Source organism: Actinoallomurus sp. NBC_01490, from assembly GCF_036227085.1.
Classification (GTDB): domain Bacteria; phylum Actinomycetota; class Actinomycetes; order Streptosporangiales; family Streptosporangiaceae; genus Actinoallomurus; species Actinoallomurus oryzae.
Genome location: NZ_CP109433.1, coordinates 9,269,893 through 9,500,578 on the forward strand (window position 1 = coordinate 9,269,893; position 230,686 = coordinate 9,500,578).

The 230,686-nt window shown below is 70.1% G+C and carries 152 protein-coding genes and 1 pseudogene (2 of these 153 running past the window's edge); 60 read left to right on the forward strand and 93 right to left on the reverse strand.

What is annotated here, in order from left to right:
* The 9 genes in view from OG417_RS42785 to OG417_RS42825 are tightly spaced (at most 53 nt apart) and all read left to right on the forward strand, a layout consistent with a single transcriptional unit that may run on beyond the window.
* A protein-coding gene (locus OG417_RS42785; RefSeq protein WP_329241729.1) for an SDR family NAD(P)-dependent oxidoreductase crosses the window boundary here: on the forward strand, positions 1 to 12,402 show its 3' portion. Its footprint begins 1,611 nt before the window's first position; the window shows 12,402 of its 14,013 coding nt (coding positions 1,612-14,013); the start codon falls outside the window, past its left edge; the stop codon is at positions 12,400 to 12,402.
* A 37-nt stretch (positions 12,403 to 12,439) separates the two neighbouring features.
* The gene (locus tag OG417_RS42790) at positions 12,440 to 17,959 is read left to right on the forward strand and encodes a type I polyketide synthase (protein WP_329241732.1); all 5,520 of its coding nucleotides are present in this window, start codon (positions 12,440 to 12,442) and stop codon (positions 17,957 to 17,959) included.
* Positions 17,960 to 17,990: 31 nt separating this feature from the next.
* Positions 17,991 to 29,729, forward strand: coding sequence for an SDR family NAD(P)-dependent oxidoreductase (locus OG417_RS42795; RefSeq protein WP_329241735.1), 11,739 nt, complete (start codon positions 17,991 to 17,993; stop codon positions 29,727 to 29,729).
* Positions 29,729 to 40,546 (forward strand): SDR family NAD(P)-dependent oxidoreductase, encoded by a 10,818-nt coding sequence (locus OG417_RS42800; RefSeq protein WP_329241738.1) that lies wholly within the window; start codon positions 29,729 to 29,731, stop codon positions 40,544 to 40,546. The genes OG417_RS42795 and OG417_RS42800 overlap by 1 nt, the downstream gene beginning before the upstream one ends.
* Positions 40,547 to 40,595: 49 nt before the next feature.
* On the forward strand, positions 40,596 to 44,777 hold the full coding sequence (locus OG417_RS42805) for an amino acid adenylation domain-containing protein (protein WP_329241742.1): 4,182 nt from the start codon (positions 40,596 to 40,598) through the stop codon (positions 44,775 to 44,777).
* 53 nt (positions 44,778 to 44,830) lie between these two features.
* Positions 44,831 to 49,396 carry a non-ribosomal peptide synthetase gene (locus tag OG417_RS42810; protein ID WP_329241745.1) on the forward strand — a complete coding sequence of 1,522 codons (4,566 nt, stop codon included), beginning with the start codon at positions 44,831 to 44,833 and terminating at the stop codon, positions 49,394 to 49,396.
* Positions 49,393 to 50,925: a GMC family oxidoreductase gene (locus tag OG417_RS42815; protein ID WP_329241747.1), complete on the forward strand. Its 1,533-nt coding sequence runs from the start codon at positions 49,393 to 49,395 to the stop codon at positions 50,923 to 50,925. The genes OG417_RS42810 and OG417_RS42815 overlap by 4 nt, the downstream gene beginning before the upstream one ends.
* Positions 50,913 to 51,746: a thioesterase II family protein gene (locus OG417_RS42820; protein ID WP_329241749.1), complete on the forward strand. Its 834-nt coding sequence runs from the start codon at positions 50,913 to 50,915 to the stop codon at positions 51,744 to 51,746. The genes OG417_RS42815 and OG417_RS42820 overlap by 13 nt, the downstream gene beginning before the upstream one ends.
* Positions 51,743 to 55,768, forward strand: coding sequence for a non-ribosomal peptide synthetase (locus tag OG417_RS42825; RefSeq protein WP_329241753.1), 4,026 nt, complete (start codon positions 51,743 to 51,745; stop codon positions 55,766 to 55,768). The genes OG417_RS42820 and OG417_RS42825 overlap by 4 nt, the downstream gene beginning before the upstream one ends.
* Positions 55,769 to 55,876: 108 nt before the next feature.
* On the opposite strand, the gene OG417_RS42830 is transcribed toward OG417_RS42825, so the two are convergent.
* On the reverse strand, positions 55,877 to 56,650 hold the full coding sequence (locus OG417_RS42830) for a YcnI family copper-binding membrane protein (RefSeq protein WP_329241755.1): 774 nt from the start codon (positions 56,648 to 56,650) through the stop codon (positions 55,877 to 55,879).
* 967 nt (positions 56,651 to 57,617) lie between these two features.
* Between OG417_RS42830 and OG417_RS42835 the strand changes: the two genes are divergently transcribed.
* On the forward strand, positions 57,618 to 58,259 hold the full coding sequence (locus tag OG417_RS42835) for a helix-turn-helix transcriptional regulator (protein WP_442875788.1): 642 nt from the start codon (positions 57,618 to 57,620) through the stop codon (positions 58,257 to 58,259).
* Positions 58,260 to 58,366: 107 nt separating this feature from the next.
* Here the strand turns inward: OG417_RS42835 and OG417_RS42840 are convergent, their stop codons facing one another.
* The 4 genes from OG417_RS42840 to OG417_RS42855 form a co-directional block, all read right to left on the reverse strand.
* Positions 58,367 to 59,638, reverse strand: a complete 1,272-nt coding sequence (locus OG417_RS42840; protein WP_329241762.1) for a cation:proton antiporter — start codon at positions 59,636 to 59,638, stop codon at positions 58,367 to 58,369.
* 280 nt (positions 59,639 to 59,918) lie between these two features.
* Complete coding sequence (locus OG417_RS42845; RefSeq protein WP_329241764.1) at positions 59,919 to 61,907, reverse strand: AfsR/SARP family transcriptional regulator; 1,989 nt, start codon at positions 61,905 to 61,907, stop codon at positions 59,919 to 59,921.
* A gap of 338 nt (positions 61,908 to 62,245) precedes the next feature.
* Positions 62,246 to 63,682, reverse strand: coding sequence for an NDP-hexose 2,3-dehydratase family protein (locus tag OG417_RS42850; RefSeq protein WP_329241766.1), 1,437 nt, complete (start codon positions 63,680 to 63,682; stop codon positions 62,246 to 62,248).
* A gap of 235 nt (positions 63,683 to 63,917) precedes the next feature.
* Entirely contained in the window at positions 63,918 to 64,709 is a 792-nt protein-coding gene (locus OG417_RS42855; RefSeq protein WP_329241768.1) for a helix-turn-helix domain-containing protein, read from the reverse strand.
* A 537-nt stretch (positions 64,710 to 65,246) separates the two neighbouring features.
* On the opposite strand from OG417_RS42855, the gene OG417_RS42860 reads away from it, so the two are divergent.
* The 3 genes from OG417_RS42860 to rfbA all read left to right on the forward strand — a co-directional run bounded on the left by OG417_RS42860 (position 65,247) and on the right by rfbA (position 68,229).
* Positions 65,247 to 65,657 carry a DUF5988 family protein gene (locus tag OG417_RS42860; protein WP_329241770.1) on the forward strand — a complete coding sequence of 137 codons (411 nt, stop codon included), beginning with the start codon at positions 65,247 to 65,249 and terminating at the stop codon, positions 65,655 to 65,657.
* A 152-nt stretch (positions 65,658 to 65,809) separates the two neighbouring features.
* Positions 65,810 to 67,321, forward strand: a complete 1,512-nt coding sequence (locus OG417_RS42865) for an NDP-hexose 2,3-dehydratase family protein (protein ID WP_329241772.1) — start codon at positions 65,810 to 65,812, stop codon at positions 67,319 to 67,321.
* A complete protein-coding gene (gene rfbA / locus OG417_RS42870) occupies positions 67,318 to 68,229 on the forward strand; it encodes a glucose-1-phosphate thymidylyltransferase RfbA (RefSeq protein WP_329241775.1) in 912 nt (303 codons plus the stop codon). Before OG417_RS42865 ends, rfbA begins: the two co-directional genes overlap by 4 nt.
* Here the strand turns inward: rfbA and OG417_RS42875 are convergent.
* The 19 genes from OG417_RS42875 to OG417_RS42965 all read right to left on the reverse strand — a co-directional run bounded on the left by OG417_RS42875 (position 68,204) and on the right by OG417_RS42965 (position 103,136).
* Positions 68,204 to 69,058 carry an AfsR/SARP family transcriptional regulator gene (locus OG417_RS42875; RefSeq protein WP_329241777.1) on the reverse strand — a complete coding sequence of 285 codons (855 nt, stop codon included), beginning with the start codon at positions 69,056 to 69,058 and terminating at the stop codon, positions 68,204 to 68,206. The genes rfbA and OG417_RS42875 overlap by 26 nt on opposite strands.
* A 377-nt stretch (positions 69,059 to 69,435) precedes the next feature.
* Positions 69,436 to 70,407, reverse strand: coding sequence for an oxidoreductase (locus tag OG417_RS42880; RefSeq protein ID WP_329241780.1), 972 nt, complete (start codon positions 70,405 to 70,407; stop codon positions 69,436 to 69,438).
* Between the two features lie 193 nt (positions 70,408 to 70,600).
* Positions 70,601 to 71,434: a class I SAM-dependent methyltransferase gene (locus OG417_RS42885; protein WP_329241783.1), complete on the reverse strand. Its 834-nt coding sequence runs from the start codon at positions 71,432 to 71,434 to the stop codon at positions 70,601 to 70,603.
* Between the two features lie 126 nt (positions 71,435 to 71,560).
* The gene (gene rfbB, locus OG417_RS42890) at positions 71,561 to 72,625 is read right to left on the reverse strand and encodes a dTDP-glucose 4,6-dehydratase (protein WP_329241786.1); all 1,065 of its coding nucleotides are present in this window, start codon (positions 72,623 to 72,625) and stop codon (positions 71,561 to 71,563) included.
* 10 nt (positions 72,626 to 72,635) lie between these two features.
* On the reverse strand, positions 72,636 to 73,367 hold the full coding sequence (locus OG417_RS42895) for a PIG-L deacetylase family protein (protein WP_329241788.1): 732 nt from the start codon (positions 73,365 to 73,367) through the stop codon (positions 72,636 to 72,638).
* Positions 73,368 to 73,381: 14 nt separating this feature from the next.
* A complete protein-coding gene (locus OG417_RS42900) occupies positions 73,382 to 74,488 on the reverse strand; it encodes a GNAT family N-acetyltransferase (RefSeq protein WP_329241791.1) in 1,107 nt (368 codons plus the stop codon).
* Between the two features lie 36 nt (positions 74,489 to 74,524).
* Positions 74,525 to 75,037: a DUF6879 family protein gene (locus OG417_RS42905; RefSeq protein ID WP_329241794.1), complete on the reverse strand. Its 513-nt coding sequence runs from the start codon at positions 75,035 to 75,037 to the stop codon at positions 74,525 to 74,527.
* 164 nt (positions 75,038 to 75,201) lie between these two features.
* A complete protein-coding gene (locus OG417_RS42910) occupies positions 75,202 to 76,539 on the reverse strand; it encodes an FAD-dependent oxidoreductase (RefSeq protein ID WP_329241797.1) in 1,338 nt (445 codons plus the stop codon).
* Between the two features lie 111 nt (positions 76,540 to 76,650).
* Positions 76,651 to 77,244 (reverse strand): flavin reductase family protein, encoded by a 594-nt coding sequence (locus OG417_RS42915; protein WP_329241800.1) that lies wholly within the window; start codon positions 77,242 to 77,244, stop codon positions 76,651 to 76,653.
* Positions 77,241 to 78,098 carry a thioesterase II family protein gene (locus OG417_RS42920; RefSeq protein WP_329241803.1) on the reverse strand — a complete coding sequence of 286 codons (858 nt, stop codon included), beginning with the start codon at positions 78,096 to 78,098 and terminating at the stop codon, positions 77,241 to 77,243. Before OG417_RS42920 ends, OG417_RS42915 begins: the two co-directional genes overlap by 4 nt.
* Complete coding sequence (locus tag OG417_RS42925; RefSeq protein ID WP_329241805.1) at positions 78,095 to 80,566, reverse strand: beta-ketoacyl synthase N-terminal-like domain-containing protein; 2,472 nt, start codon at positions 80,564 to 80,566, stop codon at positions 78,095 to 78,097. Before OG417_RS42925 ends, OG417_RS42920 begins: the two co-directional genes overlap by 4 nt.
* 2 nt (positions 80,567 to 80,568) lie before the next feature.
* Positions 80,569 to 89,589 (reverse strand): SDR family NAD(P)-dependent oxidoreductase, encoded by a 9,021-nt coding sequence (locus OG417_RS42930; RefSeq protein WP_329241808.1) that lies wholly within the window; start codon positions 89,587 to 89,589, stop codon positions 80,569 to 80,571.
* A gap of 42 nt (positions 89,590 to 89,631) precedes the next feature.
* Positions 89,632 to 95,871 carry an SDR family NAD(P)-dependent oxidoreductase gene (locus tag OG417_RS42935; protein ID WP_329241811.1) on the reverse strand — a complete coding sequence of 2,080 codons (6,240 nt, stop codon included), beginning with the start codon at positions 95,869 to 95,871 and terminating at the stop codon, positions 89,632 to 89,634.
* 110 nt (positions 95,872 to 95,981) lie between these two features.
* Positions 95,982 to 97,649, reverse strand: a complete 1,668-nt coding sequence (locus tag OG417_RS42940) for an NAD(P)/FAD-dependent oxidoreductase (protein WP_329241813.1) — start codon at positions 97,647 to 97,649, stop codon at positions 95,982 to 95,984.
* A gap of 189 nt (positions 97,650 to 97,838) precedes the next feature.
* On the reverse strand, positions 97,839 to 99,113 hold the full coding sequence (locus OG417_RS42945) for an NAD(P)/FAD-dependent oxidoreductase (RefSeq protein WP_329241815.1): 1,275 nt from the start codon (positions 99,111 to 99,113) through the stop codon (positions 97,839 to 97,841).
* Positions 99,114 to 99,407: 294 nt separating this feature from the next.
* Positions 99,408 to 100,670, reverse strand: a complete 1,263-nt coding sequence (locus OG417_RS42950) for an MFS transporter (RefSeq protein ID WP_329241818.1) — start codon at positions 100,668 to 100,670, stop codon at positions 99,408 to 99,410.
* A gap of 13 nt (positions 100,671 to 100,683) precedes the next feature.
* Positions 100,684 to 102,351, reverse strand: a complete 1,668-nt coding sequence (locus tag OG417_RS42955; protein ID WP_329241822.1) for an FAD-dependent monooxygenase — start codon at positions 102,349 to 102,351, stop codon at positions 100,684 to 100,686.
* On the reverse strand, positions 102,348 to 102,794 hold the full coding sequence (locus OG417_RS42960; RefSeq protein WP_329241825.1) for a truncated hemoglobin: 447 nt from the start codon (positions 102,792 to 102,794) through the stop codon (positions 102,348 to 102,350). Before OG417_RS42960 ends, OG417_RS42955 begins: the two co-directional genes overlap by 4 nt.
* Positions 102,795 to 102,959: 165 nt before the next feature.
* Positions 102,960 to 103,136 (reverse strand): hypothetical protein, encoded by a 177-nt coding sequence (locus OG417_RS42965; protein ID WP_329241828.1) that lies wholly within the window; start codon positions 103,134 to 103,136, stop codon positions 102,960 to 102,962.
* 288 nt (positions 103,137 to 103,424) lie between these two features.
* On the opposite strand from OG417_RS42965, the gene OG417_RS42975 reads away from it, so the two are divergent.
* The 4 genes from OG417_RS42975 to OG417_RS42990 all read left to right on the forward strand — a co-directional run bounded on the left by OG417_RS42975 (position 103,425) and on the right by OG417_RS42990 (position 110,469).
* Positions 103,425 to 105,467, forward strand: a complete 2,043-nt coding sequence (locus OG417_RS42975; protein WP_442875610.1) for a sigma-70 family RNA polymerase sigma factor — start codon at positions 103,425 to 103,427, stop codon at positions 105,465 to 105,467.
* A gap of 98 nt (positions 105,468 to 105,565) precedes the next feature.
* Positions 105,566 to 107,518 (forward strand): AfsR/SARP family transcriptional regulator, encoded by a 1,953-nt coding sequence (locus OG417_RS42980; protein ID WP_329241831.1) that lies wholly within the window; start codon positions 105,566 to 105,568, stop codon positions 107,516 to 107,518.
* A gap of 34 nt (positions 107,519 to 107,552) precedes the next feature.
* Entirely contained in the window at positions 107,553 to 108,221 is a 669-nt protein-coding gene (locus tag OG417_RS42985) for a class I SAM-dependent methyltransferase (RefSeq protein WP_329241834.1), read from the forward strand.
* Between the two features lie 496 nt (positions 108,222 to 108,717).
* Positions 108,718 to 110,469: an NAD(P)/FAD-dependent oxidoreductase gene (locus OG417_RS42990; RefSeq protein WP_329241836.1), complete on the forward strand. Its 1,752-nt coding sequence runs from the start codon at positions 108,718 to 108,720 to the stop codon at positions 110,467 to 110,469.
* A gap of 227 nt (positions 110,470 to 110,696) precedes the next feature.
* Here OG417_RS42990 and OG417_RS42995 read toward each other — a convergent pair whose 3' ends face one another.
* From OG417_RS42995 to fdxA, 5 genes are all read right to left on the reverse strand, one after another.
* Positions 110,697 to 111,527 (reverse strand): methyltransferase domain-containing protein, encoded by an 831-nt coding sequence (locus tag OG417_RS42995; RefSeq protein ID WP_329241839.1) that lies wholly within the window; start codon positions 111,525 to 111,527, stop codon positions 110,697 to 110,699.
* A gap of 492 nt (positions 111,528 to 112,019) precedes the next feature.
* Positions 112,020 to 112,331 carry an antibiotic biosynthesis monooxygenase gene (locus OG417_RS43000; protein ID WP_329241843.1) on the reverse strand — a complete coding sequence of 104 codons (312 nt, stop codon included), beginning with the start codon at positions 112,329 to 112,331 and terminating at the stop codon, positions 112,020 to 112,022.
* Between the two features lie 71 nt (positions 112,332 to 112,402).
* Positions 112,403 to 113,545 carry an acyl-CoA dehydrogenase family protein gene (locus tag OG417_RS43005; protein ID WP_329241846.1) on the reverse strand — a complete coding sequence of 381 codons (1,143 nt, stop codon included), beginning with the start codon at positions 113,543 to 113,545 and terminating at the stop codon, positions 112,403 to 112,405.
* Between the two features lie 187 nt (positions 113,546 to 113,732).
* Positions 113,733 to 114,815 (reverse strand): succinyldiaminopimelate transaminase, encoded by a 1,083-nt coding sequence (gene dapC, locus OG417_RS43010; RefSeq protein WP_329262998.1) that lies wholly within the window; start codon positions 114,813 to 114,815, stop codon positions 113,733 to 113,735.
* Between the two features lie 71 nt (positions 114,816 to 114,886).
* Entirely contained in the window at positions 114,887 to 115,213 is a 327-nt protein-coding gene (gene fdxA, locus OG417_RS43015) for a ferredoxin (protein WP_329241848.1), read from the reverse strand.
* 19 nt (positions 115,214 to 115,232) lie between these two features.
* On the opposite strand from fdxA, the gene OG417_RS54645 reads away from it, so the two are divergent.
* Entirely contained in the window at positions 115,233 to 115,574 is a 342-nt protein-coding gene (locus OG417_RS54645) for a putative acetyltransferase (RefSeq protein ID WP_442875611.1), read from the forward strand.
* Positions 115,575 to 115,632: 58 nt separating this feature from the next.
* Here OG417_RS54645 and OG417_RS43020 read toward each other — a convergent pair whose 3' ends face one another.
* From OG417_RS43020 to OG417_RS43030, 3 genes are all read right to left on the reverse strand, one after another.
* The gene (locus OG417_RS43020; RefSeq protein ID WP_329241851.1) at positions 115,633 to 116,520 is read right to left on the reverse strand and encodes an enoyl-CoA hydratase-related protein; all 888 of its coding nucleotides are present in this window, start codon (positions 116,518 to 116,520) and stop codon (positions 115,633 to 115,635) included.
* A gap of 132 nt (positions 116,521 to 116,652) precedes the next feature.
* Positions 116,653 to 117,609 (reverse strand): hypothetical protein, encoded by a 957-nt coding sequence (locus tag OG417_RS43025; protein WP_329241854.1) that lies wholly within the window; start codon positions 117,607 to 117,609, stop codon positions 116,653 to 116,655.
* Between the two features lie 90 nt (positions 117,610 to 117,699).
* Positions 117,700 to 118,617 (reverse strand): hypothetical protein, encoded by a 918-nt coding sequence (locus OG417_RS43030; protein ID WP_329241857.1) that lies wholly within the window; start codon positions 118,615 to 118,617, stop codon positions 117,700 to 117,702.
* 182 nt (positions 118,618 to 118,799) lie between these two features.
* On the opposite strand from OG417_RS43030, the gene OG417_RS43035 reads away from it, so the two are divergent.
* The 5 genes from OG417_RS43035 to OG417_RS43055 all read left to right on the forward strand — a co-directional run bounded on the left by OG417_RS43035 (position 118,800) and on the right by OG417_RS43055 (position 123,286).
* The gene (locus OG417_RS43035) at positions 118,800 to 119,549 is read left to right on the forward strand and encodes a class I SAM-dependent methyltransferase (RefSeq protein ID WP_329241860.1); all 750 of its coding nucleotides are present in this window, start codon (positions 118,800 to 118,802) and stop codon (positions 119,547 to 119,549) included.
* A 14-nt stretch (positions 119,550 to 119,563) separates the two neighbouring features.
* A complete protein-coding gene (locus OG417_RS43040; RefSeq protein WP_329241863.1) occupies positions 119,564 to 120,184 on the forward strand; it encodes a hypothetical protein in 621 nt (206 codons plus the stop codon).
* A gap of 149 nt (positions 120,185 to 120,333) precedes the next feature.
* Entirely contained in the window at positions 120,334 to 120,882 is a 549-nt protein-coding gene (locus OG417_RS43045; RefSeq protein WP_329241866.1) for a hypothetical protein, read from the forward strand.
* Positions 120,876 to 121,613, forward strand: coding sequence for a hypothetical protein (locus tag OG417_RS43050; RefSeq protein WP_329241868.1), 738 nt, complete (start codon positions 120,876 to 120,878; stop codon positions 121,611 to 121,613). The genes OG417_RS43045 and OG417_RS43050 overlap by 7 nt, the downstream gene beginning before the upstream one ends.
* The gene (locus OG417_RS43055; protein WP_329241872.1) at positions 121,610 to 123,286 is read left to right on the forward strand and encodes a serine/threonine-protein kinase; all 1,677 of its coding nucleotides are present in this window, start codon (positions 121,610 to 121,612) and stop codon (positions 123,284 to 123,286) included. The genes OG417_RS43050 and OG417_RS43055 overlap by 4 nt, the downstream gene beginning before the upstream one ends.
* On the opposite strand, the gene rraA is transcribed toward OG417_RS43055, so the two are convergent.
* Complete coding sequence (gene rraA / locus OG417_RS43060) at positions 123,283 to 123,762, reverse strand: ribonuclease E activity regulator RraA (protein ID WP_329241876.1); 480 nt, start codon at positions 123,760 to 123,762, stop codon at positions 123,283 to 123,285. The two genes, OG417_RS43055 and rraA, sit on opposite strands and share 4 nt — an antisense overlap.
* Positions 123,763 to 123,771: 9 nt before the next feature.
* Positions 123,772 to 124,227, reverse strand: a complete 456-nt coding sequence (locus OG417_RS43065; protein ID WP_329241879.1) for an Lrp/AsnC family transcriptional regulator — start codon at positions 124,225 to 124,227, stop codon at positions 123,772 to 123,774.
* Between the two features lie 113 nt (positions 124,228 to 124,340).
* On the opposite strand from OG417_RS43065, the gene ddaH reads away from it, so the two are divergent.
* The 4 genes from ddaH (at position 124,341) to OG417_RS43085 (ending at position 128,810) form a co-directional block, all read left to right on the forward strand.
* Positions 124,341 to 125,216, forward strand: coding sequence for a dimethylargininase (gene ddaH, locus OG417_RS43070; protein WP_329241882.1), 876 nt, complete (start codon positions 124,341 to 124,343; stop codon positions 125,214 to 125,216).
* Between the two features lie 64 nt (positions 125,217 to 125,280).
* Positions 125,281 to 126,474 (forward strand): ornithine--oxo-acid transaminase, encoded by a 1,194-nt coding sequence (gene rocD / locus OG417_RS43075; protein WP_329241885.1) that lies wholly within the window; start codon positions 125,281 to 125,283, stop codon positions 126,472 to 126,474.
* Between the two features lie 138 nt (positions 126,475 to 126,612).
* Positions 126,613 to 127,203: a PadR family transcriptional regulator gene (locus OG417_RS43080; RefSeq protein WP_329241888.1), complete on the forward strand. Its 591-nt coding sequence runs from the start codon at positions 126,613 to 126,615 to the stop codon at positions 127,201 to 127,203.
* Positions 127,200 to 128,810, forward strand: a complete 1,611-nt coding sequence (locus tag OG417_RS43085; protein ID WP_329241891.1) for an MFS transporter — start codon at positions 127,200 to 127,202, stop codon at positions 128,808 to 128,810. Before OG417_RS43080 ends, OG417_RS43085 begins: the two co-directional genes overlap by 4 nt.
* Here the strand turns inward: OG417_RS43085 and OG417_RS43090 are convergent, their stop codons facing one another.
* From OG417_RS43090 to OG417_RS43105, 4 genes are all read right to left on the reverse strand, one after another.
* On the reverse strand, positions 128,811 to 129,317 hold the full coding sequence (locus tag OG417_RS43090) for a flavin reductase family protein (RefSeq protein ID WP_329241894.1): 507 nt from the start codon (positions 129,315 to 129,317) through the stop codon (positions 128,811 to 128,813). It abuts the gene before it with no gap.
* Between the two features lie 71 nt (positions 129,318 to 129,388).
* Positions 129,389 to 129,826 carry a DUF6113 family protein gene (locus OG417_RS43095; RefSeq protein WP_329241897.1) on the reverse strand — a complete coding sequence of 146 codons (438 nt, stop codon included), beginning with the start codon at positions 129,824 to 129,826 and terminating at the stop codon, positions 129,389 to 129,391.
* A 6-nt stretch (positions 129,827 to 129,832) separates the two neighbouring features.
* Entirely contained in the window at positions 129,833 to 130,681 is an 849-nt protein-coding gene (mshB, locus tag OG417_RS43100) for an N-acetyl-1-D-myo-inositol-2-amino-2-deoxy-alpha-D-glucopyranoside deacetylase (RefSeq protein WP_329241902.1), read from the reverse strand.
* Between the two features lie 28 nt (positions 130,682 to 130,709).
* Entirely contained in the window at positions 130,710 to 132,107 is a 1,398-nt protein-coding gene (locus OG417_RS43105; RefSeq protein WP_329241904.1) for a serine/threonine-protein kinase, read from the reverse strand.
* A gap of 117 nt (positions 132,108 to 132,224) precedes the next feature.
* Here OG417_RS43105 and OG417_RS43110 point away from each other — a divergent pair, with 117 nt between their 5' ends.
* The 4 genes from OG417_RS43110 (at position 132,225) to OG417_RS43125 (ending at position 135,925) form a co-directional block, all read left to right on the forward strand.
* Positions 132,225 to 134,309: a S9 family peptidase gene (locus tag OG417_RS43110; protein ID WP_329241907.1), complete on the forward strand. Its 2,085-nt coding sequence runs from the start codon at positions 132,225 to 132,227 to the stop codon at positions 134,307 to 134,309.
* Positions 134,310 to 134,382: 73 nt separating this feature from the next.
* Positions 134,383 to 134,616 carry a hypothetical protein gene (locus OG417_RS43115; RefSeq protein WP_329241910.1) on the forward strand — a complete coding sequence of 78 codons (234 nt, stop codon included), beginning with the start codon at positions 134,383 to 134,385 and terminating at the stop codon, positions 134,614 to 134,616.
* 66 nt (positions 134,617 to 134,682) lie between these two features.
* Positions 134,683 to 135,252, forward strand: coding sequence for an arsenate reductase/protein-tyrosine-phosphatase family protein (locus OG417_RS43120; protein ID WP_329241913.1), 570 nt, complete (start codon positions 134,683 to 134,685; stop codon positions 135,250 to 135,252).
* A gap of 70 nt (positions 135,253 to 135,322) precedes the next feature.
* Entirely contained in the window at positions 135,323 to 135,925 is a 603-nt protein-coding gene (locus OG417_RS43125) for a hypothetical protein (RefSeq protein ID WP_329241917.1), read from the forward strand.
* A 19-nt stretch (positions 135,926 to 135,944) separates the two neighbouring features.
* Here OG417_RS43125 and OG417_RS43130 read toward each other — a convergent pair whose 3' ends face one another.
* The 12 genes from OG417_RS43130 to OG417_RS43185 all read right to left on the reverse strand — a co-directional run bounded on the left by OG417_RS43130 (position 135,945) and on the right by OG417_RS43185 (position 150,437).
* Positions 135,945 to 137,393 carry an ATP-binding protein gene (locus OG417_RS43130; RefSeq protein WP_329241921.1) on the reverse strand — a complete coding sequence of 483 codons (1,449 nt, stop codon included), beginning with the start codon at positions 137,391 to 137,393 and terminating at the stop codon, positions 135,945 to 135,947.
* A gap of 113 nt (positions 137,394 to 137,506) precedes the next feature.
* Positions 137,507 to 139,315: an ABC transporter ATP-binding protein gene (locus OG417_RS43135; protein ID WP_329241924.1), complete on the reverse strand. Its 1,809-nt coding sequence runs from the start codon at positions 139,313 to 139,315 to the stop codon at positions 137,507 to 137,509.
* On the reverse strand, positions 139,312 to 139,452 hold the full coding sequence (locus OG417_RS43140) for a hypothetical protein (RefSeq protein ID WP_329241927.1): 141 nt from the start codon (positions 139,450 to 139,452) through the stop codon (positions 139,312 to 139,314). The genes OG417_RS43135 and OG417_RS43140 overlap by 4 nt, the downstream gene beginning before the upstream one ends.
* Positions 139,449 to 141,137, reverse strand: coding sequence for an ABC transporter ATP-binding protein (locus OG417_RS43145; RefSeq protein WP_329241930.1), 1,689 nt, complete (start codon positions 141,135 to 141,137; stop codon positions 139,449 to 139,451). The genes OG417_RS43140 and OG417_RS43145 overlap by 4 nt, the downstream gene beginning before the upstream one ends.
* A 118-nt stretch (positions 141,138 to 141,255) precedes the next feature.
* On the reverse strand, positions 141,256 to 142,245 hold the full coding sequence (locus OG417_RS43150) for an ABC transporter ATP-binding protein (protein ID WP_329241933.1): 990 nt from the start codon (positions 142,243 to 142,245) through the stop codon (positions 141,256 to 141,258).
* Entirely contained in the window at positions 142,235 to 143,299 is a 1,065-nt protein-coding gene (locus OG417_RS43155; RefSeq protein WP_329241936.1) for an ABC transporter ATP-binding protein, read from the reverse strand. The genes OG417_RS43150 and OG417_RS43155 overlap by 11 nt, the downstream gene beginning before the upstream one ends.
* Positions 143,296 to 144,222: an ABC transporter permease gene (locus OG417_RS43160; protein WP_329241938.1), complete on the reverse strand. Its 927-nt coding sequence runs from the start codon at positions 144,220 to 144,222 to the stop codon at positions 143,296 to 143,298. Before OG417_RS43160 ends, OG417_RS43155 begins: the two co-directional genes overlap by 4 nt.
* Positions 144,215 to 145,141, reverse strand: a complete 927-nt coding sequence (locus tag OG417_RS43165; RefSeq protein ID WP_329241941.1) for an ABC transporter permease — start codon at positions 145,139 to 145,141, stop codon at positions 144,215 to 144,217. Before OG417_RS43165 ends, OG417_RS43160 begins: the two co-directional genes overlap by 8 nt.
* 1 nt (position 145,142) lies before the next feature.
* Positions 145,143 to 146,723, reverse strand: coding sequence for a peptide ABC transporter substrate-binding protein (locus OG417_RS43170; protein ID WP_329241943.1), 1,581 nt, complete (start codon positions 146,721 to 146,723; stop codon positions 145,143 to 145,145).
* 207 nt (positions 146,724 to 146,930) lie between these two features.
* The gene (locus tag OG417_RS43175; protein WP_329263005.1) at positions 146,931 to 147,677 is read right to left on the reverse strand and encodes a succinate dehydrogenase/fumarate reductase iron-sulfur subunit; all 747 of its coding nucleotides are present in this window, start codon (positions 147,675 to 147,677) and stop codon (positions 146,931 to 146,933) included.
* Between the two features lie 85 nt (positions 147,678 to 147,762).
* Positions 147,763 to 149,703, reverse strand: coding sequence for a fumarate reductase/succinate dehydrogenase flavoprotein subunit (locus OG417_RS43180; protein ID WP_329241946.1), 1,941 nt, complete (start codon positions 149,701 to 149,703; stop codon positions 147,763 to 147,765).
* On the reverse strand, positions 149,700 to 150,437 hold the full coding sequence (locus tag OG417_RS43185) for a succinate dehydrogenase cytochrome b subunit (protein ID WP_329241949.1): 738 nt from the start codon (positions 150,435 to 150,437) through the stop codon (positions 149,700 to 149,702). The genes OG417_RS43180 and OG417_RS43185 overlap by 4 nt, the downstream gene beginning before the upstream one ends.
* Positions 150,438 to 150,516: 79 nt before the next feature.
* On the opposite strand from OG417_RS43185, the gene OG417_RS43190 reads away from it, so the two are divergent.
* Positions 150,517 to 151,458 carry a LysR family transcriptional regulator gene (locus OG417_RS43190; protein WP_329241951.1) on the forward strand — a complete coding sequence of 314 codons (942 nt, stop codon included), beginning with the start codon at positions 150,517 to 150,519 and terminating at the stop codon, positions 151,456 to 151,458.
* Here the strand turns inward: OG417_RS43190 and OG417_RS43195 are convergent.
* Positions 151,445 to 151,996, reverse strand: coding sequence for a hypothetical protein (locus OG417_RS43195; protein ID WP_329241954.1), 552 nt, complete (start codon positions 151,994 to 151,996; stop codon positions 151,445 to 151,447). The genes OG417_RS43190 and OG417_RS43195 overlap by 14 nt on opposite strands.
* 343 nt (positions 151,997 to 152,339) lie before the next feature.
* Here OG417_RS43195 and OG417_RS43200 point away from each other — a divergent pair, with 343 nt between their 5' ends.
* The 6 genes from OG417_RS43200 (at position 152,340) to OG417_RS43225 (ending at position 160,298) form a co-directional block, all read left to right on the forward strand.
* Entirely contained in the window at positions 152,340 to 153,170 is an 831-nt protein-coding gene (locus OG417_RS43200) for a hypothetical protein (protein ID WP_329241957.1), read from the forward strand.
* 13 nt (positions 153,171 to 153,183) lie between these two features.
* A complete protein-coding gene (locus OG417_RS43205) occupies positions 153,184 to 155,061 on the forward strand; it encodes a fumarate reductase/succinate dehydrogenase flavoprotein subunit (protein WP_329241960.1) in 1,878 nt (625 codons plus the stop codon).
* Between the two features lies 1 nt (position 155,062).
* Positions 155,063 to 155,839 carry a succinate dehydrogenase/fumarate reductase iron-sulfur subunit gene (locus OG417_RS43210; protein ID WP_329241963.1) on the forward strand — a complete coding sequence of 259 codons (777 nt, stop codon included), beginning with the start codon at positions 155,063 to 155,065 and terminating at the stop codon, positions 155,837 to 155,839.
* Positions 155,840 to 156,101: 262 nt separating this feature from the next.
* Entirely contained in the window at positions 156,102 to 156,644 is a 543-nt protein-coding gene (locus OG417_RS43215; RefSeq protein ID WP_329241966.1) for a DUF4282 domain-containing protein, read from the forward strand.
* 70 nt (positions 156,645 to 156,714) lie between these two features.
* Entirely contained in the window at positions 156,715 to 159,075 is a 2,361-nt protein-coding gene (locus OG417_RS43220) for a serine/threonine-protein kinase (protein WP_329241969.1), read from the forward strand.
* Entirely contained in the window at positions 159,072 to 160,298 is a 1,227-nt protein-coding gene (locus OG417_RS43225) for a response regulator receiver protein (RefSeq protein WP_329241972.1), read from the forward strand. Before OG417_RS43220 ends, OG417_RS43225 begins: the two co-directional genes overlap by 4 nt.
* Positions 160,299 to 160,328: 30 nt before the next feature.
* On the opposite strand, the gene typA is transcribed toward OG417_RS43225, so the two are convergent.
* Positions 160,329 to 162,185 (reverse strand): translational GTPase TypA, encoded by a 1,857-nt coding sequence (typA, locus tag OG417_RS43230; protein ID WP_329241975.1) that lies wholly within the window; start codon positions 162,183 to 162,185, stop codon positions 160,329 to 160,331.
* 303 nt (positions 162,186 to 162,488) lie between these two features.
* On the opposite strand from typA, the gene OG417_RS43235 reads away from it, so the two are divergent.
* Positions 162,489 to 164,441: a serine/threonine-protein kinase gene (locus tag OG417_RS43235; RefSeq protein WP_329241978.1), complete on the forward strand. Its 1,953-nt coding sequence runs from the start codon at positions 162,489 to 162,491 to the stop codon at positions 164,439 to 164,441.
* On the opposite strand, the gene OG417_RS43240 is transcribed toward OG417_RS43235, so the two are convergent.
* The 11 genes from OG417_RS43240 to OG417_RS43290 form a co-directional block, all read right to left on the reverse strand.
* The gene (locus OG417_RS43240; RefSeq protein WP_329241982.1) at positions 164,436 to 164,735 is read right to left on the reverse strand and encodes an MTH1187 family thiamine-binding protein; all 300 of its coding nucleotides are present in this window, start codon (positions 164,733 to 164,735) and stop codon (positions 164,436 to 164,438) included. The two genes, OG417_RS43235 and OG417_RS43240, sit on opposite strands and share 6 nt — an antisense overlap.
* On the reverse strand, positions 164,735 to 165,124 hold the full coding sequence (locus OG417_RS43245; protein ID WP_329241985.1) for a (deoxy)nucleoside triphosphate pyrophosphohydrolase: 390 nt from the start codon (positions 165,122 to 165,124) through the stop codon (positions 164,735 to 164,737). The genes OG417_RS43240 and OG417_RS43245 overlap by 1 nt, the downstream gene beginning before the upstream one ends.
* 76 nt (positions 165,125 to 165,200) lie before the next feature.
* Complete coding sequence (locus OG417_RS43250) at positions 165,201 to 166,343, reverse strand: C40 family peptidase (protein WP_329241988.1); 1,143 nt, start codon at positions 166,341 to 166,343, stop codon at positions 165,201 to 165,203.
* A gap of 10 nt (positions 166,344 to 166,353) precedes the next feature.
* Positions 166,354 to 166,980, reverse strand: coding sequence for a hypothetical protein (locus tag OG417_RS43255; protein ID WP_329241991.1), 627 nt, complete (start codon positions 166,978 to 166,980; stop codon positions 166,354 to 166,356).
* A gap of 7 nt (positions 166,981 to 166,987) precedes the next feature.
* Positions 166,988 to 169,216, reverse strand: a complete 2,229-nt coding sequence (locus tag OG417_RS43260; RefSeq protein ID WP_329241994.1) for a type IV secretion system protein — start codon at positions 169,214 to 169,216, stop codon at positions 166,988 to 166,990.
* Positions 169,217 to 169,302: 86 nt separating this feature from the next.
* Positions 169,303 to 171,831, reverse strand: coding sequence for an ATP-binding protein (locus tag OG417_RS43265; RefSeq protein ID WP_329241997.1), 2,529 nt, complete (start codon positions 171,829 to 171,831; stop codon positions 169,303 to 169,305).
* 129 nt (positions 171,832 to 171,960) lie between these two features.
* On the reverse strand, positions 171,961 to 174,957 hold the full coding sequence (locus OG417_RS43270) for a TcpE family conjugal transfer membrane protein (RefSeq protein WP_329241999.1): 2,997 nt from the start codon (positions 174,955 to 174,957) through the stop codon (positions 171,961 to 171,963).
* A 60-nt stretch (positions 174,958 to 175,017) separates the two neighbouring features.
* Positions 175,018 to 175,290: a hypothetical protein gene (locus OG417_RS43275; protein WP_425550867.1), complete on the reverse strand. Its 273-nt coding sequence runs from the start codon at positions 175,288 to 175,290 to the stop codon at positions 175,018 to 175,020.
* Between the two features lie 73 nt (positions 175,291 to 175,363).
* Positions 175,364 to 176,371 (reverse strand): conjugal transfer protein, encoded by a 1,008-nt coding sequence (locus OG417_RS43280; RefSeq protein ID WP_329242002.1) that lies wholly within the window; start codon positions 176,369 to 176,371, stop codon positions 175,364 to 175,366.
* A gap of 190 nt (positions 176,372 to 176,561) precedes the next feature.
* Positions 176,562 to 177,641 carry a redox-regulated ATPase YchF gene (gene ychF / locus OG417_RS43285; RefSeq protein WP_329242005.1) on the reverse strand — a complete coding sequence of 360 codons (1,080 nt, stop codon included), beginning with the start codon at positions 177,639 to 177,641 and terminating at the stop codon, positions 176,562 to 176,564.
* Between the two features lie 51 nt (positions 177,642 to 177,692).
* On the reverse strand, positions 177,693 to 178,169 hold the full coding sequence (locus OG417_RS43290; RefSeq protein WP_329242008.1) for a hypothetical protein: 477 nt from the start codon (positions 178,167 to 178,169) through the stop codon (positions 177,693 to 177,695).
* 352 nt (positions 178,170 to 178,521) lie between these two features.
* Between OG417_RS43290 and OG417_RS43295 the strand changes: the two genes are divergently transcribed.
* Together OG417_RS43295 and OG417_RS43300 are read left to right on the forward strand one after the other, a co-directional pair.
* Positions 178,522 to 179,736, forward strand: a complete 1,215-nt coding sequence (locus tag OG417_RS43295; RefSeq protein ID WP_329242011.1) for a DNA recombination protein RmuC — start codon at positions 178,522 to 178,524, stop codon at positions 179,734 to 179,736.
* A gap of 112 nt (positions 179,737 to 179,848) precedes the next feature.
* On the forward strand, positions 179,849 to 180,397 hold the full coding sequence (locus tag OG417_RS43300; RefSeq protein ID WP_329242015.1) for a DUF6542 domain-containing protein: 549 nt from the start codon (positions 179,849 to 179,851) through the stop codon (positions 180,395 to 180,397).
* Between the two features lie 17 nt (positions 180,398 to 180,414).
* Here OG417_RS43300 and OG417_RS43305 read toward each other — a convergent pair whose 3' ends face one another.
* Positions 180,415 to 181,362: a 4-hydroxy-3-methylbut-2-enyl diphosphate reductase gene (locus OG417_RS43305; RefSeq protein ID WP_329242018.1), complete on the reverse strand. Its 948-nt coding sequence runs from the start codon at positions 181,360 to 181,362 to the stop codon at positions 180,415 to 180,417.
* A gap of 159 nt (positions 181,363 to 181,521) precedes the next feature.
* Here OG417_RS43305 and OG417_RS43310 point away from each other — a divergent pair, with 159 nt between their 5' ends.
* Positions 181,522 to 182,271 carry a hypothetical protein gene (locus OG417_RS43310; protein ID WP_329242021.1) on the forward strand — a complete coding sequence of 250 codons (750 nt, stop codon included), beginning with the start codon at positions 181,522 to 181,524 and terminating at the stop codon, positions 182,269 to 182,271.
* Positions 182,272 to 182,393: 122 nt separating this feature from the next.
* On the opposite strand, the gene OG417_RS43315 is transcribed toward OG417_RS43310, so the two are convergent.
* Positions 182,394 to 182,591: a DUF5999 family protein gene (locus OG417_RS43315; RefSeq protein ID WP_329242023.1), complete on the reverse strand. Its 198-nt coding sequence runs from the start codon at positions 182,589 to 182,591 to the stop codon at positions 182,394 to 182,396.
* A gap of 128 nt (positions 182,592 to 182,719) precedes the next feature.
* A complete protein-coding gene (locus OG417_RS43320) occupies positions 182,720 to 183,142 on the reverse strand; it encodes a MarR family winged helix-turn-helix transcriptional regulator (RefSeq protein ID WP_329242026.1) in 423 nt (140 codons plus the stop codon).
* A 159-nt stretch (positions 183,143 to 183,301) separates the two neighbouring features.
* On the opposite strand from OG417_RS43320, the gene xseA reads away from it, so the two are divergent.
* The 3 genes from xseA to OG417_RS43335 all read left to right on the forward strand — a co-directional run bounded on the left by xseA (position 183,302) and on the right by OG417_RS43335 (position 185,588).
* Positions 183,302 to 184,516 (forward strand): exodeoxyribonuclease VII large subunit, encoded by a 1,215-nt coding sequence (xseA, locus tag OG417_RS43325; protein ID WP_329242029.1) that lies wholly within the window; start codon positions 183,302 to 183,304, stop codon positions 184,514 to 184,516.
* Positions 184,517 to 184,629: 113 nt separating this feature from the next.
* On the forward strand, positions 184,630 to 185,301 hold the full coding sequence (locus OG417_RS43330; RefSeq protein ID WP_329242032.1) for a hypothetical protein: 672 nt from the start codon (positions 184,630 to 184,632) through the stop codon (positions 185,299 to 185,301).
* 47 nt (positions 185,302 to 185,348) lie between these two features.
* Entirely contained in the window at positions 185,349 to 185,588 is a 240-nt protein-coding gene (locus OG417_RS43335) for an exodeoxyribonuclease VII small subunit (protein ID WP_329242034.1), read from the forward strand.
* A gap of 64 nt (positions 185,589 to 185,652) precedes the next feature.
* Here OG417_RS43335 and OG417_RS43340 read toward each other — a convergent pair whose 3' ends face one another.
* Positions 185,653 to 186,336, reverse strand: coding sequence for a DUF4245 domain-containing protein (locus tag OG417_RS43340; protein ID WP_329242037.1), 684 nt, complete (start codon positions 186,334 to 186,336; stop codon positions 185,653 to 185,655).
* Positions 186,323 to 186,931, reverse strand: a complete 609-nt coding sequence (locus OG417_RS43345; RefSeq protein WP_329242040.1) for a TetR/AcrR family transcriptional regulator — start codon at positions 186,929 to 186,931, stop codon at positions 186,323 to 186,325. The genes OG417_RS43340 and OG417_RS43345 overlap by 14 nt, the downstream gene beginning before the upstream one ends.
* 437 nt (positions 186,932 to 187,368) lie before the next feature.
* Here OG417_RS43345 and glpX point away from each other — a divergent pair, with 437 nt between their 5' ends.
* Positions 187,369 to 188,403 (forward strand): class II fructose-bisphosphatase, encoded by a 1,035-nt coding sequence (glpX, locus tag OG417_RS43350; protein WP_329242043.1) that lies wholly within the window; start codon positions 187,369 to 187,371, stop codon positions 188,401 to 188,403.
* Between the two features lie 85 nt (positions 188,404 to 188,488).
* Here the strand turns inward: glpX and OG417_RS43355 are convergent, their stop codons facing one another.
* The 4 genes from OG417_RS43355 to OG417_RS43370 all read right to left on the reverse strand — a co-directional run bounded on the left by OG417_RS43355 (position 188,489) and on the right by OG417_RS43370 (position 192,619).
* Entirely contained in the window at positions 188,489 to 189,460 is a 972-nt protein-coding gene (locus tag OG417_RS43355; RefSeq protein WP_329242047.1) for a carbohydrate ABC transporter permease, read from the reverse strand.
* Positions 189,457 to 190,416 carry a carbohydrate ABC transporter permease gene (locus tag OG417_RS43360; RefSeq protein WP_329242049.1) on the reverse strand — a complete coding sequence of 320 codons (960 nt, stop codon included), beginning with the start codon at positions 190,414 to 190,416 and terminating at the stop codon, positions 189,457 to 189,459. Before OG417_RS43360 ends, OG417_RS43355 begins: the two co-directional genes overlap by 4 nt.
* A gap of 10 nt (positions 190,417 to 190,426) precedes the next feature.
* Positions 190,427 to 191,683 (reverse strand): extracellular solute-binding protein, encoded by a 1,257-nt coding sequence (locus OG417_RS43365; RefSeq protein ID WP_329242052.1) that lies wholly within the window; start codon positions 191,681 to 191,683, stop codon positions 190,427 to 190,429.
* A gap of 330 nt (positions 191,684 to 192,013) precedes the next feature.
* Complete coding sequence (locus OG417_RS43370) at positions 192,014 to 192,619, reverse strand: DUF1707 SHOCT-like domain-containing protein (protein ID WP_329242055.1); 606 nt, start codon at positions 192,617 to 192,619, stop codon at positions 192,014 to 192,016.
* A 55-nt stretch (positions 192,620 to 192,674) separates the two neighbouring features.
* Between OG417_RS43370 and OG417_RS43375 the strand changes: the two genes are divergently transcribed.
* Both OG417_RS43375 and OG417_RS43380 read left to right on the forward strand, forming a co-directional pair.
* Positions 192,675 to 193,598 (forward strand): ABC transporter ATP-binding protein, encoded by a 924-nt coding sequence (locus OG417_RS43375; protein ID WP_329242058.1) that lies wholly within the window; start codon positions 192,675 to 192,677, stop codon positions 193,596 to 193,598.
* 262 nt (positions 193,599 to 193,860) lie between these two features.
* Positions 193,861 to 194,724 carry an ABC transporter permease gene (locus OG417_RS43380; RefSeq protein ID WP_329242061.1) on the forward strand — a complete coding sequence of 288 codons (864 nt, stop codon included), beginning with the start codon at positions 193,861 to 193,863 and terminating at the stop codon, positions 194,722 to 194,724.
* Between the two features lie 50 nt (positions 194,725 to 194,774).
* Here OG417_RS43380 and OG417_RS43385 read toward each other — a convergent pair whose 3' ends face one another.
* Both OG417_RS43385 and OG417_RS43390 read right to left on the reverse strand, forming a co-directional pair.
* The gene (locus tag OG417_RS43385) at positions 194,775 to 197,132 is read right to left on the reverse strand and encodes an ABC transporter permease (RefSeq protein ID WP_329242064.1); all 2,358 of its coding nucleotides are present in this window, start codon (positions 197,130 to 197,132) and stop codon (positions 194,775 to 194,777) included.
* Positions 197,129 to 197,794: an ABC transporter ATP-binding protein gene (locus OG417_RS43390; RefSeq protein ID WP_329242066.1), complete on the reverse strand. Its 666-nt coding sequence runs from the start codon at positions 197,792 to 197,794 to the stop codon at positions 197,129 to 197,131. Before OG417_RS43390 ends, OG417_RS43385 begins: the two co-directional genes overlap by 4 nt.
* A 194-nt stretch (positions 197,795 to 197,988) precedes the next feature.
* Here OG417_RS43390 and OG417_RS43395 point away from each other — a divergent pair, with 194 nt between their 5' ends.
* The 4 genes and pseudogenes from OG417_RS43395 (at position 197,989) to OG417_RS43410 (ending at position 201,397) form a co-directional block, all read left to right on the forward strand.
* Positions 197,989 to 198,372 (forward strand): hypothetical protein, encoded by a 384-nt coding sequence (locus OG417_RS43395; protein WP_329242068.1) that lies wholly within the window; start codon positions 197,989 to 197,991, stop codon positions 198,370 to 198,372.
* On the forward strand, positions 198,373 to 199,242 hold the full coding sequence (locus OG417_RS43400; protein ID WP_329242071.1) for a sensor histidine kinase: 870 nt from the start codon (positions 198,373 to 198,375) through the stop codon (positions 199,240 to 199,242).
* A 190-nt stretch (positions 199,243 to 199,432) separates the two neighbouring features.
* Positions 199,433 to 200,112, forward strand: a pseudogene (locus tag OG417_RS43405) (response regulator).
* 73 nt (positions 200,113 to 200,185) lie between these two features.
* Positions 200,186 to 201,397: an MFS transporter gene (locus OG417_RS43410; RefSeq protein WP_329242073.1), complete on the forward strand. Its 1,212-nt coding sequence runs from the start codon at positions 200,186 to 200,188 to the stop codon at positions 201,395 to 201,397.
* A 33-nt stretch (positions 201,398 to 201,430) separates the two neighbouring features.
* Here OG417_RS43410 and OG417_RS43415 read toward each other — a convergent pair whose 3' ends face one another.
* Both OG417_RS43415 and OG417_RS43420 read right to left on the reverse strand, forming a co-directional pair.
* Positions 201,431 to 201,676, reverse strand: a complete 246-nt coding sequence (locus OG417_RS43415; RefSeq protein WP_329242076.1) for a hypothetical protein — start codon at positions 201,674 to 201,676, stop codon at positions 201,431 to 201,433.
* A 135-nt stretch (positions 201,677 to 201,811) separates the two neighbouring features.
* Positions 201,812 to 203,230 (reverse strand): serine/threonine-protein kinase, encoded by a 1,419-nt coding sequence (locus OG417_RS43420; protein WP_329242079.1) that lies wholly within the window; start codon positions 203,228 to 203,230, stop codon positions 201,812 to 201,814.
* Positions 203,231 to 203,357: 127 nt separating this feature from the next.
* Between OG417_RS43420 and OG417_RS43425 the strand changes: the two genes are divergently transcribed.
* Entirely contained in the window at positions 203,358 to 204,707 is a 1,350-nt protein-coding gene (locus OG417_RS43425) for a serine/threonine-protein kinase (RefSeq protein WP_329242082.1), read from the forward strand.
* Between the two features lie 15 nt (positions 204,708 to 204,722).
* Here the strand turns inward: OG417_RS43425 and OG417_RS43430 are convergent, their stop codons facing one another.
* Together OG417_RS43430 and OG417_RS43435 are read right to left on the reverse strand one after the other, a co-directional pair.
* Entirely contained in the window at positions 204,723 to 206,363 is a 1,641-nt protein-coding gene (locus OG417_RS43430; protein ID WP_329242085.1) for a fumarate hydratase, read from the reverse strand.
* 130 nt (positions 206,364 to 206,493) lie between these two features.
* Positions 206,494 to 207,504 carry a DMT family transporter gene (locus OG417_RS43435; protein ID WP_329242088.1) on the reverse strand — a complete coding sequence of 337 codons (1,011 nt, stop codon included), beginning with the start codon at positions 207,502 to 207,504 and terminating at the stop codon, positions 206,494 to 206,496.
* Between the two features lie 67 nt (positions 207,505 to 207,571).
* On the opposite strand from OG417_RS43435, the gene pdxR reads away from it, so the two are divergent.
* Together pdxR and OG417_RS43445 are read left to right on the forward strand one after the other, a co-directional pair.
* The gene (pdxR, locus tag OG417_RS43440; protein ID WP_329242091.1) at positions 207,572 to 209,026 is read left to right on the forward strand and encodes a MocR-like pyridoxine biosynthesis transcription factor PdxR; all 1,455 of its coding nucleotides are present in this window, start codon (positions 207,572 to 207,574) and stop codon (positions 209,024 to 209,026) included.
* A gap of 38 nt (positions 209,027 to 209,064) precedes the next feature.
* Entirely contained in the window at positions 209,065 to 210,465 is a 1,401-nt protein-coding gene (locus OG417_RS43445; protein ID WP_329242093.1) for a class II fumarate hydratase, read from the forward strand.
* A 31-nt stretch (positions 210,466 to 210,496) separates the two neighbouring features.
* Here the strand turns inward: OG417_RS43445 and OG417_RS43450 are convergent, their stop codons facing one another.
* The 9 genes from OG417_RS43450 to OG417_RS43490 form a co-directional block, all read right to left on the reverse strand.
* Complete coding sequence (locus OG417_RS43450) at positions 210,497 to 210,952, reverse strand: lytic transglycosylase domain-containing protein (RefSeq protein WP_329242095.1); 456 nt, start codon at positions 210,950 to 210,952, stop codon at positions 210,497 to 210,499.
* Positions 210,953 to 211,017: 65 nt separating this feature from the next.
* Positions 211,018 to 211,254 (reverse strand): hypothetical protein, encoded by a 237-nt coding sequence (locus tag OG417_RS43455; RefSeq protein WP_329242098.1) that lies wholly within the window; start codon positions 211,252 to 211,254, stop codon positions 211,018 to 211,020.
* 14 nt (positions 211,255 to 211,268) lie between these two features.
* Positions 211,269 to 212,321 (reverse strand): hypothetical protein, encoded by a 1,053-nt coding sequence (locus OG417_RS43460; RefSeq protein ID WP_329242100.1) that lies wholly within the window; start codon positions 212,319 to 212,321, stop codon positions 211,269 to 211,271.
* A 421-nt stretch (positions 212,322 to 212,742) separates the two neighbouring features.
* On the reverse strand, positions 212,743 to 214,050 hold the full coding sequence (locus tag OG417_RS43465; protein WP_329242102.1) for a PhoH family protein: 1,308 nt from the start codon (positions 214,048 to 214,050) through the stop codon (positions 212,743 to 212,745).
* A 120-nt stretch (positions 214,051 to 214,170) separates the two neighbouring features.
* Positions 214,171 to 214,932 (reverse strand): isoprenyl transferase, encoded by a 762-nt coding sequence (locus OG417_RS43470; protein ID WP_329242106.1) that lies wholly within the window; start codon positions 214,930 to 214,932, stop codon positions 214,171 to 214,173.
* Between the two features lie 196 nt (positions 214,933 to 215,128).
* Positions 215,129 to 216,664, reverse strand: coding sequence for a phosphoenolpyruvate carboxykinase (locus OG417_RS43475; protein ID WP_329242109.1), 1,536 nt, complete (start codon positions 216,662 to 216,664; stop codon positions 215,129 to 215,131).
* 231 nt (positions 216,665 to 216,895) lie between these two features.
* Positions 216,896 to 217,417: a hypothetical protein gene (locus OG417_RS43480; RefSeq protein ID WP_329242112.1), complete on the reverse strand. Its 522-nt coding sequence runs from the start codon at positions 217,415 to 217,417 to the stop codon at positions 216,896 to 216,898.
* Positions 217,418 to 217,576: 159 nt separating this feature from the next.
* Positions 217,577 to 218,746: a C40 family peptidase gene (locus OG417_RS43485; RefSeq protein WP_329242115.1), complete on the reverse strand. Its 1,170-nt coding sequence runs from the start codon at positions 218,744 to 218,746 to the stop codon at positions 217,577 to 217,579.
* A 247-nt stretch (positions 218,747 to 218,993) separates the two neighbouring features.
* Positions 218,994 to 220,976: a thioredoxin domain-containing protein gene (locus OG417_RS43490; RefSeq protein ID WP_329242117.1), complete on the reverse strand. Its 1,983-nt coding sequence runs from the start codon at positions 220,974 to 220,976 to the stop codon at positions 218,994 to 218,996.
* A 201-nt stretch (positions 220,977 to 221,177) separates the two neighbouring features.
* On the opposite strand from OG417_RS43490, the gene OG417_RS43495 reads away from it, so the two are divergent.
* Both OG417_RS43495 and OG417_RS43500 read left to right on the forward strand, forming a co-directional pair.
* Positions 221,178 to 221,555 (forward strand): hypothetical protein, encoded by a 378-nt coding sequence (locus tag OG417_RS43495; protein ID WP_329242120.1) that lies wholly within the window; start codon positions 221,178 to 221,180, stop codon positions 221,553 to 221,555.
* 80 nt (positions 221,556 to 221,635) lie between these two features.
* Positions 221,636 to 222,181 carry a hypothetical protein gene (locus OG417_RS43500; RefSeq protein WP_329242124.1) on the forward strand — a complete coding sequence of 182 codons (546 nt, stop codon included), beginning with the start codon at positions 221,636 to 221,638 and terminating at the stop codon, positions 222,179 to 222,181.
* Positions 222,182 to 222,273: 92 nt separating this feature from the next.
* On the opposite strand, the gene OG417_RS43505 is transcribed toward OG417_RS43500, so the two are convergent.
* A complete protein-coding gene (locus tag OG417_RS43505; protein WP_329242127.1) occupies positions 222,274 to 222,618 on the reverse strand; it encodes a DoxX family protein in 345 nt (114 codons plus the stop codon).
* A 127-nt stretch (positions 222,619 to 222,745) separates the two neighbouring features.
* Here OG417_RS43505 and OG417_RS43510 point away from each other — a divergent pair, with 127 nt between their 5' ends.
* Positions 222,746 to 223,084 (forward strand): PadR family transcriptional regulator, encoded by a 339-nt coding sequence (locus OG417_RS43510; RefSeq protein WP_329242130.1) that lies wholly within the window; start codon positions 222,746 to 222,748, stop codon positions 223,082 to 223,084.
* Positions 223,081 to 223,794 carry a permease prefix domain 1-containing protein gene (locus OG417_RS43515; protein WP_329242133.1) on the forward strand — a complete coding sequence of 238 codons (714 nt, stop codon included), beginning with the start codon at positions 223,081 to 223,083 and terminating at the stop codon, positions 223,792 to 223,794. The genes OG417_RS43510 and OG417_RS43515 overlap by 4 nt, the downstream gene beginning before the upstream one ends.
* On the opposite strand, the gene OG417_RS43520 is transcribed toward OG417_RS43515, so the two are convergent.
* From OG417_RS43520 to OG417_RS43535, 4 genes are all read right to left on the reverse strand, one after another.
* Complete coding sequence (locus OG417_RS43520) at positions 223,766 to 224,371, reverse strand: hypothetical protein (protein WP_329242136.1); 606 nt, start codon at positions 224,369 to 224,371, stop codon at positions 223,766 to 223,768. The two genes, OG417_RS43515 and OG417_RS43520, sit on opposite strands and share 29 nt — an antisense overlap.
* Positions 224,372 to 224,380: 9 nt before the next feature.
* On the reverse strand, positions 224,381 to 225,661 hold the full coding sequence (locus OG417_RS43525) for an ABC transporter permease (protein ID WP_329242139.1): 1,281 nt from the start codon (positions 225,659 to 225,661) through the stop codon (positions 224,381 to 224,383).
* Positions 225,662 to 225,769: 108 nt separating this feature from the next.
* Entirely contained in the window at positions 225,770 to 226,492 is a 723-nt protein-coding gene (locus OG417_RS43530) for an ABC transporter ATP-binding protein (protein ID WP_329242142.1), read from the reverse strand.
* Positions 226,489 to 227,664, reverse strand: coding sequence for an efflux RND transporter periplasmic adaptor subunit (locus OG417_RS43535; RefSeq protein ID WP_329242146.1), 1,176 nt, complete (start codon positions 227,662 to 227,664; stop codon positions 226,489 to 226,491). The genes OG417_RS43530 and OG417_RS43535 overlap by 4 nt, the downstream gene beginning before the upstream one ends.
* 229 nt (positions 227,665 to 227,893) lie before the next feature.
* On the opposite strand from OG417_RS43535, the gene OG417_RS43540 reads away from it, so the two are divergent.
* Complete coding sequence (locus OG417_RS43540; protein WP_329242149.1) at positions 227,894 to 229,303, forward strand: efflux RND transporter periplasmic adaptor subunit; 1,410 nt, start codon at positions 227,894 to 227,896, stop codon at positions 229,301 to 229,303.
* A gap of 172 nt (positions 229,304 to 229,475) precedes the next feature.
* On the opposite strand, the gene OG417_RS43545 is transcribed toward OG417_RS43540, so the two are convergent.
* Positions 229,476 to 230,686, reverse strand: partial view of a S1C family serine protease gene (locus OG417_RS43545; RefSeq protein ID WP_329242152.1) — the 3' portion only. 433 nt of this gene lie beyond the right edge of the window; only the last 1,211 of its 1,644 coding nucleotides appear in the window; its start codon lies beyond the right edge, outside the window; the stop codon is at positions 229,476 to 229,478.

The window sequence follows — 230,686 nt, forward strand, 5'->3', positions numbered from 1 at the left end:
GCGCCGAGCCTGGACGCACGGGACGTGGGGCCGGCGCTGGCGACGACGCGCTCGTTGTTCGAACATCGGGCCGTCATCACGGGCGAGCGACGCGAGGAGCTCCTCGACGGGCTGGCCGCTCTCGCCCGGGGGCGGGGCCGTACGAACGTCACCTCGGGAGTGGCCGGAACAGCGGGAGCGACAGCCTTCCTGTTCAGCGGCCAGGGCAGTCAACGGCCCGGCATGGGCGCCGGGCTTTACGAGGCGTTCCCCGTGTTCGCCGACGCTCTCGACGAGACGCTCGGCCACCTCGACCTCCGTTTCGACCGGCCGCTTCGCCCGGTGATGTTCGCCCCGGCGGGAAGCACCGATGCCGCGCTCCTCGACCAGACCTCCTACACGCAGGCCACGCTCTTCGCGCTGGAAGTGGCCGTGTACCGGCTGCTCGAATCCTGCGGCGCCGTCCCCGACTACCTCATCGGACATTCCATCGGCGGTATCGCCGCCGCGCATGTGGCCGGCGTCCTGTCACTGACCGACGCCTGCACGCTGGTGGCCGCCCGAGGCCAGTTGATGCAGGCGCTGCCCACCACCGGATCGATGGCCTCGCTCGACGCGACCGAGGACGAGGTGAGAGCCCTACCGGCCTGCGTCGAAGGCCGAATCGAACTCGCCGCGGTGAACAGTCCCAAGGCGGTGGTGATCTCCGGAGACCACCAAGCGGTCCTCGGGATCGTCCAGGCGTGGAGAGAACGCGGGCGCAAGGCGAAGCGGCTGCGGGTCAGCCATGCGTTCCACTCCGCGCACATGGAACCCATGCTCGAGGAGTTCCGGCAGGCGATGAGCGGGCTGACGTTCCAGGCTCCGCGGATCCCGATCGTCTCTGACACGACAGGGCGGCTCGCCACCGCCGAGCAGCTCCGCGACCCCGCCTACTGGAGCGACCACGCTCGGCGACCAGTGCTGTTCATGAAGGGCGTGCGCTGCCTGGAGGAGCAGGGCGTCACCGACTTCGTCGAGGTCGGTCCCGACGCGGTGCTCACGAGCCTCGCCGCCACGAGCCTTACCGGCGACAGGAAGGCGACCGGCAAGACACGGATCGCGACGGTCCCCACGCTACGCCGGAACCGACCTGAGGTGCGCACGGTCACCGCTGCGTTGGCGGAGTCGCACGTCCATGGCGGTCGGGTGAGATGGGAGGCGCTCTGGGGAGGGAACACCGACCGGCTCGAACGGCGACACACCGTGTCCCTGGACTTGCCCACGTATGCCTTCCAGCGGAAACGCCACTGGATCCGGGCCGCGGACCTCGCGAGTACGGTGCCCGGGTCGCGGTTCGCCGACGATGGCGCGGCTTCATCGGCAGCGGGCGAATCCTCGCTGGACGCGGACGAGCCATCGGCGGTCACGAGCGAGTCGCCTTCGGTGTCAGAGATCCCGCAGACCGATCTGCTCGCCGGAATGGACAGCGGCGAGCAGGAACACATGCTGCTGGAAACGGTCCGTTCGAACGCCGCCCTCGTCCTCGGTCACGCCGGGTCGGACGGCCTGGACCCGGCCCGTACCTTCAAGCAGCTCGGCTTCGACTCGCTGGCGGCCGTCGAACTCCGCGACCGGCTCGCTGAGGCGACAGGCATGACCTTGCCGTCCTCCCTGGTGTTCGACCATCCCACCCCGCAAAGCCTCGCCACGTACCTCCGCCAACGGCTCACCGGCCGCCCTGCCGTCACTTCCGCGACGACCCCGGTCGCCACCACGGAACCGATCGCGATCGTGGCGATGGGCTGCCGTTTCCCGGGTGGGGTGGCCTCGCCGGAGGAGTTGTGGGAGCTGGTCGACCAGGGTGTCGATGCGATCACGCCGTTTCCGGATAACCGGGGCTGGGACCTGGAGCAACTGTACGACCCGGACCCCGACGCTCCGGGTAAGTCCTATGCGCGGGAGGGCGGGTTCCTTCACGACGCCGATCAGTTCGATGCGGCGTTCTTCGGGATCTCTCCGCGTGAGGCCACCGCGATGGACCCCCAGCAGCGGCTTCTCTTGGAGGTCGCCTGGGAGACCATCGAGAACGCGGGCATCGACCCCACTACGCTCCACACCAGTCAGACCGGCGTGTTCACCGGCGCCATGCCCTCGGACTACGGACCGCGTCAGCATGAGGCGGACGAACGATTCGCCGGCTACACGCTGACGGGAGCGACGGGCAGCGTCGTCTCGGGCCGCATCTCCTACGCCCTCGGTCTGCAGGGGCCTGCGCTGACGGTCGATACGGCGTGTTCGTCATCGCTGGTCGCACTCCACCTGGCGGCGCATTCCCTGCGTACGGGCGAATGCGACCTCGCCCTCGCCGGCGGGGTCACTGTGATGTCCACACCGGGCATGTTCGTGGAGTTCAGTCGGCAGCGGGGGTTGGCTGCCGATGGGCGGTGTAAGTCGTTTTCGGCATCGGCCGATGGAACCGGGTGGTCCGAGGGTGCCGGGCTTGTCCTCTTGGAGCGTCTGTCGGACGCACGAAAGAACAATCGTCGGATCCTCGCGGTGATCAAAGGCTCGGCGGTCAACCAGGACGGCGCCAGCAACGGACTCACCGCACCGAACGGGCCCTCCCAAGAGCGCGTGATCCGCCAGGCCCTCACCAACGCCGGTGTAACGCCCGACCAGGTCGACGTGGTCGAAGCCCACGGCACCGGTACGGCGTTGGGCGACCCGATCGAAGCCAACGCCCTGCTCGCCACCTACGGATGTGAACGCTCGGCCGACCAGCCGCTGTATCTGGGATCGCTGAAATCCAACATCGGCCACGCTCAAGCCGCCGCTGGAGTGGCCGGTGTTATCAAAATGGTCCAAGCCATCCAGCACGGCCGCCTACCGAAGACCCTTCACGTCGACGAACTCAACCCCGAGGTGGACTGGTCAACCGCCACCCTCGCCGTCCTTACCGAGGCCCGCGCCTGGCCCGAGGCGAACCGTCCCCGCCGCGCCGCGGTGTCCTCCTTCGGCGTCAGTGGCACCAACGCCCACCTCATCCTCGAACAACCCCCCACACCCGAACCCGCAGCCTTGCGGGTCCACGAACCGCCGTCTGGTGTCGTGGCGTGGCCCTTGTCCGCCAAAACCCCCGAAGCCCTACGCGAGTACGCCCGCCGCCTCGCCGACCACCTGGACCACCACCCCGACCTGAACCCGACCGACATCACCCACGCCCTCACCACCCGCACCGTGTTCGACCAGCGTGCGGTCATCACCGGAACCACCCTCACCGACCTGACCACCGCCCTACACGCCCTCGCCACCGGCCAAGACCACCCCAACCTCACCACCCCACCGGCGACACCGATCAACGGCAAGATCGTGTTCGTCTTCCCCGGCCAAGGCACCCAATGGCCCGCCATGGCCCACCACCTCCTCACCACCAGCCCCGTCTTCGCCGACCACATCCACCAAGCCCACCAAGCCCTCGCCCCTCACACCGACTGGTCGCTACTCGATCTGCTCCACCAGACCAGTCGGGCTGCGGATCTCAACCGCACCGACGTCGTCCAACCGGCCTTGTTCGCCGTCATGACCGCTCTTGCCCGCCTGTGGCAACACCACGGCATCCACCCCGACGCCGTCATCGGCCACTCCCAAGGCGAAATCACCGCCGCACACATCGCCGGCGCCCTGACCCTCAACGACGCCGCCAAAATCATCGCCCTACGCTCACAAGCCCTCACCACCATCGCCGGCACCGGCGCCATGGCCCACATCCCGCTGTCTCATCACGAGATCAGCCTCGACGCCGACGTTCACATCGCCGCCATCAACGGACCGGCCTCCACCACCATCTCCGGCACACCACAGGCCATCCACGCTCTCATCGACCACTACAAAACCCTGGGCGTCGATGCGCGTCTGATCCCGGTCGACTACGCCTCCCACTCACCCCACATCGACCCACTCCAAACCCACATCACCGAACAACTCACCGACATCACCCACCACCGGGCGAGCGTGCCGTTCCACTCCACCGTCACCACCGACCAAATCGACACCACCACCCTCACCGCCGACTACTGGCACACCAACCTCCGACACACCGTCCAACTCCAACCCACCATCGAAAAACTCTCCACCACCGGACACACCACCTACATCGAAATCAGCCCACACCCCACCCTCACCCCCGCCATCCAACAAACCATCGACCAACAAGAAACCCCCGCACACATCATCCCCACCATCACCAAAAAACACGGCACCCTCACCGAATTCCTCAACAACACAGCACAACTCCACACCCACCACCACACCGTCAACTACACACCACCAACAAAACGAACAGTCACAACGTCCGCGCCCACCTACCCCTTCCAGCACAAGACCTACTGGCTCACCACCAAAAACGCAAACAACAAACCCGAAGATCTGGGGCAACAAGCTACTGACCACCCGCTTCTCGCCGCGTGTATCCAAACACCGAGCACCGACGGCTACCTGTTCACCGGCAGGATCTCCACACGGATCCATCCCTGGCTCAACGATCATGCGATCAACGACACCGTCCTGCTTCCCGGCACCGCCTTCGTCGATCTGGCCATACACGCCGGCACCCGCGCTGGAACCCCTTCCATCGAGGAACTCACCCTCGAAAACCCCCTCATCATCTCGGACGAGCAGCCGACCGATCTGCAGATCACGCTCGAGCCTCCCAACCAGGGCCGCCGGACCATCACCATCCACTCGCGTCCAGCCGACGCCGAACCCGACACCTCCTGGACCCGCAACGCCACCGGCACCCTCACCACCACCAACCACACACCACCGACCAACAACGCCCCCATATTCCCCCCCGAAAACAGCACCCCCATCGACCTCACCGACTTCTACACACACCTGGCCGAACGCGGATACCACTACGGCCCCACCTTCCAAGGCCTCACCCACGCCTGGCGACACGACAACGGCGACCTCTACGCCCAAACAACCCTCCCCGAAACCACCCACACCAACGGATACACCATCCACCCCGCCCTCCTCGACACCACAATCCACCCACTCCTCCCCACCAACGACCAGCCAACTCAACTACCCTTCACCTGGCAAAACGTCACCATCAACAACACCAACACCAACACACTCCGAGTTCACCTTCATCAGGTCGGACCGAGCCAAGCCGAGATCAGGGCATATGACTATTCCGGCACTCCTGTAGCGACCGTTTCTACGCTCACACTACGTCCAATTTCTGCGCATAGCCTTGGAACTAGAGACGCCATAATCCGCCGTTCCATGTTCCAATTGAAGTGGGAAGCCGAATTCATTAGGAGTTCGGCCAACTTCCTACTACCTCCCTATGCACTGATCAGCGACGAAGAAGCCGCGCTAGAAATCACGTCGACCGATACGGGCTGGGAGCATCACACTGATTTGGCGACGTTGATTCGGAGAATGGATGCGGGGAATCCTGCCCCCGAGTTGGTGTTGTGGAAGTGTCCTGCAGGGTCGTCATCTGAGGTTCTTCGGGTAACGCATAACCTCACCGACAATGTCCTCGGCCTGTTGCGGAGCTGGATGTCGGAAGAGCGATTCGAATCGTCTCGGCTGGTAATCCTCACCCGCCAAGCAGTAGCCACCGGCCCGAGCGACCCCGTAGAAGACCTGGCTCAGGCCGCGGTGTGGGGGCTAGTCCGCTCCGCTCAAACCGAACACCCGGATCGCGTCACCCTCATCGACTTCGACGGCTCCACCACCGGGCTTGCGGCAGCCATCGCCAGCGGCGAGCCCCAGATCGCCATCCGCGACAACCGCACCCTCACCCCACGACTCGTCCGCGCCACCCCCGCCAACGATGACCCGACCGGGCTCAACCCCGAAGGCACAACTCTCATCACCGGCGGAACCGGAGCACTCGGCACCACCGTCGCCCGCCACCTCGTCACCCAACACAACGCCCGCCACCTCCTGCTGGCCAGCCGCTCCGGACCGAACGCACCCGGTGCCACCGAACTCCACCACGAACTCACCGAACACGGCGCCCACGTCACCATCACCACCTGCGACACCTCCACCCCTGAGGCCCTCGCCGAACTACTGGCCACCATCCCCCACCGACACCCGCTGACGGCCATCGTCCACGCCGCAGGCACGCTGCAGGACGCCACCATCACCCAACTCACCAGCGAGCAACTCGAAGGCGTCCTCACGCCCAAGGTTGACGCGGCCTGGCACCTGCACCGGCTCACCCAGGACAGCAACCTCAGTCATTTCATTCTGTTCTCGTCGGTCGCCGGCACTCTCGGATTCCCCGGCCAAGCCAACTACGCCGCCGCCAACACCTTCCTCGACGCCCTCGCCCACCACCGCCACGCGAACGGACTCCCCGCCACCAGCCTCGCCTGGGGACTCTGGCAACAAACCACCGGAATGACCGCCCACCTCACCACCACCGACCACCAACGCATCACCACCAACGGCATCACCCCACTCAGCACGGACCAAGCACTCCAACTCCTCGACGCCACGCTCGGCGAGCACAACCCCACGGTCATCCCCGCCAACATCAACGTCAGAAGGCTGGACACGGGGATCGACCCGCACCCGTTGTTCCGCGAACTCGCCCCCGCCGCTGTTGCGCGCTCCAGCGGCGCTGCTCCCGACCTCCGTCCCCAGCTGGCGAACCTGCCCGGTCCCGAGTTGGAAAAACGGCTGCTCGACATCGTGCGTACGAGCGCCGCGAACGTTCTGGGCCATACGAACGCGGACACGATCGTCGACACCCAGACCTTCAAAGAGCTGGGCTTCGACTCCCTAACCGCCATCCAGATCCGCAACCGCCTCGCCACAGCCACCGGACTACGCCTACCCGCCACCCTCATCTTCGACCACCCCACACCACAGGCTCTGGCGACCCACCTACACCACCAACTCACCGGCGAAAACACCACCACCACAACCACCACCCACAAAACCACCACCGAACCCATCGCGATCGTGGCGATGGGCTGCCGCTACCCCGGAGGAGTCACCTCACCGGAGGAGTTGTGGGAGCTGGTCGACCAGGGCGTCGATGCGATCACACCGTTCCCCGACAACCGCGGCTGGAACCTAGAAGAACTGTACGACCCCGACCCCGACGCTCCAGGTAAGTCCTATGCCAGGGAAGGCGGGTTCCTCCACGACGCCGACCAATTCGACGCGGCCTTCTTCGGCATCTCCCCACGCGAAGCCACCGCAATGGACCCCCAACAACGACTCCTCCTCGAAGTCGCCTGGGAAACCATCGAAAACGCCGGCATCAACCCCACCACCCTCACCAACACCCAAACCGGCGTCTACACCGGCGTCATGTACAACGACTACGCCACACACCTCCACCAAACCCCCCACGACCTCGAAGGCCACCTCGGCAACGGCACCGCCGCAAGCATCGCCTCCGGACGCATCTCCTACACACTCGGACTCCAAGGCCCAGCCGTCACCATCGACACCGCATGCTCGTCATCACTCGTCGCCCTCCACCTCGCCGCACAGGCACTCCGCAACGGCGAATGCGACCTCGCCCTCGCCGGCGGCGTCACCATCATGTCCACGCCGGGCATGTTCGTGGAGTTCAGTCGGCAGCGGGGGTTGGCGGCCGATGGGCGATGTAAGTCGTTCGCCGCCTCGGCCGATGGATTCGCCGGGTCAGAAGGAATCGGCCTGGCATTGCTGGAGCGTCTGTCGGACGCTCGGAAGAACAACCGGCGGATCCTCGCCGTCATCAAAGGCTCGGCGGTCAACCAGGACGGCGCCAGCAACGGACTCACCGCACCAAATGGGCCCTCCCAAGAGCGCGTCATCCGCCAAGCCCTCACCAACGCCGGAGTCACCCCCGACCAGGTCGACGTGGTCGAAGCCCACGGCACCGGCACCTCCCTGGGCGACCCGATCGAAGCCAACGCCCTCCTCGCCACCTACGGGCAAAACCGCACCGAACAGCCTCTCTACCTCGGCTCCATCAAATCCAACATCGGCCACACCCAAGCCGCCGCCGGAGTGGCCGGCGTCATCAAAATGGTCCAAGCCATCCAGCACGGCCACCTACCGAAGACCCTTCACGTCGACGAACTCAACCCCGAGGTGGACTGGTCAACCGCCACCCTCGCCGTCCTTACCGAGGCCCGCGCCTGGCCCGAGGCGAACCGTCCCCGCCGCGCCGCAGTGTCCTCCTTCGGCGTCAGTGGCACCAACGCCCACCTCATCCTCGAACAACCCCCCACACCCGAACCCGCAGCCTTGCGGGTCCACGAACCGGCGCCTGGTGTCGTGGCGTGGCCCTTGTCCGCCAAAACCCCCGAAGCCCTACGCGAGTACGCCCGCCGCCTGGCCGACCACCTGAACCACCACCCCGACCTGAACCCGGCCGACATCACCCACACCCTCACCACCCGCACCGTGTTCGACCAGCGTGCGGTCATCACCGGAACCACCCTCACCGACCTGACCACCGCCCTCCACGCCCTCGCCACCGGGCGTGACCACCCCAACCTCACCACCCCACCGGCGACACCGATCAACGGCAAGATCGTGTTCGTCTTCCCCGGCCAAGGCACCCAATGGCCCGCCATGGCCCACCACCTCCTCACCACCAGCCCCGTCTTCGCCGAACACATCGACCAAGCCCACCAAGCCCTCGCCCCTCACACCGACTGGTCGCTACTCGATCTGCTCCACCAGACCAGTCGGGCTGCGGACCTCAACCGCACCGACGTCGTCCAACCCGCCCTGTTCGCCGTCATGACCGCCCTCGCCCGCCTATGGCAACACCACGGCATCCACCCCGACGCCGTCATCGGCCACTCCCAAGGCGAAATCACCGCCGCACACATCGCCGGCGCCCTCACCCTCAACGACGCCGCCAAAATCATCGCCCTACGCTCACAAGCCCTCACCACCATCGCCGGCACCGGCGCCATGGCCCACATCCCCCTGTCTCATCACGAGATCAGCCTCGACGCCGACGTTCACATCGCCGCCATCAACGGACCGGCCTCCACCACCATCTCCGGCACACCACAGGCCATCCACGCTCTCATCGACCACTACAAAACCCTGGGCGTCGATGCGCGTCTGATCCCGGTCGACTACGCCTCCCACTCACCCCACATCGACCCACTCCACACCCACATCACCGAACAACTCACCGACATCACCCACCACCGGGCGAGCATCCCGTTCCACTCCACCGTCACCACCACCCAAACCGACACCACCACCCTCACCGCCGACTACTGGCACACCAACCTCCGCCACACCGTCCAACTCCAACCCACCATCGAAAAACTCTCCACCACCGGACACACCACCTACATCGAAATCAGCCCACACCCCACCCTCACCCCCGCCATCCAACAAACCATCGACCAACAAGAAACCCCCGCACACATCATCCCCACCATCACCAAAAAACACGGCACCCTCACCGAATTCCTCAACAACACAGCACAACTCCACACCCACCACCACACCGTCAACTACACACCACCAACAAACCCGACATCAACAATCTCGCTCCCCACCTACCCCTTCCAACACGCCACTTACTGGCTCCAACAACCTGTCACCGCCAACAACAAACCCGAAAACCTGGGTCTCAAAGCGGCACAACACCCGCTTCTCCTCGCCACCACAACGATCCCCAATACCGGGACCTACCTGTTCACTGGACAGGTATCAACGCGCACTCACCGCTGGCTCACCGATCACGCGATCAACGACACCATCGTGCTTCCCGGCACCGCGGTCATCGATCTGGCCCTACATGCCGGCACCCGCGCTGGAACCCCTTCCATCGAGGAGCTCACCTTCCAAGCTCCCATCGTCGTCCCCGAGCACGAGCCGATCGACCTCCATGTCACCGTCGAACCCCCCGACGACAACGGCCGGCGAACCATCACCATCCACACCCGCCCGGTCGGAGACGGCGATAGCCCCTGGATCCAGCACGCCACCGGCACCCTCGCCGAAGACTCCCCGGCGGCACCGGTAGAACCGCTTCAATGGCCACCCGTCAACACGGTCGCGATCAGCGCAGCGGAGATCTATCAGCGGCTTGATGAGTACGGCTACCGCTACGGCCCCAGCTTTCGATGTCTGTCCCGAGCCTGGCGGCGCGAGGACGGAGATCTCTACGCCGAACTCGTTCTCCCCGAGACAACCGACACGGCGGGCCATGCCATTCACCCGGCCCTTCTCGACGCGGCACTCCATCCAGTGGCATTCGCGGCGCTTCCGGATGGCGGCAGGTCCACCGAGATGTTCATGCCGTTCTCGTTCAACGGCATCTCGCTCATGGCCACCGGCGCGACCAGCCTTCGCGTGCATATTCACGGTACGGGAGAGCACCAGTTCTCGATCTCGGCTTTCGATGCCACCGGAGGCCCGGTGGCGACCGTGAAATCGCTCGTCCTCCGTCCTTCGAAGCCGCCGCAGGCAGCCGCCCACACGTCGTACGTCCCCCTGTTCGAGTTGCGGTGGACGGCGCCCGAGTCATCCGTCCCTCCGCCTCTTCCGGTGCGGGACACCTCGACGTGGGTCTCGCTCGGCGAACAACTACCCGACCCGACCGGCCGGCTGCATCTCCGGCAGGTCCCCGATCTGTCTGCGCTTCGAGAGACGATCGGCTCCGCGGAGGCCGTACCTCAGGTCGTGCTCGTGTCGGCCATGCCCTCGTCCGGTGCGACGGACACCCCGGCGAACGTCCACGCCATCACCCGTCACCTGCTCGGTCTCCTGCAGGACTGGCTGTCTGATGATCGTTTCGCCGCCTGTCGCCTCATCGTCGTCACGCGCGGTGCGGTCGCCTCTCACCGACGCGAGGCGATCGAGGACCTGGCGCAGGCCGCGGTGTGGGGCCTGGCCCGTACCGCCCAGACCGAACACCCAGGCCGGATCACGGTCATCGACCTGGACCAGACGCCCAGGTCAGCAGCGGCCATACCGGCTGCCATCGCCACCGGCGAACCTCAGAGCGTCATTCGCAATGGCCGGATACTGGTGCCGCGCCTGACCCGCGACAGCACCACCGGCCATGACCACGCCCGGTTGGACCCCGACGGAACGGTACTGATCACCGGCGGGACCGGAACGCTCGGCGCCACGATCGCCCGCCACCTCACCGCCTCCCACGGTGCCCGTCACCTCCTGCTGACCAGCCGCTCTGGGCCCGATGCCCCCGGCGCCTCCGAACTCCACGGCGAACTCACCGGGCTCGGCGCGAACGTCACCATCGCCGCCTGCGACGCCTCCGACCCGGAGGCCCTGACCGAACTCCTGGCCACCGTGCCCGACCGGCATCCCCTCACCGCCGTGATCCACGCCGCCGGTGTGCTCGACATCGCGCCGGTGACCGAACTCCGGCCGGATCAGCTGACGTCCGTTCTTCTCCCCAAGACCGACGCGGCCTGGCATCTGCACCGCCTCACCGCGGGAATGGATCTGTCGGCGTTCGTCCTGTTCTCCTCGCTCGCCGGCACGCTCGGCATCGCAGGTCAAGCGAACTATGCCGCCGCGAACACGTTCCTGGACGCCCTGGCCCATCACCGTCGCGTATGCGGACTGCCGGCGACCAGTCTCGTCTGGGGGCTGTGGGAAGAAGCCAGCGGAATGAGCGACCAGATCGCCGAGAAGGCCCTGGCGCGCATGTCCCGGATGGGGCTGCCGCCGCTGACCACGACGGAGGGGCTGGCCCTGTTCGACGCCGCGCTGGCGGCAGGTCGGCCCGTCATCGTTCCCGCCCGCATCGATACCACAGCGTTGCGCGCGCAGGTCGAGGCGGGAACGCTCTCCCCGATCCTGCGCGGCCTGTCCGGAACATCGCGTCGACGCTCAGCGACGAACGATCCCGGCGTGCCGGCCGTCGAGCCGAGCGCCGCTCTCGTGGAGCGGCTCCTCCAGCAGGCCGAGTCCGAACGGCGGGACACGCTTCTGCGGCTGATCCGTACCAACACGGCCATGGTCCTCGGTCATTCTGACGAGGGACAGATCGAAGTCGAACATGCCTTCAAGGATCTCGGCATCGATTCACTCACCGCGGTACAGCTACGCAACCGGCTCAATTCCGCCACCGGCCTGGCCCTGCCGACGACCGTCGTCTTCGATCACCCGACTCCGGCCGCGCTCACCGAACACCTAACGGAAGAGCTGCTATCGAGCGCCGGAAACGACGCCAGGGCCGGCCTGATCGGGAAGATCAGCGAACTCGAATCCGCCATCGACGCGAGCGGGCTGAGTGATGAACAGCACGCCACCATAACCACCCGGCTCGAAAATCTATTGCAGAAATGGCACAGCCAGTCTCAACGAGCCATCGATGCCGATGCGACGGACGACCTCGATTCGGCGACGGATGAAGAGCTCTTCGAAGCGTTGGACAACGAACTACAGAGTTTCGAACTGGACTAGCAAGCGCCGACCCCCATGATTCCGAGGCTTGAGGGCAATGCAGAGCGAAGAGAAGCTCAGGACCTACCTGAAGCGCGCGACCGCCGATCTACGCCGGCTCCGTCAACGGCTGCATGACGCCGAGCACCGCTCGCGAGAACCGATCGCGATCGTGGCGATGGGTTGCCGCTACCCGGGTGGGGTGACCTCGCCAGAAGAATTGTGGGAACTGGTCGACCAGGGCGTCGATGCGATCACACCGTTCCCCGACAACCGCGGCTGGGACCTGGAGGAACTGTACGACCCGGACCCCGACGTCCCAGGTAAGTCCTATGCGCGGGAGGGCGGGTTCCTCCACGACGCGGATCAGTTCGACGCGGCGTTCTTCGGCATCTCCCCACGCGAAGCCACCGCAATGGACCCCCAACAACGACTCCTCCTCGAAGTCGCCTGGGAAACCATCGAAAACGCCGACATCGACCCCACCACACTCCGCACCAGCCGGACCGGCGTGTTCGCCGGCGCCATCACGCAGACCTACGGCCCGTCGCTTTATGGGGCCACGAAAGCCCATGAGGGTTATCTGCTCACCACGAACGGCAGTAGCGTGATCTCCGGCCGGATCGCCTACACCCTCGGGCTCCAAGGTCCGGCGGTCACGGTGGACACGGCGTGTTCGTCGTCGCTGGTCGCCCTCCATCTGGCCGCACAGGCACTCCGCGCCGGCGAATGCGACCTCGCCCTCGCCGGCGGCGTCACCATCATGTCCACCCCCGGCCTCTTCGTCGGGTTCAGCCGGCAACGCGGCCTCGCGGCCGACGGACGTTGCAAGTCCTTCTCGGCCTCCGCCGATGGCACCATCGGCGCCGAAGGGGTTGGGCTCCTCCTCCTGGAACGCCTGTCGGACGCGCGGAAGAACAACCGGCGGATCCTCGCCGTCATCAAAGGTTCGGCGGTCAACCAGGACGGCGCCAGCAACGGACTCACCGCACCGAACGGACCCTCCCAAGAACGCGTGATCCGACAGGCCCTTACCAACGCCGGAGTCACCCCCGACCAGATCGACGTGGTCGAAGCCCACGGCACCGGCACCTCCCTGGGCGACCCGATCGAAGCCAACGCCCTGCTCGCCACCTACGGTCGTGAACGCCCGGCTGACCAGCCGCTGTATCTGGGATCGCTGAAATCCAACATCGGCCACGCTCAAGCCGCAGCCGGAGTGGCCGGCGTCATCAAAATGGTCCAAGCCATCCACCATGCCCGGATGCCGAAGACCCTCCATGCCGAGGAACCTTCACCCCACATCAACTGGGACACCGGCGCCGTCACCCTCCTCACCCAAGCCCGCCCCTGGCCCGAGGTAAACCGACCCCGCCGCGCCGCAGTGTCCTCCTTCGGAATCAGCGGCACCAACGCCCACCTCATCCTCGAACAACCCCCCACACCCGAACCCGCAACCTTGCGCGTACACGAACCCACAACAACCACTCACACTGACCTGATCGCCTGGCCACTGTCAGCGAAAACCCTCCCGGCACTTCGTGAACAGGCCCGCCGCCTCGCCGACCACATCGAACACCACCCCGGCCTGGACCCGATCGGCATCGCGCACACCCTCACCACCAGCCGCGCCACCTTCCAACACCGCGCCATCATCACCGGCACCACCACCACCGACCTCACCACCGCCCTACACGCCCTCGCCGACAACCAACCCCACCCACGTCTGACCACCACACCCCCAGACCCCACACCACCAGGAAAACTCGCCTTCTGCTTCACCGGCCAAGGCGCCCAATGGCCCGGCATGGGACACGACCTCTACCAAACCCACCCCACCTACAAAAACACCCTCGACCAAACCATCACCCACCTCAACAAACACCTACCCCACAACCTCCACACCATCATCTTCGCCGAACCCAACACACCCCAAGCCCAACTCCTCCACACCACCCTCTACACCCAACCCGCCACCTTCGCCATCCAAGTCGCCCTCTACCACCTCCTCACCCACCACGGCATCACCCCCCACTACCTCACCGGCCACTCCATCGGCGAAATCACCGCCGCCCACCTCGCCGGCGTCCTCACCCTCCCCGACGCCGCAACCCTCATCACCACCCGCGCCAAACTCCTCAACACCCTCCCCGCCACCGGCGCCATGCACGCCACCAACACCCCCCACCACGACCTCATCGACCTGGTCAAAACCGAACTCCACATCGACCTCACCAACCACCCCGACGCCGCCATCGCCGCAATCAACAGCCCCACCTCCACCACCATCACCGGCGACACAACCCTCCTGACCACCATCACCACCCTCCTAAAACAACACGGCTACAAAACCACCCAACTCAACGTCTCCCACGCCTTCCACTCACCCCACACCAACCAAATCCTCAAACAATTCCACCACACCGCCGAAACCCTCACCTACCACCCACCCACCACCCCCATCATCTCCACCCAAACCGGAAAACCCGCCACCACCACCCAACTCACCGACCCCACCTACTGGACCAACCAAATCCGCAACCCCACCCACTGGACCCAAACCATCACCCACCTCGAAAACAACAACACCACCACCTACCTCGAAATCGGACCCCACCCAACCCTCACCCCACTCACCGAACAAACACTCACCCAACCCAACACCCACACCATCACCACCCTCCACAAACACAAAAACAACAACAATCAGATCCTCAACACATTCACGCAACTACACATTCAGCAACACACCACCCACTGGCCCACCCTCACCCCCAACAACACCCCCACCACACCCCTGCCCACCTACCCCTTCCAACACAACACCTACTGGATCAACGCCACCGGCAAGGCGAACAACAATCCCGAAAATCTCGGACAATCAACGGCCGATCACCCGCTCCTTGCCGCCGGCATCAAAATGCCGAACAGCGGCGGCCATCTGTTCACCGGACGAATATCAACACGAACCCATCCCTGGCTCACCGAGCACGCCATCAATAACACGACCGTGCTTCCGGGCACCGCTTTCATCGACCTGGCCGCCTACGCCGGCACACATACCGGAGCACCTCACCTCCAGGAACTCACCCTCGAAAACCTTCTCGTCATCCCGGATGAAGGACCGATCGACCTTCGAGTCACGGTCGATCCCCCCGACGACGACGGCCGACGAACCATCACCATCCACTCTTGCCCTGCCGCCGGCGAAAGTGACGCTTCCTGGACCCGCCACGCCACCGGTACTCTCACGGCGGCGGCCACGACGACGGCCACCACACCCGAATCGCGACCGGAAGACGCCGTCTCCGTCGACCTCACCGACTTCTACACGCGCCTGGCCGAACGCGGATACCACTACGGCCCCACCTTCCAAGGCCTCACCCACGCCTGGCGACACGACAACGGCGACCTCCACGTCGAAATAAGCCTCCCGGAAGGCACCGACACCGCCGGCTACACCATCCATCCGGCGCTCCTAGACTCCGCGCTCCACGCCCTCGCACTCGCCACTCCGGCCGAAGACGAAGCGATCAGGGTTCCATTCACCTGGCAAGACGTCTCCATTCACGCGACCGGTGCCACCAATCTCCGAGTCCGTCTCCGCCCGGCCGAAGGCAGTCAGGTCGACATCATCGCCACTGACGCCGAGGGCCGCCTCGTAGCCGTCGTCGAAGCTCTTGGTCTTCGCGCGGCCTCCCCCAGTCAGCTGGGGCCAGGAAGTCGCGAATCCGTGTACGAAGTGCGTTGGGACGTGAGCCGTCGGCGAGGCACCCCTACCTCGACGGTCACGTACGCGCTTTTGGGCGATGCCGACGACTCGTCGTCGGCGTCGCCCAGCATCGAGGGCGAGAGGTATCCCGACCTGGCCGATCTCGTCACGGCCATCAACGGCGGAGCGGCAGCACCCGACTTCGTCCTGTGGTCTTGCCCGGAGGGGCGATCCAAAGATGTCCTCGCGGATACCCGGCGCCTGGTTCGAGACGCTCTGGAGCTACTCCAGGCCTGGACGGCCGAGGAGAGGCTGGGATCCCGCCGCCTGATCATTGTGACTCGAGGGGCCATCTCCACCAGCGATGACGACCCCGTTGAGGACCTGGCTCAAGCCGCGGTATGGGGACTGGTCCGCACTGCCCAGGCCGAACACCCCGGCCGCATCGCCCTTATCGATGTCGATCAGAACAACACCATCCAACTTCCCACCGCCATCGGCCTCGATGAGTTCCAGACCGCCGTCCGCGGCAAACGAATTCTGACGCCCGGTATCACGCGCACCGACCCCGGCAGCAGTGAACCGATCTCGCTCGATCCCGCAGGCACGATCCTGATCACCGGCGGAACCGGGGCCCTCGGCACCACTGTCGCCCGCCGCCTCGTCACACACCACAGTGCCCGGCATATCCTCCTCGCGAGCCGATCCGGCCCCAAGGCCCCCAACGCGCCCGAGCTTCACCAGGAGCTGAGCTCACACGGCGCTGAGGTCACCATCACCGCCTGCGACACCTCCGACCCCGGCGCCCTTGCCGAGCTGCTGGACACCATCCCGCACCAGCATCCGCTAACGGGGGTCATCCACGCCGCGGGCACCCTGCAGGACGCCACCGTCACCAAGCTGACCAACGACCAGGTCCACGCCGTCTTCACCCCCAAAGTCGACACTGCCTGGCACCTGCACCGACTCACCCAAGACCACCCCCTCACCCATTTCGTCCTCTTCTCCTCCATCGCCGGCACCCTCGGCTCCCCCGGACAGGCCAACTACGCCGCCGCCAACACCTTCCTCGACGCCCTCGCCCACCACCGCCACGCGACCGGACTCCCCGCCACCAGCCTCGCCTGGGGGCTCTGGCAACAAAGCAGCGGTATGACGAAACGATTCACCAGGTCGGACCACGCTCGCGCATCGCGACTCGGGGTGGAGCCGTTCTCCCCGGAACAGGCGCTTCAGCTTTTCGACGCCGCGCTCACGCAGGGCCGGCCGACTCTCATTCCGGCCCGGCTCAATCTCACGGCGCAGAATCCTCATCCTCTTTTCCGTAGTCTCCTGCCAATCGCACGGCAAAAGGCAGCGCCAGCCGTCTCCACTCCTTCCGAGCTCACGTACGAACAACTGGTACGACTCGTTTGCGCGAGCACCTCCATGGCCCTTGGGCACGAGAGCTCCGAGTCCATATCAGCGGACAGTTCGTTCAAGGAACTCGGTCTTGACTCGTTGACGGCGGTCGAGCTCCGCAATCATCTCGGTTCCGCGACCGGCCTGCGGCTGCCCGCCACCTTGATCTTCGACTATCCGACTCCCCGGTCACTTGCCGATCACCTGAACGAACGTCTGTCGCCGAAGCCGACCGCTCCGGAAGACCTGCTGCTGGCCGAATTGGAAAAGCTCAAAAAGATCGTAGAGGGCGTCGCGATCGACGGCGATCGGCACACCGAAATCGCCCTGCGAATCAAGGATCTTCTCAGAAGCTGGAACAGCCGGCGCGACGAGGAAACAGCGAGTCATCCAGCTAAGAACGTGGACCCCACCACAGACGAAGAGCTTTTCGAGCTCCTAGAAAACGAGCTCCGCGGCCCCTGAGAGAAGTGCGCCTAACAAGGGATTGTAAGAGATGACAATCGAGGACAAACTTCGGGACTATCTCAAGCGGGCGACGCTGGATCTACGAGAAACGCGGCAACGCCTGCGTGAGATCGAAGACCGTGTCGAAGAACCGATCGCGATCGTGGCGATGGGCTGCCGCTACCCCGGAGGAGTCACCTCGCCGGAGGAGTTGTGGGAGCTGGTCGACCAGGGCGTCGATGCGATCACGCCGTTTCCGGATAACCGGGGCTGGGACCTGGAGCAACTGTACGACCCGGACCCCGACGCTCCGGGTAAGTCCTATGCGCGGGAGGGCGGGTTCCTTCACGACGCCGATCAGTTCGATGCGGCGTTCTTCGGGATCTCTCCGCGCGAGGCCACCGCGATGGACCCCCAGCAGCGGCTTCTCTTGGAGGTCGCCTGGGAGACCATCGAGAACGCCGGTATCGACCCCAATACGCTCCACACCAGCCAGACCGGCGTGTTCACCGGCGTCATGTACAACGACTACGCCACCCGCCTCGACCATCTCCCCGACGGCTACGAGGGATACATAGGTAACGGCAGCGCCGGAAGTGTCGCCTCCGGGCGCATCTCATACATCCTCGGTCTGCAGGGGCCGGCGCTGACGGTCGATACGGCGTGTTCGTCATCGCTGGTCGCACTCCACCTGGCGGCGCATTCCCTGCGTACGGGCGAGTGCGACCTCGCCCTCGCCGGCGGGGTCACTGTGATGTCCACACCGGGCATGTTCGTGGAGTTCAGTCGGCAGCGGGGGTTGGCTGCCGATGGGCGGTGTAAGTCGTTTTCGGCATCGGCCGATGGAACCGGGTGGTCCGAGGGTGCCGGGCTTGTCCTCTTGGAGCGTCTGTCGGACGCACGAAAGAACAATCGTCGGATCCTCGCGGTGATCAAAGGCTCGGCGGTCAACCAGGACGGCGCCAGCAACGGACTCACCGCACCGAACGGGCCCTCCCAAGAGCGCGTGATCCGCCAGGCCCTCACCAACGCCGGTGTAACGCCCGACCAGGTCGACGTGGTCGAAGCCCACGGCACCGGTACGGCGTTGGGCGACCCGATCGAAGCCAACGCCCTCCTCGCCACCTACGGCCAAAACAGAGCCGAAGACCGACCGCTGTACCTGGGATCACTGAAATCCAACATCGGCCACACCCAAGCCGCCGCCGGCATCGCCGGCGTCATCAAAATGGTCCAAGCCATCCAGCACGGCCGCCTACCGAAGACCCTTCACGTCGACGAACTCAACCCCGAGGTGGACTGGTCAACCGCCACCCTCGCCGTCCTTACCGAGGCCCGCGCCTGGCCCGAGGCGAACCGTCCCCGCCGCGCCGCGGTGTCCTCCTTCGGCGTCAGCGGCACCAACGCCCACCTCATCCTCGAACAACCCCCCACACCCGAACCCGCAGCCTCTCGGGTCCACGAACCGCCGTCTGGCGTCGTGGCGTGGCCCTTGTCCGCCAAAACCCCCGAAGCCCTACGCGAGTACGCCCGCCGCCTCGCCGACCACCTGGACCACCACCCCGACCTGAACCCGACCGACATCACCCACACCCTCACCACCCGCACCGTGTTCGACCAGCGTGCGGTCATCACCGGAACCACCCTCACCGACCTCACCACCGCCCTCCACGCCCTCGCCACCGGGCGTGACCACCCCAACCTCACCACCCCACCGGCGACACCGATCAACGGCAAGATCGTGTTCGTCTTCCCCGGCCAAGGCACCCAATGGCCCGCCATGGCCCACCACCTCCTCACCACCAGCCCGGTGTTCGCCGACCACATCCACCAGGCCCATCAAGCCCTCGCCCCTCACACCGACTGGTCCCTACTCGATCTGCTCCACCAGACCAGTCGGGCTGCGGATCTCAACCGCACCGACGTCGTCCAACCGGCCTTGTTCGCCGTCATGACCGCTCTTGCCCGCCTGTGGCAACACCACGGCATCCACCCCGACGCCGTCATCGGCCACTCCCAAGGCGAAATCACCGCCGCACACATCGCCGGCGCCCTCACCCTCAACGACGCCGCCAAAATCATCGCCCTACGCTCACAAGCCCTCACCAACATCGCCGGCACCGGCGCCATGGCCCACATCCCCCTGTCTCATCACGAGATCAGCCTCGACGCCGACGTTCACATCGCCGCCATCAACGGGCCCAATTCCACCACGATCTCCGGTACGCCACAGGCCGTCCAGGCTCTCATCGACCGGTGCAAAACCCTGGGTGTCGATGCCCGTTTGATCCCGGTCGACTACGCCTCCCACTCACCCCACATCGACCCACTCCAAACCCACATCACCGAACAACTCACCGACATCACCCACCACCGGGCGAGCGTGCCGTTCCACTCCACCGTCACCACCGACCAAATCGACACCACCACCCTCACCGCCGACTACTGGCACACCAACCTCCGACACACCGTCCAACTCCAACCCACCATCGAAAAACTCTCCACCACCGGACACACCACCTACATCGAAATCAGCCCACACCCCACCCTCACCCCCGCCATCCAACAAACCATCGAAGATCAAAACACACCTGCCATCGTAATTCCAAGCATCACGAAGAAAAACGGCACTGTTACCGAATTCCTCAACAACACCGCACAACTGCACACCCACCAGCACACCGTCGACTACACACCACCAACAAACCCGACATCAACAATCTCACTCCCCACCTACCCCTTTCAACACAAGACCTACTGGCTCCAACGATCTGTCAACGCAAATAAACCCGAAGATCTTGGGCAACAAGCTACTGACCACCCGCTTCTCGCCGCGTGTATCCAAACACCGAGCACCGACGGCTACCTGTTCACCGGCAGGATCTCCACACGGATCCATCCCTGGCTCAACGATCATGCGATCAACGACACCGTCCTGCTTCCCGGCACCGCCTTCGTCGATTTGGCCATACACGCCGGCACCCGCGCTGGAACCCCTTGCATCGAGGAACTCACCCTCGAAAACCCCCTCATCATCTCGGACGAGCAGCCGACCGATCTGCAGATCACGCTCGAGCCTCCCAACCAGGGCCGCCGGACCATCACCATCCACTCGCGTCCAGCCGACGCCGAACCCGACACCTCCTGGACCCGCAACGCCACCGGCACCCTCACCACCACCAACCACACACCACCGACCAACAACACCCCCACATTCCCCCCCGAAAACAGCACCCCCATCGACCTCACCGACTTCTACACACACCTGGCCGAACGCGGATACCACTACGGCCCCACCTTCCAAGGCCTCACCCACGCCTGGCGACACGACAACGGCGACCTCTACGCCCAAACAACCCTCCCCGAAACCACCGCCACCAACGGATACACCATCCACCCCGCCCTCCTCGACACCACAATCCACCCACTCCTCCCCACCAACGACCAGCCAACTCAACTACCCTTCACCTGGCAAAACGTCACCATCAACAACACCAACACCAACACACTTCGGGTACATCTGCATTCCACAAACGACGACGAATACCGCATCACCGCCGCCGATGACGTCGGCCGCCAGGTAGTCAACGTCGGCCTACTTAAGTCACGGCCCATCACGAGTGAGCAGCTCACCATAATCGAAAGAGGTCGCTCAAATTCCCTCTTCGAACTTCGATGGGACCCCATTAGGCTTAAGATTGCGCCAGAATCGATCAGCTCTTATATCATTTTCGATGAGCCCGAATCAGAGTTGGCCGATTCCATCCCAGGACCAAGCGTCAGCATTCATTCTGACCTAGAAACTTTTATCGCTGCCAGCAAGGACGAGACTCGGGCATCTGATGTTGCCATCTGGAACTGCCCATCCAGCTTGCGCACCGATATTCCCGCGGATGTCCATCGCTTGAGTCTCCATGCAATGGACTTCCTTCAGGACTTTTTAAGAGAAGAACGACTGGTCGACTGCCGTCTGATCGTTGTGACGCGAGGCGCCGTCTCCACCAGCGAAGACGACGCCGTGGGGGACCTGGCTCAAGCCGCGGTATGGGGACTGGTCCGTACCGCCCAAACCGAGCATCCCGGCCGGATCACGCTCATCGACCTCGATCGCCCCACCACCGAACTTGCCGCCGCCATCGCCAGCGGCGAGCCCCAGATCGCCATCCGCGACAACCGCACCCTCACCCCACGACTCGTCCGCGCCACCCCCGCCAACGATGACCCGACCGGGCTCAACCCCGAAGGCACAATCCTCATCACCGGCGGAACCGGAGCACTCGGCACCACCGTCGCCCGCCACCTCGTCAACCAGCACAACGCCCGCCACCTCCTGCTGGCCAGCCGCTCCGGACCGAACGCACCCGGTGCCACCGAACTCCACCACGAACTCACCGAACACGGCGCCCACGTCACCATCACCACCTGCGACACCTCCACCCCTGAGGCCCTCGCCGAACTACTGGCCACCATCCCGCATCAGCATCCGCTCACCGCGATCATCCACGCCGCAGGCACCCTCCACGACGCCACCATCACCCAACTCACCAACGACCAACTCGACGCCGTCCTCACCCCCAAAGCCGACGCAGCCTGGCATCTGCACCAGCTGACCAAAGAAAAGAACCTGTCGGCGTTCGTCCTGTTCTCCTCACTCGCCGGCACCCTCGGCTCCCCCGGCCAAGCCAACTACTCCGCCGCCAACACCTTCCTCGACGCCCTCGCCCACCACCGCCACGCGAACGGACTCCCCGCCACCAGCCTCGCCTGGGGACTCTGGCAACAAACCACCGGAATGACCGCCCACCTCACCACCACCGACCACCAACGCATCACCACCAACGGCATCACCCCACTCAGCACGGACCAAGCACTCCAACTCCTCGACGCCTCACTCACACACCCCAAATCCCACCTCATCCCCGCAAACATCAACACCAGAACAACCAACCCCCACCCACTGCTACGAGGCTTCCTCACCGCCTCACCCCAACGTGTCGCCTCCTCCGCAGTGCAGGACAAGCCCGCGTCGTCTCTCACCTCCGACGAGCTAGTCGATCTGGTTCGGGTTGCCACCGCGGCGGTCTTGGGCCACGCCGACCCGGCCGCCGTCGTTGACACCCAGACCTTCAAAGAGCTGGGCTTCGACTCCCTGACCGCCATCCAGATCCGCAACCGCCTCGCCACGGTGACCGGCCTGCGCCTGCCCGCCACCCTCATCTTCGACCACCCCACACCACAGGCTCTGGCGACTTACCTGCACCACCAACTCACCGGCGAAAACACCACCACCACAACCACCACCCACAAAACCACCACCGAACCCATCGCGATCGTGGCGATGGGTTGCCGCTACCCGGGTGGGGTGACCTCACCGGAGGAGTTGTGGGAGCTGGTCGACCAGGGCGTCGATGCGATCACGCCGTTCCCCGACAACCGCGGCTGGAACCTGGAGGAACTGTACGACCCCGACCCCGACGCGCTGGGTAAGTCCTATGCGCGGGAGGGCGGGTTCCTCCACGACGCGGATCAGTTCGACGCGGCGTTCTTCGGCATCTCCCCACGCGAAGCCACCGCAATGGACCCCCAACAACGACTCCTCCTCGAAGTCGCCTGGGAAACCATCGAAAACGCCGGCATCAACCCCACCACCCTCACCAACACCCAAACCGGCGTCTACACCGGCGTCATGTACAACGACTACGCCACACACCTCCACCAAACCCCCCACGACCTCGAAGGCCACCTCGGCAACGGCACCGCCGCAAGCATCGCCTCCGGACGCATCTCCTACACACTCGGACTCCAAGGCCCAGCCGTCACCATCGACACCGCATGCTCGTCATCACTCGTCGCCCTCCATCTGGCCGCACAGGCACTCCGCAACGGCGAATGCGACCTCGCCCTCGCCGGCGGCGTCACCATCATGTCCACCCCCGGCCTCTTCATCGAATTCAGCCGACAACGCGGCCTCGCCCACGACGGACGATGCAAACCCTTCTCCGCCACCGCCGACGGCACCATCGGCGCCGAAGGCGCCGGACTCCTCCTCCTAGAACGCCTATCAGACGCGAAAAAGAACAACCGGCGGATCCTCGCCGTCATCAAAGGCTCAGCCATCAACCAGGACGGCGCCAGCAACGGACTCACCGCCCCCAACGGACCCTCCCAAGAACGCGTCATCCGCCAAGCCCTCACCAACGCCGGAGTCACCCCCGACCAGATCGACGTGGTCGAAGCCCACGGCACCGGCACCTCCCTGGGCGACCCGATCGAAGCCAACGCCCTCCTCGCCACCTACGGCCAAAACCGCACCGAACAGCCTCTCTACCTCGGATCCATCAAATCCAACATCGGCCACACCCAAGCCGCCGCCGGAGTGGCCGGTGTCATCAAAATGGTCCAAGCCATCCACCATGCCCGGATGCCGAAGACCCTCCATGCCGAGGAACCTTCACCCCACATCAACTGGGACACCGGCGCCGTCACCCTCCTCACCCAGACCCGGCCCTGGCCCGAGGCGAACCGACCCCGCCGCGCCGCAGTGTCCTCCTTCGGAATCAGCGGCACCAACGCCCACCTCATCCTCGAACAACCACCCCAAGCCACGCCGACAGCATCCAAGGTCACCGAACCCACCCCAACCACTCACACCGACCTGATCGCCTGGCCACTGTCAGCGAAAACCCTCCCGGCACTCCGTGAACAGGCCCGCCGCCTCGCCACCCACATCGAACAGCACCCCGGCCTGGACCCGATCGGCATCGCCCACACCCTCACCACCAGCCGCGCCACCTTCCAACACCGCGCCATCATCACCGGCACCACCACCACCGACCTCACCACCGCCCTACACGCCCTCGCCGACAACCAACCCCACCCACGTCTGACCACCACACCCCCAGACCCCACACCACCAGGAAAACTCGCCTTCTGCTTCACCGGCCAAGGCGCCCAATGGCCCGGCATGGGACACGACCTCTACCAAACCCACCCCACCTACAAAAACACCCTCGACCAAACCATCACCCACCTCAACAAACACCTACCCCACAACCTCCACACCATCATCTTCGCCGAACCCAACACACCCCAAGCCCAACTCCTCCACACCACCCTCTACACCCAACCCGCCACCTTCGCCATCCAAGTCGCCCTCTACCACCTCCTCACCCACCACGGCATCACCCCCCACTACCTCACCGGCCACTCCATCGGCGAAATCACCGCCGCCCACCTCGCCGGCGTCCTCACCCTCCCCGACGCCGCAACCCTCATCACCACCCGCGCCAAACTCCTCAACACCCTCCCCGCCACCGGCGCCATGCACGCCACCAACACCCCCCACCACGACCTCATCGACCTGGTCAAAACCGAACTCCACATCGACCTCACCAACCACCCCGACGCCGCCATCGCCGCAATCAACAGCCCCACCTCCACCACCATCACCGGCGACACAACCCTCCTGACCACCATCACCACCCTCCTAAAACAACACGGCTACAAAACCACCCACCTCAACGTCTCCCACGCCTTCCACTCACCCCACACCAACCAAATCCTCAAACAATTCCACCACACCGCCGAAACCCTCACCTACCACCCACCCACCACCCCCATCATCTCCACCCAAACCGGAAAACCCGCCACCACCACCCAACTCACCGACCCCACCTACTGGACCAACCAAATCCGCAACCCCACCCACTGGACCCAAACCATCACCCACCTCGAAAACAACAACACCACCACCTACCTCGAAATCGGACCCCACCCCACCCTCACCCCACCCACCGAACAAACACTCACCCAACCCAACACCCACACCATCACCACCCTCCACAAACACAAAAACAACAACCAACAAATAGTCAACACATTCACCCAACTACACATTCAGCAACACACCACCCACTGGCCCACCCTCACCCCCAACAACACCCCCACCACACCCCTGCCCACCTACCCCTTCCAACACAACACCTACTGGATCAACGAACCACCAGCCCAAAAAGCCACAGGCGACCTCGGCCTTACTGCGACCGAACACCCGCTTCTCGCCGCCACCACAGAAATCCCCAGCACCGGCTCCGTCCTTTTCACCGGCCGGATATCAACACGAACCCATCCCTGGCTCACCGAGCACGCCATCGACAACACCATCCTGATGCCCGGAAGCGGCCTCATCGACCTGGCCGCCCACGTCGGCACCCACACTGGAACACCCCACATCCAGGAACTCACCCTTGAAAGCCCGCTCGTCATCCCGGACGAGCAACCGATCGACCTCCATGTCACCGTCGAACCCGCCGACGACGACGGCCGGCGAACCATCACCATCCACACCCGCCTAGTGGATGGACCAGCCCGAACAGCCTGGACACGCCATGCCGTCGGCACCCTCACGCCACACGCGACAGCGCAGCCGTCCACCGCGACGACCTGGCCTCCGCCCGACGCCGCCCCGGTCGACCTCGCCGACTTCTACGCACGCCTGGCCGAACGCGGATACCACTACGGCCCCACCTTCCAAGGCCTCACCCACGCCTGGCGACACGACAACGGCGACCTCTACGCCGAAATAGCCCTCCCCGAAGGCACGGAGATCACCGGACACGCGATCCATCCCGCGCTCCTCGACGCCGCGCTCCACCCCCTCATACTCACCTCGCCGACGGACGATCAGCAGATCAGGCTTCCCTTCAGTTGGCAGGACGTCTCTCTCCTCGCCGACGGGGCCACCGTTCTTCGGGTCCACCTCCACGCCACCGGAGCCGGCCAGGTCCGGATCACTGCCACTGACCCCGGCGGAACCCCCGTGATCGTCGTTGACGCGCTCGACGCGCGTCCGATCGAGCCCGACCGGCTCCGGGTCGAGGGCCGTACTCGCCGCGACGACATGTTCGTTCTCCGGTGGGAGACGTTCTCTCCCGCAGGCGCGGCTGTGAGGTCTCACCCGTACGTCCTCATCAGGGGCGACGAGGACGGTGCGGTGACGGCGCTCACGGAGGATGCCACCGAGCCGTATCCCGATCTGGCGTCGCTCGGCCAGGCCATCGACGCGGGTACGCCGTCGCCGGAACTGGTGCTCGTGAACTGCCCGGATTCGCCGGTGGCGGATGTGCCGGCGAGCACACACGAGCTCACGGGCCATGTCCTCGAAACACTGCGTACCTGGCTGACCGACGAACGTTTCGCGGACAAACGCCTTGTCCTGATCACTCAGGGAGCCGTCTCCACGAACGTCGACGAGGGCATCCGCGACCTGGCGCAGGCGGCGGTCTGGGGCATGGTCCGTACGGCCCAGGCCGAACACCCCGGCCGCATCGTCCTGCTCGACCTCGATCTCCGCGAAGTGACGCCGGGCTCTGTTCGTACGGCACTCAGCAGCGAAGAACCTCAGCTGGCCGTACGCCAGGGCCGCGTCCTGGTCCCCCGGGTCATCGCTTCCGGCCCCGGTGACGGACTCGTTCCGCCCACCGGGTCGGTTTTGTGGCGGCTGGAGAACCCAACCCCGGGAACACTGGACAACCTCGCGCTGACTCCCTGGCCAGATGCGGATGCACCCCTGCGACCCGGGCAGGTCCGGGTATCGCTTCGTGCGGCCGGCCTCAACTTCAGGGACGCCTTGGCCGCCCTGGGCATGGTGAACGACCGGACGGGCGTCGGCGGTGAGGGTGCCGGGATCGTCACCGAGGTAGGCGCCGGCGTCGAGAGTCTGGCTCCCGGCGACCGTGTCATGGGGCTCTTCCGGAGCGGAATCGGCCCGGTGGCCGTCACCGACCATCGCTTGATAACACGCGTTCCCAGCGGATGGTCGTACGCGGAGGCGGCCGCGGTGCCCGTAGCGTTCCTGACCGCTTATCAGGGGTTGAAGGATCTCGCGAAGCTGCGGAAGGGCGAGACGCTGCTTGTCCACACCGCCACCGGCGGCGTCGGCTCGGCGGCCGTACAACTGGCGCGGCACTGGGGAGCGCACGTCCTCGCCACGGCAAGTCCCGCGAAGTGGCGCGTCCTTCAGGAGCAGGGCATCGACGGTGATCGTCTCGCGTCCTCACGCATGCTCGACTTCGAGACCAAGTTCCGTGATCACACCGGCGGCCGAGGCGTGGATGTCGTCCTCAACTCCTTGGCCCACGAGTTCACCGACGCGTCGCTGCGCCTGCTGGGCAGTGGCGGCCGATTCATCGAAATGGGCAAGACCGACATCCGGGAACCCGGGGAGGTCGAGGCCGCGTATCCCGGAGTGAAATACCACCTGCTCGATCTCCACCAGACGTCACCTGAGCACATCGAGGAGATGCTCGGCGCGTTGTCCGTGCTCTTCGAAGAGGGTGTGCTCCAACCGCCGCCTGTGACGACCTGGGACGTCCGGCACGCCGCTCGAGCCCTTCGCCATCTGAGCCAGGCCCGCCACATCGGCAAGGTGGTACTGACCATCGGGTCGCCTCTCGACCCCGAGGGAACGGTCCTCATCACCGGCGGTACGGGAACCCTCGGCTCAGCCGTCGCCCGGCATCTCATCAACCAGCACAACGCCCGCCACCTCCTGCTGGCCAGCCGCTCCGGACCGAACGCACCCGGTGCCACCGAACTCCACCACGAACTCACCGAACACGGCGCCCACGTCACCATCACCACCTGCGACACCTCCACCCCTGAGGCCCTCGCCGAACTACTGGCCACCATCCCGCATCAGCATCCGCTCACCGCGATCATCCACGCCGCAGGCACCCTCCACGACGCCACCATCACCCAACTCACCAACGACCAACTCGACGCCGTCCTCACCCCCAAAGCCGACGCAGCCTGGCACCTGCACCAGCTAACCAAAGAAAAGAACCTGTCGGCGTTCGTCCTGTTCTCCTCACTCGCCGGCACCCTCGGCTCCCCCGGCCAAGCCAACTACGCCGCCGCCAACACCTTCCTCGACGCCCTCGCCCACCACCGCCACGCGAACGGACTCCCCGCCACCAGCCTCGCCTGGGGACTCTGGCAACAAACCAGCAGCATGACCGCCCACCTCACCACCACCGACCACCAACGCATCACCACCAACGGCATCAGCTCGCTGACCACCGACCAAGCACTCCGTCTTCTGGACGAGACACTCATCCGCCCCGACCCCCACCTCATCCCCGCAAACATCAACACCAGAACGACCAACCCCCACCCCCTGCTGCAAAGCCGCGCGCCGACAGCTCCCAAGCGATCCGCCATGGCTCAGGCGCCTGAGCCCGTTCTCCTCACGGAACGGCTGGCGGAGCTTCCCTCCGACGAGCAGTACGAGGTTCTCCTGGAAACCGTCCGTGGCGAGCTGGCGACGGTTCTGGGGCATGCCGCCACCGATGACATCGGCCCGGACAGCGCGTTCAAGGAACTCGGTCTTGACTCGTTGACGGCGGTGGAACTTCGCAACCGACTCAACACCGTGACCGGCCTGCGGCTGTCCGCCACCCTCGCGTTCGACCACCCAACGCCGCAGGAACTCGTCGAATATCTCCGTTCGCAGCTCGTCCCCGAACCAGCACCGCCGGGTACGACGCTGCTCACCGAGCTCGACGAATTGGAGACGAGCCTCTCCACCGGACTCGATATAAGCCAACTCCCCAGTGATCTTGCACCGCGCCTTCAGGAACTGCTTCGAAAGCTGACCGTTCAGCAAGCGGCCGACGGCGAAATGATCCGCACGATCAAGGCGACGAGCCGTCCAGATGAACTGTTCGCGCTCATCGACCAAGGAATGGAAGACAGTAACCACCGCGACCAGTCCGAAGGCAGCTACTGATGGCAAACAACGAGGAAAAACTCTTCGAGTACCTCAAGCGGGTCACCGCCGACCTTCAGCAGACGCGAGAGCGCCTCCACGAAGTCGAGGAGCGCGCTCGCGAGCCGATCGCGATCGTGGCGATGGGCTGCCGTTTCCCGGGTGGGGTGGCCTCGCCGGAGGAGTTGTGGGAGCTGGTCGACCAGGGCGTCGATGCGATCACGCCGTTCCCCGACAACCGGGGCTGGGACCTGGAGGAGTTGTACGACCCGGACCCCGACGCTCCGGGTAAGTCCTATGCGCGGGAGGGCGGGTTCCTTCACGACGCCGATCAGTTCGATGCGGCGTTCTTCGGGATCTCTCCGCGCGAGGCCACCGCGATGGACCCCCAGCAGCGGCTTCTCTTGGAGGTCGCCTGGGAGACCATCGAACGGTCCGGAATAACGCTTGATTCGCTGAAGAAAAGCAGGACCGGCGTCTTTACCGGGGTTGTATTCCAGCCGTACGGGCCGGATCTGCATCAGGCGCCGGAGGACTACGGGGGCTACATGATGACGGGCAAGGCTACAAGTGTGGCTTCTGGCCGTCTCTCCTACACATTCGGATTGCAGGGGCCGGCGGTCACGGTCGATACGGCGTGTTCGTCGGCGCTGGTCGCCCTCCACCTGGCAGCGCATTCACTCCGCACCGGCGAATGCGACCTCGCGTTGGTCGGGGGAGCCGCGGTGATGTCGACCCCGGGTGTGTTCGTGGAGTTCAGTCGGCAGCGGGGGTTGGCGGCCGATGGGCGGTGTAAGTCGTTTTCGGCCTCGGCCGATGGAACCGGGTGGTCCGAGGGCGCCGGGCTTGTCCTCCTGGAGCGTCTGTCGGACGCACGAAAGAACAACCGGCGGATCCTCGCCGTCATCAAAGGCACGGCGGTCAACCAGGACGGCGCCAGCAACGGACTCACCGCACCGAACGGACCCTCCCAAGAGCGCGTGATCCGCCAGGCCCTCACCAACGCCGGTGTAACACCCGACCAGGTCGACGTGGTCGAAGCCCACGGCACCGGCACCTCCCTGGGCGACCCGATCGAAGCCAACGCCCTCCTCGCCACCTACGGCCAAAACAGAGCCGAAGACCGACCGCTGTACCTGGGATCCATCAAATCCAACATCGGCCACACCCAAGCCGCCGCCGGCATCGCCGGCGTCATCAAAATGGTCCAAGCCATCCAACACGCCCGGCTACCCAAAACCCTCCACGCCGAGGACCCCTCACCCCACATCAACTGGGACACCGGCGCCGTCACCCTCCTTACCGAGGCCCGCGCCTGGCCCGAGGCGAACCGTCCCCGCCGCGCCGCGGTGTCCTCCTTCGGCGTCAGTGGCACCAACGCCCACCTCATCCTCGAACAACCCCCCACACCCGAACCCGCAGCCTCTCGGGTCCACGAACCGCCGTCTGGCGTCGTGGCGTGGCCCTTGTCCGCCAAAACCCCCGAAGCCCTACGTGAGTACGCCCGCCGCCTGGCCGACCACCTGGACCACCACCCCGACCTGAACCCGGCCGACATCACCCACGCCCTCACCACCCGTGCCGTGTTCGATCAGCGTGCGGTCATCACCGGAACCACCCTCACCGACCTGACCACCGCCGTCCACGCCCTCGCCACCGGGCGTGATCACCCGAACCTCACCACCCCGCCGGCGACACCGATCAACGGCAAGGTGGTGTTCGTCTTCCCCGGCCAAGGCACCCAATGGCCCGCCATGGCCCACCATCTGCTCACCACCAGCCCGGTGTTCGCCGACCACATCCACCAGGCCCATCAAGCCCTTGCCCCTTACACCGACTGGTCGCTACTCGATCTGCTCCACCAGACCAGTCGGGCTGCGGATCTCAACCGCACCGACGTCGTCCAACCCGCCCTGTTCTCCGTCATGACCGCCCTCGCCCGCCTATGGCAACACCACGGCATCCACCCCGACGCCGTCATCGGCCACTCCCAAGGCGAAATCACCGCCGCACACATCGCCGGCGCCCTCACCCTCAACGACGCCGCCAAAATCATCGCCCTACGCTCACAAGCCCTCACCACCATCGCCGGCACCGGCGCCATGGCCCACATCCCCCTCCCCCACCACGACATCAACCCCGATGACGACGTTCACATCGCCGCCATCAACGGGCCCAACTCCACCACCATCTCCGGCACACCACAGGCCATCCACGCTCTCATCGACCGGTGCAAAACCCAGGGCGTCGATGCCCGTCTGATCCCGGTCGACTACGCCTCCCACTCACCCCACATCGACCCACTCCACACCCACATCACCGAACAACTCACCGACATCACCCACCATCGGGCGAGCGTGCCGTTCCACTCCACCGTCACCACCAACCAAACCGACACCACCACCCTCACGGCCGACTACTGGCACACCAACCTCCGACACACCGTCCAACTCCAACCCACCATCGAAAAACTCCTCACCACCGGACACACCACCTACATCGAAATCAGCCCACACCCCACCCTCACCCCCGCCATCCAACAAACCATCGACCAAAAAGAAACCCCCGCACACGTCATCCCCACCATCACCAAAAAACAGGGCACCCTCACCGAATTCCTCAACAACACCGCACAACTCCACACCCACCACCACACCGTCAACTACACACCACCAACAACGGGAACAACAAACCCACTCCCCACCTACCCCTTCCAACACCACACCTACTGGCTCCACCACAGATCTGCGAACAGTCCGGGACAGCAAGCAACCAATCACCCAATCCTTACCGCCGCTGTTCAGATACCGACCACCGGCGCCCAGCTATTCACCGGCCAGGTCTCGGCACGCACCCACCCCTGGCTCAATGACCACGCCATCCACGACACAACCCTGGCCCCCGGAAGCGCTCTCATCGAAATGGCCGCGCACGCCGGCACCCACACCAACACCCCTCACATCGAGGAACTCACCCTCGAAAACCCCCTCACCATCCCCGACGACGCTGCCACCGAAATCAACCTCACCATCGAGGCACCCGACGACGATGGCGGACGCAAAATCACCATCCACACCCGCCGCGCCGACGCCGGACCCGACACCCCCTGGACCCGCAACGCCACCGGCATCCTCACCACCACACCGCCCCCGGCGGACACCCCCGCACAACCACCGGCCGACGCCACGCCCATCGACGTCACCGACTTCTACTCACAGCTGACCGAACGCGGATACCACTACGGCCCCACCTTCCAAGGCCTCACCCACGCCTGGCGACACGACAACGGCGACCTCTACGCCCAAACGACCCTCCCGGACACCGTCGACACCAGCGGCTACAGCATCCACCCCGCCCTCCTCGACGCCGCACTCCACGCGCTGGCACTCACCGCGGACGGTAGCGACGAGACGCCGCACCTCCCCTTCTCCTGGAACGACGTCGCTTTCCACGGCACCAGAGCGAGAGCACTCCGGGTCCACCTGCATCCGACAGACGACGGCCGTTATCGCATCACCGCCACCGACGACCTCGGCCAGCCCGTGATGACGGTAAATGCGCTAGCACTACGCCCCGTCGGCAGGGCCCAGCTTCCGACCGGCAACAGTCGCAGTTCTTTGTTCGAATTGCAGTGGGGACACATTGCACCGAGAACGGCATCGGCTTGTTCCTACGTTCTGCTCGACGAGCAGAAAACGGAACTGTCCGCTTCGTTCGCTGACGCGATGAGCGTCCATCCCGATCTGAACGCGTTCGTAGCGGGTCTAGATGACGGAGTCCGGATACCTGATTTCGCTGTTTGGATGTGCCCTCGCAGGTCGAGCGCGGACGTCCCCGAGGGTGTCCACCGCCTCACACGACAAACGGTCGGCCTCCTCCGTGACTTCCTCACGAACGAACGACTCGCCGACTGCCGCCTGGTCGTCATCACGCAGGGCGCCGTGAGCACCGGCGAGAACGATGCAGTGGAGGATTTGGCTCAGGCGGCGGTGTGGGGGCTGGTCCGTACGGCGCAGGCCGAACACCCTGACCGCATCGCCCTCATCGATGTCGACGGCCCCACAATCGAGCCGGCGGCCGCCATCGCGAGCGGCGAACCTCAGGTCGCCATCCGCGACGGCCACCTTCTCATCCCTCACATCGCGCGAACGGGCGCCAGCGATGACCCGATTCGGTTCGATCCCGAGCGGACGGTGTTGATCACCGGTGGTACGGGAACCCTCGGCTCAGCCGTCGCCCGGCATCTCATCACCTACCACAACGCCCGGCATCTGCTCCTCGCCAGCCGCTCCGGACCCCACGCACCCGGTGCCGCCGAGCTCCACCATGAACTCACCGAACACGGCGCGCAGGTCACCATCACCACCTGCGACACCTCCAAGCCTGAGGCCCTCGCCGAACTGCTGGCCACCATCCCGCATCAGCATCCGTTGACGGCCATCGTCCACGCCGCAGGCACGCTGCAGGACGCCACGCTCACCGAACTCACCAACGACCAGCTCGATGCGGTCCTCACCCCCAAAGCCGACGCAGCCTGGCATCTGCACCAGCTGACCAAAGAAAAGAACCTGTCGGCGTTCGTCCTGTTCTCCTCACTCGCCGGCACCCTCGGCTCCCCCGGCCAAGCCAACTACGCCGCCGCCAACACCTTCCTCGACGCCCTCGCCCACCACCGCCACGCGAACGGACTCCCCGCCACCAGCCTCGCCTGGGGACTCTGGCAACAAACCACCGGAATGACCGCCCACCTCACCACCACCGACCATGGACATGTCAGCACCGCAGGCATCGTTCACCTGACCACGGCGGAGGGTCTCCGGCTCTTCACCGCTGCACTTACGCATCCCCGGCCCACGGTCATCCCCGCCAACATCAACGTCAGAAGGCTGGACACGGGGGGCGACCCGCACCCGTTGTTCCGCGAACTCGCGCCCGCCGTTGCTGGGCGGTCCGGCGGCGCTGTTCCAAATCTTCGTACGCAGCTGGCGGACCTGCCCGGTCCCGAGTTGGAAAAGCGGCTGCTCGACATCGTGCGTACGAGCGCCGCGAACGTTCTGGGCCATACGAACGCGGACACGATCGTTGACACCCAGACCTTCAAAGAGCTGGGGTTCGACTCCCTGACCGCCATCCGGATCCGCAACCGCCTCGCCACGGTGACCGGTCTGCGCCTGCCCGCCACCCTCATCTTCGACCACCCCACACCACAGGCTCTGGCGACTTACCTGCACCACCAACTCACCGGCGAGAACAACGCCACGACGACCACCGTCCACAAGACCACCACCGAACCCATCGCGATCGTGGCGATGGGTTGCCGCTACCCGGGTGGGGTGACCTCGCCAGAAGAATTGTGGGAACTGGTCGACCAGGGCGTCGACGCCATCACACCGTTCCCCGACAACCGCGGCTGGAACCTAGAAGAACTGTACGACCCCGACCCCGACGCTCCAGGTAAGTCCTATGCCAGGGAAGGCGGGTTCCTCCACGACGCCGACCAATTCGACGCCGCGTTCTTCGGCATCTCCCCACGCGAAGCCACCGCAATGGACCCCCAACAACGACTCCTCCTCGAAGTCGCCTGGGAAACCATCGAGAACGCCGGTATCGACCCCACCACCCTCACCAACACCCAAACCGGCGTCTACACCGGCGTCATGTACAACGACTACGCCAGCCGGCTTCACCTCCTTCCCGAAGGCTACGAGGGCTACATCGGCAACGGCAGTGCCTCCAGTGTGATCTCGGGGCGTATCTCTTACACTCTCGGGCTCCAAGGTCCGGCGGTCACGGTGGACACGGCGTGTTCGTCGTCGCTGGTCGCCCTCCATCTGGCCGCACAGGCACTCCGCAACGGCGAATGCGACCTCGCCCTCGCCGGCGGCGTCACCATCATGTCCACCCCCGGCCTCTTCATCGAATTCAGCCGGCAACGCGGCCTCGCCCACGACGGACGATGCAAACCCTTCTCAGCCACCGCCGACGGCACCATCGGCGCCGAAGGCGCCGGACTCCTCCTCCTAGAACGCCTATCAGACGCGAAAAAGAACAACCGGCGGATCCTCGCCGTCATCAAAGGCTCAGCCATCAACCAGGACGGCGCCAGCAACGGACTCACCGCCCCCAACGGACCCTCCCAAGAACGCGTCATCCGCCAAGCCCTCACCAACGCCGGACTGACTCCCGACCAGATCGATCTGGTCGAAGCCCACGGCACCGGCACCTCCCTGGGCGACCCGATCGAAGCCAACGCCCTCCTCGCCACCTACGGCCAAAACCGCACCGAACAGCCTCTCTACCTCGGATCCATCAAATCCAACATCGGCCACACCCAAGCCGCCGCCGGAGTGGCCGGTGTCATCAAAATGGTCCAAGCCATCCACCATGCCCGGATGCCGAAGACCCTCCATGCCGAGGAACCTTCACCCCACATCAACTGGGACACCGGCGCCGTCACCCTCCTCACCCAGACCCGGCCCTGGCCCGAGGCGAACCGACCCCGCCGCGCCGCAGTGTCCTCCTTCGGAATCAGCGGCACCAACGCCCACCTCATCCTCGAACAACCACCCCAAGCCACGCCGACAGCATCCAAGGTCACCGAACCCACCCCAACCACTCACACCGACCTGATCGCCTGGCCACTGTCAGCGAAAACCCTCCCGGCACTCCGTGAACAGGCCCGCCGCCTCGCCACCCACATCGAACAGCACCCCGGCCTGGACCCGATCGGCATCGCCCACACCCTCACCACCAGCCGCGCCACCTTCCAACACCGCGCCATCATCACCGGCACCACCACCACCGACCTCACCACCGCCCTACACGCCCTCGCCGACAACCAACCCCACCCACGTCTGACCACCACACCCCCAGACCCCACACCACCAGGAAAACTCGCCTTCTGCTTCACCGGCCAAGGCGCCCAATGGCCCGGCATGGGACACGACCTCTACCAAACCCACCCCACCTACAAAAACACCCTCGACCAAACCATCACCCACCTCAACAAACACCTACCCCACAACCTCCACACCATCATCTTCGCCGAACCCAACACACCCCAAGCCCAACTCCTCCACACCACCCTCTACACCCAACCCGCCACCTTCGCCATCCAAGTCGCCCTCTACCACCTCCTCACCCACCACGGCATCACCCCCCACTACCTCACCGGCCACTCCATCGGCGAAATCACCGCCGCCCACCTCGCCGGCGTCCTCACCCTCCCCGACGCCGCAACCCTCATCACCACCCGCGCCAAACTCCTCAACACCCTCCCCGCCACCGGCGCCATGCACGCCACCAACACCCCCCACCACGACCTCATCGACCTGGTCAAAACCGAACTCCACATCGACCTCACCAACCACCCCGACGCCGCCATCGCCGCAATCAACAGCCCCACCTCCACCACCATCACCGGCGACACAACCCTCCTGACCACCATCACCACCCTCCTAAAACAACACGGCTACAAAACCACCCACCTCAACGTCTCCCACGCCTTCCACTCACCCCACACCAACCAAATCCTCAAACAATTCCACCACACCGCCGAAACCCTCACCTACCACCCACCCACCACCCCCATCATCTCCACCCAAACCGGAAAACCCGCCACCACCACCCAACTCACCGACCCCACCTACTGGACCAACCAAATCCGCAACCCCACCCACTGGACCCAAACCATCACCCACCTCGAAAACAACAACACCACCACCTACCTCGAAATCGGACCCCACCCCACCCTCACCCCACCCACCGAACAAACACTCACCCAACCCAACACCCACACCATCACCACCCTCCACAAACACAAAAACAACAACCAACAAATAGTCAACACATTCACCCAACTACACATTCAGCAACACACCACCCACTGGCCCACCCTCACCCCCAACAACACCCCCACCACACCCCTGCCCACCTACCCCTTCCAACACAACACCTACTGGGTTCGCCAAACAGAGCGAACCGGCCGTACGGAAAACCGCCCGAAAGACAACACGACCACGCATTCCCTTCTCGGGACCGAGGTGGAGCTCGCCGAACCACGGAGCCGGTGGTTCAAAACGACGATCACGGCCGACTCCCTCGGTTTCCTGCGTGAGCATCGGCTGCTCGGCACACCGGTCCTCCCCGCCGCGGCGATGCTCGACTGGGCATTGGCCGGCGCGGCGAAGGCGGCCGGTACGGATGCCCGGTCCTGGTCACTGAAAAACGTCGCCTTCCGCGCGTTCATGCATTTCGCCGACGACCGACCGCTTCAAGCGCAGACGGCCGTCGATTCCTCCGGCGACGCTTTCGGCGTGCGCTGTTTCGCCCGTGTCGAAGGGCAACGGCGCGACCGGTGGACCGAACACGTCACCGTCGAGTCCGCAACGACGATTCCCGATTCGTCTCACCGCGATCCGGTGGCGGCCTTCGAACCGGCCGGCGTCGAGACGCGCATGACGGCCGAGGCGGCCGACCGGCTGTACGAACGTTTCCTGGCCGCCGGTGTGGAACACGGCCCCGCCTTCCGCGGGCTCCGACGGCTGTGGCGGGACGGCGACACGGCGGTCGGCCTCATCGAGAGCGACGCCGCGCCGGCGGATCACGGAACGTCCATGCTCGATCCGCGGGTCTTCGACGCGTGCCTGCACATCGGCGCGGCCTTCGCCGACGACGACGGTTCGCTCTGGCTTCCCGCGGCAGTCGACCGGCTCCGTGTCCACGCCGCGCTGCCGGCCCGGGTCTGGTGCCGGGCCCACTGGCTCGGCCACCAGGACTCCGGCGACCGCGCGATGAACATGGAGATCTTCTCCGACGACGGTGAGCCGCTCGCCGTCGTGGAAGGCCTCCGGCTCCGCGCGGTCCCGTCCGCGGCGCTCGCCGAGGTGACCGGGGCGCGACCGCGCCGCTACGAGGTCACCTGGCAGCCCTTCCTCGCCCACGAGACGTCCGAGAACGGCGCCCGGATGTCGGGCACCTGGCTGGTCTACGGGCCTGATCACCGTCAGGTCGAGGAGTGGCACGCCCAGCTCACCGAGGCGGGGGCGACCGTGATCGCCCTGCTCGACGACTCCAGCCCGGCCGCCGGCACCTCGGCGAACGGCTCTTCCGGAAGCGCCGCGACGCCGATCCGGCTGGGCGGCGGAGATACGGAGGCCGAGCAGGTGTTCCGCGACCTGCGGGACACGGGAACCGAGGTCACCGGCCTGGTCCTGGGCGGAGGAACGGGCCCGGCGACCGCGAACGGCCCGCATGCCGGGCCGGACGGCGAGCCGCACGACGGTGTCTCCGTGGGCGATCGCTGCCCCGCCGAGGCGTACCGGTTGGCACGTCGAGGGTTCTCGGTGCTGAAGCACTTCCTCCGCGCCTACGCGGACGAGCTGCCGCAGATCGTCATCTGCTCATCGGCCGCGAGCGCGCGGCGCGGCCAGGACGGCCCGCCGGATCCCGCCCAGGCCGTCTGGACCGCCGCCGCCAAGGCGATCATCGCGGAGTACCCGGACCTCAAGTGCGTCCAGGTCGACGGGGAGCGCGCCGCGCCGATGCCCGCCCTGCGGACCGTACTGCGCAGAGCCGCGGCGCTTCCCGGCTCGGGGCACCTCGCCGTCCGAGGTGATCGCTGGTTCGAGGCCCGGCTCCGCGAGGCCGGGTACGCGGCGGGCGAGGGGCCGGCGCTGAAGGTCCGTGCCGACGCCACGTACCTCATCACCGGCGGGCTGGGCGGCCTCGGGCTCGCGGTCGCCGGGCGGCTGGCGGACGAGGGAGCGTGCTCGCTCGTCCTGGCCGGGCGCTCGCTCCCCGACGAGGAGCCGGTGCCCGTCGCGGCACTGCGGGCCAGAGGCGTACGAGTCGAGCTGCGGCGGGCCGATCTCGCCGACGCGAGGAGTGTGGCCGAACTGCTCGACTTCGTACGCCGGGACATGCCGCCGCTTCGGGGCGTCGTGCACGCCGCCGGCGTTACGGCCGACGCCCTGCTGGCGGACCTTGAGCCGACACGGCTGGAGCAGGTGATGGACCCCAAGGTCCGGGGGGCGTGGAACCTGGACCGGCACACCCGCGACGACGATCTCGACTTCTTCGTGCTGTTCTCGTCGATGGCCTCGCTCATCGGCTCGGCCGGGCAGTCCGGCTACGTCGTGGCGAACGCCTTCATGGACGCGCTCGCCGCCGCCCGCCGCCATGAGGGCCGGCCCGCCGTCAGCGTGAGCTGGGGACCGTGGGCGGAGACCGGCATGGTGGCGCAGCGGGGCCTGGCCGACCGGCTCGAGTCGAAGGGCATGAGCGCGCTGCCCACCGAGCGGGCGCTGCGGGCGCTGACCGACCTTCCGGCGGAGACCGCCGCGCACGTGGGCCTCGCCGCCGTCGACTGGCGCCGCTACACCGCCGCCACGCAGGGCGCGCAGCCCTACACCCTGCTCGCCGACCTGGTTCCCGCGGATCTGGCCGAGCCCGAACCGGCGGACCCGGGCCGCGTCGAGGAGCTGATGTCGCTGGCGCTGACGGATCACGACGCCGCGCGTGACGCCGTTCTGGCCGAGCTGCTGGACCGGGTGGCGGCCCTCCTCGGCATGAACGTGACCGAGCGCGACCAGCTGGCCGCCGGATTCGCTCAGACCCGCCTGAACGTCCTCGGGCTCGACTCGCTGACGACCGTTCGGCTCCGCCGGCGCCTCCGCACGGACTTCGGGGTCGACATTCCCGCGGAGCTCCTGCTGGGCGGCGGAACGGCACTGGACGTCGCGGAGACCATCTGCCGTCAGCTCGCCGTCCGCAACGTCCTGACCACCGGCGAGGAGGAGGCGGACGACCCCGCTGACATCGAAGTCCTGACGCTGTGACTCCTCCCGGCCCCGCGGGCGGCGCCGCCATCTGAAGGAGAGATAGGAAATGGACGAACCTCATTCCCGTACGGTCTCGTCGCTGCTGGCCGACCTGGCGCGCGCGGACGTGAGACTCAAGCTGGTCGGTGACGACCGGATCGAGGTCATCGCGCCTCGCGGGCGGCTGTCCACCGAGCTGCGCGCCGGCCTCGCCCGGCACAAGGCGGAGCTGGTCGGCTGGCTGGCCCAGACACGCGCCGGCGCCGACGGCGAGGCGGAGCTGCCCACGATCACTCCGGACGGGGAGCGCCTGTACGAGCCGTTCACCCCGCCCGACCTGCAGCTGTCGTTCCTCATGGGCGGGCGGGAAGGGTTCGAGTACCACGTACGCCCGCACCAGTACATGGAGTTCGACCTCGACGAGCTCGACCCGGCGCGCTACGAGGAGGCGCTCAACAAGGCGATCCGGCGCCAGCGCCGCAGCATCGTGGTCGTCCGGGACGACATGCGGGTGCAGACGGTACGCGACCTCGCGCCGGTGAAGGTGACGGTCTCGGACCTGAGAGGACTGCCGGAGGCCGAGGCCGAAGCCCAGATGCGGCGAACGCGCGCACGTCTGCAGCGCGAGGAGCCCCCGCACGACCGCTGGCCCTGGCTGCATCCTCACATCAGCCTGTACGGCGAGGGCCGGGCCCGCCTCCACTGGAACAACAACAACGTGTTCACGGACGCGCCGAGCGGGACACGCCTCATCAACGAGGCGATGCACCTGTACCACCATCCGGATGACGTCCTGCCCGAGCTCGAACTGAGCTTCCGCGACCAGGTGCTGGCTCTCGCGGAGCTGGAGACGTCACCGCTGGGCCGGGCGGCGGAGAAGTACTGGTGCGACCGGATGGCCGACTGGCCGGACGCCCCGGACCTCCCCCTCGTTCCGGGGACCGCCCACCGGGGCAGGTCGAGGATGTACCGGCGTGAACTGTTCCTGGAACCGGAGCTGTGGCGGGGGTTCAAGGAGCGGGCGGAGGCGCGCGGGCTGACCCTCACCAACGCGCTGCTCGCCGCCCACGCGGAGATCCTCTCCTACTGGAGCGGGTCCCGGCACTTCCTGCTCAACAACATGGTCACGCATCGGTTGCCGCTGCATCCGCAGAGCGGCGAGATCCTCGGCCAGTTCGCCTCGCTGTATCCGCTGGAGGTCGACTGGCGGCACGACGAGCCGTTCACCGACCGGGCGCGGCGGTTGCAGGCGCAGGTCATGGCGGACGTGGCGCAGTCCTACTGGAGCGGCGCGAACGTGCTGCAACAGCTCAACCGGGTACGCCGGACGCCGGGCCGGGCCATCTGCCCGTTCGCGGTCGGCAGCGCGCTCTTCGTCGGTCCCACCGTACGGCCCTTCCACTCCATGCTGGAGACGCCGCAGACTCTCCTGGACACCGAGTTCTGGGAGCTGCGGGACGGGCGCCTCTGGGTGATCTGGGACGTCATCGAGGCGGCGTTCCCCACCGGCCTGATCGACGCGATGTCCGCCGGTTACCGGGCGTCCGTGACCAGGCTGGCCGAGAACGACCGGGCGTGGGGCGAGCACGCCTTCGAGCTGCTCCCCGCCGACCAGTGCGACCAGCGGGCCCGTCTCAACGCCTCCTCCCCGGCCGCCGCGCCCGCTCTGCTGCACGAGGCGCTGCCCCGGCAGGCGTCCGAACGCCCGGACGCGCCGGCGGTGGTCGACGCGGACGGCACGGTCACCTTCGCCGAGCTGAACGACCTGGCCCGCGGGCTGGCCGGACGGCTCCAGGCGGCCGGCGTACGGCCCGGCGATCTGACCGCCGTCGTGCTGCCCAAGGGACGCGCCCAGGTGATCGCGGTACTCGCGGCGCTGACCGCCGGTGCCGCGTACGTCCCCATCGATCCCGCCTGGCCGGAGGAACGGATCGAGTACCTGCTCATGGACACGGCCGCCGGCGCGGTCGTCTCCGACGCGGCGTCGCATGGACGGCTGGCGGCGCTCACGCGGGCGCCCGTGCTGACCGTGGGCGGCGGTGAGGAGGGCGAGGAATCGGAGACATCCGCCGGCTCCGTGGCTCCGGTCGTGCGGAAACCCGACGAACTCGCCTACGTCATCTACACCTCGGGTTCCACGGGCCGTCCCAAGGGCGCGATGCTCGACCACCGCGGCCCGCTCAACACCGTCACCGACATCAACACGCGGTTCGGGATCTCTTCAGGCGACGTCGTGTTCGGTGTCTCGTCCCTGTGTTTCGACCTCTCGGTCTATGACATCTTCGGCTCCCTGTCGGCGGGTGCGACCCTGCTGCTGCCGCCGGCCTCACGGACCGACCCCGCGTCCTGGATCGAGCTCATCCGGTCCCACGGCGTGACCGTCTGGAACTCCGTTCCCGCGCTCATGCAACTCCTGGTGGAGGAGGCCGCGGCGACCGGCGCCCGGCTTCCTTCGCTGCGCACGGTCCTGCTGAGCGGCGACTGGATCCCCGTGGACCTGCCGGACCGGATCCGGGCGGTGGCGCCGAACGCCACCGTGGTCAGCCTCGGGGGCGCGACCGAGGCGTCCATCTGGTCCATCCACTTCCCGATCGACCGCGTCGATCCGGAGTGGCCGAGCATCCCGTACGGCCGGCCGCTGGCGGGCCAGACGTGGTACGTGCTCGACGACCTGGGCAGGGACGCGCCCACCTGGACCGCAGGGCACCTGCACATCGGGGGCGTCGGCGTGGCGATGGGGTACCTCGGTGACCCGGAGAAGACGCGGGCGGCGTTCGTCACCCATCCCCGGACGGGTGAGCGGCTCTACCGCACGGGAGATCTGGGCCGGTATCTGCCGAGTGGCGACATCGAGTTCCTCGGCCGCGCGGACTTCCAGGTCAAGATCCAGGGCTTCCGCGTCGAGCCGGGGGAGATCGAACACGCGCTCCTGGACGACCCGCGGGTCGGGCAGGCGGCCGTGGTGGCGCGGTCGTCCGGTTCCGGCAAGCAGCTCGCCGCGTACGTCGTGGGCACGCCGGACGGCGAGCCGATCGAGCCGGACGCGCTGCGCGGCACCCTCGCGGAACGGCTGCCCGGCTACATGGTCCCGGACCGCGTCACCGTGCTCGACGCTCTCCCGCTCACCGCGAACGGCAAGCTCGACCGGCGCGCCCTGGAGGCCATGAGCCGGCCCGAGGCCGAGGCCGAGCGCACGTACACGGCACCGCGCAACACCACGGAAGCCGTTCTGGTGGAGATCTGGGAGTCCCTGTTGTCCACGGGACGGCCCATCGGCGTACACGACGACTTCTTCGATCTGGGCGGGCAGTCGTTCGCGGCTCTGCGTGTGATCGCGCAGGTGTCCGAACGTCTCGGCCGCCGGATGCCGCTCAGCGCGATGCTCGAACACGGCACCGTGGCCGGGCTGGCCGAGTACCTGGAGACCGCCGAACGCGTGTGGTCGCCCCTGGTCCGGCTGAACACCCGCAAGGTCGGGGAACCCTGGTCACTGGTGCATCCCGCGGGCGGCGGCGTGTTGTGCTACCAGCCGCTCGCGGAGCTGCTCCGGCGGCCGACCGACGCGTTTCAGGCTCCCGGGCCCGCCGACGGGCTGGCTCCCCTGGAGAAGGTCGAGGACCTGGCCGATCTCTACGTCCGTGCCCTGCTGGAGGACCGTCCGCGGGGACCGTACCGGCTCGGCGGATGGTCCTCCGGAGCGGTGATCGCCTTCGAGATGGCCCACCGGCTGGAAGGCCTCGGCGAGACCGTCGACCGGGTGGTGGTGATCGACGCGCCCGCGCCCCTCGCCACCCGTGAGGTCGACGAACGCCGGCTGCTGCTGTGGTTCCTGGAGGACCTCGGCATCGGGTTCGATCCGAGCCGTGTCCCGCCGGGCGTCCCGGAGACCGGATCGACCGCAGAGGAGACGCTGGCGCGGCTGCTGGCTCTGGCCGCCGAGCAGGGAGTGAGCGCTCCCGACGTGGACATCGCCGACCTGGCCGCCACACTCGCGGTGTTCCAGGGCGTCGTCCGCGCCTGCAACTCCTACCACGCACCGGCCATCGCCGCCGACGTCACCGTGCTGCGCGCGGGCGACGGCACCGTCAGCGAGTTCGCCGACCACCCGTACTCCGCGTCACCCGACTGGGGATGGGCGCGGCTGACCCACGGCGCGGTGGACACCGCCTCGATTCCCGGAACCCATCACACCCTGCTCAGCGACCCGCGAGCGGCGTCGGCCGTCGCCGCCGCGTTCAACCAGCGATGACGCGCGTTCCGCCGGGCGACCAGCCGACGGCGAGCGGATGGAAGGAAGGCCTCATGGCGCAGGACCTGCTCAGCGAACTTCACCGGCGCGGCATCAGGCTGCGCATGACCGACGGGCGCCTGGACGTGCTCGCGCCCGCCGGGGCCCTGACCGCGGAACTGCGGGAAAGGTTGCGGCTGAACCGGGAGGAACTGATCGACCTGCTGCGGCGCAGCGGGCCCGAGGAGGAGGTTCCCGCGATCGTCCCGCAGCCCGGCGAGCGGTACGAACCGTTTCCCCTGACCGACATCCAGCACGCGTACTGGGTCGGGCGCGGCTCGGCCGTGGAGCTCGGCGGCGTCTCCACACACCTGTACTTCGAGCTGGCCGGCGGCGGCCTGGACCTCCGGCGGCTGAACGAGAGCCTGAACAAGGTGATCGAACGCCATGACATGCTCCGGGCGGTCGTCCAGCCCGACGGCCGGCAGCGCGTCCTCCGTACGGTGCCGCCGTACGAGATCAGCGTCACCGACGTGGCGTCACCGCCGCCGGACGAACAGGCGGAGGCGATCTGTCGGATCCGCGCCGAGATGGACCACCAGTCGCTGTCCACCGACACATGGCCGCTGTTCGACATCCGCGCGGCGCGGATCGGCGACGGCGGGCTGCACCTGTTCTTCAGCTTCGACATCATGATCCTCGACGGGCTCAGCCTCTACCTGTTCTTCGAGGACTGGCGGCGGTTCTACGAGGACCCGGACTGGGCGCCCCGGCCGCTCGAGCTGTCCTACCGCGACTTCGTGCTGAGCGAGGAGCGGGCGCGGGAGACCGCCCGGTACAAGCGAGCCGAGGAGTACTGGCACGACCGCCTCGACTCGCTCCCGCCCGCACCGGCGCTGCCGCTGGCGGTCCAGCCCTCCCAGCTCCAGCGCACGGAGTTCACCCGCCGTCAGGCCCGTCTCCCACGGGAGCGGTGGGCGGCGGTCAAGCGCTCCGCGGGGCGACATGGCGTCACGCCTTCGGCCGTGCTGATGACCGCCTTCGCGGAGGTGCTGCGGCGGTGGTCCGCGCAACCGGACTTCACCCTCAACCTGACGCTGTTCAACCGGCCGCAGGCGCACCCGGAGATCGACCGGGTCATCGGCGACTTCACCACGCTGACGATGCTCGAGGTGCGGGCGGACGCCGAGGCGTCCTTCGCCGAGCGCGCACAGCGGGTCCAGCGACAGCTCATGCGCGACATGGAGCACCTGGCCTACAGCGGAGTGCGGGTTCAGCGGGAGCGCAGCCGGCGTCTGGGCAGCGGGCCGAACGCCGCGATGCCCATCGTCTTCACCAGCGCCCTGGTCCTCGGCGCGCCCGAGCAGGATCCCTCGGACGGGATCAGGTTCTTCGGCGAACAGGTCTACGGGCTCACCCAGACGCCCCAGGTGTGGCTCGACCACCAGGTGGCGGAGGAACAGGGAGAGCTCGCCTACAACTGGGACGTCGTGGAGGCGCTCTTCCCGGCCGGGCTGCTGGACGACATGTTCGCCGTCTATGGAAGTGTCCTGGACCGGCTGGCGGAGGACGAGGACGCCTGGGACCGGGCCGACTCCCTCGCCGTGCTGCCGGCCTGGCAGGCGGAGGAGCGCGACCGCGCCAACGACACCGGGGTCCGGGCCGCCCTGGCCGGACCGGGCGACACTCTGTGCGGGCTCGTCGAGACGCAGGCCGCCCGTACTCCGGACGCGACCGCGGTGATCGGCGCCGACGGTGAGCGCTCGTACCGGGAGATCGTGGCGTACGGGCGGCGGATGGCCCGCCGGCTGAAAGAGCTCGAAGCGGCCCCGGGCTCGCTCGTCGGCGTGATCATGGACAAGGGATGGGAGCAGGTCGCGGGCGTACTCGGGGTGACCCTCTCCGGCGCCGCGTATCTGCCGATCGACCCGCAGTGGCCGGAGGCGAGGCGGTCGGACCTGCTGGACCAGGCCGGCGCGCGGACGGTGATCACCACCCCGCGGCTCCGGGACCGGCTGTCGTGGCCGCCGGACGTCCGCGTGGTCACCTTCGCCGACCCGGAGGTGGTCGCGGCCGGCTCCGATCCGCTCCCGGACTCCCCCGCGGCCGGGGACCTGGCGTACGTGATCTTCACGTCGGGTTCCACGGGCCGGCCGAAGGGCGTCATGATCGACCACCGCGGCGCCACCAACACGATCAACGACATGAACCGCCGCTTCCGGGTGGGGCCCGCCGACCGGGTCCTGGCGCTCTCGGCGCTCAGCTTCGACCTGTCGGTCTATGACATCTTCGGCGTGCTGGCGGCGGGTGGGACCGTGGTGATGCCGTCCCCGGACCGGCACCACGATCCCGCGCACTGGACCGAACTGGTGCGGCGGCACCGTGTCACCGTGTGGAACTCCGTGCCCGCGCTGATGCAGGCGTGGACGGACGCGCAGGTGCATGGGACGGACGCCGGGTCGGCCTCGGCCCTGCGGCTGGTCCTGCTCAGTGGCGACTGGATCCCCGTGTCGCTTCCGGACTCGATCCGCGCGCTGCATCCCCGCGCGGAAGTGATCAGCCTGGGCGGTGCGACCGAGGCGTCGATCTGGTCGGTGTGCTACCCGATCGGCGAGGTTCCCCCCGAATGGTCCAGGATCCCGTACGGCAAACCGCTGGGCGGTCAGACCCTGCACGTCTACGACCGCCGGTTCCGGCCGTGCCCGGTCTGGAGCACCGGGGAGATCTACATCGGCGGCGTCGGCGTGGCGCGCGGCTACTGGGCCGACCCGGACCGGACCGCCGAACGGTTCGTCATCCACCCGGAGACGGGAGAGCGGCTGTACCGCACCGGTGACCTCGGCCGTTACCTGCCGGGCGGCGACATCGAGTTCCTCGGCCGGGAGGACCAGCAGGTCAAGATCAACGGCTACCGGATCGAACTCGGCGAGATCAACTCCGCGCTCGAACGCCGGCCGGGCGTCGCCGAGTCCGTCGTGAGCGTGAAGACCGAACCCCGGACCGGACGGCGGCACCTGGTGGCGTACGTGGTGCCCGCCGGGCCGGACGGTACGAGCGACGCGACCCGGCAGGCGAGCGGCGCCTGGGAACCGGCGATCGCGTCCGGCGCGGCGGAGCTGGCCCGGGGCGCCGCCGAGCTCGACGAGGAACTGGCGCGGTACCGCGAAACCTGGCGGGCCGTCGAACGGCTGTGCCCGCCGCTCATGGCGCGGACGTTCGCCCGCCTCGGGTACTTCCGCTCGTCGGGCGACACCGCCACGGGGACGGAGGTCGTGGAACGGTGCGGCCTCAAACCCGTCTACGGCGGGCTCCTCGGCCGATGGATGGCGGTCCTGGAGGCGGAGGGGTACCTGGTGGCGACCGGCCGCGCCGGAGAGTTCCGCTGTGAGCGCCCCTTCGACGCGGACGAGCTGGACGCGCGAATCGCCCGTGGGCTGGACGCCATCGACGCGCGGGACGCCGCGAAGTCGCTGCTCGGCTACTTCGGCGACTGCGCCGGCAACCAGGTACGACTGCTGCGAGGCGAGGTCAGCCCGCTCAGCCTGCTGCTGCCCGGCGGCGACTCGCGGGTGACCGACGCGCTCTACGCCCTCAACCCCGTCTCGCGCCTGCAGAACCGGATCGCGGCGAAGGTGGTGGGATCGTTCGCCCGGAGCACGCCGGCCGACCGCAGCGTTCGCGTCCTGGAGGTGGGAGCCGGGACGGGCGCGACCACGGAGCACGTCCTGCCGGAGCTGCCGGCCGAACGGGCCCGCTACGCGTTCACCGACGTCTCACGCTATTTCACCCAGCGCGCCAGGACACGCTTCGGCGATGACGGCATCGTCGACTACCGAACCTTCGACATCGACCGGGCACCGGATGAGCAAGGGGTCACGCCGGGCACGTTCGACGTGGTCGTCGCCGCCAACGTCATGCACGACGCCGCCGACCTGGACCGAAGCCTGGAGCATCTGCGGTCGCTGCTGACGCCCGGCGGGCTGTTCGTGCTCATCGAGGGCACGGCCAACTCCCTGCAGCAGCTCGTCACCGTCGCCTTCCTGGAAGGTCTGGCGAAGGGCCACGGCGAGCGCCAGGGTCCCCTGCTGTCGGTGCCGGAGTGGCGGGACCGCGTCGCCGGTGCCGGCTTCGCGGTGTTCGGCTCGATCCCGGACGGGGCGGCGGTCACGGACGTCCATGTCCAGCACGTCCTGGTGGCGCAGGCCCCCGCCGGCGCGGTACGGCCGGACGCGACGGGGCTGCGTGGCGACCTCGAGGAACTGCTCCCCTCCTACATGGTGCCGCGGCACTACGTCTTCCTCGACCGGTTGCCGTTGAACGCGAACGGCAAGGTCGACTCGGCGGCGCTTCCCCTGCCCTGGGACGAGGCGGACACCTCCGGCCAGGTCGGCCCGCGCGACGAACTGGAGCGCACGCTCTTCGCGATCTGGCGGGACGCGCTGGAGCACGACGAGTTCGGCGTCGAGGACAGCTTCTTCGAGCTCGGCGGGGACTCCCTGCACGCCGTCAGCATCATCGACCGGATGCAGGACGAACTCGGCCTGGAGGCGACCGCCGAGGAAGGTCTGGAGATGTTGTTCGACAGCCCGACGATCGCCGAGCTCGCGGTCGCCGTGCGCGACCGGCTCGGCATGTCGTGAGCGGCCCGCTGGAGAGCCCGGAGCCGTGGGACGAAGTGATCATCGGCGCCGGTACGGCCGGCGCCGTGCTCGCCGGACGGCTCTCGGAGGATCCCGGACGGCGGGTGCTGGTGCTGGAGGCCGGGCCGGACCACGCCGCCGACGGGACGCCGCCGGGCGCGTCGGGGATCCCCGTGCTGACGGGCCGGCACTGGGCGTACTCGGCCGACCTCGAGGCCGGGGGTCCCCAGTGCCCTTACCCGCTCGGTCGGACCGTCGGCGGCACATCCGCGGTGAACGGCGCGATCGCGCTCCGCGGGACCGCGGCCGACTTCAGCCGGTGGGCCGCGGCGGGGAACCCCGAGTGGTCGTGGGAGAAGGTCCTGCCGCACTACGTGCGGCTGGAGGCCGACGCGGACTTCAAGGGCGAGGACCACGGCCTCGACGGGCCGGTGCCCATCCGCCGCGCGACCGCGCCGGAGCTGAGCCCGCTCGCGGGCGCCTTTCTCCGCGCCTGCCGCGACCTGGGCATCGCGGAGCTGCCGGACCTCAACGGCGGCGGCGGATCCGGGGCCGGGCTCATCCCCCGCAACGAGCTGGGCGGGCGGCGCATGTCCTCGGAGCGGACGCACCTGGCCCTGGCGCGGGATCGTCCCGGCCTGACCGTCGCGGACCGGTGCTCGGCGGTACGCGTGCTGCTGGACGGCGCGCGCGTGACCGGAGTGGAGGTGGTCACGGGCGGCCGGCCGCGGCAGGTCCGCGCCCGGCGCGTCACCCTGGCCGCCGGCGGCGTCGGCACGCCGCTGATCCTCCAGCGTTCGGGCATCGGAGACCCGCGGCGCCTGGCGGCGTCGGGGATCCGGCCGCTGATCGACCTGCCCGGCGTCGGGCGTGACCTGTGCGACCATCCCGCCGTGCCGATCCTGGCCACCCCCCGTCCCGGAGTCTGCCGGGCCGGGATGCCGTGGTACGAGGTGATGGCACGGGCGGCGAGCGCCGGAGGCGACACCGACCTCGGGATCTTCCTCGCCGCGAGTGTCACCACCGCGGACGTGCCCCGGGTCGGTCCCATGCTCGGCGGGAGGATCGCCGCGATGGTGTCCACCGTGCTGCTCACTCCACGTTCGCGCGGCCACGTCGCGGTCACCGGTCCCGAACCGGACTCCGCTCCCGAGATCGTGCTGGGCCTGGGCACCGATCGGCATGACGTGGAACGCCTGATGGGCGGGGTCCGTACGGCCTGGTCGATCCTGCGCTCCGGGCCGATGAGCGAGCACCTGGGCAGGACCGTCATCTGGACCGACCGGATGGTCGGCGACGACGCCCTGCTCAGGCGGTCGCTACGGCGCTGGATCAGCCCGCTCTTCCACGCGTCGGGGACGGCCCGGATGGGCGACGACGACCTGGCGGTGGTGGACCAACGCTGCCGGGTCCACCAGGTCGACGGACTCGTGGTCTGCGACGCCTCGGTGATGCCGTCACCGGTCAGCGCGCCGCCGGCTCTGACCTGCGTCATGCTCGGCGAAAGGGTGGCCACGTGGATGCTGTGACCCGGACCAGGACACTGCCCGAGGCCGGCTCGTGGACGGTGCGATGGAACCACGTCCCCTCCCCGCGGCTGCGGTTGTTCTGCCTGCCGCACGCCGGGGGCGGCGCCGCCGTCTACCGTCCGTGGCCGCGCCATCTGCCCCCCGACGTCGAGGTCGTCGCGATCCGGCTGCCCGGCCGGGAGTCCCGCTTCCGCGAGCCGGCGCTCACCCGGGTCGGCCACGTCGTCGGGGCGCTCGTCCAGGAGATCGCTCCGCTGCTGGACCGGCCACACGTGTGGTTCGGCCACAGCATGGGGGCGCTCCTGGCCTTCGAGGTCTGCCGTGAGCTGCGCCGCCGCGGTCTGGGCGAGCCCGCTCGGCTCATGGTGTCGGGGCGGCCCGCGCCCGACATCCCCTCACGGCGTCCGCCGATCCACGACGCTCCGCTGCCGGACCTCCTCACCCGGCTCCGGGAGCTGGGCGGCACGCCTCCGGAGTTCCTGGAGGATCCCGACGTGATGTCCCCGCTCCTCCCGGCCCTGCGGGCGGACTTCGCCGTGGTGGAGACCTACCGGTACCGGCCCGGCCCGCCGCTGGACTGCCCGATCTCGGTGTTCGGCGGCGCGGCGGACCTGGAGGCGACGCTCGACGAACTGCGGGCCTGGCGGGCGCACACGTCCGTCCGCTGCATCGTGCGGACGTTCGAGGGCGGGCACTTCTACCTGCATGACACGCCACAGGAGGTCCTGCCCGAGATCGGCCGGGACCTGCCGGTGCCGTGGCCCGTGAACGACGTGGGCGCGGTTCCGGCGAACGACGAACGGAGTGGGAGGAACCCGTGACGACGACAAAGCCGGACGTTCCGTCGGTCGCTCCTCCGGCCGGTGGAGCCGCTCTCCCCGACCGGTTCCCGCTGACCGATCTGCAGTCCGCGTACATGGTGGGCCGGAGCCGGGTCTTCGAGCTGGGCGGGCGGCAGAACTACTACCTGGAGTCGGAGATCGTCGGTCTCGATCCCGGGCGCGCCGAGGACGCCGTGAACAAGGTGGTCGAGCGGCACGAGCAACTGCGGACCGTCATGTCGAAGGACGGGTACCAGCGGGTGATGGGGGTGGAGGAGACCCCGCGGGTCCGGGTGCCCGTCATCGACCTGACCGATCTGGACCGCGACCGGCAGGAGGAGTCGATCCGCCAGATTCGCGAGCGCATGTGCGGCGCGGGGCTGGATCCGGCCGGGTGGCCGCTGTTCGAGGTCGTGGTGAGCCGCCTACGGCCGCACCGCGTACGCGTCCACCTCAGGATGAGCCTCATCCTGCTCGACGGATCCAGCATGCGTACGGTGATCAGCGACTGGCTGGAGTACTACAAGAATCCCGGCATCGAGCTGCCGCCCGTGCACGAGACCTTCCGGCAGTGGCGGCTGTCCCGGCTGGCGCGGGAGGACGACGAGGAGTTCCGCCGGCAGCTGGCCTACTGGGAGGAGCGGCTCGACACGCTGCCGGAGGCACCACGGCTCCCGACCGCCCGGCAGGCGGCCGGGATCGACTCGGTCTGGTTCACCGGCCGCACGAGCCGGCTGACCGAACAGCAGTGGCGGCGGTTCTGCGCCAACTTCCGCAAGCACCGGGTGCTGCCGAGCACCGCCCTGCTGCACGTGTTCGCCGAGGCGCTCGGCGCGTGGGCGGAGACCCCGCACTTCTGCCTGAACTTCGTCCACCAGTACGACATCGCGTACCGTCCCGGCGTGCAACAGGTCGTGGGACAGCGCAGCGCGACCCTTCCCCTGGAGGTCGACCTGCGCCACGACGAGGACTTCTGGGCGCGGGCGCAGCGCCTGCAGCGCAGGCTCTGGCGCGACATGGCCAACAAGGACGTCACCGCCGTGCGGATCAGCCGCGAGCTGGCCAAGCGCAACGGCTGGACGCAGCGCGCGGCCTTCCCGTACGTGTTCACGAACAACCAGGGACCCGGCTTCGACAGCATGCCGCCCGGGCGGCCCGCGTTCCGGCTCGTCCAACGCGTCCAGCACACCCCCCAGGTCCTGGTCGACAACCAGATCAGAGATGCCCTCGACGGAGGCATCTTCTCCAACATCGACTTCGTCGAGGAGGCGTTCCCTCCGGGACTGCCCGCCGCCGTGGTGGAGTCCTACCGGCGCATGCTCGAGACGCTGGCCGGGCCGGACGGAGCCGACGCACGGCCGGACCCCGTGCCACCGGAGCACCGCGCCGTGGTCGCCGCCGCCAACGACACCACCGCCCCGGCCCCTCCCGGCCGGCTCGAGGACGGGTTCCTGCGCCAGGCCGCCGGCCGTCCCACCGCCGTCGCCGTCCGGTCCGCCCGGCGTTCGCTCACCTACCGGGAGCTGGAGCGCCTGTCCGCGGCGGTCGCCGACCGGCTCCACGCTCAGGGGATCGGCCGTGGCGACGTCGTGCCCGTCGTCATGACGAAGGGCTGGGAGCAGGTCGTCGCCGTCCTGGGCGTGCTGCGCGCCGGCGCGACGTACTGCCCGGTCGACGTCGACCTGCCGGCCGAGCGCATCCGTTTCCTCATCCAGGAGTGCTCGGCCACCGTCGTGCTGCGGCAGTCGCACCGAGTGCCCGATCTGGGTGCCGGCGACTCCCTCACCGGGCTGGACGTCGACGAACTCCAGGCCGGACCCGAGCCGCCGGAGGCCGACGGCGACGAGTGCGACCCGGCGTACATCATCTACACCTCCGGGTCGACCGGACGGCCCAAGGGCGTGGTGATCGAGCACCGCGCCGCGCTCAACACCATCGCGGACGTCAACCGGCGCATCGGCCTCGGCCCCGGCGACCGGGTGTTCGGGATCTCGTCGCTGAGCTTCGACCTGTCGGTCTGGGACGTGTTCGGGACGCTGGCGGCGGGTGGCACGCTCGTGATCCCGGACGCGACCGCCCGCCCCGACCCGCTCGCGTGGGCCGCCGCCGCCCGCGAACACGGCGTCACCGTGTGGAACTCGGTCCCCGCCCTGGCCGAGATGCTGGTGGAGGTCACCGAGCAGAGACCGGAGCTGGGCCTGCCGCCGCTGCGGGCGTTCCTCCTCAGCGGCGACTGGGTGCCGACGTCACTGCCCCGCCGCATGCGCGCGCTCTGGCCCGCGACCCGCGTCATCGCCATGGGCGGCGCGACCGAGGCCGCGATCTGGTCGAACGTGTACGAGGTCGAGGACGTCGACCCGCGGTGGCAGAGCGTGCCGTACGGCAGGCCGCTGACCAATCAGACGATGAAGGTGCTCGACCACCGGCTGGACGTACGCCCGCCGTGGGCCGTCGGGGAGATCTACATCGGCGGGATCGGCCTCGCCCGCGGGTACTGGCGGGACGAGCAGCGAACGGCCGAACGGTTCGTGTATCACCCCGTGACGGGAGAACGCCTCTACCGCACCGGGGACCTGGGGCGGTACTGGCCGGACGGCACCATCGAGTTCCTCGGCCGCGAGGACCGCCAGGTCAAGATCCAGGGTTTCCGGGTGGAGCCGGGCGAGATCGAGGCCGCCTGCCGTACTCATCCGCTGGTCCGCGAATGTGTCGTGTGCGTCGACCAGGCGGCCGGAGGTAAACGGCTCGTCGCCCTGGTGGTGGCCGAACCCGGCGAACGGCCCGGCCGGGACACGGTGGCCGAGCACCTGGCGGCCCGGCTGCCGCGCTACATGGTGCCCGTCCTGATCGAGGTTGTCGAGGCGCTGCCGCTCACCCCCAACGGGAAGGTCGACCACGCGGCGGCGCTCGCCCTGGTCCGGTCGGCGGGCGAGCCCGCGGCGGACCTGCCGGAGGGCGACGGCGTCCCGGGTCCGGACGGTTCCGGCCAGGACCTGACCGAACGGCTCGGCCGGCTGTGCGCCGAGCTTCTCGAGGTGCCGTCGGTGAGCCCCGACGATGACTTCTTCGATCTCGGCGGGAACTCCTTGCTGGCGTTGCGGCTGGTCAACCGCATCCGGGTGGAACTCGGCGTCGACATCCCGATGGGCCGCGTCTTCGAGGCGGCCACCGTACGCGGGCTCGCCGGCCTCGTGGCCGGCCACGGCCCGGACGTCTCCTGCATGGTGAACCTCGGTGACGGTGCGGGAGAGGAGTTGATCCTGTTCCACGTCCTGGGTGGCGCCGTGGCGCCGTACCGGCCGCTCGCCCAGGCCTGGGCCGGACCGGTGCGCGCCTTCCAGAGCCGGCCTCTCGTCGACGGCTCCGACGCCGCCTTCGCGCCCGACCTGGAGACGATGGCGGCCGGGTACCGCGAGGAACTGCTGCGGCACCGGCCCGAGGGGCCCTACCTCCTCGGCGGCGCCTCGATGGGCGGTTCCATCGCCTACGAGGTGGCCCGCCAGCTGTCGGCGCAGGGCCACGAATGCCGGGTCGTCATGTTCGACACCGAGATCAGGGACATCCACCTCCCGCTCACCGACGCCGACCGCCACATCGGCTTCCTCCGTACGCTCCGGCTGGGGCCGCCTCCCGAGGACGCGGTGGCCGCGCTGCGGGCGGCCGCTCCGGGCACCCACACGAAGATCGCCCGGGACGCCGCGGTCGCCCACGGGCTGCTCCCCGGTGACGTCGACGAGGCCGGCTACGAGCACCTGAAGCGCGTCCAGGAGCACGAGCTGGCGCTGTTGGCGGCCTACCGTCCCGGGCCGCTGGACCAGCGTGTGCTCCTCTTCGTCGCGGCCGATGAGCCCGATCGGCCCGACACCCTGCCCGCGTGGCGCTCCGTGTGCCCCGGAATCGAGTCCGAGCAGGCCTCCGGAGACCACTTCTCCATGATCGCGCCAGACCGGCTCCCCCGCCTCGCCGCGCGCATCGGCGCCTGGCTGGCGAGCGGCCGGCCATCCGCCGGCCGGACGACCTGACATCAGGGGAGGGGCTCCCGGCAGGAGCCCCTCCCCTGATGTCCCAAGCCCCGTTCTCCACCCTCACGGGCCTCTCGGCGCGTACGGGGCTCCCGCGCCTCTGCGGGCCTACTCGCCCTGGTTGGTACGGGCCCAGCGCCGCCGGCCGAGCAGAAGCCCCACGGCCATGCCGCCGAGCAGCAGTACCGCGACGGGAACGGCGGCGGACAGCATCGAGGACCCGGTGGGCCGGGCCTCGGACGTCTTCTCCTCCGCGGCGGTCAGGCGCACCCCGCCGGCGCCGTTGAACGCGGCGTGCTCGCCCGTCGCGCCGGACTGCCCGCTCGGCGTCCCGCCCGGCGGGCTGAGCAGCAGCGCCGGAGCCGGGTGGGCCGGGTTCGGGTCGCTGTCGCTCGGGATCTGGTCCCAGCTCACCACCGAGCCGTCGCTGTAGTACTGGTACGCCTTGAAGTAGATCTTGTCGACGCTCGGCAACGGCCCGCCGAACAGGGCGACCTCGTCGAACTGCTCGGGACGGATCCTGGCGGTGGAGTCCTTGGCGGTCCAGGTGACCGAACTGAGGACCTCCCAGATCTCCTTACCCTCCACGACGACCGGCGTGTCCAGCTTCCGCTTCTCGGTATTGACGGTCCAACCGGCCTTCGTCTGTACGACGGCTGCGGGAATGAGATCCTGCTGCGCGTCCGGCAGCACGATCTTGACCTTGACGGTGTCGGCGCTCTCCGCCTCGTTGGGCACGTGGAACGTCAGCTTCGTGAAGTCGCCCTGCGTCGCGGTGTTGGGACGGAGGACCACATGGGCGGCGGCGGCCAGCGCCCCCGTCACGACGAGTACGCTCGCGCAGATCAGCGGCACGATCACGCGGTGTACGGTACGGACCATAACCTCTCCTTCGACCGGTGGATGCTGCCCGCCGAAGGTAGATGCGCCCTCTCTCAGGCGGCTCGAGCCCTGCTCGAAATCGGCTCGAGCGCGGCGCCCGGTCCCGGAGCCCTCATCCGACGCCACGGCGATGCTCCGCGCCAGGTGTTCGCCCGTCGCAGGGCCGGCACGGCCCGGTCTCGGCACACCACATATGCGGCCGTTGAAGGCGCGCTGTGCGTGATCTGCAAGCGCGGGTCGGCAAGCTTGGTTCCGTACCTCCTGGGTCGCGCCAATCGGCTCGGCGAAAATCAGGCGGACGGGCACGCGCCGAATAGCGATGCCAAACCCGTCTGATCGCTTTCGCCTGCATATTTTCTGCATTCGGCACCGCACAAGGAATGCCTGGCCGGGGTGCACCATATCTCCTGACCACTTGTCGCACTAGTTGTCTTATAACGAGTCAGACAACAGCGAAGAAGACATGACCGCCGCCGTTCGGCGAGTATTGCGAACATGCGGATGGCTGTTTGACATCCGGACTCGTTTCTCCGTTTTACTCACGGCTTCGCATAGCGACCGAGGGTAGCGAATGCCAGGCTCACCTGACAGGAGGTGACGACCCGCAATGCCCTCGGTAACACCGACCGGCTTTCCATACAGGCACCTCAGCGCCGTGCACGAACTCAACAGCGCGAGAAACATCGATGTCCACAGCCTTACCCAGGCCCGTTCATGCTCTCAGCCGACGTTCAACGAAACGAAGGATGGACACGGACATGCGGCCCCGGCAGCACAGACTTACATGCACATAAAACTTCTCCATTTGATCAGCCGCTGTTCATCGACTCGAAGACCGTAGAGGAGCCAGAGCATGGAACACCTTGTCCGGCGCGCCGTCGAAACGATTTACAAACGGCACGGAGAACCACTCAGCCTGGACGAGCTCGCTCAACACGCGATGGTAAGCAAATTCCATTTTCTCCGGATGTTCAGCCGGGTCACCGGAGTGACTCCTGGTAGATTCCTGAGTGCCGTGAGGCTCCAGGAGGCCAAGAGGCTGCTCCTGACGACCTCGCTCAACGTCGCGAACATATCGGCAGAGGTCGGCTACAGCAGCACCGGCACCTTCACGCGTCGCTTCACCAGATCCGTCGGAGTCTCCCCCACTGAGTACCGGCGTTTGCATCAGGGCGGTTGGAGCGTTCCCCCCGCGAGAACGCTGGACCGGTTGTGCGGAGCCGCCCAGCACGAGGGGACGGTGGTCGGCCACGCGACGGCCGAAGGCGACCTGCGGTCGAAGTTCTACATCGGGCTGTCCGAGTCGATCATCCTGCAAGGCCCCGCCGTCGCGTCGCAGATCATCGACGGTCAGGGAGCGTTCGTGCTGAGCGGGGTTCCCGCCGGCACCTGGTACCTGCACGCGGTGGCGTACGGCACACCCGACCCCGCGGCGCCTTATGCCGCCCAGGCCTCGGAACCCCCGATGCTCTGGGACGCGGTGGGGCCGATCACCGTCGGCCCGGGTGCGTCTCCGTACGTCGAGCTCCGGGCTCGCGCGCTGGACTGGTCCCGCCCGCCGATCCTGCTCGCCCTACCGGGACTGGACCCGCTGGTGAACGCCGCCTGAGCGAAGGCCTGTGCGTGGTGCGCGGCTCGGCGACAGCGGGCCGGCGGGACGTGGCCGGCGGAGCACGGCGGCCGCGGCCCGCCCCGCCGACCTGGGCCGCGACCGGATCAGGGTCGCGCCGTCACACGCCGTCTCGCGGACTCTCCGTCCCCGCGTACGGAACCGGGAACCTCCACGGAGCCGCGGAACGTCAGCGACAGCAACGGATCCGTCATCAGGGTGGTGATGAGCATCATCACCACCATGAGCGAGTACAACTCACCGTCGAAGAGGCCCATCTCCAGGCCGACGCCCACGACGATCGGTCCGGTCAGCCCCCGCGTGTTCATCAGAGCCGCGATGGCCATGGAGGGTCGCGCAGGCATGCCCTGGGTTCGCAGCCCCAGATAGGTCCCGCCGACCTTGCCTGCCACCGCGACGAGAAGGATGGCGCCGAACTGCCAGATGCTGGAGATCGACAGAGACGTCAGATCGATCTGCAGCCCCGCCACCACGAAGTACACCGGCAGCAGCACTGAGGTGAGCCGGCCGACGCCGTCACTGAGATCGGCATGCGACGCGGCGCTGCCGGTGCGCGGCATGGCCATCCCGAAGAGAAAGGAACCGAGGATGAAGTGCATGCCCATCGCCTCGGTGGCCGCCCCGGACAGCAGTGCTCCGGCCATGACCACGGGGAAGGTCCACGCCGTCGGAAGACGCCGGCTCCACTCCGCCCGCATGAGCCTGTGCAGCAGAGGCCGGACGATGAGGAACAGACCAGCGCCGTAAAGAACGAACAACGCCGTACGCCACAACGCCGCTCCGCCGCCGATCAAGGCCTGGACGACGGCCAGTTCGGCCCAGGCCACCACGTCGACCATGGCGGCGGTCGCCAGAGCCAGGCCGCCGAGCGTCGTGGCGAACAGCCCCCGGCTCTCGATGATCCTCGCGAGCACCGGGAAGGCCGTCACCGAGATCGTCAGGGCCACGAACACCACGAACGCGGTCGGCGACGCACCTCGCACCGGATGTGTGCGCAGCAGGTAGAAACCCAGACCGACGCCCAGCGCGAAAGGGACGGCATTGGCTCCGACCACTGCGCCGACGGCCAGCCGGCCCCGGCCGCGTAAGGCGCCCGCGTCCGCCTCGAGACCCACGGCGAACATGAACAGCGCCAGCCCGATATCCGCGACCCCGGTGAGGGACGACCGTACCTCCGCGGGGAAGAGTGCGTCCGAGATCCTGCCGTCCATCAGCGTCGGCCCGAGCAGGATGCCGGCGATTATCTCGCCTACCACGGGTGGCTGCCCCACACGCCCGGCCAGCACGCCGAGCCCGCGTGCCAGCACCACGATCAGCGTCACGTCCAGGAGAAAGAGCTGCACTTGATGACTGGTCAACGAGAACCCCTTTAATGGCTGGTGCGACGGATCAGGTCTGGCGGGTCATGGGGCGGTCAGGTCGAACCGCGTACCACCGCGGCATGCGTCCATACGCGCACGGTCGGCATGCCACCCATTGTGGGTTCTTTTGCCTTTAGGGCTTCTGCACGGTATCTGGATGCTCCGTGGCCCTAAAATCCTGATCGGACCCCATTATTCCAGGCACGAGAGGAAATGTTGTCCAGCACAAAAATACGGTGCGCCACAATGGACACCGAGACAACCATCCGAAGATCGGCTACAGCCGAGCCGAGAAATGCACCGAGGAGATTCGCAGCTCGTCGACGCCACCGTGGAAACCATTCACGGTGCGTTGGTAATGAAGCACTCTCCGCGCCGCGTCCTTCCGGCTGGCTTCTGGTTCCTGCCACGAGCATTCGGCGGCGTAGGTCGCGAGCAGAATATGGAATCGGTAGGTGTCCTTGCCGTCTTCCTCCAGCAGGTGGTTGTCGACGAGGACCTCGAGAATCTGCCGGGCCCTGCTCCACGAAATGCCCGCCAGCGCGGCGGCCTCGGCGACGCAGAACGACGGTGTGCCGTAGTCGCCCAGCAGCCGGAACATACGCGCCGGCTCAGGGTCGAGCGCCTGATACGAGCAGGAGAAGACCTCCCTCAGCGTCGTCTCCGGATCGCCGTCGGCGGCGAGCCGGTCGAGCCTGCGGTGTCTCGGCGTGTAGCGCTCCACGAGCTCGGAGAACGGCATCTCCGGGTCGATGAGCTGTTCCGCGGCCAGCCGCAGGGCCAGCGGGAGGTGGCCGCACATCTCCGCGATGCGCACCGTGTCCTCCCGCTGCGCGGCCACTCTCTCCGCGCCGAGGAGATAGCTGAGCAGCGTCACCGACTCGGTGAGCGTCAGGGGGGCCAGGTCGATGCGATGTGCTCCGTCCCGCGCGACGAATCCGCTCAGCCTGCGGCGGCTGGTGACCAGGACGCACGCCGGGCCGCCGGGGATCAACGGGCGTATCTGATCCGGGCTCGCCGCGTCGTCCAGCACGATGAGGAGGCGGCGGTCGTAGAGCAGGCTGCGGTACAGGGCCGCTCGCCCTTCCAGGTCGCGGGGCAGCTGCCGCCGGTCCACTCCCAGGCTCTGCAATGAGGAGGCCAGCGCCTCCGAGGCGTCCATGGGCTCCCGGCGCGTGCCGAAACAGCCGAAGTTGATGAAGAGCTGGCCGTCGGGAAAGCGGTCGATGAACTGATGTGCGGCGGTGAGGGCCAGAGTCGTCTTGCCCGACCCGGCGACGCCGTCGATCACGACCAGAGTGGGTTTGCCCTGGGTCTGCGCCAACCCGTCGGTGATGATCGTACGCAGCCGGTCGAGTTCTTCGTGGCGCCCGACGAACCCCCGGACTCTCGGCGGCAGCTGCGCCGGGCGTACGGACGCCGGTCCTCCGCTGTGCCCTTCGGCCTGCGACGCCGCCGGCGTTCCCCGGCCGGCGCCGGCCGGTACGGCGAGCTCAGGACTACCCCCCAGAATCTGCTCGTGCAGTTTCTGCAGTTCCGGGCCTGGTTCGATGCCGAGCTCCTTGATCAGCAGATGTCGCGTCTCCCGGTAGACGGCCAGTGCGCGGGCCTGCCGGCCGCACCGGTACAGGGCCAGCATGAGGAGCCAGCGCAGCCTCTCGCGCAGGGGGTGCTTGACGATGGTGTCCGACAGCACTGTGGCGAGCTCGGTGTGACGCCCGGCGTCCAGCATGAGGGCGGCCCAGTCCTCGATGGCCGCCGTCCGCAGTTCGCCCAGGTGTGCCCGCTCGGTGTCGGCGAAGGGCCCGGGGACGTTGGCGTACGCCTCACCGCGCCACAGGCGCAACGCGAGGTCGAACGCGTGCAGTGCCTCCGTGATCTCGCCGTCGGCCGACGAGCGGCGAGCCGCGGACAGGTGCTCCAGGAACCTCTCGACGTCGACGTTCTCGGGCGGGACGCGAAGCGCGTAGCCACCGCCGGTCGAGACCAGCACCTCGCCGGTGTCGCGCCGGCCGCGCCGCGGCTCCAGCGCCTTACGCAGGCCGGCGATGTAGGTGTGCACACCGTTCGCCGCGGTCGCCGGGACGGCATCGCCCCAGACCGCGTCAATGATCTCGTCGATGCCGGCCGCCTCGTTCACCCGCCCGGCGAGAAACCCAAGGACGGCACGCTGCTTGGGCGGTCCCAGCTTCACTTCCGCATCGTCACGCCAGGCCCGCAGCCGGCCGAGCAGCTCCAGCCGAACTGATCGTCCCGCCTCTGGCATGGTCCAATCACCTCCGATGTCGGGCCTGAGCACGGAATGAGCACGGGACGTCGACAACAAGGCACATCGGTCTCAGCACTGCCAACGCTTCCAGACTGCGCTGCCCCGCGCCACCTGTCACCGCTCATATTGCGGTCGGTTGAACAGCTTGCAAAAACGTCGGATCCGACGGAGTCCACGGAATCGAAGGGCCACCCGCTTTCCGCACGGGCGGACGCCATGGGCGACGCGGACGGCCGTTCACCTCTCCGCGGGACCGTCCCGACGCCCGAGGGCGTTCGCGGAACCGGTTCTGGAGAAAAGCCACCGGCCTTCCTCCAAAACCCTCGTCTCATCGGTCAGACGCCGGCGTACATGCTCTGCAGGCAGAGCAGCAGATTGCGGGCCTGTTGGTTGAGGTAGTAACTGTGCCGGTTCAGCTCGGCGAGCTGGTGGACCGTCACCCACCGGAAGTCGCCGTAGCCGTCGCCGGAGCCCTCGACATCGAGCTCGGTCTCCAGAATGACGTAGCGGCTGCCGGCCTCATGGAAGATGTCGGCCTGGTCGGTCAGCTCCGTCTCGAACCGTATCCGCCGAGGATCGGCCTCCTTGAGTTCCTGGAGGAAGCGGGGATAGGAGTCGGGAGGCAGGGCGTCGTAGAAGGAGGGGATGCACTGCAGGCTCGGCCCGAACTCGGCCACATCCACATAGCCGCCCTCGAATACGGAGTTGACCAGGACGTGCAGCACTCCGTCGATGTTCTTGGCGAGGAACACCACCAGGCCGTCCGCCGCCGTACGGATCATCGGCTGCGTCCACCGGTCGTCGCCGAGCGTGACGTCGGCCCCGAAGATGTCGAAGAACTTGAACTGACGGTGGGAGAGCCGGCCTTCGGACACGTGCCACATGTCGGCGTCGTTCAGGTTGATGCGCTCGACATTCATGTCGCCGTAGGTCCGCGCCCTGCTCAGCCAGCTCAGGATCTCGGTGGTGCTGTGGGCCGACGGCTGCCCCGGTTCGCAGGAGCGCGCCAGCGCCGAGCGGAAGGCGTCGCCATCGTTCGTTCCGGCCCGGCCGGACCCGGCGCCGCAGAAGGGAAGACACGACAGCACCGAGCATGCGTTGGTGTTCACCCGGCCGCCCTCGGCGAGCAGGTCGTAGACCTGCTTCAGCGACAACCATCGGTAGCCGTCGAGGACCTCGACGTCCTCCACGGTCTCGACGATCACATTGCGGTTGCGCTTGCGGAAGAACCAGGATCCCTGTTCGGACTGCCGGACGTCCGCGACGACCCGGTGCCCGTCCGGCTCGGTGAAGAACTCCAGGTAGGGGATCTTCGCGTCGCGGTTGCTCCAGGTGGCCTGGACCGTGGGGCCGACCTGCACGCCGGCGCGGTTGCCCGGCTCCACCTTGGCCTGCATCAGCAGGTGCGGCACACCGTCGAAGTCCTTCATCAGGATGCCCAGGGTGCCCATGTCCGGCTGGACGATGATCGGATAGTTCGTGTGCGAGATGGAGCCGTGCACGGTGGCGTGCTTCTCCATCGCCTCGACCGTGAAGAACCCGCCGTCGCGATGGGAGATCGCTCCGGTGTCAGGGTCGGCCCGCCAGCCGTCGAGCGTGTCCAGCGGCACCTCTTTCACCTGAAGGGGGGTGCGCTCGACCGCCGCCGACAACCACGCGCGGACCTCGCCGTCCGGCGTTCGTTTACCCGGCGAGGAGGCGGAGACGGCGATCCGCGCGGGCATGGACGGGTCGGTTCCCGGCGGAACCGAAGACTGCGCTGTGCTCTCCACGACGAATCCTTCCCACATGTTCGACGAACGGCCCGGCGAGGTGGGACATCAATCCACCCGAGCCCAGCCTAGGAACGGAATTGCGCCGAATGCATCTCCCATATTGCCGTTGCCGCAGAATAGGGAAGAGCGGAACGGGCATACACGAATCCATGTGCCGCTATTTTCCCTGAATTTCTCACAGATATACCAGGGATTCCATCAGGTACGGACTGGCCGGCGTCGACGACGGGCCTCACAGCGTCGGCACCCGCTCCACGGCCGGGCCACCGCAGGTCAGCCGGTGTTCGCCCATCAGAAACGAGAAGTCGGACTCGGTCCCACAGCCGGACCGGGAACGCTCGGGCATCGGCGCGTCGCCTTCCATCAGGCTTTGGAGATCCAGCTCGACCGGCACGGCCGCCCCCGGGGTCACCGTTATCGGCCCGATGATCGCCGTCGGCACCACGACCTCGCCGCCCGCGCCGACGGTCGAAACGCTGATCATCCAGTCTCCGGGGGGCACATGGGCGATGTGCGTCGAGCCGTAGGAGTGTTCGCCGGTGCAGGGCCGCACGGGCTTCGCGCCGGGGAAAGAAAGCGGGACGGCCGTGAGGGCGGCGGCACGGTCGGCCGGCAGCCCGGCGGAACGACTCCAGATCAGGATCGAACCGTGCACGAACGGCATGCCCGTGTGATCTCCCCCGAAGCCGGCCGCCCCTTCGCCGAGCAGGGCGGCGTGCCGGTACCGGCCAGGCGAGACTCCGATGGTCCGCGTGAAACGCGTCGTGAAGGTCCCGAGGCTGGCACAGCCGACCTGAGCGGCGATGTCGGCGACGCTCTCGTCGGTGCACAGTAGCTTCCGCCGCGCGGCGTCCAGCCGCACACCGCCCAGAAAACGCGTCAGCGGCACTCCGATTTCCCGACAGAAAAGGCGCGACAGATAACACGAGCTCAGATTGACTACCGCAGCCAACTCTTCGAGAGAAAGGTCCTCAGGATATCGATGTCTTATCACATGCATAACATGGCTGATCTCCCGCCGCACGGGCCCCCCTTACGTGTCAGACGTCTCAAGATGCCAAGTCAAAACCGGCCCAGTGCAACGGTCAAGGGGAAGCTTGTCGACATCAAGAGAAGCTATAGAAGACCGGAAGAGTCCAGGAAGAAACTGACTGAACGTAGCCATCCCCTGACGCTGAATATTCGAGCTCAATTTCGGATGACTCTTAATACAGACAAGTCGTGACCTATTTGAATTTCAAGTCATAAAATCCAGATTCGGTCCACCCTAATCAAGCCCATAACGCCACGGCCAGCGAGATCACGCTGACCGAAAAGAGTCATCGCGCGCCGAATCCGGTGGCACATCCCGGCCGCCCCCGCCCCCTCACCACCCCGCTCCGGGCGATGTCACCCGCATCGCCGGGCCCGAAGATCACGCCACACCCCCGCACGCGCATCGCCTCCCGGCCGATATTAGCAATCCTGGAGATGTGCGAGATTCACATTCGACACACAATGGCCGATAGTAGGCCGACAGCGTCTTTTTTCACGGACTTTCTACCGATCCGGCGGTGTCAGAATGGACCAGAGCGCGGAGTTCGGCCGGGCCGTCGAGCCTGCCGATGACGATACGCATGCGTGCGGTCTGATTTTCGGTGAACAAGGACCGGACCACATTTCCCGAGCCGGCACAGGCCACCTGGACGGACCTTGCCGGCATGCGCGAGCGAGCGCCGATTGGAGCGGACTTTCGATGGCGAAAATCGATCGGCTCACATCCGGTGAGGACACCTTCGAAGCGGTACTCATCGGAGGACCCGCCGACATTCCCGTGGCCGCCCGGACGGTTCGGGCCGCCGCCACCGAGACGAAGATCAAACTCAGGCATCGTAACGGCTATGAGCATTTCGAGATCGTGAGTGATCCGGACGGGCACCGCACCGAGCGAGCGATATTCCGCTGGACCATGCGCACAAAGATCGCCGAGTAGTTCCTACCCGGGGCGCCCGGAGAGCGCTCACGGCCGCACCAGGCCTGCCGTTTCGACTCCCCGTCGACGATCTCTAAAGCGACGTTCGACTCGGCCCTGAGAGCGGAGAGCCATACTCCACACGCCATGAGTCCGACCGAGCGGAAGAGATCATGAATTTGGTCGCGCCCGACATCGGTGGTCGCAGCGCCCCTGTCCAGGCGCGGCTGGCCGCCTCGGCTCTGTCCCGGAGCCACCGTCGTCCCTCCGGTGCCCCGGCGGCCGCGGCCGGCCGCGCCGCGCACGGTGCGCACACGGAGCCCGACGTGTCCGTCCGCTGGCTGGCCCGTTCCGCCGGCCGTCTCCCCATGGCGGTGGATCGAGTCGCGCTGGACGACCTCGGCGGGTGGACCCGTGACGCGACGACCGGCAACCTCGGCCACCGCAGCGGCGGGTTCTTCAGCGTCGAGGGCATGGCGGTCGAGGCCGCCGACGGCCCGGTCGGTTCCTGGAGCCAACCGGTCATCCACCAGCCCGAGGTGGGGATCCTCGGCATCCTGGCCAAGGAGTTCGACGGGGTCCTGCGTTTCCTGCTGCAGGCCAAGGCCGAACCCGGCAACCACAACGGAGTCCAGTTGTCCCCGACGGTCCAGGCCACGCGCAGCAACTACACGCGGGTCCACCGGGGCAGACCCGTGCCTTACCTCGACTACTTCCGGCACGCATCACGGCACCGGGTCCTCGTCGACGTACGGCAGTCCGAACAGGGCTCGTGGTTCTTCCGCAAACGCAACCGCAACATGGTCGTCGAGGTCGCCGAGGAGGTGGAGGTACGGGACGGTTTCCGGTGGCTGACGCTCGGTGAGATCCACGCGCTGCTCGCCCGCGACGACACGGTCAACATGGACACCCGGACGGTGCTCGGCTGCCTTCCCGTCACCGGCACCGACCTGACGCCGATGTTCGACGTGCCGGGCTCCGACCGCTTCCGTACCGCGCTGGTCCGCTCCTGCGATCCGGCCGCCGGCGCGCTCCATGACGCGACCGGCGTCCTCAGCTGGATCACGGAGGCACGGACGGTGACCGGCATACGGACCCGGCTGGTGCCGCTGGACGAGGTGAAGGGCTGGCGTCGCACCGCCGGCCGGATCCACCATCGCAGCGGGCGCTTCTTCGAGGTGATCGGGGTGCGGGTCCAGGCGGCCGGCCGAGAGGTCGAGCGATGGGACCAACCGATGATCAGGCCGGTCGGCACCGGTGTGATCGCGTTCCTCGCCGGCTCGATCGGCGGTGTGCTGCACGTGCTCGCACGGGCGTCGGCGCAGCCGGGATACGCCGACGTCATCGAGCTGGCGCCGACGGTGCAGTGCACTCCGGGAAACCACGAGCATCTCCCGGCCGCGGCACGGCCGCGGTTCCTGGAGGAGGTACTCGGGGCCGACGAGGAGCGGATCAGGTTCGACGCCGTGCTGTCGGAGGAAGGCGGCCGGTTCTTCCACGCCCGCAACCGCTACGTCATCGTCGAGGTCGACCCCGACGCGGTGGCCGAGCCGCCCGGCTTCCGCTGGCTCGCGCCGCACCAGCTCGGCGAGCTGGTCAGGCACGGCCACTACCTGAACATCGAGGCCCGCAGCCTGCTGGCGTGCCTGCACAGTCTCAAGTCGACGGCCGGGAGCGTGAAGTGAAAGGGATCATCCTCGCCGGCGGCACGGGTTCGAGGCTCCAGCCCGCGACCCTGGCCGTCTCCAAGCAGCTGTTCCCCGTCAGCGACAAGCCGATGATCTACTACCCCCTCTCGGTGCTCATGCTCGCCGGGATACGCGACATCCTCATCATCTCCACCCCCGTCGACCTGCCCATCTTCCAGCGCCTGCTCGGCGACGGCTCACAACTCGGGCTCCGCGTCGGCTACGCACGGCAGTCGGAGCCCCGAGGACTCGCCGACGCCTTTCTCGTCGGCGCGGACCACATCGGCGACGAACCCGTGGCGCTGATCCTGGGGGACAACATCTTCCACGGACATTCCTTCGTCGACCTGCTGGCCGCGAACGTCACCAACGTCGACGGCTGCGTCCTGTTCAGCTACCCGGTCAACGACCCGGAACGCTACGGAGTCGGCGAGGTCGATGAGAGAGGCCGCCTGATATCGATCGAGGAGAAGCCGGAGCGCCCCCGCTCCAACCGGGCGATCACCGGGCTGTACTTCTACGACAACGACGTCATCGAGATCGCGCGGAGGCTGCGGCCGTCGCCTCGCGGCGAGCTCGAGATCACCGACGTCAACCGCGCCTATCTGGAGAGAGGAAAGGTCCGCCTCGTCAACCTGGGACGGGGCTTCGTCTGGCTCGACGCGGGGACCCCCGAGGCACTCCTCCAAGCCGGCCAGTACGTCCGGACCATCGAGGAACGCCAGGGGGTTCGGATCGCCTGTATCGAGGAGATCGCCTTGCGCAAGGGCTTCATCAGCGTGGACGAGTGCCACCAGCTCGGAGCCGAGATCGCCGAGTCCAGTTACGGCCGGTACGTCATGGCCATCGCCAAGGAGGTCGGCTCCGTGGGCGACGTCGCTAGCGGCCCCGCCTGGTACCGCTGACGGCGGCAGCGGGGCGGCCGACGTCACGCAGCGCCAGTCCCGCGGACCAACGCGGGGACGACACGGGCTCCGATCCCGGCGCCAGCATTCGCAGATGGAGGCGTTGCAGCTCGGGTGAGGGATCGAGCCCCAGTTCCTCGTTCAGCAGCGCGCGGAGCTGCCGGTAGGCCGTCATCGCCTCGGCACGCCGGCCCGCGCGGTGAAGCGTCTCGATGAGCTGGCCGTGGAACCACTCGTGGAGCGGGTAGCGCGCCACGAGAGAGCGCAGTTCACCGATGAGGTCGCGGTCCCGGCCGAGCTGCACGTCGGCCTGGATCCTCAGCTCCAGGGCGCGCATCCTCTGTTCCTGCAGCCGCACGGCGTCCGTGCTCAGCAGGCGCCCTTGGGTGACGTCGGCCAGGGGCGGCCCGGTCCACAGATCGAGTGCCTGTTGCAGCCGCTCCGAGGCTCGCTCGGGCTGTCCCGCGTCGAGCAACCGCCGCCCCTCCGTCACGTGCTGTTCGAAGACGCATACGTCGAGCTGGGCCGGCTCGATCTGAAGCAGATAGCCGAACGGCTGGGTGGACAGCAGGCTCTGACCGCCGGGTGCGAGCCCCTCGCGGTCGATGGTCTTGCGCAGCTGGTAGACGTAGGTCTGTACGGTCGTCGACGCGCTCCGGGGCGGATCGTCCCCCCACAGCTCTTCGATGACCGAGCCGATCTGCACCAGCCGGCCGACCCGCAGCAGGAGCAAGGCCATGACCTGGCGCTGCTTCGGCGCGGTCAGCGTGCACGTCCGGCCGCGGTGCTTTATCTCAAGACTGCCGAGAAGCTTAAAGCACACCATCATGCGTCCCCTTCGTTGAGGGTCCGGCCGATGACGCCGTCGTCATAACCGCCCCGTTGAGGCCAAGAATGCCGCCCGATCGGGCGTACTGTCTTCGCTGAGATTGCTCGCTGTTCCTTTTTAGGGGGCGTGCGCCGGCGGCCTTCGGCCGTCGCGCACAGGTCGGCACCATGAACTTCGAACCGCTCACCGGTCCGCCGGTCGGATTCAGCCCATAGGGCGCCGAGCAAATGAATATGCGCGTGTCAATTTCCGGAAGACGAATCCGGTCGCGATATTCGAACGCGCGAATACCGAATCCGTCGCGGCCGCCCATCCTCTCGCTTTCCGTGGACGGCCCCCACAGGACGCCGCCGGCGGGAATGCGAGCGGCGGCGGCCTCAGCTTCGCCCGACACCGTTGAGCGCATCGAAGGTCACGCCGGTGCGCTCGACCGAGATGCCCCACAGGCGTCGCGCGATGGCCTCGTCATTCGCCGCACGGTATCCGTCTCGGCGCACGGGCCTGTCGCCGCGCATCTGGAGGAAGCCGTTCAGCGTGACGTAGCTGCCGCCCGGCAGACCGGGCTCGGTCGCCGCGTAGAGCGTGGTCCAGGCCCCCTTGTCGACCGGCTGCGCCATCAGGCGTGAGACCAGCCGTGCGGCCGCCTTCGACATCCCGCCCGCCGTGTCGGTCTCCTTCGTCAGCACTCCGCTGTCGGTCATGCCGGGCGCGACGACCATGCTCCGCAGCGGCACGCCCGCCGCGGAGGCCCTGCGGTGCAGTTCGAGGGCGAAGTAGAGGTTGGCCTTCTTGGATCGGCCGTAGGCACGGACGGAGCTGTAGCGCCGGGCGGAGTCGAGATCGTCCAGGTCGAGCCGGGCGGCCAGCTGCGCCTCGCTGGCGACCGTGACCACGCGCGGTTCGTCGGACTTCAGCAACGGGGCCAGCATGAGCCCGGTGAGCGCGAAGGTGCCGAAGTGATTGACGCCCATGTGCGTCTCGAACCCGTCGACCGTCCGTCCCCGGCGGACCATCACGACTCCGGCGTTGTTGACGAGCAGGTCGAGACGGTCGTGGTCCCAGGTGGCCGCGAACTCCCGGATCGAGGCGAGGCTCGCCAGGTCCAGCATGCGGAGTTCGGCCTGTGATCCGGGCACCTCCTCGCGCAGCCGGGAGAGTGCCGCGAGGCCGCGCTCGGCGCTGCGGCAGGCCAGCACGAGCCGCGCGCCGGCGCGGGCGAGCTCACGGACGATCACCCGGCCGATTCCGCCGTTCGCCCCGGTCACCAGGGCCAGCTTCCCGCTCTGGTCCGGAAGAGGCTCGGCCGACCATGGCCCGCTCCCCGGCCGTTGTGTCTGATGTGCCGTCATCTGGACTTCCTTCGTCCGACCGGCTTCGGCCGGGAATCGAGCCGAGGGATGACCGGTGAGGGAACCGAGGATTCCCTCACCGGATGACCGTCGCCGCTCCGTGCGGGGGCCGGTCACCGGCCGCGGGGCCGGCGATTCTCTCGTTGGGCCCGGCCGACGTGGTCGCCGGCCGGGCGGGTGCTCTCCGCGCCCCTCAGGGCCGGACCGCGGTGGTGAGCCAGGCGGGCGTGCTCATGTGCACGCCGTCCGGCCGTTCGAACGGCCGGAGCGCCTCGATGACGCCGCGGCGGGCGCGATCCCTCACCTCCGGGTCGAGGGCCTCGAAGACCTGGCGGCCCTCCTCGAAGGAGAACAGGAAGTCGGCCGCGTCCTCCGCGTCGCGCCCCCACACGTTCGTGCGGACGACCTCTTCGTTCGACACCTCGGTGAATCCGGCGTCGTTCAGAACGCGGGCGATGTTGTCCGGGGTCGGGAAGCCGTCCGCCATGTCCCCCGCGGGCACCTCCGGCATCGGCAGGTTCGCCGCCATGGCGGCGAACACCTGACCCCAGTCGCCCTTTCCGTGGTCGCCCACGCACACCGCCGCGAGCCGCGCGCCCGGGCGCATGGCACGGGCGATGTGCGACATCGCCTGGACCGGGTCCGCGAAGTACATCAGGCCGAACCTGCTGAGGACGACGTCGAACTTCCCTTCGGGGAACTCGTGCACCTGCGCGTCGCCCTGCACGAATTCGATGTTCGACAGGCCTTCACCGCGCGCCTTCTCCCGCGCCGTCTCGAGCATGGCCGCCGACAGGTCGATTCCGACGACGTCACCTCTGGTGCGCTTCGCCGCGATACGCGTCGTCTGGCCGGTCCCGCAGCCGATGTCCAGAACGTTGTATTCCGGTGCAACAGGGGCGGCGGCGAACAGGTCGGCGTTGAATGCTCCGTTCACCATGTCCAGGCGATCCGGTTCCTCGGCGTATCGGGTGCCGTCGAGGCCATTCCACACTTCGGCTTGTGCTGCATTGACGACGCTGGCCACAATGAACTCCTCGGTTGGTTCTACCGGCGACGATGTACGCACATCGAATGGTCATTCCGTCTGCATAAAAGTGTTTCACACGCACCCACGGTGTCACCTCCGAGATTGCCGTCACCGATCGGCTGATCACATGGGGGAACGCTTTGGCAGGTCGGAGTGCCGGCGTCTTTCGCCGCCGTTTTCCTGTGCGCCGTTTCCGGGCTCGGCCGCGGACGGCCGTCCACCTCCGGCCAGATGCGCCGCCGCCAGCGGCTCCCACCACCAGCGGTTTTCGGCGTACCACCGAATCGTCTCGGCCAGACCGCTCTCGAATTCGATCCGCGGTGTGAAGCCGAGTGCGCGCAGTTTGCCGTCCGACAACGAGTAACGCAGATCGTGCGCCTTGCGGTCCTCGACGTGCCGGACCCGCTCCCAGCCGTGGCCGAAAGCCGCGAGGATCCGCTCGACCAACTGCAGGTTGGTCAGTTCCGCCGTGCCCGCGACGTGGTAGACCTCACCGGCCACACCGTGCTCGGCGACCACGCGGATGGCCCGGCAGTGATCGTCGACGTGAATCCAGTCGCGCACGTTGTGCCCGTCCCCGTACAGGGGAACGTCCCGGCCGTCGAGGAGGTTGGTGACGAAGAGCGGGATCGCCTTCTCCGGGTACTGGTAGGGCCCGTAGTTGTTGCCGCACCGGGTCACGCACACCGGCAGTCCGTACGTCCTGTGGTAGGCCAGCGCGATCAGGTCCCCGCCGGCCTTCGCCGCCGCGTACGGTGAGTTGGGGGCCACCGGGCTCGTCTCGTCCCACGATCCGGTGGCGATGCTCCCGTAGACCTCATCGGTGGAGACCTGCACGACCCGGGGGGTACGCGCGTCGAGACACGCCTGAAGGAGCGTCTGGGTGCCCAGCACGTTCGTGCGCACGAACTCGTGCGCGGCCTGGATCGAGCGGTCCACGTGCGACTCGGCGGCGAAGTTCACGACCAGGTCGTGGCCGGGGACCACCCGGGACAGCAGGCCGGCGTCGCAGATGTCGCCGTGGACGAACCGGAACCGGCCGGCGACGCGATCGAGGTTGCGCAGGTTGCCCGCGTACGTCAGCTTGTCGAGCACCGTCACCTCGACGTCTGTTCGCTCCTCGGCGAGCAGCGACCGCACGTGGCTGGAACCGATGAAACCCGCGCCACCGGTGACGAGAATCCGCATCGGACCCCCGTCAGACCCGGACGACTTCGAAGGCGATCGCGGGCACTCCCCCGAACCTCTCACCGAAGCGCTGTGTCTTCTTCTCCAGGAAGTCGCGCGCGTCTCCCATCGGATGGCCCACGCCGAGGCTCGTCAGGTACTCGCGGTGGGCGTCCAGCGCCGCGACGCCCGCGTCGAGCGTTCCGGTGACGTCGACCGCGTGCCCGGAGTACGGCGAGCCGCCGACCGCGACGTAGCGCACGCCGGCCCACGGCTCCAGTCCCTGTTCCAGCAGCTCGGGGAAGATCCACCGGTTGCCCGCGTCGGTGGCGGCGTCGAGGGCGGCGATGCCGACGTTGCGGTGGTCGGGAGAGTTCCAGTCGCCGCTGCGCCACCGCTCGTGGTAGTTCAGCGTGATGAGGATGTCGGGACGGTGCCGGCGGATCGCCGCGGCGATGTCCCGGCGCAGCGGCAGGCCGTACTCCACGACGCCGTCGGTGTAGTCCAGGAACGTGACGTCGTGCACGCCGACGACGGCGGCCGCCTTGATCTGCTCGGCCTCGCGGATCCGCCCCGCCTCCTCGGGGGGCGCCGAGTCGATCCCCGCCTGCCCCCGCGTGACGAGCAGGTAGGCGACCTCACGGCCCGCCGTGGTCCACGCCGCGACCGCGCACGCGGGTCCGTACTCCAGGTCGTCCGGGTGCGCCACGACGGCGAGCGCTCGCTGCCAGTCGTCGGGCATCGGCACATACGGGTCGGCCATCGCTCACCTCGTCGTCATTCGTTCACCCGGACGGCGGCGTAGAGGGTATTGGTCACGCAGCCGCGGGAGCGCTTCGCGTCGATCGTGCCGATTCCATAGCCGATGTTCCGTATGCCGATGGAGGGCGCCAGCTCCGCCGGGCGGTAGAACATCGTCTCGAAATACGTGAACGACGCATCCGGGTCCTCGTAGTCCGTACCGGTCATCAGGACCGTCCATTCGCTCTCATCGGCGATGAACGTGCTGAAGCCGAGGAGCCGGTCCTCCTTGCGTGCCTCGATGACCAGGAAGTCGGAGCCGAAGTGGTCGTGGAGGTAGCGCAGCGAGAAGGCCTCGCGTTCCGGGTCGGGTGAACCGCCGTACTTGGCGATCAGGTTGCACCGCAGGCGCAGCAGCTCGGGCTCGTCATCGGTCAGACCGCGCTCGGTGATGACGATGCCGCGTTCCTTGATCTCGCGGCGCTCACGGCGGACGGACGTGCGCCGGTTCCGCGACAGCGTCGCCAGGTAGCCCTCGAACTCTGTCCACCGGACCGGCATGTCGCAGCGCTCGACCATCGGGACGAGGATGAACCCGTGCGACCGAAGGGCCTGCAGGTATTCGGTGTAGTCGGACCGCAGGTACAGGTGGACGACGCTGCGGACACCGTTGCCGCGACCCCATCGAATCAGCTCTTCGATGAACCGGTCGGCGGCGCCGCGGTCCCGGGCGGCCCGGCCGACGGGCATCGTCTCGTAGTTGGGGAACATCACCAGGCAGCACGGGAACAGCGCCGCCGGGTCGGCGTCCTTCCACGGGTGCGGACCGCCCGGCGCCAGCGGGGGGTCACTCGTCGCGGAGACCCCGCTGAGCACCAGGTACGGGTCGAACCTCGGATGCTCTCCCGGCTCGGCCGGCACGCCGCCGCAGAATCCCACGGACAGCGCGCCGTCGGCGTCGTACAGCCCGAAGGTGCGAAGGCCACCGGCGATCCGCTGGTGCGCGAGGTCGACCCACCGGGTGCGCAGCGTCGCCGGCGCGTCGCGGATCTGGTCGTCCCAGTCGGCGGGCAGGCCCTCGCCCACCGAGAAGCGGCCGTCCCGGTGGGCCGCGGCGGACGGGGAGGATTCGGTCTCGGTCATCGTCGTCCCAACCGTGTCGCGGGCGTGGCCGAGCCGTCAGCGGACGGGCTGATAGTCCTTGTGGTCGACGGCGCGTTCCCAGACCGCCTCGAAGGCGTCGACGCACGCCTTGACGATGGCCGGATCGTCGGTCAGCTCGTGCGGACCGTAGGAGCCGTCGCCGGCGAAGTGGGTGAAACGGACGAGACGGTTGTCGAACACCCAGTAGTCGTTGCCCGGCAGAAGCAGGTCGGAGGCCAGACGTCGCGGAAGCCAGCGGACGGCCTCCCCGCACGGCTCGTTGACGATGGTCGTCGTCTCGTACTCGTACTGGATGAAGTCGGTCACGGGTTCGGACACGATGCGGGCCCGCCTCCAGTTGATGCCCCGGCCCACCGCCGCTCCGACCAGTTTCACCCAGTCTCCGTGCCGGTCGTACTCGATCGGCCTGCCCGCCTTCCAGTCGACGTAGACCGCGCCCTGCGGGGTGTACATGTCGCGCATCTCCAGGTGCACGGCCGAGAACTTCGTCTGGGCGATGAGTTCCTTGAACTCGGGAACGTGCGTCATCGGTTACCTCCGCGAACCTGTCTTCCGCGCTCGGTGACGAGCCAGGTGCCCGCCGGTGGCGTGGCCGTGCGGGCGGTTCTGGCCGGTCGGTGATCTGCTCATCCTCGCAACGCCGAGCCGAGCCGTCTTCGCGCAAATTGCTGTGCTTCGTTCGAATCTCGGCCTCAGCGCGCCGGTGACCGGCGGGCGGCCAGCAGCGTACGGGCGACGGTCCGTGGCCGGAACAGGACCGACGGCGGTGCCATGAGGTGCTGGACGTCGAGGATCGCCTTGTGCACGGCCGGGGACACATGGCTGGCGAGCATGACCTGCCGCACGTAACGGTTGAGCAGGTCGATGCCGAACGGTCGCGGGCCGACGGTCTCGGGGTAGGCGAAGTCACTGCCCGTCGACATCTGCCACGGCACGTCGATGACCTTCCCGGCCAGCCGGTAGTAGTCGCCGGCCATCTCCGCGGACGCGACGCCGTAGTGGTCGAGGCACCGTCCGAGCGCGATGGCCTCCAGAGTGGCGACCGTCATGCCCTGTCCGTAGAGCGGGTTGAAACTGCAGATCGCGTCGCCGAGCGCGACGTATCCCGCGGGCAGCTTGCGCAGTTTCTCGAACGACCGCCGGCGCGCCATCGGGTAGTGGAACTTACGTGCGTCGGCGTCATCGACCGGCTTCGCCGTGTTGACGAGGTCGGCCAGGTGGGGAAAGGGCAGCCCGTCGGCGAACTCGGCATAGCCGGTGGGATCGACGGGAGCGTGGGCACGGTGCCAGCCGCCGAGTGTGACCACCCAGCGGTCGCCCTCCACCGCGAACGCCGCGGCGGCCCGCTTGTCGTACGGAGGCACCGCCGAGCACAGGTACAGCAGCGCGCCGCCGGGAAGGTCGCCGGGCTCCCGGTGGAACAGCCGCGTCGTGTAGCCCACGTCGATCTTGACGGTCGTGATCTCCGGGGCGGGGCAGCCGAGCCGGTCGAGCCAGGGGTCGCTCCGGGTACCGCTGCGCCCGGTCGCATCGACCACGAGGTCGGCGGAAAGGAACTCGTCTCCGTGCAGTTCGACGCCGGTGACGCGTCCGTTGACGCCCATCAGGCCGTCGACGGAGGTCTGATCGTTGATCCGGACGTTGGGCAGCGCGGCCACCCGGCCTCGTATCGTCGTCTCCAGGAACGCGCGGGTGAGGCTCGTACCGAGCATGCCGCTGGGGAAGCGCACCCGCAGGGCTCCCATCTGGTGGAAGAGCAGGTCCTTCCCCGGGTCGAACGGAACCGCGCCGCCCCTCACCAGCTCGTCGAACAGGCCGGGGAACAGCTTCTCGAGGGCCATACGGCCACGGATCAGCAGGGCGTGCGCGTGCGGGCTCTGCGGGACGGCACGCCGATCCTCCGACGCGGTCGGCAGCGTGTCACGGTCGACGACCGTCACCTGTTCGAACCTGTCGGACAGCACCTTGCCGGCCACGAGCCCGCCCACGGACGCACCGATCACGACGGCGTGCCCACCGATCCTTCCCATGGCCTCTCCTCGATTCCGGCTTTCGGTGTGTCTCTCGTATCGAGCCTGGTCGGACCGCGCGCGATCGTCTTCTCCCGTGTTGCTCGGGCTGCGCCGGATCCGGAACAGGCGTCAGGAGATGAAGTCGTACTCGTAGTAGACGGCGCTTCCCGCGACGGCGTCGCGCCAGGTCGCGTAGCGGCGCAGCCCGTACAGCAGGGGCCGGTGCGCGCCCACCCGGGTGATCCCCCGGATCCGCCCCATGATCACCGCATGGTCCCCGACGACGCTGTTGTCGGTGACCGTGCAGTCCGCGATGGTGTGCGCGGAGTTGAGCAGGTGCGGCCCGGCGGTGTACTCCGTCACATGCCACTGGATGTGGTCGAAACGGTCCGCGACGCCGGAGGAGAACAGCTCGGCCGTGGCCTTCGCCTCGTCGTGCAGGAGGTTGACGGCGAAGAGGCCACACTCCTGGATGGCCCGCAGGGTCGGGCTGCCGCACCTCAGGCAGATCAGCAGGATCGGCGGATCCAGCGACACGCTGCACAGTGACGTGCAGGTCATGCCCCAGGGCCGGCCGTCGCGGTCCATCGTCGTGACGACCGAGACACCCGTCGGGAACCCCGCCCAGAGGGGACGGATGTCGACCGGCTCTTCCGGCTCGCCGTTGGTGAGGGCGGCACCCGGCAGTTCACCGGCGCGCGGCACCCGCTCGTGGGTGGTCATGATCGTGTCGCCTCCTGGGAAAGGAATGCCGGCCGGCGGGTCCCGCTCGCCCCGAGTGCCCGGACCGGCGTGCGGGAACGACGTGCCAGCGAACGCTGGATCTCCTCCCGGACCGCCCGGCCGAGCGCCGGGAAGGCGGTGCCCAGGAAGTAGAAGTGCCTTCCGGCGAACAGGCGCCAGCGGAACGGGCCTGTCGTCTCACTTGCCCACGCCGCGAGAGAGGCGGGTGGCGCCAGCGGATCCTTCGTGCCCCCGAACGCCGTCACGGCCGCCGGCAGCGGAGTCCGATCGGGGGCCGGACGGTAAGACCCGAGCGCCCGCAGGTCGCCACGGACGAGCCGGACGAAGCGATCGCGAAAGTCCGGCACCTCGTCGATCCGGCCGGGCACGCTCCCGGTCCGGGCCAGCTCCCGCATCAGCTCGTCGTCGGGCAGATCCGGCCGGTCCAGCGTCGTACGTACCCGGTGGTCCGGGGCGGGGCGCGCCGAGACTCCCACCCAGCGCAGATCGACGTGGTCGATCACGGACCGGGCGGCCTCGGCGGCCACGGTCGCGCCGAGGCTGTGCCCGAACAGCGCGATCGGAGGGCCGGACCAGCCGAGGACGTCCTCGGCGGCGACGGGGACGAGCTCGGCCATGTCCGTGATCGGCGGCGACCGGTGGCGCTTGCCCCGGCCGGGCAGATCGACCAGCACCAGGTCCCACGTCCTCGGAAGGTCACGCGCCAGCGGGTAGTACGCGGCGGCCGAGCCCCCCGCGTGGTGGAAGACCAGGAGGCGCAGATCCGGATCGTCCACCGGCCGCGGCCGGATACCCGGGGGCCGCGCCGCGCCGGCGCCGGTCCCGCCGCTCACGCCCGGCTCTCCGCCGGTACGGCCGCCATCTCGGCGATGTGGTCGATGAGGCGCTCGACCAGCTGCGCCACGGGGATGTCGATGGGCAGGTCCTCCGGCGGCGTGCCCGTCTGGAAATGCTCCTCCACCTTCGTGAGGTAGAGGGTGAAGATGAACGAGTCACCGCCGATCTCCAGCAGGGACAGGCCGGGATCGACCTCGTCCGGGGCGTCCAGGACGTCCCTGAGCACGGCCAGGAGATACCCGCGCATGCCGTCCCGGTCGTGCGGGTCCGGCGGTGCCGGCCGTCCGGCGTCGTCCGCCTCGGCGGTGGCCGTGCCGTCGGCCGCGCCGGCGGAGGGCTCCAGCGGTTCGTCGATCCAGAACCGGACGCGGCGGAACGGATAGGTGGGCAGGTCCGCGACCAGCCGCGCGCCCGGTGCCCGCAGCGCGTCCAGACGCGGATCGCCGCCACCGGCGAACCAGGCGGCGAGCGCATCGAGGAACAGCTCGGGCGCCTGCTCGGGAGCGTCGCCGGCCAACGGCACCGAGCGCGTGCCGCCATCGCGCTCGGACCGCCACTCGAGCCGTACGGTCCCCGCCCCCGCCGGCCCGCCCGATCGCCGTCGTACCCGTACGCCGATCCGGCCGAGGAGGCGCGTGAGCCGCTCCCCCGGCGTGTCCGGCGCGCCGTCGAGGGCGGGGCGCAGCCCGGGGAACGTGTCGGCGAGCGCGGCGACCGCGCGGGCGAGCGGGTCCGTGTCCTCACCGTCGCCCGGAAGCCACAGCGTCGCCGAGCGCACCGGCGTCACCGGGGTCAGGGGTCCGCGAGCCACCTCCTCCGCGAGGCGTTCGGCCAGTTCCGCCGGCGTGGTCCCGGTGACCGCGAGGCGGTGGGCGAAGACCGCCCGACCGGCCCTCAGCGTGTGGCAGACGGAGGACATCTCCGCCGGCTCGGCCTTGTTCAGGTACGCACCGACGGCTCCGGCGAGGTCCGCCAGCGCCTCCGGGCTCTTCGCGGACAGGGTCAGCAGTTCCCGCCGGGGGCCGGTGGAGAGCGCCGCCGCCTCGTCCGCCTCGTCCGGCTCGTACGCCTCCAGCACGGCGTGCACGTTGGTCCCGCTCATGCCGAACGAGTTGACGGACGCGATCCTGCGCGGCAGCGATCGCGGCCATGGCCCGTTGCGACGCGGCACCGTGAAGTTCATCCGGTCCCAGGGAATGTGGGGGTTGAGGTCGCCGTCCGCCTCCGACGCGGCGGCGGGAATCTCTCCGTGCCGCAGCATCAGCACCGTCTTCGCCAGCGCCGCGAGGCCTGAGGCCGCTTCCATGTGGTTGAGCCTGGCCTTCACGCTTCCCAGGGCGAGCGGCACGCCCCGTGCCCGGATCGCATCGCCGACGGCGCCGTCGATGGCACCGATCTCGATGGGATCGCCGAGCGCCGTACCGGTGCCGTGGGCCTCGATCCAGCCGATGTCCGCCGGATCCACGCGTGCGTCGGCGAGCGCCGCCCTGATGACCTCCTGCTGGGCGGGGCCGTTGGGTGCGGTCAGCCCGGACGCCGCCCCGTCGTGGTTGGCGGCCGTGCCGCGGACGACGGCGAGGATCGGATGCCCGCCGCGCTCGGCGTCGTCGAGGCGCATCAGCAGCACCGCGCCGACGCCCTCCGCCCGCCCGTACCCGTCCGCGGACGCGAGGAACGACTTGCACCGGCCCGCCGGCGACAGCGCCCGGGTCTGGCACAGCGACACCATGAGGTTCGCGGACAGCAGGAGGTTCGACCCGCACACGAGGGCGTAGCGGCAGTCCCCGTTGCGCAGGCCGCGCACCGCGAGGTGCAGCGCGGTGAGGGAGGACGAGCACGCGGTGTCGACGCTCACCACGGGCCCGGAGAAGTCCATCACGTGGCTGATGCGCCCGGCGCCGAAGCACAGACCACCGCCGGTCGTGTAGTACGGGTCGATGCGGGTCCGTGAGGAGTCCTCCAGCCGCTCGCTGTACTCCGACGCCATCATGCCCAGATAGACGCCGACGTTCAGCCGCTCGGACCGCCGTACGGCGACGCCCCCGCGCTCGAGGGCCTCCCACGCGGTCTCCAGAAGCATCCGCTGCTGCGGATCGAGCAGTTTGGCCTCCCGATGGGTGATGCCGAAGAACTCCGCGTCGAAGTGCGCGATGTCGGAGATGAAGCCACCGCGGTCGACGTACGAGCGGCCCGGCCGGCCGACGACCGGGTCGTAGACCGCGCGCAGGCCGGGGCGGTCGCCCGGGATCTCCGACACCGCGGTCTCCTCGCCGCGCAGGAAGTCCCAGTACCGGTCCGGGGAGTCGAGGTCGGGAGGAAACCGCAGGCCCATGCCGACCACGGCGATCGGTGCGTGCCGGGCGCCCTCCAGCTCCCGGATCCGTGCCTTCAGCCGCTGGGACAGCCGGAGCTGGTCCTCCAGCAGCCTGCGAATCTCCGGGGAGTCCACCATGTCCACTCTCATTTCTAGGATGTGAGGTCTGCCCGCACGGCCTGGACGAGCTCGTCGAAGGACAGGTCGGCCGGGTCCGCCGCGTCGTCTTCGTCGCCCGCACCGCCCCGGCCGGTCACGCCGTTCTCGCCGTTCTCGCCGTTCTCGCCGGCCGGTCCGGGCTCCTCGCCGAACAGCAGCCCGGTGACATGGGTGGCGAGCTGTCCGACGGTGGGATGGTCGAGCGCCACCGTCGCGGGCAGGTCCGCGCCGAGCGCGTGGGCCAGCCGGGTGCGCAGGTCGATCACCATGATCGAGTCCAGTCCGAGCTCGCTGAACCCGACGTCGTCCTCTGCCGGCGCCGGGGCGCCGAGAACGTCGGCCACCATGTCGCGCACCGCGTCGCGGAGCCGGTCGTCGCGGTCCACCGGATCGGCGCCGGTCAGCCCATCGGCCAGCCAGCCGCGCGGCCGCCCGTCCGGCTCCGGCTCGGGTGGCGCCTCCCTCTTCACGCCCAGCTCCGCGAGCAACTCCGCGCGGGGATGGCCGGCCGCGTTGGCGAGGTACCGTTCCGCGTCGAGCGCCACGGCCACGAGCCGGGTGTGGCCGCCGTCGACGGCGAGCCCCAGCAGTTCCTCGGCCTCCTCGTCGGTCAGGGCGCGGGTGCCCATCCGCTCGATCGCCCGCTCCACCGCCGACGACGCCGCCATGCCGCCCTTGACCCGCGGGATCCACGCGCCCCAGTCGATGCTCGTCGCCGGAAGACCACGGGCGCGCAGTGACTCGGCGAGGCCGTCGAGGTAGCCGTTCGCGGCCGCGTAGTTGGCCTGTCCCGCGGTCCCCAGCACGCTCGATGCGGAGGAGAACAGCACGAACGCGTCCAGCTCGTGGTCGCGCAGCTCCGCGGCCAGGGCCGCGGCGCCGCGCGCCTTGGCCGCGAACACCGTCTCGAACGCCGCGGGAGTGAGGGCCTCGAAGGCGTGGTCGTCGTTGACCCCGGCCAGGTGCAGGACGGTGCGAAGCGGCAGGTCGCGTCCTGCCTCGGCCACGGCCCGCCGGCACGTCTGCGGCGCGGTGACGTCGCCGCGTATCACGTGGACGCGCACTCCGAGCTCGGCCAGTTCGCGGATGACCTTCCGGGCGTCCTCGTCGGGCGCCGAACGCCCCATCAGCGCGATCGACCGAACGCCCTTGCGGGCGAGAAAAGCGGCGGCACTGAGGCCGAGCGCGCCGAGACCGCCGGTGATCAGGGCGGCACCCTCACCGATGACGGCGTCTTCGGCGGCGTCGGACCGGTCGGCGGCGCTGAGCCGTGCCACCTGCACCTCGCCGGCGCCGACCTTCAGCCGTGTCTCGGGAACGCCCTCGTCGAGGGAGCCGAGCAGCGCTCGCGCGAGCGTGGCGTCGTCCCATCCGCCGGCGAGTGTGACGCGCAGCAGCCGGCGATCCGCCTGCTCGGTCTCCAGTGCGGTCAGCAGGCCGTACAGCGACTCGCGTACCGGCGCCGCGCGTTCGTCGCCCGCGCACAGCACGGCGTAGGGAACCTCGCGCGGGACCTCGCGGAGTCGCTCGGCGAGGGCGATGACCGAGGCCAGCGCGTCGTCGGGCGTGCTCGCGTCCGCATCGGCGAAAGACGCGTCGACGATCAGGTCGGGGACCGCATCGCCGATTTCGCCGGCCGCCGCGGCCGTGACGCGATGGCCCGTGGATTCGAGCGCGCGGCGCAAACCCGCAGAACCGCCGTCGCGGTCGATGACCGCGACGTGCCGCCGGTGCTCGGCCACCGCCTCCGCCGCATCCGCTGCCGGCCGCCGCGGAGTCCACGACAACGTGTAGGCGTGCACGGTGCTCTCCCGCAGGGACCGTTGCAACAGCGCGCGGGGAGCCCTCCGGAACCGGAAGCCCTCCACGGCCAGGACGGTCGCGCCGCCCGGATAGAAGAGGTGGAGGTCCGCGGCGTCGATGTGCAGCAGGTCATCGGACTCCCGGTCCTGGCGGGTGGCCCGCACGTGGCCCCACAGCTCACGGCCGGGCACGGGGCGCCCGGGAAAGGCGAGCCGCGACGCCGCGAACGGGATGCCCAGGGCACGCTGCTCCGCCGCCTCGCTTCCGGGCAGGCCGACCGCGAAGGCGACCGTGCTCTGCAGCACCGAGTCCAGCAGGCCGGGATGGATCTCGTATCCGGCCGGGTCCTCGTTCATCTCCGGCGGCTCGGCGTACCGGACCAGCGCCTCGTCCCCGCGGATCCAGACCTCACGGATCCAGCGGAACGACGGGCCGAGGTGGTAACCGAGCGTCCGCAGGTGCTGGTAGAAGTCGTCGCCGGACAGGTGGCGCTCCGCGCCGCCGACGAACGCGCCGGCGTCCGGCACGGGCCAGGACGCCGCCGGGTCCGGCGGGACCACCCGGGCGGCCAGATGCTCCTGCCAGCGGTTCGTGTCCGGGTCGATGAGGCTCTGCACGCTCACCGTACGCGCGCCGTGGTCCTGCGTCGCGTCGATGATCTGCATTTCGTAGCGCTCGCCCTCGTGCAGGACGAGCGCGCGCGGGAAGTGCAGGTCCTCCAGGACGAGCGGTGTTCCGTCGGAGCCGAGAGCCGACAGCACGGTCGCCGTCTGCGACGCACCCGGCACCGACACGGTGCCGAAGAGCCGGTGGTCGGTGAGGTGGGCGGGGAAGTCGGTGCTGCGCTCGGTGGCGAACACCCGGCCGCGCAGTCCGGGCGAACGCAGCTCCGTGCCCCACGCCGCACGCCGGACCGCGCCGGACGACGCCTGCCACGGCACGTCGCTCCAGTGCCGGGTCTCGGCGAACGGGTACAGCGGTGCCGGCGGACGGTCCCCGCCCGCCCGCGGATGGATGCGCTGCCAGGCGAAGTCCTGCCCCTGCTCGTACAGCGCGGACACCGCGGTGAGCATGGCGGCCCGATCGCTCGACCGGCGGCGCAGCGAGGAGACGAGGCCGCCGCGGGGCGTGAGTTTGGCGGCCTTCACCAGGTTGATGAGGGTCCGGTCCGGGCCGACCTCCAGGCAGACGTCGATGTCGAGGTCGCCCAGCCGCCGCGCCCCGTCGTGGAACCGCACCGGGTTCCGGGCGTGGCTCGCCCAGTACGCCGCGTCGTACTCTCCGGGCTCGACGAGCCGCCCGGTCAGGTTCGAGATGATCGGCACCTGCGGCGCGCGCATCTCCAGCGCGGCGACGGCCGCCGTGAACTCCTCCAGCATCGGGTCCAGCAGCCGGGAGTGGAACGCGTGCGACACGCTGAGCCGGCGGTGCCGGACCTTCCGCTCCTTCAGCCGTTCCACGAACGCCCCGATCGCCTCGGACGGACCGGACACCACGGTCGAGCCGGGCCCGTTCACCGCGGCGACGTCCAGGTCGCGGTCCGCGATCCAGCCGGCGACGTCCTCCTCGGAGGCCACGACCGACACCATGGCCCCGCGTTCGGTCGCCTGCATCAGCCGCGCCCGCTCCGCGATCAGCCTGAGGCCCGCCTCCACGTCCAGCACACCGGCGTGGATCGCGGCGGCGATCTCCCCGACGCTGTGCCCCATCACGACGGCCGGGGTGACGCCCCAGGACTCCCAGAGGGCGGCGAGCGCGATCTCCAGGGTGACGAGTGCCGGCTGGGTGACCCGCGTCTCGTCGATCACCGCCGGATCGTCGCCGTACAACGTCAGCTCGGCGAGCGACGCGCCGAGCAGGGGGGTGAGCGTCCGGTCGCAGCGGTCGAAGGTGTCGCGGAAGACGGGTTCGGTCTCATAGAGCTCGCGGGCCATGCCGAAGTACTGGCTGCCCTGGCCGGCGAACAGGAACGCGACGCGCGGGGCGCCGGTGGCGGGCCCCTTGGGCGCCGGTGCGGCCAGACCGGTCAGCAGCGCGTCCCTCGTCGTGCCCAGCAGGGCGCGGCGGTACGGGAAGTGGGCACGCCCCACGGCCGAGACGGCGGCCAGGGCGCCGAGCTCATCGTCGGAGGAGGTCTTCAGCCGGTCCGCCCACACGTCCGACAGCCTGGCCAGCCCCTCCGCGTCGGGCGCGGACAGCGTGATCAGGTGGGGTCCGTCGGGGGCGTCCGTGCCGGGTTCGCGGCCGCCCGGGTCCTCCGCCGGCGCCGCGAGGACGAGGTGGGCGTTGGTCCCGGTGAAGCCGAAGCCGGACACGCCCGCGATGCGCCGTCCGCCGCCGGCCGGCCACGGCGTCGGCGCCGCGACGACCTCGACGTTCATGTCGGACCAGGCCACATGCGGGTTGGGTTCGCGGAAGTGAAGGTTGGCGGGGATCATCTCGTGACGCATCGCGAGGATCGTCTTGATCACGGCCACGACGCCCGCCGCGGACTCGCAGTGACCGACGTTGCTCTTCACCGAGCCGATGCGCAGCGGATCGTCCGGCCGCCGGCCCTCTCCCAGCACGCGCCACGCCGCGCCGATCTCGACCGGGTCCCCGAGGGAGGTTCCGGTGCCGTGCGCCTCGAGGTAGGACACGTCGCGTCCGGTCACGCCGGCGTCGGCCAGGGCGGTGCGGAGCAGTGCCTCCTGTGCGGTGCCGCTGGGCGCCGTCAGGCCCGACGAGGCGCCGTCCTGGTTGACGCCGCTGCCGAGGATCACGGCCAGTACCCGGTCTCCGTCGCGCCGGGCGTCCGACAGCCGTTTGAGGACCAGCACGCCACAGCCCTCCGCGCGGACGAAGCCGTTCGCGTCGGCGGAGAACGCCTTGCACCGACCGTCGGGCGAGAGCATGTGGGCCCGGCTCACGGCCACCGACGACGTCGGATCGAGGATGATGTTGACACCGCCCGCCAGCACCGCGTCGGTCTCGCCCCCGCGCAGGGATCTGACGGCCAGGTGCAGGGCCACCAGCGACGAGGAGCAGGCGGTGTCCACCGCGACCGCCGGTCCGCCGAGTCCCAGCAGGTAGGCGATGCGGCCGGCGGCCGCGTTCAGCGCGGTGCCCGTGCTGTAGTAGGCGTCGATGTGCTCGGGCCCGCCGCGGGCGAGGATCCGCGCGTAGTCGCTGTAGCTGACACCCACGAAGACGCCGGTACGCGAGCCTTTCAGGCCGTGAGGGTCGATGCCGCCGTCTTCCAGGGCGTGCCACGCCGACATGAGCAGCAGCCGCTGCTGCGGGTCCAGATCGTCGGCCTCACGCACCGGGATGTCGAAGAACGCGGCGTCGAAACGGTCGATGTGGCGGAGGAAGCCGCCCTGGTCGGTCGTCATCCGGCCGGTTCGCCGCGCGTCCTCGGTGAAGAGCATCGTGTCCCGGCGGTCCCGCGGCATGGCCGTGACACCGTCTTCGCCGCCGCGCAGCAGGTTCCACAGCTCGTCGACGGAGTCCGCGCCGGGGAACCGGCCGGCCATGCCGACGATCGCGATCGGTTCACCCCGGCCGTCGCCCGTCCCCTCACCGGTCGCCGGCCCGCCCGCCGGCCGGTCCGCCGCTCGCGGAACGGGCCGCGGGCGGTGACCGGCCGGCCGCCCTGCACCGCCCGCCACGCGATCCGCCTCCGCGGCCACGGGCCGGGTCAGGATGAACGCCGTCAGCTCGGCCACTGTCGGATGGTCGAAGACATCGGCGGCCTGCAGGTCCACGCCGAACGCGGCGGACAGCCGGCCGACGAGGTCGACTGCCATGATCGAGTCGATGCCCAGGTCCATGAACCCGGTGTCCTCGGCGACGGCGGACGCGTCGGTATGGCCCAGTTGCTCCGCCACCATGCGCCGTACGTGCGAACGAGCCGCCGCGGGACGGCTACGCTCCGGCAGTTCCGCCAGCTCCGCGGCGAGCGACGCCTCACCGCGCGCCGGATCCACGGCCCCGGCGGTGTCCTCCGTGACCACACCGGCGTACAGGCCGCGCCGCCGTACCGCCGCCATCACCCCGGTGAACCGCGGGAGGTCCAGCAGGCAGGCGATCACGTGTCCGGCAGGGCCGGCGGCCCGCGCGGTCAGTGCGGCGCGGCCCTGTTCGGCGCTCAGCGCGCCGACGCCGATCCGGTCGTATCGGCGCAGTGACGCGTCGTCGGCCATCCCGGCGCCGGCCAGCGCCCACGGGCCGTACGCGATGCTCACCGCCGGAAGCCCCAGCGACCGGCGGTGAGCCGCGAGGGCGTCCAGCGCTCCGTTCGCGGCGGAGTAGGCGCCCTGTCCCTCGGTCCCCCAGACCGCCGAGACGGACGAGACCAGAACGAAGAAGTCCAGCGGCCAGTCGCGCGCGGCCTCGTGCAGCCACCAGGCACCGGCGAACTTGCCGAGCAGCGCGGACTCGAAGTCGGCGGCGGTCAGGCGGGACAGCGGAACGGGGTCCGCCACCCCCGCGGCGTGAACGACGCCGCGTACCGGCGGCATCTCCGTGAGGCAGGCGCGGGCCTCGGCGAGCGCCTGCGGTGTCTCGCAGCCGCCGCCCCGGTACACGACGTGTGCTCCCGGCTCGCGCAGCCGGGCCAGGAACGCGGTGGTGTCCGTGTCCAGGGTCTCCGGGGCGCGGCGCCCGATCAGCAGCAGGTGACGGGCTCCGCGGCGAACCAGATCGGCGGTGATCTCGCGTCCGACCGCCCCGAGCCCGCCCGTGACGACATAGGTGGCGTCGCCCCGCACGGGAAGCTCCGGCCGGTGCCCGCTCGCGGCACGGAGCCGCGCCGCGAGCACCCGGCCTCCGCGCACGGCCACCAGGTCCTCGCCGGCCGCCGGTGGGTCGATGCCGGACGCGGCGGCGGCGAAGGCCAGCAACGCCCGCGTGTCCTCGGCCGTCGGTTCCCCCGGAAGGTCGATCACACCGCCCCAGGCGCCGCCGGCCTCCAGGCCGAGCACGGGCGCCAGGCCGTGCAGGGCCCCGTGGCCGACCGTGATCGCGGTGTCGCCGTCGCCGACGCGGCGGGCCGCGCGCGTGACCAGGAACACGCGCGCGTACGGCCCGCCGGCATCGGCCGCGGCGCTGACCGCCGTCGTCACCGCGGAGCAGAGCGCCGCTGTGACGGCCGCCGGGGAGGCGTGGCCGGCCGCGGCGTCCGGGAGCGGAGCCGCCTTCACGGTCAGGATCAGCGTGGTCTGTCCGCCGGTGGCGTGCGTCTCCCAGAACCCGCGCCAGTCCTCGGCGCCGTCGGGCGCTTCGAGGTGCCGCCAGCCCGCCGGGACGGCCGTGGGGCCGGCGCCGAGCACCGTCCCGGTCCGCCCCAGCGCCACGGCCTCGCCGACCAGCAGACCGAGAAGTTCGTCATCGTCGCCCGCGATGACCAGCGGGCCGCCGCCGGCCTCCGCGGCCGGTGCCGGAGCCGACGGTGCGGTCTCCCACGCCAACTCGTACGCCACCGGCGCCGCCGGTTCCACCGCGACATGGCCGGGCGCGTGCCGGACGCGCTGCCACGGATACGCCGGCAGGTCGATGATCCGGCGGGGCAGGTCCGCCGCCGGTCCGCCGTCCTCATCGCCGGGGCCGACCGTGACGGCCGCGGACGGCGTTCCCGCGGCCAGCGACCGCAGCGCCGCGGCCGCGTCGGCGGGGTTCGCCGCCGTGACGCGCGCCCGGACGTCGTGCCGGGCGCGTCCCCGGGTGACCGTGTAGGCGAACGCCGCGTAGTCGTCCGGGCCGATCCGGGCCACCCGTTCGGCGTAGCGGCGGGCCATGGCGCGGAGGGCCTCAGGGGTCTTGGCGGAGACCTCGAACCCGTCCGTCCGCTCCGGCCCGGTGCCCGAGACGGTGGCGTCGCCGGGATCGGGCGCGGCGAGGATCAGGTGCGCGTTGGTGCCGCTCATGCCGAACGAGCTGACGCCCGCGTAGCGTCCACCCGCCGGATCCCAGTCCGTCAGCTCGGCCGGAACCCCGATCGCGGTGCCGGACAGGTCGATGCGGGGGTTGAGGACGCGAAAGTGCACGACCGGCGGCGCCGCGCGGTGGCGCAGGCAGAGGATCGCCTTGAGGAGCCCGGCGACACCCGCCGCCGACTCCAGATGCCCGAAGTTCGTCTTGACCGCGCCGGTCAGGAGGGGCGCGCCGCCGTTGCGCCGGCCGATCGCGGTCGCCAGCGCCTCCATCTCGATGGGATCGCCGAGGGACGTACCGGTGCCATGGGTCTCGACGTATCCGATGTCGGCGGGTTCGACACCGGCGTCGGCCATCGCCTGTTCGAGCAGCGCCACCTGGGACAGGACGTTCGGCGCGGTGAACCCGCCCGACCTCCCGTCCTGGTTGACCGCCGAGCCGTGGATCACGGCGTGCACGCGGTCGCCGTCGCGCTGCGCGTGGTCGAGCCGCTTGAGCACGAGCGCGCCGCAGCCCTCACCGCGGGTGAACCCGTTGGCGCGAGCGTCGAAGGTCCGGCACAGGCCGTCGGGCGACAACGACCGCGTCTCCTGCACGAGACGGGTCGAGCGGGGGGACATGATGAGGTTCACCCCCGCCACGACCGCCGTCTCGCACTCGCCCCGGCGAAGCGCCTGGACGGCGAGGTGCGCCGCGACAAGGGAGGAGGAGCACGCCGTGTCGACCGCCATGGCCGGTCCGGTGAAGCCGAGGGTGTAGGCGATGCGGCCGGCCGCGAAGTTGTGGCCGTTGCCGGTCGTCCAGTACGCGTCCGGGTCCCCGGTCAGCCACTCACGGTAGTCCTGCCACATGATGCCGAGGTAGAGGCCGGTCTGGGCGCCGGCGAGCCGGTCCGGGGGCAGCGCCGCGTCCTCCAGCGCCTCCCAGGTGACCTCCAGGAGGAGCCGGTGCTGGGGGTCGAGCCCGCGCGCCTCGCGGGGGCTGATGCCGAAGAACGCGGCGTCGAAGTCCAGCACCTCGTCGAGAAAGCCACCCCGCTGCGGCAGGGTCGCCCAGGCTTCGGCGAACGGCCCCTTACGCGCCTCCGGCATCGGGCGCACCAGGTCACGGCCCTCCGCCAGCGCCTCCCAGTAGGCGTCGAGGTCCTCGATACCGCCCGGGAGGCGCAGCCCGGTGCCGATGACGGCGATCGGCTGGTTCCCCTCCTGCTCTTCCAGCCGCTGCCGCAACGACCGGATCGTCTCGAGCGCCCGGGTGAGAGGAGTCCGTTTCCCGTCGGTGAGGCTCATATCTTCCATGCAGTCGTTTCCTCGCTGTCGGATGAGAGGCTTCGTCGCACGTCAGGACGCGTCGGACAACTGCTCACAGAGCGCGCCGGCCAGCGTCCTCGTGGTCGAGTAGGTCCACAGGAGAGTCGGCGAGAGCCGCAGACCGAACGCCGACTCCAGGCGATTACGCAGCTCGAGGCTCATGAGCGAGTCAAGGCCGAGTGCCTTGAACGGTGTCTCCGGCTCCATACGGGCCGGGTCGGCGCGCAGCACGCGGCCGGCCAGCTCCCGTACCTTCTGCTCCACCAGCTCCGCCCTGGCCTCTGGTGCGGCCTGCCGTACGAGAGCGCGGAACTCCCCGCCGGACACGTCGGCGGCGCCGCCCCGCCGTGCGGTCTCGTACAGCAGTTCCCAGCTCGGCAGCGCCGCCGTGTCGGGATAGGCGTCGAACCAGCGCCGCGGATCGAGCGGCACGTAGCCGATGACCGGTTCGTCCTGGCCGAGCATGTCGGCGAGTGCCGGCCACGCCTCCTCCACGGTGATCCCGCCCATGCCGCGCTCTTCGAGCCGGGCGCCGCGTTGCTCGTCGGCCGCCGCGAGACCGATCCCGGTGAACGGTCCCCACTGCACGCTCAGCGCGGGAACCCCCCGCCTGCGGCGCGCCTCGGCGAGCGCGTCCAGGAAGGCGTTGCCGGCCGCGTACGCCGCCTGGCCGGCGTTGCCGACGAGCGCGGCGGCCGAGGAGAACAGCACGAACAGGTCGAGCGGGTCCTCCGCGGTGGCCTCGTCGAGGTTGTGCGCCCCGTCGGCCTTCGGCGCGAGAACCCGAGCGATCTGCTCACCGGTCAGGTTCTGGATCGTCGCGTCGTCGAGAAGTCCGGCGGCGTGCACGACGCCGCGCAGCGGCGGCAGGTCCGCCCGCAGCGACGCGAGGCTCCGCCGTAGCGCCGCGGCGTCCGCGACGTCGCACTGGACGGTCTCGACGCGTGTTCCGGCCTCGCGCATCCGCGCCAGGAGCTTCGCCGTGGTGTCGTCGGGCTCCGACCGGCCCATGAGGGCGATGGCGCCCGCGCCGTGGTCGGCGAGGAACCGCGCGAACGACAGGCCGAGCGCCCCCAGGCCACCGGTGACCAGGTAGGTGCCGTCGGCGCGGAACCTGCCACCGGGCATGGGCACGGCGGTGACCGTCTCCACACTCTGCGGCTCCGTGAGCACGATACGACCGACGTGCTGGTTCCGCGCCATCTCGAACAGCGCCGCACCGGCCCGTGCGAACGGGCGCCGGTGCACCGGCAGCGGTTCGAGGTCGCCGGAGCGGATGTGTTCCCAGACGGTCCGAAGAATCTGGACGAACCTCGCGGGGTCACGCTGGGCCATCCCCCGCACGTCCGGAGCGGAGAGGGTGATGCCCTTGGCGAACGCGCTGAGGCTGACGCGGCGGCCCTTCATGATGTCCTGCCGGCCGGCCTCGACGAACCGCCCGCCGGGGGCGAGGACGTCCAGCCCCGCGGAGATCGCCGCGCCGGGCAGGAAGTTGAGGACCACGTCGACGCCGCGGCCCTCCGTCGCGGCCCGCACGCCCTCGGCCCAGGACAGGTCACGCGAGTCGAAGACGCCGCTGATCCCCATCTTGCGCAGGTGAGCGCGCTTGCCCTCGGTGTCGGCGGTGGCCAGCACGCGTGCGCCCAGGAGCCGCGCGACGTGCACCGCCGCCAGACCGACCGTGTCGGCGGCCGCCTGGATCAGGACGGTGTCGTCCGCGCTGACGCGGCCGTGGTCGACGAGCATGTACCAGGCCATCGCCATGACCAGGGGCAGCCCGGCGGCCTGCGCGTCGTCGAGACCGCCGGGCACGGGGAGCACTCGCGCGGCGGGTACCGTCACGTGGCAGGCGAGGGCCCCGGGGACGCACGCGGCGACCCGATCCCCCGGTGACACCAGGGCGACGTCGGGGCCGACGGCGACGACGCGGCCCATGCACTCGTCTCCCAGGACGGCGGCGGCCTCGTCCGGCGGGCCGGGGAACGCGCCGGCCGCCTTGAGCGCGTCCGTGGGGTTGAGCGCGGTGGCGCTGACCTCGATCTCCACCTCGCCGGGCCCCGGTTCCCGCCGGGCCGCCGGAACGCGGCCGACGCCGTCGGGCCGCCCGGGACGCAGGACGGCGACACGGAACGGCTGCGCCGCGGTACGGGGCGGCGGCAGTTCGGCCGCCGGCGTGCCGGCCGTCTCGCCCGCGGTCAGCCGGGCGGCCAGGCGCCGCTCGCCGCGCAGGGCCACCTGATCCTCCTCACCGAAGAGGATCTCGGCCGCGCAGGCGGTCGCCCAATCCGCCGCGGACGGGTCGACGTCGATCGCACGGGCGTTCAGCTCGCCGTGCTCGCGGCGCAGCACGCGGGTGTAACCCCAGTAGAGAGCGGCTCCGGGGTCGGGGCGGTCGGCCGGCGTGACCGCCTGGGCCAGCGCGGTGACCACCGCCAGGCGCGGCGGAACGCCCATGCCGGCACAGGCGCCCACGAGCCGGGTCAGCCGCTCGAGGCCGAGACGGTGCGTGCCGAGTTCCGCGCCCGCAGCGGGCACGGCGTACACGACTCCGTCGACGTGGGGAAGGTCGGTCGCCCCGGCCGTCTCCGGATCCGCGACGGCGACGAGCTCCGCTCCGGCGAGCGTCAGGGCCGTACCGAGCGCGGCGTCACCGAAGACGATCCACCGGCCGGGTGACGCCGGCGCGTCGCCGGACCTTCCCTCGGTCACGTCGATCCAGCGGATGTGGTGCCGGCGCTCGGCTCCGGCCGCGGCCGGGGCCGCGCCGGGCAGTGGCTCCAGCGCGAGCCCCTCCATGACCATGAGGGGAACCCGTGTCGCGTCGAAGACGCGAACATCCACGAGACCGTCGTCACGGCGAACGGCGTGGGACCACACCTCGGTCACGGGCTCGGCCGGGTCGCCGAGCAGCCGGACGGCGCGTACGGCCGTGGGCACCAGCGCCCCGTCACCGTCGAACAGCGAGAGCGCCACCTGGAGGGCGCCGTCCCACAGAGCCGGGTGCAGCAGCGTGTGCGGACGGTTGCCCGGCAGCAGCCGGTCGGCGAGCCGGACCCGCCCCGCCGCCTCGACGCCTCCCTCCCGGACGTGCACCGACCGCACACTCTGGAACATGGGCCCGTAGCCGAGTCCTCGTTCGGCGCACCGCCGGTAGAAGGCGTCGCCGTTTCCGGCGCCGTCGTCGGCCCAGGCCGGGAACTCCGGAGCGGCCGCGCCGCCGGCGTCGGCGTCGGCGTCGGCGTCGGCGAAGGAGACCCACGCGGTCGCGTTCACGACCCAGGCTTCGCCGCTCTCGGGCAGCGACAGGAGCCGGAACCCGCCACCGTCGGCGAGGTCGTCCCGCCACTCGGCGGTCAGCCGGACCGATCCGCCGCCGAGCGCGAGCGCACTGCCGAAGACGACGTCGTCCACACGGCGGGGCGCGGCCCCCCTGCGCGCCCGCGCCGTGCTCACCACCACGCCGAGCATGGCCGCGCCGGGCAGGACCGGCGCGTCGTACACCTGGTGGTCGAGCAGCCACGGCAGGTCATCGGTGTCGATGCCCAGCTCGCCGTGCCAGGTGTCCGGCTCGCCGGGCGCCGGGAGGAGCGTGACGTCGAAGCCCGCGGCCGTGGCCGGGCCGCGCCGGCGCGCCGGCGTCCAGTGGCGCTCTCCGTGCAGCGGGTACCCGGGAGCCTCGGCGAGGTGCCGCCGGGGCAGGCCGCCGAACGGTTCCAGGCCGGCGGCGTACGCACGCCCCAGCGCGAGCGCGAAACTCTCGGGTCCTCCGTGGTCGCGACGCAGGGTCGGCAGGGCGACCGGCGGCTCGGCGCGGTCCGCGGCGAGCTGCTCCAGCGCCGGGGTCAGCACCGGATGCGGGCTCACCTCGACGACGTGGGTGACGCCCTCGTCGAACAGCGTGCTCATCGCGTCCGCGAACAGCACGGGACGGCGCAGGTTCTCCACCCAGTACGCCGCGTCCATCTCCGGGCCGTCCAGGCGGCGGTTACGGACGGTCGACAGCAGTTCGACGTCTCCGGCCCGCGGTGCCACCGGAGCGAGCGCGGCGAGCAGGTCCTCGCGCAGCTCGTCCATCTGCGGGCTGTGGGAGGCGTAGTCGACGTTGACCAGGCGGCAGAAGATCTCCTCGGCGTCCAGCAGCTCCTTGAGCATCAGCACGGAGTCCTCGTCGCCGGACAGGACGCACGAACGAGGCCCGTTGTGCACGGCGAGCGCGACGCTGTCCTCGAAACCGTCGAGGGCCCGCAGCGCGGCGTCACGGTCGAGATCGACCGCGAGCATACGGCCCCGTCCCGAGGTGCGGCGGGCGATGGCGCTGCGCCGCGCCATGACGAGCGCGCCGTCCTCGTACGAGAGGACACCGGCGAGCGTCGCCGCGGTGATCTCGCCCTGGCTGTGGCCGAGGACGACGTCGGGTTCGACGCCGGCGGCACGCCAGAGCTCGGCCAGGCCGAGCGACATCGCCCACAGCGTCGGCTGGAGCATGTCGATCCGGGTCATCCACTCGTCCCCGGACTCGCCGAGGAAGACGGTGAGGGGATCCCATGAGACGTGAGGCCGCAGCGCGTCGGCGCAGCGGCGTACGACGCGCGCGAACACGGGGCTGTCCCGGTAGAGCTCGCGTCCCATCCCCGCCCACTGGGAGCCCTGGCCGGGAAAGACGAACGCCACCCGGCCACGGCCGGTGGCCCGTCCGGTCACCAGGCCGGGCGCGTCCGGCTCGTCCTCTCCCGAGGCCAGCGCGCCGAGCGCGGCGCGGGCACGCTCCGGTTCGTCCGCGATCACCGCCGCGCGTACCGGGAAGTGGTCACGCCGCCAGGCGAGGGCGCCGGCGAGCGCGGTGAGACCGTCCGGTTCCTCCGGCAGATCGTCGCTCAGCAGGGCGGCGCGCTCCGCCAGCACGGCCGGGTGCTTGGCGGAGATCGGCAGCAGGGCGGGCAGGCCCAGAGCCGGGCTCTCGTCATCCGTCCCGTCCGTGGTCCGCGGCGCTCCGGTGATCACGACGTGGGCGTTCGTGCCGCCCCATCCGAAGGAGCTGACCCCGAGATAGATCGGGTCGGTCTCCGGCAGGCGCAGCGGTTCGCGCACCACCTGGACGTTGAGCTCCTCGAAGGGGATCGCGGGGTTCAGCTCCTCCGAGTGCAGGCTCGGCGGCACCACCCGGTGCCGGAGGGCGAGAAGGATCTTGAACAGGCCGGCGAGCCCGGCGCAGGCCTCCAGGTGCCCGATGTTCGTCTTGATCGAGCCGATCGGCAGGGGCCCGCACGTACGCCCGCGCCCGACGACGTTGCCGATGGCGTTCGTCTCGATGGGGTCGCCGCGCCCCGTGCCGGTCGCGTGCGCCTCGATGTAGGCCAGCGCGTCCAGGGGCACGGCGCCGTCACCGTAGACCTGGCGCAGCAGGTCCTCCTGACCCGCCCGGCTCGGCGTGACGAGACTGTCCCCTCCGCCGTCGTTGTTGACCGCCGTACGCGCGACGACACCGTGGATCCGGTCGCCGTCGCGCAGCGCGCGTTCCAGCGTCTTGAGGTACAGGACCGCGACGCCCTCACCGCGCACGAAGCCGTTCGCGGACGCGGCGAACGACTTCGAGCGGCCGTCGGGCGACAGCCCGCCGAAGTGGGTCAGCCCGATGGTGACGTGCGGGTCCAGCATGAGATTGGTCCCGCCGACGATCGCCGAGCCGATCTCGCCCTGCCGAAGTGCCTGCGCGGCGAGGTGCAACGCGACGAGCGACGACGAGCATCCCGTCTCGACGGTGAGGCTGGGCCCGCGCAGGCCGAAGAAGTACGAGAGGCGCGCCGCGATCACGTCGAGCGCGTTGCCGACCAGGCTGTGCGGGGTGGCACGGGCCCCGCGCTCGCGGCGGAGGATCTCATAGTCATGCCAGGACGCCCCGACGTAGACACCGGTGTGGCTGCCGGCGAGGTCACCGGCCCGCTGTCCGGCGTCCTCCAGCGCGAGCCAGCTCATCTCCAGCAGCAGCCGCTGCTGCGGGTCGATCGCCTCCGCCTCGCGCGGGGAGACGCCGAAGAAACCCGCGTCGAACAGGTCCACTCCGTCGATGAAGCCGCCGACCGCCTGGATCCGCCGCTCCGGATCGAGCGGGGCGGACGTGTCCCACCGGTCCGCCGGGACCGGCCTGATCGCGTCGCCGCCTTCCATCAGGAGCCGCCACAGGCTCCCGGCGTCCGGCGCGTCGGGGAACCGGCCCGCCATGCCGACGATGGCGATCGGTTCCGCGATGTCCTCTGCTGCGTTCGCGTCCATACGCTGCCTTTGTGTCCTCGATGATGACCGCGGGGTCCGGTGCGCCGATCGCGCCCGGCGCCCCGGCTCCCGCGGTGGACGGCTCCTGCCACGGTGACGGTGGCGGGCTGCTACTCCTTGAACCGCATCCGCACGAGGCCCTTGCTCGCCCGGATCATGCGCGGACCGACCTGCGGCGGCGCCTCGCGACGGCACCAGATCGCGTTCTTGGCCATCTTCATCGGCGTCATGTTGAAGCACCGCGTGTCGCGTTCGCCGAGACGGAAGGAGGGTGCGATGAAGTCGGCGTTCTTGATCCGGTCGAGGATCTGGCGCGCCGCCTCCTCGGCCGCCAGCGACCCGTCCTCGACCTGGCGGCACAGCTCGCGCGTTGCCACGCCCATCTCGTTGAAGCCCTCGCTGACCGGGAGGGGCGACCCGGGACAGGCGCTCTGCTCGAGTTCGAGGAAGACCTTGTCGTCGCCTTCCTTGATGTAGCGGTAGTAGGCGTCCTCGAGCATGACGTTGCCGAGCATGGTGCCGAGCATCCACGTGCGGCACACGGCGTTCCACAGCTCGTAGTTCCCGAAGCCGACGAAGGAGCTGTAGACCAGATCGTCGTGGAAGTCGAACAACCCCTGTTGGAGCGCCTCCAGGTACGCGAACCGCTCGTAGGACCAGTCACCGTCCCGGGACGCGGCGATGAGCCGCCAGCCCAGGGCGTTGATGATCTCCAGGGTGTTCGTGAGACCGCGGGAGTACAGAGCGTCGATGAACCCGGCCGCGTGCGAGGTCAGGCAGAACCGCTCGCCCACCACCTGCTTGGCCGAGTACTGCAGCCGGCCGGTGGACACCCACGGCCGCACCGCCTTCGCGTTCCTGAACTGGTGCGCGATCTGCGGGAAACGCTCCAGGAACGCGTCGAACTCCTGCTGCGGTGACATGTCGCCCTTGGGGAAGACCCGTGGGTCGAGGGTCAGGCCGACGCTGCACAGCGGGTTCATCGCGCCGGGGTGGTTGTCGAACGGGATGACCCAGAGCCAGCCGCCCTCGAACACGTGGTGCAGGGTTCCGTTGTGCCACGGGTTGGGCTGCCGGTGATTCTTGGCGGCGGGCGCCTCGTCGAAGGGGGTGACCCCGACCATGTGCGTGAACAGGCAGCGCGAGTGCGTACGCGCGCGGGTCGGCGTCTCGCGGAGCTCGAACTTCTCCGCCAGGGGGGACCGGAAGCCGCTGCCGTCGACGACGTAGCTCGCCCGGAACTCCTCACCGCGTTCCGTGCGCAGGACCGCGCCGGAGTCGGGGTCGATGTCGATCTCGGCGATACGCGTGTTCAGCCGGGGGTGCGCGCCGTGCTTGACCGCCACCTGGAAGAGGTACGCGTCGACGTCCTGCCGGAACAGGTGGGTCTCGGTGCGCAGCAGCGCCGGAACGACCAGCTGGTTGATCTGCTCGGGATCCTGCGGCCGGCCCGCCTCGTGGTAGACGAAGCCGAAGTTCTGCTTGCGGCCGCAGTTGCGGGACACGTGCTCCTGGACGCCTTTGAAGCTGGACATCGCCTTGAGCTCGGGCACGTTGTACCGATCGGCGATGAGGCGCGTCATCCCCGACGTGTAGGGGATCGTCGACTCGCCCACCGCGAACCGCGGGTGCGTGCCCGCGTCGAGGAGGAGCACCTTGACCCCGTTGCGGGCCAGTACGGCTCCGAGCATGCCCCCGGCCATGCCGCTCCCGAGGATCGCCACGTCGTACTGGTCGGCGGACGTTCGGGAGGTGTTGTTCTGCTTCAACTCCCTCACCCTTCATTCCTGGTTCTGTAGGGCATTCGTGGTTTCGCGGACCGGCTGCGAGCGTCGGCGGACGTCCGCAGGACGGCCACCGGGATGACGGATCCCGGCCTCGCCCGCCCGGGGCATCGCGGTCGCGGCCCGGACGGCGAGGTTCGGGGGTCCGGCGGGTGGTGACGCGGTGTCCACCACCCCGGCCGGTCAGGAGGATGTGGCGGTCAGCGAGTCCAGCTCGACGTCCTCAAGGTCGATCTTGAAGAGCGCGTGCTGTCCGCTGAGTCCGGAGATCAGCGTCACGAAGTCCTTCGAGGGCTCGTTCTTCTTCTCCGGGTCGACGAGTTCCTGCGCGAGGCCGTAGTAGAACTCCTTGTGCCGGGTCCGGTCGTAGAAGCGCTCGACGAACGTCCGGATCTCGTCGAAGAAGGACTTGTACGCGTCGGAGTAGCGCCTCAGCGCCTCCTGCTCGATGGCCGGATGGTCCAGGATCTTGTGGATGACCTTCGCCAGCACGCTCGCCGCGAGGGTCGCCAGCGCGACACCGGTGGAGAACAGCGGATCGACGAACGCGGCCGAGTCGCCGACCAGCACCCAGCCGTCGCCGTAGAACTTGGTGCCGGTGTAGGACCAGTCGCGCGCGGTACGGAAGCCGCTCGCCTGGCGGGCGTCCTTGAGGAGCTCCTTGAGCCGGGTGGTGCGCTCGCGTTCGGCGTTGAACACCTCCTGGAGCGACTTGTCGGTGCTGCCGACCTTCTCCGAGCGCGTCACGTACCCGACGCTCATGTTCCCCTTCTCGATGGGGATGGCCCAGAACCAGCCCTCCTCGAGCCCCTCGATGAGGATGTTCGTCCACTCGTCGCCCGGGAGCCGGTGGCAGTTGTCGAAGTACGTCCACACGGCGACGTTCCGCAGCTCGTCGTGCCAGGTGACGTCGGCGTACTTGCGGCTGAGGATGCGGGCCTGCCCCGACGCGTCCACGACCAGCGAGCCACGCGCCTCGCGCACCTCGTCCATGCCGCGGATCTGGTACCGGACGCCGACGACACGACCGTCCTCGTTCTCGATGGTGTCCTTGACGGTGGTCTCCTCCATGACGAACGCGCCGAGTTCGCGCGCGCGGTTCAGGATGAGGGCGTCGAAGTCGGCCCGGCGCGTGTGGTAGGCGTGGCTGAACTTGCCGCCCTTGATGAACGAGAAGTTCCACGGGATCTGCTCGTTCCCCCAGACGAGGCTTCCGCCGTACTTGCGCTCGAAGCCGCGCTCGTCCATCAGGTCGGTCAGACCCAGCTCGTCCATGGGGCGCATGACCGCCGGGATGAGTGACTCGCCGATGTGGTACCGCGGGTGACGCTCCTTCTCGAGGACGAGCACACGGCGCCCGCGCTGGGCGAGCAGGCCCGCGGCGGTGGCGCCGGCGGGCCCGCCGCCGATGATGACGACGTCGAAATCGTCAGGAATCCCGAAGACAGTGGACGACATCCGTGACCTTCCCTTTTCCGAACCGGTCGCGCACGCTTTGGGGGTACGCGGTACGCCGGATCCAGCATGCGCGGGAGCATCTGAATCCGATCTGCACGTTGTCTGGATCGGACGGTGCCGCGATCGGCCCGCCGGCGGGAGTCCGGAAAGGCGGGCACGCCACCGGTCCCGGTCGGGCGGCGGCGGTTCATGTCCACCGTTCCGCCGGTCCGGGACCAGGCGGAGGCGAGGGCGGGTGCCCGGGGGCGATGCCGTGCGTGAGGTCCGGCGAGTGACGGGCCGGCCCCGGCGGGGTCAGGGCGTGTCGGGCGCGACCGGCCGGGTGCGAACGGCCCACTGCACGGCGGGCCGGCTCAGGGCCAGGGCCACGAGGAAGAGAGCCGTGAGCAGGAGCCACCCGGCGAGACCGAGCCGGTCCGGCACCGCCGTCACGAGCGTGGGGCCGACGATCAGGGCCACGGCGTCACCGATGGCGAAGGCGGCGCCGTACTGGCCCTGCAGTTTGCCGGGCGCCAGTTCGTACCGCAGCCCCCAGCGGGCCGCCTCGCCCCAGATCTCCCCGAACGTGAACAGGACGACGGCGGCGGCCAGGATCAGGCCCGCGCTCCAGCCGGGGACCCCGTGGGAGAAACCGGTGATGACACAGGCGCCTGCGATCACCATGAACGTCCAGCGTTGCAGTCTCGAGGCGCCCGGGACCGTGTCGGCGCCGCGGGCGGCGCGCACCTGGAGGAACACGACGATCAGGGTGTTGATCAACGTCAGCCACGCGGCGAGCGGCCGCGGCGCGGACGTGTGCGTGACCAGCCACACCGGAATGCCGACGGCGACGATCGTCGGGCCGATACGGGCCAGGCCGGCCACCTGTGCGACGAGGACGTACGGCACGTCGTGCAGCGCGCCCAGCCCGGAGCGTTCGCGTCCCTCGGGGCGCACGCCGGGAACGCGCGGCAGCCTCATGTACAGCGCGGAGACGATCACCATCGCGGCGGCGTTGCCGAAGAAGAGCCCCCGGTAGGCTCCCGTGCTGTCGACGGCGATGACGATTCCGGCGGCGAGAGAGGCCAGCGCGAAGCCGCCGTTGAAGACGCTTCGCATGTACGCCGAGAGCCGTACCCGGCCGTCGCGGCCCATGACGCCCGCCACCAGCGCGCCACGCGCGACGTGGCCGGTGTTCTCGGCGACGCCGAGAATGGCGGCGACGACGACGTATGTGGCGAACGAATGCACGAAGGCGGCGAGAGTGAGCATCAGCGCCTTGCCCAAGGCCAGTACGGCGGTCGTGCCCCGCGGGCCGAACCGGTCGGCGAGATAGCCGACAGGAACGCCGATCGGCAGCGCGAGCACCCCGGCGATGGACAGCCCGAGTCCGACCTGGCCTGGCGAAAGGCCGACCTTGCGCACGAAATAGACGGCACCACCTGTCATGTACAGGCCATTGCCGAGACTGGCCACCGCGGTGCACAACAGGAGGAGCCGACCGGGCCCAGGCTCTGGGAGAAGCCGCCGCACCCAGGTTTTCGCCACTGGTCTCGCCTTTCGCCGGTCACCGACCATCGAACACGTGAGCTCAGGAAATATCGGCCTTCAGCCCGCCGACATAAGCGAATAAGTCGATCCGGCCCCCGAGGATAAGGGTGTTGATCTCGTCTCGCGAGAAAGGTTCGGCCGAAAGCAGCAACACGGGAAGTCCGCATTCATAACGGGCCTCGTCGGCGGCGCGCGTCCGCTCGCCGCGCCCGTTCCCGGGAAGCGACGGCACCGCGAGGAAGTCGCCGCCGGCCGCCGTCGTCTCCTTGGCCTTCGCGGGTTCCGCGGCCGGTACGAGCAGGCCGACGGCGGACGCGCCGCCGGAGCGGAGCCTCCGCACGAAGGCCCCGAGGCCGGCGTCCGGGTCGCCGGCGACCAGCGCGCAGCGCGGGACCGGGTCCGGAGGCGGACCGCCGGCGTCGAGGACCGGGCAGGGAACATACCCGTCCGCCGCCGGTAGCCGGAGCACGGGACCTCCCCGGCCGTCGTCTTCGACCGCGGCGCAGCGGCCGGTGAGCCGGATGCCGCCGAGTCCGATCGGCAGGTCGGCCGGTTCGCCGTCGGCCGGGCCGCCGGCCAGCGTGCGTACCGCCGCGTCGACGAACTCCGGGTCGCGGGCGCGCAGCCGGCCGTAGGTGTTCGCCGCTCTTCGGCTGCGCAGCGCGAACACCGTCTGATGCCCACGGACCCGCTCACGGCGGCTGAGCGTCTCGAACCACCGCCGGCTCTCGTCCGCCTCGGCCTGCGCGGCCTGGATCACCGGCCTCCGCTCCGCCTCGTACTGCGCGAGCGCCTCCGCCGCCGAGGACCTCTCCGCGAGCGCCCGGGCGAGACAGCGGGCGTCGTCGATCGCCAACGCGGTACCCGAGCCGGTCGAGAAGTGCACCGTGTGCGCGGCGTCCCCGATGAGAACGAGGGGGCCGCTGTGCCACCGCTCGTTGGTGATCGTGGAGAAGGCCCGCCATCCCCCGGTCTGGGCGCGCAGCGGCGCCCCGCGCAACTCGTCCTTGAAGATCTCCGCCAGCAGCGTCTCGACCTCGGGCAGGGGCCGGTCGTGCAGGCCCTGAGCGGCGATGACCTCGATATCCGCCTCGACGATGAAGGTGCTCACGTCCGTCCCGTGAGGATAGGAATGGACGATCAGCAACCCGCCGGACACCGGCTTGAGCACGAAGGTCGGCTCCAGGGCGATCGGCGTGCTCATCCAGAGGAAGCGCGTCCGGCCCGGGAACGCACGTGTGCCGAACTCTCCCTCGCGCGACGCCCGCGTCCGGCTCCTCGCGCCATCGGCCACGACGACCAGGTCGTGGTCTCCCGGCTCGCCCGGGCGGCCTGAGACGGTGCGCCGCCGGAGGGTGACGTTCGGCAACCCGGACGCCAGATCCCGCGCGTGGCGCTGGAACTCCTCCCTGGACACCCCGAACATCCCGTACGCCCCGGACCACACCCGCTCGGTGTCCACCACCGTGAGAGTGCGATCCCACGTCGCCATGGCGGAGCCGGGGATGTCGAGGACCTGCGGATGATCGGCCTTGATCCGGTCGGCGAACTCCCAGGAGAGCACGATGCCCGCACCGGGCGGCGCACCACCCCGTTCATAGAGATCGATCGGCACGCCGGGACGCAGCCGGGAGAGTTCGAGCACGAAGAACGCTCCGGCGGACCCCGCCCCCACCACCGCGATCCGACCGGCCGGCCGCCGGCTCATTTTTCGGTACCGTCCCAGTGGAAGCGCTCGCCCCGCGCGATCGCGGCACCGCGCGAGACCGCCATCATCTCGCCACTCGCGATCTTCATGATCGTCATGAACTCGGTGAAGTGGGGTTCCGGCGCCTGCATGAGCTCACCCGCGCGCTTCATCAGCGCGAGCCAGCGCAGCCGCTGCTCTCTGGTGATGAGCCAGTGACTGTGCGCCTGATGCAGGTGAGGGTCCCATGCCGCCGTCAGGTCGTTGTCGCCGTACAGCTGGATGTAGTGCGCCGCGAGGCGCTCCGCCTGGCGCGGCCAGTCGGCGACCGGGAACAGCGGGGCCAGCAGATCGTCCTCGGAGACGAGTTCGTAGAACCGGTCCGCGAGAGCGCGGAAGAAGTTCTCACCGCCGATGCCCGCATAGAAGTCATCGACCCTCTGGTCGACGTCGGCCCTGGACATGTGCTCAGCCGATCTCACGCCCTGGTCGGCGACGAGAAGGACCTTTCCGTCATGCTTCGGCGCTGGTGTGGACGGCATGGTCGCTCCGGTTCTCCTCGGGATGTGACAGCGCGGGGACGCCGAGCGACGTTCCCGCGCCGTACTGGATGAACAGGACCGACCGGATCAGGCCGCCCGGTCCCAGACCTTGAGCTCGTCCCAGACCCTGAGCTCATCCCAGACCCTGAGCTCGTCCCAGACCTCGAGCTCGTCCCAGACCCTGAGCTCGTCCCAGACCTCGGCCTCGTCCCAGACCTCGAGCCGGTCCCAGACTCTGAGCTCGCTCACGACGGTCTCGGGCATAGCAGTCTCCTTTCGAGCGGAACAGCGTCATATAAGCCACGAACAAGGCATACCGCTGTTGTGATTGATGGCCGGATCAGGACAACCCCTTGCGTCAGCGGCAATCTCGGAGAAGACAGCCTCCGAGCCATTTGCGAACCTCAGTGAGCAGCGGTGCCGCACCCACCGCGGTAGCGGTGACGGCGGCGGCACGGGCAAATGACCGATCCCGCGATCAGTGATTCGTGAAATCCGCCTCTACCAGGTCACCTGGGGGCACTCAGTCCGGCCGGCGATGCTCGAGAGGCGATGACCGTGGACGAGGCGAAGGATTTTAATGATCTGTTCATCGAGATCCGGCCGGCCCTGTACACGCGAGTCGTGCAGTTATTGGGCGATCCGCACGAGGCCGAGGAAGTCGTGCAGGAGGTATATCTAAAAATCAGCGCCCAAAAGGCCCGCCAGAACTTCGAATCCCATCCCAACAAGGTGGCATATCTTCTGGTGACCGCGAAGAACATCATCCGCGACTCGTGGCGAAGGCGACAACGCCTTTCCCGGACCCTGGCCCTCGAGCAGGCACTGGACACCGAACGAAGCCACGACGGCGGGCTCCAAGAATGCGAGGATCGCCTTGTCGTCGCCGCCCTGCTCAGCAGCCTGACGGCGAGGGAAGCGGCCGCGATCAGGCTCGTCGACATCGAGAGCTACTCGCTTGAAGAGGCGGGGCTGCTACTCGGAGTCCATTGGGGGACGGTCCACCGGAATCGGCAACGCGGCCTGCGTCAGCTCCGCGCGAAGTTCGACGGCATCGGATCGACCGGATCGCGCCAGGTGAAGAAGTCACGAGGGCAGGGACCGCCGAGCGTTTCGCCGCATCAGCCGCCCCACGAGAAATCGCAAGGAGAACATGTGGTGAAAACGTCCACCGCGCCCATGCCCACAGCGTCCGAACGGGATGACGATCCCCGTACACCGCTCAACCGGCTCACCCGTCTGCTGGATCCCGGGTCCCCGGTGATGCTGCACGAGCCGGACGAGATTGCGACGACGACCGTACGCGGCCAGATCGACGGGCTGAAGGTCATCGCCTTCTGCACCGACGCCACGCGGCGAGGCGGCGCGCTGGGCCTGGCCGAATGCGCACGGATCGCCGAGGCCATCGACCTCGCCGCCGGCGAAGGCTGCCCGATCATCGGCCTGTGGCACTCCGGCGGCGCGAAGATCGGCGACGGCATCGAGTCGATGCACGGCATCGGGCAGATCTTCGCGGCGATGATCCGGGCATCCGGTGTCGTTCCGCAGATCTCCGTCGTACTCGGCCCGGCCGCGGGGGGTGCCGCGTACGGACCCGCGCTCACCGACCTAGTGATCATGGCGCCCGCCGGGCGGATCTTCGTCACCGGCCCGGACGTGGTCTCGAGCGTCACGGGTGAAAAGATCGACATGGAGGGCCTGGGCGGTGCCGAGGCGCACGGCCGCAAGTCCGGAGTCGCCCACGTGACGGCCGAGTCCGAGGACGCCGCCTTCGACACCGCTCGCCGGCTCGCCGACCTCCTCGGCCGGCCTGGATCGTTCCGGGTCGGCGCCGCGGGACCGCCCAAGGATCTGCGGGCGTTGTTGCCCGAGTCGCCGCGCAGGGCGTACGACGTGCGTCCGCTGGTGCACGAGATCGTCGATGACGGCGACTTCCTCGAACTGCAGCCGAAGTGGGCGGCCAACGTCGTGATCGGCCTGGGCAGACTGGGCGGCGGCACGGTCGGTGTCATCGCCAACAACCCGCTGCGCAAGGGCGGATGCCTGGATTCGCTGAGCGCGGAGAAGTCGGCGCGTTTCGTGCGAATGTGCGATTGCGCCGGAATCCCGCTGATCGTTCTCGTCGACGTGCCCGGCTACCTTCCGGGCGTCGGGCAGGAATGGAGCGGCGTCGTGCGGCGCGGCGCGAAACTCTTGTACGCGTTCGCGGAGGCGCGGGTACCGCGCGTGACATTGGTAACCCGCAAATCGTACGGCGGAGCCTACATCGCCATGAACTCCCGTTCCCTGGGGGCCACGGCGATCTTCGCCTGGCCGGAAGCCGAAGTCGGCGTGATGGGCGCGGAGTCGGCGGTCCGGGTCCTCCACTGGAAGAAGATCGCAGCCGTACCGGAGGACGAACGCGAGCCGATGCGAGCCCGCCTGATCGAGCAACATCGCGAGGCGAACCGCGACCTGGACCACGGCGTCCGGCTCGGTGTGATCGACGGGGTCATCGATCCGTCCCAGAGCCGCGTCCGGATGCTGGAGGTGTTCGCGGCCCAGCAGGAGGGCGGGCGCGCCGGCAGAGGAAAGCACGGAAATATCCCGCTCTGAACGCACCGCCCAGGCCGCTCCGGCCCCCGCCGGAATGACTCGGAGGCCCCAACGGGCGGCGCGACAACGGCAACGCAGACGAAGTGAGGCGACCGGTCTTGTCAGACACATGTGAACCACTGCGCCTTGAACTGCTGGGTCCGATGCGGATCTGGCGGAACGGCCGGGAAGTGGTGATCGCACCGTCGAAACAGCGTGCCGTCCTCGGTCTGCTGGGACGCCGGGTGAACGACGAGGTGCGGCCGGACGAGATCATCGACGCGGTCTGGGGGCGGAACGCTCCGAAGTCGGCGGCCAACTGCGTGCACGTCTATATCGCGAGGCTGCGCAAGGTCCTTGAGCCGGAGCGGGGCAGGCGGGAGTCCGGCGGGCTCATCGTCACCTCCGAAAACGGCTACAGCCTGCGAATGGATCCGGAGAACGTCGACGTCGAGCGGTTCCTGCGGCTGCACACGCGGGCGCGGCGGCTGAACGCCGAAGGGCGGCCGAAGGCGGCGCTGGAGGCCTTCGAAGCGGCGCTCGGGTTGTGGCGTGGCGACGCCTACGTCGACCTGTCCGGTCCGTTCGCGGAGCTGGAGCGCACGCACCTGGCGGAGATGCGGTTGACGGCCGTGGAGGACTGGGCCGCCGCGCTGCTGGCCGCCGGGCGTCACACGGAGGTCACCGGCGTGCTGGCGGAACTGGTCGCCAAGGAGCCGCTGCGGGAACGGCTGCGGTGGCTGCTGATGCTGGCCCTGTACCGGGGAGGCCGTCGGGCGGACGCCCTCACGCTGTACCGGGAGACCTGGCGCCTGCTGAGCGAGGAACTGGGCATCGAGCCCGGGCTGGACCTTCAGCGGCTGCACGAGCAGATCCTGACCGGCTCCTTCGACGCGATCCCGTACGATCCCACGGAGACGGCGCCGGCCGTGGCCCCGGCCGAGCCGGATCCGCGGGACGCGCCGGGGCCGGCGATGCCACGGCCCGCGCAGCTCCCACCGGACGTCCGTGGCTTCGTGGGCCGGGAACGCGAGCGCGGACTGTTGCGTGACGCCCTCACTCCACGCCGGAAGGCCGGCGGCGCGGGAGCCGGGTTGGTCGTGATCGACGGGGCGGCGGGGGTGGGCAAGACGGCGCTGGCCGTGCACGTCGCGCACCGCTTGTCCGGGCTGTACCCGGACGGTCAGCTCTTCGCCGACCTGTGCGCGTTCAACCCGGACCGCGGCCCGCTGAGCGCGTCCGCCGCGCTGGCCTCGCTCCTGAGCGGCCTGGGGGTCCGTGAGGCTTCGATGCCCTCACGGCTGGAGGACCGGGCGGCGCTGTACCGGAGGCTCCTGCACGACCGCAGGATGCTCATCGTGCTCGACGACGCGTCCGGCGCCGAGCAGGTACGGCCGTTGATACCCGACGGACCGGTCTGCGTGCTCGTGACGAGCAGGCGGCGGCAGGCCGGGCTGGTCGCGCGGGACGGCGCCCGGCGCGTCCGGCTGGCGCCCTTGGCGCCGCGCGAGTCGCTGGAACTGCTGACCTATCTCGCCGGTCCGGGACGGCTGGCGTCCCGGACCGCGGACGCGCGGCGCCTCGCGGAACTCTGTGGCCACGTCCCGCTCGCGTTGCGGATCGTCGCGGAACAACTCGCCGCCGACCCATCGATGACGCCCGCGGGCCTGGCCGGCAGGTACGCGGCCAGGCGGGGACGGCTGGACCGGCTGACGGTCGCCGGGGACGCCACGGCCAGTCTGCGGTCCATCTTCGCCGCGTCGTACTGTGACCTGCCGCCTCAGGCGGCGCGCATGTTCCGGTTGCTCGGGCGGTACGGCGCACGATTGATCACCGTGTCCGGGGCGGCGGTCCTGGCGGGTGTCAGCCGGATGACCGCCGAACAACTCCTCGAGCTTCTCGCCGCCAACCACCTGCTGGAGCCGACCGGCCGGAACCGTTACCGTTTCCCGGCGCTCATCGACGTGTACGCGGCCTACTGCGCGCAGGAGGAGCCGTGCACCGGACGCCCGCGTGACGCGATCGCCCGGCCGTGGCCGGCCGAAGGCGGCACACTGGCGGTGATGGGATGAGCGGCACTTCTCCGCCACTCGATCGGGAGGTCTCGTGAGCGACGGCCACACCGCCAACCGCCTCGCGGTGGAGTCTCTGGCGGCCGGTGATCCGACCGGCTGGTTCGAGCCCCTGTACGCCGCCGCGTCCCTGGGGCGGACGTCGGTGCCGTGGGACCGCGGCGGTCCGCAGCCGCTGCTCGTGAACTGGGCGCGGGAGGAGAACCTCTCCTGCGCCGGCCGGCGGGCGGTCGTGATCGGCTGCGGGCTCGGCGACGACGCGGAGTTCGTCGCGGGTCTCGGGTTCGACACGGTGGCCTTCGACCTGTCCGCCAGCGCGATCCGGATGGCACGGCACCGCTTCCCTCGGTCCGATGTCCGCTACGTCCAGGCGGACCTGCTGGACCCGCCGGCCACCTGGCCGGGCGCTTTCGACCTGGTGATCGAGGTGCAGACCGTCCAGGCACTGCCCGATCCGGAGCGCGGCCGTGCCATCTCCGCGGTATCCGGGCTGACGGCACCGGGCGGCACGCTCGTCGTCGTCACGGCGGCGGCCGAGACGACGGAACCCAAGAGCCCGGTTCCACCATGGCCGCTGACCCGCGCCGAGATCGAGGCGTTCGCGACCGGCGGGCTCGTCCGTGAGCGGCTGGACGACGTCCGCCACCCGGCCGGTCCGGGCGGGGGGCGTTTCTGGCTCGCGGTCTTCCGGTCGGACCTCTGACGCACGCCGCAGGACCGGCGAGGATGAGCCGTACCCGGCCGCGAGAATGAGACGGCCGACTCTGATAGGCCTCGTCGCGGATTACGAATTGAAAATTCAACCGGATACGGACCGAAAACGGCGTACGGTCGGCGACAGAAACCCTCCTCCTACGGTAAGCGCACAACTCAGCAACGACGAAGAAGACAGCCGGTTCCGGCTCATGCATGCTCGGTAATTGCTGGACGACCCTGCCAGGAGGAGGGGTGCGGGCACGGAATCCTCCGGCCGCCTCGCCTCGAGACCCGGGGAGGAGAACGTGCGCGTGCGCGAGATTCCGTACGAGGCCGGCCACGGCACTCGCCTGCTCAGTACGGGATGAGTTTTCTCCAGGCTCACCTTTATGGCGGGTTCGCCCTTGTCCATTGCCGTCCTGAATCCTTGGCTCAGCCAATCAGAGAGGTCCCTTGTGGCTACTCAAAAGGAAACGGTAGAGCGCACACACGCCGATGTCTGTGTGATCGGTTCCGGTATCGTCGGGCTGATCAATGCCATCGCCCTCACCAAACGCGGTCTGTCGGTGGTGTGCATCGACCAGCCGACGGAGAAGCAGCTTTCCAGCTACAAGGTCGGCGAGTCCCTGCTCATCTTCTCCAATGCCTTCCTGCGAACTCTCGGGGACCTGGACGACCGTCTCAACGAGTCCTTCGAGAAAGAGGGCTTCTGGATGGTCCACGGCCTGGAGGGCCGCAGCAGCTTCGACTCCTCCGTCTCCGAGTGGGGCTTCGAGAGCCACATCCCGCAGAGCTGGATCGACAAGTTCCACGATCCTCTCTTCCCACGGGCCCTCTTCAAGGACGCGCAGATCGTCCGGCCCGAGGTCGAGGCCGAGCTCCGCGACCGCGCACGGCGCACGCCGGGACTCGACCTGAACGAACGGGGACTGGTCCGCGACGTGCAGCTGGGTGAGGACGGCGATGACCACCTGCTGCACTGGAGCTCCCGCGACAAGCGAGAGAGCGGCGAGATCGCCGCCCGCTGGGTGGTGGACTGCTCCGGCCGTAACCGGCTGCTGGCGCGAAAGTTCGGCCACACCCTGCCGCTGGACGATGACTTCAGGACCACGGCCGCCTGGGCGCAGTTCTCCGGCTGCACCAGCGACCTCTTCGACGACCGGTGGAACTACACCTTCCCCGACGGGGTCGTCGCGCGCCGCGACCACAACACCATGCACCTGTGGGGCGACGGCTACTGGATCTGGCTCATCAGGCTCGCCGGAGACCGGATCAGCGTCGGTGTCACCTACCACCGCGGCCGTCCTCCGGAGGAGGGCAACGCCCGCGAGGTCTTCTGGAAGGTGCTGCGCCGCTACCCGCTGCTGGACTGGCTCAGCGAGGACAACGTCCTGGAGTTCAGCGCTTACCGCGACGTCCAGCACCTGACCGACACGTTCGTCTCGCCACGCCGCTACGCCATGGTGGGCGACGCCTCCTCGATCATCGATGCGTTCTACAGCCAGGGCATCTCACTGTCGATGACGACGTCCTGGCACATCGCCAACATCGCCGAGCAGGACGTCAAACAGGACCGGCTCGACACCGACTACATCGACCACGTCAACCGGGCCGTCACGGCGGACTGGCGGATCATGCGGTCGATGGTGAAATCGAAGTACAGTCCGGCCATCGCCGACAGCCGCTTCTTCATCCTCGATCACATGCTCGACTACATGATCTTCGGGGCGACGCTGCTGGGCAGGTTCCGTGCGGTCCGCTGGCTGCTGGAGACGGACGGCGGCTACTCGGACCGGGAGACGCAGGAGCAGATCCGGCTCCGCACCAACCTGACCCGGCGGCTGTACCTGTCGCAGTCGGCTCCGTGGCACCGCGTGGATCCGCATCGGGTCGCCGGCATCATCGAGGCGTGGCACCGAGGCCTGGAGCGGCGGGCCCGGTGGCGCCTTGACAACGGCGTCGAGCTGCCGCCGACCAAGGCGGCCATGCGCGCGTACTCCGCGCTGCCGGGACTGTGGAAGCTGCCGCGCGTCCACCGCATGGAACAGGCCGACCTCAGCCTCGCGGCCACCAAAGAACCGGAGTTCGTGGCGGCCACGGGCAAGGAGTACCGACCGCCGGTCATGGCGGTCAACGGCACGATCCTGCTCACGCTCACGGCGGTGAGCACTCTGTGGGACATGGCCGACACCCGGGTGCGCAAACTGCGTAAGGGACTGCGGCTGCGGCAGCGCAGGCGGTACGCCACCAGGTGACCGATCCCCGCCCCGACGCGGACTCCCGGACAGGCGCGAAGGGCCCCCACGCGGGGCCTGGCGCCGCTACTCCGGGGGTTCGGGGGCGGTATCACCCGGTCGCCGGCCGGGTGAGCGGAGTCTGCTCTCCCGGCCGGATCCTGACGCACTGAGCCGCCGGCAAGGCGAGCCTTGCCGGCGGCTCAGTGGCGGGCGGGTCAGTGCCGGACGGCTCAGTGGCGGACGGCTCAGCCGCGGATCGCGGTGGCGTAGATGTACCCGATCTCATGCGTCCGGGAAGCGGTACGCATGAAGGCGATGAGCGCGTCGGCCTGCTCGGCACCGACGAGGTCCACGAGCTCGTCTCGCTTGGCCTCCACAGCACGAGCCATGGCCATGCCGGTGCGAGGCATGACGTGGTCTCCGATGTCACGAACCCGCACGTCCACGAAGCCCTGAGCCTTCAGCCACTGCTCGTACCGATCAACGGTCTCCAGCGTGTGCAGGGCGAAGAGACGGCAGATGGCGTCGACGTCGCCCTGCCGCTCCGGAGCGACGGGGTCGCGCCGGATGACGTCCACGATCGCCAGCCGGCCACCGGGGCGCAGCACACGGGCGGTCTCCGACAGCATGCGCTCGCAGTCGTCCATATGCGCCATCGACTCGATCGCCCATGCCGCGTCGAAGGACGCGTCGACGAACGGCATATCGGCGGCGTCGGCGTACTGGAACGTCGCGCGATCGGACATGCCCTCTCTTCCGGCGCGAGCCGTGGCCTCGGCCACCTGCACCTGGCTCACGGTGATGCCGTGCACACTGACCTTGTGGGCGTTCAGCAGGCGCATGGCCGGATTGCCGATGCCGCAGCCGATATCGAGAATGTGCTGACCCGGCCGGGGGGCGACGCCTTCCATCACCATATCCGTGAGACGGTTGGTGGCCTCTTCTACGGTGCTCGCGTCGTTGTCGTCGTCCCAGTATCCGAAGTGCAGGTCGGGGCCCCATGTGGCGGCGACGACCTGAGCGACCCCGTCATAGAGCGCCGCCACATCGCTGGTGAGCCCCTGGCTCGGCATCATTTGAATCCTCCTGACCATCGGCGACTGAAGTGGTACGCGTCAGCCGCTGGGCCGACTCTTCCCGCCGATGGTGCTCTACCGGCCGCCCCGTGTCGCCTTCCAAATTGCCGGGCCCGGCGTCGAGCCCGGCGGAAGAGAGCCGGCGGGGTGCTACGGGCGCGCTGACGGCACGCTCGTAACACCCCGCCGGAGCGGCGGCCGCCGCTCCGTGACCGCCCCTCCACTGCGGTGTCAGGCAACGCCGGGCCACCCGCCGACTCGCCCGGCGCCCACCGCGCACGCGAAACCCGTGCACGGCCGCACGACTTCGGACCAGACCCGCCGGACGCCACCGCGCAGGCGAAACCCGTACACGGCCGCACGACTTCGGACCAGACCCGCCGGACGCCACCGCGCAGGCGAAACCCGTACACGGCCGCACGACTTCGGCTCAGACCCGCCGGACGCCACCGCGCAGGCGACGAAACCCGTACACGGCCGCGCGGCTTCGGCTCAGACGCGCTGAGCGACCTCGACGGCCTCTCCCGAGACGTCGCTGATCAGCGCGAACGCCGCCGCCACCTCAGGAATGCTCTGGGCGTTCTGCTGCGCCGTCCGCAGTTGTTCGGCGGTGTCCCACCGCCAGACGACCGCCCACGTCTGGTCATCGACCCGGCCGAGTTCCGCCTCCCTGGGCCCGGAGGCGACCGGACGCAGAGCCGACACCAGGCTGTCGTGCTTCGCCTTCAGCTCCTCGATGTTCGCGGGATCGACCTTGAAACGGGTGACGACGACGACTTCGCCCTTAGATGCTTCAGCGCTCATGTCAACAAGCTTGTCGGCAGCCCCGCACAGATCACGCACAGACCACGCACAGCAGGAAGGCCCAGGCCGGCCTACAGGCCGAGGCTCCGGCCGATGATCTCCTTCATGATCTCGGTCGTGCCGCCGAAGATCGTCTGGATGCGGGAGTCGAGGTAGGCCTTGGCGATCGGGTACTCCGTCATGTAGCCGTAGCCGCCGTGCAGTTGCAGGCAGCGGTCCACGACGCGGTTGCACAGCTCGGTGTTCCACCACTTGAGCATCGAGGCCTCCTCGGTGCTCAGCCGGTCCGCGACGTGCTCGGTCACGCAGCGGTCGGTGAACGCCCGGGCCACCGACAGCTCGGTCTTCATCTCCGCCAGCGTGAATCGGTTGTGCTGGAACCGCCCGATGGGCCGGCCGAACGCCTCGCGGTTGCGGCAGTACTCCAGCGTCTCCTCGAACGCCTTCTCCGCGCCGGCGAGCGCGGTGACGCCGATGGCGACCCGTTCGCGCGGGAGGTTCTGCATCAGGTAGACGAAGCCCTCGCCCTCCTCACCGAGGAGGTTCGCCTTGGGGACCCGTACGTTCTCGAAGTACAGCTCGGCCGTGTCCTGGGCGTGCAGGCCGATCTTGTCCAGGTTGCGGCCCCGCTCGAAACCGATCATGCCGCGCTCGACCACGAGCAGGCTGATGCCCTTGTGACCGGCCTCGGGGTCCGTACGGGCGACGACGATGACCAGGTCGGACAGGATCCCGTTGGTAATGAAGGTCTTCTGCCCGTTGAGGATGTAGTCGTCGCCGTCCTTGACCGCGGTCGTCCGGATGCCCTGCAGGTCCGAGCCGGCGGCGGGCTCGGTCATGGCGATCGCGGTGATGATCTCACCGGAGCAGTAGCCGGGGAGCCAGCGCTGCTTCTGCTCATCGGTGGCGAGGCGGCTCAGGTAGCCGCCGTTGATGTCGTTGTGCACCGCGAAACCCGGGCCGTGAACCCCCGCGCGGGCCAGTTCCTCACCCATGACCACGTAGTAGCGGTAGTCACGCTCGCCGCCACCGCCGTACCGCTCGTCGATGTCGATGCCGAGCAGGCCCTGGCGTCCGGCGGCGAGCCACACGTCGCGGGAGACGACACCGTCCTTCTCCCACTGCTCGTGGAAGGGCGCGACCTCCTTCGCGATGAAGGACCGCACGGTGTCGCGGAAGGCCTCGTGTTCTTCGGTGAAGATCTCGCGCTGCATACGTTGCGCTCCTCGACGGCGGTGTAAGTAGAACCTTATTCGGTTCTATGAAACACCATGAGGCCCGGGCGCGCACAGCCCGGCACAGCCGATCTACCCAAGGTCACGGCATGAGATACGTCTCTTCGCGATCAGAGACCGCCCGGAATCCTCGCCCGTAGCAGGGCATGGGGTTCCAGGCGGTCTCTCAGCCCGCGAGGCGCGCGACGGCGGCGGCGACCCGCTCGTCCGTCGCGGTGAACGCCGCGCGTACGTGACGCGCTCCCCGCGCGCCGTAGAACTCGCCCGGCGCGACGAGGATGCCGAGCTCGGAAAGCGTCTTCACGGTGTCCCAGCACGGCTCGTCGCGGGTCAGCCAGAGGTACAGGCCACCCTCGGAGTGATCGACGCGGAAGCCGTGCGCCTCGAAGGCGGTGCGCAGGGACTCGCGACGTCGTGCGTAGCGCGCCCGTTGCTCCTCGACGTGCTCGTCGTCCTCGAGCGCGACCGTCATCGCGGCCTGCACCGGCGCCGGCATGATCATCCCGGCGTGCTTGCGGATCTCGAGAAGTTCCTTGACGAGTGTCGGGTCGCCGGCGACAAAGCCCGCGCGGTAGCCCGCCAGGTTGGATCGCTTGGACAGCGAGTGCACGGCGAGCAGGCCGGTGTGGTCGTCGCCGCAGATGTCCGAGCGCAGGACGGAGACCGGCTCGGCCTCCCAGCCGAGCTCGGCGTAGCACTCGTCGCTGATGAGGATCACGCCGCGCTCGCGGGCCCACCCGACGACCTTGCGGAGATGCTCGGCGGGGAGCACCTGGCCGGTCGGGTTGGACGGCGAGTTGATCCAGAGGATCTTCGGGGTCTGCGGCCCGAGGCCGAGCAGCCCGTCGACCGCCAGCGACGTGGCCCCGGCGAGGCGCGCGCCGACGTCGTACGTCGGGTAGGCGAGGCCGGGGATCGCCACGGTGTCGCCGGCTCCGGCGCCGAGCAGCGTCGGCAGCCACGCGACGAGCTCCTTGGTGCCGATGACCGGCAGGATCGCGGCGGGGTCGGCGGCCACCCCGAGCCGGCGCGCGAGCCAGCCCGCCGCGGCCTCACGCAACGCGGGAGTGCCGTAGGTCGCGGGGTAGCCGGGCGCGTCGGCGGCCTCGGCCAGCGCCCGGCGTACGAGCTGGGGGGTGGGGTCGACCGGCGTGCCGATCGACAGATCGACGATGCCGTCCGGGTGTTGCTGCGCCTGGTCCTTGTACGGGGCCAGCAGGTCCCACGGGAAGTCCGGCAGCGTCTTGATCATGCGTCTCCCAGCCGTGCGCGCCGTCCGTCCGGCAGGGACGGACGGCGCACGGACATTCTCATCCGAACTCAGGCTTCGTCTCCCTGCGGCGGCAGTACCGCCACGATCGGGTGGTCCTTGTCGATCTTGCCGACCTTGGACGCACCGCCCGGCGAACCGAGATCGTCGAAGAACTCCACGTTGGCCTTGTAGAAGTCCTTCCACTGGTCCGGCGTGTCGTCTTCGTAGAAGATCGCCTCGACCGGGCAGACCGGCTCACATGCGCCGCAGTCGACGCATTCGTCCGGGTGAATGTAGAGCATGCGCTTGCCCTCGTAGATGCAGTCGACGGGGCACTCTTCGATGCATGCCTTGTCGAGCACGTCCACGCAAGGCTGCGCGATGACGTAGGTCACGTCGTACTCCTCAACGTCTGTGGCCGTCGCCACGGCTCGCAGCGGTTCCTTGCCTAGTATTGCCGTTATCAGTCAACCGTTTCGACATGGGGGGCGTCACATCGGACCGCGTTTCTCCGCCCGGTACGTCGTTTCGGTATCCCCCTCCGACGTCGGGCGACGTGTGTCGCTCCGTCGACGGCTGCCTAACGGAGCGTACAGCGACGTGCTCGGAGACCTGCAGGCGTGGTCCCAGGGCGAGCTCACGGTGCGCCGCCGGGACGGCTCCGTCGTCACGGTGACCGAAACCGAACTCGTGGCGGGCAAAGTCGTTCCGCCTCCTCCCCCGCGTCGCAGGCCGTCACGGAACCCCGGCGGTTGAACACCCGGCCGCGGCGCCTTCCCATCTCCTGGGATACCACCGCTCGCCAGAGGATCGCTCAAGCCGCTCCGGTCGGGTCGGGACCCGGCCAGACGGGAACGTCGCCGGGCAGATCCCGGCCGACCCTCATGGGGAACTCGGCCGGGCGCTTCTCCAGGAACGCGGTGACCCCCTCGGCGGCGTCGGGCGCCGCGCCGAACGCGCGCATCAGCAGCGAGTCGGCGCGGTGGGCGTCCCAGGGGGAGGAAGCGCTGAGCCCGGACCACATCAGGCGGCGCACGGCGGCGACCGCGACGGCCGACGTGTTGGCGGCGATCTCTCCGGCCAGTTCGTAGGCGGCGTCGAGGAGGCCCTCGGCGGGGTAGAGCCGGGAGACGAGGCGGCCGCGCAGCGCCTCGTCGGCGTCGAAGACGCGGCCGGTCACCGACCATTCCATGGCCTGGGCGATGCCGACGAGCCGGGGCAGGAACCAGCTCGACGCGGCCTCGGTGACGATGCCGCGCCGGGCGAAGACGAAGCCGAACCGGGCGCCGTCGGCCGCGAGCCTGACGTCCATCGGCAGCGTCATCGTGACGCCGACGCCCACGGCCGGGCCGTTGATCGCCGCGATGACCGGCTTGAGCGACCGCGCGATGCGCAGGGCGACCGTGCCGCCCCCGTCCCGCGGGACGCCGTCCGCGAACACCTCACGCTCACCGGGAACGTCCTTGACCGCGTCGTGGTCGAACGTGCCCGCGCCGCGCTCGAGGTCGGCACCGGCGCAGAAGGCGCGCCCGCGCCCGGTGACCACGACCGCCCGAACGTCGTCATCGGCGTCGGCCCGGTCGAACGCGTCGATCAACTCGCCTCGCATCACGTAGGTGAACGCGTTGAGCCGTTCCGGCCGGTCGAGAGTGATCGTGGCGACCCGGTCGGCGACGGAGTACTCGATCTCGGTGTACGACACTGCTGCTCCCTGCTCGTGACGTGATCGCGCCCACCACACCGGCCGGCACCGGCGGCCGATGGTGAACCGGATTCTAGAAGCCGATACGCAAGCCTGACATGAGCGGACCGCCCCCGCATCGGAAGAGGTGGTTCACGCCTTGTTCTGCGCGGGGTGGGGCCATGGGGCGTCCTCATCGGCGGGGCAGCCCACCAGCGGAGGCATGGCCGGGACGAGCACCTGTCGGCTCCAGGCCGCGCGGGTGCCCGGATAGTCCTCCGGCGGCATGACCTTGAGGGTGCCGCGCGAGACGGGGACCAGGCGGGCCGTGATCGGGCGGCCGTCGACGAACGGCGTGGCGCCCCAGAACGTCCAGAAGTCCTCCGGATCGATCTCGGGGTGGTCGTCGAGCGGACGGGTGGGCTTTCCGGGGTGCAGGCGGGCCCACCGCCACTGGTCGGTGAGCAGGCGGCACGCCAGGGAGCGCAGCAGGCTGAGGGCCGGCAGGTCGTGCGCGCAGGCGATGTCGTCGATCACCAGGTCGGGCAGGCCGAACCGCCGCAGGCCGAGCAGCGTGATCCGCAGGCAGGAGCAGGACTCCGCACCGTCGAGGTCGTCCTGGTGCGCGGAACGGGCCGACGTGTCGTCGACGTCGTAACGCGTGCCGAACCACTGATCGCCCATCCGGAACCAGCCGCGCTCCGTCCGGGCGAGGCCGTCGCGGAGGACGACCTGACGGGCCTGAGGATCGATGAGGACACCGTCGGTGGCGTCGGCGATCGCCCGGGCCACCGCGCGTGCGGTCTGCTCGCCGAAGGGCTGGTCGACGGTCGCTGCCCGGTGGACGACCAGGACCTGATGTGTCGACTCGCGGACTCTCCGGCGGTCGTCGTCGGAGGCCAGGAGGTCGTCCAGGCGCCACGTCGCCTCGTCCGCGCCGATGGTGAAGACGCCCAGCCGGGGTGATCTCAGCGCCTCGGCGGCAGCGGCGCGAAACGGCTCGGGCACACGCCACGGCACGACCGTGCCCGGGTCGTCGAGCATTCGGCTCGTCGCGATCACGTAATGCGACGTCACCGTCTCCGGAACGGAAAGCACGAGCTGGGGCACTGCTGTCTCCTTCGTCTTCTGGTCGAGGCCGGCGCGACCGTCGCCGCGAGGGCGCCGGCCCGCACCGCCCGAGGGGCACAGAGGCCGCCGTCAGGCGGCCGTCCGGCGGGGAGCCTGGGGGACGTAGGGCATGGCCAGGTCGACCACGTCGTTCCACCACTCGGAGGCCGGAGAGGCGAAGTCGTCCGGTGGCCCGACGGACAGGTAGGGGAGCGTCCTGGGGCCGATCTCGCCGCTCTCGTCCAGCTGGACCTGGACGCGGCCGTCCGCCGTGGGCCTGGGCGCGGCGGCCCAGTAGCGCCAGACGTCGCGGCTCTCGACGCGGGCTCGGCGCGCCAGGCGGCGGGTGCGGGCGCCCGGGTTGCAGGCCAGCCAGTCCCAGTGCTCCGACAGGAGCACGACGGACAGACACCGCAGCAGCGTCACCGCGGCGAAGACGTTGCTCAGCGGGACCGCTCGCGCCTCCAGCTCCGGCAGGGCGAAGCGGTGCAGGCCCGCGGTCGCCAGGCTCAGGCCGCCGTCGCGGGCACCGGTGCCGTCGTCGTGCCCGCCTCCGGTGATGAACGTCGCCAGCCAGTCGTCGGCCAGGCAGAACTCCGGGTGCTCCGCACCGTGGCGGAAGTCGTGCGGCAGCACCTGATGGGACCAGGCGTCGTAGATGACGCCCTCGCACGCCTCGGCCACGGCGCGCGCGATGGCGCGCGTGGCCTGACCGTGGCCGGGCTGGGAGACCGGCGGGATGTGGCCCATGACCACCACGTGGTGCGTGAACTTGTGCAGTAACGGGCGGTCGGCCGGGCGCGCCCACGCCGCGCCCTCCATGAGCTCCGCGTAGCCGGAGTCGCCGGCCGGTAGCGTGGAGATCTGGACCAGGGGCGTGCCGAGCAGATCGGCGGCCAACGGCTGGCGCACCCGGGCGCGTGCGGCCGTCACCGGGTCGTGCGGCGGCTGGTCGGTGGCCACGACGAACGGCGTCGCGACCGTCTCGGGAATATCGAGGTCGATCACTGGGGCCTCCCGGTGCAGTCGGTCTGCGAGACAGCCTGGCGTGACCGTGACCGGGCCGGAAGGCGTGTGCGCGGGTTGTGGATAACTTCGTACGGACGCGCTCACGTGACCCGGGTCACTGTCGGCGATCCACGATGCGAGACGTTCCGGCACCTGACCTCTATGTCCGATATGTTTCGCCCATGCGATGGGGCGTGGCGACGTACGACACAGCGTTCGGCTACGTGTCCGCCCACGGCGCGCCGCTGATCGACCTGCTCGACCCCAAGCCCGACGAGCGGGTCATCGATCTCGGCTGCGGCACCGGCACGATGACCGTCGAGATCGCCGCCCGCGGCGCCGAGGTCCTGGGCATCGACGGGTCGGTCGAGATGGTCAACACGGCGCGTTCGGAGCACCCGAACCTGTCGTTCGCGGTCGGCGACGCGCACGACTTCACCACCGGCGAGCAGTACGACGCCGTCGTGTCCAACTCCGCCCTGCACTGGATGACGCGTGACCCGTCCGCGGTGATCTCGCGGGTCAGGGCGGCGCTGCGGCCCGGCGGGCGGTTCGTCGCGGAGATGGGCGGCGCGGGCAACTGCGCGGCGCTGATCACCGCCGTACAGACCGCCTGGCGCGTCTTCGGCCTCCCCGAGCCCGAGCTGCCCTGGTACTTCCCCACTCCCGGCCAGTACGCCGCCCGCCTGGAGGAGGCCGGCTTCACCGTACGGCTCATGGAGTACTTCGACCGCCCGACGCGCCTCGCCGAATGCCCGGACGGCGCGGCCGACTGGGTGCGGCTCTACGCGCCCGAGCTGATCGCGGAGCTGCCTCCCGAGGTCGCCGGGCCGGTGCTGGACCGCGTGAACGAGCTCGCCGCGCCGGCGCTCCGCCGCGAGTCGGGCTGGATGGCCGACTACGTACGACTCCGCTTCGCCGCCGTTGTTTGAACTAAGGTCGTGGTGTGCTGCGGCTGTACGACGGAGAGACGGGGAACGCCGAGGAGATCACGACGGCCCGCCCCGGTGTCGTACGGGTGGCGTGCACCGGCGGGCTGCGGGCGCTGCTGGTCGGTGACCTGATCCGGCGCGTCGCCGACCATCACCGGCTCCGCGCGATCGGCGTCTGGGACGACGTCCCCGGCGCCGCGGACCTGGGCGTACGGCCCGCCGAGCTCACCTCCGGGACGGCCGACGTGCACATCGGGCCGACCGTCGGGCGCTGCTCGCTCGCCTCCGCGGACGGCCTGGACCCGCTGGCCGTACGGCTGGCGCTCCTGCTGCGGCACTACCGGACCGACGTGGACCTGGCCAGGCGAGACCTGGAGGAGGCGGACGCCTCGCTCACCTCGTGGCGGCGCCGGGTCGCCGGCTGGGCGGAGTCGCCCGGACGGCCGCTGAGCCGGGAGTACGTCCGCGAGGCGGTCGCCGCTCTGGACGACGATCTCGACACTCCGGCGATCTTTCCGACGCTTTTCCGGCTGACGGAAGACGACTCCGTACCCCCGGGCGCGAAGTTCGAAACAGTGATCAAGCTTGACATGATCCTCGGGCTTGACCTGGTCGGCCTCGTCGGACGGCTGTAACCCGGGAATAGGTCAAGACCGTTTACCCGGATCCGCCAAAGGTCTTTTCTTACCTCTACGGCCTCAGTAAGCTCAACAGGTAATTTTGCCCTGATGCCAGCGAGAATTTGACCATGCGATTCCGTAAGAGCGTCGGCCCCCTGGTCCTGATGGGTCTGCTGGCGGCCTGCGGAAGCCGCGCGCAAACCGGCGGCTTCCATCCGAACGGTCAAGCCCCCGGCGACGGTGCCTCGGCGGCATCCTCATCCGGCGCCACGGGTGGTGCGACCGCCGGCGACGACGCTCCGGGAGCGGGGGCCCCCGCTCCCAAGACCCCGCAGTCCGCACTCGCCGCGTACCGCGCCTACCAACTCGCCTACGAACGGGCGTATGAGACCAATGACGCCGGCGGGCTCTCCGCGGTCGCCATGGACCCGCTGCTGTCCAAGGTCACCCAGGACATCGGCGCCGTTCGGGCCCAAGGGCTGATCTGGCGTTTCCACAACATTTTGAATCCGCGGGTGCAGGGCAGTTCGAGCGATCTGTCGACCGTGGTGATCCTCGACTGCGTACGCACTCTTGGTTCCTACAAGTACTCGGCGAAGACCGGTAAGCGCCTGACCTCGTGGCGCGGCGGCACGGTCCAGTATCAGGCGGTCATGCGTTACTCCGACGACGTCTGGAAGATCTCCGAAGCGACGGAGGGCGAAAAATGCTGATCAGGCGATTCTCGGCCATCGCGATCCTCATCGCCGGCGCGACGGTCACGTTCGGCATGGCGCCCACGCCGGCAGGCGCCTCCACCTGCGGCGACCTGTGCGTCCATGTGGGCGCGACGAAGCACTACTCCGCTCCTCCCAGCCCCAGCAGGCCGGGCAAGAGCAGCGGTGGAGCGAACGGCAGAACGGCGCCGCCTCCCTGCCCGGGAGCGGTCAACTGCAACACGCTCGGCGCGGGCAACGCGCCGGCGGCCGTTCAGCGGGTACCCACGATCGACGTCGCGTACGACGCGCGCGCCAAGCTCGCCCTGCCCGCGCCGAATGTCCACACGTCACCGGCGGGCAAGACGTACGTCCAGCTCAAGACCGGTCTGTGGGTCGACCCCGATGACTTCGCCCACGAGGAGGCGTCGGCCGCCCTTTTCGGGACGACGGTGACGGCGGTCGCCGACCCCAAGGACATCACCTGGAACATGGGCGAGAGCAGCGTCACCTGTACGACCGCGGGCAGCCGCACCGGGACCGCGTGCGGGTACACCTACCAGCGCTCCTCCGCCGGCCAGCCGAACGGGAAGTACGCCATCTCCGTCACCGTGACCTGGAACATCTACTGGACCTGCCAGGGCGACTGCGACGCCGAGCGCGGCTACTTCCCGGATCGCACCACCTCGATGAAGACCAACGACACCCTGGCGGTCGGTGAGGTGCAGACCGAGTCCCGCCCCGGATGAGCCGCTGGCGGCTGACCGGGTTCGAAGAGCTCCACCAGCTGGGCGCGGGTGCCCAGGGCCGGGTCGTGCTGGCCCGTCGCGTCGCCACGGGCGAGATCGTGGCGATCAAGTATCTGGCGCCCGAGCTCCTGGACCACGCGCGGCATCGGGCGATGTTCCGTGACGAGGTCAACATGCTCGCCCGGGTGGCGGACCCGCACGTGGCGCGGCTTCATGACTACGTCGAGACGTCCCGGGGCGCGGCGATCGTCCTGGAGGCCGTCGACGGCGTCGCCCTGCGCGACGTGCTGAGCCGGAACCCCGGTCCGCTGTCCCCCGAGGCGGCGCTCACCGTTCTCAAGGGGTCGCTGCTGGGACTGGCGGCCGCGCACGCCGTCAACGTGGTCCACCGCGACTACAAACCCGCGAACGTCCTGGTCACCGCCGACGGGAACAGCAAGCTCATCGACTTCGGCATCGCCGTGCTGGCGGGAGAGCGCACGTTCGCCGGAACTCCCGCGTACATGGCCCCCGAGCAGTGGAATCGCGCTCCGGCCACTCCCGCGACGGACGTGTACTCGGCCACGTGTGTCTTCTTCGAGTGCGTCACCGGCGTCCCGCCGTACGCCTCGGGGGACACCACCACGCTCCGGCGCCTGCACGAGGCCGCGCCGATCCCGGCGCAGGCCGTGCCCGAACGGCTGCGTCCGCTCCTCGCCCACGGCATGGCCAAGGACCCCGGCCACCGCCCGCCGGACGCGCGGCGGTTCGTCGACCTGCTGGAGCGGATCGCCACCGACGCGTACGGCCCGGACTGGGAGCGCCGCGGCTGGGTCGCGCTCGGCGCGGCCACGGCCGCTCTCGCCGCCGCCTTCCCGGCCGCCGTGCTCGGGGTGACCTCGGGCCTCACCGGCCTCGCGCACGGCGCCGCCGGGCTCGCCGGGAAGGCCGGAGCGAAGGGCCTGTTCGGGAAGGCCACCGGGATCAAGGTCGGCGGCGGGCTGGTGGCGACGGCGGTCGCCGCGTCAACGATCTACCTGGTCTGGCCCACACCGCAGGTCGGCGGCGCGTCGTCCGGCTCGGTCCACATGACCGTGACCCGGCCGGGTGCGTTCCTGCCGTATCCGGATGCCACGACGGCGGACGGCCCCGTCCTCGACTACGGCTTCACGGTCTCACCGGCACGCGTCCGGCCGGGGCTGCCGGTCCGCGTGACCGAGCGGATCACCACCGTGAGCCCCGGTCCTCCGGACAAGCGCGCGACGGCGCCACGCTGCTACGACCAGATGATCGCGCGGGCGCGGCGCGCCCGCATCCGCAGCTTCAGCTATCTCGTGATCCCGGGGAACCAGCGGGGGAACAACGCCTATGTCTCCTTCTATCCGGACCGGCCCGAGAAGCGGCTGCCGACCGGACGGAGCGTCGACGTGAACGTGGGATTGCAGAAGGATCTCGCGCACGACAGCCACTACGACGCGAGCCACTGCGCGCTCGTCGGGCATCTGACCGCGACCTTCACCCTCACCGTGCCGAAAGACGGCCGCCTACGGCCGGGTGACTATCTGTTCTCCCCGATGGGGCCACCGCGGATCACCGGGATCGACACGAGCGTGAACGGCGAGAACCGGCACGTCGCCCCGGATGCGGCGGGCGCTCAGGCCCAGGGAACGCTGCCGAGGGTCACGATCCTCTAGAGGAGGGCGCGGGAGGCGAGGACGATCCCGTCCTCGTCGCTGTAAAGCCACGCGCCCGGGTGGAAGGCGGCGTCACCGAAGGACACGGTGACGCCCGTCTCGCCCTTGCCCTCCTTGCGGCTCTTGCACGGGTTCGAGCCGAGCGCCTTGACGCCCAGGTCCAGCCCGGCCAAAGCCCGTACGTCGCGGACCGCGCCGTTGATCACTACGCCCGCCCAGCCCTGGGCGACCGCCGAGGCGGCGATCACGTCGCCCATCAGGGCGCGGCGTAGAGAGCCGGCGCCGTCCACCACCAGGACGCGACCCTCGCCCGGGGTCGCCAGCACCCGCTTCACCAGGGCGTTGTCCTCCAGGCAGCGGACCGTCTCGATCGGACCGGCGAAGCGGGACCGCCCCCCGTACGAGCGGAACTGCGTCGAGCAGCCCGTCAGCTCGGACTCGAACTCGTCAACGAGATCAGCGGTCGCGAAGTCCACGCCCGCAGACTACGTGTCCGGGCCACCGGTCGGCCGTCCCAGGAGGCGGGAGAGGACGATCGACGTCTTCGTCTGCACGATGTTCGGTTCGTTGCGCAGCCGTTCGAGGGCCTCCTCCAGCCCCTGGATGTCGTGCGCCCGCAGGTGCACCAGGGCGTTGGCCTCGCCCGTCACCGTGTACGCCGCGACGACCTCCGGGTGCCGCCGGATGCTCGCGTAGATCTCCGCCGGTGACGTGCGGCCCGCGCAGAACAGCTCCACGAACGCCTCCGTCGTCCAGCCCAGCGCCGCCGGATCCACGACCGCCGCATAACCCGTGATCACGCCGTCGTGGCGCATCCGGTCCACGCGCCGCTTGACCGCCGGGGCGGACAGGCCGATCCGGGCGCCGATCTGGGCGAACGACAGGCGGGCGTCCTCCAGCAGGCACGCAACGATTCGCCGATCCAGGTCGTCAAGACGCAACGATCCGCCCCTCTCGCGTCCGATTTCGTTATTGGTCTGCGCTCCAGCGCGACTTTACGCTGCACGTGATGCCTCATGAACACCAAGGGCATCCAGCATTGCCAGGAGACCCAATGACGATGCAGGCCTTTGCCCGTGCCACCACGGGCTTCGCGCCGGAGACGACCGGGCGCCCCTCGGGTCCGTCCGGCCGGCCGGCGCGGACCTACCTGATGTGCCCGCCGGAGCACTTCGCCGTCGAGTACGCCATCAACCCGTGGATGGACCCGTCCACGCCGGTCGACCGGGACCGTGCCATGGCCGAGTGGGAACGGCTGCGCGCGACGTACGTCTCGCTCGGCCACACCGTCCACCTGCTCGAACCGGTCGAGCACCTGCCCGACATGGTCTTCGCCGCGAACGGCGCCATGGTGGTGGGCGGCATGGTGATGGGCGCGCGGTTCCGCCATCCCGAGCGCGACGGGGAGGCGGAGGCGCACCGGCGGTGGTTCGAGAGCCACGGCTACCCGCGGTTCACCCCCGCGGTGCACGTCAACGAGGGCGAGGGGGACTACGTCTACGCCTACCGCGCGATCGTGGCCGGGCACGGCTTCCGTACCGATCCGCGGGCGCACAACGAACTCCACGACGCGTTCGGGCTCCCCGTGGTCAGCGTGGCCCTCGTCGATCCGCGCTTCTACCACCTCGACACCGCGCTGTGCGTGATCGACTCGTTCACCGCGGCGTACTACCCGGGGGCCTTCGACGACGACGGGCTGCTCAAGCTCAAGACGCTGTTCCCCGAACTGATCGAGGCGACCGAGGACGACGCGCTCGCCTTCGGCCTCAACGCGGTCAGCGACGGACGTCACGTGGTCGTCCCTCACGACGCCGCGCAACTTCGGGCCGAACTCACGCAGCGTGACTACGAGGTGATCCCGGTCGAGATGACCGAGCTTCGCAAGGCGGGCGGCGGCCCCAAGTGCTGCACGCTTGAACTCCGCCCGTAAACAGCACCTAACCTGGAAAAACGGACACTCGCGGAGACCCCGCGAGTCGACGAAGGAGCCGCCGTTGAACACGAACGATCTCCGCGCGTTGTCGGAGCGGCACAGCGCCCACAACTACCATCCGTTGCCGGTCGTCATCGCCGAGGCCGAAGGCGCCTGGGTCACCGACGTCGAGGGCCGGCGGTACCTCGACATGCTCGCCGCCTACTCGGCGGTCAACTTCGGGCACCGCCATCCGCGCCTCGTCGAGGCGGCCCGGCGTCAGCTGGAGCGGGTCACGCTGGTCAGCCGGGCCTTCGACCACGACCAGTTCGGGCCGTTCGTCGCCGAGCTGGCCGAACTGGCGGGCAAGGACATGGTCCTGCCGATGAACAGCGGCGCCGAGGCCGTGGAGACCGCGCTCAAGACCGCCCGCAAATGGGGGTACGAGGTCAAGGGCGTGCCGGCCGAGCAGGCGAACATCGTCACCTTCGAGGGCAACTTCCACGGGCGGACGACCACGATCGTCAGCTTCTCCACCGACCCGGACGCGCGTAACTCCTACGGCCCCTTCACCCCGGGCTTCCGCACCGTGCCGTACGGCGACGTGGCGGCCCTGCGCGCGGCCGTGGACGAGGACACGGTCGGCGTGCTGATCGAGCCGATCCAGGGCGAGGCGGGCGTCAACGTGCCGCCGAGCGGGTTCCTGACCGCCGTGCGCGAGATCTGCACCGGCGCCGGCGCGCTGATGCTCGCCGACGAGATCCAGTCGGGGCTGGGCCGTACCGGCACGACGTTCGCGGTCGAGCACGAGAACGTCGTCCCGGACGTCTACATCCTGGGCAAGGCGCTCGGCGGCGGCATCATGCCGATCTCCGCGGTGGTGGCCGACCAGGAGATCCTCGGGGTGTTCAAGCCGGGCCAGCACGGCTCGACGTTCGGCGGCAACCCGCTCGCCTGCGCGATCGCGCGCGAGGTCATCGCGATGCTGCGGACCGGGGAGTTCCAGGAGCGGTCCCGTACGCTCGGCGCCCACATGCACGAGCGGCTCGGCGCGCTGCCGTCCGAGCTGGTCCACGAGGTACGGGGACGCGGGCTGTGGGCCGGCGTCGAGCTCAACGGCAAGGCCCGGCCGGTCAGCGAGCGGCTCATGGAACGCGGGGTGCTCGCCAAGGAGACCCACGAGACGACGCTCCGGCTCGCGCCGCCGCTCGTGGTGGACGAGGCCGACCTCGACTGGGCGCTCGATCGGCTCACGGAGGCTCTCGCCGAGAGCTGAGGCTTGTTCACAAGGCCTGGACCGCAGGCGGTCCAGGCCTTCGTCATGTACGCATACATGGGCTTATAACTCGATTGCGGCGAACTGTCCGGAGGCATATAGTCCACATGGATTATTGAGAGTCGACTAGAGGACCCCATGTCCCGACCACTGACGCCTTTGGGCCTCACGGTGCTCCGCCTGCTCGCCGACGAGCAGATGCACCCGTACGAGATGCAGCAGCGCATCCGCGAGCGTGCCATCGACCACGTCGTCAAGGTCGCCCACGGGTCGCTGTACCACACGGTCGCGCGGCTCGCCGAGCAGGGACTGATCGAACCGGTGGAGACCAGCCGGGAGGGCCGGCGCCCGGAGCGCACGGTCTACGCGATCACCGAGGCGGGCCGCGACGAGGCGCGTGCGCGGCTACGGGAGTTCATTATGCGCCCGGTCCAGGAGTACCCGAGCTTCGGCATGGCGCTGGCCTTCGTCTCGATGCTGCCCCCCGCGGAGGCCGCGACGCTGCTCGACCGGCGCACCGTCGACCTGGAGGCGAAGCTGGCCGCCCATGACACCGTCGTGGAGAGCCTGATCAAGCAGGGACATTCCCGCGTATCGGTCCTCGAGGTGGAGTTCCTGAACTCCCGCCTGCGCGCGGAGTTGGACTTCGTCCGTGCCCTGAGCGAGGACATCAAGAACCGCCGGATCGACTGGCGGCCGCCGAACGGCGGAGACGGGGAGAAACAATGAGAAAGTGGCACGGCAACCCGTGGGCGGTCCTGCTCACGCTCAGCCTTGGCTTCTTCATGACACTGCTGGACCTGACCATCGTCAACATCGCGATGCCCAGCATGATCGACCAACTGAACGCGTCGCTCGACGAGATCCTGTGGGTGGTCAACGCCTACGTGCTCATCCTCGCCGTGCTGCTCATCACCGCCGGACGGCTCGGTGACGTGCGGGGGCAGCGCAACATGTTCATCTTCGGCGTCGCGGTCTTCACGGTCGCGAGCCTGCTCTGCGGGATCTCCCAGAACCCCGCCGAGCTGATCGCCGCCCGCTGCGTCCAGGGCCTGGGCGCGGCCATGCTGATGCCGCAGACGATGGCGATCATCATCGCGACCTTCCCATCGGAGCGGCGCGGTGCCGCACTCGGCATCTGGGGCGCGGTCGCGGGGGTGGCCACGATCGCCGGGCCGACGCTCGGCGGCTTCCTGGTGACCAAGTTCGACTGGCGATGGATCTTCTTCATCAATCTGCCCATCGGTGTCGTCGTGCTGTTCGCGTCCTTCGTGCTGATCCCCTCGGTGCGGCAGGAGCGCCGGCACCGCATGGACCTCGGCGGCGTGCTCATCGCCACGGTCGCGCTGTTCTGCCTGGCGTTCGCGCTGACGGAGGGCCAGCGCTACCACTGGAACGCCTGGATCTGGGCGCTCGGCGCGGCGTCGATCGTGTTCCTGGTCATCTTCCTGCTGCAGCAGCGGACCCAGCAGGGCAACGAGCCCCTCGTGCCCTTCCGGCTGTTCCGCGACCGCAACTACACGATCCTCAACTTCGTCGCCGCCGCGGTCTCGGTCGGCATGGTCGGCATGTTCCTGCCCCTGACGATCTACCTGCAGTCGGTGCTCGGCTACAGCGCTCTGAAGTCCGGCGTGGTCATGGCCCCGATGTCGGTGATCTCCATGTTCATCGCCCCGGTGGCCGGGCGGCTGTCGGACCGGATGGGCGGCAAGTACATCCTCATGGTCGGCCTGACCCTGTACGCCCTCGGCATGGCGTGGATCGTGCTCCTCGCCGAACCGACGACGAGCTGGGCCGCGTTCCAGCCCTGCCTCATCGTCTCCGGCATCGGCGTCGGGTGCGTGTTCGCGCCGATGGCCACCGAGGCGATGCGGGGCATCGAGCCGCGCATGGCCGGGGCCGCCTCCGGTGTCTACAACACGATCCGCCAGATCGGCTCGGTGGTCGGCAGCGCGGCGATGGGCGCGATCCTGCAGAACCAGCTGGCGACCTCGCTCCAGCACGAGGCGACCGCGCGGGCCGGTCAGGTGCCGGTAGAGGCTCGCGCACAGTTCCTCGCGGGCTTCAAGCACGCCGCCACGGGCGGCATGGAGGTCGGGGCCGGGCAGACCGGCGCGTCGCAGAACGTGCCGCAGGGGGTGCCCAAGGAGGTCGCCGCGCAGATCGGCAAGGTGGCCAAGGCCGTGTTCGACCATGGCTTCGTCTCGGCGATGAAGCCCACCATGGCCCTGCCCATCGTGGTCGTGCTGGTGTCCGCCGCATCGTGCCTGGTGCTCCGGCGCCACGTGCGCGCCGGCGAGCCGCAGCGCGCGGAACCGGTCGAGGCCCCCGCCTGATCAGCGTGGACGGACTCGGTGGTAGTCCCCGTCGTAGTACAGCAGGGGGCTGCCGCCGGGGTCCGGCCGGCCGACGCCCAGCACCTCGCCGACCATGATGCTGTGGTCGCCGCCGTCGTGGACCGCGTGGGTACGGCACTCGATCGCGGCGATGGCGCTCCGCAGGATCGGGGCGCCGGTGTGGGGGCCGGGGTGCGAGGACCAGCCGTCGAGCTGGCCCTTGAGCTCGCGCCCGCGCGTGGCGAACCACCGCGAGGCGTCCTCGCCCTCCTCGCCCAGCACCGAGACCGCCCAGACACCGGCGGCGATGACCGCGTCGTGGAAGCGCGCCGCCTTCTCGGGGCAGAACAGCACGAGGACCGGATCGAGCGACACGGAGGTGAAGGCGTTCACCGTCATCGCGTGGGCGACACCGTCGACGACCGTGGTCACCACCGTGATGCCGGTGGCGAAGCGCCCGGCCACGCGCCGGTACTCCTCGGGATCGACTCCCGCGGACCTCGGCATGGACGCGCGTCTCCTCACACGGTTTCGGAGCGGCCCACGACGGGCCTCCCTCGGATGTTACCGGCCGGTCGCTAGCGCGCGCCGGGCGGGCGCGGAGCTCCGGTGAGCATCCACGGACGGGCCGACCGGGTCCAGACGATCGCGATCAGGGCGGCGACCGCGCCCCCGAACATGTAGACGTACCCGGCGGCCGTGCCGGTGACGACGAGGTCGCCCTCGGGCCGGCGGGCGGACAGCACGACCAGGACGATCAGCCACGGCACCGCCGGCATGACGGCGCCGAGCCGGCTCGCCATCGCCCAGCCGGCGGCGCGGAAGACGGCGAGGTTCACCAGCGACAGCACGATCGCCGCGACCGGTACGCCGGCCACCTCCCAGGAGAACTGGAACGACTCGACCACTCCCAGCACGACGCCCAGCACGGCGAGCACGCCGTAGGCGAGCCCGGTCACGAAGGCCGGCTCCGGCGTGGGCTCGGATGGGGGGTACGGACCCGTCGTCTGTTCCACGACCGGTCAGGCTACCGGGTGCACCAGACCGGCCTCACGCCCGTCCTCTCCGGGAATGCCGGGTTCGCCGGCGAGGAGCGTGTAGTACTCGGCGTCGAGCAGCGGGACACCGATGTTGTTGGAGAGCGCGTAGTAGGGCGGGGCCACCGTGATCTGAGTGGCGTGCCAGCGCATCGCGGCCACCTTCGCGTGAAGGTGCGGCCCGGCCTGGATCCGGGTCGTGACCTGGTCGTCGGGCACCCCGAAGCCGAACTCCTCCACCGAGCCGACCCGGTCGAACGGGCCACGGCCCACCTCGGCCTCCAGCGCCGAGATCGGGATCGCGGTGGCGTAGAACCGCGACGGCGCCCACGCCTCGCCCTCGCCGTAGGAGGGGTCGGCGGACCGTTCGAAGGCGCGCCAGGCCACCCGGTGGGCCTGGATGTGGTCGGGATGGCCGTAGAAGCCGTTGGCGTCGTAGGTCACGATGACCTGCGGCCGTACCTCGCGGACGATGCGGACCAGCGCGTCGGTGGCCTCGTCCAGGTCGGCGCGCCAGAAGCAGCGGGGATCGTCGTTGGCCGGGTCGCCCATCATCCCGGAGTCGCGCCAGCGGCCTGCGCCGCCGAGGAACCGGTGGTCGGTGACGCCGAGCGCGGAGCACGCCCGGGCCAGCTCGCCCACGCGGTACTCCCCCAGCGCGTCACCGGACAGGTGACGCAGGTCCTCGGGGATCACCTCGCCCTCCTCGCCACGGGTGCACGTCACGAGGCAGACGTGGGCGCCCTCGGCGGCGTACTTGGCCATCGTGGCGCCGGTCTCGATCGACTCGTCGTCCGGGTGCGCGTGCACCAGCAGGATGCGGGGTTCGGCCATGGACGAAACGGTATCCGGTGGCTCCGTGTCAGGTCGTCTGTGCGGCCGGCTGGGTCGCCTTGCCGCCTCCGCCGTCGCCGGTGCCGGGCGCCGAGGTGTCACCGCCACCGCCGGTGCCGCCGGTCGGCTCGCCGGTGTCGCCGTCGCCGGGGTCGGTCGTGTCGCCGCCGCCGGGCTCGGTCGTGCCGCTGGAGGCGGTCGGATGCGAGGTCGTGGGCTCGGGCCCGCCGCTGTCCGTCGGGGCCGGACCGCTGTAGGTCGGACGACCGGTCGGGCCGGTCGGCACCTCCGGCTCCGAGGAGGTCGCCGGCGCGCTGGAGGGCGCGGGCGTCGGCCCACCGCCGCCGCCGGACGGGTGGTCGCCGCCGCGGGAGGCCGCCCACACGACCAGGGCGATCACACAGACCGCGATCAGCAGGCCCGCGACCATCGCCACCGCCGCGCGCGGGGAGAGCGGCCCCCGCGCACCGGTGCCCGTGGCGGGCCTGGTGGCGCCGGCGGCCCGCGTCGGCTCCGTCGGCGGGATCGCGTCCGCGACCGCCGTGCCGGCGAACGCCGCGCCCTGGCCCAGGATCGCCGTCTCGGCGTCGCCGGAGCCCCCCGGGGATGGGGTGAGGCCCTCCTCGCCGAGCAGGCGCATCAGCAGCGCCTGGGTCTGCGGGCGCTGCGCCGGATCCTTGGCGAGGCAGTCGGTGACGATGCCGCGCAGCGGCTCCTCCATCGAGCCGAGGTCCGGCGGCTCGTTGAGGATCCGGTGGATCACCGCCATCACGGTGTCCTGGCCGAACGGCGCGTGCCCGGTCGCGGCGTAGGCCATCGTCGAGGCCCAGGAGAACAGGTCGGCGGCCGGGGTGATCTCCTGGCCGAGCAGCTGCTCGGGCGCCATGTAGGCGGGCGTGCCGATGGCGGAGTTGGTCATGGTGGCGGCCGCGTCGAGCGCCCGCGCGATGCCGAAGTCGATCACTCGTGGCCCGTCGGGCGCGATGAGGACGTTCTGCGGCTTGAAGTCGCGGTGGACGATGCCCGCCTGGTGGATGGCGACGAGCGCGGTCACCGTGCCGATGGCCAGCCGTTCCAGGTCCGCGCCCGAACGCGGGGAGTCGGAGGAGACGAGCTGGTACAGCGACGGGCCGGGGACGTACTCGCTGACGATGTAAGGCCGGTCGCCGTCGACGTCGGCGTCGAGCACCTGCGCGGTGCAGAACCGCGCCACCCGCTTGACCGCGTCGAGCTCGCGCAGGAACCGCGTGCGCGCGACGTCATCCTGGGCGAGGTCGGCGCGGAGCAGCTTGACGGCCACCTGCTCGCCCGAGGCGGACCGGCCCAGGTAGACGACCCCCTGGCCGCCCTCGCCCAGGCGCGCGGTGATGGTGTACGAGCCGAGCCGCTCCGGGTCACCCGGCTTGAGTGGACGGCCGTCCGGCATCAACGCTCCTGTAGGGGAAGTCTGCGGGGTGACTGTCTGCGGGTGACTACCGTAGCCGTTCGCCCGGGGCCACGGCCGTCTTCGCGACGCTTGTGTCCGGCTGGCAGGATCGAAGGCATGACCATCAGCTTCCCACGACAGAGCGCTCGAACCCGGCGATTCACTCTCGGTGCTCCGCGCGGCTTCCTCGTGTCGTCCGACGGCGCCCGCGTCGTCTTTCTGCGTTCCCGGCACGGCACCGATCCGGTCACGTGCCTGTGGACGGTCGACGTCGGTGACGACGCGACCGGCGAGGAGCGTCTCATCGTGGACCCGCGCGTCCTCGACCTGCCCGGCGAGGAGGATCTGCCGGCCGAGGAGCGCGCCCGCCGGGAGCGCGCCCGCGAGCAGGCCGGCGGCATCACCTCCTACGCGGCCGACCGCGAGCTGACCATCGCCGCCTTCGCCCTGAGCGGGCGGCTCTTCGTCACCGACCTCGACAAGGACGTGCGGCCGCTCGACGCCGCCTCTCCGGTCTTCGACCCGCGTCCCGACCCGACCGGCCGCCGCGTCGCGTACGTCTCCGGGCGCGCCCTGCGGGTCATCGACGTGTCCTCCGGCACCGACCGCGCGCTCGCCGAGCCAGAGGACGACCAGGTCTCCTACGGGCTGGCGGAGTTCGTCGCGGCCGAGGAGATGCAGCGCATGCGCGGCTTCTGGTGGTCGCCGGACGGCGAGTCCGTGCTCGCGGCGCGCGTCGACGAGTCCCCCGTGCAGCGGTGGCACATCGCCGACCCGGCCAACCCCGGCCGTCCGCCGGTGGAGGTCGCCTATCCCGCCGCGGGCACGCCCAACGCGGACGTCTCGCTGGTCGTGCTCGGCCTCGACGGCCGCCGGCAGCCGGTCGCGTGGGACCGCGAGACCTACCCCTACCTCGCCGCGGCGAGCTGGGACTCCGGCGGCATCCTGCTCGTCGTGCAGACCCGCGACCAGAAGGTCATGCGGGTCCTGTCCGCCGACCCGGCCACCGGCGAGACCACGCTCGTGCGGGAGGACACCGACCCGGTCTGGATCGACATCGTGCCCGGCGTGCCGGCCCGTACCGCGAGCGGCGACCTGGTCTGGGTCGCCGAGGACGACACGACCCGCCGGCTGCTCGTCGCCGGCGAGCCGGTCACCCCGGGTGGCCTGCAGGTACGGTCCGTGCTGAACGTGGACGGCGACACCGTGGTGTTCACCGCCTCCGACGAGCCCACCGAGATCCACGTGTGGGTCTACGACGGCAGCGGCCTCACCCGGCTGAGCAGCGGGAGCGGTGTGTTCGGCGGCCGGCGCAGGGGCGGCACCACCGTGATCACCGGAGGCCGGCTCGACGGGTTCGGCGTCGAGACGACCGTCCAGCGGGCCGGCAGGACGCTCGGTCACATCGCCTCCCACACCGAGACGCCCGCGATCGAGGTGAACGTCAACCTGATCCGTGCGGGAGAGCGCGAGCTGCGCACCGCCGTGCTGCTGCCCTCCGGCTACTCCGGCGACGAGCCGCTGCCGGTGATCATGGCCCCGTACGGCGGTCCGCACGCCCAGCGGGTGCTCGCCACACGGCGCGCCTTCACCGAGTCGCAGTGGCTCGCCGACCAGGGCTTCGCCGTCGTGATCGCCGACGGCCGCGGCAGCCCCGCCCGCGGGCCCCAGTGGGAGCGGGCGATCCACCGCGACCTGGTCGAGCCGGTGCTGGAGGACCAGGTGACGGCCCTGCACGCGGCCGCCGAGCGCTTCCCTCTCGACCTGTCACGCGTGGGGATCCGCGGCTGGTCGTTCGGCGGGTACCTCGCCGCGCTCGCGGTGCTGCACCGCCCCGACGTCTTCCACGCCGCGGTGGCGGGCGCGCCGGTCACCGACTGGACCCTGTACGACACCCACTACACCGAGCGCTACCTCGGCGACCCGAACGAAGACCCGGGGCCGTACGAACGGGGCAGCCTGATCGCGGCGGTGTCGGCCGAAGAGGGCCCGCGGACGATGCGCCCGCTGCTGATCATCCACGGCCTGGCGGACGACAACGTGGTGGTGGCGCACACGCTGCGATTCTCCTCGGCGCTGCTCGCCGCGGGCCTGCCGCACAGCGTGCTGCCGCTGTCGGGCGTCACCCACATGACCCCGCAGGAGGTCGTCGCGGAGAACCTCTTGCTCTTGCAGGTGGAGTTCCTCAAGAACGCGCTGTAGACCTGGAAGCGGGCGGGACGGGCCGGCCGTCCCGCACCGCGCCCTCATGGGCTCCGGACAGGAGTGGGCCAGAGTGCCGAACGAGCAGGGGCCGCCGCCGTGCCCGCGCTGCGGTCATCGCGTCGCGCGGCTGGTGTACGGCCGGGTGCGCCGGTCCGCGGAGCTCCAGCGGGCTCTCGACGCCGGCGAGGTCGTCCTCGCCGGATGCGTCGTCGGGGTCCACCGGTGGGCCTGTACGGGGTGCGGGGCGCGCTACGCCGACGCCCCCGAACCGGGCCAGGACCGGCCGGACGGCTCGACCGCCTGAGCGGCCGCGACCCACGGACGCCCCGGGCGGGCCGAACCGTCGGTCGAGAGTCCTAGGATGCCCGGCATGACACAGGAGTTCCGGATCGTCGTGGTCTGCACCGCGAACATCTGCCGGTCGCCGATGGCGGAGGCGATGATCCGGCACGCGCTGCGCGCGGGCGGGCCGGACGCCGCCGGTGTCGTCGTCGAGAGCGCCGGGGTGTACGGGCACGAGGGCAGCCCGATCGCGCCCGGCTCGGCGTCGGCGCTCCGCGCGCTGGGCATCGAAGACGACGGCCACCGCGGCCGGCGGCTGACGACCGCCATCGTCGGCGCCGCCGACCTCGTGCTCACCATGGAGGAGGGCCACCGCGACGCGATCCTCGCCGGCACCCCCGAGGCGGGCGACCGCACCTTCACACTGCGGGAGTTCGCCCGGCTGGTCGGCGGCCAGGCGCCGCCCTCCGGAACCGGAGCCGCCGCCCGGGCCCGCGCGCTGGTGGCGACCGCCGGCTCACGGCGTACGCGGCTGCCCTGGCCCGGCGTGGACGACGTTCCGGACCCGTACGGCGGGCCGAGCGAGGGCTACCACGCGTGCGCGGCCCTCATCCTGGGCGAGGTCGGCACGCTGCTGCGTCCGCTCCTCGGCACCTGACGCCCGGCGAGCGAGAGCCGGGAAACGTCCGCCCCTTCTCTGCGCGCGCCCGCGCGGCGAAGATGCCGTCATGGATGCGATCGCGCGCCCGATGAGATGTCTTCGCCGGTGGCTCGCCGTGGCGCCGCCCGCCGTCCTGTCGCTGTGCCTGGCCGGGTGCGCGGGCGGTTCCGCGCCCGCGCCGGACGGCACCGCGCCGTCCGGCCGCACCGCACCGCCCCCGGCCACTCCCAGAGCCCTCGGCCCGGAGGGGCGGGCCGGGTGCACGCCGCCCTCTCCGATCCGAACCGTCGCACCGCCGCAGGGCACCGGGCCGGGCGACCCGGAGGTCCAGGGCACCGGCCACGGCGCCCGGTTGTGGGGCCTGATCATGGTGCCGCTCCGATCACCGCTGATCCGTTCGGGCGACCGCGTGAAGATCGTCTGGAGGATGACCGGCACGGGTGGCCTGCGCCTGTCGGCGGTGGGCCCCGACGGCCGGACCCGGCGCCTCGACTGGGGCCCCGAGGCGCACGGCGGCAGCAGCTACCGGCGTCCGGGCGACGAGTGGGGCGCCGGCTACCGGTTCGACCGGCCCGGCTGCTGGGATCTCCACGCCGTCCGTGGTGCCGCGACCGCCGACGTCTGGATCAAGGTCGCCGCGATCAACTCGTCGCGGTCGTCCGTGAGGTGACGCGGGCAGGCCGGCACGCTCAGCCCTGCCAGGATTCGATCACGTCCCGCGGGGTCCACAGGACGTCGACCGATCGCTCATCGACGTCCGGGCCGAGGCCGCTGAGGGAGGCGATGAGCAGGCCGGTCGACGCGGGGTCGTACCCGGGGATCCGCGCGACCGCGCGGCGCGCCGCGGCCAGGTCGTGACGGTCGAAGCCGCTCGCGAGCCACTTGATCGAACCCGCGAAGAAGATCCTGCCCGCGACCGGCGCTCGATCGGCACCGACCAGGTCGACCTCCGGGTCGAACCGGCGGTTCCACCAGCCGCCGACCGCCGAGACATCCGGCCAGGGCAGCCTCTCCGACAGGGCGGCGAGCTCGATGGACTGGCGGATCATCGGCTCGACGGCACGGCCGCGCCACGCCGTCCAACGCCGTTCGACCAGCCGGAACCCCGCTTCCGGACGGCCCCGCCGGGCCTGCTCGTGCGCGGCGCGCAGCACGCCCAGGTACAGCCGCAGGTTGCTGTCGGCGACCCGGTACAACGCCGGCTTGCCGGGCTTGGCCGACAGCGGCTCGTCAACGGCCAGGACCTGTTTCTCCTCCGTCAACCGGCGCAGCAGCGGCGACAGCGTCCCGGACGGCAGCGCTCCCCCGCGGCTGCCCGCGGTGGCGGCGATGTTGGCGTGCGTACGATCGCCGGCCCCGACCGCCTCCAACACACGTCGTGAGACGTCCGGATTGGGGAACTCGGCCATCAGCGCCGCCTCCGGCACACCGAAGACCGCGGCAGCGGGGTCGGCGGCCTCCTGGCGCAGGAACTCCAACGCGGGCATCCCGTGCGGCCAGGTCCGTACGATGCCCGGCAGACCGCCCGACACCAGATGTGCGTCGATCGCGTCGGGCGCTTCGAGCCCGAGGGCCCGCGCCACGTCGGCGGGGTTCAGGGGGCCGAGCACCAGGTTGTCGGCTCGCCCGAAGAACGGCCGGTCGTAGGCGGTCAGGCGTTCCATCATGTGCAGGTCGCTGCCGAGCAGCAACAGCAGCACCGGCTTGGTGGACAGCAGGCGGTCCCACGCCGTCTGCAACGCCCCGTCGAACCGGCCGTCCTGCTCCGCGAGCCAGGGCAACTCGTCAAGGACGACGACGCACGGCCGCGGCGGAAGTACGGAGGCCAGCACCCGGAAGGCGGCGGGCCAGTCGGCCCCGTCCAGCTCTGGGACGAGCTCGGGATCCACCGGCAGCGCCGATTCGCGCAGATCGTCCAGGAAGGAGGCCACTGCTTCGATCGGCGAAGCTCCCTTCGTCGCGACCGAGAAGACGTAGGGCACACTCGCGAGGTCACAGAACTCCTGCACGAGCCGGGACTTGCCGACCTGCCGCCGCCCGCGGATCGTCAACGCGACTCCGGTCCCCGAAGCCGCCACTCGCTCAAGCCTCTTGCCGAGCACGGACAGCTCGGCCTTCCGGCCGATGAACCTGGTCATTCGCCGCCCCTGGTTACTATGTAGATCACTCCTACGTAGGACCAATCTACATAGCGACGCAGGGGCACGGCCCAAGGCGGCGGCTCAATGCCGTCCGGGCGCGGCCGGTGTCGTCAGCGTGCCTCCCTGCGGCTCTCGACGGGCGCGCCATGCCAGGACTCCCACAACGCGGCGTAGGAGCCTCGCGCCGCGATGAGCTCGTCGTGGCCGCCGAGCTCGGTGATCCGGCCGTCCTCGACCACGGCCACCCGGTCGGCGTCGTGCGCGGTGTGCAGCCGGTGCGCGATCGCGACGACCGTACGGCCCGCCAGCACCGCCGACAGCGTGCGTTCGAGGTGGCGCGCCGCCCGCGGGTCGAGCAGCGAGGTGGCCTCGTCCAGCACCAGCGTGTGCGGGTCGGCGAGCACGAGCCGGGCCAGCGCGAGCTGCTGGGCCTGCGCGGGCGACAGCGCCAGGCCGCCCGTGCCGACCTGGGTGTCCAGGCCCTCCGGCAGCTCGGCGACCCAGTCCGCCTCGACCGCGGCAAGGGCCGCGGACGCCTCCTCCGCGGACGCCTCCGGCCGGGCCATCAGCAGGTTGTCGCGCACCGTGCCCTTGAACACGTGGTGCTCCTGGGTGACGAGCGCGACGTGCCCGCGCAGGTCCTCCAGTGGCAGGTCCGCCAGCGGCACCCCGCCGACCTTGAGCGTGCCGGTGCGCGGTCGCAGGATGCCGGCGATCAGCCGGCCCAGCGTGGACTTGCCCGCGCCGCTGGGGCCGACCATGGCGAGCCGCTCCCCCGGCCGCAACCGCAGGTCCACGCCGTGCAGCACGTCATGGCCCTCGCGGTAGGCGTAGCGGACATCGTTCAGCACGATGCGCTCACCGGCGGGGCGCGCCGTGGTCGGCGTGCGGTCGGCGCGGGCCTCGGACACCCCCAGCAGCCGGGCCAGCGACGCCCCGCCGACCTGAAGCTCGTCGATCCACGACAGCAGCCGGTCGAGCGGGTCGATGAGCTGCTGGACGTACAGCGTCGCCGCGGTCACCTGCGCCAGCGAGGCGAGCCCCCAGATGTAGAGCAGGCCACCGACCAGCAGGGTCGCCACCACGGGAAGGACGTAACCGACCTCGACCATCGGGAACCACACCGTGCGCAGCCCCAGCGTGTAGCGCTCGGCCTTCCACGCTCCGGCGATGTCGGCGTTCGTCCGCGCGACCCGGCGGTCCTGCAGGCGCAGCGCCTCGACCGTACGAGCGCCCTCCACCGTCTCGGTCAGCCCGGCGGTGACCGAGCCCCACGCGGCGTTCTCCCACAGGTAGCCGTCCCGCGCCCGCGCGAGGTACCACTTCGTGCCGCCCCACAGCAGCGGCACGCCGACCAGGCACGGCAGCGCGGTCAGCGGCCCGACGAGCACGAGCGCCCCGATCGCGAACGCGCCGGTCACGATCGCGATCAGCGTCTCCGGGACCGCGTGCCGCACGCTGCGCGACAGCACGTCGACGTCGCGGGACGTCCGGGTGATCAGGTCGCCGGTGCCGGCCCGCTCGACCGTCGACAGCGGGAGCGCCAGGACCCGGTCGACGAACTCCTCGCGCAGCCGGGCGAGGACCTTTTCCCCCAGCCGCGCCGAGACGTACACGGCGTACCTCATCAGCACGCCCTGGGCGACGACGAACACCGCGATGGTGAGCGCGATCCGGTCGACCGTCCAGTGGGAGGTGCCGTGGCGCACGTCCTCGACCAGATCCCCGAGCAGCCGGGGCGCGACCAGGCCGGAGACGGCGGCGAGCCCGTGCAGGCCGAGCGCGAGCGCGAGCTGCCGCGGGTAGGCGACGGTCAGCCGCCGGGCGTACGCGCGCACCTGCGCCGGTGTCGCGACGGGCAGGATCCGGTCGTGCGCCGGAATCCGCGGCGGCCCGTCGGCGAGCAAGTCGTCGGTCATGAGCCCTCCTTCGTCGGAGAGCGTGACCACAGCGCCGCGTCTTCGACTCCCTCGCTCCGCTCGGTCATGAGCCCTCCTTCGTCGGAGAGCGTGACCACGGGGACGCGTCTTCTGATTCCCTCGCTCCGCTCGGTCATGGCTCCTCCTCTCTGGTGACGGTCGCGGCGTAGCGGGGGACGGTGGCGAGCAGTTCGCGGTGCGAGCCCGTCGCGGTGACCCGGCCCGCGTCGACGAACGCCACCTCGTCGGCCCGGTCGAGGACGAGCGGGCTGGTGGTGCACACGACGGTGGTGCGGCCGGCGCGGAGGTCGGCGAGCCGGCCCGCGATGCGCGCCTCGGTGTGGGCGTCCACCGCCGAGGTCGGCTCGACCAGGACCAGCACCTCGGGGTCGGCGGCGAGCGCGCGGGCGAGCCTGAGGCGCTGGTGCTGCCCTCCGGAGAACTCGCGCCCGCCCTCGGCGATCTCATCGTCGAGACCCGATGGCAGCTCATCGACGATGTCGGTCGCGCAGGCCGCGTGCAGGGCCTCGCTCAGGTGCCGGTCGGAGCGTCCGCCGATCTCCTCCCGCAGCGGCCCGGAGAACAGCCGGGCGCCGGGGTCGGCGACCAGCACCGCTCCCCGCATCGCGGCCAGCGTCAGCTCGCGCACGGGCGTGCCGCCCCAGGTCACCTCCGCGTCGGTGAACCGGCCGAGCCGGTCGGCGATGGCCTGCGCGTCCTCCGGCGCGGTCGCGGCGATCGCGGTGAGCCGGCCCGGCCGCACGGTGAGACCGGAGGCCTGGTCGACCAGGTCGCCGGCCGTCTCGGTGCGGGTGCCCTCGTCCGGCAGCTCGGGTTCGGTGTTCAGGATCCGGACCACCCGGCGCGCCGCGACGTGCGCCTTGGTGATCTTGTCGGCCGCCTCGGTGAGGGTCCGCATCGGCTCGACCAGGAAGACCGAGTAGCCGTAGAAGGACACGAGCTGGCCGATGGTGATCTGGCCGGCCAGCGCGAACCGGGCGCCGATCCAGGTGACCAGCGCGACCAGCAGCCCGGGAAGCAGCACCTGGGCGCCCTCCAGGAGGGAGTCGCTGCGCGCGACCCGCACTCCTGCGGCGCGAACCGCCTGCGACTCCTCGCGGTAGCGCCCGGCGAACACCTGCTCACCGCCGATGCCGCGCAGCACGCGCAGCCCGGAGACGATGTCGCTGGACCGGGTGGCCAGCTCGCCCTGCAGGTCGCGCTGGTGTCGCTGGCTGCGGTGCAGCGGCCGCAGGATCGGCGCGACGACCGCGGCCATGAGCGGCACGCCGATCAGCACGACCAGTCCCAGCGGCAGCGAGGTGACGAGCAGGATCGCGCCGACCAGGGCGATCGCGACGACCGCGCCGGTGCCGCGCGCCGTGATGTCCATGGCGTTGCCGATGTGGGAGACGTCGGCGATGCCGACGCTGACGACCTCACCGGTCGCCAGGCGTTTGGGCAGGGTCGCGCCCAGCCGCGCGGCGTGGCCGGTCGTCACCTGGACGGTGCGGAAGGCCGCGCCGAGCCAGTTGGTGACCGCGAACCGGTGGCGCATGATCCCGGCCACCGCCTGCACCGCGCCGAGCGCGAGCAGCACGCCCGACCACAGGAGCAGCGCGTCGGTGTTCTTCGCCGTCACCCCCGTGTCGATGGCGCGGCCGATGGTGGCCGGCATGAGCGCCTGGGTGCCCATCCACACGACGCCCCACACGGCCCCGCCCACGACCGTGGCGGCCTGGACGCGCGCGATCCACAGCAGGTAACGCGCCGGCGAGCGGCGATCGGGCGTGCCGGGATCGGGCACGGGAAAGGAGCGCATACGAAATCCCCGAACCGGGAGGCAGTGGACCTCCCGACGTTACCCATGCGCTGTGATCAGCCGCGAACCCTTTTTCAGCGCCCTCGCGGATAGGGACTGTCCCTATCCGCGAGGGCTCTCAGGCGCGAGCCGACTCGGCGGCGAAGTGGCACGCGGTCGGGTGGCCCGAACGGCCGGCGCGGACCTCCAGCGCCGGTTCCTCGCTCGCGCAGATCTCCTCGGCCTTCCAGCAGCGGGTGCGGAACCGGCAGCCGGACGGGGGGTCCGTCGGGCTGGGCACGTCGCCCTCGAGCACGATCTGCCCGGTCCGCTTCGTCGGGTCGGGCACCGGGACCGCCGACAGCAGCGCCTGCGTGTACGGGTGCGTGGGGTGGTCGTAGATCTGTTCCTCGTCGCCGATCTCGACGATCTTCCCCAGGTACATCACCGCGACACGGTCGGAGATGTGCCGGACGACGGCGAGGTCGTGGGCGATGAAGACGTACGACAGCCCGAACTCCCGCTGCAGGTCGGCGAGGAGGTTCATGACCTGGGCCTGCACCGACACGTCGAGCGCGGACACCGGCTCGTCGCAGATGATGACGTCGGGCCGCAGTGCGAGGGCGCGGGCGATGCCGATGCGCTGCCGCTGCCCGCCGGAGAACTGGTGCGGGTAGCGGTTCACGTGGTCCGGGTCGAGGCCGACGATCTCCAGCAGCTCGCGCACGCGGCGGCCGCGGCCACCTTCGGGGTCGCCGTGGACGGCGAAGGGCTCGCCGACGATGTCGCCCACGGTCATCCGCGGGTTGAGCGAGGTGTAGGGGTCCTGCATGACGAGCTGCATGCGGCGCCGCAGCCGGCGCAGCTCCGCCTTGGACAGGGAGAAGACGTCGCGGTCCTCGAAGTACACGCTGCCGGAGGTCGGCCGCTCGGCGCCCATGAGCAGCTTGGCCAGCGTGCTCTTGCCGCAGCCGGACTCACCGACCAGGCCGAGCGTCTCACCCTTGCGGAGTTCGAACGAGACGCCGTCGACCGCCTTGACCTGCCCGACCTCGTGCTGGAACAGCACTCCCCTGGTCAGCGGGAAGTGCTTGGTGACGTTCCGCACGGAGAGGATCTCATCGGCCACCGGAGACCTCCTCGGCGTAGTGGCAGGCGCTCCGGTGGGGTGAGGGTGTCCCGGACCGGGCTCCGGACCGGCCCAGGGCACCCTCACCGGCCTGGGAGGGACCCTCGAAAAGACGGAGTTCGGGGATCTCGGTCGAACAACGGTCCCTCGCGCGGGGGCAGCGGGGGTGGAACGGGCAGCCCGAGGGAATGGCCGCCAGGTTCGGCGGCGCGCCCTTGATCGGTGTCAGCGCGCGGTCGCGTACGTCGATGCGCGGCACCGACGCGAGCAGTCCCTCGGCGTACGGGTGCGCGGGCCGGGCGTACAGGTCCTCGACGTCGGCCTCCTCCACGACGCGGCCGGCGTACATCAGCGCGATGCGGTCCGCCACGTCGGCCACCACGCCCAGGTCGTGGGTGATGAGGATGAGCCCCATCCGCATCTCTTTCTGCAGCTCCGCTAGCAGCTTCATGATCTGCGCCTGGACGGTGACGTCGAGCGCCGTGGTGGGCTCGTCGGCGATCAGCACGTCCGGCTCGAGGGCCAGCGCCATGGCGATCATCACGCGCTGCCGCATGCCGCCGGAGAACTGGTGCGGGAAGTCGTTCACGCGCGAGGCCGCGGACGGGATCCGCACGTGGTCCATCAGCTCGACCGCCCGCTTGCGCGCCTCGCCGCGCGAGGTCTTCCGGTGCACGATGAGCATCTCGGCGATCTGGTCGCCCACCCGGTGCACCGGGTTCAGCGCCGACAGCGCGTCCTGGAAGATCATCGAGATCTTCGCGCCGCGGTAGTCGCGGCGTTTCTTCTCCGGCATGCCGAGCAGCTCGGTGCCGCGGAACCGCACCGAGCCCTTCGTGACGTGCGCGGGCGGTGAGTCGAGGATGCCCATCACGGCCTGGGCGCCCACACTCTTGCCCGACCCGGACTCCCCCAGGATGGCGAGCGTCTCGCCCTCCTCCAGCGTGTAGGACAGGCCGTTGACCGCCTGCACGGACCGCCCTCGGGAGCGGAACTCCACGTGCAGGTCCTCGACCGCCAGCAGCGGGCCGGTGCTCACTTCTTCGTCGCTCATCGCAGCTTCGGGTCCAGTGCGTCGCGTACGGCGTCGCCGAGCAGCAGGAAGCTCAGCACCGTCGCGGTCAGGAATACGGCCGGGTAGATCAGCAGGTAGGGGTAGTCGGTGAAGATCTCCTGCGCCTGGCTGAGCTGCAGCCCCCACGAGACCGTGGGGTACTGCAGGCCGACGCCCAGGTAGTCGAGCGTGGCCTCGTACCCGATGACCACGCCGACGTTGAGCATCGCGTAGACGAACACGGGCGCGATGGCGTTCGGCAGGATGTGGCGCAGCATGATCCGTATGTCGCCGGCGCCGATCATGCGCGCGGCCTGCACGTAGTCGGCGTCGCGCACCGACAGCACCTGGCCGCGCATCAGCCGCGTCATCGTCGGCCACCACAGCAGGCCGAGCACCAGCGACTCGGTCATCATCCCGTGCGAGGGGAACGCGGTCAGGATGACGAGCGCGCCGAGGATCAGCGGCAGGCCGAAGAAGATATCGGTGACACGCGACAGGAACGCGTCGAGCAGGCGTCCGTAGTAGCCGGAGATCGAGCCGAGCACGATCGCCAGGGTGAGCGCGATCGCGGTCACCAGGAATCCGACCACGATCGGCGCGCGGGTGCCGTGCACCATCTGGGCCCAGTAGTCGCAGCCGTGGCTGTCGGTGCCGAACGGGTGGTCCCCGGCCGCGAACGGGTTCCACGACGCCGGCCGCTGTTTCGCGTGCCGCACGTCACAGCCGTCGTTCGGCCCGAGACCGGTGAACAGGGACGGGAAGGCCGCGATCAGGCCCATCAGCAGCAGGATCACCGCGGAGACCCAGAACGTCACGCGGCGGCACAGGTCGCGCCAGGCGTCGCTCCACAGCGACGCGGCTCCGCCCTCGATCGCCGACCCGGTCTGCGCCGCCGCCGCGGCCTCAGTGACTTCAGTCATGGCGAATCCTGGGGTCGAGCACGCCGTAGAGGAAGTCGACGACGAGATTGGCCAGCAGGTAGATGAGCACCAGGAACGTGCAGATGCCCACGACGGTCGGGCCGTCCTTGATCTGGATGGCCAGGAAGATCTGCTGGCCGATGCCCGGCAGGTTGAAGATGCCCTCGATGATGATCGCGCCGGCCATCAGGTTGCCGAGGTCGACGCCCAGGTAGGTGACGACCGGGATCAGGGAGTTGCGCAGCGTGTGCCGCACGAGCACCCGCCGGCGGCTCAGGCCCTTGGCGACCGCGGTGCGCACGTAGTCCGAGCGTCCGTTCTCCACCAGGCTCGTCCGGGTCAGCCGGGCGATGTAGGCGAGGCTGAGCGAGCCGAGCAGGATGCCGGGCAGCAGATAGCTGTACGGCCAGCCGTCGTCGGTCCCCGCGGTCGGGAACCAGCCCAGCTTGAGGCCGAATATCAGCTGCGCGGAGTAGGCGAGCACGAAGCTGGGGATGGCGATGACCAGGGTGGTGCCGCTCAGCACGAGCGTGTCGACCACACCGCCCTTGCGCAGGCCCGCCCAGACGCCCAGCGCGATCCCGACGACCAGCTCGAAGATCCACGCCGTGATGGCGAGCTGCACGGTCACCGTCCAGCCCGCCGTCAGGACGTCGCCGACGGGCTGGCCGTTGAGCGTCTGGCCGAAGTCACCGTGAACCAGGCCCCACAGGTACTTGCCGTACTGGACGATCAGTGGATCGTCCAGGTGGTAGTGGTGCCGCAGGGTCTGGTACACCGCCGGTGGCATCGGCTTGTCGCCGCCCAGGACCCGGATCGGGTCACCGGGCAGCGCGAACACCGCCAGGTAGATCAGGAGCGTCGTCCCGATCAGGACCGGCACCATCTGCAGAAGGCGCCGTACAACGTAACGCCACACGCTATTTGACCGTCACCTGGTCGAGGTGGACGAGCGGGTAGACGTACGGGTCGGAGTGGATGTCGCCGACGTGGCTGGAGGCGCCGAGCTGGTCCTGCCAGTTCCACAGCGGGGTGATCGGCATGTCCTTCAGCACCATGTCCTCGGCCTGCTGGTAGTACTGCTGGCCTTCCTCGGGCGTCTTGGCCGCGTTGCCCTTCATGATGAGGGCCTCGCACGCGTCGCCGTTGTAGCCGCTGCGGGTGGGCTTGGCGCAACGCGGCGTGAGGTAGTCCTCGGGGCTCGGGTAGTCCATCGTCCAGTTGCTGCGGTACGGACCGGCCGCCTTGTGGTCGCTCAGCTTCGTCAGGTAGTCCGACACCTGGACCTTGTCGAACTTGATGTCGGTGATGCCGAGGTTCTGCTTGAGCTGGTTGGCGACGTCGGTCATCCACTGCTCGTACGTCGCGTCGGCGTTGGAGAACACCAGGTGCAGCGTGCCCTTGTAGCCGCCCGCCTTGTCGAACAGCTGCTTGGCCTGCTGCGGGTTGTAGGTGCAGGCCGTGCCGCAGGCGTTCGCGCGGTAGCCCGGCACGATCGGCGCCAGCAGCGACGCCATCGGCTTGAACGTCCCGTTGTAGACGGCGTTCACGATCGCCTGGCGGTCGATCGCCATCGAGATCGCCTTACGCAGGTCGGGGTTCTTGAACGCGGGGTCGTACAGCGGGAACTCGAGGAAGTCCATGGTGCCGCTGGGCACGGTGATGAGCCGGTCGCCGAGCAGCCGCTTGGCCTCGGGGGCCTTCGCCGCGGGGATCTGGTTGTCGAAGTCGACCTTGCCGGCCCGCAGGTCGGTGTAGGCGGCGTCGCGGCCGGCGTACTCCTTGAAGGTGACGCCCTCGGACTTGGCCGGGCGCGGCCCCTTGTAGCCGGGGAACTTCTTGACCTTGATCTGCTTGTTGTGCTCCCAGGAGCCGTCCATCATGAACGGCCCGTTGCCGATCGGCTTCTGCTCGTACGCCTTGAGGTCGGTGAAGGCGGCCTTGGGCATGGGCGCCGTGCCGATGAACGACAGCACGTACGGGAACTGGCTGAAGGGCTGGGAGAGCGTCACCTGCAGGGTCTGCGGGTCGACGGCCTTGAGGCCCTTCATCTTGTCGACCTTCGGCTTGCCCTTGTCGGGGTTCAGGTCGGCGTAGCCGTCGATGCTGCCGAGGTAGTAGCCGTTGCCCCAGGCGTTCGAGGAGTTCGCGGTGGCGTTCCAGGCGTCGATGTAGCTCTGGGCGGTGACCGGCTCACCGTTGTGGAAGGTCAGGCCCGGCTTGATCTTGATCGTCCAGACCTTCTGGTCGGACGTGTTGATCGACGCGGCCTCTTCCGGCACCGGCTTGCCGTTGGGATCGAGCGTCATCAACGTGTCGAAGAGGGCACTGTCGACGGTAAGGCCCTGCGCGTCGTTGGTGTTGCCGGGGGTGAGATGCTCCGGCTCGGTGATCGCGTAGGTGAAGACCTTCGACTTGTTCCCAGAACCGCCACCGCCGCCGCACGCCGACGCCGCCATCGCGACGGCGACGATGCCGACGAGCATCCCCTTGACCTTCATCAAGCCTCCATAAGCCACGCAGGTGGGAGCTACCTTGGCCGAGTACGGTCAGGAGGCGGTAGATCTTTGCCGAAACCGTGTCGAGATCGAAATATTCCTACCGCCACCTGCGGCGCCATGGAGTGAGCGCCATTGTCCTCCCGGAGCCCGGGAGTAGTCCACGGCTCGGGAGGAAGGGGGGACGTACCTTCCTCCCGGGCCGTGAAGTCAGGAGGCCTTCCGCGTGGCCTTGAGCAGGTCGGCGTTGAGGCGGGAGATGGTCTCGAACGGAATGCCCTTGGGGCAGACCGCGGTGCACTCACCGGTGTTCGTGCAGCCGCCGAAGCCCTCGGCGTCCATCTGGGCGACCATCGCGGTGACCCGGCCGTACCGCTCGGGCTGGCCCTGCGGCAGCAGGCCGAGGTGGGTGATCTTCGCGGCGGTGAACAGCATCGCCGACGCGTTCGGGCAGGCGGCGACGCAGGCGCCGCAGCCGATGCAGGTCGCGGCGTCGAACGCGTCGTGCGCGTCGGCCTGCGGCACCGGGATGGACGCCGCCTCCGGCGCCGACCCGGTCGGGGCGCTGACGTACCCGCCGGCCTGGATGATGCGGTCGAACGCCGAGCGGTCCACGACCAGGTCCTTGATGACCGGGAACGCCGCCGCGCGCCACGGTTCGATCGTGATGACGTCGCCGTCCTTGAAGTGCCGCATGTGCAGCTGGCAGGTCGTGGTGGCCTGCTGCGGGCCGTGCGGGGTGCCGTCGATGACGAGCGAGCACATGCCGCAGATGCCCTCGCGGCAGTCGTGGTCGAACGCGACCGGTTCCTCGCCCTGAAGGATCAGCTTCTCGTTGAGCACGTCGAGCATCTCGAGGAACGACATGTCCGGCGAGACGCCGTCCAGCTCGTACGGGACCATCCGCCCCGCGTCATCGGCGTTCTTCTGCCGCCAGACCTTGAGTGTCAGCTTCATGCCCATGGGTCGCTCACCCTCCTCATTCGCTCCGCGAGCGACCTCCTTCGTCGGCCGCTCACTCCACTCACTGCGTCGGGTTCGCTCACTTGTAGGACCTCTGGACCATCTTGACGTACTCGTATTCCAGGTTCTCCTTGTGGAGGACCGGGGCCTCGCCGGTGTACTCCCAGGCGGCGACGTAGGCGAAGTTCTCGTCGTCGCGCAGGGCCTCGCCGTCGGGCGTCTGGGACTCGGCGCGGAAGTGACCGCCGCAGGACTCCGTGCGGTGCAGGGCGTCGATGCACATCAGCTCGGCCAGCTCGAAGAAGTCCGCGATCCGCCCGGCCTTCTCCAGCGCCTGGTTGAGCTCCTCGTTCTCCCCCGGCACCTTGACGCGGGTCCAGAACTCCTCACGCAGCTCCCGGATCCGGTCGATGGCCTTGCGCAGGCCCTCGTCGGTGCGCTCCATGCCGCAGTACTCCCACATGAGCGCGCCGAGCTCGCGGTGGAAGGAGTCCGGCGTGCGGTCGCCGTCGATGGACAGCAGCCGCTCGATGCGTCCGGTGACGGACTCGCGCGCCTCGACGACGGCCTCGTGGTCGTCGGCGACCTTCGGGAAGGGGCCCTTGGCGAGGTAGTCGCTGATGGTGTTCGGCAGCACGAAGTAGCCGTCGGCCAGGCCCTGCATCAGCGCGGACGCGCCGAGCCGGTTGGCGCCGTGGTCGGAGAAGTTCGCCTCGCCGACCACGAACAGGCCGGGGATGGTGGACTGCAGGTCGTAGTCGACCCACAGGCCGCCCATCGTGTAGTGCACGGCCGGGTAGATGCGCATCGGCACCTCGAAGGGGTCCTCGCCGGTGATGCGCTCGTACATCTCGAACAGGTTGCCGTACTTGTCCGCGACCGCCTTGCGGCCGAGCCGCTGGATCGCGTCGGCGAAGTCGAGGTAGACGCCGAGCCCGCCCGGGCCGACGCCCCGGCCCTCGTCACAGACGTTCTTGGCGGCGCGGGAGGCGATGTCGCGCGGCACGAGGTTGCCGAACGAGGGGTAGATCCGCTCGAGGTAGTAGTCGCGCTCGTCCTCGGGGATCTCGCGCGGGTCGCGCTTGTCGCCCTTCGCGACCGGCACCCAGACCCGGCCGTCGTTGCGCAGCGACTCCGACATCAGCGTCAGCTTCGACTGGTGGTCGCCGCTCTGCGGGATGCAGGTCGGGTGGATCTGGGTGTAGCAGGGGTTGGCGAACAGCGCGCCCTTGCGGTGCGCCCGCCAGGTGGCCGTGACGTTGCAGCCCTTGGCGTTCGTGGACAGGAAGAAGACGTTGCCGTACCCGCCGGAGGCCAGTACGACGGCGTCGGCGGTGTGCGTCTCGATCTCGCCCGTGACCATGTCGCGGGCGACGATGCCGCGCGCGGCCCCGTCGACGATGATCAACTCGAGCATCTCGTGCCGGGTGAACATCTCCACGGTGCCGGCCGCGACCTGGCGTTCGAGCGCCTGGTACGCGCCGAGCAGCAGCTGCTGGCCGGTCTGGCCGCGTGCGTAGAACGTGCGGGAGACCTGGACGCCGCCGAAGGAACGGGTGTCGAGCAGGCCGCCGTACTCACGGGCGAACGGCACGCCCTGCGCCACGCACTGGTCGATGATCTCCACGCTCACCTGGGCGAGCCGGTAGACGTTCGACTCGCGGGACCGGTAGTCACCGCCCTTGACGGTGTCGTAGAAGAGCCGGTGGATGCTGTCGCCGTCGTTGCGGTAGTTCTTCGCGGCGTTGATGCCGCCCTGCGCGGCGATGCTGTGCGCGCGGCGCGGGCTGTCCTGGTAGCAGAACGACTTGACGTGGTAGCCGAGCTCGCCGAGCGTCGCGGCGGCCGAGCCGCCGGCCAGGCCGGTGCCGACCACGATGACCGACAGCTTCCGCCGGTTCGCCGGGTTGACCAGCTTGCCGCCGAAGCGGCGCTTGTCCCAGCGTTCCTCGATCGGCCCCTCCGGTGCGCTGGTGTCCCGGATCGGCTCGCCCTCGGTGAACAGGTTGACGGAATTCACGAGACCACCCCGATGGTGACGAAGACCGGCACGGACACGAAGCCGAGCACGATCAGGGCCGCGACCACGTCGGCGAGCAGGTGCAGGCCCCGGTAGCGGCCCCGCCGGCCCCAGCCCAGCGTCTGGAAGGCACTCCAGATCCCGTGCTTGAGGTGGAACCCGACCAGGACCACGGCGACGATGTAGAAGATCGTGATGTACCAGTGGGAGGGAGCGAAGTCGGCGACGACCTTGTCGTACGGCTGCGCGTCACCGCCCTTGGGGTTGACCGCGCCGAACGTCAGGTCCAGCAGGTGCCAGATGACGAACAGCAGGATGACGATCCCGCCGTAGCGCATGACGTGCGTGGCGTACCGGTACTCCTGCGTGGTGGGCCGGGCCGCGTACCGCACCGGGCGGGCCCGCCGCGCGCGCCGGGCGAGCGAGACCGCCGACCACATGTGGAGGATCACCGCCACGGTGAGCACGATCTCGATGGCGGTCAGGACGGTCCGGTACGGGAGCGCCGGCTCGCCCATCGTGCGCAGCCAGTGTGCGTAGTGGTTGAACTCGTCGCGGCCCAGGAAGACCTTGAGATTGCCGATCATGTGGGCGATCAGGTACAGGACGAGGATCGCCCCGGTGACCGCCATGACGGCCTTCTTGCCGACGGAGGACCGGTACAGCCTTCGCGGAAGCGCCTGTGAGGAGGGCGTCTGCGGAGGTGCGGTCACCGTGCTCGCTCTGGATGACACATTGCGGACCGTATGTCCGATTCCAAAGAGACGTCCAAGACATGATGACGCTCGTTTCGATAGCCATAGGCTATGGGCTGTGCAGCTACAGCAACTCTCGTACTTCGTCGCCGTCGCGGAGGTGAGGCATTTCACACGGGCGGCGGAAACTCTCCGGGTGGCGCAGCCGTCCCTGTCCAAGCAGATCAAGACGCTGGAGGCGGAGCTGGGCGCGCCGCTGTTCAGCCGGGCGCGGGGCAACATCACGCTGACGCCGGCCGGCGAGGCGCTCCTGCCGCTCGCCCGGCGCATCCTCGCCGACGTCGAGACGGCCCGGCGTGAGATCCAGGACCTGACCGGCCTGCGCCGGGGCCGGGTGCGGCTGGGCGCGACCCCGTCGCTGTTCGCCGGGCTGCTCGCCGACGCTCTGGCGCGCTTCCGCGGCCGCTATCCGGGCATCGAGCTGCGCGTGGAGGAGGGCGGCTCCCGCGACCTCGTACGGGACCTGGCGCGCGGGCACCTCGACCTGGCGCTGATCATCCTGCCGCTGCAGAGCACCGACCCCTCACTGGAGACCACCCCGATCCTGCAGGAGGATCTGGTCGTGGTGTCGCCGCGCTCGGACCCGCCCAAGCGGCCGTACGTGCGGATCGAAGACCTGCGCGGCCAGCCGCTCGTGATGTTCCGCAGCGGCTATGACCTGCGGGAGGCGACCCAGACGGCGTGCCGGCAGGCCGGGTTCGAGCCGACGTTCGCCGTCGAGGGCGGCGAGATGGACGGGGTGCTGCGGTTCGTCGAGGCCGGGCTGGGACGGGCGCTCGTGCCCTCGATGGTGCTGTCGGGCCGGGCGGGGCTGGTCGGCACACCGCTGGCGCCGCCGGGCCTGGAGCGCACGATCGCGCTCGCCCACCGCAAGGACGTGCACCCGACCCACGCCGCGCGGGCGTTCCACGAGACCCTGCTGACGTTCCTCGCCGAGGCCGAGAGCCGCGGCGACCTGCCGCCGGGCGTCTCGCGGATCGCCGGGGTCAGTGGGAGATGACCTCCACGTCGGGGGCGAACTCCCGCAGCGCACGGCCCAGCCGCCGGGGGGCGATGCGCCAGCCGCCGAGGCGGGTGGAGACCAGGCGCGGGCGGTCGTCGCGCTCGGGCGCGTAGCCGCGCAGCGCGACCGCGCCGCGGCCGGTGGACCCGCCGTCGGCGGAGTGGAACTCGATCGCGGTGACCTCGTCCCAGGCGAACCACTCGCCCTGCGAGGGCTTGCCCGACGGGCACCAGTAGACGCCCTTCTCCGCGACCGCGAACGCCACCGCCCCGCGCGCCACCCGGCGCAGGCCGACCACGGCGAACACCAGCAGCCCGGCGCCGACGAGCGGCATCAGCCACTGGGCGCCGTACATCGTCCAGCCCCAGGGGTCCAGGTGAGCGCCGGGACGCCAGTGCAACCAGGGCGGACGTGAGGTCACGCCGAGCAGGAACCCGGCGACGATCGCCGCGCCCGCGACGGCCGGCACGAGCGGCCCCCACCAGGCGTAGCGGACGACGTACGCTCCCGGCCCGAAATGGCTCCGGCCCCGCATCGACAACTCCCGTCACAGATGTCTCGTGGTTCGCATGCTAGTGAGGCCCGAGGGGCCGATGGGAAAATCCTCGATTTGCCCACCACACCGTCTTCTCAAACGGACACTCGACGTGAAACCATCACAGACGGTGCAATAATTCTCATAAGTAGATCTTTGGTCAATAACACTTGAATCAGGCGCACCCTACTGGCGAGTAAGTGGGGAGTTTCACACGTGGCGACCGCGCCTCGTATCGTGCTCGTGACAACTCCCTAATAACGTATGAGCGCCCCTGAACAGAGGAGAGGCTCAGAGCACAGGCAGCCTCCCCAGGTGGTGTGCCTTCGATGGAGAATCCCGCATGACGCAGACAACGGTGGAAGCGCCGTCCAAGGATCGGGCCCAGATCCCGGCGCGCACCCTACGCAAGGACCGTTACTGGCTCAGCCCGCTGGCGACGTTCGTCTTCTTCCTGGCCTGGGTCGTCTACGCGACCGTGCGCTCGATGATGGGCAGCAGCTTCTGGGTGGACAAGTACCACTACCTGACGCCGTTCTACTCCCCGTGCGTCAGCAAGGCGTGCCCACCCGAGGCGGCGGACTTCGGCAGGTTCGTACCCGACCACCTGCCGTTCTTCATCCCGTACGCGCTGATCTCGCTGCCGTTCCTGCTGGGGTTCCGGCTGACCTGCTACTACTACCGGAAGGCCTACTACCGGGCGTTCTGGCTGACGCCGCAGGCGTGCGCCGTCCCGGACAAGAGCCCGGTGCGCAGGACGCCCGGCGCCTACACCGGCGAGCGGCGCTTCCCGCTCATCCTGCAGAACGCGCACCGCTACTTCTGGGTGATCGCCGGCCTGATCTCCATCGTCAACACCTGGGACGCGATCAGGGCGTTCCACGGCGCGGACGGCGGCTTCGGCATCGGGCTCGGCACGATCATCCTGTGGGCCAACGTCATCCTGCTGTGGGCTTACACCCTGTCCTGCCACTCGTGCCGCCACGTCATGGGCGGGCGGCTGAAGAGCTTCTCCAAGGCTCCGATCCGCTACTGGCTCTGGACCCAGATCAGCAAGATCAACACCCGGCACGGGCAGTTCGCGCTCATCACGCTGGTCTCCCTCGCGGTGACCGACGCGTACGTCGCGCTCGTCGCACACGGGGCCTTCTCCGACCTGCGGATCTTCAACTAAGGACCGACCACAAGTGACTGAAATCGAAAGGCTGCAGTTCGACGTCGTGGTCATCGGCGCCGGCGGTGCAGGCCTGCGCGCCGCGATCGAGGCCCGGCTGCAGGGCAAGAAGACCGCGATCATCTCCAAGTCGCTGTTCGGCAAGGCGCACACGGTCATGGCCGAGGGCGGTGCCGCGGCGGCCATGGGCAACGCCAATCCGAACGACAACTGGCAGGTCCACTTCCGCGACACGATGCGCGGCGGCAAGTTCCTCAACAACTGGCGCATGGCCGAGCTGCACGCCAAGGAGGCGCCGGACCGCGTCTGGGAGCTGGAGGCCTGGGGCGCGCTGTTCGACCGCACCAAAGAAGGCAAGATCAGCCAGCGCAACTTCGGCGGCCACGAGTACCCGCGCCTTGCGCACGTCGGCGACCGTACCGGCCTGGAGCTGATCCGCACCTGCCAGCAGAAGATCGTCTCGCTCCAGCAGGACGACCACAAGGAGCTCGGCGACTACGACGCCAAGATCCAGGTGTTCGCCGAGACGACGATCACCCGGCTGCTCAAGGACGACGAGGGCAAGATCTGCGGCGCCTTCGGCTACATCCGCGAGACCGGCAAGTTCGTGGTCTTCGAGACGCCCGCCGTCGTGCTGGCCACGGGCGGCATCGGCAAGTCCTTCAAGGTGACCTCCAACTCCTGGGAGTACACCGGCGATGGGCACGCGCTCGCGCTGCTCGCCGGCGCGTCGCTGATCAACATGGAGTTCGTGCAGTTCCACCCGACCGGCATGGTCTGGCCGCCGTCGGTCAAGGGCATCCTCGTCACCGAGTCCGTCCGCGGTGACGGCGGCGTGCTGCGCAACTCCGAAGGCAAGCGGTTCATGTTCGAGTACATCCCGGACGTCTTCAAGGACCAGTACGCGACCAGCGAGGAAGAGGCCGACCGCTGGTACGAGGACCCCGACAACAACCGGCGCCCGCCCGAGCTGCTGCCGCGTGACGAGGTGGCCCGCGCGATCAACGCCGAGGTCAAGGCGGGGCGCGGATCACCGCACGGCGGCGTGTTCCTCGACATCGCCTCCCGGCTGAAGCCCGAGCAGATCATCAAGCGGCTGCCGTCGATGCACCACCAGTTCAAGGAGCTGGCCGACGTCGACATCACTTCCGAGCCCATGGAGGTCGGCCCGACCTGCCACTACGTCATGGGCGGCGTGGAGGTCGACCCGGACACCGGCGCGGCGCTCGTGCCCGGCCTGTTCGCGGCCGGCGAGGTCTCCGGCGGTATGCACGGCTCCAACCGCCTCGGCGGCAACTCCCTGTCCGACCTGCTGGTCTTCGGGCGACGGGCCGGCCTCGGCGCCTCGGAGTACGCCTCGGAGGTCACCGTCACGGTGCCGGAGTCCGAGATCGAGGCGGCGATGGCCGAGGCGCTCGCGCCGTACGAGCGCGAGGGCGGTGAGAACCCCTACGCGGTGCACCAGGAGCTGCAGCAGACGATGAACGACCTCGTCGGCATCATCCGCCGCGAGGAGGAGCTGGAGCAGGCGATCGAGGCCCTCGGCAAGCTGCGCGAGCGGGTCGGGTCCGTCTCCGTCGAGGGCGGCCGCGGTTACCACCCGGGCTGGCACCTGGCGCTCGACCTGCGCAACATGGTGCTCGTGTCCGAATGCGTCGCGAGGGCGGCGCTGGAGCGCCAGGAGAGCCGCGGCGGCCACACCCGCGACGACTACCCGAAGATGTCGGCCGAGTGGCGCAAGCTGAACCTCGTGTGCAGGTTGAGTGACGGCACCGTCGAGCTCAAGCGCCAGGACATGGAGCCGATGCGGGCCGACCTCATCGGGCTCTTCGAGCTCGACGAGCTGAAGAAGTACCTGACCGAGGACGAGCTCCCCGCTGAGGAGAAGTGAGATGGGCTACAAGGCGAAGTTCCGGGTCTGGCGCGGCGACGCCGGCAAGGGTGAGCTCAAGGACTACACGGTCGAGGTCAACGAGGGCGAGGTCGTCCTCGACGTGATCCACCGCCTGCAGGCGACCGAGGCGCCCGACCTGGCGGTCCGGTGGAACTGCAAGGCCGGCAAGTGCGGCTCGTGTTCGGCGGAGGTCAACGGCCGCCCGCGGCTGATGTGCATGACGCGGATGTCGACGTTCGACGAGGACGAGACGGTCACCGTCACGCCGATGCGCACCTTCCCGGTCATCCGCGACCTGGTGACCGACGTGTCGTACAACTACCAGAAGGCGCGCGAGGTCCCCTCCTTCGACGGAGGCGACGTCAAGCCGGGCGAGTTCCGCATGCAGCAGGTCGACGTCGAGCGCTCGCAGGAGTTCCGCAAGTGCATCGAGTGCTTCCTGTGCAACAACACCTGCCACGTCATCCGTGACCACGAGGAGAACAAGGAGCACTTCGCCGGCCCCCGCTTCCTCATGCGAGTGGCCGAGTTGGAGATGCACCCGGCGGACGTGGCCGACCGGCGCCAGATCGCCCAGGAGGAGTTCGGCCTGGGCTTCTGCAACATCACCAAGTGCTGCACCGAGGTCTGCCCGGAGCACATCAAGATCACCGACAACGCCCTGATCCCGATGAAGGAGCGCGTGGTCGGCCGCCGCTACGACCCGCTGGTCTGGCTCGGTTCCAAGATCGGCATCGTCAAGCGCGACAAGGAGAAGGAAACCCCGAAGGCATAAGCCACATCCCGAACGCCCGGCCCTGCCCCGGCCGGGCGTTCGCCTTTCTCCCGGGTCGGGACGAACTCGGCGACCGCGGCGGTGACGCGGCGGGCTCCACGCGCGTTGTGCTTGGGCGGTCGGGAACGAGAGCGCGTCCGTCGGGCGAGAACGCGGCTTCAGCGCACCGCCGTCCACCGAGCTTCGTCATGAGGGCAGAGCAAAACAGGCTTCGGCGGCTCGGTCACGTGAAGAGCGGTCGTTGTCGGTCTAGCCTTTGACGGTGGAAGCCGAGGAGACCGCGATGTCAAACCCCCACGACGATCCCGGGCACCGTCCCCCGCCACCGCGACAGGGCGAGCCCCAGCCGTCGTACCCGGGCGGACCACCGCCCCCGCCTTACCAGACCGACCCGCACGCCTACCCGGGTCCGCCGCCGCAACCCGGCGGTCCCTGGCAGGCTCCGCCTCCCGGCCATGGCGCCCCCCCTCAGCCGCCGGGTTACGGCCCGCGCAGCCGCGAGGGCAAGGGCCTTTTCGGGGCACTCTTCGATCTCAATTTCGACCATATGGTCACGGCCAATCTGATCAAGATGTCCTACGTGCTGGCGATCGTGATCTACTCGCTGATCGCTCTCGTGATGCTGCTGTTCGCCTGGAGCTTCTCCGTGTGGAACAAGCCCCTGGCGCTCGCGACGCTGGTTGCGACGCCGATCGTCTGGATCGGCGGCCTTCTCGCGACTCGCATGGTGCTGGAGTTCGTCATCAACCAGTTCAAGATCACGGAGCATCTCAAGGCGATGCGGGAGCGGGAAGGGCTTCGCTGATCCCTGTCCTGGGTGCGCGCGGGCGCGTTAGGCTCGCACAGGCAACGGCGGACGTGGCGAGGGACGGGTAGTGGCGGACATCGAGCGGCCGTCCGACACGCGGCGCGATGAGTTCGGGACGCGCCGCGACACCGACCGGCCGGACACGACCCGTCGTGACGGTGAGCCGTCCGCGCCGCCCTCGCTCGTACGGCTCCCGGCCGAGCTGTCCGGCCGGCTCACGCTGATCGGCGAGCTGCCCACGCAGGGCGCCGAGTCCGACCTCCTGCACGTACGCGACGCCGCGGGCACCGAGCTCGTCGTCAAGCTGTTCCGCCGCGGTTTCACCGCCGACCGCGAGGTCTGGCAGAAGCTGCCCACCCTCGACTCGCCGCACGTCGTGCGCATCCTGGAGACCGGGCACGCCGAGGGCCGTGACTACGAGGTCATCGAGTACATCGCGGCCGGCAACCTGAGGGCCGTCGGGTCACGGCTGCCGCCCGCGCTGGTCGCCGAGGTGGTCGCGCAGCTCGCGGCCGGGCTCGACCGCCTGCACCGGGCGGGCATCGTGCACCGCGACCTCAAACCGGAGAACGTCCTGGTCCGCGGCACCACGCCGATGCGTCTCGCCATCACCGACTTCGGGCTGAGCCGGGTGATCGAGCAGAGCGTGGTGTTCGCGTCGTCGTCGCGGACACTGGCGTACGCCGCGCCGGAGTCGCTGTCCGGCCAGGTCTCCCCCGCCCGTGACTGGTGGTCGCTCGGCATCATCGTGCGCGAGCTCCTCACCGGCCGTACCCCGTTCGCCGGCATGAGCGAGACCGCCGTCGTCGACCACCTCGCCACGCGCACCATCGACTGCGACGACATCGCCGACCCGCGCATGCGGTTGCTCTGCCGCGGCCTGCTCACGCGTGACCCCCGCCGGCGCTGGACCGGCGAGGAGGTCGAGCGCTGGCTCGCCGGCGAGAGTCCCGCCGTCGCCGAGCCCGAGCCGCCGCGCGTCTCCCCGCTCGCGGCCGGCGCCGCGCGGGGCGCGCTGGCGTTCGGCGGGCAGACCTACACCGACCGCGCACAGTTCGCCCGTGCGCTCGTCGCCGACTGGGACAACGCCGCACGCTACTTCTTCGGCACCATGTTCACCCCGGTCGGGCCGAGCGAGGCGTGGCAGGCGCTGCGCGAGTGGCTGAGCGGCTTCGACGACGACTCCGAGGGCCGCATCCGCCTGATCGACCAGTCACTGACCGGCGACCGCCCGCCGAACGTCAAGCTCCTGCACCTGGTGCGCTGGCTCGACCCGACGCTGGAGCCGTACTACCTCGGGCTCCGCGTCCTGCCCGAGGACCTGCCCGCGCTCGCGGGCGTGGTCGACGACCCGCGCCACCCCGACCGGGCCACCGCCGCCCGCGTCGTACGGGAGCTCTGGGAGCTGCACCTGCTGCCGGAGTTCGCCGCGTTCGCCGGAGGCGACGAACTTCCGGCGATCAACGACCGCTGGCACGGGCTCGCCGCCGAGTGGAGCCGCCTCGCCGGCTGGCTGCGCTCCCAGCTCCCGCGTACGGCGAGCCGCCTCCCCGACGCGGGCGCCCGCGGGCTGGACGAGCCTCCCGTGGTGCTCGCGACCCTCCTCGCGCTGGCCGGCCGGCCCGCCGAGACGGAGGACGCGCTTCGATCGGCCGCCGTACGGGCGCGGGAGCAGGTCCGGGAGCCCGTTCCCTGGTTCGGCTGGCTGTCCGAGCAGGCCGGAGACGATCCGCTGCGGCTCTTCGCCCTCGTACGCGCCGCGCCGGACGCCGTGCTGGAGATCGAGGGTGCGGCCCGCCACCGGCAGGAGGCCGAACGCCGGACCGCCGAAGGTCTGCGCCACTGGAACGAACGCGAGCGCCGGCGCCTCGCCGGCCGTCCTGCCGCGATGGCCCGTGCCGTTCTGTGGACGCTGCCCCTGTTGGTCGTGTGGGCGGGTGGCGGATGGCTCCTGGCCCAGCTCCGCCACGCCGCGCGAAGCGACAGCTACGGCGGTGTCGGCGCGGTCGGCGCTCCCACCACACTGCTCGTGGTCGCCGCGGTCGTCACCTGGCTCGTCGGCGTCGCCTGCGAGGTCCTCCTCGCGTCGCGCCAGGGCGCGGACTACCTGCCGCTCGGGCCGTGGTCCTGGCTGGCCAAGGGCCTCGGCGGGGTCAAGCGAGGCGTTTCGGGCGTCTCCCGCACACTGTCGGGAGCCACGCGGCGCCGCGGTCCGGCCGGGTGCGGCGTGCTGCTGCTCGTCGCGGTGGTGCCGCTGGTCGTCTTCCTGGTCGTGGTGGCCATGGTGATCTCCATCGCCTGGCTGCTGTGGCTGGCGGTCATGGTGGCGGCGGCGATCGCGCACGTGGTGATGACCGGAGTCCGGGCGCAGCGGTGGCGGCAGGAGCGTGAGCGTACGAAGGAGCAGGCCGTGGGAGGGCGACTGTGAGCAGCGGCGTCGAAGCCGACATCGCACTGGACGCGGCGGTCATCGCCAGCCTCGGGCTGATCCGCGTGCTCGGTGGCGCGGCCGGGCTGGCCGCCGCCGGCACGGGCCTGCTCGCCGGGCTGGCCGAGGAGCGCGCCGAGATCCGAGCGCGCCGGCTCCAGGAGATCCGGCACCACGAGCAGGCGATCGCCGAAGTGCTCGACCGCAACGCGCGCATCGCCGCGCTCGCCTCGTCGGCCAAGGAGAACGACGCCCAGATCGCGTTGCCGCTCCCCTTCGAGCCCGCCGGGAAGACCGCCGGCGAGCTGGTCGCCTGGTGCGCCGAGACCGACGCCGCCCTGGCCACGGCCGAAGAGGAGCTCGCCACCGCCATCGCCTCCACCGTGACCGGCCGCATCTTCGCTCCCGCCGCCGAGACGCTGAAGGCCACCGCACCGGCCGCGTCGCCGCCGCCCGCCGCCACCGCGCTCGCCACGACCCTGGCCCGGGTCCTCGCCCGGCTCCTGCCCGACACCACCGAGGCCGACCGGCGCCGTGTCACCGAGGCCGCCGAGGAGGCCGCTTCCGCCACCACGCAGGGGGAGGCCGAGAGCCGCCTCACCGAGGTGCGCATCCGCATCCAGGAGGCCAACGAGCACGCCCGCAGGAGGCGCGACGACCGTGCCGCCGCCGCGCGGTTCGTCCGCGAGCTGGAGACCCATCCCGCCGCCGGCGACGTACGCGCGCGGCTGGCCGAGGTCGCCGAGGGCGCCGCAGCCCTCGACGAGGGGCTTCGTGCCGAGGCCGTACGCCTCGTCGGCGACCTCCAGCGCGAGGCCGAGCGCCGGTACGTGACGACCGCGCTCCGGGAGGCGTTCGCGGGCCTCGGCTACGAGGTGGACGAGGGCTTCGAGACCCTGACCGCCGACTCGGGTGAGGCCGTCCTCACCCGGGGCGACTGGTCACAGCACGCGGTCAAGGTCCGCGTCGACGACGCGCGGCGGATACGCATGGCGCTGCTGCGCACCGAACCCGCCGAGAGCGACGACCAGCGGCGCCTCGACGTCGAGCGCGAGGAGCAGTGGTGTGCGTCGTTCGAGGCCGCCCGCGAGCGCCTCGAACAGGCCGGCATCCACGCCGACGTGCGCTGGCGGATCGAGCCGGGCGAACAGCGCCTTCCGGTCACACGGCGGCGCAGCGACCGCCGGCAGCCCCAGGCCCGGCACCGCGAACGCGACCGCTGACCCTCCCGGCCCCGCTCACCCCCGGCCCGGTCAGGCCTGGCCGCGCTTGCCGCGGGCGCGGATGCGCTCGCGCTCCTTGGAGTCCAGGACCACTTTGCGCAACCGGATCGCGGCCGGGGTCAGCTCCACGCACTCGTCGTCGGCGATGAACTCCAGCGCCGCCTCGAGGCTGAGTACGCGCGGCGGGGTGAGGCGTTCGAAGACCTCCGCGGTCGAGGACCGCACGTTGGTCTTCTGCTTCTCCTTGGTGATGTTGACGTCCATGTCGTCGGCACGGGAGTTCTCACCGACGATCATGCCTTCGTACACCTCGGTCGCCGGGGCGACGAACAGCGTGCCGCGCTCCTGGAGGTTGAACATCGCGTACGCCGTGGCGGCACCGGTCCGGTCGGAGACCAGGGATCCGGTCGGCCGGGTGCGCAGCTCGCCGAACCACGGCTCGTAGCCCTCGAACACCTGGTGCGCGATGCCCGTGCCACGGGTCTCGGTGAGGAACTCGGTGCGGAAACCGATCAGACCACGCGCCGGCACGAGGAACTCCATCCGGATCCAGCCCGTGCCGTGGTTCGTCATGTGCTCCATACGGCCCTTGCGCACGGCGAGGAGCTGGGTGATCGCGCCGAGATACTCCTCGGGCGCGTCGACCGTCAGCCGCTCCACCGGCTCGTGCACCTTGCCGTCGATCTCCTTGGTGACGACCCGCGGCTTGCCGATGGTGAGCTCGTACCCCTCGCGGCGCATCGTCTCCACGAGGATCGCGAGCGCCAGCTCGCCACGTCCTTGGACCTCCCACGCGTCGGGCCGCTCGGTCGGCAGAACGCGGATCGAGACGTTGCCGACGAGCTCGCGGTCCAGGCGGTCCTTGACCAGCCGCGCGGTGACCTTCGTGCCCTTCTCGCGGCCAGCGAGCGGGCCGGTGTTGGTGCCGATCGTCATGGAGATGGCCGGCTCGTCGACGGTGATCAACGGCAGCGGACGCGGGTCCTCCGCGTCGGCGAGCGTGTCGCCGATCATGATGTCCGGGATGCCGGCGATGGCGATGATGTCGCCCGGCCCCGCCTCCTCGGCGGGCTTGCGCTCGAGCGCCTCGGTCATCATCAGCTCAGTGATCTTCACCCGCTCGATGGTGCCGTCGTGCTTGCACCACGCGACCTGCTGTCCCTTCTTGATGACGCCCGCGTGGACACGGCACAGCGCGATCCGGCCGAGGTAGGAGCTGGCGTCCAGGTTGGTCACGTGCGCCTGCAGCGGCGTGTCCGGGTCGTACGACGGCGCCGGAATGGTCTCGCGGATCACCTGGAACAGCGGCTCGAGGTCCTCGCTGTCCGGCAGCCCGCCGTTGTCGGGCTTGGTGAGGCTCGCCCGGCCGGCCTTGGCCGAGGCGTACACGATCGGGAAGTCGATCTGGTCCTCGGACGCGTCGAGGTCGAGGAACAGCTCATAGGCCTCGTCGACCACTTCGGCGATGCGCGCGTCGGGCCGGTCGACCTTGTTGACGACGAGGATGACCGGCATCTTCGCGCTGAGCGCCTTGCGGAGCACGAACCGGGTCTGCGGCAGCGGGCCCTCGGAGGCGTCCACGAGGAGGACGACGCCGTCCACCATCGACAGGCCGCGCTCGACCTCGCCGCCGAAGTCGGCGTGCCCCGGCGTGTCGATGATGTTGATGGTCATGCCGCCGTGCCGGACCGCGGTGTTCTTGGCGAGAATGGTGATGCCCTTCTCGCGCTCCAAATCGTTGGAGTCCATGACCCGCTCGTTGACGTCCTGGTTCTCGCGGAACGCGCCGGACTGCCAGAGCATGGCGTCGACGAGAGTGGTCTTGCCGTGGTCGACGTGGGCGACGATGGCGACATTGCGCAGATCGTCCCTGATGGCGGTGGGCATGCGTGCGGGTCTCGCTTCGTGGGTGTGGGAGTGGCCGCGGGATCCACGCGGCGACCACAAGTCTACTTGGCCGACCGGACGCCTTGGCCGACCGGGCGGCTTGGCCGCCGTGCGGCCCAGGGCGGCGGCACCGGGCAGATGCCCGGAAGTGGCAGATGCTGGGGAAGTATCGGTATTGACGGCAACCGATCCGGCACCCTCCGCGTCGAACGATTGTGCGGGGCGCCTCGATCCTGGCCGGAGCATTCACCGGGGCGTCTCGCGCACTTATGTCCGGCGCCGCCAAAGCACCGAGGAGCGGGTGTGACCGACTGGAGAGCCCCGGGCTATACGGAACTGCGCGAGTTGGGCACGGGTGCCTTCGGCCGGGTCGTACTGGCGCGCCACGATGGGTCCGGCACCCTCGTGGCGATCAAATATCTCTCCGTAGAACGTCTCGGCGGCGACCGGTTCCTGGCCCGGTTCCGCCAGGAGGCCCGGATCCTGGCCACTCTGGACAGCCCGCATGTCACCCGGCTGTACGAGTACGCCGAGGCAGAGGGCGCCGCGGCGATCGTGATGGAGGCGGTCTCCGGCGCGTCCCTTCGCGCGGTACTGGACGCACACGGCCCGGCCGGCCCCGAGGCCGCCCTCGCCGTGCTGAAGGGCTCGCTGGTCGGCCTCGGCGCCGCCCACTCCGCAGGGATCGTGCACCGCGACTACAAGCCCGGGAACGTGCTGGTCCAGAACGACGGACAGAGCAAGATCGCCGACTTCGGGATCGCGGTCCGCTCCGGCCAGGCCGACGTGCCGGCCGGAACACCGAGGTACATGGCCCCCGAGCAGTGGACAGGCGGCCATGCCGCACCTTCCACCGACGTGTACGCCGCGACGTGCGTCTTCTTCGAGTGCGTGAGCGGCCGTCCGCCATACGGAAGCACCGACCTGGACGCCCTCGAACACCTCCATCTGACCGCGCCGATCCCCTTTGAGGACGTCCCCGAGCCGATACGCCCGCTCGTCCTGCGCGGCATGGCGAAGAACCCGTCCGACCGGCCGGCGTCGGCACTCGACTTCGTCGGCGAGCTGGAGCGGATCGCGACCGAGGCCTATGGACGCGGCTGGGAACGGACCGGCCGGCGCCACCTGGCCGAGATCGCCGCCGCGCTGGCCGCGCTCTCCCCTCTGGCGATCGCGCTGGGCACCGGATCGGGCGGTGGAGGCGGGGCCGCAGGCGGCGGCCTGGGCGGACCGGGCGGTGGAGGAACAGGTGGTGGAGGGGCAGGTGGTGGAGGGGCAGGCGGTGGAGGGGCAGGCGGTGGAGGGGCAGGCGGTGGAGGAGCGGGTGGCACGGGCGGAGGCGCCACCGGTGATGCGAACGGCGGCCCGGGCGGGACCGGCAACGGGGCCGCGAAGACCGTGCTCGGCCACGCGGGCACCAAGGCCGGCGCGGCCGTCGTCGGTGCGATCGTCGTCGGAGCGGCGGCCGTCTTCGTCATCGCGAACCGCGGCGGCGGCCGCGAACACCACGGACCGCCCCGGTCGGCTGCGCCGAAGGGCCCCACCATCGCGTTCGCCTCGTTGACCGAGCGGTACACGCGCCCGGCCCTCATGGTCGCGGGGAAGTACGTGCGTATCGACGGCCTGCGCGACCCGGCTCTAGCACAACGCGTGAACCGGGAACTGCGAGCGCCACTCGATGAACAACTGCGGCGCTACCGCGTGGCCCGTGTCGCGGACGCCGGGGGCATCGGGGTGAAGAACCCGGCGATCGCGACAGGCATCGAACTCGGGCTGCGCGGCCCACGGCTGGTGGCGGCACGCTACGTCTTCAAGGCCCACAACGCACCGCTCACTCCGTTGGATCTGGGCACCACGCGCGCCGTCACCGTCGACCTCACCACCGGCCGGCGACTCAGGGCATCGGACATCCTCCGGCCCGAGGCCGTCACCCGATCCGGCCTGGCCGACCTCGAACGGCGCATCTCCGACGCCGCTCCCGGCAAGGGACTCTGCGACGGCAGCGAGAGGTCCGGTCAGGACACGCTGAGCCCCCGCACCCTCGACAATGACGACAAGGAGACCCGTGTACTCGATCTGATGCCGACAGGAACGGGCCTCCAGTTCGACGTCATGCCTCCGCTGCTGGGCTATTTCTGGGCATGCGCCGAGACCGTGATCACCGTTCCGTACGACAGGATCTCCGATCTCGTGCGGCCGGAGGTGCTCGCGCTGATCAAGGCTTCGGCGGCCGACCCGTCGCCTTCTCCCTCATGAACCGGTGCCGAGATGCCGCTCGAGCGTCTCGACCTTGGAGGTCAGGCCCTCCGACACTCCCTCACGCACGTCGGCCTTGAGCACGAGGCTGACCCGCGGCGCCCGGGCGGCGACCGCGTCGACCGCCCGGTGGACCACGTCCATCACCTCGTCCCACTCGCCCTCGATGCTGGTGAACATCGCGTCGGTCCGGTTGGGCAGCCCGCTCTCCCGTACGACGCGCACCGCGTCGGCGACGTACTCCCCTACCGACTCGCCGACGCCCAGCGGCGTCACGGAAAAGGCAACGATCATCAAGACTCCTTGAGGTGCGCACGTACCGCCTCGATCACGCGCAGGTCGGCCGGCAACCACGCTACGTCGAACAGCTCCGCCTCACTCAGCCAGCGCAGATCCGAATGCTCGAGGGCCTTCGGCTCACCCTTCGCGATCGTGGCGGTCCAGACATGCATGACATAACCGTTGTGCAGCGGCCAGTCGTCCCCGATCCGCCGTCCGACGGTGACCTCGATATCGAGTTCCTCGCGGCATTCGCGGGTGAGCGCCTCTTCGTCCGTCTCGCCGGGCTCGACCTTTCCGCCGGGAAGCTCCCAGCCGCCCACGAGTTCAGGCGGTGCCGCCCGCTGTGCCGCCAGAAGCCGGCCACCGGCGATGATCGCCGCCCCGACGACAAGACCGCGCATGCCGCCCCACCTCCCTCTCATTACCCGGCGCCCCGACCGCGTGCCGTCGCTCCGGCCTCAGACGTCTCTCCCGCCGTCAGAGGTGCTTCGTCGGACCGTTGTGCCCGTTGTGCGCGGTCGGCCGGGTGAAGCCGACCGCTCCGCCGGGATAGGTCTTGTAATTCTGGAGCTTCACCACGTCGCCGGTGTGCGGGGCGACGATCATGATGCCCTTCTGAGGGTTGTAGACGATGCCCACGTGACCTGGCCCACTGTGGCCGTGCTTGTAGTCGAAGAAGACGAGATCGCCCGGCTGCTCCTGGCCCTTGGGCACCGACGCGCCCCACCAGTACTGCGCGTCGGACAGCCGGGGGATGGTGACACCGGCGGTTCGGTAGGCGGTCATCGTCAGGCCGGAGCAGTCGAAGGTGTCCGGGCCGACGGCCCCGTAGACGTACCGCTTGCCGAGCTGGGCTTTGGCGAACGTTATGACCTTGGCGACGACGGCGTTCGGGGCGGCGGGGGCGCCGTTCATGTCGGCGCACGTCGGGCCGTTGGCCTGCACCACGTTGAAGGTTCCGCTCGCGTACTTCTGCGCCGTCGACAGCACGTTGTTCACGTACGAGACCAAATGGTTGTAGGCGAAGATCGCCGAGCGCATGTGGGTAGGCGCGCCGTCGTGTTTGAGGAGGTTCGCGGCGGCGGGGATGGCGTCCGCGGGATCGTAGCGGTCCTTCTTCCCGTCGTTGTTGCCGTCGACGCCGTAGATCTTCCAGGTGCCGGGGATGAACTGCATCGGTCCGCCCGCGTGCGCGAAGTTCTCTCCGCTGAGCACGCCAGGGGCCTTGAGCGTCCCGTGGTGGGTCTCGACCCATCCGATGCCGGCGAGGACGTTCCACGGGATGCCGTACTGCTGGCCGGCCTTCTTGTACAGCGCGAGGTAGTTCGACGGGATGCTGTTGGCGTCCCCCGACTGCTGGGGCTGCGTGGCGGCTCCGGAGGTGTCGGTGCAGTCCCCTCCGCCCGCGGCGCCCTGGTACAGCTGGTTGGCGCCGAAGAAGAGCGGAATCGCCACGAGGCTCAGCAGGAACATCGCGGCGGTGCCCGCGATGATGACGATCGGTAGCCGGACCGCACCCCGGTCCGTACGGGCGAAACGATGAAGCGAGACAAAGCGGCGGCTGTTCGTGCGCCCCCCGAAGCCGCTGCCTATCTTCCTCAGGCGCCGGCGAAGCCTCATTTCCTGCCTCTCACTTATCACCTACGTCTGCCGGTGCGAACGCGTAGACCACCCAGCCGCCGCCGGAACGCGTCATCGTGACCGCGTACTGCTGGCTGGAGTCGGTCGTCTTCCCTCCCTTGGTGATGTGCTGTTTCCCGGTCGCGAGAAAGATGAGCTGGTCCTTGGACATGTCCCGGATCGAGTCCAGCGTGGCGTCGCACGTGGAGCTCTCCTGGTCCTGCTTCCGCTGGGCGATGGTCCCGGGTGCCGCGACCCCCTGCTGGAGCTGGTTCAGCACGTCGGAGGTGACCAGGTTGCGCATCCGGTTGAGGTACGCCGACGGGTCCTCGTCGAACCGATAGGTGCCGTACGCGGCGGTGAAGCGGCGTGCGACGTCCGCCGCGGTGGTGAAGTCCTTCTGCGTGAACGGCAGCAGCGAGAAGATGTCGTACGAACCGGGCGATGGCGTCGGCCCGCTCACCGGCGAGGCGCTGCCCGTGGACGGCGGCGCGCTCGGCGTGGGTGTGCTCGCGTGCTCGGCACGCGCGCCGTGGTGCCCTCCGCCGCTACCGATCGTGAGGAACACGCCGACCGCCGCCAGTACGACGACGAGTCCCCCGAACAGCCATTTGCGCTGACGGTCCGTCAGATCCATCCGTAGCTCACTCTTCGCCGTCGTCGCGTTTCACCGGGCGCAGCCAGAACGGCATGGCCGGTGCCTCCTCACGGGACTTCCCGGACCACAGCGGTGGCGCCTGCCGGGCGCCGCCTTCCGTGCCGTCGGTGTCCCGTCTGCCGGCGCCGGAGGCGGGATCCCGCCTGCCGCCCGATCCGCCCTTGGCCGGCCCGCCGGACCGGCCGGAGCCGGGCCGTGCCGCCGTGCGGCCACCGCCGGACCGGCCTCTGCCCGAGCCCTCCTTCTCGCCGCCGCCGAACCAGCCGCGACCTCCGTTGCCGCCGTCCTGGCGCCGGGGCGACGCGCCGCCGCCGGAGCCCGAGCCGCCGCCGGAGCCGCGGCCACCGCCGCCCCAGCTGGGGCCGATGGCCGACGCGGGCGGCCGGCTGTTGCCACCGCTGGGCGCGGACGGCCGGTCTTCGCGCGGGGGCGCACCGCCGGCCGGTGGCCGCGTCGAGCCTCCGGACGCACCGGACCCGCTGGGCCGGGCCCCTCGGATCGCTCCGCCGTTCGCCCTCCCGCCGGACGGTGACGCGGGAGGCTGCGCCCGCGGGGACAGGTTGAGCGGCGGCGCGCTTCCGCGCGGCGCGCCGGCGGCCTTGGCCGCCAGCTGGGACGCGCGGCTCCGCCGCTCGGCCCCGGCCGGAACCCCGCCGCCGACCTGCTCTCGATCGTCGTCGGTCATGACGAGGCTCGGCGCGGTCGTCGCCGCCCCGGACTCACGCTTCGCCGCCCAGCGTCCGAACCGGTAGCCCGCGGCTCCCGGCACCGCCGCGGTCGCGACCGCGGTGGTCCGCTTACGCGTCTCCCGTACCGCCTGGTCGAGATGCTCCTCGCTCTTACGCGAGCCGACGGCCGAGTAGCCGACGGCGGCGAAGAGGTGCTGGAACGGCTTGCGGTAGATGAACGCCGCGAGCGTCACCAGAGAGATGAGCAGGATCTGCAGCCCCCAGGGCAGGCTCTCCGCCATGACGAGGCCGTAGCACCACAGCAGGAGGGCGAGCACGCCGATCAGCGCCGCCTGTTTCAGCAGTGTCGACAGCAGCAGCTCGAACCACCGGATGGCGATGACCCGCCCGATCCCCGGATGGATGCCGATCCCCAGGAAGATCGGCCCCGCCACCAGCAGGAGCAGGAACGATATCTTCAGGACCATCAGCATGACCGCGATGATGAGGACGAGCAGGCCGGCCACGAGCGCGGCGAGCAGCGCCCCGAAGGAGACCGCCAGGCGCGACGTCCAGTTCTTCCCTTGGAAGAGCGGATAGACGCCGGGATAGTTCTCCTTGATGTTCTTGGTGACGGCCTTGTAGTCGTCCGCCTTCTGGCCGACGTCCGGCTTCTTGCCCGAGTAGGTCTCGGTGAGGTCGACCGCCTGCGACGACAGCAGCTTCGCGCCGTTGTCCTGCACGATCTTGCTCTTCGCGTCGTCGGTGCCGAACTCGCCCATCAGCCACGGCTTGCAGACCAGCGTCACCCACAGCCCGTTGGCGTTACGCGTGACCGCGTCGTTCTGCACCGCCTGCTGCGCCCCGGGACCGCCGGGGATGCAGGCCGAGGCGTTGGCGTTGCTCTGCGGCAGCGCAGCGTTGAACGCCGCCGTCGCGCCGTTCGACACTTTCGTGCCGAGCGTCGTGAAGTCGCTGGGTCTGCCGATCAGCCAGACGAGGGCGACCATCGCCATGACCATCCAGATGGTGCCCTCCGCGACCCGGCTCGCTCGTCGCCGGATCAGTCCCCACCAGGCCAGCCACAACGCGCCGAGGATGACCACCCACGACCAGTACTTGGCGCCGAAGGTGTTGCCCATGCCCTTGATGACGCCGTCGACGGTCTTCTTCAACCAGCCGAGCAACGACTCCGACGCCGCCGCCTCATAGATGGTGATCGTCGTCCGGTCGAAGGCCTTCGCCAGCGTGAAGACCACGTTGGAGATGGAGTTGCCCACCATCGCCATGGCGTCCGAGCAGCCCATGTCGACCGCGTGCCAGGACTGGCCCTCGGTGCCGTAGCGGTCGTAGTAGGTCAGCCGTTCCGGTGGCGACTTCTGCAGTTGCTGGCTCGGGTAGTCGGGCGGCTTGACCATGCCGTCGATGCCCGACCCGTACTCCTCCGGAGAGGGATGGTCGGCCGGCGAACAGGCGTCGTTCGGATTGGTGTTGATCGGTGGGTCCGCGCTCGCGACTCCGACCGGGCTGAGGACGAAGACGGCCATCAGGCAGAGGATGAGAAGCGACCTGCGCTTCCGCCGGGGTTTTGCGGGCCCCGCCGCCTTTCGCCGGCGGCGGGTGGGGGGCACCCTCATCGCGGGACCTCCTGGGTGGCTTCGGTCGCCGGGTCGTGCGGAGCGCTGTGCGGGCCGGGGGGCGGTCCGTCGTCGGCGCGGCCGTTGGGGGCGGCGGTCTCGCCGGGCTTGGAACGCGTGGGGTTGGTGTCGAGCCAGCGGAGCAGCTCTTCGGAGACGAGGTCGACCCCGATGCGGCCCGCGCGGCCGTCCAGGTCGCGGAAGATGCACTCGCCGTTGCCGAGGTTCCGAAGGACCGCCCGGTGCTCGTCGGAGTTCTCCACGCCGAGCAGGGCCATCACGTTGCCGACCTCGTTGCGCTCCGTCGAGCGGAACGAGTAGACGGACGACAGGCAGTTCGTCACCTGTTCATTCAAGAGGTCCCCGGCGTTCTGTGAGACCAGAATCAAGGCGGTGTTCCGGGATCGCCCCATACGTGACACTTCGGGGATCAGCTTGGCGCCCTCCGGCGTCTGGGTGATCGCCCATGCCTCGTCGAGGAAGATGGCCTTCGGCAGGTGCCGGTCGAGGCCGTGCATCAGCCGTCGCGCGAACTGTGAGACGAGGTACATCAACGCGACCGACAGCCGCTGCTCGTAGGAGTAGTCGTCGCGGTTGATGGCGACGTCGGGCAGGGTCAGGCCGCCGAGGGTGAACACCGTCGTCCACCCGGCCGTGTCGATGCGCTCGCCACCGGACGGGTCGAAGCACAGCCGCGCGAGCCGCATCTCCGACATCGAGCGCAGCACGGCACCGAGGTTCTTCGACGCCGGATCGTCGGAGGCGTCGAGATGGTCGACGACCTTGCCGAGCGAGGGCTGCGGCTGGTTGGCCACCGCGCCCACGGCCTGGATCATCGCCGACTCGCGCTCCTCCGACATGCGCGGCAGGAGCAGGCGGAGCGTCTCGGTGGCCATGGTCTTCTTGGCGGCGAGGTCGTCGCCGAAGCTGAACGGGTCGAGCAGGCCCGGCGCGGCCGAACCGAGCGGCAGCACCCGGGCGCGGCGTCCGCGCCGGCGCAACAGCTCGACCAGGGACTCCGCGTCGCCCTTGGGGTCGATCGCGGCGACCGTGACGCCGCGCAGCGCCATCTGGTAGATCAGCAGCAGGGCCAGCGTCGTCTTCCCGCCGCCGGGCTCACCGGTGATCGCGACCGCGGTGGGCCGGTTGCGTGCGGCGGCCACGAGCGGGTCGAAGTGCACCACCGAACGCGCGCGGCCGAGGGTCTCGCCGATGTACGGGCCGACCCAACCGGCGGAGTTCTGGTCGAGCCGGTCGCCCAGATCGACCGTCGCGGTGGGCATGCCGCCCGCGATCGTGCGCAACGGCTGCCGCTGCGCGTAGGCGTTCACCCGGATCCGGTCGCCCGGCAACGACTCGCAGAACAGGGAGAACTGGTCGCCGGTCGAGCACACGATGTCGATGCCGAGGTCGCGGTAGTGCTCGACCACGGCGTCGACACGCTGCTGGAGCAGCTCCTCGGTCGGCGCGGAAACGATCAGCCGGTGCCAGCCGTACACAAAAGGCAGCCGCTCCTTGGTGATGCCGTGCTCGAGCATGCGGGCGGCGTCGATCTGTTCGGCCAGGGCGATGGGCGCCTCGGCGCCGGCCTCCCGGATGTGCTGGTCCATGTCGCGGGCGTGCGCCAGCTTGCGCGATACGTCCTTGGAGGCCTTCGCCGGCGGGACGAGCTTCATCCGCGCCGACACCTCGACCGGGAACGGCAGCGCGTCGGCGTAGTGCAGCCACGGCTCGCCGTCCGGGAACGGCATCAGGTCCGGGAACCGGGCGAACGACAGGTAGGCGGCGTACGACGAGCCGTCCGGCTGCTCCATCCGCAGGTTCGACCGGCCGTTGATGATCGCGCCCTCGACCAGCGTCTCGATCTCGCCGGCGCCCCAGGTGCGGCGCGGCGTGGCCGATGGCGGCGGATCCGTGAGGGACCCGCTGGCGGCGTGCTGGAACAGCCACGCGACCTCGGTCGAGGACGCGTGCCGCGCGTACAGCGCGCTGCCGCTGAGCGCCCGGCCGATCCGCTCCGCCTGCTCGGTCCAGCGCCCGATCTCCTTGGCCGAGATCGCGTCGTCGTGCAGGCCGAGCGCCTCTTCGCTGCGCTTGTAAAAGCCGAACAGCTGGCGGAAGGCGCCCCCGGACAGCTGCGCGCCCACCCCGCGGGGGCCGAGCCGCACGCCGAGGTAGACCTCCTTGGTCCAAAAGTCCTTCGACCAGACGTGCGCGTACATCTCTTCGAGGTAGTCGCGCCAGCCCGGACCGCCGTCGGAGGTCTGGTCGAGCGCCAGCGCCCACTCGGCCGCGGGGTAGGTACGGTGGGCGATCCGCAGGTGGATCTCGGCGTCCTGCATGCGGATGCCGGCCATCGCGATGGTGATGTTGGTGGCGAGGGCCTCGCGCTCCTCGGCCGTGGTGAACTCGTACGACACCGTCGGCAGCCGGAAGTACGCCCACGCCGCGTTGTCGGTGAGCAGGATCCGGTCGTCGAAATACCGCACGGCCAGCCTGCTGCGGACCTTGGACGTCCTACTCATTCGGTGGCTCCCGCTCCTCACTCACTCCGCGGACGGACACGCATTTCGACCAACACCGTTTCGGGCCGGCACAGTTTCCGGCCAACGCAGTCTCCGGTCGCGCTCTGCGCGCGCCGCCTGTGGACGGGCTCATCGCGAGACCTCCTGCCGTGGGTAACGGTCGGGTACCTGGACGAGGCCGCCGGCGACGACGCCGCCGAGCGCGATGTAGGCCTTCCGGGTCGACGCGCGCAGAGCGCGCAGCTCATTGCGCGGCGCCCGGTCGAGGCTGAGATGGTCGTCCCAGGGAATGCGGACGAGCGCCCGGCAGCGACCGCGCGCGACCGCCTCGGCCTGTTCGACGTCCTCCATGCTGCGACGGCTCACTCCGTTGATCACGGTGACGGCCTTCGAGCGCAGGTCCTCGTACCCGTGCCCGTCGAGCCACTCGAACGTCATCGCGACCGCACGCGGCGCGTCGGAGCTGGCCGGGGCGACCAGCACGATCTGGTCGGCGTACGGCAGCACCCGGGCCACGACCGCGGCCGCGGCGTCGAGCAGTGTGATCGAGTAGAAGCGGTCGAGCGTGCGCATCGCGAGGGCGTAGTCGCGGTCGTCGAGGGCCTGGACCGGGTTCTTGCCCGCCGCGACCACCTCGAGCCCGGACTTGGCCACGGAGGTGTAGCGGCGCATCATCTGGTAGCCGGTGACCTGCTCGGCGTGCGTGATCAGCGACGTGAGCGTCTCGCGGGTCTCGCTGCGGGTGCGCCGCGCCATGGCCCCGGGACCCGGGTTGACGTCGACCGCCACGATGCGGTCGCCGCGGTGCTGGGCGAAGGTGTGGCCGAGCATCAGCCCGGTCACCGTCTGCCCGGCGCCACCGGTGCAGCCCAGGACGACGACCCGGCGCGCGCCCTCGAACGCGGTGCGCACCCGCTGCTCGTAGTCGCCGTCTCCCTGGCCGCCGCCGGAGAAGATGCGGCGGATCCCGCGGCTCTCGTCGTCACGGCCCTCGTGTTCGGGCGCGGGCGTCGGCATCGGACCGGGCCGCACGGGTGAGGCCGGGCCCGAGCGGACGCCGCGCGCCGGCGACTCGGGCGGTGCCGCGGTCGGTTCGGTCCATGCCTGCGGGGCCCGCGCCGCCGGCGCCTTGGGGCGCGCCGGGGGGGCGGGACGCGCGGGGCCGCCGCGCTGCGGAGTGGTGGACGGCGGCAGCGGGACCTGCGCGGGCGGTGTCGGCCCGGCCGCGGGCGCCTTGGGCGGGACGCCGGGCCGCGGTGGCACCGGCCGCTGCGACGGTGCCGCCGGACCGCGGGGCGGCTGGGCCGGCTTGTCGGCCGGCCTCGGCGCGGGCTCCCGCGTGGGCGTCTGCGGAGACGCGTTCGCCGCGGGCGCCGCGGGCCGTCCCTCGCGCTGCGGCCCGGTCTCCTCGCCGTGCGAGCGGCCACGGGTCTGGCCGCCGGGCCGGGCGAAGGGGCCCGGCGGAGGCCCCTGTGAAGGTGCTCGCGGCGCGGTGGGCGCGGGCGTCTCGCCGGCGTCGGTACGCGGGCGCGGGCCGCGTGCGGGCCGGACGATCTCTTGGGTGCGGGCCTCGGCGGCCTCGTCGTCGGAGGTCCCCGAGGCCGTGTCCGCTTCGGGGGTGTCCGCCGGTTCGTCGTGGTCCTTCTCCGATGCGCGCGACGCCACCGGAGGCTCGCTCTCGACCTGGCCACGGCCGGACCTGGCGTGCCGGCCGCCCGGCACGAGCCGGATCACGGGCGCGGGCGGCCTGCCGTCGTCGGCGCGCTCGGCCTCGCCGGCGTCCGTGGTGTCCTCAACGGCACGCGGCTCCTCCTCGGCACCGGACTCGGGCCGCTCGGAGCCGGCGTGCCGTCCGCTCTTCGCCGCCGGCTCGGCGGGCGTCGGGGGAAGCGCACGCGGCGGGGAACCCGCCTCGCCGGAACCCGGCCGCGCCGGGCCGCCGGACCGCGCCGCCGGAGGCGACGAGTGCCCCGGCTCCGCGGACTCGCCGGGCCGGCCGGTGGCCGGCGGCGTCCCGGGACGGCCCAGGGCCGGAGGCGCGCCGCGCGAGCCGAACGGATCGGACCGCGGCGGGGAGGGCGTGGGCGCCGCGGGCCGCGGGCCGGTGGCCGCGGCCGGGCTCTCGGGCTCGTGGGAGGGGCTGCGCCTGCGCCCCGTGCCGTGCGGCGGGCCGGACGGGGACGGGCCGGCGCCTCCGCCGGCGCGCTCGCCCTCGGCGCTCACGGCGGGCCGCTCGCGCTGCTCACCGCTCTCGGGCTCCGGGGACGTGTCGTCGGCCGGACGGCCCGCCGGCGCGGGGTAGCCGCGTACGCGCTGGGGCGCCGGGTCGCGCCGTACCTTCTCCGGCCGGGTCACGCGCGGGTCATCGGAGTCGACCCGTGTGGCGTTCGGGTCGCCGCCGGCCGGCATACGGGGATTGTCGGTGCGCGTCGCGTTCGGATCGTCCACGCGCGTCGCCCAGGGGTCGCCGGCGCCGGGTCGGCTCCGCGGCCCGCCGGGACGGCGGGATCCGCGCCCCGGCGTGGCCGGCGGCACCGTGGCGGTCCCTTCTGCCGGTGTCGGCCGCAGGCTCGGACGCTGCCCCGGCGCAGGGGCACGCCCGGACGGCGCGTCGGTGCGCGTCGCGGCCGCCGGACGGGCCGGGGCGGCGGCGTCGTGCAGCGGTGGGGCGCTCCGCCCGGAGGACGCCACGGCGTCTGGGGCAGGCCGTGCGCTCCGCCCGGACTGCCCGCCGGTGTGCACCCGGCCGGACACTCCGCGGTGCCGCAGCCAGACCCGCCCGACGATGGCGACCTCGTCCGGCTCGCGGATCGGTGTCAGCCGTGCCCAGGTCTTGGCCTCGGTGAGATAGCGGATCTGGGAGATCATCAGCTCGGTCAGCCGCTTGCCCTCGATGACCGGCCGCGTCGCGAGGTACGTCAGGACACCGGGCGGCACGATGTACACCACGTGCCAGGGCGTGTGGAACGGCACCTGGAGAAGCTGAAGCAGGACGATCCACGGCACGAATATGCCGAAGAAGACACCGATCTGCACCAACGGCAGCGGCATCGGCAGCCTGAGATCATAAAGCTTGTAGAGCCGCTTTTCGATGCGCCAGATATTGGTGTACGTGGGCAGATCCACGCGGGCCCCACTCCCCTAACTGGAACCGACCATATTCAGACTACACGGCAGTTTCGTTTATCAGGATATGCTTACTCCAAGCGCCTTGGCGATCGCTTTTGCCGTCGTCTCGATGATATTCGGTACGTAGAAGATCACTCCAATGCCGATGGCCAGAATGATGAACTGAACGAACCGCGTGATCTCTCGTGTGAAAAGAAAGAAGATCGCGACGATCGAGACGATGACCAGGAACAGCGGCCCGAAGATCTGACGAAGCCATTTCGCGAGATCATCGGTGTTCAGGCCATTGGCGGGCTCCGCGATCTCATGGTGCGGGAGCATCGCCAACATATGCTGAATCATCGACCTAGCCTTCCTCGGTCGGGGAGTGAATCGTAGCTTCCGGATGAGACCGGCCGGTTCCTCATGACGCGGCCGGCAGTGTAGAACCCCGAATGTCCGTTACGTACCAATTGCCGTCTTTTTTCACCATCGTGAGCTGATAGGTCTGCTCGAGCGAGCCACCCGTGGTCTTGGGCTGACCAGGAGGGACCTGCCAGATCACGGTCGCGTTGACCGTCCGCGCGTTGGCGTCGCCCTGCGGTGCGTCGACCTCTTTCAGCGCGCCGAACGTGAGCACGTTGCCGAGTCCCGTCACCGGCGGGTCGGAGTAGCGCTGCAGCGAAGCGGTGTCGCCACTCGCGTACGCCTTGAAGAACCCCGTGAGGGGCTCCTGCAACTCGGCCTCGAGCGCGGAATCGCGATCTTGGTTGGCCGCCGGCAACGCCGCCCTCGGCGGCGCGGGAAGCGTCGCGGGCCGACCGGATATCGCCAGCGCGCCGTCCTTCGCGTAGACCGGGACGGCCAGCTGGAAGATTTTTCCGTTGGCCTGCACGAGCAGTGTCACGATCGCCCGGTTGGCGTCTTGCGCCTCGACCGAGGAGACGTGCGCCGACCGCAGCACCGACTTTCCGCTGCTGTTCCAGCCCAGTTGCGCGTCCACCCCGGGAGCGATGAATTGGGCGAGCTGCCGCTGTCGGTCCGCCGCCGTCGCCGGGTCGTAATTCAGATAGACATCGGCGAAGGACAGCGCATAGGAAGAGGCCTCTTCCTGCGGGAACGCCGGTTTTTGCGCCGAGGGGGCGGACGGCGCCGACGGCTTTGCCGTGAAGCGCTCGAACGGCGCCCTGACGCCGTTGACCAGCACCACGATGATAAAGGCCCAGAGGATGACACGGCCGGCGTAGATCCACCACCGGCCGCCGGAGCCTCCCCAGCCGCCGCGGTCACCGCGACCGCCGCCGGACCCACCACGGGCCTTGCCCCGCCGCCCCTTGTCGTCTGGCTGATCCCAGGGGTCGGCGGGCGGGAATCCGCCCGGCGGGTAACCGGGCGTGCCGGCGTCTACAACGCCGGACGACCTGCGAGCCATCGTCCCTCCGCTCGCGCCTGCCCAGCCGGATCGGCGCGCGTCTTATCCATCTACTGGTGTTCGATTTACCACCTTAACCACGGCGGTCAATTGTTCCAGTGTCGAGCGGAGATGCACAGCCCCGGCACGCGGTTGTGGATAACTCCGTGTGACGGGCAGTATTACCGGAAGGCGAGGTTTGTCTCGCTTCCTACACGTTGAACCGGAACTCCACGACGTCGCCATCCTGCATGACGTACTCTTTGCCCTCCATCCGGGCCTTCCCGGCGGCACGCGCGGCGGCGACGGACCCCTCCTCGATGAGGTCGCCGTAGGACACGATCTCGGCCTTGATGAACCCGGTGCGGAAGTCGGTGTGGATGACGCCGGCGGCCTCCGGCGCGGTCGCGCCCTTGCGGATCGTCCAGGCCCGCGCCTCCTTCGGGCCCGCCGTCAGGAACGTCTGCAGCCCGAGCGTGTCGAACCCGACCCGTACGAGCTGTGCCAGCCCCGGCTCCTGCTGACCGGTCGACTGCAGGAGCTCCAGGGCCTCGTCGTCCGGCAGCTCGATGAGCTCCGACTCGATCTTCGCGTCGAGGAAGATCGCCTCGGCCGGGGCGACGAGCCCCTGCAGCCGCGCGCGCAGGCCCTCGTCGCCCAGCTCGTCCTCGTCGACGTTGAAGACGTACAGGAACGGCTTGGCGGTGAGGAGGTGCAGCTCGCGCAGAACGCCCAGGTCGAGTCCTGAGGCGTACAGCGTGGTGCCCTCGTTCAGCACCTTCTGCGCCGTCTCGGCCGCCTCCACGACCGCGAGCTTGTCCTTGTCCTTGGTGGTTCGCGCCTCCTTCTCCAGGCGCGGCAACGCCTTCTCCAGCGTCTGGAGGTCGGCGAGGATCAGCTCGGTGTTGATCGTCTCGATGTCGCGCGGCGGCGCCACGTCACCGTCGACATGCGTGACGTCCGGGTCGTCGAAGACCCGGATGACCTGGCAGATCGCGTCGGTCTCCCGGATGTTGGCGAGGAACTGGTTGCCCAGTCCCTGCCCCTCCGAGGCACCCTTGACGATGCCCGCGATGTCGACGAACTGCACGGTCGCGTGCACGATCTTCGCGGAGTCGTACAGCCGCGCCAGCTCGTCGAGGCGCGGGTCGGGCAACCCGACCACACCGACGTTCGGCTCGATCGTGGCGAAGGGGTAGTTCGCCGCGAGAGCGGTGTTCTTGGTCAGGGCGTTGAAGAGCGTCGACTTGCCGACGTTGGGCAGCCCGACGATTCCGATGGACAGGCTCACGGACGGCGAGTCTACGGCCCTGCCACGCCCGAACCGTCATCCGGCGGAGCGCTACCGGCCGGCCTGGCTCAGGTGCTGCGCAGCCTGCGCGGTGAGCGTCCGCACCACGGACGCCGGGTCCCGTACGTTCCGCACCTCGAAGCTCTCGAACTCCACCCTGAACACCTGGTTGCTCAGGCGTGTATAGGACTCACAGCTCCCTGCCGAGCCCTTGGACGCGCTGCAGGCCATGAAGCTCTCGTCGCCGATCGACAGCGGGATGATCGTGGTGCCGGGTTCGTCGGCCTGTCGCCGCCTGATCTCGTACTGGTCCTTGGCGTCCTTGACGGTGGACCTGTCGAAGGTCTCCACGTACACGTGCACTCGCCCGGCTCCGTCGTCGCCGGTCGCCTTCTCCCACGTGCACGCGGCCCCTTCCAGGCTCGACTCGGAGCCGGCGCCCGGCACGTACACCTGGACCTGCGCCTGGCTGAGCAGCCAGCACCCGGCCGGCGCGTGCTTGAACCGGGCCTGCGACCTGGTGTTCACGACTATCAGTACGGCCGCGAGGGCCGCCACGACCAGGAATCCGGCGACCAGCAGGACCGCCAGCGGGCCGCGACGCGGCTTCCGCGGCGCGGCACCGGGTCCGGGTGGACCGAAAGGAGGTCCCTGCGGGCCGGGAGGAGGTCCCTGCGGGCCGGGATACGGCGAGCCAGGATAGGGCGGGCCTGAGTAAGGTCCCGGATTGTACGGTGGTTGCACGAATATCCCTTTGCTCTTCGGCGCACCGGAGCGTAGCGGACGAGCCCTTGATCCGTAAGTGCGAGTTCCGCCCGCAGTGGGGTCCTCGCCCGCGCGTCGGGCCGACTTTGTCCGGCTGCTTTGTCACGATGCGGAGATGGACGTTCTGCTCGGTCTTGTCGTCGGTCTCATCGTCGGTGCCGTCGCGGGCGTGGCCTGGGCCCGGAGCCGTACGGCCGTGCTCACGGCGCGGGCCGAGGCCGCCGAGGAGAAGGTCGCCTACGTCGAGGAGCGCCTCACCGAACGCTTCCAGGCGCTGTCGGCGCAGGCCCTGGACGCCAGCAACCAGCGCTTCCTGGAGCTGGCCGGCACCCGCCTGGCCACCGCGAACGCCGAGGCGGCCGGCGAGCTCGACAAGCGCATCGCACCCCTGAAGGACACGCTCGGCCGGGTCGAGGCGCAGCTGCGCGAGGTGGAGACCGGCCGCCGCGAGTCGCACGCGATGCTGGCCAAGCAGGTGGAGTTCGTCCGGCAGAGCTCCGACCAGCTCCGCCGGGAGACCCAGACCCTCGTACGGGCGCTCCAGCGGCCCGAGGCGCGTGGCCGGTGGGGCGAGCTCCAGCTGCGCCGCGTGGTGGAGATCTCCGGCATGACGCGCCACTGCGACTTCGACGAGCAGGCCACCGCCGGGAGCGGGGTCCGCCCCGACATGGTCGTACGCCTCGCGGGCGGCAAGAACATCGTCGTCGACTCCAAGGTGTCCCTCGCGGCGTACCTGGAGGCGGCGGACGCCGACGAGCCCGGCGTGTGGAAGGCGCGCCTCGACGCGCACGCCCGGCACCTGCGCGACCACGTGGACCGGCTGGCGGCCAAGTCGTACTGGCGCTCGTTCAGCCCCGCACCGGAGTTCGTGGTGCTGTTCGTGCCGGGAGAGGCGTTCCTGGCGCCGGCGCTGGACCGCGACCCCGGACTGCTGGAGTACGCGATGCGCCGCCGGGTGCACATCGCCACCCCGACCACGCTCGTCACCATGCTGCGGACCGCGCACTACGCGTGGCAGCAGGAGGCGCTGTCGGAGAACGCCCGCGCCGTGTTCGAACTCGGCCGGGAGCTGTACGAGCGGCTCGGCACGCTGGGCCGCCACGTCGACCAGCTCGGCAAGTCGCTGACGAACGCGGTCGTCGCCTACAACCGCACCGTCGGGTCGCTGGAGAGCCGGGTGCTGGTCACCGCGCGGCGGCTGAACGAGCTCGGCGTGACCGACGACGAGCTCGACCCACCCGCCCAGGTCGGCGAACCGGCCCGCTCGCTGTCCGCCGCCGAACTCGCCGACGACGCGGACGAGAACCGCCAGATCCGTCTGCTTCCCTGATGCCGGTAACGTCGTGTCGCGGGACGTGACCCCCCGAAGCGGGTTACCGTACGCTCAGGCAGGCTCGACTCTGGGACGGCTGGTGGCAACGGACACGCGCGGAGGCCCGAAGGTGGCATCTCCTCCCCCGGGAGGGAAGCGCCGGCGGCGCCCGCCCTCCGGCCCGGCCATCACCCTGACCGGCCGGGGCGGCATCGTCGTCGTGTTCGCCGCGACCCTGCTCGGCGCGGTCTTCGGCGGGCTGCTGGGCCTGCACGGGGCGCAGGGGTTCCTGTTCGTGCTCGGCTGCCTGCTGGCGGTGCTGACCACCCGCCGTACGGATCTGCTCGTCCTCGTGGTCAGCCCACCGCTGATCTTCTTCTTCGTCTCGCTGCTCGGCGCGGCCGTCGGCTCGTTCGGGGAGCGCTCGTTCGTGGTCAGCATGCTGCTGACCCTGGTCACGACGTTGACGTCGAACGTGCCGTGGCTGTTCGTCGGCGCGCTGCTCGTGGTGCTGATCGCCGTTCCGCGCGGGCTCCCGGCGAACCTCCGGGAGCTCCGCGCGAGCATCGCCGAGGACAACCCCTTCCGCGGCCGCACGTCGCTGCGCGGCCGCAAGGACGATGACGACGACCCGGTCCGCTGGGACGAGCCTCCGGCCCCGGGCGCGTCCTCCGACTAGGGACGGGCGCCGGGAGCTCAGGCGGAGCGCAGGTCGCGACGGAGTTCGTGAGGCAGGGCGAAGACCATGCGTTCGCGGACGGACTCGACCTCTTCCACCGTGTCGAAGCCATGGGCCGCGAGGTGCCGGAGAACGCCGTCCACGAGTTCCTCCGGCACCGAGGCGCCGCTCGTCACGCCGACCGTCGTCACGCCCTCCAGCCACGCCGGGTCGATCTGGTCGGCGTAGTCGACCAGGTACGACGCGTCGGCGCCGTGGTCCTTGGCGACCTCGACCAGGCGCTTGGAGTTGGAGGAGTTCTGGGAGCCGACCACGATGACCAGCTCGGACCGGGCGGCGATCTCCTTGACCGCGACCTGGCGGTTCTGCGTGGCGTAGCAGATGTCGTCCGACGGCGGGTCGATCAGCTTGGGGAACCGGGCGCGCAGGGCCTCGACGGTCGCGGTGGTCTCGTCCACGGACAACGTGGTCTGGGAGAGCCACACGACCTTCTCCGGATCGCGGACCGTGATGCGGGCCACGTCGTCCGGCCCGTCGACCAGCTGGACGTGCTCGGGAGCCTCGCCGCTGGTGCCGATGACCTCCTCGTGGCCCTCGTGGCCGATGAGGAGGATGTCGTAGTCGTCGCTCGCGAACCTCCGGGCCTCCTTGTGCACCTTGGTGACCAGCGGGCAGGTCGCGTCGATCGTGCGGAGGCTCAGGCCGGCGGCCTCGTCGTGGACGACCGGGGCGACGCCGTGGGCGGAGAAGACCACGATGGCGCCCTCGGGGACCTCCTCGGTCTCGTCCACGAAGATCGCCCCCCGCTCCTCGAGGGTCTTGACCACGTGGACGTTGTGCACGATCTGCTTGCGCACGTAGATGGGGGCGCCGTAGCGCTCGAGCGCCAGCTCGACCGTCTGGACGGCGCGGTCGACGCCCGCACAGTAACCACGCGGCTTGGCCAGGAGAACGCGACGAGTCATAGGCACCATGGTAGGCGGCCTCGCGGTGCGCGATCCGGCCACGGCGAAACCGGCCACGGCGCGTGAACGTCGCGACACCGTAGGGCAGAGTGTTCGTAGACACACCGTCGGGTACCGGCCGGTCCGTTTGTACCGGGCTGGAGAGAGCAGAAACAAACGATGACACGATCACCACGCCATCTCAGGGAACAGGTCAAGGACACCGTCAGCGAGCTGCCGATCCAGGCCGCCCGGTTGGCGGTCATGGGGGTCGGGCGGGCTCTGCTGCTCACCGACCGCCTGCGCAAGGACTACCGCGAGGCGCGCGAGTCCGGGCTGAGCCCCGTGCTGGGCCGGCTGAAGAACGACGCCGAGAACTTCACCGGAATGGTCGTCGGCAAGGTCGCCGGCAACGGCAGGGCCCCGACACCGCCGAAGGGCCGCGCGGCCGACGACTCGGAGATCTCCGTCGGCAAGCCGAAGCCGTCCGCGACCACGCGCCCGGCCACGCCGCCTCGGCGGCCCGCCGAGCGCGCGAAGCCGGCCGCGGCGCGGCCCTCGGCCGCCTCTCGTCCCAAGCCCGCGACGGCGAAGCCCACGGCCGCCAAGCCGGCGACCGCCAAGCCCTCGCCGAAACCGGCGCCGAAGCCCTCGCCGAAGCCGGCCGCCAAGGCCAGGCCCGCCGCGACGGAGAAGGCCAAGCAGGCTGAGACGAAGGCCTCGCGGCCGAAGGCGCGCGCCAAGACGGCCGCGAACCTGCCGATCTCGGGGTACGACGAGGCGACGCTCGCCTCCGTACGCGCCCGGCTGCGGGGCCTGGACGCCAAGCAGGTCGGTGAGCTGCGCGACTACGAGCGGGCGCACGCGGCGCGCGCCGACTTCCTGCGCATGTACGAGAACCGCATCGCCAAGCTGCGCGGCGGCCACTGACCGAGGCCGCCCGGAACCGCCGCGCGCCCGTACGGGCCCGGCGGCGCTGACGTGTGCGTCGATGCCGGGGGAAGGCGTGGTTCCCGGCATCGGAACCGGCGCGGACGAAGGCCGCGCCGGGCCTACACGACCACGTGTTCGACCGTGGCGCGGTGTGCGGGGGACGCTCCCCCGTCGGGGAGAAGCTCACCGGTGTCGTCGAAAATGATCACACCGTTGCACAACAGTCCCCACCCCTGTTCCGGGTGGTAGGCGACCAGCTTGGCCGCGTCGTGGTCCGGCGCCTCCGCGGATGGGCAGAACGGCTGGTGCTCACACACAGGACTCACACCCCCTGAAGAACCTGCTGTCACCTGGCCCCGCACACCAGCATGCCCGTGCCCGCGGGAAAAGGCATCGGGACAACTACGTAGACGAATACCCGTACCCGTACCGGTCCAGGTCCCTGTCACGAGCCGGCGAACAGCTTCTCCAACGCCGGCAACGCGGCCTCGATGGAGGCCCGCTCGGCGTCGTTGAGCAGTGTCATGCGCCCCGCCAGAAAGGTGATCCGCTGTTCGCGGCCCTGCTGAAGCCGTTGGCGTCCCAGAGGGGTGAGCTCGGCGGTGACCACCCGTGCGTCGTCGGCCTCGCGTCCCCGGGTGACCAGCCCGTCGCGGGCGAGACGGCCGATCTGCCGTGTCATGGTCGGCAGCCGTACACCGTGCTCCGCGGCAAGGTCGGACATCCGGCGTGAGCCACCCTCCAGCGAGCCCATCACGAACATCTGCTGTGTCGTGACGGCCTGGCCGGCGTTCGCGCGACGGAGCATGAGCACGAGGTCGCGGATCTGCCGGTTGAATCGTTCGGCGAGCGCACGGGGATCGGACATGACCTTTCCTCCTTCCACGCTAGCAGAGAGCCCCGTTCAGCTGGGGTGACTACGCAGTGTGGGGCGTACCGCACGCTCCGTCCAGCCCGGCTCGCCAGAACCACCAGGCTCGTTGCTTCCCGGCCGCGCACCGTCCCCGCGGGCCGTTAGGCTGCGCGCATGGCGCTGGAGACCTCGCCGGAGTCACCGACCCCGGTCCGTACCGTCCTGCAGCTCGTCGGAGGCTGGATCTCCAAGCTCGGGCGGATCTGGGTCGAAGGGCAGATCACCGAGCTCAACCGTCGCGGGGGCACGGTCTACTTCACGCTGCGCGACCCGGTCGCCAACGTGTCCGTACGCGTGGTCTGCCCGCGCACCGTCTGCGACGCCGGGGGCCCGGCCGTGGTCGACGGGGCACGCGTGGTCGTGCACGCCAAGCCCGACTTCTACATCAACCGCGGCTCGTTCGCGCTCTCGGCGTTCGAGATCCGCCCGGTGGGCGTCGGCGAGCTGCTGGCCCGGCTGGAGCGGCTCAAGCAGCTCCTCGCCGCCGAGGGCGTGTTCAACGCCGAGCGCAAGCGCCCGCTGCCCTTCCTGCCCGGCACGGTCGGGCTGATCTGCGGGCGTGACTCCGCCGCCGAGCGCGACGTGCTGGAGAACTCCCGTCGCCGCTGGCCCGCCGTCCGCTTCAAGGTGGAGAACACCGCCGTACAGGGCACCTACGCGGCCGGGGAGGTCATCGACGCCCTGGGCCGGCTCGACGCCGACAAGGACGTCGATGTGATCATCATCGCCCGCGGCGGCGGCTCCCTGGAGGACCTGCTCGCCTTCTCCGACGAGGCCCTCGTACGCGCGGTGGCCGCCGCCCGCACGCCCGTGGTCTCAGCGATCGGGCACGAGCAGGACACGCCGCTCCTCGACTACGTCGCCGACGTCCGCGCCTCGACGCCGACCGATGCCGCCAAGAAGACCGTGCCCGACGTGCGCGAGCAGCTCACACTGGTCCGGCAGCTGCGCGACCGCGGCCGGCGCTGCCTGTCCGGCCGGGTCGAGCGCGAGGTGCAGTGGCTGGCCGGGGTGCGCTCGCGGCCCGCGCTGGCCGATCCCGTACGGGAGATCGAACGCCAGGCGGAGGCGGTCACCACCCTGCGCGACCGGGCACGGCGCTGCCTGGCCGCGGCCCTCGACCGCGCCGCGGACGACCTCTCCCACACCCGGGGCCGGCTCGTGGCCCTCTCCCCCGCCGCCACGCTTCAGCGCGGCTACGCCGTCATCCAGCGTCCCGACGAGTCGGTCGTCGGCGCCGCCGCCGACGTGAGCAAGGGTGACGAGTTGCTGATCCGCTTCCACGACGACCGGATCGCCGTACGCGCGGAGGACGACGGAACGGTGTGAGCACCGCCTCACCTGGCGAAACCCCGTAAATCGCCCCGAGCACCCCCGGATCATGCGGATAATGGTCGCTCACCTCATCCGTCACTCTTATCCCATCCGTCGAAGGACTCCCCGTGACTCAGCCCCCGTACCAGCAGCAGCCGTACCAGGGGCCCGGCCCCTACCAGCAGCAGGCGTACCAGCAACAGCCCGCCCCGGGGCAGTACCAGGCGCCGTACCAGCAGCAGCCGCAGCAGCACCCCCAGCGGCAAGCGCCGCAGTACGGGCAGCATTGGGGCCAGCCCCCTCAGCAGGCCTACCAACAGCCGCAGCAATATCAACAGCAGCAGTACCAGGGCCAGCAGTACCAGGCACCGCAGTACCAACAGCAGCAGGCCGGCCATCAGGCCTACGGAGGACAGAGCTGCCGTCTGTGCGGAAGCGCACCCGCCGCGCAGGCGACGTTCCGCGCCGTGGTCGGCGCGGTGGTCATGCACACGATCTGGACGGCACCGGGCCCGTACTGCCGCGACTGCGGCCTGCACACGTTCCGGCGCCTGACCACCAAGACGCTGACCGGCGGTTGGTGCAGCCTCCAGAGCATCGTGATGACTCCGATCTTCCTGCTGATGAACGCCAGCTCCCGCAGCAACGTCGCGAAGCTGCCCGCGCCGCAGCCGCAGGGCGACGGACGCGCGCCGCTCGACCCTGGCCCGCCGGTGTTCCAGCGTCCGGGCGCCTACCTCTACCCGGGCCTGGCGTTCCTCCTGGTGATCCTCATCATCGTCGGAAATCTCAGCAGCTGACCGGCGGCTCGGCACGGGCGGGCCCCGGTGCCCGTAGGGTGGTTCGGGTGACGGAGGAGAAACCAGAGCTGTCCTATGAGCAGGCCCGTGACGAGCTGACGGACGTCGTACGCCGGTTGGAGGCCGGTGGGCTCACTCTCGAGGAGTCGCTCACTCTCTGGCAGCGCGGCGAGAAGCTGGCCGGCATCTGCGAGGAGTGGCTGGAGGGCGCCCGCGCCCGGCTCGCCGCGGCCATGGCCGAGCGCGCCGAGCCGACCACCGAACCCGCCGAGAGCGCACCCTTCTGAGCCCGCGCGGTGGCGCGGTCCCCATCCGCGTGGGCTCGATCCCGCCGGACACCCGCGCCGCGGGTCAGCCGACGGGCGTGGCGGCCGAAGACGGCTTGGGCTGCGGCTTGAGCGCGGCCGCGAGCACGCCCAACTCCTCGTACGAGGCCGTGCCGGTGAGGATGATCGTGACGCCGGGGAAGCGGTGGATGAGCGAGCGCTGCTTCTTGTCCGGCCGGAACCTGCGGTCCCAGGTCGCGCCGGCGATCTGGGACGTGCCGTCGGGGTGGCCCTGGCTCGTCATGCGATCGATGAAGTGACCGGCGCCGTCGGGCGTCTCGTTGCTCTCCTCCAGCGCGGCGTACTCCTTGCTCGGCGTGGAGAAGCCGAGGTGCCAGGAGATCGGCCCCTGCCCGTGGCCGCTGAGCCGGGTACTGGTGGCGAACCACCGCTGCGGCAGGCCCTGGGGCGCCAGGACCTGGTAGGGAGCCACGGCGGTGAGCCCCGCCAGGTCGCTGCTGTAGTCGGCGTGCGGCATGGCGGACTCGTTGTGCCGCGGGGTGATCAGGATGACCACGCCGACGAGGGCGAGCGACGCGACCAGCGCCATGCAGAAGCCCGGCAACCCCGACATCAGCCGCTTGTAAACCGACGGCGACACGACGTACGGCCCCTCGGGCGGACGTGTCGCCGTGGCGGTGGTGCCGGCAGCGTCGGTGTCCGGAGCGTCCGGCGTGGTGGCGTCGTCCGCCGGCTCACGACCGTCCACGGGAGCTCTCCATGCGGGAAATGATCGCCAGGACGTCGTCGGCCAGGCGCCGTGACGCCGTCTCGTCCTCCGACAGTGACACCTCCGAGACCGCGCCGGACATCGCGCCGGTCAGCACGACGACGAGCGCCTCGTCCACTTCGCCGTCGCCGGTGTGGAAGAGCGCCGCGTTGCGCCGCGCCCAGGTGCGGAGGCGGTCGCGCAGGGCCCGGTCGAAGCCGGGCGGCCCGTCGCCGGACAGGAACAGCCGGGAGAGGTCGGGCTCGGCGAGGCACCCGTCGAGATAGGCGCGCGCCCCGGCGATGAACAGCCGCATCGGGTCGGTCTCGCCCTGGTCGCGGGCGAGGTGGACGGCCTCGCGGGTGCGCTCCTGCTGGCGGTTCTGGAACTCCTCGAAGAGCGTGAGGTAAAGGTCGGCCTTGCCGCTGAAGTGGTGATAGAGGCTACCGACGCTCGCGCCGGCCTTGGCCACGATGTCGGTCACCGCCGCCTGCGCGAACCCGGACACCGAGAAGACTTCACGCGCCGCCGCCAGCAGGGCTCCGCGCGTGGCCGCACCCCGGTCTGAGGTGCGCTGGAGGTGTTCGATGCTCAACTGCGCGCTCCTCGCCGTGCCGGAGAGGCGCACGGCACTCGCCACCGACGGTCCGCCGGGCATGCCGCTCGCCCCTCGGGCCGCCTCTTGATTTCGCTGCTCATTACGGCCCTAGATTACGCCCTGTCTGCGCTGAATTTACGTCCACCGGCATCAGCCGCCGATGATCCGGCGGCCTGGAGCCCGCTCGGGGGCACGGCGCACGGTGGCGCGGTTTACGCCCGGACTCTCAGGCCGGCCCGGTGCGGCCGCCGGGCGGTGAATCGTCAAAGTGGTGTTTCTCGCACGCAACCTTTCCTCCAAAGCGGGCATGTTTGCAGTGCTTGCGCCTCCACTGCGCCGCAGCCCGGACGTGCGAACATGCGATCGACCTGACACTCGAGGAGGGAGCGGCTCGACCCCGGCCGGGAGGCCGGGCCGCGACGCCGCGTGATCCGATGACCGAAACAAGCACTCCGTCGTCCCCGTTGGTGACCGAGGCCCACGCCCCGGACCGCAACCTCGCGCTGGAGCTCGTGCGCGTGACCGAGGCCGCGGCGATGGCCGCCGCGCGCTGGGTGGGACGCGGTGACAAGAACGGGGCCGACGGGGCGGCGGTGAACGCCATGCGCCAGCTGATCAACACGGTGTCGATGAACGGTGTCGTGGTGATCGGTGAAGGTGAGAAGGACCAGGCCCCGATGCTCTTCAACGGCGAGCGGGTCGGCGACGGCAACGGCGCGGACTGCGATGTCGCCGTGGACCCGATCGACGGCACGCGGCTGACCGCGCTCGGGCAGAGCAACGCGATCGCGGTGATCGCGGTGAGCCCGCGGGGCACCATGTACGACCCGTCGGCCGTGTTCTACATGGAGAAGCTGGCGACCGGCCCGGAGGCGGCCGACGTCGTCAACATCGACGCGCCGGTGGCGGACAACGTCCGGGCGGTGGCGCGGGCCAAGGGCTGCTCGTCGTCGGACGTCACGGTGGTCATCCTCGACCGGCCGCGGCACGAGCGGATCGTCGAGGAGGTGCGCGAGGCGGGCGCCCGGATCAAGTTCATCACCGACGGCGACGTCGCCGGTGCGATCATGGCGGCGCGGGAGAACACCGGCATCGACCTGATGCTGGGCATCGGCGGCACGCCGGAGGGCATCATCGCGGCCTGTGCGATCAAGTCGCTCGGCGGCGTGCTGCAGGGGCGGCTGTGGCCCAAGGACGACGCCGAACGGCAGAAGGCGATCGACGCCGGACACGACCTGTCGCGCGTGCTGACCACCGACGACCTCGTCACCTCCGACGACGTGTTCTTCGCCGCCACCGGCATCACCGACGGCGAGCTGGTCGGCGGGGTCCGCTACAGCAAGGGCCTGGCCTACACGAACTCGCTCGTGATGCGCTCACGCAGCGGGACGATCCGCCGGATCGACAGCGAGCACCGGCTCGCCAAGCTCCGCGCCTACTCCGCCATCAACTTCGACACCGCGAGTTAGGCCGTCGCACACCCTTCCGGCCGCAAGGGCCGGAAGGGTCGCGTTCTCGTCCGGGCCGAAGCGCCGTACGCTCGCCCGATGGCGACTACTTGACGCTGCCGGCGGTCAGGCCGCCGATGAGGTACCTCTCGATCACGATGAACAGGATGACGACCGGCACGATCGCGATCAGCGAGGTCGCGAACAGGTACTGCCAGTGCTCCTGGTACCCCGTGACGAACGAGGGGACGGCCACGGTCAGCGGCTGGCGGTTGGGGGACGAGGTGATCGTCAGCGCGACGACGTACTCGTTCCACGCCCCGATGAACGTGTAGATCACCGCGGTGACGAGGCCGGGCAGGGACAGCGGCAGGGTCACCTTGGTCAGCGCCTTCACCTTGCCCGCCCCGTCGAGGTAGGCCGCCTCCTCCAGCGCCTTGGGGATGCTGGAGAAGTACCCGTGCAGGATCCACACGCAGAACGGCAGGTTGAAGGCGGCGTTGACCAGGATCAGCCCGAGCAGTGTGTCGGTCAGGTTCAGCGACACCATCTCCCGGTAGATGCCGACCACCAGGGCGGTGGGCGCGAACATCTGGGTGATGAGCACCAGCAGCAGGAACGGGGTGCGCAGCCAGAACCGGTTGCGCGCCGTGTAGTACGCCGCGGGCAACGCCACCAGGAGCGCGATCAGCGTGGCCGCGCCGGCCACGGTGAGCGACACCTGCATGTTCGTCCAGATCGGCGCGGCCTTCCAGACGTCGACGAAGTTCCCGAAGTTCCAGTGCTTGGGCAGGAAGGTCGTCGGCGACGCGGTCAGCTCGCGGTCGGGCTTGAGCGCCGTGAGGAGCATCTCCAGGTACGGCGCGACGAAGACGAACGCGACCAGGTAGCCGACGCCGGCCAGAATCGCGCGCTTGCCCCGACCGACCGACCCCGACCGACCTCCCGGCTTCGCCCGGCCGGGCCCGCCGCGGCGGGCCGAACGCGGACGTGTGCTCTGGGCGGTCGTGGCCCCTCCTTCGTCGGAGGCGGTGACCACCGGGGCTGCGTCTTCGGTTCCCTCGCTTCGCTCGGTCACGGTTGCGCCTCCCCGCGCCAGCCGACGGCCCGCAGGTAGAGCAGGACCAGTACCAGGATGAGCACGAAGTTCACGACCGCCATCGCGGCCGACTCACCGACGCTGCCCGAGCCGACGAAGGCCAGCTTGTACATGAACGTCGTGCTGGTGTCCGTCTTGGTTCCGGGCCCGCCCTTGGTCATCGCCCAGATGATCGGGAACGAGTTGAAAACGTTGATCACGTTGATGATCGCGGCGACCAGCAGGGCCGGGCGCAGCAGCGGCAGCGTGATGCGGAAGTAGGTACGGGCGCGGCCGGCCCCGTCGACGCGAGCCGCCTCGTAGACCTCCTGCGGGACGGTCTGCAGCCCGGCCAGGATGACGAACGAGGTGAACGGCAGCGAGACGAAGACGGCCACCCACATCATCCAGATCAGCGCCTGGGTGGGGTGGGCCAGCCAGTTCACCGGGTGGTCGATCAGCCCGACGCCCTGGAGGATCTTGTTGACCACGCCGTAGGAGTAGTTGAGCATCCAGTTCCACGTCAGCGCGGTCATCAGCACCGACGCGGCCCAGGGCACGATCACCGCCCAGCGCACCACGCGCCGTCCGGGGAACCGGGCGTTGAGCAGCTGCCCGAGCGCCAGTGACACGACGATCGTGACCAGCACGACGCCGACCACCCACACCACCGTGCGCAGCAGCACGCTGACGAGGCCGGTCTCGGCGAACAGGTCATGGTAGTTACGGGTCCCGTTGAAGCCGAGCGTCTTCCCGGACGAGCTGACCTTCAGCAGCGACGTCCAGGCCATCTCGATGACCGGCCACAGGACGACCGCGGCGATCAGGATGATCGCGGGGCCGATCCACGGCAGTGGCGCGAGCGCCCGGAGGATCCGCCGGCCGATGCTGGGCGAGCGCGGCGTGCGCGCCGGGGACGCCGCCCCGGCGCCACGCGCCTCGATGGTGTCGTGCACGAGCCGTCCGTCAGCCGTTCTTCTGCGCGGTCTGCTGGAGCTCGCTCAGCACGCTCTTCGGGTCACCGGTGATGGCGGTGCCGAGCTTCTCCTTGACCGTGTTGGCCAGCGGACCCCAGGCGGCGTTGCCGGTGGGGTAGAACTTGGCGTTCGGCAGAGCGTCGATGAACGGCTTGTCGTACGGCACGGCCTGGCCGATCACGTCGCCCGCCGACTTGGTCACCGGGAGGAAGCCCTCTTCCTTCTGGAAGTTGGCGACGTTGTTCGTCTGGTAGAAGAAGTTCAGGAACTTCGAGACGGCGTCCTTCTTCTTGCCGCCGTTGTTCTTGAACGCCACCAGGAAGTCCTGCACACCGAGCGTGCTGGGCGTGCCGCCGGCCTTGGTCGGCAGCGGCGCGATGGCGTACGGCAGCTTGGCGTTGACCTTGTTGATGAAGCCCGCCGGCATGAAGACGGCGCCGTTGAGCATGCCGATCTTGCCCTGCGCGAACTGGTTGAAGACGTCCTTGCGGTCGGTCGTCTCGGGGTTCGGCTGCGTGAGGCCGGACTTGCTGAGGTCCTTGAGGTAGTTGAGCGTGTCGACGTTGGCCTGGCTGTCGATCGCCCAGTTGCCGGACTGGTCGACGTAGCCGCCGCCGTTGTTCATCGCCCACATGAAGAACTCGGCCTGGGACTCCTCGGCGCCGAGCGGCAGGCCGAGCGGGAAGACGCCCTTCCCGCCCTTGTCCTTGATCTTCTGGGCGTCGGTCTTGACCTCGTCCCAGGTCTTGGGCGGCGCGGAGATGCCGGCCTTCTTGAAGATGTCCTTGTTGTAGAAGAACAGCCGGACGCTGGACAGCAGCGGCATGCCGTACTGCGTGCCCTTGTACTTGTCGCCCTCGACGAACGACGGGAGGATGTCGCTCGACACCTGCGGGGACAGCACGTCCGAGGTCGGGAAGAGCAGGCCGTCCCGGGCGAAGTCGGCGAACGCGTTGTAGTTCAGGATGTCGGGCGTCTGCTTGGTCTGGACGTAGGTCTTGACCTTGGCGTCCATCTGGGTCCAGTCGACCATTTCCAGGTTGACCTTGTAACCCTTGTTCTGCGCCTCGAACGTCTTGATGAGGCTGTCCCAGAGGCTCTTCGTCTTGTCGTCGTAGATCGCGGCGACGAACCTGATCGTCTTGTTGTCGCCGCTGTCGCCTGAGGAACTCCCCTTGCTGCATCCGGTCAAACCGAGGGTCACCGTGAGACCCGCGGCGATAACGCCGGTGAGGTGCCGTTTCACCTGTCCCCGCCTTCTCGTGTGAGGCTTCGGGGCGCGCGGGTGCGCGCGACGTCCCCGGTCGTGTGTGGAAAAAGGATTCGCCAACCCCCGGCCGGGCCCTCGGCTCATCACCTCCGAGCGGCCGCTTGACGTGGCACAGCTGGTGTGCGGCTCGCGCCGCCACCTCCTTTCACAGGCATGAAAGGTTGTGCACGATTCGACTGCTCACTGAGCAGAATCGCGCATGGCACTGAACGATAGGAGCTGGTCCGTACCAGTTCAAGGGGATGCGCGACGAGGAGTCTCAACCGTTATTGAACCTCCCCCGTGACCTGCTGCTCCGGTCCGTGATCAGCGGGCCGGGCGGCGCAGGCGGCCCAGCCGGCGGCGTTTCGGCGTACGCGCGCCGACCGAACCGAACACGACCGTGCCGCTCACTTCGATGACGGGGGCGTCCGGGCCCTGCGGTTGCCGTACGCGCAGCGCCTGGGTGCCGACGATGGACCGCCCGGTGAACTCCACGCGCACGCCCTCGGGAACGACCAGCCGGAGCCGTCCGCCGAGCACGCTCGCGCGTACGACGATGTGGCGGCGCTGCAGCAGCGCCTCGCGCAGATCGATCTCCAGCGTGCCGAAGACCGCCGCGGCCGCGAACCGGCCGGGCACGACCCACCGCCCGTCGCGCCGTACGGTGCCGAACAGGGCGTGCAGCGGTCCGGGGTCCAGCCGGATGGGCTGCCGGTCGTCCGGCAGCAGGTCACGGGTCAGCTCGGCGAGCTCGCCCAACGTGCGGGCGGCGTACGCCCGCTCGACCCGCTCACCGTGCTCGTCGAGGGTGATCCGGCCGTCGCTGTGGGCCTCCCTCAGCAGCCGCACGACGTTCTCCCGGTCGGTGTCGGAGGCGCGCAGCTCACGAGGGGAGAGATCGTCGCCGCCGGATTTCCACGGAAGGTCCACGACCCAGACGATATTCGTTGGCGGTCTGTCGTAGGCGCTGCCTACCGTGAACGATATGGCCATCCTGCTGCGCGACGTCGTCAAGCGATATACCGATCGTGACGGCACGTCGATCGCGGCCGTCGACGGGCTCACGCTGGAGGTGCCCGACGGCGTCTGTCTCGGGCTGCTCGGCCCCAACGGCGCCGGCAAGTCCACGACGATGCGGCTGCTGACCGCCCAGTCAAGGGCCGACGAGGGAACGATCAACGTGCTCGGCCACGCCATCCCGCGCGAGGCCAAGCAGGCACGGGCCCTGATGGGCGTGGTGCCGCAGACCGACAACCTCGACGAGGAGCTGACCGCCCGGCAGAACCTCGAGGTCTTCGCGAGGCTCTACCGCGTCCCGCGCGCCGGCGTGCGCGCGGCGGTCGACCGCGCGCTGGAGATCGCCCACCTGACCGGCCGTGCCGACGCGCGCGCCGAAAAGCTGTCGGGCGGCATGCGGCGGCGGCTGCTGGTCGCACGCGGGCTGGTGCACTCGCCGCGTCTGGTGCTGCTGGACGAGCCGACCGTCGGCCTCGATCCGCAGGTGCGCGCGGACCTGTGGGGGTTGATCGCCGGGCTGCGCGCGTCGGGGGTGACCGTGCTGATGTCCACGCACTACATCGAGGAGGCCGAGCGGCTCGCCGACACCTGCGCCCTGATGTCACACGGCAAGGTGATCGCGACCGGCAGCCCCGCCGAGCTGATCGCCGACCACGCGGGCGACCGCGTGGAGGAGCACGAGGGCTCGCCCGAACGGCTGGCCGAGGTCGAGGGCCTGGCCCGGCGCGCGGGCCTGCCGACCCGCCGCACCGGCCCGACCGTGTCGGTGCTGCGCGCCGAGCGGATCTCACCGTCGCTCGCCGACAGCCTGGCCAACGGCGACCGGGTCGTACGCCGCGCCGCCAACCTCGAAGACGTCTTCGTCATGCTGACCGGAGAGACCGTTGACTGACCCGGAGCGGCGAGCCGACGAGCGAGCGGAGCGGCCGGTGAGGGACGAGCCGTCCGTGGAGCGAGTGAGGAGGCGAGCGCGACCATGAGCAGGGAGCGGCGAGCCGACGAGCGAGCGGAGCGGGCGGTGAGGGACGAGCCGTCCGTGGAGCGAGTGAGGAGGCGAGCGCGACCATGAACACCGAGCGGCGAGCCGACGAGCGAGCGGAGCGGCCGGTGAGGGACGAGCCGTCCGTGGAGCGAGTGAGGAGGCGAGCGCGACCATGAACACCGAGCGGCGAGCCGACGAGCGAGCGGAGCGGCCGGTGAGGGACGAGCCGTCCGTGGAGCGAGTGAGGAGGCGAGCGCGACCAGAACAGCTGAGGACGTTCGAGTGGGCTCCGGTGCGCGGGGTGTGGCGGCGGGAGCTGGCGCTGTTCCGCCGTTACTGGGCCTCGTCGTCGTTCGCGTCGATCATCGAGCCGACGATCTACCTGCTGGCGTTCGGCTTCGGGTTCGGCTCGCTCGTGGGCCATGTCGCGGGCTACCGCTACGTCGACTTCGTCGGCACGGGCGTGGTCGCGACGGCGACGCTGTTCACCTCGGTGTTCCCGGGCATGTTCAACACCTACATCCGCCGCACCTACCAGCACTCCTACGACGCGGTCCTGGCCGCCCCGGTGGACGTGCACGAGGTGGTGGCCGGCGAGGCGTCCTGGATCGCGGTCAAGAGCGGGGTCTACTCCTGCGCTCCCATCCTCGTGTCGCTGGCCTTCGGCCTGCGCCCGGACATCGGTGTGATCGCCGTGCCGGTCTTCACCGTGCTGACCGCCGCGGGCTTCGCGCTGTTCGGCATCTGGGCGTCCACCGTGGTCCCGTCGATCAACAGCTTCGACTACATCATCAGCGGGGTGCTGGCCCCGCTGTTCCTGGTCGCGGGCACGTTCTTCCCGATCAGCGGCCTCCCCCACTGGGCCCACCCGATCGCGCGCGTCAACCCGCTGTACCACTGCGTGGAACTGGTACGCCACGCCGTGTTCGGCTTCCATCCGCTCGCCGACCTGGGCCACGTGGGCGCTCTGGTGGTGTTCGCCGCCCTGACGTGGTTCCTCGCCGTCCGCGGCATGCGCCGCCGCCTCATCGACTGACCCCACTGGCCACCTCCTCCCTGTCTCGCCGTGCGCCCTGTTCCCCGCCCTCACTCGGCACGAAGGGCGGTCGCGGTCCGGGCGCGGGCGGCCCAGCCCGCGGGGATCAGAGCCCCGGCCAGAGCGATCACCAGGCCGCCGAACAGCAACGGCAGAACCAACCGCAGGTCATAGACGGCCAGGTCGGCGGACGGGATACGGGTGCCGGCCGCGCGGCCCATGACGGGGAGCACCCAGGTGTGCAGGGCCATACCGCCCGGAACGCCGATCGCGCCCGCGCACAGGCCGATCGCGCCCACGCCCGTCAGCACCATGATGATCGTCTGCCGGGGGGACATGCCGACCGCCTTCAGCACGCCGAGAGCGTGGACGCGGTCGCGCGTGTCGAGAACGACCGTGTTGAAGACCCCCAGGCCCGCCACCGCGATCAACAGGAACGTGAACGTGCCGGCCAGCGTGTCCATGGCGATGATCGTGGCGCTGACCCCGCCGCCTTGGGGCATGGCGCTGCCACCGATCGGAGCCAGCGCCGCGTTCAGCCGTCCCACGTAAGCCGCCCGGTCCGTGCCCGGTTTCAGCTGCACGGCGAACGTCACGAACTTGTCGGAGGTAGGCGGCAGCGAGGAAGCGTCCGTCAGCATCAGCATGCCGACCTCACGCGGGGACAGGACCTCGCCCACCAGCCGTACGGTCGCCCGGTGGCCGTCCGACACCAGCGTGACCGTGTCGCCGAGCCGGGTGCCGGTCGTGGACAGGAACCCGGACGGGACGACCGCCTCCCCCGCACCGTGGAACCAGCGGCCCGTGACGAGCTGGTACGAGCCCCAGGCCGAGTCTCCGGTGTAGGCGATCACGGTGGTCTCTCCGGCCAGGCCGGCCAGCGACGCCGTCGTCTCATACGTGCCGAAGAACCGTCGTGTCCCCGGCTGGGCCCGGATCGCGGCCGCGACGTCGGCGGGGTCGGCGGTCTTCGACCTTCCCGCCCCCGGTGTCTCCCCGGGACCGGCTGGTTCTGACGGTGCCGCGATGTTACCCACGGCCACGTCGCCGGGCGTGTCGCGGTTGAGACCGTGCTGGATACGGTCGAGCGACAGCGCCAGGCCCGCGCCGAACGTCACACCGACCGCGGCCAGGACGACCGCGGCCGGCATGGTCGCGGACGGGGCGGGACGGGCCGCCGTCGCGGCCAGCCCGAGGCTCACCGGTCGGGGCACCGGCAGCCGGGCCATGAGCCACTGGATCCCACGGCCGCGCCCCGGTCGGCGCGTGCGACCCACCGCCAGCGCCTCGACGGCCCGCAGCCGGCCCGCCCGCAGAGCCGGAACCAGAGCGGTCACCGCGACGACCACGAGCGCGGCGACCGGCACGGCCACGTCGACCCACCCGGCGAGCGTCGTCGAGCCGGTGCCGTACACGGTGCCCTGGTCGCGCAGCACGGGGACCGCCAGCGCGTTGCCCAGCAGCATCCCGAGGACCGTCCCCACCGTGGCGGGGATCAGCGCCTGCGCCACATAGGCGCGCACGACCTGCGCCGGGGTGAACCCCACCGCCTTCAGGACGCCGATGCGGCGGGTCGCCGCGCCGACGCTGCCGCTGACGACGACGGCGATGGTCAGCACCGACATGCACAGCGCCAGAACGGCGAACGCGACGATGAAGGGTACGAATGTCCCCGCGGTCCGCTCGGCGTCCTTCTTGAGCGTCAGGTAGGAGTCCGCCTCGGTCATCGCGCCGTGCGGAACGGCGGCGCCGATCGCGGCCCGGTTCCGCGCCATCGCCGCGTCGGTGCCCGCGTGCGCGAATCGGTAGAGCATCTGCAAATCCGGTGCGGTGCCCGGCGGCGTCAGCGCGGCGAGCCGGTCCGGGGTCACGAACAGGTCCGGCCCGGCCGAGCGCGTCAGTCCGACGACCCGCAAGGAGGGACGGCCCGGCGCGTCCGTGAAGGTCACTCGATCGCCCACCTCGAACGGCACGCCGGTCCCGTTCACGACGACCTCCCCCGGCCCTGCCACCCAGCGGCCCTGGGCCAGGTCCACGACGCCGACCGGTCCACCGGCGCTCGGTCGGCCAACGACGGTGAGCGGCGCGCTCTCGGGGTCGTCGCGCCAGTGCACGAGGGCGGTCAGCAACGGGTACGGCCCGGCGGAGGCGATCAGTCCCGGCACCCGGGCGGTGGCCGCCACCTGGGCCCGCGTGACCCGCGAACCGTCGAAGCGCGCCGTCAGATGCGCGCCCCGGTGCGCGGCGAACGCCCGGTCGAACGGCCCCCGCGAGGCGACGATCAGTCCGGTGCCCAGGACCGCGGCGACGACCGCGAGCATCGTCGTCAGCGCCATCACCACCGTCTGTGCCCGCCGGCGCCCCACGCCGGCCCGGACGACCTTCCCGAGCGCGCTCCTGTCGCTCATCGGACCCCACCCGCGATCCGGCCGTCCACCAGCTCGATGGTCGTGGTCGCGCATGCGGCGGCGAGCGCCCGGTCGTGGGTGACCAGCATGATCGTCTGGCCGTCGGCGTGCAGGCCGGTCAGCAGCTCGCGTACGTCGGCCGCCGAGGCGGTGTCCAGGGCGCCGGTGGGCTCGTCGGCCAGCAACAGCGAGGGCCGGTTCATCAGCGCCCGTGCGACCGCGACGCGCTGCCGCTCGCCGCCCGACAGCCGCCCGGGGAAGGCGCGGGCGTGCCGGGCGATGCGGAGGTGCTCCAGCAACTCGCCGGCGCGACGGCGCGACGCCCCGCGAGGCGTCCCGGTGAGCTGCGCCGGCAGCAGCACGTTGTCGAGCACCGTGAGATCGTCCAGCAGGTTGAAGAACTGGAAGACGATGCCGATCCGCGACCGCCGGTACTTCGCCAGCGCCGACTCCGACATGCGGTCCACCCGTAGCCCGTCGACGGCGACGCTGCCCGAGCTCGGCCGGTCCAGCCCCGCGATCAGGTTGAGCAGGGTGGACTTGCCGCTGCCCGACGGCCCTAGGACGGCCAGTGCCTCGCCGGCCGCGACCTTCAGGTCGAGGCCGTCCAGGGCCGGGCGGTCGTCCCCGTAGGACTTGGTGACGCCCCGTATCTCGATCATCGTCGCTCCTTGCGTACGGATGCGACGACGGTAGGAAGGGGGCCGGTGACCGTGCGTCGCCCGTGCCGCCGAAATCCCGTACATCGCGCGGTGGGGCGGTCTGGAGCGTCATCCGCGCGATGTAGTCCGCGTGGCACGGCGCCTCCTCCTGGCGGTCAATGTGCCGGCTCCGCACGCTCTGCGATATTGGACGCGTGCGGACCCTCGTCGACACCTGGCGGGCGCTGACCCGGCCCTCCACGGCACCACCGCCGCGGCCCTCGCGCTGGGCGTGGGCGGCCGACGCGGCGCTGGCCGCCGTGCTGACCGTCGGCCTGATCAGCTCCGGGATGTACCGGTACGGTCCGCAGCCGGTGCCCGTGGACGTTCCCCTCGGCGCGCCCGGCCCGCCCCGCCCGCCGACGCCCCCGCCGGCGTCCTTGGGCGCGTGGCAGGTCGCGCTGCTCGCGCTGACCACGCTGCCGCTGGTCTGGCGCCGCCGTTACCCGCTCGCGGTCTTCTGGGTCGTCGTCGCCGCCATCCTGCTGACGCATCCCGGGCCGGGCGGGATGGCGCCCGCGTACGTGTTCGCCTCCTGAGTGATCGCGGCCTATGGAGCCGCCGTCCACAGCCCCTACCAGCAGGCCGCCGCGGTCAGTGCGGTGATCGGCGGCGCGGTGGTCCTCGCCCGGCTGGCGGCGACCTTCGCGGCCCTGCCGGCCTGGTTGAAACTCGCCCTGTTCCTCGTGCCGGTCAGGCTCGCGGCGAACGCCATCCACACCTGGCGGCAGCGCGCCCGCGCTCTGGAGGCCGAGCAGGAGGTCGCCGCGCGGCTGGCCGTGGCGAAGGAGCGGTCGCGCATCGCGCGGGACCTGCACGACGTGGTCACCCACAACGTCAGCGTCATGGTCGTCCAGGCCGGCGCCGCGCGCATGGTGCTGCCCGACGACCCCCAACGCGCGCAGGAGGTGCTGCATGCCGTCGAGGAGGGCGGCCGGACCGCGCTCACCGAGCTGCGCCACGTCATGGGCCTGCTCGCCATGGATGGTGAGACCCTCGAGGAGGCGGAGCTTTCCCCGCAGCCGGGCCTCGACCGCCTCGGCGCCCTCGCCACGCGGATCCGCGCCAGCGGCGTGCCGGTCGAGCCGGCCGTCACCGGGGGGCCCACGACGCTGCCGCCGGGTCTCGACCTGACCGCGTACCGCGTCGTCCAGGAGGCCGTGACCAACACCATCAAGCACGCCGAGGGCGCATCCGTCAGCATCCGGGTGGAGTACGCGCGGGAGTCGCTGCGCGTAGAGGTGACCGACACCGGCGGCACACCCACCGCGACAGCCCGTACCGGCAACGGCCGCGGACTCAGCGGCCTGCGCGAGCGCCTGGCGCTCTACGACGGCGTACTCGAAGCCGGTCCCCGCCCGACCGCCGGCTTCCGGGTGCGCGCCACGGTCCCGCTGGCGGCCCCATGAAGGTGACATCATCGACCGGCTCGGCGACAGGTCACGGAGGGCATCCACACGAAGGCACGGCGCCGGAGGATCCCATGACCGACGACAGAGAACCGATGCCCACCACATTCGGGCCATTGGACCGGAACAGGAAGGCACGAGGCCGAAGGGTCCCATGGCCGGACGACACGATGCCCACCGCATTCAGGCCATGAGACCGGCGCAGGAGATTCCGGGACCGGAGGGGCCCACGGCCAGGTCGACGCGCGTGGCGATCGCCGACGACCAGGCGCTCGTGCGCACCGGGTTCGCGATGATTCTCACCGCGGCCGGTCTGGAGGTCGTCGACGGCGCGGGAGCCGTCGACGCCGTCCGCCGCACCGCGCCCGATGTCGTGCTCATGGACATCCGTATGCCGGAGATCGACGGCCTGGAGGCGACCCGGCGGATCATGGCCTCCGGCTCGCCGCCGCGCGTCATCATGCTGGCGACGTTCGACCTCGACCGCTACGTGTACGCCGCCCTGCGGGCCGGTGCGAGCGGCTTCCTGCTGAAGGACGGCTCGTCGCCTCCGTCCAACTCGTCCGCGCCGGCGACGCTCTCCTCGCCCCCACCATCACCCGCCGTCTGGTCGAGCGCTTCGCCGTCCGCGGCGGCCCGGACCAGAGCCTCCACCGGGACCTGGCCGCGCTGACCCCCCGCGAGCTGGACGTCCTCCGGCTGCTCGCCCGCGGCCTCACCAACGCCGAACTCGCCGTCCGCCTCCAGCTCAGCGAGGCCACGGTCAAGACGCACGTCGCCCGCATCCTGGCCAAGCTCGACCTCAGAGACCGGGCCCAAGCGATCATCACCGCGTACGAGACCGGCCTGGTCACGCCCGGCGGAGGATGAGCCGATCGTATTGACCGTGACGCGCCCGGTCTCTACGCTGACGCGAACCTCTTTCATGTTTCGGGAGGGCGCGGTGACGGCAGAGATCGACCGACAGGCCCGGCAAGGCCGTCTCGCGGCGTACGCCGCGTTCGGGGTGCAGGGCCTCTCGTTCGCCGCGCTGGTGACGCGGATCCCGGAGATCCAGAAGGCGCACCACCTCAGCGACGGCACGCTCGCCCTGGTCCTGCTGGCCGTGCCCGTCGTCGCCGGGGTCGGCAGCGTCCTGGCCGGGACGCTGATGCCGAGGTACGGCAGCGGCCCGGTGCTGCGGGTCGCCCAGCCGCTCGTCCTGCTGTCGATCCTCGCGATCGGCGTCGCGCCCGGCAATCCGTCGCTGTACGCGGCCACCGCGCTCTTCGGCCTGTTCGTCGGCGCAGTGGACGCCTCCATGAACGCCCAGGCGGTCACCGCCGAGACGCGCTACGGCAAGAGCCTGCTGACCGGGTTCCACGCGATCTGGAGCGCGGCCGGCATCCTCGCCGGGCTGTGGATCGCGCTGGCCAACCGGGTCGACGTGGGGCTCGGCACCGGGTTCGCCGTCCCGGCCGCGCTCGGGCTCGTGGTCTCCCTCTTTAGCGGCCATCGGCTGTATCCACGGGCGATGGAGTCCGCCGGGCCCAGCGGCGACCAGCTCCGGGCCGCCGCCAAGCGGGTCCCGTGGAGACCGATCGTCGTCATCGGCGTGGCCGTGACCTGCATGTACATCGCGGACTCGGCCACGTCGAGCTACAGCGCCAAGTACCTGAAGGACGACCTGCACGCGGCCGGCGCGATCGCGCCGCTGGCCTACGTGGCGTACCAGGTCTGCATGATGCTGAGCCGAACCGGCGCCGACTTCGTCGTACGGGCGTACGGGGCGGCGCGGGTCGTCGCGGTGGGTGCGGTGATCGGCGGGCTCGGGCTGCTGGCGGCGGCGCTCGCGCCGGATCCGGCGGTGGCGATCGCCGGGTTCGCGGTCGCCGGGCTGGGCCTGGCCGTCGTGGTGCCGACGTCGTTCTCCGCGGCCGGACGGCTCGATCCCACCGGCCTGGGCATCGCCGTGGCACGGGTCAACGTCTTCAACTACGTCGGCTTCGTGCTCGGCGCGGTCATCGCGGGTGCCGTCGCATCGGTCCTGTGGATCGCCTATGCCGTCGGCGCCGCGCTCACCCTCGTGATCCTCGGGGCCGCCCGGGGCTTCGAGCCCGCGCCGCTCGCCCGCGTCGGCCCGGACGCCCCGGTCGCCGAGCGTCCCGTCGCCTGACGGAGACGGGACCCGCGGCGTGCGTGGACGGGCTCAGTGCCGCGAGCCCTCTTCCCGCGCGATGCGCGTCATGGCCTTCTCGCCGGCGCGTTCGGCCTCTTCCGGGGACATGTCGGCGAGAGCGATGCGCAGGGCGACCTCGGCCGCGTCCGCCGCCGCTCTCGCGGTGATCGTGTGCGTGTGGGCGCGCTCGATCTCACCGAGACCGATGCAGTCGAAGGCGACCTGCGTATCGTGGGCCGCCAGCTCAAGTTGGCGGGCTGCTTCGTCCAGGCTCATCACATTCCTCCATCGTCGTGGCGGTATTACCCACCATCACCGGCCCCACACGCGTCTTCGGGACCCGCCGGTCCCACGCGAACGGCGACAGCGGCGAGCGTAGTCGACGTGCTACTCACCGTGCCGGAGAAGCCTTCAGGACGCCGCGCCGTACAGACCGGCGAACCAGGAGATCGGGCCGTCGCCCGCGCCGGCCCCGGGCCGGACACGGACGCGGATCCGGGCGGGACCGGCGCCCGCCGGCAGCCGGAGGGACCGGGACACCGGAGGACCGCCGCCGACGGCGGCGCACGTGCCGCGGACGAGCGACCCGGCGTCCCCGACCACGTACGCGGTGAAGGTCAGCAGGCGTGGCCCGGACGGGCAGGTCACGACGACCGACACCCGTGCGCCGCCGTGGCCCGCGCCGAGCCGCAGCGTCAGCGCCGAGGTGTCCGGCCAGGTCGCGCCGCCCCGGGCCAGGCGTACGGCCGGTGACCCACCCGTCTCACCGCCGATCGTCGCCGGGAGCGGACCGGTCTCCGGGGCGGACGTCCGCGGGGCGGGAGAGGGGGCCGCGGCCGAGGGAGTCCGCGGCGCCGGCCGGCCCGAGTATCGGGCGGGCGTGCCCTTCACCCCGGCCAGGACGCCCGCGCCGACCGCCAGGACCAGCACGCCGACCGTCACGACCGGCACGACCCCGACGCGCTCGGCGAGCCGCCGCCGGCGCCGCGGCGGCCGCGAAGGCGGCGACGGCGGCGCGGCGACGGCCGCGAGCATCTCCCCCGCGCGCCCGGCGGTGAGGCGCCGGGCCGGGTCCTTGGTCAGCAGGCCCGCGAGCACGGGCCGGAGCGGCCCCGCGCGCATCGGGGGGTCGGGCTCGCTGGTGACCAGGGCGCTCAGCGTCGCCATCGCGGTCTCGTGGTCGTACGGCGGGCGGCCCTCCACCGCGGCGTAGAGCGTCGCGCCGAGCGACCACAGGTCCGACGCCGGAGTCGCGGGTTCGCCCCGTGCGACCTCGGGCGCGACGTACGCCGGGGAGCCCATGAACGTGCCGGTCTGGGTCAGCGTGGTGGCGCCGTCGTAGGTCGCGATGCCGAAGTCGGTGAGCACGACCCGCCCGGAGGTCTCCAGCAGGACGTTGCTCGGCTTCACGTCACGGTGGACGATGCCGGCGTCGTGCGCGGCGCGAAGTGCGGACAGCAGTTGCACGCCGATCTCGGCGACACGGCGCGGGGAGATGGGGCCGTCGTCGACGAAGACGTCCTCCAGGGAGCGCGCCGCGACGTACTCCATGACCAGCCAGGGGCGTGAGTCCTCGATCACCATGTCGTAGATGGCGATCAGCCCGGGGTGGCGCAGCCGGCCGGCGGCGAGTGCCTCACGCTCGGTGCGCCGGAGGAGGTTCATCCGCTCGCGGTGGCCGAGGCTGGGCGGCAGGTGCACCTCCTTGACCGCGACCTCGCGGTCCTCCAGCTCGTCATGGGCCCACCAGACCGTTCCCATGCCGCCCCGGCCGATCTGGTCGATGAGCCGGTAGCGGCCGGAGAGCAAGCGATCCCGCGACTCGGCCACGAAGCGCAAGATACCTGGGAGACGTTGACTCCGGTATCCAGATCTTTGCCGTTCGCTTGCACGTAACCCGGCCGAAAATGGAGGATCGACGGATCGGGACCACCCGATCACCACGGAGGACTGGCGTATGGCGACACCTTCGGCCTCGGCGGACGAGAGCCTGCCCGCGGGCATCCGGCCGCTGACGCCTGAGGACCCCGGCCGGATCGGCGAATATCTGCTGCTCGGACGCCTCGGCCACGGTGGGATGGGCGTCGTCTACCTCGGGCGCGGCCCCGGCGGCGCTCTCGTCGCGGTCAAGATCGCCCACGGTGAGACGGCCGGCGACGAGGATGTGGTACGCCGGTACGAGGCGGAGGTCGCGTGCCTGCGCCGGGCGCCCGCCGCGTACGTCGCGGGCCTCGTGGCCGACGGCAGCGCCCACCGGCCGCCCTACATCGTCACCGAGTACGTCGAGGGGCGGTCGCTGGCGCAGGCCGTGAACGCCGACGGGCCACTGTCCGGCACGGCGCTGCGGGCGCTGGCGGTCGGCGTGGCCCGCGCGCTCGCCGCCGTCCACCGCGCCGGCCTGATCCACCGGGATGTGAAGCCGGCCAACATCATCTTGACCTCCACCGGGCCGCGTCTGATCGACTTCGGCATCGCGCGGCAGGTCGGGGACGCCGGCGGTCCGACCGGGCCGGGCCTGGTGGTGGGCAGCCCGGGATGGATCCCGCCCGAGCGCCTCGAGCGCCTCCCGGCCACGCCCGCCTCCGACATCTTCGGCTGGGGGTGCGCCGTCGGGTTCGCCGCCACCGGCCGCAACCCGTTCGGGCGGGGCGACCCGGACGTCCTCGCGCAGCGCACCATGTTCGACCCGCCGGACCTCGACGGGCTGGACGACTCGCTGCGCGGGCCGGTGATCCAGGCCCTCAGCAAGTCTCCGGCCGGGCGTCCCGCCGCCGCCGAGCTGCTGGCCTGGCTCGACTGGGCCGGCGCGGCGCACGGGCCCGTGCGCGAGCCCGCACACGAGGTGCCCGCCCCCGCGACGGCCCCCGACCCGGACCTGCCGCACACCGGTGACCAGGATCCGTTCCCGCCCGGCACCGCTTCGTTCGTGCCGAACCGGCGGACCGCACCGGCCGGCGGCCGGTCCGACACCAGGGATCTGCCCCGTCCCCGCCGTCCCTCGGCGTCCGGGTCGGTCGCGGTGGCCGCCACGGCGACGGCGGCGCTCGTCGTCGTGCTGCTGACGACCGCCGCCGACCACGACGGGCGCAACCCCCCGGCACGGCACGGCGGCACGCCCACGGCGGCGCCGTCGAACGCCGCCGCCACCCACCGCGTGGCCACTCCGCGCCGCCGGACACACCACCCGGCCGCGCGAAGCTCCTCCGCCCAGCCGTCCCCGACCCACGCCTCGGCGCAGAGCGCCAGGCCGGGCAAGGGGAAGGGCAAGGCCAAGGGAAGGGCGAAGGGCAAGGGGCCCGGCGGCTGAGAGCCGGGGCACCGCTCAGCGGCGGCCGATGGTCAGCAGCGGTCCCGTCGTGTCGGCGAAGAAGTCGTTGCCCTTGTCGTCCACGACGATGAAGGCCGGGAAGTCCTCCACCTCGATCTTCCAGACGGCCTCCATGCCGAGCTCGGGGTACTCCAGCACGTCGACCTTCTTGATGCAGTCCTGCGCGAGCCGCGCCGCCGGTCCGCCGATGGAGCCGAGGTAGAAGCCGCCGTGCGCCTTGCAGGCGTCGGTGACCTGCTTGCTGCGGTTGCCCTTGGCCAGCATGACGAACGACCCGCCGGCCGCCTGGAACTGCTCGACGTAGGAGTCCATCCGGCCCGCCGTCGTGGGGCCGAAGGAGCCGCTGGCGTAACCCTCCGGCGTCTTGGCCGGGCCCGCGTAGTAGACGGCGTGGTCGCGCAGGTACGACGGCATCGGCTCGCCGGCGTCGAGGCGTTCTTTGATCTTGGCGTGGGCGATGTCGCGGGCGACCACGAGCGGGCCGCTCAGCGACAGCCGCGTCTTGACCGGGTACCGGCCGAGCTCGGCGCGGATCTCCGACATCGGCCGGTTGAGGTCGATGCGCACGACGTCGCCCTCGAGGTCGTCCTCGGTGGTGTCGGGCAGGAAGCGCGCCGGGTCGGGCTCGAGCTGCTCGAGGAAGACGCCGTCGCGGGTGATCTTCGCGAGGGCCTGCCGGTCGGCGCTGCACGACACCGCGATCGCCACCGGGCAGGACGCGCCGTGCCGGGGCAGCCGGATCACGCGGACGTCGTGGCAGAAGTACTTGCCGCCGAACTGCGCGCCGATGCCGAGCTGCTGGGTGAGCTCGAACACCTGCTGCTCCAGGTCCAGGTCGCGGAAGCCGTGGCCGGCCGGGCCGCCCGAGGTCGGCAGGGTGTCCAGGTAGTGCGCGGAGGCGTACTTGGCGGTCTTGAGGGCGTACTCGGCGCTGGTGCCGCCCACGACGATGGCCAGGTGGTACGGCGGGCAGGCCGCGGTGCCCAGCGAGCGGATCTTCTCCTCCAGGAAGGCCAGCATCCGCTTGGGATTCAGGACGGCCTTGGTCTCCTGGTAGAGGAACGACTTGTTGGCGCTGCCGCCGCCCTTGGCCATGTAGAGGAACTTGTACGCGTCGCCCGGGGTGGCGTACAGCTCGATCTGCGCCGGCAGGTTGCTGCCGGTGTTCTTCTCCTCCCACATGGTCAGCGGCGCGAGCTGGGAGTAGCGGAGGTTCAGGCGCGTGTAGGCGTCGTAGACGCCGCGCGCGATGTGGCGTTCGTCGTCGCCGTCGGTGAGGACGTGCTGCCCGCGCTTGCCCATGACGATCGCGGTGCCGGTGTCCTGGCACATCGGCAGGACGCCCGCGGCGGCGATGTTGGCGTTCTTCAGCAGGTCGAGGGCGACGAACCGGTCGTTCGGGGAGGACTCGGGGTCGTCGAGGATCCGGCGGAGCTGCGCGAGGTGGGACGGCCGCAGGAGGTGGGAGATGTCGTGGATCGCCGTCTCGGTCAGCAGCCGCAACACCTCGGGCTCCACCTGGAGGAACGTACGGTCTCCGGCGCCGAACTCGCTGATCCCGTCGGTGGTCAGCAGGCGGTATTCGGTCTCGTCGGGACCCTGCGGAAGCAGTTCGGTGAAGGCGAACTCGGGCATCGGTTTCCTCACAGGCGGCACGGTGTGGTGAGGGTTACCAGGGTAGAGCGGCCCGTCGACGCGATGGACGAGGGTCTTGGTTCCGCCGAACAGGGGTATGTCCTGTTTTGGGGGAATCATGGTTCTGACCTCACAGACCTTGATCAGCGGCCTGTTCCGCAACGAAGCGGCGATCTTCGGGGTACTGATCGTCGTGGGCGTGATCCTGGTGACCCTCTTCGTCGTGGGCTGGATCGTGATGGTGCGCCGGGGCGGCAACCGCGAGTGGCCGTTCCGCTGATCTCTTGAGGCCGACGAGCACGCCGAGGCCGACGAGAAGGGCGCCGGCGAACTCGGCCATGCCCGGAGACCGCAGTCCGAGAACCATCGTGGTCCCCACCGCGCTGACCGGGATCAGCCCGGCGAACAGCCCGGCCCGGTCGGCACCGATCCGTCCCAGCGCGTTGTACCAGGCGATGAACGCGCCGGCCGTGACGACGAGCGCGAGGTACCCGAGCCCGGCGGTCTCGCCCCAGGTCGGCGTCCGCAGCACCGACCTGCCGTCCACGACCAGCCCGGTGGCCAGCAGCATCGGCACCGCCGCGGCCGCCGAGTAGGCCGAGACCCGTACCGCGCCGAGCCGGGGCAGCAGCGGCAGGGCCAGCAGCGAGAAGCACACCTCTCCGGCCAGCGCGCCGAGCGCCAGCAGGAGGCCGGGCAGGCTGCCGCCGCCCAGCCCGTTGGCCAGGGCGGCCCCGAGGGTCACCACGGCCGCCGCGGCGACGATGCGGGCGGCCGGTCGCCGCCTCTCCATGAGCGGCGCCACCACGGCGAGCACGACCGGAACCGAGCCGACCACCGTCCCGATCGTCGCGGGGCTCGTGTAGCGGGTGCCCTCGACGATGCAGACGTTGAACCCGGCCAGGCCCGTGGCGGCCAGCGCCGCCAGCAGCGGCCACTCCCAGCGGGCGCGCGGGGCCGGTCGCGGGCCGCGCAGCCGCGCCACGCCCAGCAGGATGACGGCCGCCACCGCGTACCGGACGGCCTGCCCGCCGTAGACCGGATAGCGGGAGACGGTGGCGGAGACGGCGGTGAGCGTGCCGACGGTGGTCATGGCGACGGCGGCCTGAAGAATGCCCCTGATACTGGTGTTCTGCCCCATGTGCTGAGACGCTAGAGGCCGAATGGTTCCCTCACGAGGACCAATCAACGCCACGTATTGAGGACCATTGGACCTGCATCTGCCCCTGGACCGTTCGGCCGGACGGCTCGCGGCCCAGCTCGCCGACGGCCTGCGCGCGGCGGTGCGCGACGGACGCCTGCGGCCTGGCGCGCGCCTGCCCTCGACCCGCGACCTGGCCGCCGACCTGGACGTCTCGCGCGGCGTCGTGGTGACCGCGTACGAACAGCTCGTCGCGGAGGGCTTCGTGGTGTCCCGGCAGGGCGACGGCACCCGGGTCGCGCCCGCGCCCGCCGTACGCCCGGCGCCGGAGTCGCGCAGCGAGGCTCACCGGCGTGCGCTGCGTCTCGCCGCGGGCACCGAGGCGGGCCCGGCCGACCCGCCCGGCATCTCCTACGACCTGCGGCCGGGCAAGCCGGACCTGGCCGCGTTCCCCCGCGACCGCTGGGCCTCGACGCTGCGCGACGTCCTGCGCGAGCTGCCGCACTCCGCCCTGAACTACCCCGATCCGGCGGGTGTGCCGGAGCTGCGGACCGAGCTGGCCGCGTACCTGGCACGCGTGCGCGCCGCCGTGGCCGACCCGGCGGCACTCGTCGTGACCGCGGGCGTGGCCCAGATGCTGGCGACCGTCCCGCGCATCCTGATCGAGGAGGGGCACCGGCTGCTCGCGGTGGAGGACCCGCTGGGCCACCACCAGATCCCGATGATCCGCGCCACCGGCGTCGAGCTGACCGGCGTGCCCGTGGACGAGGAGGGCATCGACGTCGACGCGTTGGCCCGTTCGCGGGCGCGGGCGGTGCTGGTCACGCCGGCCCACCAGTTCCCCACCGGGGTCGTGCTCTCCCCCCGGCGCCGCGCGGCGTTGATCGACTGGGCGCGCGACGTCGACGCGCTGATCATCGAGGACGACTACGACGGAGAGTTCCGCTACGACCGCGACCCCGTCGGCTGCCTGCAGGGGCTCGCGCCGGAACGGGTGCTGCTGGCCGGTTCGGTGAGCAAGGCGCTCTCGCCCGCGCTCCGCCTCGGCTGGGCGGTGGCGCCCCCGTGGCTGGCGGTACGCCTGCGCGCGGCACGTGGCCTGTACGACCTCGGCTCGCCAGTGCTCGACCAGCACGTCCTCGCACGCCTGATCGCCGGCGGCGAGTACTCCCGGCACCTGCGGCTGATGCGCCGGACGTACCGGGACCGGCGGGACGCGTTCGTGGCCGCGCTCGGCGAACACCTGCCGGAGGTACGGGTGCACGGCGTCTCCGCCGGCCTGCACGCGTACGCCGAGCTCCCCGGCGACTGCGACGAGGACGCCGTCGTCGCCGGGGCCGCGGCGCTGGGCGTGGCGGTGGAGGGCGTCGCCCCGATGCACGTGGGACGCCCCGGCCCTCCCGCGATCGTCGTCGGCTACGCCCGGCTCACCGAGAGCCGCATCGCCGAGGCCGTCGGCCTCCTCACGAGGGCCGTCGCCGCCGCCCGCCCCGGCGCCCGGGGCGATCTTCGCCGCGCATAGGGTCGATGCTGTCGGCACAACGTTCCGGGAGGCGTCACATGTCCGAGCAGGAACACCGGGTCGAGCACGACTCCATGGGAGAGGTCCGCCTCCCGTCGTGGGCCAAGTGGCGGGCGCAGACGCAGCGGGCCGTGGAGAACTTCCCCATCTCGGGTCAGCGGCTGGAGCGCGCGCAGATCGCGGCGCTCGCCCGGATCAAGGCCGCGGCGGCGCGGGTCAACGCCGAGCTCGGCGTCCTCGAACCGGACATGGCGGACGCCGTCGAGAAGGCCGCGCTCGCCGTCGCCGACGGTGAGTACGACGAGCACTTCCCGGTCGACGTGTTCCAGACCGGCTCCGGGACGTCGTCGAACATGAACGCCAACGAGGTCATCGCGACGCTCGCCCAGGAGCGGCTCGGCCGTCCCGTCCACCCGAACGACCACGTCAACGCCTCCCAGTCCTCCAACGACGTCTTCCCCACCTCGATCCACACGGCCGCCACCGGTCTCGTGGTGGACGAGCTGATCCCCGCGCTCCGGCACCTCGCGGACGCGCTGACGCGCAAGGCCGGGGAGTTCGCCTCCGTCGTCAAGGCCGGCCGCACCCACCTGATGGACGCCACACCGGTCACGCTCGGCCAGGAGTTCGGCGGGTACGCCGCCCAGGTCGCCTACGGCGTGGAGCGTCTCGAGGCCGCCCTGCCGCGCCTGGCCGAGCTGCCGCTGGGCGGCACCGCGGTCGGGACGGGCGTCAACACGCCGGCCGGCTTCGCCGAGCGGGTCATCGCCGAGCTGGCGCGCGACACGGGCCTGCCGCTCACCGAGGCGCGCAACCACTTCGAGGCGCAGGGCGCGCGCGACGCCCTCGTGGAGACCAGCGGGGTGCTGCGGACGATCGCGGCCGGCCTCATCAAGATCGCCAATGACCTGCGCCTGATGAACTCCGGTCCGCGGGCCGGCCTGGCCGAGGTCCGCCTGCCCGAGCTCCAGCCGGGCTCCTCGATCATGCCGGGCAAGGTGAACCCGGTCATCCCCGAGGCGGTGTGCCAGGTCGGCGCGCAGGTCATCGGCAACGACGCCGCCATCGCCTACGGCGGCACGGCGGGCACGTTCGAGCTCAACGTGATGATGCCGATGATGGCCCGCAACCTGCTGGAGTCGCTGCGGCTGCTGACCGCCGTCTCCCGCGTCCTCGCCGACAAGTGCGTCGACGGGATCGAGGCCGACGCCGAGCGCGGCCGGGAGTACGCCGCGTCGTCCACGGCCATCGTCACGCCGCTCACCCGCTACATCGGCTACGAGGAGGCCGCGAAGGTGGCCAAGCGGGCGCTCGCCGAGCGCCGGACCATCCGCGAGGTCGTGCTCGACGCCGGGTACGTCGACCGCGGCGACCTGACGCTCGAACAGCTCGACGCCGCGCTGGACACGCTCGCGATGACCCGGCCGAGCGGGTCCTGAGGCCCGCGCTCCGAGAGGTTCACGACCTGCGTCAGTACCAGCCCGCGGCTTCGGCGTGGTCCCAGGCGGCGCACGGGGTGCCGTACCGGCGGGCGATGTAGGCGAGCCCCCACTTGATCTGCGTCGCCGCGCTGCTGCGCCAGTCGTCGCCGGCGCTGGCCATCTTCGATCCCGGCTTGGCCTGCGGGATGCCGTACGCCCCGGACGACCGGTTGCGGGCCAGGTGGTTCCAGTTGCTCTCGCGCGTCCACAGCCGGTCCAGACAGCGCCACTGCCGGTCGGACCAGCCGCGCGGGGTCATGAGCGCCACGGCGAGCAACCGGTTCCGCAGAGGCGCCGAGATCTCCAGGGCCTCGACGCGCCCGGAGTCGTGTGCGGAGTCATGGTCGGCGCGGACCTCCGCCGTCGCCGTACGGCCGGGCGCCCAGGGGCCCACCGTGACGGCGCAGCCGATGGCCGCCGCGATCCGGATGATGTATCGATGCACAGCCAGGAAACTGTCCGCGGGCCCGGCGGGGCGACACCCGCGCGGGCGGCATCCGTGCCGGGCCGTTACCGGTTCTTTGCGGCCGCCGCGCCGTTACGTTGCCCCTGGCGCGTGACGTGGTGACGCCGGTGGCCGGTGCCGGGCTTCTTGTGGTGCCGTGCCGCGACGATCCGCGCCGCGGCCGTGCTCGGCGACGCCGCGCGTGCGGGCGCCGCCAGAGCCAGTCCGGCCGCGACGCCGAGGCCGGCCAGCACGGCGACGGCCTTCGGCAGAGCGGAACGACGTATGGAGTTGTGAACCACGATGGACCCGGGCCTTAGTACCAACCGGTGGACTGGGAGTGCGACCAGGCCCCGCAGGGGGTGCTGTACCGGTCCTTGATGTAGCCGAGGCCCCACTTGATCTGGGTGGTGGCGTTGTTCTGCCAGTCGGGCCCGGCGCTGGCCATCTTCGAGCCCGGCTTGGCCTGCGGGATGCCGTACGCCCCGGACGGGTTGGCGGCGTGGACGTTCCAGCCGCTCTCGCGGTTCCACAGGTTGACCAGGCAGCCGAACTGCGAGCTCGGGCTCCACCCGTAGCTCGGCAGCAGCGAGCGCGCGATGCGCTGCGCCTCGCTCGCCGGCACCGGGTCGCCCGCGCTGGGGGTCTTCGGCTTCGGCTTCGGCGGGGGCGTGCCCTTGGCCATGAGCTTCGGCCGGACCACCTGATCGCGGGCGGCGCGGGAGGCGCGCTTCTTCAGCTCCTTCTGGCGCCGCTTCTCGGCGTCCGCCCGCTGCGCGTCGGTCAGCGGCGCGGGGGCCGGGGCCTGGGCCTGCACCTGCGGAGGGTTGCTGTGCTTGCTCGATGAGCCGCCGGTCACCGCCCAGGCGACGCCTCCGCCGCCGACCACGGCGACGGCCGCGGCGACCGCGGCGAACCGGATCAGCCGCTTGTTGCTCGCGCTGGGACTGCGCCGCATGTCCTCGAAGTCGGGCGCCGGGTCCGCCCCGGGGCCGCCGTAGGGCGGCATGGCCGACGTGGCCATGGGCTCCGGCTCGTACTCCGGCTGGTACACGGGGATGTCGTGCGCCGTGTTGTCGGACGCCTGGCCCATGGGGTCGTACGCGGCGGTGGGGTTGCCGTCGGACGCGTCGTGGGCGTAGGCGGTCGTGTCGTAGGCACCGGTGTCGTACGAGGGCGTCTCGTACGACGGCGTCTCGTACGCGCCGTCGTCCTGGGCGGAGGGTGCGCTGAGCGGGGCGCCGGCGACCTTGAGGTCGTCGTGCGGCGCCGGAGCCGGGCCGCTGCCGGTCTCCCACGGCGCCGGCTGGGGGGTGGCGCCGTCCTGTCGATCGTCTCGTCCGGGTGACCTGAATTGGTCTCCGTACAAGGCGGTCCTTCCGAAGGTCGCACGCGCATGGGCACACGTGCGAATGTCCTCACTCCAGGAACCGGCGCGGACGCGCTCGGCGCGGCCGTCGATTCCCTGGGTGGGGCACGCCCTCCGTGACGGCGTACGGCGGGGGGTGAACGCCGGGACCGGGGGGCTGTCCCACTGGAGTGCTTACGGCGCCCAAGACTGCACGAAGACGGGGGGTACCCCGCAACCGGAATGCCGTGACTGATCTCACGTCGAACCATGTCACTTTAGGAACAGAGCGCTCAATTAACCCGACTATCAGCACTTTCCAAGCTTTCTCCCATACACTGTGACTTTGGTCACATAATTACCGGAAACCGCTCGGCGACTTCGCAGCGTGACGAAAACCCCCCGGCTCCCGGAGGTGCCGAGGGGTCGCGTACGGGACGGATCAGACGCCGACGTCGCCGAGCGTGTCGGTCACGAGGGCGGCGATCGGCGAGCGTTCGGACCTGGTCAGGGTGACGTGCGCGAACAGCGGGTGACCCTTGAGCTTCTCGACCACCGCGACGACACCGTCATGCCGTCCCACCCGCAGGTTGTCACGCTGTGCGATGTCGTGGGTGAGCACGACGCGCGAGCCCGCGCCGATCCGCGACAGCACGGTGAGCAGCACCCCGCGTTCGAGAGACTGCGCCTCGTCGACGATCACGAAGGAGTCGTGCAGCGAGCGGCCGCGGATGTGGGTCAGCGGGAGGACCTCCAGCATGCCGCGGTCGAGGACCTCCTCGATGACCTCCGGGGTGGTGATCGCCGAGAGCGTGTCGTACACCGCCTGGCCCCACGGCGACATCTTCTCGTTCTCGGTGCCGGGCAGATAGCCGAGCTCCTGGCCGCCGACCGCGTACAGCGGGCGGAACACCACGACCTTGCGGTGCCGGCGCCGCTCGAGCACGGCGTCCAGGCCGGCGCACAGGGCCAGCGCGGACTTGCCCGTGCCGGCCCGGCCACCGAGCGAGATGATGCCGATGTCCTCGTCGGTCAGCAGGTCGAGGGCGACGCGCTGCTCCGCCGACCGGCCGTGGAGGCCGAAGACCTCACGGTCGCCGCGGACCAGGCGTACGGACTTGTCGGGCATGACCCGGCCGAGGGCGGAGCCTCCGCCGGAGAGCAGCCGCAGGCCGGTGTGGCAGAGCAGGTCCCGTGCCTCGTCCAGCTCGATCTGGCCCGCGTCGTACAGCCGCTCCAGTTGCTCGGCGGACACCTCGAGTTCGGCCATGCCGGTGTGCCCGGTCTCGACCACCTTCTCGGCGCGGTACTCCTCCGCCGTCAGCCCGACGGAGGCCGCCTTGACCCGCAGCGGCAGGTCCTTGGAGACGAGAACGACGTCGTGCCCCTCCTGGGACAGCGACCGCGCCACCGAGAGGATGCGCGTGTCGTTGTCGCCGAGCCGGAACCCGGCCGGCAGCACCGAGGGGTCGTTGTGGTTGAGCTCGACCCGGACCGTTCCACCCTCGTCGCCGATGGGCAGGGGTTCGTCGAGCCGACCGTGCGCGAGCCGGAGGTCGTCGAGCGTCCGCAGCGCGGCGCGGGCGAAGTAGCCCAGCTCGGGGTGGTGACGCTTGGCCTCGAGCTCGGTTATCACGACGATCGGGAGTACGACCTCGTGTTCGGCGAACCGGGTCAGCGCTCCCGGGTCGGCCAGCAGGACACTGGTGTCGAGGACGTACGTGCGCCGGGTGGCGGCTGATCTGGCCACTCGTTCTCCTTCGGGCACCTGCCCAGGCGGACCGCCTGAGGAGGCGTCCTTTCCTCGGGGGGACCTGTTTCGACGCCGGAGCCGCCGTCCCACCCGGCAGAGAAGAGCCGACCAGGTGGTTCAGGAGCCGTAGCGACGATGTCTCGCGGCGTAGGCGCGAATCGCCCGCAGGAAGTCGACCTTGCGGAAGTCAGGCCAGAAGGCCTCGCAGAAGTAGAACTCCGAGTGGGCGCTCTGCCAGAGCATGAAGCCGGAAAGGCGCTGCTCTCCCGACGTGCGGATGACGAGATCCGGGTCGGGCTGGCCACGGGTGTAGAGATGCTCGGCAATGTGCTCGACGTCGAGGACCTCGGCGAGTTCCTCGATGCTGGTGCCCCTGCTCGCCTGTTCGTGCAGGAGTGAGCGCACCGCATCAGCGATCTCACGTCTACCTCCATACCCAACTGCGACGTTCACAATCAGGCCGGGGGCATCGGATGTGCTTTCTTCGGCATGTTTCAGGACACGCGCCGTCTTGTCGGGGAGGAGGTCGAGCGCGCCGACCGGCTTGACGTGCCACCCCTGCGCGGCGAGGTCCTCGACGGTGTTCTCGATGATCTCCAGGAGGGGCTCCAGCTCGGCGGCGGGCCGGCCGAGGTTGTCGGTGGACAGCAGCCACAGCGTGACCACTTCCACGCCCGTCTCCTGCGACCACTGGAGCAGCTCGGAGATCTTGTCGGCGCCGCGCTGGTGGCCGGTGTTGATGTCGGCGATGCCCATCGAGCGGGCCCACCGCCGGTTGCCGTCGAGGATGACACCGATGTGGCGCGGGTTCGCGTCGGGGTTCAGCCTCGCCTCAAGCCGTCGTTCGTACAGCTTGTAGACAAGGTCCCGCAGGCTCATGAGCCGCACCTACTCCCAGTTCCGCGCCATGGTGTGAGCAGTCAATTATCGCGCTCAGCTCCGCATGCGGGGCCCGTACGGATGAACTGCCGGAAAACCCCCAGGTACCCACCAGCCTCGCCGGACACGTTGAGAGGCACCCTCAACGGATGAGGGTGCCTCTCAACGCGTCTCAGCGCGTCTCCGGCCGGCGCGGTCAGCGGATGGACTTCAGGATCGCCTCGTCGAGGCCGCGGAACGACGCCAGGTACTCACGCCGCTCGGTCTTCATCCGCTGCACCATCGCGTTGTACTCGTCGAGGCGGCCCTGCCGCTCGTACAGCCGCCGGGGCTGCAGGATGTCCATGTCGTCGATGCCCGGCAGGGAGGACGCGACCTCGTAGCCGAAGTCGGGGTCCTGCTCCCACTCGATGGTGTCCTCCACGATGGCCTGCACGATCGCCGACGAGTGCGGGATCTTCACCTTCTTGCTGCGGTCGTCGCCCTCGCCGCCGCCGACGCGGCCGGTGTTGAGCACGAACACCCGCATCTCGTGGCCGTCGAGCAGTTCGAGCATGCGGTTGCCCATGTCGGCCATGTCGCGCGGGAAGAACGGGTTGGTGCCGGGCACGCGGAGGAACTTGCCCTCCTCGTCCTTGCCGCCGGCGCTGGTGCCCGTGGTCTCGCCGAGCATGAAGTACGCCGCGGCCTGCGCGCGGTCCAGGCGCGCCACGCCCGGGACGATGTTCTCGTTGCGGTTGAGGATCAGCAGGAACTCCGCGGGCTCCACCTGGTCGGCCGGCCACGGGTCGACGTACTTGAACGGCCAGGTCGTACGCCCGTTCTTGGTGTACGACGTGTCGAAGAAGTCGACCTTGCCGTTCTCGTCGACGGAGACGTTCTCCAGGTAGGCGTCCGGCTTGGTCGTCGCGTGGTAGATCGTCGGCTCGAACTCCGGGTCGAGGCCGAAGGTCTTGGCGAAGCAGCCGTTCTCGGTGGTGTAAACGCGCCCCTGCGGCATCAGCGCGATGAAGTCGTCCTGCACCGGCTTACTACCGAGCTGGGTGGTGAAAGTCGTCGTGGTCTTGCCGGTTCCGGAGAGCCCGACGATCAACACGGTCTTGTTCTCGCCGCCCACCGGAATGACCTTGCAGCCCGCGTGCAAAGAAAGACCGCCGCGCTTGTAGACGATGTTGTTCCACATTCGCAGGCCGCCTTTCTTGGACTCACCGAAGTAGTCCGAATTGAAGACGCGCGTGATGTTGGAATTGAGGTCGACGGCGATGAGGCGGTCGTTCGGGTAGCCCTCCATCGGCAGGTTCGGCGTGTAGACGACCGTCGTGTGCGGGTCCCACGTCGCCGGGTCGTAGTCCTCCCCGGCCGGGTAGTAGAGCTGCTGCTGCATCCCCGCGATGTTGGCGTTCGAGGCCTCGATGACGAGGCGCGCCCGGGTGCGGAACTCCGGGTCGCTGCCGATGTAGCCGTCGACGACGACCACGTCCTGCCGGGCGAGGTAGGCCTCCTGTGCGGCCGCGACGCGGTCGTACTCGGCCCGCGTGATGGTCTGCTTGGTGGTGTTGGTCGAGTCCTCGACGATGTAGGTCGACTTGGCGCTGCGACTGTCGACCCTCGTCTTCACCACGACGTTGGCGAACTCCGTGACCGACGAGTTGGGCATCTTCTCGGTGAGTTCACGTAGTCGCTCCGGGCCGGGGTTCCACTCCACGGAACTGGCCTTGACTTCGTACGCCACGATCGCTCCTTCAAGCCGGGACGCCCCTCGGCTGAATGACCAGGGGTTTTTCCGAGTGTACCCGGAGGAACGATTTATAACATGGCCGGGGCCGGTTTAGCGAGAACGCTTTCGTGTTATTGGTTTAGACCTTTGGCATAGACCTTTGGATTAGACCTATGGATTAGACCTGTTTCGCGATTCTCATTTGTTTCGGTTGTGTTGCCGGCACGTTTTAGCGGCCGGGCATGCTCACACCTGGGGGCCGGCGGCGCGCGCCCGCTCGACGTGCTGCAGGGCGTCGCGGAGCTCGGCCAGCCAGTCGTCGGCGTTCTTGCCGACCAGGCGCACGCACCACGCCAGGGCGTCGCTGCGGCTCCGCGCCACGCCCGCGTCCACGAGCGTGTCCAGCACTCTGCGCTCCGACTGCCGCAGCCGCGTCATCACCGGCACGGACAGCTGGGTGAACATCGTCGTCTCGTCCCCGCAGCGGACGCCCCAGGAGACCTTGCGGCCGAACCGGTGCTCGGCCTCGCGGGCGATGTCGACGCGGCGCTCACGCGTGTCCTCGCGGAAGCGCTGCACGTGGCCAGCGATGACGCCGGAGCGTTCGGCCGCGGAGGCGCCGTCGGCCGCCTTCGGCTCGGCCAGCCGGCCGATCACGCTGATCTCCTCGCGGTCCAGCACGACCTCGGGAGCGCCCTCGAACCATTCGTCCGGAAGCCGCCCCGTGAACCACCCGCGCAGCTTCTCCAGCCCATCGTTCGTAGTCATGTAATCATGATTACACACTAACGCCGAACCGGCCAGCACGAGGTCGAGGGCACGGGTGCCCCGCAGGGCGACGAGGCGACGACGGACGAACGGCTCGCGGGGACCGGCCACGGACACTCGGCCGCGGCCGGTTGAACTGTCAGGGAGGGAGGACCTCGCTCAGGCGCCGCCGGCCTTGCGGGCGGCGAGTTGCGGGTTGACCCGGATCGCGCCCCAGAAGTTGGTCATGTAGACCGTCTGGATCTGCACGTCGGTGCCGGTGTGCGGCGCGACGACCATCTTGTTGTTGCCGAGGTAGATGGCGATGTGCGAAACGCCGTTGAAGGTCGGGTCGTTCTTCCAGGTGAGCAGGTCGCCCGGCTGCGCCTGGCTGAAGGGCAGCCGCCAGCCGGTGAACGCCTGGATGTCGGCGGTGCGCGGCATCCGGATGCCGGCCTTCGCGAAGGCGTACTGCACGAGCCCGGAGCAGTCGTAGCCGCCCTCCGCGTCGGACTCGCCGCCCCAGACGTACGGCATGCCGATCTTCGACTCGGCCGCCCGGATGACCGTGTTGACCTGGGGCGCGGTCATGACCCTGCCGTTCGGCGCGCTGCCCGGCGCGCTCGTGCCGTCGTACCGCGACTCCAGCGCCGCGGTCTTCGCGCCGTGCGGCAGCACCTTGGCGAGCGCCTTGCGGAGCTTCGCGACGTCGGTGTGCGGCGCGCTGACGAGCAGCGCGTTGCCGGACGGCATGCCGATGGAGCGCGCGGTGGCGTGCGAGACGACCGCGTCGACCTGGCCGATGCCCATCGTGGCGTACGCGCCGACGCGCACCGCGGTCTTGTGGTCGGTGCCGCCGATCTGGGTCCAGGAGGCGAGCGGGACGCCGCCGTCCTTGCCCATCGTGAAGGAGATGGCGACGTCGCCGCCGGAGATGTTGCGCCACAGCGCGTCGGACTTGGCGCTGGCCTCGGGCGTGTACGCGCGGAAGGTCGAGGGCTCGACGCCCATCACGCCGACGCGCTTGCCGGCGACGAACGCGCGGGCCGCGTCGACCACCTCGACGGCCTTGACGCCCTTCACGTGCCGGACCGCCTCGACGTACGCCGCGGGGATGGTCTGCTCGGAGGCGACGAGGACGTGGGGGACGATCTCCTTCCGCAGCGCGGAGACCGCGCCGGGCGTGTAGCCCGCGGGGTCGGCCGCGGCCACGAGACGTTCGTCGGCCGGTCCGGCCGTGGTGCCGCTCTGGTCACGTGCGACGACGACCGCGATGTCCGCGGCGACCGTGGTGACGAGTGTGACGCCAATGACCGTCGGCAGCATGCGGCGGCGGCTCGGCCAGCGCACAGCACCCCTCCTCATCCCCGCTGTGTCGTACGACTATGGCCCACCGGGCAACGGTCGTCTACCCATGCACCGTATGGACCACTCGTCTCCGCCCGGCCGCATCGCGCGTACAGGCGCCCGCCATTGAGGTAACACCCCGATAACTGAAAGATCAAGACCGTTCGGCGCCTATGTTGACAGAAATTCCAATGAGCGGCCTTTCGGGGCGGACGCAGCGTTAGGAAATGAATGTCCGCAGTGACCGAATTCAGCCTGCCGTCAGCTCGTTCTCGAGTGCGGCGGTCTCGGTGACCGGCATGCGGCAGGTGAACTCCCGGCACACGTACGCCGCGGGGCGGCCGTCGACGGGCGTGCGGCCCTCCGTCAGCGGGACGCCGCCACCGGTCGCCACGACGGCGGGCACCGGGCTCAGCAGGGCCGTGCGGTGCAGGTCACGGGTGCGCGGGTCGTCGGCCGGGCCGATGACCGCGACCTCGAGGGGACCGGCGAGCAGCGCCTCCACGACGGCCAGGCCCCAGCCGGCGAACCGCGCGTGCCGCTCGGCGAGCGGCACCACCGGGGCGAGCGCGGCGGCGGCCGCGTCGCGGTGCCGTGCCGAGCCGGTGAGCGCCGCGTACGACAGCAGCGCCCCGGCCGCGGCGAACTGACCGGACGGCGTCGCGTTGTCGGTCGGGTCCTGGGGACGCTTCCACAGGCGCTCGGCGTCGTCGGCCGTGTCGAAGAACCCGCCCTGGCCGTCGGCGAACCGGTCGAGCACGACGTCGAGCAGCTCGCCGGCGAACTCCGCGTGCGCCGCGTCGCCGGTCACGCCGTACAGCGTGATGAGCCCCTCGGCCAGGTCGGCGTAGTCCTCCAGCACGCCCGCGTTGTCGCCGGCCCTCCCCGCACGGGAGGTGCGCCGCAGCCGCCCGTCGCGCCAGTGGACGTCGCGCAGCAACCGCGCGGCCCCGACCGCGGCCTCGACCAGGTCGGGCCGGTCGAAGTACGCCCCGCACTCGGCGAGCGCCGCGATCGCCAGGCCGTTCCAGGCGGCCACGACCTTGTCGTCCCGTCCCGGCGGGACGCGCCGGGCACGGGCCGCGCACAGTGCCGCGCGCACCCGGGAGTACCGCTCACGGTCCTCCGGCGGGCGCGGGAGCTGCAGGACCGAGGTGCCGTGCTCGAACGTGCCGGTGACCTCGAACAGCTCCGCGGCGTACGCGCCGTCGTCGGCGCCGAGGACCTCGGTGAGCTGCTCGGGGGTCCAGACGTAGTAGGCGCCCTCCTCGTGCGTGCCCTCCGGCGTCTCGCTGTCGGCGTCGAGGGCACTGGCCAGCCCGCCCTGGGCGGTCCGCAGGTCGCCGAGCATCCAGTCGCAGGTCTCCAGGGCGATCCGCCGGCCCTCGTCGGCGCCGGTGAGCCGCCACCAGTGCGCGTAGACGCGGGCGAGCAGGGCGTTGTCATACAGCATCTTCTCGAAGTGCGGCACGACCCAGGCGGCGTCCACGGAGTAGCGGGCGAAGCCGCCGCCGAGCTGGTCGTAGATGCCGCCTCGCGCCATCGCCGTGAGCGTGGCGTTCGTCATCTCCAGGGCCGTCTCCCGCCCCTCGCCGCGCCGCGCGGCGTGGCGCAGCAGGAACTCCAGCACCATCGACGGCGGGAACTTCGGCGCCGTGCCGAACCCGCCGTGCGCCCGGTCGTACCCCTCGGCGAGCCCGCGTACGGCGGCGGCCGGGACCTCCTCCGACGGGACGGCGCCGCCCCCGAGGCCGGCCGTGCCGCTCAGCGCGCCGACGACCTTCTGGCCCTGCGCGAGGACGTCGTCGCGCCGCTCGCGCCACGTCTGGGAGACGGCCTGGAGGAGCTGCTGGAAGTGCGCACGAGGGAAGTAGGTGCCGCAGTAGAACGGCTCGCCCGACGGCGTCATGAACACGGTCATCGGCCAGCCGCCCTGGCCCGTCATCGCCTGGGTGGCCTCCATGTAGACGGCGTCGACGTCGGGGCGCTCCTCGCGGTCCACCTTGACGCTGACGAACAGGTCGTTCATCATCCGCGCCGTCGCGGCGTCCTCGAACGACTCGTGCGCCATGACGTGGCACCAGTGACAGGCGCTGTAGCCGACCGAGAGCAGGATCGGGACGTCTCTGCGCCGGGCCTCCTCGAAGGCGTCATCACCCCAGGGGAACCAGTGCACGGGGTTGCCGGCGTGCTGCAGCAGGTACGGGCTGGTGGCGTCCTTCAACCGGTTCATCGGCTCTCCGGGATCTTGCCGGTTATCTGCGCTGGTGCCGTGCTCGGGCCCTCACCGTTGCGGCCCATGGTTCCACCGTAGTGGCCGTCGTACGCCGGCCCGGCGGGGCACCGGCCGCAATTGCCCACCGCGATTTCCGCGGATGCGCGGGTCAAGCGAACTAATCTATGCACAGGAGTCATCAAGGGCGGAGTGTGGATAGTGGATCTGATTTCGGTCTCGGCGCTGGTCTCGCTCTTGTCGAAGATCTTCAACGGCACCACGGAAAAGGCCGGCGAACAGTTGTGGCAGTCGCTGACCTCGACCGTCCGACGTCTCTTCGGCCGCAACACGGCGTCCGTCGAGGCGGTGAAGCGCCTGGGCGAGCGGCCGGGTGACCCCGACGCGATCCACGCCCTCGCGCAGGCGCTCGTGGACGATTCCAGCCGCGACCCGCGGGCCGCCGCCCAGCTGCGCCACTGGGTGGCCGCCGCCGAGCAGACCATCGCCGGGAGCGGCGACGTGACCAACTCGATGAGCGGTGAGGTGCACGGCAACGTCCTGCAGGCGCGCGACATCCACGGCAACATCACGTTCTGAGCGTCCGTCACCCCGGCGTTGGGGAACCTTTCAGGTTCGCCTGAGGCAGGCTCCAGGATGGTGGGCCACCATCCGGCATCATGCGAATCCTCCAGGGCGGAGTGTTGCTGGCGTCGGGTGCCGCACTGCTCCTCACCGCGGCCTGCGGGTCCTCCTCGGGTGACAAGGCGGCGACCTCGCCTTCCGGATCGGCGTCCTCGAGCGGTTTCGCCGCGTACGCCGCCTGCCTGAAACAACACGGAGTGAACATCCCGACCGCGCGTCCCTCGGGCCGCCCCTCGGGCCGTCCCTCAGGAGGCGGCGGCCGTTTCTTCGGCGGCGGCGCGAACCAGCAGGCGGTTCAGGCCTGCCGGTCGCTGGCCCCGCGAGGCGGCCGCTTCGGCGGGCAGGGCATGCAGGAGCTTCAGGCGTACCGCAGCTGCCTGTCCGACCACGGAGTGAAGCTGCCGACCCCCACGCCGGGCGCCCAGCGCACGCCCGGAGCCCAGCGCACCCCGGGCGCCCGCCGTTCGCCGGGCGCGGGCCTCTTCGGCGGTCTCGACACGGCGGACCCGAAGGTCGCCAAGGCCCTCAAGACCTGCAAGCCGCTGCTCCCGACGTTCTCCCCGCGTCCGTCGCCGAGCTGACCCAGACGCCCGCGCGAGCTCTCCTCCCTCGCGCGGGTCCCCCAGCCGCGCGGGTTCCCTCCCCCGCGCGGCTCCCCGCTTTACGGGCCCGGTCAGCGCGCGGCGAAGCGGTGGGTGCGGCGGCTCGGAGGGCGCAGCGACCAGGACACGACGGTCAGCGCCGCGATCACGGTGAGCGGCACCAGCTCGCCGAGGGCGTAGCCGGTGACCAGGTGGGACACGATGGCCCCGCTGTAGGTGAAGAAGGCGCCCGCGTAGGCCCACTCCTTCAGCAGCGCGTACCCCGGCACGAGCAGGGCGGCGGCGCCCAGCATCTTCCAGGAGCCCATCAGCACCAGGAAATAGGGCGGATAGCCCAGGTGCACCACGAGGTCGCGGACGTACGGGATGCGCGCGACGTCCCACAGTCCGCCGACCCCGAGTTCGGCCGCCACCATGACGGTGGCCGACCAGTACGCGAGCGCCCGGCCGTGCGTGAACCCGTACCGGACCGGTCTTCGCTCGACAGCAGTATCACTACATGTAGCTTTACTACTCATATTGCCGACGGTAGCTTTGCTACGTATGAGTGCGCAAGCGTTGAAGGGTCATCTGGACGGCATGCTGCTGGCCGCGCTGGAGGACGGTCCCCGCCACGGCTACGCGGTCATGGAGGTCCTGCGCGCGGGCAGCGGCGGCCGGTTCGACCTGCCCACCGGCACGGTCTATCCCGCCCTGCGCCGCCTCGAGCGGGCCGGGCACGTACGCGCTCGCTGGTCCGAGGAGGGCGGGCGGCGGCGTCGCGTGTACGAGCTCACCGCGAACGGCCGCCGGGCGCTGTCCGACGAGCGCCATGCCTGGCAGGAGTTCTCCGCCGCCGTCACCACCCTGCTCGGGCCGCATCGGCGGCCGGCGACACCGTGACCGGCGGCTCCGGCGCCGGGCCGGAGGTCATCGCGGCCTACCTGGACGAGGTCGCCGCCCGGCTGAACGGCCCGGCCGGGGCGCGCCGCGACATCATCGCCGAGCTGCGGGCCGGTCTCGCCGACGCGTCCGACGCCCACCGCTCCGCCGGGCTGAGTCCCCTCCAGGCCGCGCGCGCCGCCGTCGGCGAGTTCGGTGACGCCGCGCGGGTCGCCGAGGGATTCCGCGCCGAGCTGGCCGCCGCCCAGGCCCGCCGCGTCGTGCTGCCCCTGGTGACGGCCGGCCCGTTGATCGGCCTCCTGTGGGTGGCCACCGCCATGACCGGCGGCATCGGCGGCCGGCCCGTTCCGCCCTGGCACTGGGACGGTCCGCCGGCCGGGGCCCGGCCGGTCGTCCATCTCGCCGTGATCGCACTCGCGACGGCCATCGCCGGGGCCCTGTTCACCGTGGCCGCCACCGGCCGGTTCACCGGCCGGCTCCCCGGCCGTCCCCTCGTCACCGCGGCGATCGCCGCCGGCGGCACCGCGCCGATCGACCTCACCCTGCTCGTCCTGCTCGCCGTCCAGGCCGCCGCTCCCGCCGGGATCGCCGCGTTCCCGGCGGGGGTGGCCGCGGCCGCCAGCCTCGCGCGGCTCGCCTTCACCGGCCGCGCGGTCCGGGGCTGTCTCGCCGTCCGCGCGGTCAGCCGCCCTGGACGCTCGTCGCCGTGACCGTGCCGTCCTGGCCCGCGGTGCCCTGCACCACGACCTTGGAACCGGCCTTGAGCGCCTTGGCGGTCGACTTCTTGGCGATGGTGACCTTCGTGGAGCCGGTCGTCTTCACGCGGACGATCCCGTTCGGCGTCTGGACGTAGATGGTGTCGCCGTCCACGAGTTTGACCGTGCCCGACGTGCCACCGCCGGCCGTACCGCCCCCGGCCGTCGGGGCGCCGCCCTGCCGGCCGTTCTGGCCGTTCTGGCCGCCGAAGCCGCCGGGACCGCCGCCGAAGCCTCCGGCCTGGCCCCCGGCGCTCCTCCGGAGCTGACCGAGCAGCGCCGCGGGGTCGGACGAGGACTTCTTGGCGCCCCAGTGGCGGTCGGCCTGGACGCCGCCGACGAAGCCGCCCACCAGCAGGACGCCCGCGACCAGCAGAACGGTCGCCGACGGCGGCCGGCGCCTCGGCCGGTCGTCGGCCTTGAGCTCCTCGGCCAGGTCGCCCTCGAACGGCGGGGTGTTCAGCAGATCCTCGGGGGGCACATCGAGGGCCTCAGGTGGCGCGTCGTTCGTCTTGCGCCGGGTTCCAGTCACGGTTGCTCCCTATTCGTGGCGGAGGGCTTCGATGGGCCGGAGCTTGGCCGCGCGGTTGGCGGGATAGCTGCCGAAGAACAGGCCGATCGCGATGGAGACCCCGAGGGCCAGCACGATCGAGCTGGGGACAATGACCGGCTTGACCCCCACGACCTTGAACTCGCTGCCGATCACACCCGCGGCGACGCCGAGCAGCCCGCCCAGGAGGCTGAGCACGGTCGCCTCGACGAGGAACTGGCCGAGGATGGCGCCGCGCGGCGCGCCGATCGCCTTGCGGATGCCGATCTCGCGGGTCCGCTCGGTCACGGTCACCAACATGATGTTGGTGATGCCGATGCCGCCGACCAGCAGGCTGATCGCCGCCACCGCGCCGAGCAGCACGGTGAACGTCTTGCTGCTACTGCTGATCGCCGACTGAAGTGTCGCCTGGTTCATGATCTGGAAGTCCGCCGTGTTGCTGCCGCTGATGCCGTGCCGCTGGTTCAGGATGTCGGTGATCTCCGACTGCGCGGCGTCGACGGTCTTGGGTGTCTTGGCCTGCACGACGATCTGGTTCAGCGCGCCGTACCCGGTCAGGCTCTCCTGGACGGCCGGCAGCGGCGCGATCGCCACGTCGTCGGCGTCCTGGAAGCCCGACGAGCCCTTGGTCTTGAGCACCCCCACGACGGTGAAGTTCACGCCGCTCACGGTGATCTGCTTGCCGACCGCGTCGACCGTGCCGAACAGGTCCTCGTTCACGGTCTGCCCGATCACGACGACCTTGCGGTCGTTCAGCACGTCGTCGTTGGTGAAGTAGCTGCCGCGCTCGACCGGGTCGTTGGACGCCTCGAAGTACGTCGGGTAGGTGCCGACGAACTGCTGGATCGTGTGGCTGGTCCCCGCGTACGCGGCGTTCGCCGAGGACGCGTTGACCACCGGGGAGACGCTCTTGACCGACGGGGCCGCCGACGCGTCGGCCATCGCCCGCGCGTCGTCGACGGTCAGGTCGTGCGCCTGCGTCCGCGGCCCGGTCTGCTGCTGCGCCCCGGCGCCGGGGGCACCGCCGCCGAACACACGGGCGATGACGCCGCCGCCGCGCCCGCCGCCGCGCGATGTCGAGGGCATGACGGTCAGCGTGTTGGTGCCGAGCCGTTCGATGTTCTGCTGCACCTGCTTGGACGAGCCGTTGCCGACCGCCACGAGCAGGATCACCGCGCCGACGCCGATCAGGATGCCCAGCGTGGTCAGGCCACTGCGGAGCTTGTTGGCCGCCAGGCCGCGGAGCGCGAACTTGAGGACTTCGAGACTCATCGGTCGCTCACCGCTCCTCACTCGCTCCGCGGAGCGCTCGTACCTCGCCCGTCGCCACGCTCGCCGCCCCGGACCCGCTCGCGTTCACCGGTCGCTCACCGTTCGCGGTCATCGCAGCCCCACCGGCCCGGGCGGCGGCTCGTCCACGTGCGCCCTGCGCCGGTCGTCGACGATCAGGCCGTCGACCAGGCGGATCACCCGCTTGGCGTGGCGTGCCACATCGTTCTCGTGCGTGATCAGCACGATCGTGCGACCGGCGGCGCTGAGGCCGTCGAGGACCTCCAGCACGTCGGTGGTCGACTTCGTGTCCAGGTTGCCGGTCGGCTCGTCGGCGAGCAGCAGCGCGGGCGCCGTGACGAGGGCCCGCGCGACCGCCACGCGCTGCTGCTGGCCGCCGGACAGCTCGTTCGGCTCGTGGTCGACCCGCTCGCTGAGCCCGACGCGGTCGAGGGCGGCGAGCGCCCGCCGTCGGCGGTCGGCCGCCTTCACCCCGCCGTACGCGAGCGGCAGCTCGACGTTGGCGAGCGCGCTCATCCGCGGGATGAGGTTGAAGGACTGGAAGACGAATCCGATCTTGCGGTTGCGCACGATCGCGAGCCTGCGCTCGTCCAGCGTGCCCACGTCGGTGCCGTCGAGCAGGTAACGGCCGGAGGTGGGCACGTCGAGGCAGCCGAGGATGTTCATCAGCGTCGACTTGCCGGAGCCGGACGCGCCCATGATCGCGACGTAGTCGCCCTGCTCGACGGTCATGGACACGCCGCGCAGCGCCTGCACCGCCGTGCCGCCCTCGCCGTACACCTTGGTGACGTCTCGGACGTCGAGGACGGTCATCCGCGGCCTCCGCCCCGGGCTCCGCCGCCGGCGCCGCCGAAGCCGCCCGCGCCGGGGAACCTGCCGGTCGGGAACCCGCCCCCGCCCGTCGTCCCGCTGCCGGCGACCAGCACCTGATCCCCCTCGTTCAACCCGGACTTGATCTCGGTGCCCTGGGCGCCCTGGATCCCGGTCTCCACGATCTTGGTGACCTGCTTGCCGCCGGACATGACCGTGACGGTCCCCCGCCCGCCCGCGGTCCGTACGGCGGCGGTGGGCACGTACAGGACGTTCTCGGCGCTGGCCGTGGTGATCTGGACCGTCGCCGTGGCGCCGATGCGCAGCCCGCTCGGCGGGTCGGTGAGGCTGACGGTCACGCCGTACTGAACGACGTTGTTGGACGTCGTCGAGGTCTGGTCGATCGCGGTGACCTTGCCGCTCGCCCGCGTGCCCTGCATGGCGTCGAAGGTCACCGACGCCTGCTGGCCCTTCTTGATCTTCGCGACGTCGGCCTCGGTGAACTCGCCCTTGATGTCCAGCTTCGAGGTGTCGGCGATGGTGATGAACCCGCTGCCCGAGCTGCTGTTGGACGAGCTGCTCGACGAGGTCGAGGCGGAACCGCCGCCTCCGCCCCCGCCGTTGCTTCCGGAGCCGCTGCTGGAACTGCTGCTCGAACTGCTCGACCCGCTGGAGGAGCCGCCGACCGATCCGTTGACCGAGATGATCGTTCCGCTGAAGGGCGCGTGGAGCTCGGTGCCGTCGAGCGCGCGCACGGCGCTGTCGTAGGACGCCTTGGCCTGCACGTAGCTGGAGTAGCCGGAGGGGGTCGAGGTGTCGCCCGCCTCGGCGGCGCTGAGCGCGGCCTTGGCGGACTCCAGGTTGTCCCGCGCGCTCGTGTCGTCGAGCGTCGCCAGAAGCCGCCCCTTCTTCACCTTGTCGCCGACCTGGACCTTGATCGAGTCGACCGTGCCGCTCGTTCCGAAGGAGAGGTCACGGGACTTCGCGCTGGCCACCGAGCCGGAGGCCGAGACCGAGGACACGACGGTGCCGCGGCTCACACGTACGATGCGGCCGGGCGACGAGGCGCCCGCGTCGTCGCGCAGCGACAGGTAGGCGACGCCGACGCCGACGAGGAGAAGAAGAGCCAGCGCGCCGTTGAGCAGCAGGCGCCGGCGACGAAGGAGGGCTTTCACCCGCTACAGCGTCGCGGACCCGGCTGGGGCGAACCTGATTCGTCCCTGAAAGGTTCCTGCGTGCCAGGAGATGTCGTACGACGACCGCATATTGCCCCCTTTTATGGCAGAGGTCCTGGCCGGTGGCATACCGCCCGCGTCATGGGGTGGTGGCCGGGCAGGCGTCGTTCAGGAAACTCTCAGGGCAGACTCGGGTCTCCGTCACCTTCGGCCACGAAGATCTCGGTCCGTGAACCGGTCCACCCTACGCGATCTACGCAGACCTCCCTGGCTCGCAGCCGGCGCGGCCGTCGCCCTCGCCAGCGGGCTGGTGGCGGTGGGCGACGCGCCGGCGCGTGCCGTCACGCAGGCGACGGTTCTGCGCGGCGACGTCACCGCGACGGCCGGCGCGGCCGGGACCGTCCAGAGCGCCGACACCCGTGACCTGGTGTTCGGCACGTCGGGAACGGTGAGGGAGATCGAGGTCGCCTCCGGCGACAAGGTACGGGCCGGGCAGGTCCTCGCGCGTCTCGACGACACCGACGCGCGCGAGCAGCTCGAGGCCGCGAAGGCGGCCGTCGCGGCGGCGGACGAGACCTACGGCAAGGCGCAGCAGGGCATCTGCGGCGGCGGTGCGGGCGGCGCGTCCGGCGGCGGGAGCCAGGCGCAGCAGGCCGACTACCCCTCCGGAAGCGGACGCCAGAGGTCGGGGCCGGCCGGCGGTACGAAGTCGCGGCCGTCCTCCCGGCCCACCCGCTCCAGGACCCCGACCCCGACGCCCACGCCGACGCGTAGGACGCCGAGCCCGACCTCGAAGCCCACGCCCACCCGTACGTCGCCGACGCCGGCACCGACCACGTCGCGTCCCACGGGGACCCCCACCCACAGCTCCAAGCCGACGACACGGCCGAGCCGGAACACCGGGGGCGGCCGGCGTACGGACGCGGGCTCCGGCGGCGCCCGCGGCGGTGGGAAGGGCGGCGGCTGCCAGGTCAACTCGGTGCAGCTGGCCGCCGCGAGCGTCACGCAGGCCGAGGTCAAGGAGCGCGAGGCGGAACGCACGCTCGCCGCCACCAAGCTCACCGCGCCGATCGACGGCACGATCCTGTCGGTCGGCGGCACGGTCGGAGGTCAGGTGACCGGCCAGAGCCGTACCGGCTTCATCACCCTCGGCGACCTGGACGACCTGCAGGTCCAGGCGATGTTCCCCCTCGGCGAGGTCAACCAGCTGAAGCTCGGTCGGTCGGCCGAGATCAGCCTCGCGATGAGCCCCGGCCGCACCTACCGCGGCACGGTCGCGCGCATCGACCCCGCCGCGACGACCGACGGCGGCCGGGCGCTGTTCGGCGTGATGATCTCTCTGGACGACACGCCGCCCGCGGGTCTGCGTACGGGCATGAGCGCCACCGTCGAGGTGGTGACCGCCCAGGCGGAGAGCACGCTGTACGTGCCGGCCGGCGCGGTCCACCCGAAGTCGAACGGCCAGGCCACGGTCCTGGTACGCCGGGGCGGCCGCACGACGGTCCGCACCGTGCGCACGGGCATCCGCAGTGACCGCTACGTCGCCATCACGTCGGGCCTGAGCGCCGGCGACCACGTCGTCGTGTCGTCCGGCACGGGCTCGGACGGCTTCCCCAGCCCCACCTTCCCGGGCAGCTGACACCTCATCGGGCGAACGCGACGCCATCCCCCTCGCCGGGCGGCAGGTCCCCTTTGCCGGGCGTCCCATCGCGCGAACGGCCCGAGCCGGATCCGGCTCGGGCCGTCTTCACGTAGACCGCGGAGGGACGGCCGCGGTGCCCCACGGGCGTCAGGGCACCGCGGCCTCCCGGTCAGGTACCGCCGTTGGACCCCAGCGTGATGTTCACCGTGTGCTTCTCGCCGTTGCGCAGGTACGTCAGGGAGATCTTGTCGCCCGGGCTGTGACCGCGGATCGCCGCGGACAGATCGTCGGCTCCGTCGATCGCCTTGCCGTCCACCTGGGTGACGATGTCACCCTCCTTCAGGCCGGACGAGGCGGCCGGGGTGCCGCTCTGCACGGACACCACCAGGGCGCCCTGCTGGTCGCCCTGCGCGTCGGACAGTGTCACTCCCAGGTAGGCGTGCGTGGCCTTGCCGGTCTTGATGAGCTGGTCGGCGACCTGCTTGGCCGTGTCGATCGGGATGGCGAAGCCGACGCCGATGTTGCCGTTGCTGTTGCCCGACGTGAGGATCGCCGTGTTGATGCCGATGACCTGGCCGGAGGCGTTCACCAGCGGGCCGCCCGAGTTGCCCGGGTTGATGGCGGCGTCCGTCTGGATGGCGTCGGCGATCGCGGTGCCGCCCGAACTGTTCTGCCCGCCCTGGTTCTGCCCGCCTTGGTTCTGCCCGCCCTGGTCCTGCCCGCCGCCGAACGGGAAGCCCGGAGGCTGCTGTTGCTGCTGATCCCCGCTCTCGGTGAGCGTACGGTGCAGGGCGCTGATGATGCCGGACGTCACCGAGCCCTCCAGGCCGAGCGGGCTGCCGATCGCCACCACCGGGTCGCCGACCTGCAACTGATCGCTGTTGCCGAACGTCACCGGCTTGAGCCCCGACACTCCCTCCGCCTTGATCACCGCGAGATCCGTCGCCGGGTCGGTGCCGACGATCTGCGCCGAGGCCTTCTTGCCGTCGCTGAACTTCACCGAGATCTGGCCGCCGCCCTCGGCGTCCGCGACCACATGGTTGTTGGTGAGGATCATGCCGTCGGACCGGATGATGACGCCCGTGCCCCCGTCCTGACCCTGCTGGGTCGTCGCGGTGATCGACACGGTGCTCGGCTGCACCGCCTGGGCGATCGCCGCGACACCGGTGGCCGACCTGTTGGACGCGCCCTTCACGGCGGTCGGGCTGGCGTACGTGCTGTTGCTGCCGCCGATCACCGCGGCCACGGCGCCGCCGGCGAGACCGCCGCCGAGGATCAGCGCCAGGGCGAGACCACCGGCCGCGGCCTTCCGCTTCGTCGTCCACCACGGATGGCCGCCGGGGCCCGGACCGTACGCCGGGCCGGGGCCGTACCCCTGCT

Excerpts from the sequence above, each read along its gene's own strand:
- OG417_RS42790 (WP_329241732.1), top strand. The coding sequence starts at position 12,440 with ATGCAGAGCGAAGAGAAGCTCAGGACCTACCTGAAGCGCGCGACCGCC.
- OG417_RS42795 (WP_329241735.1), top strand. The coding sequence starts at position 17,991 with ATGACAATCGAGGACAAACTTCGGGACTATCTCAAGCGGGCGACGCTG.
- OG417_RS42800 (WP_329241738.1), top strand. The coding sequence starts at position 29,729 with ATGGCAAACAACGAGGAAAAACTCTTCGAGTACCTCAAGCGGGTCACC.
- OG417_RS42805 (WP_329241742.1), top strand. The coding sequence starts at position 40,596 with ATGGACGAACCTCATTCCCGTACGGTCTCGTCGCTGCTGGCCGACCTG.
- OG417_RS42810 (WP_329241745.1), top strand. The coding sequence starts at position 44,831 with ATGGCGCAGGACCTGCTCAGCGAACTTCACCGGCGCGGCATCAGGCTG.
- OG417_RS42830 (WP_329241755.1), bottom strand. The coding sequence starts at position 56,650 with ATGGTCCGTACCGTACACCGCGTGATCGTGCCGCTGATCTGCGCGAGC.
- OG417_RS42835 (WP_442875788.1), top strand. The coding sequence starts at position 57,618 with ATGTTCAGCCGGGTCACCGGAGTGACTCCTGGTAGATTCCTGAGTGCC.
- OG417_RS42845 (WP_329241764.1), bottom strand. The coding sequence starts at position 61,907 with ATGCCAGAGGCGGGACGATCAGTTCGGCTGGAGCTGCTCGGCCGGCTG.
- OG417_RS42860 (WP_329241770.1), top strand. The coding sequence starts at position 65,247 with ATGGACCAGAGCGCGGAGTTCGGCCGGGCCGTCGAGCCTGCCGATGAC.
- OG417_RS42865 (WP_329241772.1), top strand. The coding sequence starts at position 65,810 with ATGAATTTGGTCGCGCCCGACATCGGTGGTCGCAGCGCCCCTGTCCAG.
- OG417_RS42875 (WP_329241777.1), bottom strand. The coding sequence starts at position 69,058 with ATGATGGTGTGCTTTAAGCTTCTCGGCAGTCTTGAGATAAAGCACCGC.
- OG417_RS42880 (WP_329241780.1), bottom strand. The coding sequence starts at position 70,407 with ATGACGGCACATCAGACACAACGGCCGGGGAGCGGGCCATGGTCGGCC.
- rfbB (WP_329241786.1), bottom strand. The coding sequence starts at position 72,625 with ATGCGGATTCTCGTCACCGGTGGCGCGGGTTTCATCGGTTCCAGCCAC.
- OG417_RS42895 (WP_329241788.1), bottom strand. The coding sequence starts at position 73,367 with ATGGCCGACCCGTATGTGCCGATGCCCGACGACTGGCAGCGAGCGCTC.
- OG417_RS42900 (WP_329241791.1), bottom strand. The coding sequence starts at position 74,488 with ATGACCGAGACCGAATCCTCCCCGTCCGCCGCGGCCCACCGGGACGGC.
- OG417_RS42905 (WP_329241794.1), bottom strand. The coding sequence starts at position 75,037 with ATGACGCACGTTCCCGAGTTCAAGGAACTCATCGCCCAGACGAAGTTC.
- OG417_RS42910 (WP_329241797.1), bottom strand. The coding sequence starts at position 76,539 with ATGGGAAGGATCGGTGGGCACGCCGTCGTGATCGGTGCGTCCGTGGGC.
- OG417_RS42915 (WP_329241800.1), bottom strand. The coding sequence starts at position 77,244 with ATGACCACCCACGAGCGGGTGCCGCGCGCCGGTGAACTGCCGGGTGCC.
- OG417_RS42925 (WP_329241805.1), bottom strand. The coding sequence starts at position 80,566 with ATGAGAGTGGACATGGTGGACTCCCCGGAGATTCGCAGGCTGCTGGAG.
- OG417_RS42930 (WP_329241808.1), bottom strand. The coding sequence starts at position 89,589 with ATGGAAGATATGAGCCTCACCGACGGGAAACGGACTCCTCTCACCCGG.
- OG417_RS42935 (WP_329241811.1), bottom strand. The coding sequence starts at position 95,871 with ATGGACGCGAACGCAGCAGAGGACATCGCGGAACCGATCGCCATCGTC.
- OG417_RS42945 (WP_329241815.1), bottom strand. The coding sequence starts at position 99,113 with ATGTCGTCCACTGTCTTCGGGATTCCTGACGATTTCGACGTCGTCATC.
- OG417_RS42950 (WP_329241818.1), bottom strand. The coding sequence starts at position 100,670 with ATGGTCGGTGACCGGCGAAAGGCGAGACCAGTGGCGAAAACCTGGGTG.
- OG417_RS42955 (WP_329241822.1), bottom strand. The coding sequence starts at position 102,351 with ATGAGCCGGCGGCCGGCCGGTCGGATCGCGGTGGTGGGGGCGGGGTCC.
- OG417_RS42960 (WP_329241825.1), bottom strand. The coding sequence starts at position 102,794 with ATGTCCAGGGCCGACGTCGACCAGAGGGTCGATGACTTCTATGCGGGC.
- OG417_RS42965 (WP_329241828.1), bottom strand. The coding sequence starts at position 103,136 with ATGCCCGAGACCGTCGTGAGCGAGCTCAGAGTCTGGGACCGGCTCGAG.
- OG417_RS42975 (WP_442875610.1), top strand. The coding sequence starts at position 103,425 with ATGACCGTGGACGAGGCGAAGGATTTTAATGATCTGTTCATCGAGATC.
- OG417_RS42995 (WP_329241839.1), bottom strand. The coding sequence starts at position 111,527 with ATGATGCCGAGCCAGGGGCTCACCAGCGATGTGGCGGCGCTCTATGAC.
- OG417_RS43000 (WP_329241843.1), bottom strand. The coding sequence starts at position 112,331 with ATGAGCGCTGAAGCATCTAAGGGCGAAGTCGTCGTCGTCACCCGTTTC.
- OG417_RS43005 (WP_329241846.1), bottom strand. The coding sequence starts at position 113,545 with ATGCAGCGCGAGATCTTCACCGAAGAACACGAGGCCTTCCGCGACACC.
- OG417_RS43035 (WP_329241860.1), top strand. The coding sequence starts at position 118,800 with ATGCGATGGGGCGTGGCGACGTACGACACAGCGTTCGGCTACGTGTCC.
- OG417_RS43045 (WP_329241866.1), top strand. The coding sequence starts at position 120,334 with ATGGGTCTGCTGGCGGCCTGCGGAAGCCGCGCGCAAACCGGCGGCTTC.
- OG417_RS43050 (WP_329241868.1), top strand. The coding sequence starts at position 120,876 with ATGCTGATCAGGCGATTCTCGGCCATCGCGATCCTCATCGCCGGCGCG.
- OG417_RS43055 (WP_329241872.1), top strand. The coding sequence starts at position 121,610 with ATGAGCCGCTGGCGGCTGACCGGGTTCGAAGAGCTCCACCAGCTGGGC.
- ddaH (WP_329241882.1), top strand. The coding sequence starts at position 124,341 with ATGACGATGCAGGCCTTTGCCCGTGCCACCACGGGCTTCGCGCCGGAG.
- OG417_RS43080 (WP_329241888.1), top strand. The coding sequence starts at position 126,613 with ATGTCCCGACCACTGACGCCTTTGGGCCTCACGGTGCTCCGCCTGCTC.
- OG417_RS43085 (WP_329241891.1), top strand. The coding sequence starts at position 127,200 with ATGAGAAAGTGGCACGGCAACCCGTGGGCGGTCCTGCTCACGCTCAGC.
- OG417_RS43090 (WP_329241894.1), bottom strand. The coding sequence starts at position 129,317 with ATGCCGAGGTCCGCGGGAGTCGATCCCGAGGAGTACCGGCGCGTGGCC.
- mshB (WP_329241902.1), bottom strand. The coding sequence starts at position 130,681 with ATGGCCGAACCCCGCATCCTGCTGGTGCACGCGCACCCGGACGACGAG.
- OG417_RS43105 (WP_329241904.1), bottom strand. The coding sequence starts at position 132,107 with ATGCCGGACGGCCGTCCACTCAAGCCGGGTGACCCGGAGCGGCTCGGC.
- OG417_RS43110 (WP_329241907.1), top strand. The coding sequence starts at position 132,225 with ATGACCATCAGCTTCCCACGACAGAGCGCTCGAACCCGGCGATTCACT.
- OG417_RS43120 (WP_329241913.1), top strand. The coding sequence starts at position 134,683 with ATGACACAGGAGTTCCGGATCGTCGTGGTCTGCACCGCGAACATCTGC.
- OG417_RS43125 (WP_329241917.1), top strand. The coding sequence starts at position 135,323 with ATGGATGCGATCGCGCGCCCGATGAGATGTCTTCGCCGGTGGCTCGCC.
- OG417_RS43130 (WP_329241921.1), bottom strand. The coding sequence starts at position 137,393 with ATGACCAGGTTCATCGGCCGGAAGGCCGAGCTGTCCGTGCTCGGCAAG.
- OG417_RS43135 (WP_329241924.1), bottom strand. The coding sequence starts at position 139,315 with ATGACCGACGACTTGCTCGCCGACGGGCCGCCGCGGATTCCGGCGCAC.
- OG417_RS43140 (WP_329241927.1), bottom strand. The coding sequence starts at position 139,452 with ATGACCGAGCGGAGCGAGGGAATCAGAAGACGCGTCCCCGTGGTCACG.
- OG417_RS43145 (WP_329241930.1), bottom strand. The coding sequence starts at position 141,137 with ATGCGCTCCTTTCCCGTGCCCGATCCCGGCACGCCCGATCGCCGCTCG.
- OG417_RS43155 (WP_329241936.1), bottom strand. The coding sequence starts at position 143,299 with ATGAGCGACGAAGAAGTGAGCACCGGCCCGCTGCTGGCGGTCGAGGAC.
- OG417_RS43160 (WP_329241938.1), bottom strand. The coding sequence starts at position 144,222 with ATGACTGAAGTCACTGAGGCCGCGGCGGCGGCGCAGACCGGGTCGGCG.
- OG417_RS43170 (WP_329241943.1), bottom strand. The coding sequence starts at position 146,723 with ATGAAGGTCAAGGGGATGCTCGTCGGCATCGTCGCCGTCGCGATGGCG.
- OG417_RS43175 (WP_329263005.1), bottom strand. The coding sequence starts at position 147,677 with ATGAAGCTGACACTCAAGGTCTGGCGGCAGAAGAACGCCGATGACGCG.
- OG417_RS43195 (WP_329241954.1), bottom strand. The coding sequence starts at position 151,996 with ATGCGGGGCCGGAGCCATTTCGGGCCGGGAGCGTACGTCGTCCGCTAC.
- OG417_RS43200 (WP_329241957.1), top strand. The coding sequence starts at position 152,340 with ATGACGCAGACAACGGTGGAAGCGCCGTCCAAGGATCGGGCCCAGATC.
- OG417_RS43210 (WP_329241963.1), top strand. The coding sequence starts at position 155,063 with ATGGGCTACAAGGCGAAGTTCCGGGTCTGGCGCGGCGACGCCGGCAAG.
- typA (WP_329241975.1), bottom strand. The coding sequence starts at position 162,185 with ATGCCCACCGCCATCAGGGACGATCTGCGCAATGTCGCCATCGTCGCC.
- OG417_RS43240 (WP_329241982.1), bottom strand. The coding sequence starts at position 164,735 with ATGATCGTTGCCTTTTCCGTGACGCCGCTGGGCGTCGGCGAGTCGGTA.
- OG417_RS43245 (WP_329241985.1), bottom strand. The coding sequence starts at position 165,124 with ATGCGCGGTCTTGTCGTCGGGGCGGCGATCATCGCCGGTGGCCGGCTT.
- OG417_RS43250 (WP_329241988.1), bottom strand. The coding sequence starts at position 166,343 with ATGAGGCTTCGCCGGCGCCTGAGGAAGATAGGCAGCGGCTTCGGGGGG.
- OG417_RS43255 (WP_329241991.1), bottom strand. The coding sequence starts at position 166,980 with ATGGATCTGACGGACCGTCAGCGCAAATGGCTGTTCGGGGGACTCGTC.
- OG417_RS43260 (WP_329241994.1), bottom strand. The coding sequence starts at position 169,216 with ATGGCCGTCTTCGTCCTCAGCCCGGTCGGAGTCGCGAGCGCGGACCCA.
- OG417_RS43265 (WP_329241997.1), bottom strand. The coding sequence starts at position 171,831 with ATGAGTAGGACGTCCAAGGTCCGCAGCAGGCTGGCCGTGCGGTATTTC.
- OG417_RS43275 (WP_425550867.1), bottom strand. The coding sequence starts at position 175,290 with ATGTTGGCGATGCTCCCGCACCATGAGATCGCGGAGCCCGCCAATGGC.
- OG417_RS43280 (WP_329242002.1), bottom strand. The coding sequence starts at position 176,371 with ATGGCTCGCAGGTCGTCCGGCGTTGTAGACGCCGGCACGCCCGGTTAC.
- OG417_RS43295 (WP_329242011.1), top strand. The coding sequence starts at position 178,522 with ATGGACGTTCTGCTCGGTCTTGTCGTCGGTCTCATCGTCGGTGCCGTC.
- OG417_RS43305 (WP_329242018.1), bottom strand. The coding sequence starts at position 181,362 with ATGACTCGTCGCGTTCTCCTGGCCAAGCCGCGTGGTTACTGTGCGGGC.
- OG417_RS43310 (WP_329242021.1), top strand. The coding sequence starts at position 181,522 with ATGACACGATCACCACGCCATCTCAGGGAACAGGTCAAGGACACCGTC.
- OG417_RS43320 (WP_329242026.1), bottom strand. The coding sequence starts at position 183,142 with ATGTCCGATCCCCGTGCGCTCGCCGAACGATTCAACCGGCAGATCCGC.
- xseA (WP_329242029.1), top strand. The coding sequence starts at position 183,302 with ATGGCGCTGGAGACCTCGCCGGAGTCACCGACCCCGGTCCGTACCGTC.
- glpX (WP_329242043.1), top strand. The coding sequence starts at position 187,369 with ATGACCGAAACAAGCACTCCGTCGTCCCCGTTGGTGACCGAGGCCCAC.
- OG417_RS43375 (WP_329242058.1), top strand. The coding sequence starts at position 192,675 with ATGGCCATCCTGCTGCGCGACGTCGTCAAGCGATATACCGATCGTGAC.
- OG417_RS43380 (WP_329242061.1), top strand. The coding sequence starts at position 193,861 with ATGAACACCGAGCGGCGAGCCGACGAGCGAGCGGAGCGGCCGGTGAGG.
- OG417_RS43385 (WP_329242064.1), bottom strand. The coding sequence starts at position 197,132 with ATGAGCGACAGGAGCGCGCTCGGGAAGGTCGTCCGGGCCGGCGTGGGG.
- OG417_RS43390 (WP_329242066.1), bottom strand. The coding sequence starts at position 197,794 with ATGATCGAGATACGGGGCGTCACCAAGTCCTACGGGGACGACCGCCCG.
- OG417_RS43415 (WP_329242076.1), bottom strand. The coding sequence starts at position 201,676 with ATGAGCCTGGACGAAGCAGCCCGCCAACTTGAGCTGGCGGCCCACGAT.
- OG417_RS43425 (WP_329242082.1), top strand. The coding sequence starts at position 203,358 with ATGGCGACACCTTCGGCCTCGGCGGACGAGAGCCTGCCCGCGGGCATC.
- OG417_RS43430 (WP_329242085.1), bottom strand. The coding sequence starts at position 206,363 with ATGCCCGAGTTCGCCTTCACCGAACTGCTTCCGCAGGGTCCCGACGAG.
- OG417_RS43435 (WP_329242088.1), bottom strand. The coding sequence starts at position 207,504 with ATGGGGCAGAACACCAGTATCAGGGGCATTCTTCAGGCCGCCGTCGCC.
- OG417_RS43445 (WP_329242093.1), top strand. The coding sequence starts at position 209,065 with ATGTCCGAGCAGGAACACCGGGTCGAGCACGACTCCATGGGAGAGGTC.
- OG417_RS43470 (WP_329242106.1), bottom strand. The coding sequence starts at position 214,932 with ATGAGCCTGCGGGACCTTGTCTACAAGCTGTACGAACGACGGCTTGAG.
- OG417_RS43480 (WP_329242112.1), bottom strand. The coding sequence starts at position 217,417 with ATGACTACGAACGATGGGCTGGAGAAGCTGCGCGGGTGGTTCACGGGG.
- OG417_RS43490 (WP_329242117.1), bottom strand. The coding sequence starts at position 220,976 with ATGAACCGGTTGAAGGACGCCACCAGCCCGTACCTGCTGCAGCACGCC.
- OG417_RS43500 (WP_329242124.1), top strand. The coding sequence starts at position 221,636 with ATGCGAATCCTCCAGGGCGGAGTGTTGCTGGCGTCGGGTGCCGCACTG.
- OG417_RS43505 (WP_329242127.1), bottom strand. The coding sequence starts at position 222,618 with ATGGTGGCGGCCGAACTCGGGGTCGGCGGACTGTGGGACGTCGCGCGC.
- OG417_RS43510 (WP_329242130.1), top strand. The coding sequence starts at position 222,746 with ATGAGTGCGCAAGCGTTGAAGGGTCATCTGGACGGCATGCTGCTGGCC.
- OG417_RS43525 (WP_329242139.1), bottom strand. The coding sequence starts at position 225,661 with ATGAGTCTCGAAGTCCTCAAGTTCGCGCTCCGCGGCCTGGCGGCCAAC.
- OG417_RS43530 (WP_329242142.1), bottom strand. The coding sequence starts at position 226,492 with ATGACCGTCCTCGACGTCCGAGACGTCACCAAGGTGTACGGCGAGGGC.